This window comes from Enterobacter sp. RHBSTW-00593 (genome assembly GCF_013784105.1).
Taxonomy (GTDB): domain Bacteria; phylum Pseudomonadota; class Gammaproteobacteria; order Enterobacterales; family Enterobacteriaceae; genus Enterobacter; species Enterobacter ludwigii.
This window is the reverse complement of the sequence record NZ_CP056393.1, coordinates 2,756,212-2,986,897: the sequence shown is the minus strand read 5'-3', so window position 1 is coordinate 2,986,897 and position 230,686 is coordinate 2,756,212. Positions and strand designations below refer to the sequence as shown.

At 54.0% G+C, this 230,686-nt stretch carries 222 protein-coding genes, 3 tRNA genes, 2 pseudogenes and 1 riboswitch (1 of these 228 cut by a window edge); of the genes and pseudogenes, 149 read left to right on the top strand and 78 right to left on the bottom strand.

Going from position 1 to position 230,686, the window contains the following annotated elements; genetic code table 11:
* Window positions 1-72 precede the first annotated feature (72 nt).
* From fliK to fliF, 6 genes are read right to left on the bottom strand one after another with little or no spacing between them, the layout of a single operon-like run.
* On the bottom strand, window positions 73-1,311 hold the full coding sequence (gene fliK, locus HV242_RS14180; RefSeq protein WP_020883337.1) for a flagellar hook length control protein FliK: 1,239 nt from the start codon (window positions 1,309-1,311) through the stop codon (window positions 73-75).
* Complete coding sequence (fliJ, locus tag HV242_RS14175) at window positions 1,308-1,751, bottom strand: flagellar export protein FliJ (protein ID WP_014170734.1); 444 nt, start codon at window positions 1,749-1,751, stop codon at window positions 1,308-1,310. Before fliJ ends, fliK begins: the two co-directional genes overlap by 4 nt.
* 21 nt (window positions 1,752-1,772) lie before the next feature.
* Complete coding sequence (gene fliI, locus HV242_RS14170) at window positions 1,773-3,143, bottom strand: flagellar protein export ATPase FliI (protein ID WP_032678467.1); 1,371 nt, start codon at window positions 3,141-3,143, stop codon at window positions 1,773-1,775.
* Window positions 3,143-3,850, bottom strand: coding sequence for a flagellar assembly protein FliH (fliH, locus tag HV242_RS14165; protein WP_063858311.1), 708 nt, complete (start codon window positions 3,848-3,850; stop codon window positions 3,143-3,145). The genes fliI and fliH overlap by 1 nt, the downstream gene beginning before the upstream one ends.
* Window positions 3,843-4,841 carry a flagellar motor switch protein FliG gene (gene fliG / locus HV242_RS14160; protein ID WP_014170730.1) on the bottom strand — a complete coding sequence of 333 codons (999 nt, stop codon included), beginning with the start codon at window positions 4,839-4,841 and terminating at the stop codon, window positions 3,843-3,845. Before fliG ends, fliH begins: the two co-directional genes overlap by 8 nt.
* Window positions 4,834-6,513 carry a flagellar basal-body MS-ring/collar protein FliF gene (fliF, locus tag HV242_RS14155; protein ID WP_025203806.1) on the bottom strand — a complete coding sequence of 560 codons (1,680 nt, stop codon included), beginning with the start codon at window positions 6,511-6,513 and terminating at the stop codon, window positions 4,834-4,836. The genes fliG and fliF overlap by 8 nt, the downstream gene beginning before the upstream one ends.
* Before the next feature lie 228 nt (window positions 6,514-6,741).
* On the opposite strand from fliF, the gene fliE reads away from it, so the two are divergent.
* The gene (gene fliE / locus HV242_RS14150) at window positions 6,742-7,053 is read left to right on the top strand and encodes a flagellar hook-basal body complex protein FliE (RefSeq protein ID WP_050737012.1); all 312 of its coding nucleotides are present in this window, start codon (window positions 6,742-6,744) and stop codon (window positions 7,051-7,053) included.
* Between the two features lie 26 nt (window positions 7,054-7,079).
* On the opposite strand, the pseudogene HV242_RS14145 reads toward fliE, so the two are convergent.
* A pseudogene (locus HV242_RS14145) lies at window positions 7,080-7,739 on the bottom strand (site-specific integrase); the annotation flags it as partial.
* Window positions 7,740-7,784: 45 nt separating this feature from the next.
* Here HV242_RS14145 and HV242_RS14140 point away from each other — a divergent pair.
* The 6 genes from HV242_RS14140 to HV242_RS14115 all read left to right on the top strand — a co-directional run bounded on the left by HV242_RS14140 (window position 7,785) and on the right by HV242_RS14115 (window position 14,739).
* Window positions 7,785-8,582 (top strand): hypothetical protein, encoded by a 798-nt coding sequence (locus HV242_RS14140; RefSeq protein ID WP_063858312.1) that lies wholly within the window; start codon window positions 7,785-7,787, stop codon window positions 8,580-8,582.
* Complete coding sequence (locus HV242_RS14135) at window positions 8,583-9,992, top strand: host specificity factor TipJ family phage tail protein (RefSeq protein WP_306461578.1); 1,410 nt, start codon at window positions 8,583-8,585, stop codon at window positions 9,990-9,992. It begins immediately after the preceding gene.
* A 56-nt stretch (window positions 9,993-10,048) separates the two neighbouring features.
* Window positions 10,049-11,932, top strand: coding sequence for a tail fiber/spike domain-containing protein (locus HV242_RS24165; RefSeq protein WP_050737011.1), 1,884 nt, complete (start codon window positions 10,049-10,051; stop codon window positions 11,930-11,932).
* A 127-nt stretch (window positions 11,933-12,059) separates the two neighbouring features.
* A complete protein-coding gene (locus tag HV242_RS14125) occupies window positions 12,060-13,373 on the top strand; it encodes a hypothetical protein (RefSeq protein WP_050737010.1) in 1,314 nt (437 codons plus the stop codon).
* 11 nt (window positions 13,374-13,384) lie between these two features.
* Complete coding sequence (locus HV242_RS14120; RefSeq protein ID WP_050737009.1) at window positions 13,385-14,338, top strand: glycosyltransferase; 954 nt, start codon at window positions 13,385-13,387, stop codon at window positions 14,336-14,338.
* Window positions 14,335-14,739 carry a GtrA family protein gene (locus HV242_RS14115; RefSeq protein WP_050737008.1) on the top strand — a complete coding sequence of 135 codons (405 nt, stop codon included), beginning with the start codon at window positions 14,335-14,337 and terminating at the stop codon, window positions 14,737-14,739. The genes HV242_RS14120 and HV242_RS14115 overlap by 4 nt, the downstream gene beginning before the upstream one ends.
* Window positions 14,740-14,986: 247 nt before the next feature.
* Here the strand turns inward: HV242_RS14115 and HV242_RS14110 are convergent, their stop codons facing one another.
* The gene (locus HV242_RS14110; RefSeq protein ID WP_050737007.1) at window positions 14,987-16,087 is read right to left on the bottom strand and encodes an acyltransferase family protein; all 1,101 of its coding nucleotides are present in this window, start codon (window positions 16,085-16,087) and stop codon (window positions 14,987-14,989) included.
* A 143-nt stretch (window positions 16,088-16,230) separates the two neighbouring features.
* Here HV242_RS14110 and HV242_RS14105 point away from each other — a divergent pair, with 143 nt between their 5' ends.
* Both HV242_RS14105 and yedD read left to right on the top strand, forming a co-directional pair.
* A complete protein-coding gene (locus HV242_RS14105; protein WP_050737006.1) occupies window positions 16,231-16,620 on the top strand; it encodes a HumD family translesion DNA polymerase in 390 nt (129 codons plus the stop codon).
* 231 nt (window positions 16,621-16,851) lie between these two features.
* Entirely contained in the window at window positions 16,852-17,265 is a 414-nt protein-coding gene (gene yedD / locus HV242_RS14100; protein ID WP_050737005.1) for a lipoprotein YedD, read from the top strand.
* 64 nt (window positions 17,266-17,329) lie between these two features.
* Here yedD and amyA read toward each other — a convergent pair whose 3' ends face one another.
* Genes amyA through fliD form a run of 4 tightly spaced genes read right to left on the bottom strand, consistent with a single transcriptional unit; the run spans window position 17,330 to window position 21,100 of the window.
* Window positions 17,330-18,817 (bottom strand): alpha-amylase, encoded by a 1,488-nt coding sequence (gene amyA, locus HV242_RS14095; RefSeq protein ID WP_050737004.1) that lies wholly within the window; start codon window positions 18,815-18,817, stop codon window positions 17,330-17,332.
* A 52-nt stretch (window positions 18,818-18,869) separates the two neighbouring features.
* Window positions 18,870-19,244, bottom strand: a complete 375-nt coding sequence (gene fliT / locus HV242_RS14090; protein WP_044867686.1) for a flagella biosynthesis regulatory protein FliT — start codon at window positions 19,242-19,244, stop codon at window positions 18,870-18,872.
* A gap of 5 nt (window positions 19,245-19,249) precedes the next feature.
* Window positions 19,250-19,654 (bottom strand): flagellar export chaperone FliS, encoded by a 405-nt coding sequence (fliS, locus tag HV242_RS14085; protein ID WP_044867687.1) that lies wholly within the window; start codon window positions 19,652-19,654, stop codon window positions 19,250-19,252.
* Window positions 19,655-19,675: 21 nt separating this feature from the next.
* A complete protein-coding gene (gene fliD, locus HV242_RS14080; RefSeq protein WP_044867688.1) occupies window positions 19,676-21,100 on the bottom strand; it encodes a flagellar filament capping protein FliD in 1,425 nt (474 codons plus the stop codon).
* 401 nt (window positions 21,101-21,501) lie between these two features.
* On the opposite strand from fliD, the gene HV242_RS14075 reads away from it, so the two are divergent.
* From HV242_RS14075 to sdiA, 9 genes are all read left to right on the top strand, one after another.
* A complete protein-coding gene (locus HV242_RS14075; protein WP_044867689.1) occupies window positions 21,502-22,332 on the top strand; it encodes a flagellin N-terminal helical domain-containing protein in 831 nt (276 codons plus the stop codon).
* 62 nt (window positions 22,333-22,394) lie between these two features.
* Complete coding sequence (fliB, locus tag HV242_RS14070) at window positions 22,395-23,600, top strand: flagellin lysine-N-methylase (protein ID WP_044867690.1); 1,206 nt, start codon at window positions 22,395-22,397, stop codon at window positions 23,598-23,600.
* A 129-nt stretch (window positions 23,601-23,729) separates the two neighbouring features.
* On the top strand, window positions 23,730-24,449 hold the full coding sequence (locus HV242_RS14065; protein ID WP_008500338.1) for an RNA polymerase sigma factor FliA: 720 nt from the start codon (window positions 23,730-23,732) through the stop codon (window positions 24,447-24,449).
* 54 nt (window positions 24,450-24,503) lie between these two features.
* Window positions 24,504-25,055, top strand: a complete 552-nt coding sequence (fliZ, locus tag HV242_RS14060; protein ID WP_014170713.1) for a flagella biosynthesis regulatory protein FliZ — start codon at window positions 24,504-24,506, stop codon at window positions 25,053-25,055.
* A gap of 86 nt (window positions 25,056-25,141) precedes the next feature.
* Window positions 25,142-25,942 (top strand): cystine ABC transporter substrate-binding protein, encoded by an 801-nt coding sequence (tcyJ, locus tag HV242_RS14055; protein ID WP_020883350.1) that lies wholly within the window; start codon window positions 25,142-25,144, stop codon window positions 25,940-25,942.
* Between the two features lie 107 nt (window positions 25,943-26,049).
* Complete coding sequence (gene dcyD, locus HV242_RS14050; protein ID WP_050737003.1) at window positions 26,050-27,036, top strand: D-cysteine desulfhydrase; 987 nt, start codon at window positions 26,050-26,052, stop codon at window positions 27,034-27,036.
* Window positions 27,037-27,056: 20 nt separating this feature from the next.
* Window positions 27,057-27,725 carry a cystine ABC transporter permease gene (gene tcyL / locus HV242_RS14045; protein WP_014170710.1) on the top strand — a complete coding sequence of 223 codons (669 nt, stop codon included), beginning with the start codon at window positions 27,057-27,059 and terminating at the stop codon, window positions 27,723-27,725.
* Window positions 27,722-28,474, top strand: a complete 753-nt coding sequence (tcyN, locus tag HV242_RS14040) for an L-cystine ABC transporter ATP-binding protein TcyN (RefSeq protein ID WP_044867346.1) — start codon at window positions 27,722-27,724, stop codon at window positions 28,472-28,474. The genes tcyL and tcyN overlap by 4 nt, the downstream gene beginning before the upstream one ends.
* A 221-nt stretch (window positions 28,475-28,695) precedes the next feature.
* On the top strand, window positions 28,696-29,418 hold the full coding sequence (sdiA, locus tag HV242_RS14035; RefSeq protein WP_050737002.1) for a transcriptional regulator SdiA: 723 nt from the start codon (window positions 28,696-28,698) through the stop codon (window positions 29,416-29,418).
* A gap of 66 nt (window positions 29,419-29,484) precedes the next feature.
* Here sdiA and HV242_RS14030 read toward each other — a convergent pair whose 3' ends face one another.
* Together HV242_RS14030 and HV242_RS24525 are read right to left on the bottom strand one after the other, a co-directional pair.
* Window positions 29,485-29,709, bottom strand: a complete 225-nt coding sequence (locus HV242_RS14030) for a DUF2594 family protein (RefSeq protein ID WP_003859644.1) — start codon at window positions 29,707-29,709, stop codon at window positions 29,485-29,487.
* Window positions 29,696-29,776 (bottom strand): hypothetical protein, encoded by an 81-nt coding sequence (locus HV242_RS24525; RefSeq protein ID WP_418251707.1) that lies wholly within the window; start codon window positions 29,774-29,776, stop codon window positions 29,696-29,698. The genes HV242_RS14030 and HV242_RS24525 overlap by 14 nt, the downstream gene beginning before the upstream one ends.
* A 398-nt stretch (window positions 29,777-30,174) precedes the next feature.
* On the opposite strand from HV242_RS24525, the gene uvrY reads away from it, so the two are divergent.
* From uvrY to HV242_RS14000, 6 genes are all read left to right on the top strand, one after another.
* On the top strand, window positions 30,175-30,831 hold the full coding sequence (uvrY, locus tag HV242_RS14025) for a UvrY/SirA/GacA family response regulator transcription factor (protein WP_063858806.1): 657 nt from the start codon (window positions 30,175-30,177) through the stop codon (window positions 30,829-30,831).
* Window positions 30,828-32,660: an excinuclease ABC subunit UvrC gene (uvrC, locus tag HV242_RS14020; RefSeq protein WP_044867345.1), complete on the top strand. Its 1,833-nt coding sequence runs from the start codon at window positions 30,828-30,830 to the stop codon at window positions 32,658-32,660. Before uvrY ends, uvrC begins: the two co-directional genes overlap by 4 nt.
* 56 nt (window positions 32,661-32,716) lie before the next feature.
* Complete coding sequence (gene pgsA / locus HV242_RS14015; protein ID WP_014170706.1) at window positions 32,717-33,265, top strand: CDP-diacylglycerol--glycerol-3-phosphate 3-phosphatidyltransferase; 549 nt, start codon at window positions 32,717-32,719, stop codon at window positions 33,263-33,265.
* Between the two features lie 152 nt (window positions 33,266-33,417).
* A tRNA-Gly gene (locus HV242_RS14010) sits at window positions 33,418-33,493 on the top strand.
* A 46-nt stretch (window positions 33,494-33,539) separates the two neighbouring features.
* A tRNA-Cys gene (locus HV242_RS14005) sits at window positions 33,540-33,613 on the top strand.
* A gap of 11 nt (window positions 33,614-33,624) precedes the next feature.
* Window positions 33,625-33,711: transfer RNA gene (locus HV242_RS14000), tRNA-Leu, on the top strand.
* 268 nt (window positions 33,712-33,979) lie between these two features.
* On the opposite strand, the gene fucO is transcribed toward HV242_RS14000, so the two are convergent.
* Entirely contained in the window at window positions 33,980-35,128 is a 1,149-nt protein-coding gene (gene fucO, locus HV242_RS13995; RefSeq protein ID WP_050737001.1) for a lactaldehyde reductase, read from the bottom strand.
* A 27-nt stretch (window positions 35,129-35,155) separates the two neighbouring features.
* The gene (gene fucA / locus HV242_RS13990) at window positions 35,156-35,803 is read right to left on the bottom strand and encodes an L-fuculose-phosphate aldolase (RefSeq protein ID WP_020883353.1); all 648 of its coding nucleotides are present in this window, start codon (window positions 35,801-35,803) and stop codon (window positions 35,156-35,158) included.
* Between the two features lie 544 nt (window positions 35,804-36,347).
* Between fucA and fucP the strand changes: the two genes are divergently transcribed.
* From fucP to fucR, 5 genes are all read left to right on the top strand, one after another.
* Window positions 36,348-37,658 (top strand): L-fucose:H+ symporter permease, encoded by a 1,311-nt coding sequence (fucP, locus tag HV242_RS13985; protein ID WP_050737180.1) that lies wholly within the window; start codon window positions 36,348-36,350, stop codon window positions 37,656-37,658.
* Window positions 37,659-37,688: 30 nt separating this feature from the next.
* Window positions 37,689-39,464, top strand: coding sequence for an L-fucose isomerase (fucI, locus tag HV242_RS13980; protein WP_050737000.1), 1,776 nt, complete (start codon window positions 37,689-37,691; stop codon window positions 39,462-39,464).
* 102 nt (window positions 39,465-39,566) lie between these two features.
* Window positions 39,567-40,985 carry an L-fuculokinase gene (fucK, locus tag HV242_RS13975; protein ID WP_050736999.1) on the top strand — a complete coding sequence of 473 codons (1,419 nt, stop codon included), beginning with the start codon at window positions 39,567-39,569 and terminating at the stop codon, window positions 40,983-40,985.
* A gap of 1 nt (window position 40,986) precedes the next feature.
* Complete coding sequence (gene fucU, locus HV242_RS13970) at window positions 40,987-41,409, top strand: L-fucose mutarotase (RefSeq protein WP_020883358.1); 423 nt, start codon at window positions 40,987-40,989, stop codon at window positions 41,407-41,409.
* A gap of 56 nt (window positions 41,410-41,465) precedes the next feature.
* Window positions 41,466-42,194, top strand: a complete 729-nt coding sequence (gene fucR / locus HV242_RS13965; RefSeq protein WP_032678450.1) for an L-fucose operon activator — start codon at window positions 41,466-41,468, stop codon at window positions 42,192-42,194.
* Between the two features lie 191 nt (window positions 42,195-42,385).
* Here the strand turns inward: fucR and HV242_RS13960 are convergent, their stop codons facing one another.
* Together HV242_RS13960 and ymcF are read right to left on the bottom strand one after the other, a co-directional pair.
* Window positions 42,386-42,613 (bottom strand): hypothetical protein, encoded by a 228-nt coding sequence (locus HV242_RS13960; RefSeq protein ID WP_014170703.1) that lies wholly within the window; start codon window positions 42,611-42,613, stop codon window positions 42,386-42,388.
* A 57-nt stretch (window positions 42,614-42,670) separates the two neighbouring features.
* The gene (gene ymcF, locus HV242_RS24285; RefSeq protein ID WP_032669962.1) at window positions 42,671-42,865 is read right to left on the bottom strand and encodes a cold shock small protein YmcF; all 195 of its coding nucleotides are present in this window, start codon (window positions 42,863-42,865) and stop codon (window positions 42,671-42,673) included.
* Between the two features lie 125 nt (window positions 42,866-42,990).
* Here ymcF and HV242_RS24160 point away from each other — a divergent pair, with 125 nt between their 5' ends.
* Window positions 42,991-43,161, top strand: a complete 171-nt coding sequence (locus tag HV242_RS24160; RefSeq protein WP_305961753.1) for a YnfU family zinc-binding protein — start codon at window positions 42,991-42,993, stop codon at window positions 43,159-43,161.
* 296 nt (window positions 43,162-43,457) lie between these two features.
* On the opposite strand, the gene HV242_RS13955 is transcribed toward HV242_RS24160, so the two are convergent.
* A complete protein-coding gene (locus HV242_RS13955; protein WP_014170702.1) occupies window positions 43,458-43,676 on the bottom strand; it encodes a cold shock domain-containing protein in 219 nt (72 codons plus the stop codon).
* A 285-nt stretch (window positions 43,677-43,961) separates the two neighbouring features.
* On the opposite strand from HV242_RS13955, the gene cspF reads away from it, so the two are divergent.
* On the top strand, window positions 43,962-44,174 hold the full coding sequence (cspF, locus tag HV242_RS13950; protein WP_025203826.1) for a cold shock-like protein CspF: 213 nt from the start codon (window positions 43,962-43,964) through the stop codon (window positions 44,172-44,174).
* 92 nt (window positions 44,175-44,266) lie between these two features.
* Here cspF and HV242_RS13945 read toward each other — a convergent pair whose 3' ends face one another.
* The 5 genes from HV242_RS13945 to HV242_RS13925 form a co-directional block, all read right to left on the bottom strand.
* A complete protein-coding gene (locus HV242_RS13945; protein ID WP_050736998.1) occupies window positions 44,267-44,983 on the bottom strand; it encodes an ABC transporter ATP-binding protein in 717 nt (238 codons plus the stop codon).
* Window positions 44,980-45,855, bottom strand: coding sequence for an ABC transporter ATP-binding protein (locus HV242_RS13940; RefSeq protein ID WP_063858807.1), 876 nt, complete (start codon window positions 45,853-45,855; stop codon window positions 44,980-44,982). Before HV242_RS13940 ends, HV242_RS13945 begins: the two co-directional genes overlap by 4 nt.
* A complete protein-coding gene (gene livM / locus HV242_RS13935) occupies window positions 45,852-47,126 on the bottom strand; it encodes a high-affinity branched-chain amino acid ABC transporter permease LivM (RefSeq protein WP_020883360.1) in 1,275 nt (424 codons plus the stop codon). The genes HV242_RS13940 and livM overlap by 4 nt, the downstream gene beginning before the upstream one ends.
* 11 nt (window positions 47,127-47,137) lie before the next feature.
* Window positions 47,138-48,052, bottom strand: a complete 915-nt coding sequence (locus HV242_RS13930) for an ABC transporter permease subunit (RefSeq protein WP_025203827.1) — start codon at window positions 48,050-48,052, stop codon at window positions 47,138-47,140.
* A gap of 100 nt (window positions 48,053-48,152) precedes the next feature.
* Window positions 48,153-49,274, bottom strand: a complete 1,122-nt coding sequence (locus HV242_RS13925) for a branched-chain amino acid ABC transporter substrate-binding protein (RefSeq protein WP_020883361.1) — start codon at window positions 49,272-49,274, stop codon at window positions 48,153-48,155.
* A 425-nt stretch (window positions 49,275-49,699) separates the two neighbouring features.
* Here HV242_RS13925 and HV242_RS13920 point away from each other — a divergent pair, with 425 nt between their 5' ends.
* Complete coding sequence (locus HV242_RS13920) at window positions 49,700-50,368, top strand: YecA/YgfB family protein (RefSeq protein ID WP_020883362.1); 669 nt, start codon at window positions 49,700-49,702, stop codon at window positions 50,366-50,368.
* A gap of 31 nt (window positions 50,369-50,399) precedes the next feature.
* Here the strand turns inward: HV242_RS13920 and tyrP are convergent, their stop codons facing one another.
* Window positions 50,400-51,611: a tyrosine transporter TyrP gene (tyrP, locus tag HV242_RS13915; protein WP_050736996.1), complete on the bottom strand. Its 1,212-nt coding sequence runs from the start codon at window positions 51,609-51,611 to the stop codon at window positions 50,400-50,402.
* A gap of 247 nt (window positions 51,612-51,858) precedes the next feature.
* Here tyrP and HV242_RS13910 point away from each other — a divergent pair, with 247 nt between their 5' ends.
* Window positions 51,859-52,200, top strand: coding sequence for a hypothetical protein (locus HV242_RS13910; RefSeq protein WP_025203830.1), 342 nt, complete (start codon window positions 51,859-51,861; stop codon window positions 52,198-52,200).
* A gap of 53 nt (window positions 52,201-52,253) precedes the next feature.
* On the opposite strand, the gene ftnA is transcribed toward HV242_RS13910, so the two are convergent.
* The 3 genes from ftnA to HV242_RS13895 all read right to left on the bottom strand — a co-directional run bounded on the left by ftnA (window position 52,254) and on the right by HV242_RS13895 (window position 55,549).
* On the bottom strand, window positions 52,254-52,751 hold the full coding sequence (gene ftnA / locus HV242_RS13905; RefSeq protein WP_014170693.1) for a non-heme ferritin: 498 nt from the start codon (window positions 52,749-52,751) through the stop codon (window positions 52,254-52,256).
* Window positions 52,752-52,953: 202 nt separating this feature from the next.
* Window positions 52,954-53,292, bottom strand: coding sequence for a YecR family lipoprotein (yecR, locus tag HV242_RS13900; protein ID WP_020883365.1), 339 nt, complete (start codon window positions 53,290-53,292; stop codon window positions 52,954-52,956).
* Window positions 53,293-53,395: 103 nt separating this feature from the next.
* Window positions 53,396-55,549, bottom strand: coding sequence for an HD domain-containing phosphohydrolase (locus HV242_RS13895; RefSeq protein WP_237760688.1), 2,154 nt, complete (start codon window positions 55,547-55,549; stop codon window positions 53,396-53,398).
* Window positions 55,550-55,798: 249 nt separating this feature from the next.
* On the opposite strand from HV242_RS13895, the gene HV242_RS13890 reads away from it, so the two are divergent.
* The 3 genes from HV242_RS13890 (at window position 55,799) to HV242_RS13880 (ending at window position 57,032) form a co-directional block, all read left to right on the top strand.
* Window positions 55,799-56,437, top strand: a complete 639-nt coding sequence (locus tag HV242_RS13890) for an RpiB/LacA/LacB family sugar-phosphate isomerase (protein WP_020883367.1) — start codon at window positions 55,799-55,801, stop codon at window positions 56,435-56,437.
* Between the two features lie 150 nt (window positions 56,438-56,587).
* Complete coding sequence (gene azuC, locus HV242_RS13885) at window positions 56,588-56,671, top strand: stress response protein AzuC (protein ID WP_014832437.1); 84 nt, start codon at window positions 56,588-56,590, stop codon at window positions 56,669-56,671.
* Window positions 56,672-56,780: 109 nt separating this feature from the next.
* Window positions 56,781-57,032 carry a DUF2766 family protein gene (locus HV242_RS13880; RefSeq protein ID WP_014170688.1) on the top strand — a complete coding sequence of 84 codons (252 nt, stop codon included), beginning with the start codon at window positions 56,781-56,783 and terminating at the stop codon, window positions 57,030-57,032.
* Between the two features lie 49 nt (window positions 57,033-57,081).
* On the opposite strand, the gene HV242_RS13875 is transcribed toward HV242_RS13880, so the two are convergent.
* Window positions 57,082-58,425, bottom strand: coding sequence for an anaerobic C4-dicarboxylate transporter (locus HV242_RS13875; RefSeq protein WP_020883368.1), 1,344 nt, complete (start codon window positions 58,423-58,425; stop codon window positions 57,082-57,084).
* A gap of 176 nt (window positions 58,426-58,601) precedes the next feature.
* Complete coding sequence (locus HV242_RS13870; RefSeq protein WP_020883369.1) at window positions 58,602-59,105, bottom strand: non-heme ferritin-like protein; 504 nt, start codon at window positions 59,103-59,105, stop codon at window positions 58,602-58,604.
* Between the two features lie 506 nt (window positions 59,106-59,611).
* On the opposite strand from HV242_RS13870, the gene HV242_RS13865 reads away from it, so the two are divergent.
* The 6 genes from HV242_RS13865 to otsA all read left to right on the top strand — a co-directional run bounded on the left by HV242_RS13865 (window position 59,612) and on the right by otsA (window position 66,435).
* Window positions 59,612-60,169 carry a DJ-1 family glyoxalase III gene (locus HV242_RS13865; protein WP_032679709.1) on the top strand — a complete coding sequence of 186 codons (558 nt, stop codon included), beginning with the start codon at window positions 59,612-59,614 and terminating at the stop codon, window positions 60,167-60,169.
* A gap of 316 nt (window positions 60,170-60,485) precedes the next feature.
* The gene (araF, locus tag HV242_RS13860; RefSeq protein ID WP_020883371.1) at window positions 60,486-61,475 is read left to right on the top strand and encodes an arabinose ABC transporter substrate-binding protein AraF; all 990 of its coding nucleotides are present in this window, start codon (window positions 60,486-60,488) and stop codon (window positions 61,473-61,475) included.
* A gap of 71 nt (window positions 61,476-61,546) precedes the next feature.
* The gene (araG, locus tag HV242_RS13855; RefSeq protein ID WP_050736994.1) at window positions 61,547-63,061 is read left to right on the top strand and encodes an L-arabinose ABC transporter ATP-binding protein AraG; all 1,515 of its coding nucleotides are present in this window, start codon (window positions 61,547-61,549) and stop codon (window positions 63,059-63,061) included.
* Between the two features lie 14 nt (window positions 63,062-63,075).
* The gene (gene araH, locus HV242_RS13850; protein WP_014884358.1) at window positions 63,076-64,056 is read left to right on the top strand and encodes an arabinose ABC transporter permease AraH; all 981 of its coding nucleotides are present in this window, start codon (window positions 63,076-63,078) and stop codon (window positions 64,054-64,056) included.
* A gap of 176 nt (window positions 64,057-64,232) precedes the next feature.
* Entirely contained in the window at window positions 64,233-65,036 is an 804-nt protein-coding gene (gene otsB / locus HV242_RS13845; protein ID WP_014170681.1) for a trehalose-phosphatase, read from the top strand.
* A complete protein-coding gene (otsA, locus tag HV242_RS13840) occupies window positions 65,011-66,435 on the top strand; it encodes an alpha,alpha-trehalose-phosphate synthase (RefSeq protein ID WP_014170680.1) in 1,425 nt (474 codons plus the stop codon). Before otsB ends, otsA begins: the two co-directional genes overlap by 26 nt.
* Window positions 66,436-66,450: 15 nt before the next feature.
* Here otsA and uspC read toward each other — a convergent pair whose 3' ends face one another.
* Window positions 66,451-66,879: a universal stress protein UspC gene (uspC, locus tag HV242_RS13835; RefSeq protein ID WP_047356873.1), complete on the bottom strand. Its 429-nt coding sequence runs from the start codon at window positions 66,877-66,879 to the stop codon at window positions 66,451-66,453.
* Window positions 66,880-67,675: 796 nt separating this feature from the next.
* Between uspC and flhD the strand changes: the two genes are divergently transcribed.
* The 6 genes from flhD (at window position 67,676) to cheW (ending at window position 73,105) form a co-directional block, all read left to right on the top strand.
* Window positions 67,676-68,026: a flagellar transcriptional regulator FlhD gene (gene flhD, locus HV242_RS13830; RefSeq protein WP_020883374.1), complete on the top strand. Its 351-nt coding sequence runs from the start codon at window positions 67,676-67,678 to the stop codon at window positions 68,024-68,026.
* A 2-nt stretch (window positions 68,027-68,028) separates the two neighbouring features.
* Window positions 68,029-68,607 carry a flagellar transcriptional regulator FlhC gene (gene flhC / locus HV242_RS13825; RefSeq protein WP_014170677.1) on the top strand — a complete coding sequence of 193 codons (579 nt, stop codon included), beginning with the start codon at window positions 68,029-68,031 and terminating at the stop codon, window positions 68,605-68,607.
* Between the two features lie 123 nt (window positions 68,608-68,730).
* Complete coding sequence (gene motA / locus HV242_RS13820; protein WP_008500417.1) at window positions 68,731-69,618, top strand: flagellar motor stator protein MotA; 888 nt, start codon at window positions 68,731-68,733, stop codon at window positions 69,616-69,618.
* Entirely contained in the window at window positions 69,615-70,544 is a 930-nt protein-coding gene (gene motB / locus HV242_RS13815) for a flagellar motor protein MotB (RefSeq protein WP_014170676.1), read from the top strand. Before motA ends, motB begins: the two co-directional genes overlap by 4 nt.
* A 4-nt stretch (window positions 70,545-70,548) precedes the next feature.
* Window positions 70,549-72,582, top strand: coding sequence for a chemotaxis protein CheA (cheA, locus tag HV242_RS13810; RefSeq protein WP_014170675.1), 2,034 nt, complete (start codon window positions 70,549-70,551; stop codon window positions 72,580-72,582).
* 19 nt (window positions 72,583-72,601) lie between these two features.
* A complete protein-coding gene (cheW, locus tag HV242_RS13805; RefSeq protein ID WP_020883376.1) occupies window positions 72,602-73,105 on the top strand; it encodes a chemotaxis protein CheW in 504 nt (167 codons plus the stop codon).
* A gap of 189 nt (window positions 73,106-73,294) precedes the next feature.
* On the opposite strand, the gene HV242_RS13800 is transcribed toward cheW, so the two are convergent.
* On the bottom strand, window positions 73,295-74,554 hold the full coding sequence (locus HV242_RS13800) for a dicarboxylate/amino acid:cation symporter (RefSeq protein ID WP_025203835.1): 1,260 nt from the start codon (window positions 74,552-74,554) through the stop codon (window positions 73,295-73,297).
* Window positions 74,555-74,986: 432 nt separating this feature from the next.
* On the opposite strand from HV242_RS13800, the gene HV242_RS13795 reads away from it, so the two are divergent.
* The 16 genes from HV242_RS13795 to bglB all read left to right on the top strand — a co-directional run bounded on the left by HV242_RS13795 (window position 74,987) and on the right by bglB (window position 93,489).
* Window positions 74,987-75,559 carry a spore coat protein U domain-containing protein gene (locus HV242_RS13795; RefSeq protein ID WP_050736993.1) on the top strand — a complete coding sequence of 191 codons (573 nt, stop codon included), beginning with the start codon at window positions 74,987-74,989 and terminating at the stop codon, window positions 75,557-75,559.
* 12 nt (window positions 75,560-75,571) lie between these two features.
* Window positions 75,572-76,120 (top strand): Csu type fimbrial protein, encoded by a 549-nt coding sequence (locus tag HV242_RS13790; RefSeq protein ID WP_050736992.1) that lies wholly within the window; start codon window positions 75,572-75,574, stop codon window positions 76,118-76,120.
* Window positions 76,121-76,136: 16 nt separating this feature from the next.
* Window positions 76,137-76,898, top strand: a complete 762-nt coding sequence (locus HV242_RS13785; RefSeq protein WP_032680765.1) for a fimbrial biogenesis chaperone — start codon at window positions 76,137-76,139, stop codon at window positions 76,896-76,898.
* Window positions 76,874-79,258 carry a fimbria/pilus outer membrane usher protein gene (locus HV242_RS13780; RefSeq protein ID WP_050736991.1) on the top strand — a complete coding sequence of 795 codons (2,385 nt, stop codon included), beginning with the start codon at window positions 76,874-76,876 and terminating at the stop codon, window positions 79,256-79,258. The genes HV242_RS13785 and HV242_RS13780 overlap by 25 nt, the downstream gene beginning before the upstream one ends.
* Window positions 79,255-80,217, top strand: a complete 963-nt coding sequence (locus HV242_RS13775; RefSeq protein WP_050736990.1) for a Csu type fimbrial protein — start codon at window positions 79,255-79,257, stop codon at window positions 80,215-80,217. The genes HV242_RS13780 and HV242_RS13775 overlap by 4 nt, the downstream gene beginning before the upstream one ends.
* Window positions 80,218-80,301: 84 nt before the next feature.
* Window positions 80,302-81,966, top strand: coding sequence for a methyl-accepting chemotaxis protein II (gene tar, locus HV242_RS13770; protein WP_050736989.1), 1,665 nt, complete (start codon window positions 80,302-80,304; stop codon window positions 81,964-81,966).
* Window positions 81,967-82,010: 44 nt separating this feature from the next.
* On the top strand, window positions 82,011-83,612 hold the full coding sequence (gene tap / locus HV242_RS13765) for a methyl-accepting chemotaxis protein IV (RefSeq protein WP_020883383.1): 1,602 nt from the start codon (window positions 82,011-82,013) through the stop codon (window positions 83,610-83,612).
* A 19-nt stretch (window positions 83,613-83,631) separates the two neighbouring features.
* A complete protein-coding gene (gene cheR, locus HV242_RS13760) occupies window positions 83,632-84,498 on the top strand; it encodes a protein-glutamate O-methyltransferase CheR (protein WP_014170664.1) in 867 nt (288 codons plus the stop codon).
* Window positions 84,495-85,544 (top strand): protein-glutamate methylesterase/protein-glutamine glutaminase, encoded by a 1,050-nt coding sequence (locus HV242_RS13755; protein ID WP_014170663.1) that lies wholly within the window; start codon window positions 84,495-84,497, stop codon window positions 85,542-85,544. The genes cheR and HV242_RS13755 overlap by 4 nt, the downstream gene beginning before the upstream one ends.
* Before the next feature lie 17 nt (window positions 85,545-85,561).
* Window positions 85,562-85,951, top strand: a complete 390-nt coding sequence (gene cheY / locus HV242_RS13750; protein ID WP_000763862.1) for a chemotaxis response regulator CheY — start codon at window positions 85,562-85,564, stop codon at window positions 85,949-85,951.
* Window positions 85,952-85,964: 13 nt separating this feature from the next.
* Window positions 85,965-86,609 carry a protein phosphatase CheZ gene (gene cheZ / locus HV242_RS13745; RefSeq protein ID WP_013096065.1) on the top strand — a complete coding sequence of 215 codons (645 nt, stop codon included), beginning with the start codon at window positions 85,965-85,967 and terminating at the stop codon, window positions 86,607-86,609.
* A 276-nt stretch (window positions 86,610-86,885) separates the two neighbouring features.
* Entirely contained in the window at window positions 86,886-88,034 is a 1,149-nt protein-coding gene (gene flhB / locus HV242_RS13740; protein ID WP_014170659.1) for a flagellar biosynthesis protein FlhB, read from the top strand.
* A complete protein-coding gene (gene flhA, locus HV242_RS13735; RefSeq protein WP_014170658.1) occupies window positions 88,027-90,105 on the top strand; it encodes a flagellar biosynthesis protein FlhA in 2,079 nt (692 codons plus the stop codon). The genes flhB and flhA overlap by 8 nt, the downstream gene beginning before the upstream one ends.
* Complete coding sequence (gene flhE, locus HV242_RS13730; RefSeq protein WP_123266835.1) at window positions 90,102-90,497, top strand: flagellar protein FlhE; 396 nt, start codon at window positions 90,102-90,104, stop codon at window positions 90,495-90,497. Before flhA ends, flhE begins: the two co-directional genes overlap by 4 nt.
* 264 nt (window positions 90,498-90,761) lie before the next feature.
* Complete coding sequence (locus HV242_RS13725; protein ID WP_079230842.1) at window positions 90,762-92,345, top strand: MFS transporter; 1,584 nt, start codon at window positions 90,762-90,764, stop codon at window positions 92,343-92,345.
* 4 nt (window positions 92,346-92,349) lie between these two features.
* The gene (bglB, locus tag HV242_RS13720; protein ID WP_044858305.1) at window positions 92,350-93,489 is read left to right on the top strand and encodes a beta-galactosidase BglB; all 1,140 of its coding nucleotides are present in this window, start codon (window positions 92,350-92,352) and stop codon (window positions 93,487-93,489) included.
* Between the two features lie 34 nt (window positions 93,490-93,523).
* On the opposite strand, the gene argS is transcribed toward bglB, so the two are convergent.
* Window positions 93,524-95,257 carry an arginine--tRNA ligase gene (gene argS / locus HV242_RS13715; RefSeq protein ID WP_014170653.1) on the bottom strand — a complete coding sequence of 578 codons (1,734 nt, stop codon included), beginning with the start codon at window positions 95,255-95,257 and terminating at the stop codon, window positions 93,524-93,526.
* 239 nt (window positions 95,258-95,496) lie between these two features.
* Between argS and HV242_RS13710 the strand changes: the two genes are divergently transcribed.
* Window positions 95,497-96,057, top strand: a complete 561-nt coding sequence (locus HV242_RS13710; RefSeq protein WP_050736988.1) for a VOC family protein — start codon at window positions 95,497-95,499, stop codon at window positions 96,055-96,057.
* A gap of 76 nt (window positions 96,058-96,133) precedes the next feature.
* Window positions 96,134-96,877: a copper homeostasis protein CutC gene (gene cutC, locus HV242_RS13705; protein WP_041162738.1), complete on the top strand. Its 744-nt coding sequence runs from the start codon at window positions 96,134-96,136 to the stop codon at window positions 96,875-96,877.
* Window positions 96,878-97,061: 184 nt separating this feature from the next.
* On the opposite strand, the gene cmoB is transcribed toward cutC, so the two are convergent.
* From cmoB to HV242_RS13680, 5 genes are read right to left on the bottom strand one after another with little or no spacing between them, the layout of a single operon-like run.
* Entirely contained in the window at window positions 97,062-98,033 is a 972-nt protein-coding gene (gene cmoB, locus HV242_RS13700) for a tRNA 5-methoxyuridine(34)/uridine 5-oxyacetic acid(34) synthase CmoB (RefSeq protein ID WP_050736987.1), read from the bottom strand.
* A complete protein-coding gene (gene cmoA / locus HV242_RS13695) occupies window positions 98,030-98,773 on the bottom strand; it encodes a carboxy-S-adenosyl-L-methionine synthase CmoA (RefSeq protein ID WP_020883390.1) in 744 nt (247 codons plus the stop codon). The genes cmoB and cmoA overlap by 4 nt, the downstream gene beginning before the upstream one ends.
* A 40-nt stretch (window positions 98,774-98,813) precedes the next feature.
* On the bottom strand, window positions 98,814-99,209 hold the full coding sequence (locus HV242_RS13690) for an MAPEG family protein (protein WP_020883391.1): 396 nt from the start codon (window positions 99,207-99,209) through the stop codon (window positions 98,814-98,816).
* 51 nt (window positions 99,210-99,260) lie between these two features.
* On the bottom strand, window positions 99,261-100,079 hold the full coding sequence (locus tag HV242_RS13685; protein WP_020883392.1) for a DUF72 domain-containing protein: 819 nt from the start codon (window positions 100,077-100,079) through the stop codon (window positions 99,261-99,263).
* Window positions 100,076-100,642 carry a hydrolase gene (locus tag HV242_RS13680; protein ID WP_014170646.1) on the bottom strand — a complete coding sequence of 189 codons (567 nt, stop codon included), beginning with the start codon at window positions 100,640-100,642 and terminating at the stop codon, window positions 100,076-100,078. Before HV242_RS13680 ends, HV242_RS13685 begins: the two co-directional genes overlap by 4 nt.
* A 264-nt stretch (window positions 100,643-100,906) precedes the next feature.
* Between HV242_RS13680 and aspS the strand changes: the two genes are divergently transcribed.
* The 6 genes from aspS to ruvB all read left to right on the top strand — a co-directional run bounded on the left by aspS (window position 100,907) and on the right by ruvB (window position 106,174).
* On the top strand, window positions 100,907-102,694 hold the full coding sequence (gene aspS / locus HV242_RS13675) for an aspartate--tRNA ligase (protein WP_181616733.1): 1,788 nt from the start codon (window positions 100,907-100,909) through the stop codon (window positions 102,692-102,694).
* A 1-nt stretch (window position 102,695) separates the two neighbouring features.
* Entirely contained in the window at window positions 102,696-103,139 is a 444-nt protein-coding gene (gene nudB, locus HV242_RS13670; RefSeq protein ID WP_014170644.1) for a dihydroneopterin triphosphate diphosphatase, read from the top strand.
* A gap of 27 nt (window positions 103,140-103,166) precedes the next feature.
* Window positions 103,167-103,907, top strand: coding sequence for a YebC/PmpR family DNA-binding transcriptional regulator (locus tag HV242_RS13665; RefSeq protein WP_014170643.1), 741 nt, complete (start codon window positions 103,167-103,169; stop codon window positions 103,905-103,907).
* 34 nt (window positions 103,908-103,941) lie between these two features.
* On the top strand, window positions 103,942-104,463 hold the full coding sequence (gene ruvC, locus HV242_RS13660; protein WP_025203848.1) for a crossover junction endodeoxyribonuclease RuvC: 522 nt from the start codon (window positions 103,942-103,944) through the stop codon (window positions 104,461-104,463).
* An 80-nt stretch (window positions 104,464-104,543) separates the two neighbouring features.
* The gene (ruvA, locus tag HV242_RS13655; protein ID WP_020883395.1) at window positions 104,544-105,155 is read left to right on the top strand and encodes a Holliday junction branch migration protein RuvA; all 612 of its coding nucleotides are present in this window, start codon (window positions 104,544-104,546) and stop codon (window positions 105,153-105,155) included.
* 8 nt (window positions 105,156-105,163) lie between these two features.
* Complete coding sequence (gene ruvB / locus HV242_RS13650; protein ID WP_014170640.1) at window positions 105,164-106,174, top strand: Holliday junction branch migration DNA helicase RuvB; 1,011 nt, start codon at window positions 105,164-105,166, stop codon at window positions 106,172-106,174.
* 39 nt (window positions 106,175-106,213) lie between these two features.
* On the opposite strand, the gene znuB is transcribed toward ruvB, so the two are convergent.
* Together znuB and znuC are read right to left on the bottom strand one after the other, a co-directional pair.
* Window positions 106,214-106,999, bottom strand: a complete 786-nt coding sequence (gene znuB / locus HV242_RS13645; protein ID WP_014170639.1) for a zinc ABC transporter permease subunit ZnuB — start codon at window positions 106,997-106,999, stop codon at window positions 106,214-106,216.
* On the bottom strand, window positions 106,996-107,751 hold the full coding sequence (gene znuC, locus HV242_RS13640; protein WP_020883396.1) for a zinc ABC transporter ATP-binding protein ZnuC: 756 nt from the start codon (window positions 107,749-107,751) through the stop codon (window positions 106,996-106,998). The genes znuB and znuC overlap by 4 nt, the downstream gene beginning before the upstream one ends.
* Window positions 107,752-107,828: 77 nt before the next feature.
* Between znuC and znuA the strand changes: the two genes are divergently transcribed.
* The 3 genes from znuA to lpxM all read left to right on the top strand — a co-directional run bounded on the left by znuA (window position 107,829) and on the right by lpxM (window position 111,199).
* Window positions 107,829-108,773, top strand: coding sequence for a zinc ABC transporter substrate-binding protein ZnuA (gene znuA, locus HV242_RS13635; protein WP_050737179.1), 945 nt, complete (start codon window positions 107,829-107,831; stop codon window positions 108,771-108,773).
* A gap of 15 nt (window positions 108,774-108,788) precedes the next feature.
* On the top strand, window positions 108,789-110,108 hold the full coding sequence (gene mepM, locus HV242_RS13630; protein ID WP_014170636.1) for a murein DD-endopeptidase MepM: 1,320 nt from the start codon (window positions 108,789-108,791) through the stop codon (window positions 110,106-110,108).
* Window positions 110,109-110,227: 119 nt separating this feature from the next.
* Complete coding sequence (lpxM, locus tag HV242_RS13625; protein WP_025203850.1) at window positions 110,228-111,199, top strand: lauroyl-Kdo(2)-lipid IV(A) myristoyltransferase; 972 nt, start codon at window positions 110,228-110,230, stop codon at window positions 111,197-111,199.
* A gap of 56 nt (window positions 111,200-111,255) precedes the next feature.
* On the opposite strand, the gene pyk is transcribed toward lpxM, so the two are convergent.
* Both pyk and HV242_RS13615 read right to left on the bottom strand, forming a co-directional pair.
* Window positions 111,256-112,698, bottom strand: a complete 1,443-nt coding sequence (pyk, locus tag HV242_RS13620; protein ID WP_020883399.1) for a pyruvate kinase — start codon at window positions 112,696-112,698, stop codon at window positions 111,256-111,258.
* 124 nt (window positions 112,699-112,822) lie between these two features.
* A complete protein-coding gene (locus tag HV242_RS13615) occupies window positions 112,823-113,692 on the bottom strand; it encodes a MurR/RpiR family transcriptional regulator (RefSeq protein WP_025203851.1) in 870 nt (289 codons plus the stop codon).
* Window positions 113,693-114,049: 357 nt separating this feature from the next.
* On the opposite strand from HV242_RS13615, the gene zwf reads away from it, so the two are divergent.
* From zwf to kdgA, 3 genes are all read left to right on the top strand, one after another.
* The gene (gene zwf / locus HV242_RS13610) at window positions 114,050-115,525 is read left to right on the top strand and encodes a glucose-6-phosphate dehydrogenase (protein WP_020883401.1); all 1,476 of its coding nucleotides are present in this window, start codon (window positions 114,050-114,052) and stop codon (window positions 115,523-115,525) included.
* Window positions 115,526-115,759: 234 nt separating this feature from the next.
* Window positions 115,760-117,571, top strand: a complete 1,812-nt coding sequence (gene edd, locus HV242_RS13605; RefSeq protein ID WP_014170631.1) for a phosphogluconate dehydratase — start codon at window positions 115,760-115,762, stop codon at window positions 117,569-117,571.
* Between the two features lie 39 nt (window positions 117,572-117,610).
* Complete coding sequence (gene kdgA, locus HV242_RS13600; protein ID WP_047356862.1) at window positions 117,611-118,252, top strand: bifunctional 4-hydroxy-2-oxoglutarate aldolase/2-dehydro-3-deoxy-phosphogluconate aldolase; 642 nt, start codon at window positions 117,611-117,613, stop codon at window positions 118,250-118,252.
* Window positions 118,253-118,293: 41 nt separating this feature from the next.
* Here the strand turns inward: kdgA and purT are convergent, their stop codons facing one another.
* Window positions 118,294-119,472, bottom strand: coding sequence for a formate-dependent phosphoribosylglycinamide formyltransferase (gene purT, locus HV242_RS13595; RefSeq protein ID WP_047356861.1), 1,179 nt, complete (start codon window positions 119,470-119,472; stop codon window positions 118,294-118,296).
* A gap of 170 nt (window positions 119,473-119,642) precedes the next feature.
* On the opposite strand from purT, the gene HV242_RS13590 reads away from it, so the two are divergent.
* Window positions 119,643-120,293 carry a tellurite resistance TerB family protein gene (locus HV242_RS13590; protein ID WP_014170628.1) on the top strand — a complete coding sequence of 217 codons (651 nt, stop codon included), beginning with the start codon at window positions 119,643-119,645 and terminating at the stop codon, window positions 120,291-120,293.
* An 85-nt stretch (window positions 120,294-120,378) separates the two neighbouring features.
* Window positions 120,379-122,439 (top strand): oligopeptidase B, encoded by a 2,061-nt coding sequence (gene ptrB, locus HV242_RS13585; protein WP_032678427.1) that lies wholly within the window; start codon window positions 120,379-120,381, stop codon window positions 122,437-122,439.
* Here the strand turns inward: ptrB and exoX are convergent.
* From exoX to HV242_RS13570, 3 genes are all read right to left on the bottom strand, one after another.
* Window positions 122,436-123,098: an exodeoxyribonuclease X gene (gene exoX, locus HV242_RS13580; RefSeq protein ID WP_014170626.1), complete on the bottom strand. Its 663-nt coding sequence runs from the start codon at window positions 123,096-123,098 to the stop codon at window positions 122,436-122,438. The two genes, ptrB and exoX, sit on opposite strands and share 4 nt — an antisense overlap.
* A gap of 24 nt (window positions 123,099-123,122) precedes the next feature.
* The gene (locus HV242_RS13575; protein ID WP_063858490.1) at window positions 123,123-123,773 is read right to left on the bottom strand and encodes a carbon-nitrogen hydrolase family protein; all 651 of its coding nucleotides are present in this window, start codon (window positions 123,771-123,773) and stop codon (window positions 123,123-123,125) included.
* Between the two features lie 109 nt (window positions 123,774-123,882).
* The gene (locus HV242_RS13570) at window positions 123,883-124,113 is read right to left on the bottom strand and encodes a DNA polymerase III subunit theta (RefSeq protein ID WP_013096102.1); all 231 of its coding nucleotides are present in this window, start codon (window positions 124,111-124,113) and stop codon (window positions 123,883-123,885) included.
* 137 nt (window positions 124,114-124,250) lie between these two features.
* Here HV242_RS13570 and yobA point away from each other — a divergent pair, with 137 nt between their 5' ends.
* From yobA to HV242_RS13555, 3 genes are read left to right on the top strand one after another with little or no spacing between them, the layout of a single operon-like run.
* Window positions 124,251-124,622 carry a CopC domain-containing protein YobA gene (yobA, locus tag HV242_RS13565; RefSeq protein WP_063858489.1) on the top strand — a complete coding sequence of 124 codons (372 nt, stop codon included), beginning with the start codon at window positions 124,251-124,253 and terminating at the stop codon, window positions 124,620-124,622.
* Between the two features lies 1 nt (window position 124,623).
* The gene (copD, locus tag HV242_RS13560) at window positions 124,624-125,493 is read left to right on the top strand and encodes a copper homeostasis membrane protein CopD (protein ID WP_040017778.1); all 870 of its coding nucleotides are present in this window, start codon (window positions 124,624-124,626) and stop codon (window positions 125,491-125,493) included.
* A 16-nt stretch (window positions 125,494-125,509) separates the two neighbouring features.
* The gene (locus tag HV242_RS13555; RefSeq protein ID WP_014170622.1) at window positions 125,510-125,848 is read left to right on the top strand and encodes a YebY family protein; all 339 of its coding nucleotides are present in this window, start codon (window positions 125,510-125,512) and stop codon (window positions 125,846-125,848) included.
* Between the two features lie 406 nt (window positions 125,849-126,254).
* Here HV242_RS13555 and HV242_RS13550 read toward each other — a convergent pair whose 3' ends face one another.
* The gene (locus tag HV242_RS13550; protein WP_047356858.1) at window positions 126,255-127,196 is read right to left on the bottom strand and encodes a VirK/YbjX family protein; all 942 of its coding nucleotides are present in this window, start codon (window positions 127,194-127,196) and stop codon (window positions 126,255-126,257) included.
* Between the two features lie 167 nt (window positions 127,197-127,363).
* Here HV242_RS13550 and pphA point away from each other — a divergent pair, with 167 nt between their 5' ends.
* Complete coding sequence (gene pphA / locus HV242_RS13545) at window positions 127,364-128,008, top strand: protein-serine/threonine phosphatase (RefSeq protein WP_063858488.1); 645 nt, start codon at window positions 127,364-127,366, stop codon at window positions 128,006-128,008.
* A gap of 34 nt (window positions 128,009-128,042) precedes the next feature.
* Here pphA and HV242_RS13540 read toward each other — a convergent pair whose 3' ends face one another.
* The 4 genes from HV242_RS13540 to yebS form a co-directional block, all read right to left on the bottom strand.
* Window positions 128,043-128,282, bottom strand: a complete 240-nt coding sequence (locus tag HV242_RS13540; RefSeq protein ID WP_020883412.1) for a YebV family protein — start codon at window positions 128,280-128,282, stop codon at window positions 128,043-128,045.
* 105 nt (window positions 128,283-128,387) lie between these two features.
* On the bottom strand, window positions 128,388-129,830 hold the full coding sequence (rsmF, locus tag HV242_RS13535) for a 16S rRNA (cytosine(1407)-C(5))-methyltransferase RsmF (RefSeq protein WP_079230852.1): 1,443 nt from the start codon (window positions 129,828-129,830) through the stop codon (window positions 128,388-128,390).
* 76 nt (window positions 129,831-129,906) lie between these two features.
* The gene (locus HV242_RS13530) at window positions 129,907-132,540 is read right to left on the bottom strand and encodes a PqiB family protein (protein WP_181616732.1); all 2,634 of its coding nucleotides are present in this window, start codon (window positions 132,538-132,540) and stop codon (window positions 129,907-129,909) included.
* Window positions 132,509-133,792, bottom strand: coding sequence for a membrane integrity lipid transport subunit YebS (gene yebS / locus HV242_RS13525; RefSeq protein ID WP_020883415.1), 1,284 nt, complete (start codon window positions 133,790-133,792; stop codon window positions 132,509-132,511). Before yebS ends, HV242_RS13530 begins: the two co-directional genes overlap by 32 nt.
* 132 nt (window positions 133,793-133,924) lie before the next feature.
* Between yebS and HV242_RS13520 the strand changes: the two genes are divergently transcribed.
* The 4 genes from HV242_RS13520 to htpX all read left to right on the top strand — a co-directional run bounded on the left by HV242_RS13520 (window position 133,925) and on the right by htpX (window position 138,348).
* Complete coding sequence (locus HV242_RS13520) at window positions 133,925-134,422, top strand: GAF domain-containing protein (protein WP_014170613.1); 498 nt, start codon at window positions 133,925-133,927, stop codon at window positions 134,420-134,422.
* A gap of 96 nt (window positions 134,423-134,518) precedes the next feature.
* A complete protein-coding gene (gene proQ, locus HV242_RS13515; protein WP_014170612.1) occupies window positions 134,519-135,205 on the top strand; it encodes an RNA chaperone ProQ in 687 nt (228 codons plus the stop codon).
* Window positions 135,206-135,224: 19 nt separating this feature from the next.
* Window positions 135,225-137,273 (top strand): carboxy terminal-processing peptidase, encoded by a 2,049-nt coding sequence (gene prc / locus HV242_RS13510; RefSeq protein WP_020883416.1) that lies wholly within the window; start codon window positions 135,225-135,227, stop codon window positions 137,271-137,273.
* A gap of 193 nt (window positions 137,274-137,466) precedes the next feature.
* The gene (gene htpX, locus HV242_RS13505; RefSeq protein ID WP_014170610.1) at window positions 137,467-138,348 is read left to right on the top strand and encodes a protease HtpX; all 882 of its coding nucleotides are present in this window, start codon (window positions 137,467-137,469) and stop codon (window positions 138,346-138,348) included.
* Window positions 138,349-138,396: 48 nt separating this feature from the next.
* Here the strand turns inward: htpX and HV242_RS13500 are convergent, their stop codons facing one another.
* The gene (locus tag HV242_RS13500; RefSeq protein ID WP_063858486.1) at window positions 138,397-139,770 is read right to left on the bottom strand and encodes an MFS transporter; all 1,374 of its coding nucleotides are present in this window, start codon (window positions 139,768-139,770) and stop codon (window positions 138,397-138,399) included.
* 178 nt (window positions 139,771-139,948) lie between these two features.
* Here HV242_RS13500 and kdgR point away from each other — a divergent pair, with 178 nt between their 5' ends.
* Window positions 139,949-140,740 (top strand): DNA-binding transcriptional regulator KdgR, encoded by a 792-nt coding sequence (gene kdgR / locus HV242_RS13495; protein ID WP_014170608.1) that lies wholly within the window; start codon window positions 139,949-139,951, stop codon window positions 140,738-140,740.
* Between the two features lie 64 nt (window positions 140,741-140,804).
* Here the strand turns inward: kdgR and HV242_RS13490 are convergent, their stop codons facing one another.
* Window positions 140,805-141,044, bottom strand: a complete 240-nt coding sequence (locus HV242_RS13490; protein WP_020883418.1) for a YobH family protein — start codon at window positions 141,042-141,044, stop codon at window positions 140,805-140,807.
* A 159-nt stretch (window positions 141,045-141,203) separates the two neighbouring features.
* Here HV242_RS13490 and mgrB point away from each other — a divergent pair, with 159 nt between their 5' ends.
* The 7 genes from mgrB (at window position 141,204) to rlmA (ending at window position 146,437) form a co-directional block, all read left to right on the top strand.
* Window positions 141,204-141,347 carry a PhoP/PhoQ regulator MgrB gene (gene mgrB / locus HV242_RS13485; RefSeq protein ID WP_014170606.1) on the top strand — a complete coding sequence of 48 codons (144 nt, stop codon included), beginning with the start codon at window positions 141,204-141,206 and terminating at the stop codon, window positions 141,345-141,347.
* A 74-nt stretch (window positions 141,348-141,421) separates the two neighbouring features.
* On the top strand, window positions 141,422-141,712 hold the full coding sequence (locus HV242_RS13480; protein WP_020883419.1) for a YebO family protein: 291 nt from the start codon (window positions 141,422-141,424) through the stop codon (window positions 141,710-141,712).
* Between the two features lie 23 nt (window positions 141,713-141,735).
* Entirely contained in the window at window positions 141,736-142,725 is a 990-nt protein-coding gene (locus tag HV242_RS13475; RefSeq protein ID WP_063858485.1) for an MBL fold metallo-hydrolase, read from the top strand.
* A gap of 525 nt (window positions 142,726-143,250) precedes the next feature.
* Window positions 143,251-143,367 carry a DUF2627 domain-containing protein gene (locus tag HV242_RS13470; protein WP_032611517.1) on the top strand — a complete coding sequence of 39 codons (117 nt, stop codon included), beginning with the start codon at window positions 143,251-143,253 and terminating at the stop codon, window positions 143,365-143,367.
* Between the two features lie 39 nt (window positions 143,368-143,406).
* On the top strand, window positions 143,407-143,616 hold the full coding sequence (gene cspE, locus HV242_RS13465) for a transcription antiterminator/RNA stability regulator CspE (protein WP_001062678.1): 210 nt from the start codon (window positions 143,407-143,409) through the stop codon (window positions 143,614-143,616).
* 231 nt (window positions 143,617-143,847) lie between these two features.
* A complete protein-coding gene (gene ftsI / locus HV242_RS13460) occupies window positions 143,848-145,554 on the top strand; it encodes a peptidoglycan glycosyltransferase FtsI (RefSeq protein ID WP_074172492.1) in 1,707 nt (568 codons plus the stop codon).
* A 67-nt stretch (window positions 145,555-145,621) separates the two neighbouring features.
* Window positions 145,622-146,437 carry a 23S rRNA (guanine(745)-N(1))-methyltransferase gene (gene rlmA, locus HV242_RS13455; RefSeq protein WP_049023018.1) on the top strand — a complete coding sequence of 272 codons (816 nt, stop codon included), beginning with the start codon at window positions 145,622-145,624 and terminating at the stop codon, window positions 146,435-146,437.
* Here rlmA and mntP read toward each other — a convergent pair.
* The 5 genes from mntP to manX all read right to left on the bottom strand — a co-directional run bounded on the left by mntP (window position 146,434) and on the right by manX (window position 150,585).
* On the bottom strand, window positions 146,434-147,000 hold the full coding sequence (gene mntP / locus HV242_RS13450; protein ID WP_014170601.1) for a manganese efflux pump MntP: 567 nt from the start codon (window positions 146,998-147,000) through the stop codon (window positions 146,434-146,436). The two genes, rlmA and mntP, sit on opposite strands and share 4 nt — an antisense overlap.
* Before the next feature lie 10 nt (window positions 147,001-147,010).
* A riboswitch (yybP-ykoY riboswitch) is annotated at window positions 147,011-147,200 on the bottom strand.
* A gap of 185 nt (window positions 147,201-147,385) precedes the next feature.
* The gene (locus HV242_RS13445; protein ID WP_063858482.1) at window positions 147,386-147,856 is read right to left on the bottom strand and encodes a DUF986 family protein; all 471 of its coding nucleotides are present in this window, start codon (window positions 147,854-147,856) and stop codon (window positions 147,386-147,388) included.
* Between the two features lie 54 nt (window positions 147,857-147,910).
* Window positions 147,911-148,762, bottom strand: a complete 852-nt coding sequence (locus HV242_RS13440) for a PTS mannose transporter subunit IID (protein WP_006810994.1) — start codon at window positions 148,760-148,762, stop codon at window positions 147,911-147,913.
* A 12-nt stretch (window positions 148,763-148,774) separates the two neighbouring features.
* The gene (gene manY, locus HV242_RS13435) at window positions 148,775-149,575 is read right to left on the bottom strand and encodes a PTS mannose transporter subunit IIC (RefSeq protein WP_014170599.1); all 801 of its coding nucleotides are present in this window, start codon (window positions 149,573-149,575) and stop codon (window positions 148,775-148,777) included.
* Between the two features lie 47 nt (window positions 149,576-149,622).
* On the bottom strand, window positions 149,623-150,585 hold the full coding sequence (gene manX, locus HV242_RS13430; protein ID WP_014170598.1) for a PTS mannose transporter subunit IIAB: 963 nt from the start codon (window positions 150,583-150,585) through the stop codon (window positions 149,623-149,625).
* A 265-nt stretch (window positions 150,586-150,850) separates the two neighbouring features.
* Between manX and HV242_RS24520 the strand changes: the two genes are divergently transcribed.
* Both HV242_RS24520 and yoaE read left to right on the top strand, forming a co-directional pair.
* Window positions 150,851-151,060 carry a protein YoaL gene (locus HV242_RS24520; protein ID WP_071605456.1) on the top strand — a complete coding sequence of 70 codons (210 nt, stop codon included), beginning with the start codon at window positions 150,851-150,853 and terminating at the stop codon, window positions 151,058-151,060.
* Window positions 151,048-152,607: a CNNM family cation transport protein YoaE gene (gene yoaE, locus HV242_RS13425; RefSeq protein ID WP_014170597.1), complete on the top strand. Its 1,560-nt coding sequence runs from the start codon at window positions 151,048-151,050 to the stop codon at window positions 152,605-152,607. Before HV242_RS24520 ends, yoaE begins: the two co-directional genes overlap by 13 nt.
* 6 nt (window positions 152,608-152,613) lie before the next feature.
* Here yoaE and HV242_RS13420 read toward each other — a convergent pair whose 3' ends face one another.
* From HV242_RS13420 to pabB, 4 genes are all read right to left on the bottom strand, one after another.
* The gene (locus HV242_RS13420; RefSeq protein WP_044865663.1) at window positions 152,614-154,212 is read right to left on the bottom strand and encodes an EAL domain-containing protein; all 1,599 of its coding nucleotides are present in this window, start codon (window positions 154,210-154,212) and stop codon (window positions 152,614-152,616) included.
* A gap of 141 nt (window positions 154,213-154,353) precedes the next feature.
* On the bottom strand, window positions 154,354-155,718 hold the full coding sequence (sdaA, locus tag HV242_RS13415) for an L-serine ammonia-lyase (RefSeq protein ID WP_032680789.1): 1,365 nt from the start codon (window positions 155,716-155,718) through the stop codon (window positions 154,354-154,356).
* Window positions 155,719-155,902: 184 nt separating this feature from the next.
* The gene (locus HV242_RS13410) at window positions 155,903-156,481 is read right to left on the bottom strand and encodes a CoA pyrophosphatase (RefSeq protein WP_014170594.1); all 579 of its coding nucleotides are present in this window, start codon (window positions 156,479-156,481) and stop codon (window positions 155,903-155,905) included.
* Between the two features lie 6 nt (window positions 156,482-156,487).
* Entirely contained in the window at window positions 156,488-157,834 is a 1,347-nt protein-coding gene (pabB, locus tag HV242_RS13405) for an aminodeoxychorismate synthase component 1 (protein ID WP_050736978.1), read from the bottom strand.
* A 61-nt stretch (window positions 157,835-157,895) separates the two neighbouring features.
* Between pabB and HV242_RS13400 the strand changes: the two genes are divergently transcribed.
* The gene (locus HV242_RS13400; RefSeq protein WP_020883426.1) at window positions 157,896-158,078 is read left to right on the top strand and encodes a YoaH family protein; all 183 of its coding nucleotides are present in this window, start codon (window positions 157,896-157,898) and stop codon (window positions 158,076-158,078) included.
* A 6-nt stretch (window positions 158,079-158,084) separates the two neighbouring features.
* On the opposite strand, the gene HV242_RS13395 is transcribed toward HV242_RS13400, so the two are convergent.
* A complete protein-coding gene (locus HV242_RS13395; RefSeq protein ID WP_014170591.1) occupies window positions 158,085-158,429 on the bottom strand; it encodes a RidA family protein in 345 nt (114 codons plus the stop codon).
* A 131-nt stretch (window positions 158,430-158,560) separates the two neighbouring features.
* Here HV242_RS13395 and HV242_RS13390 point away from each other — a divergent pair, with 131 nt between their 5' ends.
* The 5 genes from HV242_RS13390 to rnd all read left to right on the top strand — a co-directional run bounded on the left by HV242_RS13390 (window position 158,561) and on the right by rnd (window position 164,939).
* Window positions 158,561-160,471 carry an ATP-dependent DNA helicase gene (locus tag HV242_RS13390; protein ID WP_050736977.1) on the top strand — a complete coding sequence of 637 codons (1,911 nt, stop codon included), beginning with the start codon at window positions 158,561-158,563 and terminating at the stop codon, window positions 160,469-160,471.
* A gap of 66 nt (window positions 160,472-160,537) precedes the next feature.
* Window positions 160,538-161,233: a tRNA (adenosine(37)-N6)-threonylcarbamoyltransferase complex dimerization subunit type 1 TsaB gene (gene tsaB / locus HV242_RS13385; protein ID WP_032678416.1), complete on the top strand. Its 696-nt coding sequence runs from the start codon at window positions 160,538-160,540 to the stop codon at window positions 161,231-161,233.
* 37 nt (window positions 161,234-161,270) lie between these two features.
* Window positions 161,271-161,852, top strand: coding sequence for a Slp family lipoprotein (locus HV242_RS13380; RefSeq protein WP_020883430.1), 582 nt, complete (start codon window positions 161,271-161,273; stop codon window positions 161,850-161,852).
* 202 nt (window positions 161,853-162,054) lie between these two features.
* Window positions 162,055-163,740: a long-chain-fatty-acid--CoA ligase FadD gene (gene fadD, locus HV242_RS13375; protein ID WP_025203871.1), complete on the top strand. Its 1,686-nt coding sequence runs from the start codon at window positions 162,055-162,057 to the stop codon at window positions 163,738-163,740.
* 83 nt (window positions 163,741-163,823) lie between these two features.
* A complete protein-coding gene (gene rnd / locus HV242_RS13370) occupies window positions 163,824-164,939 on the top strand; it encodes a ribonuclease D (protein ID WP_123266851.1) in 1,116 nt (371 codons plus the stop codon).
* A 78-nt stretch (window positions 164,940-165,017) separates the two neighbouring features.
* On the opposite strand, the gene minE is transcribed toward rnd, so the two are convergent.
* The 3 genes from minE to minC are packed head-to-tail and all read right to left on the bottom strand — an operon-like array spanning window position 165,018 to window position 166,834.
* Entirely contained in the window at window positions 165,018-165,287 is a 270-nt protein-coding gene (gene minE, locus HV242_RS13365; protein WP_008500504.1) for a cell division topological specificity factor MinE, read from the bottom strand.
* 3 nt (window positions 165,288-165,290) lie between these two features.
* Complete coding sequence (gene minD / locus HV242_RS13360) at window positions 165,291-166,103, bottom strand: septum site-determining protein MinD (protein WP_014170584.1); 813 nt, start codon at window positions 166,101-166,103, stop codon at window positions 165,291-165,293.
* 23 nt (window positions 166,104-166,126) lie between these two features.
* Window positions 166,127-166,834 carry a septum site-determining protein MinC gene (gene minC, locus HV242_RS13355; protein WP_020883433.1) on the bottom strand — a complete coding sequence of 236 codons (708 nt, stop codon included), beginning with the start codon at window positions 166,832-166,834 and terminating at the stop codon, window positions 166,127-166,129.
* Between the two features lie 124 nt (window positions 166,835-166,958).
* Here minC and HV242_RS13350 point away from each other — a divergent pair, with 124 nt between their 5' ends.
* The 3 genes from HV242_RS13350 (at window position 166,959) to HV242_RS13340 (ending at window position 168,478) form a co-directional block, all read left to right on the top strand.
* Window positions 166,959-167,234, top strand: coding sequence for a YcgL domain-containing protein (locus HV242_RS13350; RefSeq protein WP_020883434.1), 276 nt, complete (start codon window positions 166,959-166,961; stop codon window positions 167,232-167,234).
* 47 nt (window positions 167,235-167,281) lie between these two features.
* The gene (locus HV242_RS13345; protein ID WP_020883435.1) at window positions 167,282-167,941 is read left to right on the top strand and encodes a fumarylacetoacetate hydrolase family protein; all 660 of its coding nucleotides are present in this window, start codon (window positions 167,282-167,284) and stop codon (window positions 167,939-167,941) included.
* A 93-nt stretch (window positions 167,942-168,034) separates the two neighbouring features.
* A complete protein-coding gene (locus tag HV242_RS13340; protein ID WP_020883436.1) occupies window positions 168,035-168,478 on the top strand; it encodes a YcgN family cysteine cluster protein in 444 nt (147 codons plus the stop codon).
* A gap of 27 nt (window positions 168,479-168,505) precedes the next feature.
* Here HV242_RS13340 and dsbB read toward each other — a convergent pair whose 3' ends face one another.
* Together dsbB and nhaB are read right to left on the bottom strand one after the other, a co-directional pair.
* Window positions 168,506-169,036 (bottom strand): disulfide bond formation protein DsbB, encoded by a 531-nt coding sequence (gene dsbB, locus HV242_RS13335; RefSeq protein WP_020883437.1) that lies wholly within the window; start codon window positions 169,034-169,036, stop codon window positions 168,506-168,508.
* Window positions 169,037-169,179: 143 nt separating this feature from the next.
* On the bottom strand, window positions 169,180-170,718 hold the full coding sequence (nhaB, locus tag HV242_RS13330) for a Na(+)/H(+) antiporter NhaB (RefSeq protein WP_050736976.1): 1,539 nt from the start codon (window positions 170,716-170,718) through the stop codon (window positions 169,180-169,182).
* 201 nt (window positions 170,719-170,919) lie between these two features.
* Here nhaB and fadR point away from each other — a divergent pair, with 201 nt between their 5' ends.
* Window positions 170,920-171,639: a fatty acid metabolism transcriptional regulator FadR gene (fadR, locus tag HV242_RS13325; RefSeq protein ID WP_025203875.1), complete on the top strand. Its 720-nt coding sequence runs from the start codon at window positions 170,920-170,922 to the stop codon at window positions 171,637-171,639.
* Between the two features lie 67 nt (window positions 171,640-171,706).
* On the opposite strand, the gene HV242_RS13320 is transcribed toward fadR, so the two are convergent.
* Complete coding sequence (locus HV242_RS13320) at window positions 171,707-173,239, bottom strand: SpoVR family protein (protein WP_020883440.1); 1,533 nt, start codon at window positions 173,237-173,239, stop codon at window positions 171,707-171,709.
* A gap of 321 nt (window positions 173,240-173,560) precedes the next feature.
* Here HV242_RS13320 and HV242_RS13315 point away from each other — a divergent pair, with 321 nt between their 5' ends.
* Together HV242_RS13315 and dadX are read left to right on the top strand one after the other, a co-directional pair.
* The gene (locus tag HV242_RS13315) at window positions 173,561-174,859 is read left to right on the top strand and encodes a D-amino acid dehydrogenase (RefSeq protein ID WP_020883441.1); all 1,299 of its coding nucleotides are present in this window, start codon (window positions 173,561-173,563) and stop codon (window positions 174,857-174,859) included.
* Between the two features lie 9 nt (window positions 174,860-174,868).
* Window positions 174,869-175,939: a catabolic alanine racemase DadX gene (gene dadX, locus HV242_RS13310; RefSeq protein WP_040017760.1), complete on the top strand. Its 1,071-nt coding sequence runs from the start codon at window positions 174,869-174,871 to the stop codon at window positions 175,937-175,939.
* 60 nt (window positions 175,940-175,999) lie between these two features.
* Here dadX and HV242_RS13305 read toward each other — a convergent pair whose 3' ends face one another.
* Together HV242_RS13305 and ldcA are read right to left on the bottom strand one after the other, a co-directional pair.
* A complete protein-coding gene (locus HV242_RS13305) occupies window positions 176,000-177,733 on the bottom strand; it encodes a potassium/proton antiporter (RefSeq protein WP_014170573.1) in 1,734 nt (577 codons plus the stop codon).
* A 96-nt stretch (window positions 177,734-177,829) separates the two neighbouring features.
* Entirely contained in the window at window positions 177,830-178,744 is a 915-nt protein-coding gene (gene ldcA, locus HV242_RS13300; protein WP_014170572.1) for a muramoyltetrapeptide carboxypeptidase, read from the bottom strand.
* A gap of 107 nt (window positions 178,745-178,851) precedes the next feature.
* Here ldcA and emtA point away from each other — a divergent pair, with 107 nt between their 5' ends.
* On the top strand, window positions 178,852-179,463 hold the full coding sequence (gene emtA / locus HV242_RS13295) for a membrane-bound lytic murein transglycosylase EmtA (RefSeq protein WP_014170571.1): 612 nt from the start codon (window positions 178,852-178,854) through the stop codon (window positions 179,461-179,463).
* 37 nt (window positions 179,464-179,500) lie between these two features.
* On the opposite strand, the gene ycgR is transcribed toward emtA, so the two are convergent.
* Window positions 179,501-180,232 (bottom strand): flagellar brake protein YcgR, encoded by a 732-nt coding sequence (ycgR, locus tag HV242_RS13290; RefSeq protein ID WP_020883443.1) that lies wholly within the window; start codon window positions 180,230-180,232, stop codon window positions 179,501-179,503.
* A gap of 207 nt (window positions 180,233-180,439) precedes the next feature.
* Between ycgR and HV242_RS13285 the strand changes: the two genes are divergently transcribed.
* Window positions 180,440-180,694 carry a GlsB/YeaQ/YmgE family stress response membrane protein gene (locus HV242_RS13285; protein ID WP_010432765.1) on the top strand — a complete coding sequence of 85 codons (255 nt, stop codon included), beginning with the start codon at window positions 180,440-180,442 and terminating at the stop codon, window positions 180,692-180,694.
* 111 nt (window positions 180,695-180,805) lie between these two features.
* Window positions 180,806-182,908, top strand: a complete 2,103-nt coding sequence (locus HV242_RS13280) for a TonB-dependent siderophore receptor (RefSeq protein WP_160890435.1) — start codon at window positions 180,806-180,808, stop codon at window positions 182,906-182,908.
* A gap of 72 nt (window positions 182,909-182,980) precedes the next feature.
* Here the strand turns inward: HV242_RS13280 and HV242_RS13275 are convergent, their stop codons facing one another.
* Together HV242_RS13275 and HV242_RS13270 are read right to left on the bottom strand one after the other, a co-directional pair.
* Window positions 182,981-184,666: an alpha,alpha-trehalase gene (locus HV242_RS13275; protein WP_050736973.1), complete on the bottom strand. Its 1,686-nt coding sequence runs from the start codon at window positions 184,664-184,666 to the stop codon at window positions 182,981-182,983.
* Window positions 184,667-185,028: 362 nt separating this feature from the next.
* Window positions 185,029-185,985: an AraC family transcriptional regulator gene (locus tag HV242_RS13270; protein WP_044858527.1), complete on the bottom strand. Its 957-nt coding sequence runs from the start codon at window positions 185,983-185,985 to the stop codon at window positions 185,029-185,031.
* Window positions 185,986-186,100: 115 nt separating this feature from the next.
* On the opposite strand from HV242_RS13270, the gene HV242_RS13265 reads away from it, so the two are divergent.
* Window positions 186,101-187,288, top strand: coding sequence for an MFS transporter (locus HV242_RS13265; RefSeq protein ID WP_032678410.1), 1,188 nt, complete (start codon window positions 186,101-186,103; stop codon window positions 187,286-187,288).
* A 70-nt stretch (window positions 187,289-187,358) separates the two neighbouring features.
* On the opposite strand, the gene gap is transcribed toward HV242_RS13265, so the two are convergent.
* Both gap and HV242_RS13255 read right to left on the bottom strand, forming a co-directional pair.
* Complete coding sequence (gene gap, locus HV242_RS13260; protein WP_063858480.1) at window positions 187,359-188,369, bottom strand: type I glyceraldehyde-3-phosphate dehydrogenase; 1,011 nt, start codon at window positions 188,367-188,369, stop codon at window positions 187,359-187,361.
* A 78-nt stretch (window positions 188,370-188,447) separates the two neighbouring features.
* Window positions 188,448-189,428 carry a GlxA family transcriptional regulator gene (locus tag HV242_RS13255; RefSeq protein WP_014170563.1) on the bottom strand — a complete coding sequence of 327 codons (981 nt, stop codon included), beginning with the start codon at window positions 189,426-189,428 and terminating at the stop codon, window positions 188,448-188,450.
* Window positions 189,429-189,593: 165 nt separating this feature from the next.
* Here HV242_RS13255 and HV242_RS13250 point away from each other — a divergent pair, with 165 nt between their 5' ends.
* Together HV242_RS13250 and HV242_RS13245 are read left to right on the top strand one after the other, a co-directional pair.
* Window positions 189,594-190,565: a fatty acid desaturase gene (locus HV242_RS13250; protein ID WP_050736971.1), complete on the top strand. Its 972-nt coding sequence runs from the start codon at window positions 189,594-189,596 to the stop codon at window positions 190,563-190,565.
* Complete coding sequence (locus HV242_RS13245) at window positions 190,558-191,310, top strand: phosphate/phosphite/phosphonate ABC transporter substrate-binding protein (protein ID WP_050736970.1); 753 nt, start codon at window positions 190,558-190,560, stop codon at window positions 191,308-191,310. Before HV242_RS13250 ends, HV242_RS13245 begins: the two co-directional genes overlap by 8 nt.
* Before the next feature lie 17 nt (window positions 191,311-191,327).
* On the opposite strand, the gene HV242_RS13240 is transcribed toward HV242_RS13245, so the two are convergent.
* Together HV242_RS13240 and HV242_RS13235 are read right to left on the bottom strand one after the other, a co-directional pair.
* The gene (locus HV242_RS13240; RefSeq protein ID WP_020883452.1) at window positions 191,328-192,230 is read right to left on the bottom strand and encodes a LysR family transcriptional regulator; all 903 of its coding nucleotides are present in this window, start codon (window positions 192,228-192,230) and stop codon (window positions 191,328-191,330) included.
* Between the two features lie 23 nt (window positions 192,231-192,253).
* Window positions 192,254-194,542: an FdhF/YdeP family oxidoreductase gene (locus HV242_RS13235; RefSeq protein WP_063858479.1), complete on the bottom strand. Its 2,289-nt coding sequence runs from the start codon at window positions 194,540-194,542 to the stop codon at window positions 192,254-192,256.
* A 1,002-nt stretch (window positions 194,543-195,544) separates the two neighbouring features.
* Between HV242_RS13235 and HV242_RS13230 the strand changes: the two genes are divergently transcribed.
* From HV242_RS13230 to HV242_RS13070, 33 genes and pseudogenes are all read left to right on the top strand, one after another.
* A complete protein-coding gene (locus tag HV242_RS13230; RefSeq protein ID WP_014170557.1) occupies window positions 195,545-196,039 on the top strand; it encodes a hypothetical protein in 495 nt (164 codons plus the stop codon).
* Between the two features lie 23 nt (window positions 196,040-196,062).
* Window positions 196,063-196,566 carry a type VI secretion system lipoprotein TssJ gene (gene tssJ, locus HV242_RS13225; RefSeq protein ID WP_014170556.1) on the top strand — a complete coding sequence of 168 codons (504 nt, stop codon included), beginning with the start codon at window positions 196,063-196,065 and terminating at the stop codon, window positions 196,564-196,566.
* Between the two features lie 28 nt (window positions 196,567-196,594).
* Complete coding sequence (gene tssK, locus HV242_RS13220) at window positions 196,595-197,938, top strand: type VI secretion system baseplate subunit TssK (protein WP_020883454.1); 1,344 nt, start codon at window positions 196,595-196,597, stop codon at window positions 197,936-197,938.
* 17 nt (window positions 197,939-197,955) lie between these two features.
* Window positions 197,956-199,194: a DotU family type VI secretion system protein gene (locus tag HV242_RS13215; protein WP_020883455.1), complete on the top strand. Its 1,239-nt coding sequence runs from the start codon at window positions 197,956-197,958 to the stop codon at window positions 199,192-199,194.
* Between the two features lie 2 nt (window positions 199,195-199,196).
* Window positions 199,197-202,817, top strand: a complete 3,621-nt coding sequence (gene tssM / locus HV242_RS13210; protein ID WP_014170553.1) for a type VI secretion system membrane subunit TssM — start codon at window positions 199,197-199,199, stop codon at window positions 202,815-202,817.
* Window positions 202,818-202,833: 16 nt separating this feature from the next.
* The gene (tagF, locus tag HV242_RS13205) at window positions 202,834-203,550 is read left to right on the top strand and encodes a type VI secretion system-associated protein TagF (RefSeq protein WP_020883457.1); all 717 of its coding nucleotides are present in this window, start codon (window positions 202,834-202,836) and stop codon (window positions 203,548-203,550) included.
* Window positions 203,551-203,561: 11 nt separating this feature from the next.
* Entirely contained in the window at window positions 203,562-204,578 is a 1,017-nt protein-coding gene (gene tssA, locus HV242_RS13200; RefSeq protein WP_063858477.1) for a type VI secretion system protein TssA, read from the top strand.
* Window positions 204,579-204,653: 75 nt separating this feature from the next.
* Window positions 204,654-205,178 (top strand): type VI secretion system contractile sheath small subunit, encoded by a 525-nt coding sequence (gene tssB / locus HV242_RS13195; RefSeq protein ID WP_008502644.1) that lies wholly within the window; start codon window positions 204,654-204,656, stop codon window positions 205,176-205,178.
* A gap of 3 nt (window positions 205,179-205,181) precedes the next feature.
* Window positions 205,182-206,681 carry a type VI secretion system contractile sheath large subunit gene (gene tssC, locus HV242_RS13190; RefSeq protein ID WP_014170549.1) on the top strand — a complete coding sequence of 500 codons (1,500 nt, stop codon included), beginning with the start codon at window positions 205,182-205,184 and terminating at the stop codon, window positions 206,679-206,681.
* A gap of 65 nt (window positions 206,682-206,746) precedes the next feature.
* A complete protein-coding gene (locus HV242_RS13185; protein ID WP_063858476.1) occupies window positions 206,747-207,253 on the top strand; it encodes a type VI secretion system amidase effector protein Tae4 in 507 nt (168 codons plus the stop codon).
* Entirely contained in the window at window positions 207,250-207,675 is a 426-nt protein-coding gene (locus HV242_RS13180; protein WP_044868590.1) for a T6SS amidase immunity protein Tai4 family protein, read from the top strand. Before HV242_RS13185 ends, HV242_RS13180 begins: the two co-directional genes overlap by 4 nt.
* 180 nt (window positions 207,676-207,855) lie before the next feature.
* Entirely contained in the window at window positions 207,856-208,338 is a 483-nt protein-coding gene (locus HV242_RS13175; RefSeq protein WP_014884229.1) for an Hcp family type VI secretion system effector, read from the top strand.
* A gap of 59 nt (window positions 208,339-208,397) precedes the next feature.
* On the top strand, window positions 208,398-208,889 hold the full coding sequence (locus tag HV242_RS13170; protein ID WP_040017742.1) for a type VI secretion system amidase effector protein Tae4: 492 nt from the start codon (window positions 208,398-208,400) through the stop codon (window positions 208,887-208,889).
* Complete coding sequence (locus HV242_RS13165; RefSeq protein ID WP_063858475.1) at window positions 208,886-209,239, top strand: T6SS amidase immunity protein Tai4 family protein; 354 nt, start codon at window positions 208,886-208,888, stop codon at window positions 209,237-209,239. The genes HV242_RS13170 and HV242_RS13165 overlap by 4 nt, the downstream gene beginning before the upstream one ends.
* Before the next feature lie 406 nt (window positions 209,240-209,645).
* Window positions 209,646-211,430, top strand: coding sequence for a type VI secretion system-associated FHA domain protein TagH (gene tagH, locus HV242_RS13160; protein ID WP_063858474.1), 1,785 nt, complete (start codon window positions 209,646-209,648; stop codon window positions 211,428-211,430).
* Window positions 211,427-212,224 (top strand): PP2C family protein-serine/threonine phosphatase, encoded by a 798-nt coding sequence (locus HV242_RS13155; RefSeq protein ID WP_014170545.1) that lies wholly within the window; start codon window positions 211,427-211,429, stop codon window positions 212,222-212,224. Before tagH ends, HV242_RS13155 begins: the two co-directional genes overlap by 4 nt.
* A 16-nt stretch (window positions 212,225-212,240) precedes the next feature.
* The gene (locus HV242_RS13150) at window positions 212,241-213,227 is read left to right on the top strand and encodes a hypothetical protein (RefSeq protein ID WP_020883465.1); all 987 of its coding nucleotides are present in this window, start codon (window positions 212,241-212,243) and stop codon (window positions 213,225-213,227) included.
* A 9-nt stretch (window positions 213,228-213,236) separates the two neighbouring features.
* Complete coding sequence (locus HV242_RS13145) at window positions 213,237-214,049, top strand: type VI secretion system accessory protein TagJ (RefSeq protein WP_032680804.1); 813 nt, start codon at window positions 213,237-213,239, stop codon at window positions 214,047-214,049.
* Window positions 214,042-214,605, top strand: coding sequence for a type VI secretion system baseplate subunit TssE (gene tssE, locus HV242_RS13140; protein ID WP_010432861.1), 564 nt, complete (start codon window positions 214,042-214,044; stop codon window positions 214,603-214,605). Before HV242_RS13145 ends, tssE begins: the two co-directional genes overlap by 8 nt.
* A 2-nt stretch (window positions 214,606-214,607) precedes the next feature.
* Window positions 214,608-216,479 carry a type VI secretion system baseplate subunit TssF gene (gene tssF / locus HV242_RS13135; protein WP_040017737.1) on the top strand — a complete coding sequence of 624 codons (1,872 nt, stop codon included), beginning with the start codon at window positions 214,608-214,610 and terminating at the stop codon, window positions 216,477-216,479.
* Window positions 216,476-217,519, top strand: a complete 1,044-nt coding sequence (gene tssG, locus HV242_RS13130) for a type VI secretion system baseplate subunit TssG (RefSeq protein ID WP_059305780.1) — start codon at window positions 216,476-216,478, stop codon at window positions 217,517-217,519. The genes tssF and tssG overlap by 4 nt, the downstream gene beginning before the upstream one ends.
* Window positions 217,520-217,553: 34 nt before the next feature.
* Complete coding sequence (tssH, locus tag HV242_RS13125) at window positions 217,554-220,169, top strand: type VI secretion system ATPase TssH (RefSeq protein ID WP_063858473.1); 2,616 nt, start codon at window positions 217,554-217,556, stop codon at window positions 220,167-220,169.
* Window positions 220,170-220,193: 24 nt separating this feature from the next.
* Window positions 220,194-221,630: a serine/threonine protein kinase gene (locus HV242_RS13120; protein WP_059305778.1), complete on the top strand. Its 1,437-nt coding sequence runs from the start codon at window positions 220,194-220,196 to the stop codon at window positions 221,628-221,630.
* A gap of 36 nt (window positions 221,631-221,666) precedes the next feature.
* Complete coding sequence (locus tag HV242_RS13115) at window positions 221,667-223,085, top strand: hypothetical protein (protein WP_020883471.1); 1,419 nt, start codon at window positions 221,667-221,669, stop codon at window positions 223,083-223,085.
* Window positions 223,086-223,120: 35 nt separating this feature from the next.
* Window positions 223,121-223,843, top strand: a complete 723-nt coding sequence (locus HV242_RS13110) for an ankyrin repeat domain-containing protein (protein ID WP_181012540.1) — start codon at window positions 223,121-223,123, stop codon at window positions 223,841-223,843.
* A complete protein-coding gene (locus HV242_RS13105) occupies window positions 223,819-224,304 on the top strand; it encodes a hypothetical protein (protein WP_237766304.1) in 486 nt (161 codons plus the stop codon). The genes HV242_RS13110 and HV242_RS13105 overlap by 25 nt, the downstream gene beginning before the upstream one ends.
* A gap of 83 nt (window positions 224,305-224,387) precedes the next feature.
* On the top strand, window positions 224,388-226,316 hold the full coding sequence (locus HV242_RS13100) for a type VI secretion system Vgr family protein (RefSeq protein WP_050736957.1): 1,929 nt from the start codon (window positions 224,388-224,390) through the stop codon (window positions 226,314-226,316).
* Between the two features lie 11 nt (window positions 226,317-226,327).
* On the top strand, window positions 226,328-227,122 hold the full coding sequence (locus tag HV242_RS13095) for a DcrB-related protein (RefSeq protein ID WP_044867269.1): 795 nt from the start codon (window positions 226,328-226,330) through the stop codon (window positions 227,120-227,122).
* Window positions 227,123-227,124: 2 nt separating this feature from the next.
* Entirely contained in the window at window positions 227,125-228,459 is a 1,335-nt protein-coding gene (locus HV242_RS13090) for a PAAR domain-containing protein (protein WP_044867268.1), read from the top strand.
* Window positions 228,456-229,526, top strand: coding sequence for an ADP-ribosylarginine hydrolase Tri1 (gene tri1 / locus HV242_RS13085; protein WP_020883476.1), 1,071 nt, complete (start codon window positions 228,456-228,458; stop codon window positions 229,524-229,526). The genes HV242_RS13090 and tri1 overlap by 4 nt, the downstream gene beginning before the upstream one ends.
* Before the next feature lie 260 nt (window positions 229,527-229,786).
* Window positions 229,787-230,134, top strand: a complete 348-nt coding sequence (locus HV242_RS13080) for an immunity protein Tsi6 family protein (RefSeq protein WP_020883477.1) — start codon at window positions 229,787-229,789, stop codon at window positions 230,132-230,134.
* A gap of 16 nt (window positions 230,135-230,150) precedes the next feature.
* Window positions 230,151-230,336, top strand: a pseudogene (locus HV242_RS13075) (ADP-ribosylglycohydrolase family protein); the annotation flags it as partial.
* Between the two features lie 300 nt (window positions 230,337-230,636).
* Window positions 230,637-230,686, top strand: partial view of an immunity protein Tsi6 family protein gene (locus HV242_RS13070; protein ID WP_044867266.1) — the 5' end (the start) only. 331 nt of this gene lie beyond the right edge of the window; the window shows 50 of its 381 coding nt (coding positions 1-50); the start codon lies at window positions 230,637-230,639; its stop codon lies off the right edge, out of view.

Sequence of the window (230,686 nt, the reverse complement as noted above, 5' to 3'; positions counted from 1 at the left end):
AAGGTGATTATCCCGTGTCCTGCTGTCGTCAAAGCGTGGAAAAGACGGGGATAATCACGCTACCTCTGGCGTTTAGGCAAAGATGTCTACGGCACTGTTGCCACGCGCCGCGGATTGCAGGGCGGCAGGGGCAGGCAGTAACTCATCGCTCTCCTCATTAAAACCGCCGGTATTACCGGAACGTGAAGCCTGTTGCTGCTGTTGAGAGGAGGACTGCTGCTGTCCGGCAAAGCTCTCGCTGCTGACACTGCTTTGCGCGAGCTGAATGCCACTCTCAGCAAGCGACGTGCGTAGGACCGGCAGTGCAGCTTCCAGGGCCGCACGCACGTGGCTGTGCGCCGACACCATTTGCAGCTGTGCCTGGTTATCATCCAGTTTCAGGGTAATCTGGACCTGACCCAGATCTTCCGGATGCAGACGCAACTCTGCGGTCTGCTGGCCCTGTTTCGTGAACAACGTAATGTGCTGACTCAGGGATTGCTGCCACTCCTGGGTTCCCAGCGGCTGGCTCAATACCGGTGCCGTGGCAACGGTTGCGGCAGTGTGGCTGGTGACGTTGCTGGAAATGACGGGCGCAAGCGTTGCGGTCGGGGCTGTTGAAGAGGGTGAACTGGCGAGATCCTGCTTCTCAGCGGCGGCGGCCACGATCGGGGTCGCCGGGGCGTTGACCGGTTGAGACGGATCGGCGTTTTGCGCCTGCGCCTGATAAGTCGACGCTTGTTGCGCTTTTTCATGGCCCGCCAGCAGGGTGCTCATGGACTGTTGACCTGCACCATTTTGCGAAAGCGCGGCAGCGTTCAGCGTTGATTTCGCCGTCACGCCAATACCTGTCGCGCCAGAGGCCACCGGCGTTGCCGTCTGCTGGTGGGGCAGCATCGCCATCAGCGCGCTCAACCCTGCCAGCTCTTCTTCGCTCAGCTCGCTTTTGCTGTCATCCTGCGTTTTCACCGCGCTCAGGGTCTTCAGGGCATCACCTTTTGAAACCGGCACCAGCCCGGAAACGAGGGTTTCCAGCGGGGTGGCTGCTGTCGGTTCATCGCCTGTCAGGGCTGGCTGACGCGAGAGCAGGTTGGCTATTTTGGCCTGCAGGGTGTTCTCCCCCCCGGCTTCCTGAGCAACTTTTGACAGCTTACTGCCGGCTGCTTTCAGGTCAGCCAGCGTCAGCGGCGCATCGTTGCCCTGGCCTGTTGCGTCCGTCAGGGCGCCTGCCAGCAGAGAAAGAAAGTCTTGTGCACCGTCGGTGCCTTTCCCTGTTTGCATGCCGCCCGACAGGTCGCTGTCGGTCATCAGCAGTTGTTGCAATGTGATCATTCCGGTTTCCTCATTGATGCGCGCTGGGCAAACTCATCCATTTTCTTCTGATCCAGACGGTTTTCCGCCAGGGTCGTTGCCGCGATCTGTCGGTCCTGTAAGGTCTGCCAGGCCTGCAGTCGCTGCTTTTTCTCGCGCCAGAAATTCAGCGCGGTGTCGACTTTCTGGGTCCACTGGTTAAGCTGCTGGCGATGCTGTTCTATCGCCTTTTCCAGCGTCTGAATAAACTGCTGATAGTTAATCCAGCGCTGGCTTCCAATGCCCTGTGTCATATCGGTATTGAGGTTGGTGCGATATTCATGCTGATAGTCGATTAACATCTTCAACTGCTCTTCAGCCTGCTGGCACCCGCGTCGCATTGCGCCAAGCTGCAATGCGGCATCATCAACTTCTTTCTCAGCCAGATCTTTCAGCGTTGATAACGCGCTGTTTTGCGCCATGACCTTCGCCCTCCACCTGTGTTACACCTGCGGGAAAATCAGCTCCAGTGCCTGGAGTGAGTCTTCCCAGTCGGCGCGTTCAAAAATACCTTGTTGCAAAAACGCCTCCAGCTGCGGCCACAGACTAATCGCTTTGTCGAGCATCGGGTCGCTGCCTTTGGCATACGCCCCCACGCTCACCAGATCGCGGTTGCGCTGGAAGCTGGAGAGGAGTTGTTTGAAGTTACGCACGCGGGCGTAGTGCTTCTCTGTTATCAATGCCGTCATTGCACGGCTGATTGATGCTTCGATATCAATTGCCGGGTAGTGGCCGGCTTCGGCCAGACGGCGCGATAACACAATATGACCGTCGAGGATCGCACGCGCGGAGTCGGCAATCGGGTCCTGCTGGTCATCGCCTTCGGTCAGAACCGTATAAAAAGCGGTGATTGAGCCGCCGCCGCTGATGCCGTTTCCTGCACGTTCGACCAGCGCCGGGAGCTTGGCAAAGACCGAAGGCGGATAACCTTTGGTCGCCGGAGGTTCTCCGATGGCGAGAGCGATTTCACGCTGCGCCATCGCATAGCGGGTCAGGGAGTCCATAATCAGCAGCACGTGCTGGCCGCGGTCACGGAAATCTTCCGCGATACGGGTGGCATACGCAGCACCCTGCATACGCAGTAACGGTGAGACATCCGCCGGTGCGGCGATGACCACCGAGCGGGCACGGCCTTCTGCGCCCAGAATGTTTTCAATAAAGTCTTTTACTTCGCGACCACGTTCACCGATCAGACCCACGACGATGACATCGGCCTGGGTGTAGCGTGCCATCATGCCAAGCAGGACGGATTTGCCCACCCCTGAGCCGGCAAACAGGCCCATACGCTGCCCGCGGCCTACGGTCAGCAGGGCGTTAATCGGGCGCACGCCGGTGTCGAGGACATGTTCGATGGCGGTACGCTGAAGAGGGTTAAACGGCTGGGTGATCAGCGCGCCGGTTTCGGTGGTGTCCGGCGAGGGCAGGCCGTCCAGCGGTTTACCGCTTCCGTCCAGAACGCGGCCAAGCAGGGCAGGGCCAAGCGGGAGCTGTTTCCCGCTTTGCAGTCCATCGCCGCTGATATTTTTCGCATACACGCGCGCCCCGGGCAGAATACCTTCAACTTCTTCAAGGGGCATCAGGAACAGGCGCTGGCCGTTAAAGCCGACGACTTCGCTCTCAACTTCACGCGTCTCTTGTCCATCCTGACGCTCAATCACGCAGGTGGCTCCCAGCGGAAGCTGCAGGCCAGTGGCTTCCAGCACCAGGCCGGTGGCTCGCGTGAGTCGTCCGTAACGGCGAACGGACGGCAGCTGCGTCATCTTCGCTTCAAAATTATCGAGCGTGTTGAGCCAGCGGGTGAGGCGTGCAGTCATCAGACGACTCCCGGTGCTGCCAGGCGGCACAGTTCCTGCCAGCGGGTCGCAACGCTGGCATCCAGGTCACCTTCATCGGCAGAGACCTTGCAGCCTCCGTGATGCAACGACGGGTCGCCGCGCAAACGCCAGCCGTGCAGGCTCAGCGTCGCGCCCAGACTCTCTTCCACGCGCTGGAGGTCGTCCGGATGAACGCGCAGCTGCGGTTTCCCACTGAACAGCGGCTCCTGCTGAAGCAGACCCTGAATTTGTTTAATCAGCGCGGTGTTGTCCACCGCCGGCGCGTGGCCGATCACCTGACGGGCGGCTTCCAGCGCCATCTGCATCAGCCTTGAGGCAATGACGCTGTCCAGCGCATCCAGCGTGTGCTGAAACTCGCTGACCAGCTGCTGCATACGGGCGTGAAGCGGAGCCTGTTGTTGGCGCGCCTGTTCAATGCCGTGTTCTAACCCTTTGGCCAGACCTTCCTGATACCCCTGATCGTGGCCTTTCTGGCGTCCTTCGTTCAGGCCAGCCGTGTAGCCCTGCTCATGGGCCTGCATCTGCAGCTGGGCCAGCATCTGCGCGCGCTGCTCTTCTTCGCTCAGCTCAGGCTGCTCGATGTCCGGGTCGCCCTCTTCGGGCGACAGCACGGCGGGTGTGAACTCTGACAGGGGAGGCGCCAGATCGTCGGGCGTCCAGCGCTTCCACGGCAGTTCATTAGACATAGGTGTCGTCTCCGCTGCCAATCACCATCTCGCCGGTTTCCGCCAGACGACGAACGATAAGCAGGATGGCTTTCTGTTCGTTTTCCACCTGAGACAGACGGACCGGGCCACGGTTGGCAAGGTCGTCGCGCAGGATATCTGCCGCACGCTGAGACATGTTGCGCAGGAACTTCTCGCGCAGCGGCTGCTCGGCACCTTTGAGGGCGATAAGCAGCGACTCGGAGTCCACTTCCTGGAGCAGGCGCTGGATGCTGCGATCGTCCACTTCGACCAGGTTTTCGAACAGGAACATCTCGTCGATAATTTTCTGTGCCAGCTCGCCGTCGAATTCGCGAACGGCGGTAATGACCGCTTCTTCCTGCTGCGTTTTCATCAGGTTGATGATCTCTGCCGCCGTTCTCACGCCGCCCATTTTGCTGCGCTTGAGGTTCTGGCCATCGAGCAGGTTGTTCAGCACTTCGGTCAGCTCCGCCAGCGCGGCTGGCTGGACGCCACCGAAGGTCGCGATACGCAGCATCACATCGTGACGCAGGCGCTCTTCGAACAACGCCAGAATATCGGCCGCCTGGCCACGTTTGAGGTGGACAAGAATGGTGGCGATAATCTGCGGGTGCTCGTCGCGGATAAGGTCGGCGGCACTCTGCGGCTCCATAAAGTTGAGCGTCTCAATACCGCTGGCGGTATCGCGCGTTTCCAGAATGTCTTCCAGCAGGCTGGCAGCACGCTCTTCGCCCAGCGCCTTGACCAGCACGGAGCGCAGATAGTCGTTGGCGTTGACGTTGAGCGCGGCAAACTGTTCAGCTTCCTGCTCAAATTCAGACAGCACTTCCGTCAGCTGTTTGTTAGAGATCTGGCGTACGTTTGCCATTGCCGCACTGAGAATCTGTACTTCGCGCTGGGAGAGGTGTTTGAACACCTCGGCCGCACGGTCTTCGCCAATGGTCATCAGCAGGATGACGCTTTTATCGGTGCCTGAAAGCGTGTTACTCATGTTCGTTACCCATCCACTGGCGGATGACCAGCGCCACGACGCGCGGATCGTTATCTGACATTTCGCGAATGCGCTGGCTCATGACCTCGGCGCCCATACGCTGGTTAGCACGGCGTTGCTGCATCTGTTCGTCTTTGCTGAGGCGAACTTCAACCGCATCTTCCACTTCCTGACGGGTACTGACCTGTTCGCGCGCCGCTTTTTCAGCTTCTGCACGACGCTGGAGCTGAGGACGAATGCCCTTACGCCACAGCAGCCACGCGACAATCAGAACCAGCAGCCAGCGACCTGCGGACAGCAGCTGATCGATAAACGCCTGCTGTTGCCAGAACGGCAGTTCGCCACCTGACTCTTCAACCGAGTTGAACGGTGAGTTCACCACGTTGAGCGTGTCGCCGCGCTTCTCGGAGTAACCCATCGCCTCACGGGTCAGGTCTTCAATCTGTTTCATCTGCTCGGCGGTCAACGGCAACGGTTTGCCATCCGCCAGCGTCTTGTAGTTCACCACCACCGCAACCGACAGACGCTGTACATCGCCCACGTTCAGTTTGGTGTGGCGGATAGTACGGTCCACTTCGTAGTTGGTGGTTTCGTTACGACTGCTGGTACGCGGACCGGCGGTGCTGGCTGTTGATGTGGTCTGCTGATTCGTTTGCTGACCGTTCTGCTGATTAGCCGGTGGCGTTGAGATTGGCGCCGCGTTAGCCGGTGCTGGCTGGTTAGACAGTGCGCCCGGCACACCGCCTGGGTATGCGCCGCCAACCTGTTCGTTTTCATTGACCTGACGAGAGCGCATTACCGCCTGAGCCGGGTTGCCATTCGGGCTGTATTGCTCTTCGGTCTGTTCTTTATTAGAGAAGTCAATCTGCGCGGTAACCTGAGCATGCACGTTGCTGTTACCCACGACCGGGCCAAGGATGGCTTCGATGCGACGCTGCACGCGACTTTCCACATCCGCGGCATATTTCAGCTGCGCGTCATTCAGATCGCGGCCTGCGGTATTGGACTGGGTCAGCAGATGACCACTTTGGTCAACCAGCGTCACGTTACCCGGCGGGAGACCGGCAACGGCGCTGGAGACCAGATGGGTCACCGCGCTGATTTGTCCTTCATCCATTGCACGGCCAGGCTGGAGGTTAACGGTGACGGAGGCCGACGGGGATTTCTGCTCGCGGACAAACAGGGAGGGTTTAGGCATGGCCAGGTGCACACGGGCACTCTTCACCGGACCCAATGTTTCAATCGTACGGGCCAGCTCACCTTCCAGCGCACGCTGGTAGTTCACCTGCTCGCTGAACTGGCTGATACCGAATTTTTCCTGATCCAGCAGTTCAAAACCAACCGCACCGCCCTTTGGCAGTCCCTGTTGCGCCAGGCGCAGACGAAGTTCGTGCACCTTATCAGCCGGTACCTCCAGCGCACCGCCGTTATCCGCAAAGCGATAAGGGATGTTCATCTGGGTAAGCTGGGTGACGATAGCACCGCCATCCTGATCGGAAAGGTTACTGTAAAGCGTGCGGTAATCAGGGCTTTTCGCCCACAAGACCATCGCTACAAGGATCGCAATTGCGGCAGCGCCTGCCACGATCAACGGGATTTTAGGATTCGCGCGAAGGCGGTTCATCCACTCGAGTGATTTATTTTGTGGCGCTGTCGATGCTGTTGCACTCATTGCGCACCTCTTAAATCCTGGTGGTTTACGTTATTCGTGTAGAGAAACAAAACTGACTCCCGGGTCGGCAAACACGACAAAAGTTCCATATTGATGGCCCTGCCATTATTTGATGATTCAGGATTTTCTATGCGTCAAATAACCTGGTTTTTTCACGCTATTTACCGCCATTATCTTATTGACAAGCTGTTAGTCTTGACCCCGTAAAAAACCATTCAGGGGAGAGTCATGGCTATACAGGGTATTGAAGGGGTGATCAGTCAGTTGCAGGCAACGGCGATGACGGCCCGTAATCAGAATATGGCAGAACAACCGAGCATCAGTTTTGCAGGACAACTGCACGCCGCGCTTGACCGTATCAGCGATACCCAGACCGCCGCACGTACTCAGGCGGAGAAGTTCACCCTCGGCGAGCCGGGCGTGGCACTGAATGATGTGATGACCGATTTGCAAAAAGCCTCGGTTTCCCTGCAGATGGGGATTCAGGTGCGTAATAAGCTTGTGTCTGCTTATCAGGAAGTGATGGGCATGCAGGTTTAGGTTGCCTAACCTAATGATATTTATAATTAATAACCATCCGATCCTACAGCGTGGGGCATGGATGGGGCAAACTCACTTAATTTCTGGTTGAGGATGAGTACCTGGTCCTGGTTATTTTCAGCCATCCAGGATCCGTACACCCGGTAAACCATTTGGGCGTCGGTGTGGCCCATTTGCTTCGCGATGAAGTTCGGGTTAGCACCGGCAGCCAACGACCAGCATGCATACGTGTGTCGGGACTGGTATGCTCTGCGATAGCGAATCCCGGCGCGTCGCATTGCCGCTTCCCACGATTGGTTGATCGACCGAACTGCGTAATGATGCCCGGCACGGCCATATTCGCGCAGTTTCACCTCCATCTGATACTGCTTACCGAGACGTGTTAATTCGGACTGGCTCTTTAGCACGTCGATCGTCGGCTGAATTAGGTTGATGACGCGGTCCGTCCCGGCATCAGTTTTCGGAAGGGTGAACTCCTTCGTTAAAGTGTGGTTCCGGCGGGTCATCATCGTACCCGCTTTCAGATCGATATCTTCCCGGGCCAGCGACACGAGTTCTCCGTGCCGTACGCCCGTATACACGGCCAGCGACCACATGTTTTTCAGCTGCTGGTGGGCGCAGGCGTTAATCATCCTCACAAACTCGTCGCGCGTCAGCGGATCAGGTTTGCAGCGGGAACGCTCAAGCACCTCAACCCGATCAAGTTTACGCAGAAGGTTCTTGCCGGCCTGATGCCAAAACCCAATGCGAGCGCTTCAAGCGGGAACAGTGAAACATCGCCAAACAACAGCCTGAAGGGGCAGGCCAACATCGCGCGCAATGGTGAGGCTAAGCCTGATAACTTCGGGCAGATCAGGGCGTTCCCTGACCTCACCCAGGAATCAGTTTTTGAATATGTCCCTGGCGGCGCAGATAACACCTGGCTGAAATACGTAACTGAGCTTATGTGCTTTGGCCTGGGGAAATATGACATCACCTATGTGCGGTTCTCTGAAACTAATCTTGGCTCAATGGCGGGAGCAAGTTACACCATTTATCAGCCCGGTGAAGTGATCCCCCAGTTCATCGAGGGCTACCAGTTTGACGACGTTGACGGGCAGGAACTTCTCGGGCCAAACGAAAAAGAAGGCATGCCAATTGAAAGCACGACGGCGACAACCGTCATAAGTGGCGTTTACGCTGGTGATGATATTGCGATGAAAATCGTAAAACAGGCTGATTTTGACTATTTCCTTGGTCTGATCATTCCTCACCCGGTTACTTTCACGAGCAATGTAACCAGGCCGGTGCCGGGTGGTTCTGTAACGGAAGATGTGCAGCTTTCAGGGTCGATGATAAGCATCGTTGAAAGTGACGACGGAAGCGTCATTAACCCGGTTAAGTATTACACTTTCACGTTCAATAAAATTTCAGCGCCGGGCTTTGATTTATCAGGCGTAACCATCAACACAACAAAATTTATCCTGGCCGATAACGGAACGCTTGTGGTAGGCCCGTTTATTTCCCCGGTGCAGTCAGCTCAGCTATAGATCCACGTAATTGCCGGTTACGCCGGGCAGCATAACGACTCTTCCAAAATTAAATGGTGGAAGGTCGATGATAATAATGATCAGATCCCAGGCACAGAGGAGACGGGGACTTATGCGATTGTAGAAGGGATAAAGGGCGTTTCGAAAACCTACTACCGGACATATAAGCAAACTCCAGCAGCTGGGTACGGACGCTATGCCGTCTCGCTTGAGCGCATAAAAAACAGCGCAAGTGACAGCAAAATACAGCTTGAAGAGATACATGCCATCAATGTCAGGACCAATGTTGTACATCCTGATGACACGCTGGTGAAAATAGTCGTCCGGGCGACAGAGAACGCCACCGGAAGTCGTGACAGGAAATACAACGCGCTGATCACCCGCCACGTTATCAGCTACAACATGACGACGCAGCAGGTTGATTATACGCTCCGACCGTCACGGAAATTTGCGGATATCGCGTTGTTTAACTGGCTCGTTGTCGGTCAGCAGCCGGAGTCGAGCATTGACATTTACGGCCTGTACCAGATTCAGGCTGAAATCGACGCCATCGATCCGGGACTCGGATACTTCGATTATACCTTTGATGATGAGGATGTGTCGCTCGGTTCGCGAATGGAAACCATCTGTGACGCAGTCAGCGTGTCCGTTTATGACCATAACGGTGTGCTGTCATTTACCCGCGATAGTCGAAAAACATCAGCGGCCACGATATTTAACCGGGCCAATACCAAGCCAGATGGTTACTCACTTTCGTACGATACGACTCTTCCTATTGGCTATGACGGCGTTGAAGTGCAGTTCCGCAATTCTGACACCAATAAGCAATACTTTGTCCGGTACAGGATATCCGGCAGTTCTATTATTGAAGGGTTACCGGCCAAGGCGAAGAAGTTCGAAATGCTGTATGTAAGGAACAGATTCAAGGCTGACGAGCGGGCGCTGCGCGAGTGTAAGAGGCTCATTTTCTCCCGTATGACCATGGCTATTACAGCAATGGCTGACGGAGAATGGGTAAACATTGGCGACATGGTTCAGGTGCCGGACATATACGACACCAACCAGCAGGCCGGATACATTGTGTCACGGGGCGGCAATGACTTTGAGACGAGTGAGCGTCTCAACTTCTCCGGAACCATGTTTGTGCAGGTCACGGATTCATCCGGTGCCACTACTGCACGATACCAGGCATCCCCGCGCACTGACACCGCGTTTGGCTTTACTGCTGCCATTCCAGACATTGACCTTAACCTGTTCGACGGTGTTGACGTCCAGTCGCCTTCCCGGTACGTCATTGCCACGTCACAGGAGCTCGATGCAGGGCAGTGGACAATCACTGCCAAGCAACCTGACGGCAAGGGAAGTACCGCATTAACTCTCGCTGAGTATAGCGATCTGATTTACCAATAAGACCCATCCCGACCATCACAACCCGGCCACCGCGCCGGGTTTTTTATGGAATAAATATGGCTACGCAACCTACCAACTTGCTTGTTCCAAGCGAATCGCCGCGCGATCTGAAGTTTAACGCCGGTAAAATTGACGAGTTTGTTACCTCGCTGGTTAATACTTATATTGACCGGTTTGGTAACGAGCATTACACCATTGAAGGTTTGCGCTGGATCGCGCAGCAGGCTATTGCTCAGTATGGGTGGATCCCTGTAGGTACATTCCAGGCAGGGGCAACGTTAACGCTCCCCAATCAGATTTTAAAAGATACCACTGACGAAGAATACTATCGCTGGGATGGTTCATTTCTTCCATCAGGTAAGATTGTGCCGAATGGTTCTACGCCTGGCTCGACTGGAGGTGTTGGGACAGGTGCATGGCTCAGTGTTGGAGATTCAACCCTCAGAAGCATGCTGGCAAGCTCAGTAGGTGCTGCTGCTATTGGATCTCCATCCGGCGCAACGGCGCAGGATTATTTCACCGCTGCCGATTTAAACACTGTTACAGCACTTATGGCTTCAAGCCTTGCACCCCAAATCAAGGAAGTGCGCACATCTGGCTACTACGATATTTTTGGTAAGCGCGATATCTGGGTACGTTCTGCCGAAACGGCAACTCCAAGCCAGACACCGCTTCAGCTTAATAAGCTTGCAGTGACAGATGCTAATGGGTCTGTATGGTATCTGGATATTTCGAATGGAGAGGTGTGTTTTGACTCCATAGGAGCAAAAGGTACTGGATTAACAGCTGATGATGACTGGTCGTATCTTGAGTTGGCACTTAAAAACGCAGAGCAAGGTACAAACAGAGCAGTTAGAGGCAATAAATCTGCGTACTACTTTTCTAAGCCAATCCTTATGAAAACAGGTAGGCACCTAGAATTTAATGCGAAATTCGGGGTGGATATTACCTATGGTGGACAATTACTTTCATCAACTGACGCTCCAAATGCAACCACTCCTGTAGGTGTCGGTTACACCTCAACATTCTCAGATAAACAAGCTCAGATCGTGGTTGCTCACACTGGAGGGCAATTTGCTCGATACTGGTCAGTCAAAAACTGCTACATAAAAAATGCCAGTAGTGCATCATCAGCTTATGGAATCTACTGCCCATTTGGTAATGCATTTGACCTTAAAAGCGTCTGGTCCGTTGGAGGTCTTGTAGACTTTGATGCGAGAAATATTTACACATACTCCTTTAGTGGATGTTATTTCTCTGCACCAACAGGAATAACAGGAACTGTAGGAATTAACGTAACTCCAATTCAAAACGGATTAGGTTCTGGTACATCAGGAACGTTTGAGCGCATTGGTATTGTTGGTTACAAGCACAGCTGGATATTCACGGAGATGAACTACACATCCATGACCAGTTGTTATAGCGAAGATACAAGAGCGCGTTATGCTTTGTTCCTGACAAGATGTAACGGCATGAACATCAATACGTATGGTATAGAGAATCTGACAGTTGTTTCCGGAGACGGAAGACTGGTTGCTATTGTCGATAGTCAAGCTTCCATTAATGGACTGCAGGCATCTTATAACATCAACCTGTCCGGTGTTAGTGCGATAACAGTCACAGGAAACTCTCAGGTAACGATAAATGATCCATTTGTTGTCGCTGTAGGATCCGCATACGTGCCTCTTCAGACGGATAACACTTCTCATGTCAGGATGTATGGCTTCAAATCTACAGGACCAACTCCTCTTGCAAATATTCTTGGGTTGCAAACGGTAATCTATGCAGACCAGGGAAGAAATGAATGCGTTAACTTCCCTGGCAACTGGAATGGCGGATTCTTGAGGATTGGGGCTATAAGATTATGGGATGATGGTACGGGACTTCGCATCAAGCGAGGAACTGACCCATCAAGCGTTTCTGATGGCACAGCCCTGTAACAAAAAACGGGCCGCTTCGGCGGCCTTTTAACCCCCCATTACAGCCCCAAAGATCTTGCCTGGCTACACTTCATGTGTGAAAATCCCTGCCTAAATCCTCAGGAAAAACCCGAAATTAGATGATTCAATGTCAATAACAAGGATAGATTTTAAGAGGTCTGCGCCTCAGATTTTGTTGTCACTGTTTGGGCTGATAATTACGCTCTTAGCGTTTTATCCTGGCATAGTAAGCAGTGACGCCCTTGACCAGTATCAGCAAGGCTCAAGATTTATATTCACAGACTGGCATCCACCAGTAATGAGCTTCATATGGTCGATTACAGATAAGATAATACCAGGCCCATTCGGCATGCTCCTTCTGGAATGCTTAATGTACTGGGGCTCTCTTTTACTGCTATCAGCATCAATTCCAGCAAAACATAAATACCTCTCCCTGTCAGTGATTGTTGTTGGGTTCATGCCGTTTGCCTTGGGTACGCTAAGCCACATTCTGAAAGATGTTTTCCATGCCGTAACATGGATGCTTGCAGTTGGCCTGGTAGTCATCGCCAACCGGAATGAAACAGGGAAAAGAAAGATTATTATCTTTGCAGGCATCCTTCTGATAATTGGAAGCATGTTTAGGTTCAATGCCATATTCGGCCTCATCCCACTGGCATGGCTGCTGGTCGTAGATGAGAAACCATGGGCATGGAAAAAGCTGGCGTTTGCACTCGTTTTATTCCCGCTGTGCGCATTACTATTTACCTCAGTTTTCAACTACAAAATCCTCGATGCGTCAAAATCAAAGGCTTTTCAGTCGCTTATAGTTTTTGATATTGGCGGGATATCACACTTCTCTGATAGCAACCACTTCAAAGAAGAGTGGAGCGATGAAGAAGATAGCAAAATAAGGAATGAGTGCTACGACTCGCGTTCGTGGAACAGCTATGCTTGGGGGCCATGTGGCTTCGTTCTTAAAAGGCTTGTTGCATCTGGATCATGGGATGATGGGTCTTTGATGGGGAAATGGCTGGAAGCTATTTACCATCAGCCAACTGCATACCTTCAGCATCGCTATGAAAACTTTAAGAGCCTGCTGTGGGAACCAGGAGGGATTCTTGAGGACAGGACGGCAAGTAACTCATTAGGATTCGAATACAAAAAGACCGAAGCCTTTGTTGCATTACAAGGAATAACTGATTTCCTTGGCGACACTCCACTGTTTAAGCCTGGATTCTGGTTAATAGTTTCGTTGGCATTTTCTTTGTATGGCCTGTTTGCAAGCAAAGGAGAAGCGAAAAACTTAATCATTGCCTTGAATACATCCAGCTTCCTTTATCTGCTTGCTTATCTGTTTGTAGGCGTAGCATCAGATTTCAGGTACGCGTACTGGTCCATCATGGCCACATCCGTTAGCGTTCCATTTATTTTGCTGTCTATCAAAACAAGAAATAATTAACCGAGGTTTGTATGCATTACCGTGGTCAGCATGTAGCATTAATTGTTCCATGCTATAACGAAGAATCAGCGATAGAGTCTGTTGTTTATGGGTTCAGAGAGGCATTGCCTGAGATCGACATTTATGTGTTCGACAACAATTCAAGCGATCGCACGGCACAAGTTGCAGAGGCTGCAGGAGCAAAGGTTATCTCGGTAAAATTACCAGGGAAAGGAAACGTTGTAAGACGGATGTTCGCAGACGTAGAGGCTGATATCTACGTGATGGTGGATGGTGATGCGACCTATGAGGCAGGAGCAGTTAAATCGCTGGTAGACAAGCTTCTTGACAATCACCTTGATATGGTTGTCGGGTGCAGAAAGACAAAAGAAGAGATTACCGGAGAGGCTTACAGGCGCGGTCACCAGTGGGGCAACTACATGCTCACTCACAGCGTGGTTAAGATATTCGGCGGCAATTTTACTGACATGTTGTCAGGTTATCGCGCATTCACTCGCAGATACGTGAAATCATTTCCGGCTATATCTCGTGGCTTCGAGATAGAAACAGAGCTCACGGTGCATGCTCTTGAACTGCGAATGCCTTATGGTGAAGTGATGACGGAATATGGTGCGCGACCCGAAGGCTCTGTCAGCAAGCTTTCAACATATCGCGATGGATTCCGCATCCTGAAGATGATTGCGCGGCTTTATATCACTGAGCGACCATTTGCCTTCTTCGGTATCTGCGCACTGCTTATGGCTTTGACATCAGTTATTCTCGGATTCCCTCTGCTCACAGAGTACCTTGAAACTGGCCTTGTTCCCAGATTTCCAACCGCAATTTTAGCTGCCTCAATTATGATCGCCGCTGCACTTTCATTTGTCTGCGGATTAATCCTGGATAACGTTACCAGAGGACGACACGAAATGAAGAGGTTGGTATATCTTGGAATACCACTTCCATTCATGGGCAAAGAAAAATGATGAAGGTTTTAAGAGAGTTGTTTTTCTTCGCTATCAGCGGAGGTCTTGGTTTTCTTGTGGATACTGCAGTTCTGTACCTGCTAATAGGAAGCCTAGGGCCTTACATAGCGAGAGGCCTCTCTTTTTTTTCCGCAGTTCTGTTTACATGGATCTTCAACAGGAGCATTACCTTCAAAGGGAAAAGATCAAACATGAAGGCTGGTTCAGAATTCGTGTCTTATCTCTTGCTCATGCTATGCGGTGGTGCTGTTAACTATGGCCTGTACAGTTGGCTTATATCATCGTACGGAATTGTTTTAGAGCATCCAATAATCGGAGTTGCAGCAGGTAGCATTGCCGGGATGTTTGTGAATCTCGCAACATCAAAACTTATTCTTTTCCGCAAGGAAGTGAATGATTAAAATTCATTACACAGCAAGCAATTAGCCCACTTCGGTGGGCTTTTTGCTGTCTCCATATTGCCATTGGAAACGCATTAGGTGGGCAAACAATCATATTTGGCGAGCCAGGAAAACCGAAAGCACGAATATGCTAGTAATCTGGAGCTAAGGAATTTTACGGATAGGAGCGATAAGATTATGTGATGGCGGGTCAGGCCTCAGGATAAAAAGAGGCTCTGACCCAACGTCGGCTACAGACGGAACTGCGCTACAGAGAATGACTGGCTGGTAATGGACGACGGACTGCTTTGATTATTCGCTTTCCAATCATGATGAACGGCTTTTCTAGATATTCATACGTTAACCAGGAAAATGTTACTGAGGCACAGACCATGTATGCAAACCTAGATATTCCGCTAGTTTTTTCATACATAGGAACGTAACTAGGGTAATATATCATCACATAAATCACGATGACGTGTGTTAGATAAAGTGAGTAAGATATATCACCAAGAACCGTCAGGATTCTGCTCTTGCCGATATCATGCGAACGTTCAAAGACCATTAAGCCAACAATGATTGCTAGCCCCCATATGCCATAATTCAACGGTCCGGATCCAATTCTGAAATTACTGAAATAGCAAATAAAAACAAATGAAAGGCAAGTGAATAATATTATCCCGGAATATTTTGATAAATTAACTTTGCTCACAAGTTTATATAATAACATCCCATATATAAACTCAATCAACATTGGTGATGCAAAGAAATTAAGCATTGGGATGCTGGCTCCGTTTAAATGCATGTCTCCTGAAAGAGATATTTCATCGTTGTAAATATTTTGAATGAGAATTCCCGGCAACAACAGAAGAGTTGAGGTAATCAATACTCTATGATAATGATTAATAGACATTGCAATTACGAATATTATATAAAAATATAGTTCATAAGTGAGCGTCCATGCTGTATATAGTACGTTATAACCAAAGAATGGTCCGTGCATTGAATAGTTAGTATGAATAAGCAGTGCTGATTTTATTAATGATGAAATTTCAATTGGCTTTACGTGATTGACGACTAAATAACATAAAAATAATGATGCTAGAAATACAGGGTAAATGCGAAAAAACCTTCTTAAAATAAAAGACCCAGCAGAAGATCGTTCCTTATCATGCGTTGAGTAAGAGATGATGAAACCGCTTATAATGAAAAAAAGGTCAACTCCTGCCTGCCCGTTGAGTAGCAAGAAGTTGCCTAAATCCTTTATTCCAAACATTCCGTTTAGCATTTGCCTTGCATGAAATCCCACTACCAGCAAAGCGGCGATGCCGCGAAGGTAATGTATTGATTGAATTTTATTGTTGTTCATCATCTGGCCATGGTTAGGAGACTAAATTCATTGCATTAACATGCAGTTAGATAAGCTTACAATAGTAGCACTTTATTAGTGCTTGATCGATACCGTCGATCGGTAATGCTGTATATAAACACAGCAACTATCGGAGGTGCATCATGGTATTCCCGTCGCCGGCAGCAGACTACGTTGAAGAGCGCATATCGCTCGATAAGCGCCTTATCATTCACCCATCAGCTACGTACATGATGGTAGCCGGAACGACATACCTGCGTGCGGGTATCATGAAGGGTGCCATGCTCATCGTCGATTCATCGCTCACACCGAAAGACGGTTCTCTGCTTGTCTGTGCTGTTGATGGTGAGTTCAGGATCATGCGCTACAGGACGCTACTGCATCCATGTCTGGAGAACCCTGAAAATGGAAGGAGGGAGCCGTTACCATCGAAGGATGACACCTCGGATACTTCTCGGCCGGTGTTTGGGGTGATCACCTACAGCATCAACGATGCTCGCTCTGGCGAGTTCGACGACTGCCCGGTGATGTAATGGGGCATGGATGGGACACAAAACAGCACTCGCTCTAAGGTGAACTTAGACGACTGATGTTTTCGACAACTCTAACCATCTGTTATTTGGTGCGCTCTTGGACGATCTTTGTCGATTATGAAAAATGTATGCTCATGTGATGGGGATGCAAGTTTAAGCCCCGTCGATCTTCGCTGGCAGCCCAAGCGCTTTAATGCCACAATATTTTTTTCTTCGAATGCAGGAAAGATGATGAAAAAAATAGCAATTGCTGGCGCGCTGCTGGCACTGACCGGGTGCGTTCAGGTGGATAACTATCAGGAAGTGATCAAACACCCCGTCCCGGCGCATCTGGCAGGGTACTGGCAGTCAAAAGGGCCGCAGAGCAAAATGGTGAGCCCAGAGGCGATTGCCACGCTGGTGGTGACGGAGGAGGGCGATACGCTGGACTGCCGTCAGTGGCAGCGCGTAATCGCTGTACCGGGTAAAATCATGCTGCGTTCAGACAGTTATTATAACGTCACCCGCAAGCTGGATATTTATCCGCTGGAGCGCGATGGCTCTGTTCTTGAGTATGATGGTATGAAGCTACAGAAGGTCGATCGCCCGACGGTAGAGTGCGCAGATTATCTGAGCAAAAATCCGCTGGAGAGTAAACTTCCGTAGTGCATGTTGCCGGGTGGCAGCTTCGCCTGACCCGGCATTCAATTCACGTCAGATGCTTTTACAACTACAACGCATCCTCAATCACCCACACACTGACGCTTCCACCTTTGCAGGTAAAGGTGCCTTCGCCATCCGCTGCGGTAGTGACCGTTTCTTCGCGATTGCCGAGAAAATCACGCCACGTTTTGTTGCCGTAGTTTTCACCCAGACAAATCACTTTCTCGCCGTCATCGCCATTCGACATCACCACCACACAGCCAGGATCGTCTTCGGTGCCGCTGCGGCTGAAGGCGATACAGTTTGGGTGATCGAAGAACAGCGTCTGCACGCCGTGGGCAAAACGCTGGCGGGCGAGGATCAGCTCGTGAAGCTGCTCGATGATCGGCATATCAATATGGTAGGTTTCGCCGTCACCGCCCGTATCGTCATAGCAGGCACCGAATAAATCCGGATAAAAGACGCTGGGCACTCCGTTTTCACGCAGCAGTATCAGGGCATAGGCCAGCGGTTTAAACCAAGCTTCGACCGGCGCTTCCAGCGCCTGCAAAGGCTGAGTGTCATGGTTGGCAACCAGAGTTACTGCATGGAACGGATCGGCTTCGACCAGGGTGCCGGTAAAGATTTGGCTCATGTCGTATTCCCGACCCTGGCGCGATGCTTCGTGGAATTTCATCTGCAGGGGGGCATCGAACAGCATCGTCTTGCCATCGACCTGGTCAATATAGGCCTGCAGTTTATCCACTTCGTGGGACCAGTATTCCGCCACGATAAACAACGGTTGCGTTGCGACTTCCTGAACGTGCTCAATCCACTCCTTATAAAACCAGGCGGGAATGTGTTTGACGGCGTCCAGACGAAAACCGTCACAGCCAGTTTGTTCCATGACCCAGCGGGCCCAGTATTTGATCTCCTCGGTGACGGCATGGTTGCGAAAATCAATGTTTTCGCCCATCAGGTAATCAAAATTACCCATCTCATCATCAACCTGGTCGTTCCAGCCTTCACCGGTGTAGTCGTTGACGATTTTAAAAATGCCGTCTTCATCGGGGTTTTCAATATGGTCGACGCCGCTGAAGCATTTGTAATCCCAGATAAACTGCGAATATTGCCCGGCACGGGTAGGGAAGGTGTAGCGTGTCCAGGCTTCACACTCAATGATCTCATCGTCGATCTGCGTGCGATCCTGTTCGTTGACGCGTTGAACGCGGACGGGTTCTTTCTCGTCTGCGCCCATTTTGTGATTAACCACCACGTCAAGGAGGACGGCGATCTCATTACTTTTGAGTGCGTCGATGGCCTCCAGCAGCTGAGCTTTGTCACCGTACTTGGTGGCGACGCTGCCTTTCTGGTCAAACTCACCGAGGTCGAAGAGATCGTAAGTGTCGTATCCGACCGAGTACCCGCCGGATGCGCCTTTACAGGCTGGCGGCAACCAGATCATATTGATGCCGATTTCGTTAAGATTGGGGGCTAACGCCGTGACCTCTCGCCACAATTCACCGCCCGCAGGGTAATACCAGTGAAAACATTGTAACAGGGTGGGGTTTTTCATCGTCCGTGCTCCAGAAGCCGTTTGGCAGACTTCTGGAGTATGGATGAAGAAATCATAATTGTGAGTCGCGGGTTAAATTTTCTGGGTAAAGAATATTTCCTGACAGCTTTCCATAGGTAGACGTGATGGATTGCTGTTTGCCGGTTTGATCAATCAGATTACGCAGCTCGTCCATGCGGACCTTCAGCAGTGCCTTTAGCGCATTCTCATTGTCGAGGATCATTTCCAGCAGCGCACGCGCTTGCTCAACCTGAGCCGGAGGGCATGACATGATGGGCGTTTGAGAAATCCTTTCCACCAGTTGTACGTAATGCATTTCCTGCTCGATAAGCGCATCCCATTGACCAGAATGTGCGAGATTTAGCATAGCAATGCTCTGAGCATGTAACGCCTGCCAGTGGCTAAGCGCTGCGCTGGGATTGTTCATCAAAATTATCCTGAAATAGAGGACGCATTGGGGCCAATTTGCTTCCACGCATCCGCAATGTTGTTTAATAAACCCTCGACTTCAACAATTGTGTCTACGTCGTTACTGACATTCGCCAGCAACAAACGTCGAACCATATATTCGTACAAGGAGGCAAGATTATCGGACAACTCGCTCTCAACCTCCATGTTCAGTCCTGCTTTTAAACCGTTGTCGATGATGTTAATGGCTTTGGATAACGCTTCGCCTTTCTCACGAATTTGTCCAGCTTCCATGAACAAACGCGCGCGAACAAGGGCGCTGTGCGCCCCGTCGAACAACATGACAATCAGCTGGTGTGGACTGGCATTCATGACTGCGCTTTCAACTCCTATCTGCTGATAAGATTGAACACCAGAGGTCTTATACATATCCACTCCTGAAGGCTACGACTACTTTTGTGAGAACTGTTGGGTCAGGTAGTTGGCCGTACTGGTCATTTTGGTAACTAATACGTCCAGGCTGGTGAACTGGGTTTTGTAACGCGCCATGGTGGCTTCAATTTGGGCATCCATGGCATCGTAACGCTCACCCAGGGTTTTCAGCGTTTTGTTGATCCCGTCCTTCGCGTTCTGGATCACTCCGGCGCTGCCAGTACTGGTGCTGAGCATATTGGTCAGCGTGTTGTTCATCTGGGTCGCCATACCGGTTTTCTTTCCGTCACCGACAAAATACTGCTGTACGGCGTTCGGGTTGTCGGTCAGCGCTTTTTTCAGCTTATCGGTATCGACTTTCAGGTTACCGATGGTACCGTCGGACGCTTTCACCGGATCCTGAGTAACACCCAGCTGCGCCATGATCTGAATGGAGCCGGTTTGTGCTTCGGTCAGCAGGCCGCGCAGCTGAGACTGGATCCCGCGAACGTTAGCATCACCGACCAGCGCGCCGTTGCTGGTGGACTGGCCGCCAGCGCCTGCATCGACCGGAACATACTTCGTCAGGCTGTTAATAGTGGACTGCAGCGAGTTGTACGCCGTGACCCAGTCCGTGATCGCCTTCTGGTTCGCATCCGTTGCGCGTGATACCTCAAGGGTTTCATCCGCTTTGCTTTCGGCCTTCACCGAGAAGGTGACCCCAGGCAGCGCATCGGTAATGGTATTCGACTGACGCTCGATGGAGATATTGTTTACCACCACAATGGCGTTCTGCGCGTCGGTGTTCACCGTCAGCGCGCCCGTTTTGGTGGTTGAATCATAGCCAATCGCGCTTTGAAGTTTGGCGTCGCCGGTGACGCTTACCGTCATCGCGCCATCCGTACCGGTGGTTTTCGATGACAGCATCAGGCGGTAATCACCGTCTTTCGCTTTAATGACGCTGGCGGTGACGTTGCCGTTGGCTTTATTAATAGCACTCGCAATCCCTGCCAGGGAAGTATCACCATCTGCCAGGTTCACCTCTAAAGGTGTCTTCGTACCTGGCTGGGTGATGGTGATTTTACGCGTCGTACCTGTCGTATCGCCCAGCAGATCCGTGTTGTTTGCATAGGAGCCCGTGGTGAGCGCCTGTGCCTTTGCAACCTGGTTGACGTTGACAACAAAGGAACCCACGGACGCGTCAGCCGTAGTTGTGGCAGTAAAGGCCGTGTTGGTGCTGCTAACGGACGTTGAGTTCCAGGTGGTTGCTTTGCCAAGTGCAGCGGTCGCAGTCTGCAGCGATGTCATGGCGCTCTGCAGTTTGCCGTAAGCACTTAACTGTGCGTTATACGTTGATTGCTGGGAAGTAATCGTCGTCAGCTTGGTTTTCTCTGCCGCTTCCAACTGATTATATAAATCCCCGAGTCCTGCAGAACCTATCCCGAGGTTACTGATAGTAGCCATGCATATTTTCCTTAAAATACGAAAGTAGTTCAGGACTCTTATCGGCCTCTTAACGTAAAAGTTTACGATGGTGAGAAAAAAATAATCCAAAGAATAGACACGTCCTGGCGGGGTAAATGAAAGGATTGCACTTTAGGATCATTATCGGCGCATTAAAAACAGGAGAAAGTGTGTGCCTTTTTTGACATCTCTTTGTGCGTTAAAAAAGCGTAAATAATAAACCTCTCATGAACCTTAATTGATTTTTTAAAAATAAAACCATTAATAATCATTAAGTTATAATTTTTTCAAAATTGATTCTAAAGTCTTTTGGGGACCCGTCGATAACCTTGTTGACGGTGAGAGACGCTGTGAGTGTTAGGCACCGGACCTAAAACCCAATTTTTGAAGGAAAGAAAATTATGGCAGTTATCAATACTAACCTGATGTCCCTGACTACTCAGAACAACCTGAACAAATCTCAGTCTTCTCTGGGCACTGCTATTGAGCGTCTGTCTTCAGGTCTGCGTATTAACAGCGCGAAAGACGATGCTGCTGGCCAGGCGATTGCAAACCGCATGACCTCCCAGATCAAAGGTATGACTCAGGCAGCACGTAACGCCAACGACGGTATCTCCATGGCGCAGACCGCTGAAGGTTCCCTGAACGAAATCAACAACAACTTGCAGCGCGTTCGTGAACTGGCTGTTCAGGCAAGTACTGGCACCAACAGCGCAACTGACCTGGCCTCTCTGCAGGATGAAGTTACCGCTCGTCTGGCTGAAATTGACCGTGTTGCGGGCAAAACTGACTTCAACGGCATCAAACTCCTGACAGGTACCGCGGGTAAAGCTTCCGACGGTAAAGTTGCCATTCAGGTTGGCGTAAACGACGGCGACACCATCACTCTGGACCTGAGCGGCGCTAAAGCTGACTCTACCACTCTGGGTGTTAAAGGCATCGATCTGACAGCAATGACCGCTACCGACCTGGGCACCATCGACACAGCTATCGCTACGGTTGATAAAGCACGTTCAGGCCTGGGTGCTGTGCAGAACCGCTTCACTTCTGCAATCAACAACCTGAACAACACCTCTAACAACCTGTCTGCTGCTCAGTCCCGTATCCAGGACGCTGACTACGCAACTGAAGTTTCCAACATGTCCCGCGCGCAGATCCTGCAGCAGGCTGGTACTTCTGTTCTGTCTCAGGCAAACCAGGTTCCACAGACCGTTCTGTCTCTGCTGCGTTAATTTTACGCACGAAACCCCGCTTCGGCGGGGTTTTTTTGTCTCTGAATTTTGAGGACCCGCCTGTGAAACAGATCGTTATTACCCAGCCTAAACTGGTCGCAGATTTCTCCTGTGTCGGTGGGGAATGCCGTGAACATTGTTGTCAGGGCTGGACCATCGCGTTTGATAAATCCTCCGTTAATCGCTATCTGAACAGTAAAAATGCCGCCATTCGTCACACGGCGAAAACGGCGATAAAAGTTACCAAAAAACAGTATGGCCACTGGGGCGAAGTGATTTTCCATACGGAAAGTAAAAACTGTCCGTTTATGGATACGGAAAAACTCTGTTCTATTCACAGCGCCATGGGCGCGCAGGCCTTAAGCCCAACCTGTTCGTCGTTTCCACGGACAAACCGGGTCTATAAAAATGAAATCGAAAAATCATTGAATCTCTCGTGTCCGGAAGTTACCCGACTTCTGTTGAACGATCGGGAGTCTATGTCGATGATGGAATCGGTCATTGTCCAGCAGGACGTCAATACTGCGCCGATGATTGATTTAAAGGCAAAAGTCATCAATCTCTTCTGCCAGAATATTTTCAGCGTTGAGAACGTCAGCGTTGAAGAACAGGTTTACGCTGTGGTGAAATTCCTCATGGTGGCTGAAAAGCTCGAAAACCTCGAAGAGAATATCGGCACGCTCGAAACGGTCTATTTCTCGCTGGTTAACGAACTGGTGAGCGATAAAATCAAAACGGAATTAGGCGGATTTAATCAGAACTACAGTCTGAAATTCGCGTTAATTTCGCTCATCCAGAGCTACTTTACGAAGAAAGCGACAGCCCGCGGCGGCGCAGTATTAAATCGTTATTTTACCCAGCTATACCAACAATTTGAGTCTGCGGGTGATACCGTTCCGGCAGAGAAGGTCATGGAGAACATCGAGTCCGTCTGGCGCGATGTGGCGGGCAGTTACCTGGCGACCAATGACCATTTATTTAAGAACTTTTTTAAATACAAACTATGGGAGCAGGGCTTCCCACAGAACAATGGCCGTAGCATGTTGAATAATCTTTATTTAATCGTTGCGGAGTTCTATTTCCTTAAAACGTTACTTGCCGGTCAGGCTCTCGTGGCGGGAAAAATTGAACAAGATAATATCGTTGATGTTATTTACAGCTTCCACTCCCTTAGCCAGCATAATCAGGAAGCGGGAAAGCTCTTTCATCAACACATAGATAGCGTCAAACTGGGCGACGATCTTTCATTGTTGCAACTGTTAATTTAACCAGAAAAGTTGCCCCGGTTGTGGGCAACCTCAGAATAACCTCACTTTATCCCCCTTTTTCATCCAATTGAACGCCCTGCAGAATCGGATAATCATGCCGATAACTTAACTAACGCAGGGCTGTTTATCGTGAATTCACTCTATACCGCTGAAGGTGTAATGGATAAACACTCGCTGTGGCAGCGTTATGTCCCGCTGGTGCGTCACGAAGCATTGCGCCTCCAGGTGCGCTTGCCGGCGAGCGTGGAACTCGACGATCTGCTACAGGCGGGCGGTATCGGGTTATTGAATGCAGTTGACCGATACGACGCTCTGCAAGGAACGGCATTTACGACTTACGCAGTTCAGCGTATTCGTGGTGCGATGCTGGATGAGCTGCGCAGCCGTGACTGGGTGCCGCGCAGTGTTCGCCGCAACGCACGCGAAGTGGCGCATGCGATGGGGCAGCTGGAACAGGAACTGGGACGCAACGCAACGGAAACTGAAGTGGCGGATCGTCTTGGCATTGCTGTTGAAGAGTATCGTCAGATGTTGCTCGATACCAATAATAGCCAACTCTTCTCTTATGACGAGTGGCGAGAAGAGCATGGCGATAGCATCGAGCTGGTGACGGATGAGCATCAGCAAGAAAACCCGTTACACCATTTAATGGAAGGTAATTTACGCCAGCGCGTAATGGAAGCGATTGAGGCTTTACCTGAGCGCGAACAGCTGGTGTTGACCCTCTATTATCAGGAAGAGCTTAATCTAAAAGAGATTGGCGCTGTTCTGGAAGTGGGGGAGTCTCGGGTGAGCCAGTTGCACAGCCAGGCCATTAAACGTTTACGCACAAAGCTGGGTAAGTTATAGGTGATTGATTCACCTGAAAAATGCCGCACAACGTATTGACAACCAGGAGTTATCATGACGGTGCAGCAATCTAAAAGACGGCCTTTAAGCCGCTACCTGAAAGACTTTAAACACAGCCAGACGCATTGCGCCCACTGTAACAAGTTACTCGATCGTATCACGCTGGTTCGCCGAGGCGAAATCGTTAATAAAATCGCGATTTCACGTCTCGACACGTTGATGGATGAAGCAGCATGGCTCGAAGAACAAAAAGAGTGGGTGGCGCTTTGCCGTTTCTGCGGTGATCTCCACTGCAAAGAGCAAAGCGACTTCTTCGACATTATCGGCTTCAAACAATTCCTGTTTGAACAAACGGAGATGAGCCACGGAACCGTACGCGAATATGTCGTCCGCCTGCGCCGTCTCGGACAACATCTCACCGTGAACAACATCTCCCGCGATCTGCTGAAGACCGGCTATCTGGATGAGAATCTTGAGCCGTGGTTGCCTGCGACCAGCACCAACAACTACCGCATTGCGCTGCGCAAGTATGCACAATATAAGGTACAAATGCCGGGTGTCATAAAGCAGAAAGCCCACGCTGGAACAACTTCTGATATATATTAAAAAAGAATAAGATGTAGCGCAGTCGCCTTTGACCTTGCAGGTGATTTCTCTACACTACTCAAAAATTCCACTATATCGGGGTATTTATGAAATTAGCACTTCTGGGTCGTCAGGCGCTGATGGGTGTAATGGCAGTCGCGCTGGTCGCGGGTATGAGCGTGAAAACGTTCGCCGCAGAAAATCTGCTGAATAAAGTGAAAGAGCGCGGTACGCTGCTGGTCGGGCTGGAAGGAACCTATCCTCCGTTCAGCTTCCAGGGCGATGACGGTAAACTCACCGGTTTTGAAGTGGAATTTGCACAGGAACTGGCGAAACACCTTGGCGTGAAAGCCTCCATCAAACCGACCAAATGGGACGGTATGCTGGCGTCGCTGGATTCCAAACGTATTGATGTGGTGATTAACCAGGTGACCATTTCTGACGAGCGTAAGAAGAAGTATGACTTCTCCACGCCGTACACCGTGTCCGGTATCCAGGCGCTGGTGAAGAAAGGTAACGAAGGCACCATCAAAACGGCCGCTGACCTGAAAGGCAAAAAAGTCGGTGTCGGTCTGGGGACCAACTATGAAGAGTGGCTGCGCCAGAACGTTCAGGGTGTGGATATCCGCACTTACGATGATGACCCGACAAAATACCAGGATCTCCGTGTAGGTCGTATTGATGCGATTCTGGTTGACCGTCTGGCCGCGCTGGATCTGGTGAAGAAAACCAACAATACCCTGGCGGTAGCCGGTGATGCGTTCTCTCGTCAGGAATCCGGTGTAGCTGTTCGTAAAGGCAACGACGACCTGGTTAAAGCGATTGACTCCGCGATTGCTGACATGCAAAAAGACGGCAGCCTGAAAGCCCTTTCTGAGAAGTGGTTCGGGGCAGACGTCACGAAATAAGTCTTTGACGTTAAAAAAAGGCGCTTTTAAAAGCGCCTTTTTTATTTCTTACGCGTCTGCGTGCATAATGAAAAATATCACATTGAGTCAGTGTTACCGGAGAACCCATGTCACTACAGAATTTAACGCGCTTTCCCCGCCTGGAGTTTATCGGCGCGCCGACTCCGCTGGAGTATCTGCCGCGATTTTCTGACTATTTAGGACGCGATATTTTTATCAAGCGCGATGACGTAACGCCGATGGCGATGGGGGGCAATAAGCTGCGTAAGCTGGAGTTTCTGGCCGCTGACGCCCTGCGTGAAGGCGCGGATACGCTCATTACCGCAGGTGCCATTCAGTCTAACCATGTCCGTCAGACTGCCGCGGTGGCCGCAAAGCTGGGTCTCCACTGTGTGGCATTGCTGGAAAACCCAATTGGAACGCACGCAGAAAACTATCTGACTAACGGCAACCGTCTGCTGCTGGATCTGTTTAACGTACAAGTTGAAATGGTCGAGGCATTAACCGACCCGACCGCACAACTTGATGAACTGGCGACGCGTCTGGAAGCACAGGGTTTTCGTCCCTACGTTATTCCTGTCGGCGGCTCGAATGCGCTGGGCGCGCTGGGGTATGTGGAAAGTGCGCTGGAGATTGCCCAGCAATGCGAGGGGGCGGTCAGCCTCTCTTCTGTCGTTGTTGCTTCCGGCAGTGCAGGTACCCACGCAGGGCTGGCCGTTGGTCTGGAGCAATTATTACCCGACGTCGAGCTTATTGGCGTGACGGTATCGCGTAGCATCGCGGACCAGAAGCCGAAAGTGGTCACCTTACAACAGGCGGTGGCAGAGCAACTGGCGTTGAAGGCAACGGCTGATATCCAGCTCTGGGACGACTATTTTGCACCAGGCTACGGCACGCCTAATGAAGAGGGGATGGACGCGGTGAAATTGCTGGCGCGCCTCGAGGGTATACTGCTTGATCCCGTGTATACGGGCAAAGCGATGGCCGGTCTTATCGATGGCATTGAACAGAAGCGCTTTAAGGATGAAGGGCCGATTTTGTTTGTTCACACCGGCGGGGCACCTGCGCTGTTTGCCTACCATCCTCATGTCTAAAATCAGGTCGAAAAATAATAATGCAAGAAAGTATTCAACTGGTTATTGATTCCCTGCCGTACCTGCTTAAAGGTGCGGTATTTACGTTACAGCTCAGTATTGGCGGGATGTTCTTCGGTCTGGTACTCGGGTTTGTGCTGGCCTTAATGCGTATGTCGCCCGTCTTACCAGTACGCTGGGTGGCGCGTTTTTATATCTCCGTGTTTCGCGGCACGCCGCTTATCGCCCAGCTCTTTATGATCTACTACGGTTTACCGCAGTTTGGTATTGAGCTGGATCCGATCCCCGCGGCGATGATTGGTTTGTCGCTCAATACGGCGGCATACACCTCTGAAACGCTGCGTGCGGCAATCTCGTCCATTGATAAAGGGCAGTGGGAAGCGGCGGCCAGTATCGGCATGACGCCCTGGCAAACGCTGCGCAGAGCCATTCTGCCTCAGGCGGCGCGTGTGGCGCTTCCGCCACTCAGCAACAGCTTTATCAGCCTGGTGAAAGACACGTCGCTGGCGGCCACCATTCAGGTACCGGAACTGTTCCGTCAGGCGCAGCTTATTACCTCGCGCACCCTGGAAGTGTTCACCATGTATCTGGCGGCCTCGCTGATTTACTGGGTAATGGCGACGGTGTTATCCGCCTTGCAAAACTATTTCGAAAACCAGCTTAACCGCCAGGAGCGTGATCCAAAATGAGTGCTATCGACGTTAAAAACCTGGTGAAAAAATTCCACGGTCAAACGGTGCTCCACGGGATTGATCTGGAGGTAGAGCAGGGCGAAGTGGTCGCCATTATCGGCCCGAGTGGTTCCGGGAAAACAACGCTGCTGCGCAGCATCAACCTGCTTGAACAGCCTGAAGAAGGCACGATTCGGGTGGGGAATATTACGATTGATACCGGCAAATCCATCAGCCAGCAAAAAGGTCTGATTCGCCAGTTGCGCCAGCATGTGGGCTTTGTTTTCCAGAACTTCAATCTCTTCCCACACCGGACGGTGCTGGAGAACATCATTGAAGGCCCGGTTATTGTAAAAGGGGAAGCCAAAGAGGACGCGACGGTTCGCGCGCGCGAGTTGCTCGCAAAAGTCGGGCTGGCCGGTAAAGAAACCAGCTACCCGCGCCGCCTGTCAGGTGGTCAGCAGCAGCGTGTGGCGATTGCCCGCGCGCTGGCGATGCGCCCGGATGTGATCCTCTTTGATGAACCGACCTCTGCGCTCGACCCTGAGCTGGTGGGCGAGGTGCTGAACACCATCCGCCAGCTGGCACAGGAGAAACGCACAATGGTTATCGTTACCCACGAGATGAGCTTCGCTCGTGATGTGGCGGACCGCGCCATTTTCATGGATCAGGGAAGGATCGTGGAGCAGGGGCCGGCAAAAAACTTATTTGCCAACCCACAGCAGCCGCGAACCCGTCAGTTCCTTGAAAAATTCCTTATGCAGTAGAATTTTTGCACTAATTTGCTCCAGAAAATTCATCTGGGGCAAATTATTCTCCCCCTGCGCCCGACACCGTGTTTTTTTATTCCGCTCAGGCCCAATAAACCTTATCAAACGTAAAGTTAATTGTGCTGTTGCCGATATTTTGTAGTTAGAAATAAGTTTTATGTGTTAGGTTATATTCACCATAATAATGAATATCATTTCAGAGGCTTCATTTAGTAAGTATGAAGGATTCAGACTTTTTCACCTGGCGACGGGAATGCTCCCTCCGGTTTCAGAAATTGACCTGTACCGACGAGGTATATCAGGAACTTCAGCGACAAACTCAGGCGCTAGAATTCGATTATTACGCACTCTGCGTACGCCATCCCGTGCCTTTTACGCGGCCTAAGATTTCTGTGCATACCACTTATCCGCCACAGTGGCAGGCGCAATATCAGTCGAAGAATTATTTCGCCATTGACCCGGTGTTAAAACCGGAGAATTTCATCCAGGGGCATTTACCCTGGACTGACGAATTATTCGCGGATGCTGAGGAATTATGGCATAGCGCACGGGAGCACGGCTTACGTACAGGAATAACGCAGTGTCTGATGCTGCCGAATCATGCTCTCGGTTTTCTGTCGGTTTCCCGTACTAGCATGCTGGAGAGCCCGCTAGACCACGAGGAAATAGAGCTGCGGTTACAACTGCTGGTGCAAGTGGCCTTAACATCGTTGATTCGATTTGAAGATGAGATGGTGATGCCGCCTGAGATGAAATTCAGCAAACGTGAACGGGAAATTCTTAAATGGACCGCGGAAGGGAAGACGTCGGCGGAAATTGCGATCATTCTCTCCATCTCAGAGAATACGGTTAACTTTCATCAGAAGAATATGCAGAAAAAATTCAATGCGCCTAACAAGACGCAGATCGCGTGTTACGCGGCGGCGACCGGGCTTATTTGAGTAGAGAGTACGTTCTGCGTGTCAGACGAGGCAACGGCTGAATGCACCGCATCCAGCCGTTTTTTATTACTGGCGGTAGGCTTGTTTAATTTGCTTAACAGTGTTGGCAAATACCGCGGATTCAGCCTGGTCTTCCATCTGCGCGATTTGTTTTTCCATTTTAATGATCACACGACCGGCGTCAGCCTGGCCCATCGCCTGTAGCATCAGCGTTAGCAGCGATTTCAGGCAGTTTACTTCCTGTGCCAGTTCCTGGTTATTCTCCGCAGTGGCAAATTCAGGTGTGCTCATTTATTTTCCTCATTATAAAACGGCGCTCGTGCGCGACGATGAAAGTCAAGGCGGCGGAGTATACCACAAGGCGCAGCAAAAAATGCAGCGGTTGTTTTTCGTACTTTTACACAGGATGTTTATTTGCGTAAACAACGCGTGCCGCTAAACTGTGCGGCGTTAATAGCGACGAATTGTTTATACCCGGTTCGCTTGCCGTTAATTATTGTTACAAAAATTTAAGAACTGTTTTTTTACGGACTCAGACGACAGGTTTTTGTAACTTTTTGAATACAGATGCTTAAAAAAAGCTGCACAAGCCCTGGTGGCGCGGGCTCTCTTTCCACGTTCTGTACAGCCTAATTTCCAAAAACGAGAGCGAAATCGAATAGCCGATTTTTTAACGTTTTAATCTTGTGAGGAAAACCGTTAATATAAACCAAATTATCACTCAGTAGCGTTATCCCTATTCTGGAGACATTTCCTTTGATCAACGTCCTTCTTGTTGATGACCACGAACTGGTGCGCGCAGGGATACGACGCATTCTTGAAGATATAAAAGGTATTAAAGTTGCTGGTGAGGCTTGTTGCGGCGAAGATGCCGTAAAATGGTGCCGCACTAATTCGGCCGATGTGGTGTTGATGGATATGAACATGCCCGGTATCGGTGGTCTTGAAGCAACCCGCAAAATCGCGCGTACCTTTGTTGATACAAAAGTCATCATGCTGACCGTGCATACTGAAAACCCGCTGCCCGCGAAAGTGATGCAGGCGGGCGCTGTCGGTTACCTGAGTAAAGGTGCCGCGCCGCAGGAAGTTGTCAATGCTATCCGTTCCGTGTTTGCCGGACAGCGTTACATTGCTTCCGACATTGCTCAGCAGATGGCCCTGAGTCAGATCGAACCCGAGAAAACGGAATCGCCGTTTGCCAGTTTGTCCGAGCGTGAATTGCAGATTATGCTGATGATCACCAAAGGTCAGAAGGTAAATGAGATCTCGGAACAGCTGAATCTTAGCCCGAAAACGGTGAACAGCTATCGTTATCGCATGTTCAGCAAACTGAACATTCATGGTGATGTTGAACTGACTCATCTGGCCATCCGGCATGGTTTATGTAATGCGGAGACGTTGTTAAGTCAGTGAGTGATGTGTTCGATTCAAAAGCATTTCTGAAAACCGTAACCAGCCAGCCTGGCGTCTATCGTATGTATGACGCTGGCGGTACGGTTATCTACGTGGGGAAAGCGAAAGATCTCAAAAAGCGCCTCTCCAGCTATTTTCGCAGTAACCTTGCCTCCCGCAAGACCGAAGCACTGGTCGCACTCATACAGAATATTGATGTTACCGTCACGCATACCGAGACGGAGGCGCTGCTGCTTGAGCATAACTATATTAAGCTCTATCAGCCGCGCTACAACGTGCTGTTACGCGATGATAAATCCTATCCGTTCATCTTCCTGAGTGGCGATACGCACCCCCGGCTTGCTATGCACCGCGGTGCAAAACATGCCAAGGGTGAATATTTCGGCCCGTTTCCCAACGGCTATGCCGTACGTGAGACGCTGGCGCTGCTGCAAAAAATCTTCCCTGTTCGCCAGTGTGAAAACAGTGTCTATCGCAATCGCTCGCGCCCGTGTCTGCAGTACCAGATTGGCCGCTGTCTGGGGCCATGCGTTGCCGGACTGGTGAGTGAAGACGAGTATGCGCAGCAGGTCGAGTATGTGCGCCTGTTTTTAGCCGGGAAAGACGATCAGGTATTAACGCAGCTGATTGCCCGGATGGAGAAAGCCAGTGCAGCGCTGGAGTTCGAAGAGGCCGCGCGGATCCGCGACCAAATCCAGGCGGTGCGCAGAGTCACTGAGAAACAGTTTGTCTCGAACACCGGTGACGATCTCGACGTGATCGGCGTTGCCTTTGACGCCGGCATGGCCTGCGTGCATGTGCTGTTTATTCGTCAGGGTAAAGTGCTCGGGAGCCGCAGCTATTTCCCGAAAGTGCCGGGGGGGACGGAGCTGGGTGAGGTGGTTGAAACCTTCGTCGGCCAGTTCTATCTGCAGGGGAGTCAGATGCGTACGCTGCCATCGGAGATCCTGCTTGATTTCAATCTCAATGATAAAACGCTGCTGGCGGATTCGCTGTCAGAACTGGCTGGTCGTCGGGTTAACGTGCAGACCAAACCGCGCGGTGACCGCGCGCGTTACCTGAAACTTGCCCGGACCAACGCGGCGACGGCGCTTACCACAAAACTGTCCCAGCAATCGACGGTCCACCAGCGTTTAACGGCACTGGCTACGCTCCTGAAGCTGCCGGAGGTTAAACGGATGGAGTGCTTCGACATCAGCCACACGATGGGCGAGCAGACCGTGGCCTCCTGCGTGGTGTTTGATGCTAACGGCCCGCTGCGCGCGGAATATCGTCGCTATAACATCACCGGGATCACGCCGGGTGATGACTATGCAGCCATGAACCAGGTGCTGCGCCGTCGCTACGGTAAAGCCATCGAAGAGAGCAAAATCCCGGATGTGATACTGATTGACGGCGGGAAAGGGCAGCTCGGGCAGGCGAAAGCCGTCTTTGACTCACTTGATGTGAGCTGGGATAAAAACCTTCCGTTGCTGCTGGGTGTGGCAAAAGGGGCCGATCGTAAAGCCGGTCTGGAGACGCTCTTCTTCGAACCGGAAGGGGAGGGCTTCAGCCTGCCGCCGGATTCTCCGGCACTGCATGTTATCCAGCATATCCGCGATGAGTCACACGATCATGCTATCAGCGGGCACCGGAAAAAACGGGCGAAGGTAAAAAACACCAGTACGCTTGAGACCATCGAAGGCGTCGGGCCAAAACGCAGGCAGATGTTGCTTAAATATATGGGCGGATTGCAAGGATTACTCAATGCCAGCATGGAGGAAATTGCAAAAGTGCCGGGTATTTCGCAAGCGCTGGCAGAAAAGATCTACTACTCGTTGAAACATTGAGGGCTCTGTAGCAACATAGAGCTAAATTTTACTGACAACAAACAGTTACCGTCATTATGCAATTTAATATCCCTACGTTGCTCACTCTTTTTCGCGTTGTGCTTATCCCGTTCTTTGTACTGGCGTTTTACCTGCCAGTCGTCTGGGCCCCTTTTGCCTGTGCACTGATTTTCCTGGTGGCTGCGGTTACGGACTGGTTTGACGGTTATCTGGCACGCCGCTGGAACCAAAGCACCCGCTTCGGTGCCTTCCTCGACCCGGTCGCCGATAAGGTCATGGTCGCTATCGCGATGGTGCTGGTGGCTGAGCACTACCACACGTGGTGGGTAACGCTGCCTGCAGCAACCATGATTGGTCGTGAGATCATCATCTCTGCACTGCGTGAGTGGATGGCGGAGCTGGGTAAGCGCAGCAGCGTCGCGGTATCGTGGATTGGTAAAGTGAAAACCACCGCGCAGATGGCCTCGCTGGTCTGGATGCTCTGGCGTCCAAACGCCTGGGTTGAGTGGGCGGGGATTGGGCTGCTGTGGGTTGCTGCGGTACTGACGCTGTGGTCTATGCTGCAATATTTAAACGCTGCCCGCGGCGATTTGCTTGATCAGTGATCGTTTCGACGTTATTTTCAGCAAACGATCCGGGGATGCAAAAAATAACGTTGACTCATACCGTCATATCAGTAGAATGCAACGCATCGAACGGCGGCACAGCTAGCCGGACGATAATGAAATCAAGTGGTTAGAAGTTAACTTGATGACATGCGGGAATAGCTCAGTTGGTAGAGCACGACCTTGCCAAGGTCGGGGTCGCGAGTTCGAGTCTCGTTTCCCGCTCCAGATTAAAGACATGCGCAATAGCGGGTGTCGCGTAAAAAAGTTTTACGGCGCGTTAGCAAAGCGGTTATGTAGCGGATTGCAAATCCGTCTAGTCCGGTTCGACTCCGGAACGCGCCTCCACTTTCTTCCCTGGCCGGATGGTGGAATCGGTAGACACAAGGGATTTAAAATCCCTCGGCGTTCGCGCTGTGTGGGTTCAAGTCCCACTCCGGCTACCATGGGAAAAAGCAGAATAATCAAAGCAATAAGCAGTGTCGTGAAACCACCGAAAGGTGGTTTTTTTGTGCCTGTTTTTCGCCGTATACCATAGTTTCACCCTTCAACTTCGCCACAATAAGAGGGCAATCATGCCCAACAATGGCCATTACCGATAGGATCTGTCGGCGTCGGTCGTCAGCTGCGAAATCACGGTTTAAATACTGATGGCGCTGTCTCTCTGCGTCACCCGGCCCAGAAGGGGCCTCTAAACCGGGTAACGCAGTCGCACTACCAGGCGGTATGGTACAGCTCGCTAATATCTGCCAGGCTCGCTTCCCGTGGGTTGCCAGCAGTACAGACATCATCATATGCCGCCTGGGCCAGCATCGGGATATCTTCTTTTTGTACTCCAGCCTCACGCAGATGGAGCGGGATGCCCACATCGTGATTAAGCCTGAAGACGGCATCCACGGCAGCATTGCGCGCGTCCGTAAGGCTCAGTCCTTCAACCTTCACGCCCATCGCCCGTGCAATATCGCGGAATTTATCGCCGGTAAAGTCAGCGTTGTAACGCATGATATGAGGCAGCAAAATGGCATTCGCCACGCCGTGCGGTGTGTCATAAAAAGCACCCAGCGGGTGCGCCATACCGTGAACCAGCCCCAGGCCAACATTGGAAAAGCCCATGCCGGCAACATACTGGCCCAGCGCCATCGCCTCGACGGCATCTCGATCGCCCTTGACTGAATCGCGCAGTGCGCCGGCAATAATCTCAATCGCCTTGATGTGTAGCGCATCGGTCAAGGCCCATGCGCCCCGGGTGATATACCCTTCAATCGCATGGGTCAGCGCATCAACGCCGGTTGCTGCTTTCAGCACTGGCGGCATACCGTCTATCATATCTGCATCGATAAAAGCGACCTGCGGAATGTCGTGCGGATCGACGCAAACAAATTTACGCCGCTTCTCTTCATCAGTGATCACGTAGTTAATGGTCACTTCAGCCGCTGTTCCGGCTGTAGTGGGAATGGCCAGAACGGGTACGCTGGGGTTACGGGTTGGGGACAGGCCTTCAAGGCTACGAACATCCTTAAACGCCGGGTTATTGCTGATAATACCGATTGCCTTACAGGTATCCTGAGGCGAGCCGCCCCCGATAGCGATAAGGTAATCTGCGCCGCTGTTCTGAAAAACACCCAGCCCTTCCTGTACTATTCCGATTGTCGGGTTAGGAAGCACGCCGGAGTATATTTCCCAGGCCAACCCCGCTTCGTCCAGCTTATCCGTGACCTTCGCCACCACGCCACACTGTATCAGCGTCCTGTCGGTGACAATCAGCGCTTTTTGATAGCCGCGACGCTTTACCTCATCGCAAAGCATCCCTGTTGCGCCCCGGCCAAACCAGGCCGTTTCGTTCAAAATCATTCTTTTCGCCATGGCATTTCTCCTGTTTGCTATGCGATGTCATTCTTCAATGCGCAGTCCGTAGGTTTTGAATTTTTCCAGCACAATGGCGATAGCATCGTCATCCAGTACCGGGACCGGATCCGTTATTGCCAGCGTGCAAAGGTACAGTTGTGCCAGTACTTCAACTTCATGCGCCAGCCACAGGGCTTTTTCCAGATTTGCTTCACAGGCAATTAAGCCGTGGTGCTGTAACAGCGTTGCTTTGCGGTTCCTGAGGGCAAAGGCGACATAGTCGGACAACTCGCGTGTCCCAAATGTGGCATATGGCGCGCAGGGTATGGAATTACCGCCTGCGGCGGCAATCATGTAATGAATGGCCGGGATAGGGCGGTTAAGAATAGACACGGCGGTACAGTGCACCGCATGGTTATGCACCACCGCCTGCGCATCCGGGCGCGTCTGGTAGGCGGCCATATGGAAACGCCACTCGCTGGAAGGCAGTTTGCCCTGTTCATGCTGACCGTCGGCATCAATATAAACGATGTGTGACTCCGTCAGTTTTTCATAGGGGATCCCCGTTGGCGTTATCAATATCCCGTCCTGATAGCGCACGCTGACGTTGCCAGCCGTGCCCTGATTTAACCCCAGGCGGGTCATTTCCAGGCAGGTATCAATAATCTGCCGCGCCAGTCTATTTCGTTCCATTTTTTTACCTCTCTTGATGATCTAAAGCACCAGCAGGACAAGCCTGTTGTCCTGATGAATTAACCGTATATTTGCGCACCATCTTTATAGGGAATAACGCTAAAAGAATTCCGGTGGTTTCACTTTGTGATCGCCGTCAATTAATAGTCGGGAATTGATCCTTATTCGATTAATTCATTTCGGTAAAAATGACCGATTCAGAAGATTTTTATTCAAACAGTCGTTTTGATGATTTTTACCGTGAAAATGCCCGTTTCCGGAGTAATGCATTAAATCGGTCACTGGGGTTGTGGTTTTTCATGTTTATTTTCCCCGATGGGGGTTGTTTTTATTAAATTTAAAGTGATAACGATCACATAAAAATATCGCGTTGCCGTTAAATGTGATTGTCATCATATTCGCCCCCCTTTTTTACATGAAAATGCATTCACGAGATCATTCCGATCGCCAGATTCGCGCCAGTAAGAGTAAAGCACCTTTTTATTTTTACCGTCTGGCAAGAAAGGAAAGTCACATTCTGACGCTTCTGACTAACGAGGGTGTTATGGGAAATACAACAATACCAACGCAGAGTTTTCGTGCGGTCAATGCCGGGCAAGCCCAGCGTTACATTATTCCTTTCGCGTTACTCTGCTCACTGTTTTTTCTTTGGGCAGTCGCTAATAACCTGAATGACATTTTACTCCCCCAGTTTCAGCAAGCCTTTACCCTGACAAACTTCCAGGCTGGCCTGATACAATCTGCGTTCTATTTCGGCTACTTTGTCATTCCAGTTCCTGCCGGGATACTGATGAAAAAACTCAGCTATAAGGCAGGTATTATTACCGGGTTGTTTTTATATGCCATTGGTGCTGCATTATTCTGGCCTGCGGCTGAGTTAATGAATTATACATTGTTTCTTGTCGGTCTTTTTATTATAGCGGCGGGGTTAGGTTGCCTTGAAACTGCTGCTAACCCCTTTGTGACAGTGCTGGGGCCAGAGAGTGGCGGTCATTTCCGTCTTAATCTGGCGCAAACTTTTAATTCTTTTGGCGCTATTATTGCCGTTGTGTTTGGACAAAGCCTAATTTTGTCTCACGTGCCGCATCACTCTCAGGCGGTACTCGATAAAATGACGCCAGAACAGCTAAGCATTTATAAGCACAGCCTGGTGTTATCCGTACAAACGCCTTATATGATTATCGTGGCAATTGTATTGTTGGTCGCCCTGCTGATTATGTTGACCAAATTTCCGGTCCTTCAGAGCGATAATCACGTCGACGGCACACAAAGCACATTTTCTGCCTCTCTTTCCCGTCTGGTCCGTATTCGCCACTGGCGCTGGGCGGTGCTGGCGCAGTTCTGCTATGTCGGCGCGCAAACTGCCTGCTGGAGCTATCTGATCCGGTACGCTATTGAAGAGATCCCCGGTATGACGCCAGGTTTCGCCGCCAACTACCTGACCGGCACCATGGTGTGCTTCTTCATCGGTCGTTTTACCGGTACATGGCTAATCAGCCGCTTCGCACCGCATAAAGTACTGGCCGCTTATGCCCTGCTTGCCATGGTGCTATGCCTGTTCTCCGCCGTATTCGGCGGCCATTTCGGTCTACTGGCCCTAACGCTGTGCAGTGCATTTATGTCTATTCAGTACCCAACCATTTTCTCCCTTGGGATTAAGAACCTGGGTCAGGACACCAAATACGGCTCGTCATTCATCGTCATGACCATTATCGGCGGCGGGATTGTGACGCCGGTCATGGGCTTTGTCAGCGATGCTGCAGGCAATATCCCAACAGCAGAACTGGTTCCGGCAGTGTGTTTTGCCGTCATCTTCATCTTTGCCCGTTTCCGTTCGCAAGCGGCAACGAATTAAACCTGTATCCGAAAACGTGAGGGATCTGTCATGAAAAAAATCAGCTTACCGAAAATAGGTATCCGTCCGGTGATTGATGGTCGTCGTATGGGGGTTCGTGAGTCTCTGGAGGAGCAAACCCTGAATATGGCCAACGCCACCGCCGCGCTGCTCACTGAAAAGCTTCGTCACCCCAACGGCGAGCAAATTGAATGCGTCATTGCTGACAGTTGTATTGCGGGGATGGCCGAATCTGCCGCCTGTGAAGAAAAATTCAGCAGCCAGAACGTCGGCGTGACCATCACCGTGACGCCGTGCTGGTGCTACGGGAGCGAAACGATCGATATGGACCCCATGCGTCCGAAAGCCATCTGGGGTTTTAACGGGACTGAACGTCCGGGCGCCGTTTATCTCGCCGCCGCGCTGGCTGCACACAGCCAGAAAAGGATCCCGGCATTTTCTATTTATGGTCATGATGTCCAGGACGCCGACGACACCTCGATTCCCGAAGATGTTGAGGAAAAACTGCTGCGCTTTGCGCGTGCCGGTTTAGCCGTCGCCAGTATGAAAGGGAAAAGCTATCTCTCCATTGGGGGGGTGTCGATGGGGATTGCCGGTTCCATCGTCGACCCTAACTTCTTCGAATCCTGGCTGGGGATGAAGGTACAGGCAGTTGATATGACTGAACTGCGCCGCCGCATTGATCAGAAAATCTTCGATGAAACCGAACTGGAAATGGCGCTGGCCTGGGCGGACAAAAACTTCCGCTACGGCGAAGACCAGAACGCGCAGCAGTATAAGCGTAACGAAGCGCAGAACCGCGAGGTGCTGAAAGAGAGCCTGCTGATGGCGATGTGTATCCGCGACATGATGCAGGGCAACCCAGCACTGGCGGAAAAAGGGCGGGTGGAAGAATCGCTGGGCTACAACGCCATTGCGGCAGGCTTCCAGGGCCAGCGTCACTGGACCGATCAATACCCGAACGGCGATACCGCCGAAGCGTTGCTTAACAGCTCCTTTGACTGGAATGGCGTGCGTGAACCCTTTGTCGTCGCGACCGAAAATGACAGCCTCAACGGCGTGGCGATGCTAATGGGCCACCAGTTGACCGGCACAGCACAAGTGTTCGCCGACGTGCGCACCTACTGGTCTCCAGACGCGGTAGCGCGCGTGACCGGTCAACCGCTCAGCGGTCTGGCTGAGATGGGTATTATCCACCTGATCAACTCCGGCTCTGCGGCTCTCGATGGCTCATGCAAACAGCGCGGCAGCGATGGCAAGCCAACGATGAAACCATTCTGGGACATTAGCCAGCAGGAGGTTGATGCCTGCCTGGCGGCCACCGAATGGTGTCCGGCGATACATGAATATTTCCGCGGCGGCGGTTTCTCTTCTCGCTTCCTGACGGAAGGCGGCGTGCCGTTCACCATGACTCGCGTGAATATCATCAAAGGTCTTGGCCCGGTTCTGCAGATTGCAGAAGGCTGGAGCGTGGAACTGCCGAAAGAGATGCACGATCAGCTTGACGCCCGTACCAACTCAACCTGGCCGACCACCTGGTTTGCGCCACGTCTGACGGGTAAAGGTCCCTTTACCGACGTTTATTCCGTGATGGCGAACTGGGGGGCAAACCATGGCGTGCTGACCATCGGCCACGTCGGCGCTGACTTCATCACCCTGGCATCAATGCTGCGAATTCCGGTCTGCATGCATAACGTGGAAGAGTCGAAGGTCTATCGTCCTTCCGCCTGGGCTGCGCACGGCATGGATAGCGAAGGCCAGGATTACCGCGCCTGTCAAAACTATGGCCCGCTGTACAAACGTTGAGTAAACGTCTTTGCCCGGTAGCGTATGTTTACCGGGCCTGTAAAACACCGAATTGCAGGCCGGATAAGCGACACGTTAGCCGGCGACGTTTCAGGAGTTGCTATGAAACAAGAGGTTATTCTGGTTCTCGACTGCGGAGCGACCAATATGCGGGCCATTGCCGTTGATCGGCAGGGCAAAATTATCGCCCGTGCCGCTACGGCAAATGCCAGCGACATCGCCATAGAAAATAGCGCCTGGCACCAGTGGTCTCTCGAGGCCATTATGCAACGCTTCGCGGACTGTTGCCGCTCGCTGAAGACGAGTCTGGCAAACTGTCGCGTTCGCGGCGTCACGGTGACCACCTTCGGCGTTGATGGCGCGCTGGTCGATGAGCACGGCAGGCTGCTCTACCCAATCATCAGCTGGAAATGCCCACGCACTGCCGAAGTGATGAAAAATATTGGCCGCTTGCTGTCACCTCAGCGGCTTCAGGACATTTCCGGCGTGGGGGCATTTGGCTTCAATACGCTGTATAAGCTGGTGTGGCTAAAAGAAAATCACCCGCAGCTGTTGGAACAGGCACACGCCTGGCTGTTTATCTCGTCGCTGATTAACCACCGTCTGACCGGCGAATTCACCACCGACGTTACTATGGCAGGGACCAGCCAGATGCTGAATATTCAACAGCGCGATTTCAGCCATGAAATTTTGCAGGCGGCGGGTTTGCCGCGTCGGCTCTTCCCACGTCTGGTGGAAGCCGGTGAGCTCGTCGGTAAATTACAATCTGATGCTGCCCAATGGCTTGACCTGCCCGCCGGTATCCCGGTGATTTCCGCCGGACACGATACCCAGTTTGCGCTGTTTGGTGCAGGTGCCGCGGCGGATGAACCCGTCCTCTCCTCGGGAACATGGGAGATCCTGATGGTGCGCAGTGCGCAGGTCAATACGCCACTGCTCAGTCGCTACGTCGGTTCTACCTGCGAACTGGACAGCCAGCCAGGGCTGTATAACCCTGGCATGCAGTGGCTGGCATCCGGCGTACTTGAATGGGTACGTAAACTGCTTTGGACCGAAGAGACGCCCTGGCAAACGCTGATTGAGACAGCCCGCCGCATACCCATGGGGTCCGAAGGGGTGAAAATGCACTGTGATCTCCTCGGCTGTCAGCATGCAGGCTGGGAGGGCGTCACACTCAACACCACACGCGGTCATTTTTATCGCGCTGCGCTGGAGGGCCTCACCGGGCAGCTGGCGCAGAATCTGCGCACGCTGGAAAAGATTGGTCACTTCAACGCGACTGAACTGCTGCTGGTCGGCGGTGGCAGCCGTAACATGCTGTGGAACCAGATCAAAGCCAATATGCTCGGCATCCCCATCAAGGTACTTGATGATGCAGAAACCACTGTCGCGGGGGCAGCCCTGTTTGGCTGGTACGGGGTCGGAGAATTTACGAGCCCGGAACATGCCAGAGCGCAGGTGCATTATCAGTACCGCTACTTCTTTCCGGAAACCGAATCTGCACCGATCGAGGGAGTTTGAGATGTTAAAAACGATTTCACCGTTAATATCACCTGAACTACTGAAAGTCCTGGCCGAAATGGGCCACGGCGATGAGATTATTTTTTCTGATGCCCATTTCCCCGCCCACAGTATGGGGCCGCAGGTTATACGCGCCGATGGGCTAAAGGTCAGCGAATTGCTGCATGCGATTATCCCGCTGTTTGAGCTCGACAGCTACGCGCCGCCACTGGTGATGATGGCTGCAGTTGAGGGTGACTCCCTCGATCCCCGTGTTGAGGCTCGCTATCGCGATGCGCTTTCACGTCAGGCACCCTGTCCGGCAATTACCCGCATTGACCGCTATGCGTTTTACGCACGTGCCAAAAAATCCTTTGCGATCGTTGTCACAGGGGAGTGTGCTAAATACGGGAATATTCTTTTAAAAAAGGGGGTAACGCCGTAATCTCATGCCGGTGCGCCCGCCAGCGCGGGCGTGTATCGAATGATGGGTGAGAAAAAATGAAAGAGGCACGTCAGCAAACGATTATCGACCTGTTGATTCAGCATCATAGTCTGACGACGGACGTTTTATCCACCCAGCTTAACGTCAGTAAAGAGACCATTCGCCGCGATCTCAGCGAACTGCAGGCGCAGGGAAAAGTGCTGCGCAACCACGGGCGGGCGAAATATATTCACCGGGAAAACCAGGACAGCGGCGATCCTTTTCATATTCGCCTTAAGAGCCACTTCACGCATAAAGCGGATATCGCCAGAGAGGCGCTGGAGTGGATTGAAGCCGGGATGGTCATTGCCCTGGATGCCAGCTCAACCTGCTGGTATCTTGCGCGGCAACTGCCTGACATCGATATTCAGGTCTTTACTAACAGTCACCCTATCTGCCTGGAACTGGGCAAACGTGAACAGATTCAACTTATTAGCTCCGGCGGTAAACTCGAGCGTAAGTATGGCTGCTACGTTAACCCCTCGTTGATTTCACAACTCAAACTGCTGGACATCGACCTGTTTATCTTCTCCTGCGAAGGGATAGACAGTCATGGAGGGTTGTGGGATTCCAACAGGGTCAACGCTGGCTTCAAATCGCTGCTACTCAAGCGCGCTTCTCAGTCTTTATTGTTGATAGATAAGAGTAAGTTTAATCGTTCAGGGGAGGCCAGAATTGGGCACCTGGATGAGGTAACGCATATTGTGTCTGACACACAACTGAATGAATCAGGGCTGAGACAATAAGCCACCTGACATATTATGACGCAATTAAGTCTATTAGGGATGTGTTTGTTCGCGATAGCGTTAACGTATTATTCATTCCGTATAAGATTTTTAACGCGGGGAGGGTAAACAAAAGATGTTAGCAGCACAAATAAGAAGGGGATTACCCTTAAACAAGGGCATCTACAAGAACAGCAATACATTCAGAGTAATTATAAATATTTCTTAGCCGCATCCAGAATTTCCTGAGAAGTCAGCTCCCTGTCCGACGCCACATAAACCACTTCATGATCGCCGGTCAGAGAAGGAAAACCTGCGGACATTATCTGCAGGTTTATCGCTTCACCATTCGGATATTCCTGCCGTATGGATGTAATACCCTTAAGCACGGTGACAACATTGCTCGGTTTACCATTGAAAAAGACGATGACTTTCTTCATATCTCACCTTGTTGGTCGTTATCTGCTTAAGCACCTTCTCTGTGAAGGCGAGGGGAATCAGGACGGCGCGAAAATTTTTGTCTGGCTGTCAGGTCTGTCTGCGAATGTCATCGTCGATTTGCAGAAAATGCATTTAGCGCCATACGGATTTTTTTCAGACACATCAAAAATCGACGTTCTGTATTGGGAGCCATGACAACATGGGCATCTGAAGTGAATATTTAAGTTGATATCATTTACCTTTTTTAACATTAGCGGTATTTAATTTTCGAAAAAGCGTTGCATTTGTACTTTCTTTGGTTTTTGCAATCATTCGGAAATAAAAGCAAGCAATCATCTTCGTGAACGTGTATGGTGACAGTCGTTTAAATCAGGAGATGCCTATGTCAGGACGTAAAAATACACAATTCCGTCGCAATTACTTAGTTAAATGTCCATGTCCAAACTGTTCAAAAGACTCTGAGCATAGTTTCAGCCGTGTACAAAAAGGGGCTCAACTTGTCTGCCCACACTGCAGCACTCTTTTCAAAACCGCTCAAAAATTCTAAAATGCATTTGCCAGATGATGAATTTGCGTCTTTAAAGACGATCTCATTTGGCAAAGCAACATTGAAGAAGTGATGCTTTTGGAGGTTGCCTGACCTCTTACGCACTTTGATATTTTACAAGCAGCTCGCTTCTGCTTTAAGACTCTTCGTGCAGCAGACCTGCACTTCATCACATCGGTCAGCACACTCTTTCTACGAGAAAAATATGCTGACCTGTTGCTCAGAAAAAGCCTTCTAATCCAGGACCCGTCTACTCAGGAAAAATCCATCATCGTGATCGCGGGTCCGTGATAACTTTATCTATCGCAAAGTATTACGCTTGCAGCAGCAGGGCCTTTTTCGCCACTCTGGATAGCAAATTCGACCTTCTGGCCTTCAAAGAGAGTTTTAAAATCATCGCCCTGGAGAGCAGAAAAGTGCACAAACACATCTTTGCTGCCATCGACAGGAGAGATAAAACCGAAACCTTTATCTTCGTTAAACCACTTAACCAAACCTATAATTCTTGAAGACATGCAGACTCCTTGTGAGTATTTGAAATGCTAAGAAACGTATAATATTAAACGTATGGACTCAAAAGGAGGGGATATCAGCGATAGCGCCTGGTTATGAGGACTGCCGGGTAAAATTTTTTACGCTCGTGTGTGGATTAAACCAACGACTTCATTAATGCATGAGGAGGGAGAATTAGCAATTTTTATTTTAGCCTTCCGGAAGGCTCACATAAAAAGTGTCACGCTGCATTAGCTTAAAATTAATTTGTGTGTATAGTTAATGCATGTTTTCTAAGAGGATCTTATTTGTCTCGTAAAATGACAGGAATTGTCAAAAGTTTTGATATGCACAGTGGCAAAGGCCTAATCATCCCTTCAGATGGTCGAAAGGACGTTTTTCTCCACATTTCAGCCTTTAATAACAACGAAAAAGAAACGCTCCTTCCCGGGATTCGCGTTGAGTTCTGTCGTATCAACGGACTCAGCGGACCGATGGCCGCAAATGTCTATCTTTCATAAATAATCAGCGAAGATGTTAATAGCGGTAAATTGAATCACCCGCGTCGTATCGCCTGACATATAGTTACATTTATGCGCGACATGCGTATGAATTACACTCCGCCTAAATAGGCTTTTCTTACCTCCTGGTTTCCCAGCAACTCCTCGCCGCTGCCGCTGAGGTGAATTTGCCCGTTGACCATGACGTAGCCACGGTCAGAAAGCTTCAGAGCATGATGCGCATTTTGCTCTACCAGAAAAATGGTCATGCCGTTGCGAGCCAGCTCGCGCAGCGTCTGGAAGATCTGCTTAACCACTATGGGCGCCAGACCCAGGCTGGGTTCATCCAGCAGTAGCAGTTTAGGGCGGCTCATTAGCGCGCGGGCGATGGCAAGCATTTGCTGTTCTCCGCCGGACATGGTCATGGCTCGCTGTTTACGGCGTTCTTTGAGGCGCGGGAACAACTCAAACATGCTCTGCATATCGTCGGCGGCAAATTGATTGCCGACAGGAATGGTCCCCATCAGCAGGTTCTCTTCAACCGTCATATCCGGAAAAATACGCCGCCCCTCGGGAGCCTGTGCTATGCCGCCGGAGGCCACATAGTGGGTAGATTTATGGCTGATGTCTTCGCCGCAAAACAGGATTTGCCCGTTACGAATACGCGGTTGGCCAAAAATAGACATCAGCAATGTCGATTTACCCGCGCCATTCGCGCCGATAAGCGCCACCGTTTCCCCTTTATGCACTTCGAGGGATACCTGCTTCAGCGCCTGGATCACGCCATAGAACACATCCACCTCGCGAAATGCCAGCAGCGGCTCATTCATAGAGTGACCTCGCTTTCATCGGTGCCCAGATAGGCGGCAATCACCTTTTCGTCATGCTGGATCTGCTCAGGTTTCCCCCGGGCAATCACATCGCCATGGTCGAGCACAATAATGTCGTCCGATATTTCCATCACCATCCCCATGTCGTGCTCAATCAGTAATACCGTTATGCCGTGGTTGTCACGCAGAAAACGAATAATGTTACTCAGCTTATGTGTCTCTACCGGGTTCAGCCCGGCGGCGGGTTCATCCAGACAGATCATTTCCGGGCCGGTGCACATGGCCCGCGCGATCTCCAGGCGCCGTTGTTGACCGTACGACATCTCGCCCGCCAGGCGGTTGGCGCACTCCACAAGATCGACCACCTCCAGCCAGTAAAAGGCCCTGTCCAGCGCGTCGTTTTCCGCCCGTCGGTACGCTGGCGTATTGAATACGCCGGCCAGCAGGTTGCGATTGACGCGCATGTGCTGTGCCACGAGCAGGTTTTCCACGACCGACATCTCGCGAAAAAGACGAATATTTTGAAAGGTGCGCGCAAGTCCGGCGCGGTTCACAAGGTGAGTGCCGCCGAACATTTTGTAGAACAGGCGTTGCCCAAACTGCGCAGGGTGGATCCAGTCCCCTGGCTGGAAGTTTTGCCCGAGGATCTGAATGACGTTGGTCGTCTTATTGCGCGTATTGAAGAAAATATTGCCGCCGGAAGCCTTATAGAAACCGGTCAGGCAGTTGAAGACGGTGGTTTTTCCCGCGCCGTTTGGGCCAATAAGCGCAGTAATTGAACCGCGCTGCACGTCCAGGTTGACGTCGTTTAACGCCTTGATCCCGCCGAAATGCATCATCAGATGTTCAACGCTTAATATCGTTCCGTTCATGGCGCTACGCCCTTACGCACGGCAAACCCGCTGCGGTTAATGCGGATCAACCCGCGTGGACGCCAGATCATCATCACCACCATCAGCATGCCAAACAGTAAAACCCGGTACTCGGCAAAACTGCGCAGCAGCTCCGGCGTCACTGTGAGCACGAACGCCGCCAGCACCACGCCAAGCGTTGAGCCCATACCGCCGAGCACCACAATCGCCAGGATCAGCGCCGATTCAAAAAAGGTAAACGATGTCGGGTTGACAAAGCCCTGATAAGTGGCAAAAAACACCCCGGCGATGCCGGCAGTCGACGCACCCAGCGTAAAGGCCGAGAGCTTGACCAGCACATGATTTAATCCCATTGAGCGACAGGCGATTTCATCTTCCCGCAGGGCTTCCCATGCCCGACCAATCGGCATCCGTGTCAGACGATGCTTGATATACAGCACCAGCATCACCACCAGGAACAGCACCGTGTAGATAAAGATAAACTTCATATTCGGGTTGTAGGTCAGATGGAAAAATTCGTGAAAGGGTACGCCTCCTTCTTTGGCACGGCGGCCAAACTCCAGTCCGAAAAAGGTGGGAGGCGGGGCAGAAACGCCGTTCGGGCCACCGGTGAAGGTCAGCCAGTTGTTGAGGATCAGGCGAATAATCTCCCCAAAGCCAAGCGTGACGATCGCCAGGTAATCACCGTGCATGCGCAGCACCGGAAAGCCGAGCAGGGCGCCGGCCGCGGCAGCCATAATTGCCGCCAGCGGCAGCATGCTCCAGAATCCTAATCCCAGATACTGATACCCCAGCGCCAGCCCGTAAGCGCCGATGGCATAAAAAGCGACATAACCGAGATCCAGAAGCCCGGCCAGACCGACCACAATATTCAGCCCGAGACCGAGAAGCACGTAGATAAGCCCAAGAATGGCGACGGTGAGCACGTACTTGGTGGCAACAAAGGGAAAGCAGATCGCAAGGGCGATAATCAGCGGGATTATCCAGCGCATGCGGCTTTTGTATTCCGGCGGCCGGACATAAACCCCCGCGCTGTCGGCTTCAAAACGTGCCTGGAAACGTGCACCCGGAGCGGTGCCTAAAAAAGCGCTCAGCAGAAAACGGCCCAGCATCACGATGCCGACTATCCATGCGAGCCGCTGTCCGGCGAAATTAAAGCTGTATCCGTCCAGCACCACGCCGGCAATCGGGCCAAAAATTATTAACGCAATCAGCCCGGAAAAAATGGCGTCCAGAATGCAGCGCTTAAGCGAAAAGCCGTGAGAGGTCATCGTATTCTCCTTCACACTTTGGCGACAATCGGGCGGCCAAGCAGACCCTGAGGACGAAAAATCAGGATCAAGACCAGCAAGCCAAACGAGAACACATCTTTATAATCTGAGTTCACCATGCCGGAAAATTGCGCCTCGGCGACGCCCAGAATCAACCCGCCGAGCATCGCACCGGGCAGGGAGCCAATCCCGCCGAGCACCGCTGCGGTAAACGCCTTGATGCCAATGACAAATCCGACGTAGAAATCGAAGGTGCCGTAATTCATGGTGATGAGCACACCCGCCAGACCGGCCATCGCCGCGCCAATCACAAAGACCAGCGAAATGATTCTGTCGGTGTTAATGCCCAGAATGGAGGCCATTTTGCGGTCCTGCTGCACCGCACGGCACATCCGCCCAAGCCGGGTATTGTTGATTATCCATGTCAGCAAGAGCATGCCGGCGAACGAGGCAACCAGAATAAACACTTTGGTGTAGGTTATCTGAACGAACCCCTCACCGATATGCAGGCGAAGTACGCCATCCAGCATCGTGGGCACCCCTTGCTGACGTGGCCCCTGGCTCAGCTGTGCGTAGTTTTGCAAAATCAGAGACATCCCGATGGCGGAGATAAGCGGTGCCAGACGGGTAGAGTTGCGTAGCGGCTTATAGGCAATGCGCTCGATAGTCCAGCCGTAAACACCGGTCACCACAATCGTGAAGATCAGCGTACCGAGGATAAGCAACGGGAACGACTGCAGGCCGAAGAAGGAGAGCAGCGCCAGGCCAATGGCGCAGAGGTAGGCGGAGATCATATAGACTTCGCCGTGGGCGAAATTAATCATACCAATGATGCCATACACCATGGTGTAGCCGATGGCGATTAATCCATACACGGAGCCCAGCGTTAAGCCATTTATTAACTGTTGCAGGAAGAATGTACTCATCATAGCGCGCTCGTTATTTTAAGCTGCGCGGCACGCGCAGCCTGATGTTTATTACGCGCCGACAGGCGAACCTGCCGGCGTTGAGCGTGACTCCGTCCCGTTACTGAACTTCCTTATATTTTCCGTTATCGTCCCACTGATACACCACGTAGTCAGACACTTTCAGATCGCCTTTGCTGTCCCAGGCTTTTTTGCCCATAACCGTGTCGACGGCATTGGCTTTCAGCCATTCGCTGGCTTTGGCCGAGTCTTTACCACCCGTAGCCTTGAAGGCCGCGGCAATGGCCTGAACGGAGGCATAAGAGTAGAGGGTGTAACCTTCAGGCTCGAATTTTCCGGCGCGGAATTTCTCAATGACCGCTTTCCCATCCGGGATCAGACGCGGGTCCTTACCAAAGGTCATATAAATCCCCTTGGTATATTGTGGCCCACCCGCCGCGGTCACCATCTCTTCGTTGACGATACAGTCGCCGGAGAAGAATTTCGCCTGCACGCCCTGTTCACGCATCTGGCGAACCAGCGGGCCGGCTTCAGGGTGACAACCGCCGAAGAACACCACATCCGGCTTTTGCGCGCCGATTTTTGTCACCAGCGCGTTAAAGTCTTTCTCACCACGGGATAAGCCCTCATACATCACATCCTGAACCCCGCGCTTCGCCAGCGCAGCTTTAGTGGCGTCTGCCAGCCCCTGACCGTAGGTGTCTTTGTCATGGATGATGACCACACGTTTGGCTTTCAGCTTATCGATAATGAAATCGCTGGCGACCTGGCCCTGCTGGTCATCGCGACCACACATGCGGAACATATCGGTCATGCCTCGTTCGGTAATGAGCGGGTTGGTCGAGCCGGGGGTAATGGCAAGGATCCCCGCGTCGCTGTACACCTCGGAGGCGGGCATTGTGGAAGAGGAGCAGAAATGGCCGACCACCGCGTTGACTTTATCCTGGTCGACCAGACGGTTGGCGACGGCCACGGCTTGTTTCGGCTCGCAGGCATCATCCCCCTGAACCAGCTTAATCTTCTCGCCGTTAATGCCGCCTGCGGCGTTAATGTCTTCAGCGGCCTGCGTTGCACCGTGCCAGTACTGATCGCCATAGGTGGCGTTTGGACCGGTAAACGGCCCGGCCACACCAATGACAATATCTGCATGCGCAGAAAATGCCGTCACCAGACAACCGGCCAGCACGAGAGAAAGGGGAGTTCTGATAAATTTCAGCGACATTATTATGTTCCTTAGCAAAGAGGTTTTTGCACCACGGCGTAAACCCGGATGCCGATGGCGCAGCCAATCCAAAAACACGAGCAAGAACAAAATGCACTAAACGAACAAGATCCAGACAACGCCTGCGTAATACGGCGAGGTTTCCCTGCGCAGGTTCGCGCGAAGAACATTAAGCAAAATCGTTGCCAGAATGGTTAACCCATTGAGCGGGTTGTGACATGTTTGAGTATAGAGTGCGGTGATATGGCACCTTGTGGGACGCGATGAAATTACAGCGGAGATCACATATCGTTAACAACAAAGCCCATAAGTTGTGCAATGGTCACGATTTGCACGTTTTTGCAGCAATAAAGACCTAAACTTCAGATAGGAAAGCCGTGAGATATGTGTCAGGATCTTTTCCTTTTTTATCAGGAGTGTCAGCGATGACTGAAGGCCCATTGAATGAAAGCGAAATGGCGTGGCTTGAAGAGACATTAATGTCTTACGGTCATGACGATGCGTCCGTGATTGACGTGTCTGAACTGGACGGCATGCTTACCGCAGTCCTTTCCGGCCCTGTTGTCGTTGAGCCAGATACCTGGCTGGTGGCCGTGTGGGGTGGCGAGAAATACATTCCGCGCTGGAAAAACGATCGTGAAATGCACCGTTTTATCGATCTCTGCTTTAAGCATATGAACGACATTGCTGAGCGCCTGAGCGAATACCCGGATCAGTTTGAGCCGATGTTTGGTTACAACGATGTCGACGGCGAGAGCTATACCGTTGTTGAAGAGTGGTGTTATGGCTATATGCGCGGTGTGGCGCTGACGGACTGGTCAGCCTTACCGGAAGCACTGAAGGCCGATCTTGATGCGATTGCGCTGCACGGTACAGACGAGAACAGCGAGAAGCTGGATGAGCTGAGCGAAGACGAATATAAAGCCAGCATTGAGAGCATTCAGCCTGCGGCTCTGCGTTTGTACAATTACTGGGTGGACAACCCACAGCAGCCGGAAGCAAAAAAACCGATTGTTAACGGCACAAAGGTCGGGCGTAACGATCCGTGTCCGTGCGGCAGCGGGAAGAAGTTTAAGAGCTGCTGTTTGCACTAATAAAAAGGGGCTGATTTCAGCCCCTTTTTTGTTAACCCACTTCCGGTAGCATCCCTGCGGCAATCAAGCACTGCACCAGAATAATCATCACTCCGCAGGCAAACACAATGAGGAGCAGCGGTTTGCCGCCCATTACGCGGTACCCTTGCTGAGGATGCTGCTGGCGGCTCTTCCAGGCCAGCAGGGAAGGGAGCAGCAGGGCCAGCACGGATAACGCCACACCTGCATACCCCAGCGCCATCACGAACCCACGCGGGTAAAACAGCGCGAACGCGAGAGGAGGCAGGAAGGTGACTGCCCCCGTCTGTAAGCGTCCTGCGGCAGTATTACGACGCTGGAACAGATCGGCCAGGTAATCAAACAGGCCGAGCGCCACGCCCAGGAATGAGGTGGCCAGCGCCAGGTCGGCAAACAGATGGACCGCCAGCTCAACGTGCGGGGAGGTGACTACCTCGCGCAGTGCCAGCAGAAAGCCGTTCAGGCCAGCGTGTTCCGCCATCAGCCCGGTAAAGGTCGACGCGTCAATGCTTCCCAGCGTCACCAGTTGCCAGAAAATATAAGCAATCAACGGGATAGCGCTCCCCACCATAAAGACGCGGCGTAGCTTACGGATATCGCCGTTCATATAGCTCACGATGCTGGGTACGCTACCGTGGAAGCCAAACGAGGTGAAAATAACCGGGATCGCGGACAGCGCAAGCCCTTTTTCCAGCGGCAGCGTCAGCAGATTAACCTTGTGAACATGCGGTGCCAGCAAAACCAGCATCACAATCAGGAACAGTATTTTGGCGCTGAACAGAAAACGGTTAAACAGATCGACCAGCGAAGTCCCCACACAGACCACCCCCCCGCCAATAAGCGCAAAGAAGATAACGCCCGTTGAAGGCGTGATATCAGCGTCGAACCAGTCGTTAACGCTGGAGGCGATTAACTCGCCGGCGCCGCTGATATAGGCCGCGGTCAGGGCGTACATCAGGAACATCATGCTAAAGCCGGTTATCCACTGGCCATAGCGTCCCAGGTAGCGTGCCGCAAGAGAACCCAGGCCGGTATCCGCGGGCACATGCTGATAAACCTCAAGCAACAGCAGGGCGGTGTAGCACATCAACGCCCAGAGTGTGCCAAGCAGCAGCAGTGTCACTCCAAATCCAACGCCTGCGGCAGCCAGAGGCATCGCCAGCATTCCTGCGCCAATCGTCGTTCCGGCGACGATAAAAATACTTCCCAGGGTTCTGTTTTTCACGCATTCCTCTACAACGATTCGTAATCGCGACAAATTCTGCGGCGCAGAGTAAGGGAAAAGCCCCGCTTCGTCAAATGACCGTTACAGTAGGTGTAATGAATTATTTACGATATTTTTCGACTTTAAGTAATCTCCCCGCACCTGCCCCTTTGGGAGGGGATATCTACTTCGTAAGGGCACTATTTTTGCCGAAAAATCAGGCGTAATTTAAACAATAACTATAAGTTTTCAAATAAAGTGAGGGCAGATGGCGGGAAATAATCCCTTTACCGCGGCGTGGAGCCGGGGCGGTAATTTACTGTGCCATGGTCACTGGATAATCAGCTGGCAGAACCAGGCCCTGCAGCTTCCTGAATCGCGTCGTGAAAAGGATATGGGCACCTGGGCCATTTATTCGATCATCGATCCTGAGGACGACACCTTTGCGCAGGGGCTAAAAGAAGATGAGTGGATCATCGAAAACGTAGACTGGCTGACAGATGTTTTTTTTGACGCCGGTATTCCGCTGGAGACGGCTAACTACCGGTATTTTTACCAGGCGGTCAATACGCAGGACTGGCGGTGTACAAGCTGTGCGGGGTGTATGTAAATCTGTGCGCGGAGAATAAAAAGTGCGGCGCTGAAAACAGCACCGCAGCAATATTATTTCTGTGTATCGAGGGTAGAAAGTTCTTTATCGATAAAGTAAAGACCTTCGCCTGTTTTCCCCACCAGAGACAATTTATCCAGCACGGATTTAAACAGTTTCTCTTCTTCGTGTTGCTCTGCCACGTACCACTGCAGGAAATTAAAGGTCGGATAATCCTGGCCGATCATTGCCGCATGAACAAGTTCGTTAATTTTTTGCGTAATCAGCTGCTCGTGCTCATAGGTCGCACGGAAGAGCTCATCAAGCGAATTATACTCGGCAAACGGGGACGCAACGTTATCGATGCGCGGCAGGCTGCCCGTGTCAGTCAGATAATCAAACAGACGCTGCATGTGGGTCATCTCTTCCTGCGCGTGGCGGCGCAGGAAGGCGGCAGCGCCTTCAAAACTGTGGTAGCTGCACCAGGCGCTCATCTGCTGGTAGAGAAGGGATGAAAAAAGCTCAAGGTTCATTTGTGCATTGAGCTTGTCGATCATTTCAGTTTTCAGCACGGTGACGCTCCGGGTTATTAATTCTGGTTCACAATGAGCGACACTATAATTTGTTATTTAATTATTTGCAAAACGTAAAATAATTATTTCTTTATTTAAAATACGAATGGGAATAAAACGCATTGCCGATTTATATTTTTATTAATGAGAATTGTTTTTGTTCGTAATGAAATACACTGCCAGTCAATACTGGCAGCACAGATTAATACCACGGGTTATTTGCCTTAGGGTTTACGGCAAAGCCCATGCATTTATACTGGATCGTCACGCTCTCATTGAGACACAGAGAGCCGCTGGTCAGGGTGCAGGTTTTAATGGGCTGGCCATAGGCAGAGGCGGTGGCATACCCCATGCTCTGACACGCTTTAGCTGCGGTGCCGTTATTAACATACTCATCGGAATAGGCGTTTTGCAGCATTGCTTGCCCGTAGTCGAGGCGGACGATGCCGTTTGGCGCGTCCAGGGTGCTGACCTCAGCCTGGCGATTAATGTTACAGCCCGCCAGCAGCAGGATCGTACCGGCGACGAAGACTCTTTTCATGGTTCGCTCTGAGTGAGTGGAAATACGTTATCGTACCTGCAGATGTGAGTCGCAATGCCAGGAATAGCCGGGCAATCTGCGCTTTCTCTTTGCGACGGGCCGTTTAGTCGGCCAGACTGTCAAAAATGGTTTTAAACTTAAGATGATGCAGGCGAAACAGCGCAATAAGCTGCGGGTCAAAATGGCGGCCGTCACCCTCCAGAATGATTTTGCAGGCTTGCTCGTGTGTGAATCCCGGCTTATAGACCCGCTTTTGCCTCAGGGCATCATACACATCGGCCAGCGCCAGAATGCGGGCTTCCAGCGGGATCTGTTCTCCCCGCAGCCCCTGCGGATATCCACTGCCATCCCATTTTTCATGATGGAAATGGATAATATTCTCCGCAACTGCGCCCAGCTCTAAGCCCTGAATAATCCGCCACCCTTTCACGGTATGAAGTTTCATCTCGGCAAACTCGTCCTGGGTCAGCGGGCCTTGCTTACGCAGAATACGCTCCGGCACGGCAATTTTTCCGACATCGTGAAGTGAGGCAAAATGTTCTATCTCACGGGTCTTTTTGCGCGAAAGCCCCAGCTCACGCGCCATCAAGCCGCAATATCGGGCGACGCGCTGAATATGGCTGCCGGTCTCGTCATCGTGCGCGCGGTTTACCTTCTCCAGCGCCTGCACCATATTGCGGTTAACCATCCGGTTCTGGCGTAAATGGCGACGCATCATGATCAGCATACCGATGCTGAACAGGGCCACGATCAGCAAAATCACGCTGATAATCTTCAGCGTGTTTTTAGAAAAATCGGGTAAGTAACTCTGCTCATCCTGACGTTCTATTTGCGTGCGGTATTCTGACAGGCGATGAACCTGAGTCAGCAGATGAAAGAGCGGATGCTGCGGATCCACCCACGGGCCAATAATAAACTCAGAGCGGGTGACCCCCGCGACTTTCAGCACCCCGCGAAACAACTCGTTGCCGCGAAGCGTGGACTCCAGCGAACTGAGGTCGCCCAGAATATAGTCAATCTCATCGTTCTCAATCGCGTCGATAAGACCGTCAATGGTTGGCCGGGTCACGATGATCACATCGCTGCCAAAACGCTGGCGTAAATAGGCTGCGGCAAACGAACCGTCGATTACGCCGACGCGCTGGCTGCGAATACTCTCTTCGTTCCACAAGAAGGGCTGACTGCTGCGATTGTAATAGGCGTTGTGCCAGGCGATGTCGGGGCCGATACGACCCTGTGCATGCGCACTGTCGCTTCGATCAACGATATCAATCAATCGAACCGCCCACTGCTGTCGCGGAAGACTCGAATAGTGATCGATAAAATTGACATCAACCTTCATGCCCAGTAAATCGCGCATGTCGTTAATCATATCAATGGCTGTGCCGTGGTAGCCCTTGCTGTCCCGCCAGATAAGCGGGGCAAAATTCTCGTTTTTGGGCAGGTTGATCTGCAGGCGGTTATGCGCGATCCAGGTTCGCTCCTCCTCTGACAGGGTGATACGGCTTAGCAGGTAATTGCGCTTGCTCTCCTCCAGCATCGTGTTGATTTCGCCGTTGCGATACCAGGTGCCAATTAGCGCATTGATTTTATCCCGCAGGGGAAGCAGGTCAGGGCTGAAGGCGAGGACGACAGGAATGCGTAGCTCAGGAAAGGGCCGGGAGACCAGATAATAGCGCTGGGTATTTTCCATCTCCGGAGCGTCATTAATATAGAAATCAGCCTGGTTGTCGCTCAGTAAGCGAAAAGCCTCGTCGCTGGTGGCGACGAGGCGCAGAGAACGAAATTTAAGGTCGGGATAACGTTGTTGCACGCTGTCGAGCGTCGCGTCGTCTTTACGGAACAGCACCCGGGCATGACTGAGCTGCCCGGCGGTTGTCACCGTCATCGATGGACTGGCGGCCACCACGTCGTTATCAAATAAACGTGCTGAGAGAATTTTGGTTCTGGCTCGCTTCTCCGTGCGCAATACCCCGGCATACACGCCATACTCATTTTGTGCAAAACGCTGGCTAATATCGGCTCCGGAGAGCGGCCGCAGCTGCAGCTGCGTACCCGCCTGTTTATTGATGGCCTTAATCAGTTCAGGATAAAAACCCTGCCACTCTCCTTGCGGTGTGCGCCAGAATTCGAAGTTGTTAGCATCAAAGATCCAGACCGGTACAGGCTCTTCTGCCCGGGCAGGGGGGCAAACAAGCAACAGACCCGTCAACGCGAGTAGAAAGAGGGAGCGAAGCATCCGGCAGCGCTGATTCACAGGTCAACCCCATACGGTTTTAGCGTGTACTTTTGCAGTCTAGCTAACGGGCTGAAGCGGCAACAGGTTTGCTTTAACTTTTTAATGCATGTTTGGCGTACGGTCTCATTCTCGCTAAATTGTGAACCTGTCTTTGTTTTTTTTAAAACAACCTTTCATTTAATTTGAAAGGTTGTTTGTTTGATAGTAGGGTGAACAGGTAAAGGTATCCATAGCGGGATCTCCCGCCACGCATTCAGGAGAGATGAAATGAAAATTGCACTGATGATGGAAAACAGCCAGGCCGCGAAAAACCCAGTGATACTGAAAGAGTTGAAAACGGTAGCCGATGAAAAAGGGTTCCCGGTTTATAACGTGGGCATGAGCGACGAGAATGACCATCACCTGACCTATATCCATCTGGGGATTATGGCGAGCATTTTACTGAATGCGAAAGCCGTTGATTTTGTTGTGACCGGCTGCGGTACGGGGCAGGGAGCATTGATGTCGCTGAACATCCACCCGGGCGTCATCTGCGGCTATTGCATTGATCCTGCGGATGCGTTCCTGTTTGCTCAGATCAACAACGGTAACGCGCTCTCCCTGCCGTTTGCCAAAGGCTTCGGTTGGGGGGCTGAACTGAACGTTCGGTTTATCTTTGAAAAAGCGTTCACTGGTCGAAACGGTGAAGGTTATCCGCCCGAGCGCAAAGAGCCGCAGGTGCGTAACGCCGGTATTCTGAACCAGGTTAAAGCGGCGGTCGTGAAAGAAAACTATCTGGATACGCTGCGCGCAATCGATCCCGAGCTGGTGAAGACGGCCGTTTCGGGTCAACGTTTCCAGCAGTGCTTCTTTGAGAATTGCCAGGACAAAGAGATTGAAGCTTTTGTTCGCGGGATCGTAGGCTGACGCTTTCAGGTGCCGTGAGCCCCACTTTTCAGGTTTGGCACGAAGAATAAAATTGTGATGCGCGTCACAAAAATATTGATTTTTGTGACGATGGTCATATTATAAGCACATTGACGATAAAGTTGTATAACAAGTTAATGGAGCTACCTGATGAAACTTCGCAAAATCCTGAAAAGTATGTGGGCTAACTACTGCAACACTTTTAAAGATGTGCCACCGGGCGCAATGTTCTGATGAAAAAAACCTGCTTCGGCGGGTTTTTTTGTGCCCGTAAGCGACGAGAGGGAGATGAATGGGCCTGCGTTTTGTTACTATGGCGGCCTTTAAATAAGGAGAAAGCCCCATGTCACAAAACCTGAGCGCCGATCAGGAACTGGTGTCTGACGTTGTCGCCTGTCAGTTAGTTATCAAACAAATCCTTGATGTCCTGGACGTTATTGCGCCGGTTGAAGTGCGCGAGAAGATGTCCACGCAGCTGAAAAATATCGATTTCAACAGCCATCCCGCTGCGGCTGACCCGGTCACGCTTCGCGCTATTCAGAAAGCTATCGCGCTGATTGAACTGCGATTCACGCCGCAGGGCGAGTCTCACTAAAGCCCGCCTGACGCTAAAAAGGGCGACCGTTTGTCGCCCTTCGCTCACCTTAAAAGAACGTCTGTACCAGCAGATAGCTCGCCGCACACGCGCAGCTAACGCCAATTAATCCCGGCAGAATAAAGCTGTGGTTAATGATAAATTTGCCGATGCGGGTTGTGCCCGAACGGTCAAAGCCGATGCAGGCTAAATCGCTTGGGTAGGTCGGCAGGACAAAATAGCCGTAAGAGGCCGGGAAAAAGGCGATCAGCATTTTCGGGTCGATTCCCAGCATCAGCCCCATAGGCGCAACGGCCGTCAGGGCTGCCGCCTGGCTGTTCACCAGCTTTGATACCAGGAACAGCACAATCGCGTAGGTCCACGGATGGCTTTTCACCACGCCTTCCAGCGCCAGCTTTAACTCATCAAGATGCGCCTGGAAAAAGGTATCGCTCATCCACGCCACCCCGAACACCGAGAAGATCGCGACCATACCCGCCTTAAACACCGCGCCGTTAGAAATGGCAGACGCATTGACCTTGCAGGCCATCAGCATTACGGCACCGGCAATTAACATCATCATCTGGATGACAAGGTTCATCGACAACGCCGTCATTTTTCCTTTTATCTCAAATGCAGGGCGCAGGTCAGGGAATGCCCCCAGCAGGACAACCACGGCAATGCCGGCGAAGAAAATCCACGTGGACCAGTAGGCCTGTTTTGGAAAACGTTGATTCATTAACGTTTCCGTCCCGCCGTAGATGAATTCACGCTGCTTCGGATCTTTGAGCTTTTCCTGAAACTCCTTATCGTCCGCTAACGCTTTCCCACGACGCAAACTCCACAGCGCAGCAATCGCCACACCGAACAGTGAGGCAGGAACCGAGACGGCGAGAATTTCCAGTATTCCCCACGCGTGGCCGAGCCCATGCTGCGCGCCCAGAATGGAGACCAGTGACACAACGGCCACGGAGACCGGCGAGGCCGTAATTGCCATCTGCGATGCCACTGATGCCACGGCCATTGGGCGTTCCGGGCGGATCCCTTTTTTCAGGGCGATATCCGCAATGATGGGAAACATGGTGTACACCACGTGTCCGGTCCCGCAGAGAAAGGTCAGCATCCAGGTGGTAAAAGGGGCGAGAAGCGTGATGTGTTGAGGATGTTTGCGCAGCAGGCGCTCAGCAAATTGCATCATGACGTTCAGGCCGCCTGCGGTCTGAAGCGTTGCGGCACATCCAATGACGGCGAGAATGGTCAGCATCACGTCAACCGGCGGTTTGCCGGGTTGCAGACCAAAGACAAAACATAAAATAAAAAGGCCAATACCGCTTATCAACCCAAGCCCCATGCCGCCGAAACGCGTACCTGTCAGCAGGCAGAGGAGGATGACAATAAACTCAATGGTGATCATGATGCTCCCTCGTCAATGATAATGTAATTAAATAAATCATTACATGTTGTGTGGTTAATCGTTGAGAGCGAGATCTGATTTGTTAAATCTGAGCAAAAGCAGAAGGTTGGCGACGAGAAGGGGAACCTGCTCCCGGTAGGCCGAAAAGCGCGCCTGGCAGGGAGCAGGAAAAATGATCAGTGGTGCTGTACCGTCACAAGGTCAAGCAGATGACGGTCGGTTTGTTCCGGACATAAACCCGCCTGCTGCGCGTTATGGATTTCGTCCGCCAGCGTTTTGAGCAGCATGCCGTCCTGCTGTTGCGCTTTATCCATATCGCGTAAGAATTTAAGGGTTTTGGTGTCGTGTTGTGCTCTGGCTTCATCGGCCAGTTTGTTAAGCGTGCTGCAACGCTGTTCGTACTGTTCCAGCGTTTTCTCAAACAATTCTTCCAGAGAAGAGTAGTTATCGTCGATCGTATCAAGCGCTTTTACGGTTGGGTTCGCCCCTGCGGCTTTCATGAAGTTAAAAACACGCATCATATGGGTGACGTTGCTTTGCGCCTGGCTGCGAAAAAAAGTGGCAGAGCCATTGAGACTGTTTTCGGAACACCACGAGCTGATATGCAGGTGCAGATTCGAGGCATAGAACTCGAGGTTCAACTGGGCATTGAGTTTTTGCATCATCGTTTGGGTAGTCATACTCATATCCTTATTGACTGTGGGACGTGATGTCCGCGGCTAACCTGACCCGGCAGGCACATCTAATGGAATGCAGAAATGGCATTTCTGCGGCGACAAAAGTCGATCGAATATTCACTTCCTGTGTTCGATATAAATAAGCATACCCTTGTATTCTGTCTAAGAAAACTCTTAATTAGGCTGTGTTTACCATACATTACAAAATTTAATATAGTACAGAAATGAAAACAGGTGGATATAAATTAACACATTAATAAGTTATTGATTTTGATGTGTTTTGGTATTGTTTGTCTCGTTTTTTCAAGAGTGAAAATATTAAGGCAACAGAATCTTCTGTCACGATATGAAAAACAGATCAATCAATCAGGATATATTTTGAGGAATAAAATTGCGCTAAATCAATTTATCGCAAAAAGGCGAGTGTGTGATCGCTGTGCAAGATTGTTCTTAATGATTATGTAAAAATGAAACACTGTTTTATCTTGTTTCAATCATTGAGGTCTATGATGGCAAAGGTTGCGGTGCTGTTGGCACCCGGTTTTGAGGAAGCAGAGGCGATTATCACCATTGATATTTTGCGCCGGCTGAACATCGACGTGGAAACTCTGGCCTGCGCGCAGTCGCGTGCAGTGGTCAGTTACCATAACATTCCCATGGTGGCAGACAGCACCTTATCAGAACGCAGCGATTCGCTTTACGATGCGATTGTTCTACCCGGGGGACCGCAGGGCAGCGCAAATCTGGCCGCGGATCCGCAGGTTATCCGTTTTATTTCTGCACATGACGCGCGCGGAAAGCTGATTTGCCCTATTTGTTCAGCAGCGGCGCGCGTGCTGGGGGGAAATGGGCTGCTTCGGGGGCGTCGCTACGTCTGCTCCGGGGATTTATGGGAGACGGTAAAAGACGGTGAATATGTGGATGCACCGGTCGTCCAGGATAAAAACCTGCTCAGTGGCAAAGGTCTTGGTCATGCTTTTGACTTTGCGCTGGCCCTGGCTGCTCGACTGTTGGGTGACGAAACGCCCGTTCGCGATCACGCTGACCACATCTATTACGCCTGGTAAATTTCCCGCCGGATGCTAGAGCGTCCGGCGCTCAGGGACTTCTTAGCTGATCTTATGGATAATTCTGCTTAACCCCGTTTCATTTGTCCGACAATTCCTGCCATTTTTATGTCATTTTCCGCTGAATTTATGTACGCAATTACTGTAATTCTGCGGTGTGATGGCGCTCTCTTATGGATGATTAATTTCCCGCTAAAACTATCACCAGCAATAACGCTTATGACGAGGTAAGCGCTAATGCCTTGTTTTAAGTCCGATTAAATAAGAAGCACGCAAATATTCCCTACAGAAAAGAATGCTAAAGCTGGAGTTTACCATGCACAAATTTACTAAAGCGCTGGCGGCCGTTGGTCTGGCTGCTGTTATGTCACAATCCGCTATCGCAGAGAATTTAAAACTCGGTTTTTTGGTAAAACAGCCAGAAGAGCCGTGGTTCCAGACTGAGTGGAAATTCGCCGATAAAGCCGGAAAAGATTTAGGTTTTGACGTCATTAAAATCGCCGTGCCTGACGGTGAAAAAACCCTGAACGCCATCGACAGCCTGGCGGCCAGCGGTGCGAAAGGTTTCGTTATCTGTACACCCGATCCAAAACTGGGGTCGGCAATTGCGGCTAAAGCGCGCGGTTACGACATGAAGGTTATTGCCGTTGACGATCAGTTCGTCAATGCCAAAGGCAAGCCAATGGACACCGTGCCGCTGGTAATGATGGCCGCGACCAAAATTGGTGAGCGCCAGGGTCAGGAACTCTATAAAGAGATGCAAAAGCGCGGCTGGGATGTAAAAGAGACGGGCGTCATGGCCATCACGGCTGATGAGCTGGATACTGCGCGTCGTCGTACTACCGGTTCCATGGACGCTCTGAAGGCCGCCGGCTTCCCGGAAAAACAGATCTATAAAGTTCCCACCAAATCCAACGATATCCCCGGTGCGTTCGACGCCGCGAACTCAATGCTGGTTCAACACCCGGAAGTTAAACACTGGCTGGTGGTCGGTATGAACGACAACACCGTGCTGGGTGGCGTGCGTGCGACAGAAGGTCAGGGCTTTAAAGCTCCGGATGTTATCGGTATTGGCATCAACGGCGTTGACGCCGTCAGCGAACTGTCCAAAGCGCAGGCGACCGGCTTCTACGGCTCTCTGCTGCCAAGCCCGGACGTACACGGCTACAAATCCAGTGAAATGCTCTACAACTGGGTGACCAAAGGGGCTGAACCGCCGAAATTTACTGAAGTGACCGACGTGGTGCTGATTACCCGCGACAACTTCAAAGAGGAACTGGCGAAAAAAGGACTGGGCGGTAAGTAATACGCTGTGATTGCGCCCCTCATTCACCATGAGGGGCCAGACGTACACACTACAGGAATCACGGAGACGTTATGCGACAGTCTGATCCGTATCTCTCATTTCGCGGCATCGGGAAAACGTTCCCCGGTGTTAACGCGCTGACCGATATCAGTTTCGACTGCTATCCCGGCCAGGTTCATGCTCTGATGGGTGAAAACGGCGCGGGGAAATCCACGCTGTTGAAAATCCTCAGCGGCAACTATTCCCCTACGACCGGCACACTGGCCATTCGTGGCGAAGAGGTGGCTTTTGCTGATACCACGGCGGCGCTTAATGCCGGGGTGGCCATTATCTATCAGGAACTGCACCTGATCCCAGAGATGACCGTGGCCGAGAACATCTATTTAGGACAGCTCCCGCACAAAAGCGGCGTGGTTAATCGTTCGCTACTTAATTATGAAGCAGGGCTGCAGCTTAAACATCTTGGGCTGGACGTCGATCCTCAGACGCCGCTGAAATACCTCTCCATCGGCCAGTGGCAGATGGTTGAAATTGCCAAGGCTCTGGCGCGTAACGCCAGAATTATTGCCTTTGATGAACCCACCAGTTCGCTTTCCGCACGTGAAATCGAAAACCTGTTCCGCGTGATCCGGGAGTTGCGCCAGGAAGGGCGCACGATTTTGTATGTTTCGCACCGTATGGAAGAGATATTTGCCCTGAGCGATGCCATCACCGTGTTTAAAGATGGCCGCTATGTGCGCACCTTTAGCGATATGGCGCAGGTGAACCATGACCAGCTTGTCCAGGCGATGGTCGGACGCGATCTGGGGGACATTTACCACTGGAAACCGCGTGAGTACGGCCCTGAACGCCTGCGACTGGATAATGTAAAAGCGCCGGGAGTACGCATGCCGGTTTCGTTATCGGTACGCAGCGGTGAAATCGTCGGACTGTTCGGCCTGGTGGGCGCAGGGCGTAGCGAGTTAATGAAAGGGTTGTTCGGCGGCACGCGCATTACCGAAGGCGTGGTGTCTATTGACGGCGCAGCGGTGGATATTCAGAAGCCCGCCCACGCGATTAAGGCAGGCATGATGCTCTGCCCGGAAGATCGCAAAGCGGAGGGGATTATTCCGGTGCATTCGGTGCGTGACAACATCAATATCTCCGCCCGTCGCAAATTTATCCGCGCAGGATGCCTGATCAACGATAGCTGGGAATCGAGCAATGCCGATCACCACATTCGTTCACTCAATATCAAAACGCCGGGACCGGAACAGCTGATCATGAATCTTTCCGGGGGCAACCAGCAGAAGGCCATTCTGGGCCGCTGGCTGTCGGAGGATATGAAGGTCATTTTACTGGACGAGCCGACGCGCGGTATCGATGTGGGGGCAAAACACGAGATTTATAACGTGATCTATGAACTGGCAAAACGCGGCGTGGCGGTGCTCTTCGCCTCCAGCGATCTGCCTGAAGTGCTTGGCGTCGCCGATCGCATTGTCGTCATGCGTGAAGGTGAAATTGCCGGTGAATTGCTTCATGAACAGGCGAATGAACAACAGGCTTTGAATCTCGCCATGCCTAAAGTCAGCCAGGCTGTCGCCTGAGTAAGGAGTTAATGATGTCCTCTGTTACTACATCCGGAGCGCCAAAGTCGGCGTTCAGTTTTGGCCGAATCTGGGATCAGTACGGCATGCTGGTGGTCTTTGCCGCCCTGTTTGTCGCCTGTGCGATCTTCGTTCCTAATTTTGCCACCTTTATTAATATGAAAGGGCTGGGGCTGGCCATTTCCATGTCCGGCATGGTGGCCTGCGGTATGCTGTTCTGTCTGGCCTCGGGCGATTTTGACCTGTCGGTGGCCTCGGTTATTGCCTGTGCCGGTGTCACCACGGCTGTGGTAATCAACATGACGGAGAGCCTGTGGATTGGCGTGCTGGCGGGTCTGTTACTGGGCGTGCTCAGCGGTCTGGTGAACGGCTTTGTCATTGCTCGTCTGAAGATTAACGCCCTGATCACAACGCTTGCGACCATGCAAATTGTGCGTGGTCTTGCCTATATCATCTCTGACGGTAAAGCGGTGGGGATTGAAGACGAGCGCTTCTTTACCCTCGGTTACGCTAACTGGCTGGGGCTGCCAGCGCCAATCTGGCTGACCGTGGCCTGTCTTATCCTGTTCGGGTTCCTGCTCAACCGGACCACGTTTGGCCGTAATACCCTGGCTATCGGGGGCAATGAAGAAGCCGCACGTCTGGCCGGTGTGCCGGTGGTGCGTACCAAGATTATTATCTTTGTTCTTTCCGGGCTGGTCTCTGCAGCCGCAGGGATTATTCTGGCGTCGCGAATGACCAGTGGCCAGCCAATGACCTCTATCGGTTATGAGCTGATCGTCATTTCAGCCTGTGTTTTGGGGGGCGTTTCCCTGAAAGGCGGCATCGGAAAAATCTCATATGTGGTGGCCGGTATCCTGATCCTGGGGACGGTAGAGAACGCCATGAACCTGCTCAATATTTCGCCGTTCTCTCAGTACGTCGTTCGTGGCCTGATCCTGCTGGCAGCGGTGATATTCGACCGTTACAAGCAAAAAGCGAAGCGTACCGTCTGAGGTTTTTCCTATCTTTATATTGCTCAACTAATAACCTTAGCTGACCCCCGAACCGCCTCGCCAGTTTTGCTGGCGGGGTGGTTGTCAAATGGCGAGCGACGTCACACTGTCTATACTTACATGGCTATGAAAGAGGTAAAGGCGTTTACCTCTCGTAAACCGTAAGGAGGAATAGGGTGGCTGACTTGTTAACTGCACCGCCTGTACTGCCCGGACACTATGCTTTCTTTTTTGATCTCGACGGTACGCTCGCCGAGATAAAGCCGCATCCTGACCTGGTGGCGATCCCCGCCACGGTTCTTCAGAAGTTGCATCAGCTCTCGCAGATGACTGAGGGAGCAGTGGCATTGATATCAGGGCGCTCGATGGCCGAACTGGACCAGCTTGCCAGGCCTTATCGCTTTCCGCTGGCCGGTGTACACGGAGCGGAGCGCCGCGACATCCATGATCAAACGCATATCGTTTCACTCCCCGACGCATTAATCCAGGCGCTACAGGTACAACTCTCGTCTGCGCTGGCGGAACTGCCCGGTACGGAGCTTGAAGCCAAAGGGATGGCTTTTGCCCTGCATTATCGCCAGGCGCCGCAGCACGAAGCGGCTGTGCTTGCGCTTGCGACCGCTATAGCAAATGCACATCCGGAGCTGGCGCTACAGCCGGGTAAATGCGTGGTGGAGCTTAAACCTAAAGGGATCAATAAAGGCGCGGCGATTGCGGCGTTTATGGCGACACCGCCTTTTAACGGCAGGACGCCCGTTTTTATTGGGGATGACCTGACCGATGAGGCAGGGTTTCGTGTGGTGAATCAGGCCGGAGGGATCGCCATCAAGGTCGGGCCTGGTGAGACTGTCGCCGAATGGCGTCTGGCGGATGTCGCCAGCGTCTGGCAGTGGATATCTGACATCGCTAACCAGCAACAACAACAAATAGCGCAAAACAAAGGGGGAAATCATTATGGGTCGCTTAGTCGTCGTCTCTAACCGAATTGCACCGCCTGATGATAAAAAATCCAGTGCAGGTGGCCTGGCGGTTGGGGTATTAGGTGCCTTAAAAGCCGCCGGTGGGCTGTGGTTTGGCTGGAATGGTGAAATCAGTGAAGAACAGAAACCGCTCAAGAAAGTGACGCGGGGAAATATTACGTGGGCGTCGTTTGCGTTAAACGAAAAAGATTATGACGAGTATTACTCGCAGTTCTCCAATGCTGTGCTGTGGCCAGCGTTTCACTATCGTCTGGATCTGGTCAAATTCCAGCGCGAGTCCTTTGAAGGCTACACGCGGGTGAATTCGCTGCTGGCGGATAAACTGCTGCCTTTAATCGAGGAAGACGATATTTTATGGATCCACGATTATCACCTGCTGCCCTTCGCCAGAGAGTTGCGTAAAAGGGGAGTGAATAACCGGATTGGTTTTTTCCTGCATATTCCGTTCCCGACGCCGGAAATCTTTACCGCGCTGCCGCCGCATGAAGAGTTGCTGGATGCGCTGTGTGACTACGATCTGCTGGGCTTCCAGACCGAGAATGATCGACTTGCGTTCCTTGATTCTGTGTCCGGCAAAACGCGAGTGGTGACCAAAGGGGGGAAAACCCATACGGCCTGGGGCAAGACATTCCACACTGAAGTGTATCCCATCGGTATTGAACCTGAAGAGATTGCCGAGCAGGCTTCCGGTCCGCTGCCGCCCAAACTGGCGCAGCTTAAGAATGAACTCAAGCACGTGAAGAATATCTTCTCGGTGGAACGTCTTGATTATTCCAAAGGGCTGCCGGAACGTTTCCTGGCGTATGAAACGCTGCTGGAAAAGTACCCGCAGCATCACGGTAAAATCCGCTATACGCAGATAGCGCCCACCTCGCGCGGTGAAGTGCAGGCTTATCAGGATATTCGTCACCAGCTGGAGACGGAAGCAGGGCGCATTAATGGCCGCTACGGTCAGTTGGGCTGGACGCCACTCTTTTATCTCAATCAACACTTTGACCGTAAGATCCTGATGAAAGTGTTCCGCTATGCGGATGTCGGGCTGGTTACGCCATTGCGGGACGGGATGAACCTGGTCGCGAAAGAGTACGTCGCCGCCCAGGACCCCGCCGATCCGGGTGTGCTGGTGCTTTCCCAGTTTGCCGGGGCCGCCAATGAATTGACGTCTGCGCTTATCGTCAACCCTTACGATCGTGACGACGTGGCGAATGCCCTCAACCGTGCGCTGACGATGCCGCTCACGGAGCGTATTTCCCGCCATGCCGAGATGATGGAAACGATCCGTAAGAACGATATTAACCACTGGCAGGCGCGTTTTATTCGCGATCTTCGTGATATTGCCCCGCAGAGTAATGAAGGCCATCTGCAAAAAAAGATCGCGACATTCCCTAAACTCGCCTGATTTTCCTCTGGGGGTTTAACGACCCCCAAGAGGCACTAACAACACATCCACCTGGCTTGACGCGACAATCGATTTCGCCGCACAGGCTGCGCGAGAAAAAAAGCTGTGGTTATGATTCCCGCATATTACTAAATCAATATTCTGCTTACTGCATATGCTGAGAATATGCGCATTAAGCTCCCCTGTCGCAATAATGGTGTCATATATAGGATATTGCGCCTTTTCTACCAGCTCGCGCATAAATTGCTGCGTTTCTTCCTGTAATACCTCACGAATATCTTCCAGCATGGGGGCAGCCAGTTGATTATACATCTCAGGCTCGGGCGCGAGGGTGATCAGGCTGATACGGGCATTATGCGGTCTGGCAATGGAAACCGCCCGGGCGATGAGTTCATGGCTTTCGGGCGAAACCGCAACAGAAACAAGAAGATGGGAGTAACTCATAACGCACTCCTTAGGTGTCTGAAAGACAGCGTCTTAGTCACCATTACCGCGATTTCACCGGATCTGCAAGAGGTGAATACGACATAAGTGTGAAGCTAATCATAATTATTCATTAATTATTCTTATAAGAAGAATAACGGGAAAACGTGCCTAAATGAAAAAAATTAACAACTTAACCTGAATCACACTTTTTTACGTTTCCGGTGTTAAATCGTTTTAACGCGTTATAAACACATTTCTAATGATTACCATGTGAAACAATTGTTATGGGCGTTTTGCATAACTACATGTTTTTTATAGGTAATGAAAATGTGACCTTACGATGGATTCGCTGTGACGCGCATCCGGTCGCTGACACGTTTCGAACAGCACATGTCATGCCACTTCTGCTCATACTCCTGCATGAGTATTCGCCCATAAAGAATAGAAAACAGTGTCGATCGTTCAAAAAATAACCAATTTACAAGTCATACTGATGGATTTATGGGAGATATTCACTTAAATTGTGTGACGTAGATCACATTTTTTTTAAATTTGGGGGTGGCTGCATTGTATGTGTCAAAACTGACGAGTAGAGTTTGCGTCGAATTAGGAAAAATCTTAGTTATTTGTAAGAAATGATAAAACGTGTAAGAGACGTAACCGCGTTTCAGCTGTTGCGCGTTTCAATGAATACAAACCTAAATTCGACTATGCATTTAGCCTTTTCTTTTTTATACCGGGTGATTTCCCGGCGACATCACGGGGTGCGGTCTTTCCGCATAAAAATAATAGTTGGTTATTCGGGATGGGAACAATGCATACATCCGAGTTGCTAAAACATATCTATGACATCAATTTGTCGTATTTACTGCTCGCGCAGCGTTTGATTAGTCAGGACAAGGCGTCCGCGATGTTTCGTCTGGGTATTAATGAAGAAATGGCAACCATGCTGGGTGGGTTAACCCTTCCTCAAATGGTTAAACTGGCGGAAACAAACCAACTGGTTTGCCAGTTCCGTTTTGACAATCCTCAGACTATCACGCGTCTGACGCAGGATTCCCGTGTTGACGATCTTCAACAGATCCATACCGGTATTCTTCTTTCCACTCGCTTGCTTACCGAAATCAGCCAGCCTGATGACGCAGCCCGTAAGAAAAGGGCCTAGCAATGAGCGAGAAAAGCATTGTTCAGGAAGCGCGTGACATACAGTTAGCAATGGAGCTGATTACGCTCGGTGCTCGTTTACAAATGCTGGAAAGCGAGACTCAGCTGAGTCGTGGTCGCCTCATCAAATTGTATAAAGAGTTACGTGGTAGTCCCCCGCCGAAAGGAATGCTGCCGTTTTCAACGGACTGGTTTATGACCTGGGAACAGAACATTCATGCCTCCATGTTCTGTAATGCCTGGCAGTATCTTCTCAAAACCGGTTTGTGTAGCGGCGTTGATGCCGTGATCAAAGCGTATAAACTTTACCTTGAACAATGCCCGCAGCAGGACGAGGGTCCTTTGCTGGCGCTCACCCGCGCATGGACGCTGGTGCGTTTTGTTGAAAGCGGAATGCTTGAGCTGTCGCGCTGTAATTGCTGCGATGGCAATTTTATTACCCATGCGCATCAGCCTGCAGGCAGCTTCGCCTGTAGTTTATGCCAGCCTCCATCCCGAGCAGTAAAAAGACGTAAACTTTCCCGGGAAGCTGCCGATATTATTCCACAACTGCTGGATGAACAGATCGAACAAGCTGTTTAACCCGAACGTGTGGGCAAGATTCCAGCAGCGGTAAGCAATTACCGCTGCTTTTTTTTACCCCGCAAACGGTAAACGCTGCGAGCTGAACATCCTTGCCATAGTCACTAGCGGAAGGATGATGTCGTGCTTATCTTATTAGGTTACCTGGTAGTTCTCGGTACAGTTTTCGGCGGTTACATGATGACCGGCGGGCACCTTGGAGCACTCTATCAACCGGCTGAACTTATTATCATCGGCGGCGCAGGGGTAGGGGCTTTTATCGTTGGTAATAACGGTAAATCGATCAAGGGCACGCTGAAAGCTATTCCACTGCTGTTCCGTCGCTCTAAATACACCAAAAGCATGTATATGGATCTGCTTGCGCTGCTCTATCGTCTGATGGCGAAGTCGCGTCAGCAGGGCATGTTCTCGCTTGAGCGGGATATTGAAAACCCGAAAGAGAGCGAAATTTTTGCCAGCTACCCGCGTATTCTCGCTGACGCAATGATGCTGGATTTCATCGTCGATTACCTGCGACTGATCATCAGCGGCAACATGAACACCTTCGAAATCGAAGCGCTGATGGACGAAGAGATTGAAACGCACGAAAGCGAATCCGAAGTGCCGGCAAACAGCCTGGCACTGGTGGGTGATTCCCTCCCTGCGTTCGGTATCGTCGCGGCGGTGATGGGCGTGGTACACGCGCTGGCCTCGGCGGATCGTCCTGCGGCAGAGCTGGGCGCGCTGATTGCGCATGCGATGGTGGGCACCTTCCTCGGTATTTTGCTGGCGTATGGTTTTATCTCTCCGCTGGCCAGCGTTCTGCGTCAGAAGAGCGCGGAAACGACCAAAATGATGCAGTGCGTGAAGATCACGCTGCTCTCTAACCTCAACGGTTATGCGCCACCTATCGCAGTTGAATTCGGCCGTAAAACGCTTTATTCCAGCGAGCGCCCGTCGTTTATCGAGCTTGAAGAACACGTGCGTGCGGTGAAAAACCCAAACCAACAGACGACAACTGAGGACGCATGAAAAATCAGTCCCATCCGATCGTCATCGTAAAAAAACGCAAGCACAAGGGGCATGGGCACGGCGCGCATGGCTCCTGGAAAATCGCGTACGCCGATTTTATGACCGCAATGATGGCATTCTTTCTGGTGATGTGGCTCATCTCCATCTCCAGCCCGAAAGAGTTGATCCAGATTGCCGAGTATTTCCGAACGCCGCTGGCGACCGCCGTGACCGGTGGGCAGCGAATCTCTAACAGCGACAGCCCGATCCCTGGCGGTGGCGATGATTACACCCAGCAGAAGGGTGAGGTGAAGAAAGAGCCGAACATCGACGAGCTGAAAAAACGCATGGAGCAAGCGCGCCTGAAGAAACTGCGCGGCGATCTCGATCAGCTGATTGAGGCGGATCCTAAACTGCGTGCCCTGCGACCACACCTGAAGATCGATCTGGTGCAGGAAGGTTTACGTATACAGATTATTGATAGCCAGAATCGCCCGATGTTCAAAACGGGGAGCGCGGAAGTTGAGCCATACATGCGCGACATTTTGCGCGGCATTGCGCCAGTGCTGAACGGTATTCCTAACCGTATCAGCCTGTCTGGACACACGGATGACTTCCCGTACGCCACGGGTGAGAAGGGATACAGCAACTGGGAGCTTTCTGCCGATCGTGCCAACGCCTCGCGTCGCGAGCTGGTGGCAGGTGGGCTTGATGATGGCAAGGTACTGCGCGTGGTCGGCATGGCATCAACCATGCGAGTCACTGACCGCGGGCCGGATGACGCCATCAACCGTCGTATCAGTCTTTTAGTGCTGAACCAGCAGGCGGAGCAGGCCATCCTGCACGAAAACGCCGAAAGTCAGAATGAGTCACTGGACGATTTAAAACAGCCTGGGGCCGTTCCTTCGGCTGCCGTTCCAACATCGCCACCAGCCAATCCGAGGTGATAGCGTGAGCATGGATATTAGCGATTTTTACCAGACATTCTTTGATGAAGCCGACGAATTGTTGGCCGATATGGAGCAACACTTGCTGGATTTGGTGCCTGAAGCACCGGACTCCGAGCAGCTCAATGCCATCTTCCGTGCGGCGCACTCGATTAAAGGCGGAGCCGGAACGTTTGGATTTACCATCCTGCAGGAAACGACCCATTTAATGGAAAACCTGCTGGATGAAGCACGACGCGGTGAGATGCAGCTCAATACCGACATTATCAACCTGTTTTTGGAAACCAAAGATATTATGCAGGAACAGCTCGACGCCTATAAAAGCTCGGCAGAGCCTGATGCCGCCAGCTTTGAATACATCTGCAATGCGCTGCGCCAGCTCGCGCTGGAAGCCAAAGGTGACGCAGCCGCAGCCGTTGTTCCGGCAGCCAAACTGAGCGTTGTCGATGCCGTTACCGCACAAGAGGCGGCCCCGGCCGCCGCTGCGAGTAAAGTGCGCGTGGTGCTGTCACGCCTCAAAGAGAACGAAGTTGACCTTCTTGAAGAAGAGCTGAGTAACCTGGCGAAATTAAGCAACGTGGTGAAAGGCAAAGACAGCCTGAGTGCGACGCTGGAAGAGGGGATCAGCCAGGACGATATCGTGGCGGTCCTGTGCTTTGTTATCGAAGCCGACCAGATCGCGTTTGAAACCGAAACGGCGGCGGTTGACGTGCCAGCGGCAGTGGAAGAGGTGGCGGTTGTTCCTCAGGCGGCCGCGCCTGCCGTTGCGCCTGCGGCGCCGGTATTGAAAGCGGTGCCAAAAGATGCTGCCGCGCCAGGCCGTGGTGACAAACCGGCCGCGCGTTCCAGTGAATCCACCAGCATCCGTGTCGCCGTCGAGAAAGTTGACCAGCTGATTAACCTGGTGGGTGAACTGGTGATTACCCAGTCGATGCTGGCACAGCGGTCTAACGAACTGGATCCGGTGACCCACGGCGATCTGATTACCAGCATGGGGCAGTTGCAACGTAATGCCCGCGACCTGCAGGAATCGGTGATGTCCATTCGTATGATGCCGATGGAATATGTCTTCAGCCGCTTCCCGCGTCTGGTGCGTGACCTGGCCAGCAAACTGAATAAACAGATTGAACTGACGCTGATGGGCAGCTCCACCGAACTGGATAAAAGCCTGATCGAACGCATTATCGACCCGTTAACGCACCTGGTGCGTAACAGCCTCGACCACGGTATCGAACTGCCGGAAAACCGCATTGCCGCCGGAAAATCCCCGGTCGGGAATCTGATCCTCTCCGCCGAACACCAGGGCGGGAACATCTGCATCGAAGTGACCGATGACGGTGCGGGCCTGAACCGTGAGCGCATTCTGGCGAAAGCCATTTCGCAGGGAATGGCGGTCAACGAAAACATGACTGACGAAGAAGTGGGCATGCTGATCTTCGCGCCAGGCTTCTCGACAGCAGAGCAGGTGACGGACGTTTCCGGCCGCGGCGTGGGAATGGACGTGGTGAAGCGTAACATTCAGGAGATGGGCGGCCACGTTGAGATCAAGTCTAAGCAAGGTTCCGGCACCACCATTCGTATCCTGCTGCCGCTGACGCTGGCAATCCTCGACGGCATGTCGGTGAAAGTGGCGGACGAAGTCTTTATTCTGCCGCTGAACGCAGTGATGGAATCGCTGCAGCCGCGTGAAGAAGATCTGCATCCGCTGGCGGGTGGCGAGCGCGTTCTTGAAGTGCGCGGTGAGTACCTGCCGCTGGTCGAATTGTGGAAAGTGTTCGAAGTGGATGGCGCGAAAACCGAGGCCACGCAGGGGATCGTGGTGATCCTGCAAAGTGCGGGTCGCCGCTACGCGCTGCTGGTTGATCAACTGATTGGCCAGCACCAGGTGGTCGTGAAGAACCTCGAAAGCAACTACCGCAAAGTGCCAGGTATTTCTGCCGCCACTATTCTGGGTGACGGTAGCGTGGCGCTGATCGTTGATGTGTCGGCGCTTCAGGGATTAAATCGTGAACAACGTGTGGCGTACACAGCCGCCTGATTAAGTAGAAGGTAATAACATGACCGGTATGAGTAATGTAACGAAACTGGCGGGCGAGCCATCAGGGCAGGAATTCCTGGTATTCACTTTAGGCGATGAGGAGTACGGCATCGATATCCTGAAAGTGCAGGAAATTCGTGGTTACGACCAGGTTACCCGCATCGCGAATACGCCTGCCTTTATTAAAGGTGTCACCAACCTGCGCGGCGTGATTGTGCCTATCGTTGACCTGCGCGTGAAGTTCAGCCAGGGCGACGTGGACTATAACGAGAACACCGTGGTGATTGTCCTGAATCTGGGGCAGCGCGTGGTTGGGATCGTGGTGGATGGCGTATCTGATGTGCTGTCCCTGACGTCCGATCAAATCCGTCCGGCGCCGGAGTTTGCGGTCACGCTGTCTACCGAGTATCTGACGGGGCTGGGAGCACTGGGTGAACGTATGCTGATTCTGGTGAATATTGAGAAGCTGCTGAACAGTGATGAGATGGCGCTGCTGGATATCGCGACGAATCACGTGGCGTAATGTTTCTCTAAACGGTTCTGTGAGGCTTTCATGGAACCGTTTCGTTCAGTCGGGCATTTCGGTTATCTGATTCGCCCGCTGCGGTGAACGTATTAAGGGGGCTATTGCAGCCCCCTTATCTTATTCACTTACTGCAGGCGTAGTATTTTCTGCTGGCCTTAAGGTGAACGAAACCATTCGGCCAACCCGTTACGCTTCCTGCTCTACCAGCTCAGTCTCCGCTTCACGCGCCCCTTCATTTTGCGACAGCATCGCAGTCGCAATACCGTTACCCAGCACGTTAATCGCTGAACGTCCCATATCCAGGAAATGATCGATCCCCATCAGCAGCAAAATACCCGCCACCGGAATATTGAAACTCGGGATGGTTGCCGCCAGCACCACCAGCGACGAACGAGGCACCCCCGCAATCCCTTTTGAAGCCAGCATCAGCGTCAGCATCAGCACGGTCACTTCGGTGAAGCTCAGGTGAATATTGTACGCCTGGGCGATAAACATCGAGGCGAAAGAGCAATACACCATAGAGCCCACCAGGTTAAAGGAGTAACCGATCGGCAGAACGAAAGAGGCGATATTGCGCGAGCAACCAAAACGCTCAAGCTGCTCCAGCGTTTTTGGATACGCCGCTTCTGAACTGCTGGTGGTAAACGCCACCAGCACCGGGTCCTTCAGCATGCTGACCAGGCGGAACACCTCTTTCTTCAGCACCATATAGCCGACGGCCAGCAGCACCATGCAGGTGAGAAGGATTGCCACGTAGTAGCCGCCAATAAAGGAGGCGTAGTTCAGCAGAATGCCCAGACCCTGAGTGGCAATCACAGATGAGATGGCGGCGAAAATGGCCAGCGGGGCGACGTACATCACGTAACCCGTCACCTTCAGCATGATATGGGAGACCACATCCAGCGCGGCCACCAGCGGGGCATTGAATTTTTGCCCCAGCGACGCGCCGGCGATGCCGAAGAACATAGAGAAGACCACAATCTGCAGGATTTCATTGTTCGCCATCGCACCGGCAATACTGGTCGGAATGGTATGGGACAAGAACGCTTTCAGCGTCATCCCCCCCACCGCAAGGCCGGTGTCTACCGCCTCTTTCGGGATAGCCAGGTTCAGGCCGCTGCCCGGACGCTCCAGCGTGACGATAAACAGTCCCACCAGAATGGAAAGCACGGATGAGCTAATAAACCACACCATCGCTTTGCCGCCCACGCGACCAATGGTGGAGGTTTCACCCAGTTTCATAATGCCCACGGTCAGCGTGCTGAAGACCAGTGGCGCAATTACCATTTTAATCAGACGCAGGAAAATATCGGTCAGCAGCGTGATGTTATCCGACCATGCTTTGATAGCATCCGCAGAGGCATACTCATGAATCGCCGCCCCTGAAAGAATACCCGCCAGCATGAATATCACGATGAAGAGTGTGAGTTTGTTTGCACTTGCCACGAAAAAAGACCCTCTATGCGCTTTGGTTGCCGTCTGCGCCGATGTATATAGATTTTTTATTACGACGCAGGAAATTATTCGGCACATAAATTGAAGTAAAGCGGAGGGAGATACAACTAGTTTTTAATTTTTATTAATTTTGTTGTTAACGCCTCGACGATATATTGTGATGCAGATCACATTTCAATGGATATATCCTCTGCGTATACGAGAAATAAGGCATTTACAAAGTATTAACATCCTGTTTTATAAATAAATATTCAGTCAATAAGCCATTAGTCTTGCCCTCCGCGGCGCGGGTGGTCGAAGCGGTATCCATAAACTAAATTCTCAATAACCCCCGGAAGAGGAACGTTAAGTGGGGCTAACATCTTGAACAGCAAAAATAAAATGTGGCAAGCGAACGGAAATGTCTTCTGGAGGGTGGTATAAATGAAAAGAAAACTCCTTTTGATCTGTGCAGGCACGTTGCTGACGGTGACAACAGCCCAACAGGCGCTGGCGGTGACCAGCAGCGGTACTATTGGCGCGACGTTAACCCTGACGAACGGTTGTCTGATAAACGGCTCGCCCACGCAAAATGGCATTAACTTCGGGACCCTGGATTTCGGCACCCACCCCGCAACGTTTTCCACCCTGACGACGCAGTTGACCGGTGCCAGCGGCGGTAACACGTTCACCATTCAATGCACGACCGCCAGCTATACGGTGGCGATCACCGGGAATACCAACTCCACCGCGCCGGGTACCGTTGTGGGGACGCCAGGCACGCCTGCGCGCTATCTGGTCAACACCACCAATGCTGCACAGGGTGTGGCTTACAGCCTGTATAGCGACAGCGGATTTAACAACGTCGTTGCCAACAACGCGGCACTGCCAATAGCGTCAACCGCCGGGGGCATCGACAGTTACACACTTTACGGGCGCATTACCGGGGGCGGTAACAGCGTTACGGTCGTTCCGGGCACCTACACCGACACGATTAACGTCAGCGTCACCTACTAGTTTCACGCAGCCATGAAGGCATCCATTTTGCGTCTGCGCAACAGCGCGGAGGGGATCGTGCACCCTTTGTACGCGCTGATCGTCTGCCTGATGCTGGTGCCTGCGGCGGGTGCTGTGACGTCACAGTCATTTAAGGTCAGCGCGAGCATTGTGCCCGGGTGCGCGGTATCCGCGGGCAGCGGAGGAGTTTTCGGTACGCTCGATTTCGGTACCCACAACGGGGTGGAAAGTGCCCCGGTGAGCACCAGTTTTGTGCCTAACGGGGCCTTGTCCATCGCCTGCACGCCTGGCGTGGCGCTGAGTATGAGCATTAACGGCGGACAGAATTACTCCTCCGTTCGGCGTATGAAGCGCTCAGGGGGAACGGAAGTGGTGGGATATCGCCTTTACAGCAGCAGTTCGCTGGCGGCGAACAGCGAAATTGGCGTCAATCAGGCAATACCGGTGACCTATACCAACAGTAATAACATTGCGCTGCCGCTTTTTGGCGTGGCGCTGCTGACCGGGTTTAGCCCGGCAGGAACGTATTCTGATCAGCTCACCGTGACCTTGTCATGGTGATAAAGGGAGACAGTCGATGAAGCCATTTTTCAGACACCTTTGTCTGGTGAGTTTGTTGGGGGGAATGGCTGCGGCGACAGGCCAGGCGCAGGCGGCGGCAACCATTCTGTTGTGGCCCATCGATCCGTGGCTGTCAGCGGATGCCAAAGCCACTGAATTATGGATCCAGAATCAGGGGAACAGCGCAACGACAATGCAGGTCCGCATTGTGCGCTGGAAGCAGGAGGGCGGTTATGAACGCTACTCCGCACAGCAGGATGTGGTGGCCAGCCCGCCCATCGTCACCATTGGCAAAGGCAGTAAGCAGCTTATTCGTCTGATTAAGCAGGGTTCGGTGCCGCTCGGCGTCGAACAGGCCTACCGCATTATTGTGGATGAAATCCCCCAGCCGGATGCCAAAGCCGAGCCGGCCATTGGCCTGAAATTGCAAATGCGCTACTCCATTCCTTTGTTCGTTTATGGACAGGGGATCCCGACCCTAAAAGAGGGGGCACATCATGCGCTGGTGGAGACCAAAAATCTGAGCTGGCGGGTGACGCAGGAGAAGGGACATCCTGCCCTGGAGGTCCGTAATCAGGGGGATGTGCACGTCAAACTCAGCCAGGTGGCGCTGGAGCAGGGCGGGCAGAAGCGGACGGTTGCAGACGGATTACTCGGGTATGTTCTTGCGGGCAGCACCCGCACCTGGTCAATCCCGGCCGGAATAGGTCAGCCAGACCGGCTGAGCGCGCAGATTAATGCCAGGGATACGCAATGGCAGTCGACGCCCGTCAACTGAAACCGGCGATGATGATTCTGCTCTGCGTCAGTACCAGCACATGGGCTGAGCCCGGCGATGACAGTTTACCGCCGCCGCCGCAGGCTCAGGCGTTGAACGGCGAAGCGGTCTTTCAACTCTCGATTGTGTTGAATCACTACGACACCGGTATGGTGGTGCCCGTGACGCAGCGCGAGGGGGCATTCTTTATTTCCAGCGCCGACCTGCTGCGGGCAGGGCTACCGCCGGAGCATGTGCCTGCCGGAGACGTGAACCTTTCTACCCTGCCGCAGGTGCGCGTAGAGTACGACAGCGCCGCACAGCGTCTGCTGCTGGGCGTTCCGGCCGACTGGGTCGCCTCACGCGTGACCCCTTTCAGCGGACAAATGTCACAAAGTAAACCGCACTTCGGGCGTGGAGCGCTGCTTAATTACGATCTCTACACCAACCATACGGAACATGTCGGCGGACAGGCCTCGCTCTGGCATGAATTCCGCTACTTCAATGAGAACGGCTCCTTTTCTTCAACCGGCTATGCCCGGGAAAATTTCACCGGAAACGACGGTCAGCAGGAAGGGTATGTGCGCTATGACACGGCGCTTCTGATGACGAACGAGGACGAGGCAACGACCTGGACCGCCGGGGATGTGATCAGCGATGCCCTGAGCTGGAGCACCAGCGTGCGCATGGGCGGGATCAGCTACGGGCGGGATTTCTCCCTGCGTCCTGACCTCGTGACCTGGCCACTGCCAGAGTTCTCGGGCGAAGCGGCGGTTCCCACCTCGGTAGATCTCTTTATCAATGGCTATCGTTCCGGCTCGACCCAGCTTCAGCCGGGACCGTTCACCCTGACCAATCTGCCCTATATCAACGGAGCAGGGGACGCGGTACTGGTCACCACCGATGCGCTGGGCCGCCAGGTGAGTACCACGCTGCCGTTTTACGTCACCAGCGAATTGCTGAAACAAGGCCTGAGCGACGGGGCGGTGACGCTCGGCAGCCTGCGGCGTAATTACGGCATCAAGAATTTTGACTACGGCCCGGCGGCGGGTAGTGGGTCGTATCGCTATGGCATTACGGACTGGTTGACGCTGGAGGGCCATGCCGAAGGGGCAGAAGCGCTGGCGCTGGGCGGGATGGGGACGGTGGTTAAATTGGGTCGGTTTGGCGTCGTGAATACCGCGTATTCTCAAAGCCGCATGCGCGGAGATAATGGCGGGCAAATCAACTGGGGCTATCAGTACAGTACCAGTGAATTTAGTGTAGCGACACAGCATACGCGGCGCGATCGCGACTTTGGCAACCTCGCCCTCTACGACCAACCGACGGTCTATGACGAAAATGACCGGCCCATCGCCAGTTTTAGTCGCAACACCGACCAGTATTCTCTCACCTTTAACCTGGGCGAATATGGCAGTCTCGGTGCTGCCTGGATCGGCGTGGAGAGCTTTGACAACCAAAAAACCGAACTGCTGAATCTCTCCTGGAGCCGCAATCTGTGGGGGGCGAGCAGTATTTATCTGGCTGCAAGCCGCGATCAGCAGCGGGGAGACTGGACGGTGGCCATGTCGCTTCAGGTGCCGCTGGGAGAGCGTGACAGTGCCGCCGTAACCTATGAAAACACGCCAGATGCCGGCAGCACGCAGCGTATCAACTACAACCACTCCATGCCTTCCGACGGTGGCTTTAGCTGGAACATGGCATGGGCCAACCAGTCGAAAGCCAATGATTATCAGCAGGGAACGCTGGGCTGGCGCAATAACAACATCGAACTTCAGGGCGGTGGTTATGGCGAAAGGGGCATGATGACCTGGTGGGGAGAGGCGATGGGCGCGGTTGTGCTGATGGACGGCGAGCTGTTTGCGGCAAATAAAATCAACGATGCGTTTGTGGTGATCAGCACCGACGGTCACCCGGACGTTCCCGTCAGCTATGAGAACCAGCCGGTCGGCAAAACGAACAATAACGGCTACCTGCTGGTCAGCGGGGTATCGGCTTATTACCCGGCCAGTTATCGCATTGATACCCTGAATCTGCCCGCGGATACCCGGCTGAAAGAGACAGAGCGGCGGATCGCTATTCGCCGCCACAGCGGTTATCTGGTCGATTTCCCGATGGAGCAGGAGCGGGTGGCAAGCGTCATTCTGCATGACAAGCAGGGGCAGGCTATCCCGGTGGGAAGCCAGGTTCGACGCGCCTCGCGCAACAATGCGGTGGTGGGGTATGACGGCATCGCCTGGCTGGAAAATCTCAGCGATGTGAACCCGCTTGAGGTGATTACGCCAGACGGAAAACACTGCTCGGCCACGCTGACCGTGGGGGCCAACCCGGAACATAAGCTGCAGACATACGGACCGCTGATTTGCCGGGAGGAACGGTGAAGCGCTTACTGCTGTTGATACTGCTGCTGTTTTCCGGCGGCGGCTGGGCGGCGTGTACCGTCAGTACGGTAAATGCGTCATTTGGTAGCGTCACCTCGTTCGCGCTCAGCGGAACCGGGGAGGTCGAAACCACCGGCAGGCTGATCGTGGCATGCGACGCTGTGCTCAATCTTCTGACCAACGACTCGGTGACGCTGAACTACACCGCCGCGTCGGTTTCAGGCAACAGCCGTGCCACCATGAAACGCACCGACAATGCGGCCATCACGGATGTGATCCCCACCAGGTTGTGCGGGTTAACGGGGTGTTCGGGCAATAGCGAAGTGCAAATCAGCAAAGCTTATACCTGGAGCGGCAACACCCTGCTGGGATTACTGGGGTCAAAACAGTACAGCATTCCGCTTTATTTCCGCACCGTTGCCGGACAAAACGTCACGGCCGGGCCCTATCAGGTGCTGCTCACCTTCAGCATCAACTACAGCGTCTGTTCCGTGGGCGTGCTGGGCCTTTGCACCGTTCCCCAGACAGGCACGGCGACCACCAGTATTCTTCTCAACATGACCGTTACCAACGACTGCAGCGCCATGACCACGCCGGACGTCAACTTCAACAGTGCGCCGCTGGTGCAAAGTTTCCCCACTGTCTCGCAGGCGATTGCCGTCACCTGTACCAAAGGAAGCACTTACACTATCGGAATTAATAATGGTGCCAACGCGCTGAATAACGTTCGCCGCATGGTGAGCGGCAGTAACTACATGAGTTACGACATTTATAAAGAAGCCACGACCAACCGTTGGGGTGGCAGCGGTACCGAGCGCTGGACCAGCGCAACCTCCTCGCAGGTCAGTACCGACGGTTTATTGCGAACCTACAACTACACTGCCAAAGTCCTTACCAGCCAGTCTACGCCGCCTGCCGGCACCTATACCGATACGCTGATCGTTGACGTTGCGTTTTAACCCCGCGCTTTTCCCTTTCTCAAATGTAAAGTTCCTGTAGTCAGTGCCGATAACACCGTTAATAAATCTATGAGAAGGTGTTGTATGTTGAACCGTATCCGCGTTGTCACAATGCTTATGATGGTGCTGGTCATTTTCGCACTTCTTCAGCTTACCTCCGGCGGGCTTTTTTTCTCGTCACTTAAACAAAACCAGGACAGTTTCGCCGCCTCGAACGATCTCCGCGTACAGCAGAGTGAACTGACGTCGACGTGGGATCTGATGCTGCAAACGCGTATCAACCTGAGCCGCTCTTCTGCCCGCATGATGATGGATCCAAATAATCAGCAGAGCAGTGCGAAAACGGAACTGCTGAAAAATGCGCGGGCGACCCTTGCTGACGCCGCGAAACACTACGACGCCTTTAAGAAAATCACGCCACAGCCTGCCATGGCGCAGGTGAGCCAGAATATCGATGAAAAGTACAACGCCTACTATGCCGGTCTGACGGAGCTTATTCAGTTCCTGGAAAGCGGTAACATGGACGCGTATTTCGCGCAGCCTACCCAGGGGATGCAAAACGCCCTCGGTGCGGCACTCGGGGAATATGCCAAAGCCAGTGGCGACCTGTATCACTCGGCCTTTACGCAAAGCCAGAATGATTACCGCTTTGCCAAATGGCAGATGGCCGTCATGGCGCTGGCGCTGGTCATCGTGCTGGTGGGCGTGTGGTACGGCATTCGCCACATCCTGCTTAATCCTCTCGGTCGCGTCATTGCCCACATTCGCGAGATTGCCGGTGGTGACCTGACCAAAACGCTGACCGTCTCCGGGCGCAATGAAATTACCGAGCTGGCAAACAGCGTTGATCATATGCAGCGCTCGCTAATTGAGACCGTCGCCAACGTGCGTAACGGATCGGAAGCGATTTATACCGGTACCAGCGAAATTGCGATGGGCAACAACGATCTGTCGTCGCGCACCGAACAGCAGGCGTCGGCGCTCGAAGAGACCGCCGCCAGCATGGAGCAGCTTACCGCGACCGTGAAGCAGAACGCGGACAACGCCCGTCAGGCCTCACAGCTGGCGGAAAGCGCGTCCGAAACGGCGCAGCGAGGCGGTCGCGTGGTGGACGGCGTGGTGAAAACCATGCACGAAATCGCCGGCAGTTCGAAGAAAATCGCCGACATCATTAGCGTTATCGACGGCATCGCTTTCCAGACCAATATCCTCGCCCTCAACGCCGCCGTTGAAGCCGCACGTGCGGGCGAGCAGGGGCGCGGGTTTGCCGTGGTGGCCGGGGAAGTGCGCAACCTTGCCAGCCGCAGTGCCAACGCGGCGAAAGAGATCAAGGCCCTGATTGAAGACTCCGTTTCCCGCGTCGATACCGGCTCCGTGCTGGTAGAAAGCGCAGGGGAAACCATGAATGACATCGTGAATGCCGTTACCCGCGTAACGGACATCATGGGTGAAATCGCCTCTGCGTCGGATGAGCAGAGTCGTGGTATCGACCAGGTTGCTCTGGCGGTATCGGAAATGGATCGCGTGACACAACAAAACGCCGCGCTGGTGCAGGAGTCCGCTGCGGCGGCCGCTGCGCTGGAAGACCAGGCAAGCCGTCTGAAGATGGCCGTCTCGGCGTTTCGTCTCGCTTCACTCGCTGGAAACACGGTCACCCCGCAAGCAACGTATCTCGCGCCTGCCGCAGCAGCGGCAGCGACCCGTAAACCTGCAGCGACGACCGGACATGAAAACTGGGAAACATTTTGACTGACATTTAAACCGCGGCTGCTTGCCGCATGATGGGAGCGTGGATGTTAAATCGTATTCGTATCTCGACCACACTGTTTTTGATTCTGATCCTTTGCGGTGTGTTGCAGGTTGGCAGTAACGGGTTGTCTTTTTGGGCGTTTCGCGATGGCTATCAGAATTTGCAGGAAGTTGAGGCGAGTAACCAGCAGCGCGCCGCCGTGGCACAGACGCGCGCCGTACTGTTGCAGGCAAGCACGGCGCTGAACAAAGCGGGAACCTTAACCGCCCTGAGTTATCCGCCGGATGACATCAAGGCATTGATGGTGACCGCGCGCGACAGCCTGAAGCAGGCTGACGCGCAGTTTAACGCCTTCGCGGCACAGGACGCCGGCAGCGCGGAAGTGAAGGCGCTGAAAGTCGCGATGAAGAAGCGTTTTGATCAGTGGCACAGCGACCTGGATCACCAGGCGACCTGGCTTGAGAACAACCAGCTCTCGGACTTTATGACCGCGCCAGTCCAGGCGTCCCAGGCGGCGTTTGACGCGAGCTTTAATGCCTGGCAGCAGAACATTAACCAGTTTGTCCAACGCGCCGGGAATGACAGCCGTAAAAACTACCATATGTCAGGCGTGATTTTTGCCGTGGTGGTGATTCTGGCGGTGCTGCTGACCGGCGGTGCCCTGTACTGGTCGCGCAGAATGATTGTGCAACCGCTGGCGATCGTCAGCAGCCACTTCGACAGTATTGCGAAGGGTAACCTGGCGCGTCCGGTGGCGGTGTACGGCAAGAACGAAATTTCGGCGATTTTTGCCAGCCTGAAGGCGATGCAGGGCGCCCTGCGGGAAACGGTCTCCGATGTGCGACAGGGCAGTTATGCCATGCACACCGGGATCTCGGAGATTGCGGCAGGCAATAACGATCTCTCATCGCGCACCGAGCAGCAGGCAGCTTCGCTGGCGCAAACGGCTGCCAGCATGGAGCAGCTCACCGCGACGGTAAGCCAGAACGCGGATAACGCGCGTCAGGCGTCTGACCTGTCCAGACAGGCGGCGATGACGGCGAAGAAGGGGGGCGATCAGGCCTCTCACGTGGCCAGTACCATGCAGGACATTGCCGCCAGTTCACAGAAAATTGGCGACATCATCAGCGTGATTGACGGTATTGCGTTCCAGACCAACATTCTGGCGCTGAACGCGGCCGTTGAAGCGGCACGAGCCGGTGAACAGGGGCGTGGTTTTGCGGTTGTGGCCGGTGAAGTCCGTAATCTGGCGAGCCGCAGCGCCAACGCCGCGAAAGAAATTAAAGGGCTGATTGAAGAGTCCGTCTCGCGCGTCCAGCAAGGTTCTGCCCTGGTGGACACGGCGGCGAAAACCATGCACGAAATCGTCACCTCCGTTACGCGGGTTAACGACATCATGGGCGAGATTGCTTCTGCGTCCGATGAACAGCGTCGCGGAATTGAGCAGGTGGCCCAGGCGGTAAGCCAGATGGATCAGGTCACGCAACAAAACGCCTCGTTAGTTGAGGAAGCGGCAGCGGCAACCGATCAGCTGGCCAGCCAGGCGGATCATCTGACCGGGCTGGTCGCGGTATTTAATGTGAAAGAGCACGTTGAAGCAGTAACAGAAGTCGGGCGGTCGCAGGCCGTGCCAGTTGTATCCTGAATGTAATTAAGAAGGCGCTATGACATCACCAATGCCCCCAGGGCAAACGTCATTACTGTTGCAGATGACACAGCGCCTCGCGCTGTCCGACGCGCATTTTCGTCGGATATGTCAGTTAATCTACCAGCGTGCGGGGATTGTGCTTGCCGATCATAAGCGAGACATGGTCTACAACCGTCTGGTGCGGCGCTTGCGTACGCTTGGGCTGGACGATTTTGGTCGCTATCTGAGCATGCTCGAAGCGAACCAGAACAGCGCAGAGTGGCAGGCTTTTATTAACTCGTTAACCACCAACCTGACCGCATTTTTCCGTGAAGCTCACCACTTCCCGGTCCTGGCGGAGCACGCGCGTCGCCGCAGCGGGGAGTATCGCGTCTGGAGTGCGGCCGCCTCAACCGGGGAAGAGCCGTACTCGCTGGCGATCACCCTTGCCGACACGCTGGGCATGGCGCCTGGACGCTGGAAAGTCTACGCCAGTGATATTGATACCGAAGTGCTGGAGAAGGCACGCAACGGCGTGTATCGCCAGGATGAACTGAAAACGCTGTCACCTCAGCAGTTGCAGCGTTACTTCATGCGCGGAACCGGCCCGCATGAAGGCCTGGTGCGCGTGCGCCAGGAGCTGGCGAACTGTGTCGAATTCGCGCCCGTTAACCTGCTGGATAAGCAGTACAACGTGCCGGGGCCATTCGACGCTATTTTTTGCCGTAACGTCATGATCTATTTTGATAAAACGACGCAACAGGACATTCTGCGTCGGTTTGTTCCGTTGCTCAAGCCTGACGGTTTACTGTTTGCCGGGCACTCGGAAAACTTCAGCAACCTCGTGCGTGAGTTTAGCCTGCGTGGGCAAACGGTATATGCGCTGAGTAAGGAAAAAGCATGAGTAAAATCAGGGTGTTGTCTGTCGACGATTCTGCGCTGATGCGCCAGATCATGACTGAAATTATCAATAGCCACAGCGATATGGAGATGGTGGCGACAGCGCCTGATCCGCTGGTAGCGCGGGATTTAATTAAAAAATATAACCCCGACGTGTTAACGCTGGATGTCGAAATGCCGCGCATGGATGGCATTGATTTCCTGGAAAAATTGATGCGCCTGCGGCCCATGCCAGTGGTGATGGTCTCATCCCTGACCGGAAAAGGATCTGAAATTACCCTGCGTGCGCTGGAGTTAGGGGCGGTGGATTTTGTCACCAAACCTCAGCTTGGCATTCGTGAAGGGATGCTGGCGTACAGCGAAATGATCGCCGAGAAGATCCGCACCGCGTCACGTGCGAAGCTTGCCGCGCACAAACCGATGGATGCACCGGTAACGCTGAAGGCCGGTCCTTTACTCAGTTCGGAAAAACTGCTGGTGATTGGGGCGTCAACCGGGGGAACAGAGGCAATTCGTCATGTACTCCAGCCATTGCCGCTTTCAAGTCCGGGTATTCTGATCACGCAGCATATGCCGCCAGGCTTTACCCGCTCGTTCGCCGAGCGTCTGAACAAGCTGTGTCAGATCAGCGTGAAAGAGGCGGAAGACGGTGAGCGCGTACTCCCCGGCCATGCGTATATCGCACCGGGTGACAAGCATATGGAGCTGGCGCGCAGTGGCGCTAACTATCAAATCAAAATTCATGACGGGCCGCCGGTAAACCGGCACCGTCCGTCGGTGGATGTGCTGTTTCATTCGGTGGCGAAACATGCGGGGCGCAACGCCGTTGGGGTGATCCTGACGGGGATGGGTAACGACGGTGCCGCCGGAATGCTTGCAATGCACCAGGCTGGCGCCTGGACGATTGCGCAGAATGAAGCAAGTTGTGTGGTGTTCGGCATGCCGCGCGAGGCCATCAATATGGGTGGCGTGAGCGAAGTGGTCGATCTTAGCCAGGTAAGCCAGCAGATGCTGGCGAAAATCAGTGCCGGACAGGCAATACGTATTTGACTCAGGAGTATTATTTTATGGCGGATAAAGAGCTTAAGTTTTTGGTTGTGGATGACTTTTCCACCATGCGTCGTATCGTACGCAACCTGCTGAAAGAGCTGGGCTTCAACAACGTTGAAGAAGCAGAAGACGGCGTTGATGCGCTGAACAAACTGCAGGCGGGCGGGTTTGGTTTTGTTATCTCCGACTGGAACATGCCAAACATGGACGGTCTGGAACTGCTGAAAACCATCCGTGCGGACGCGGGAATGGCGTCATTGCCGGTTTTGATGGTGACCGCAGAAGCGAAAAAAGAGAACATTATTGCCGCAGCACAGGCGGGCGCTAGTGGCTATGTCGTGAAGCCGTTCACTGCGGCCACCCTGGAAGAGAAGCTCGGTAAGATCTTCGAGAAACTCGGCATGTGAGGTGTTGGTTATGATGATGCAACCTGCTATGAAACCCGTTGAAGAACACTCGCCCAGCGATATCATTGCCCGCATCGGCAGCCTGACACGCATGCTGCGTGACAGCTTGCGTGAACTGGGGCTGGACCAGGCAATTGCCGAAGCGGCGGAAGCCATTCCGGATGCCCGCGATCGTCTGGACTACGTTGTGCAGATGACCGCTCAGGCGGCTGAACGTGCGCTGAACAGCGTTGAAGCGTCACAACCGCATCAGGATGCGATGGAGAAAGGCGCGAAAGCGCTGACCAAACGCTGGGATGAGTGGTTTGAGAATCCAATCGAGCTGGCGGATGCCCGCGAGCTGGTCACGGATACCCGTCAGTTCCTGGGCGATGTGCCGGGCCACACCAGCTTTACCAACGCGCAGCTGCTGGACATCATGATGGCGCAGGATTTCCAGGACCTCACGGGCCAGGTTATCAAACGCATGATGGATGTGATTCAGGAAATTGAACGTCAGCTGCTGATGGTGCTGCTGGAGAACATTCCGGAACCGGCCGCTCGTCCAAAACGCGAGAACGAAAGCCTGCTCAACGGTCCACAGCTCGACGCCACCAAAGCGGGCGTTGTGGCAAGTCAGGATCAGGTAGACGATCTGCTGGACAGCCTTGGTTTCTGATTGAGGTGATGACCCTCAGGTTGCGTGCGCAACCTGAGGGTATGCCGCTTAATTTTGAGTGCATAACGCTGGGGTGGCTGGCCCTTGCTCACGCCCTGCTTGCTGACAGTGTTGCCAAACGCTATCTCAAATTTTTTTTTGCCGTTTTTTACTCATCACCCGATTGCTCCGACGCTGAACTGGCTAAAAGAACCCGGTTATTGGTTTTTTTCAACCCATTGATGAAAGGTCAGGCTGGCATGATACCCGTGACTAAATGGGCTGCGAGCAGGCACTGTGGCAGAAGAGAACGACGACAAAACGGAAGCCCCCACACCCCACCGACTAGAAAAAGCGCGTGAGGAAGGGCAGGTCCCCCGATCCCGAGAACTGACATCCCTGCTGATCCTCATCGTAGGCGTGTGCATTATCTGGTGGGGTGGGGAGGCGCTCGCCCGCAAACTGGCGGGAATGCTCTCGGCTGGCCTACGTTTTGACCACAGTATGGTCAACGACCCTAACCTGATCCTCAGCCAGATAATCCTGCTCGTTAAAGATGCCATGCTTGCGCTGTTGCCCCTGATTACCGGCGTCGTGCTGGTGGCGCTGGTCTCGCCCGTAATGCTGGGCGGTCTGGTGTTTAGCGGGAAATCGCTGCAACCCAAGTTTTCGAAACTGAACCCGCTGCCGGGGATTGCGAAAATGTTCTCGGCGCAAACCGGTGCGGAGTTGCTTAAAGCGATTCTGAAATCGGTCCTGATGGGCAGTACCGGCGGTTTTTTTCTGTGGCACCACTGGCCGGAAATGATGCGCCTTATCAGCGAATCGCCGTTAACCGCGATGAGCAATGCGCTGAACCTGGCCGGGCTCTGTGCCCTGCTGGTGGTGCTCAGCATTATTCCCATGGTGGGTTTTGACGTTATCTTCCAGCTTTACAGCCACTTCAAGAAACTGCGCATGTCACGTCAGGATATTCGTGATGAATATAAGCAGATGGAAGGTGACCCGCACGTGAAAGGGCGTATCCGCCAGATGCAGCGTGCTGCCGCCCGTCGACGGATGATGGAAGATGTGCCAAAAGCCGACGTCATTGTGACTAACCCGACACACTATTCCGTTGCGCTGCAGTACGACGAAAACAAAATGAGCGCGCCGAAAGTGGTGGCGAAAGGGGCGGGGCTCATCGCCCTGCGTATTCGTGAAATTGGTACCGAAAACCGGGTGCCCATACTCGAAGCGCCTCCGCTGGCGCGCGCGCTGTATCGCCATGCGGAAATTGGACAACAGATCCCAGGACAACTCTACGCCGCGGTGGCGGAAGTGCTGGCCTGGGTATGGCAGTTGAAACGCTGGCGTCTGGCTGGCGGTCAACGGCCTGTGAAACCTGAGAACCTTCCGGTGCCTGACGCGCTGGATTTTATGAACGAGAAGGACACTGATGGCTAATCTGGTGGCAATGTTGCGCCTGCCCGGCAACCTGAAATCGACGCAATGGCAGATCCTTGCCGGACCGATTCTCATCCTGCTAATTCTGTCGATGATGGTGTTGCCGCTTCCGGCGTTCATCCTCGACCTGCTTTTCACATTCAACATTGCGTTGTCCATTATGGTTTTGCTGGTGGCGATGTTCACCCAGCGCACCCTTGAGTTCGCCGCATTCCCGACCATTCTGCTGTTTACCACCTTGTTAAGGCTGGCGCTGAACGTGGCGTCAACCCGTATCATTCTGATGGAAGGCCACACCGGTGCTGCCGCGGCGGGTAAAGTGGTTGAGGCATTCGGCCACTTCCTGGTCGGCGGTAACTTTGCCATCGGTATCGTGGTGTTCGTCATTCTCGTCATCATTAACTTTATGGTTATCACCAAAGGTGCCGGACGTATCGCGGAAGTGGGCGCGCGTTTTGTGCTTGACGGGATGCCGGGCAAGCAGATGGCCATCGACGCGGATCTGAACGCCGGGCTTATTGCCGAAGATGAAGCCAAAAAGCGCCGCTCGGAAGTGACGCAGGAAGCTGACTTCTATGGCTCAATGGACGGTGCGAGTAAGTTTGTTCGCGGTGATGCCATTGCGGGCATCCTGATCATGGTGATTAACGTGGTCGGCGGCCTGCTGGTGGGCGTGCTGCAGCACGGCATGGACATGGGCCACGCGGCGGAAAGCTATACGCTGCTGACCATTGGTGACGGTCTGGTGGCGCAGATCCCGGCGCTGGTTATCTCAACGGCGGCGGGGGTTATCGTGACCCGCGTCAGTACCGATCAGGATGTTGGCGAGCAGATGGTCGGGCAGCTCTTCAGCAACCCGCGCGTGATGCTGCTGGCCGCCGCGGTGCTGGGCCTGCTCGGTCTGGTGCCGGGAATGCCAAACCTTGTGTTCCTGCTGTTCACTGCGGCATTGCTGGGCCTTGCCTGGTGGATGCGTGGCCGTGAGATGACCCCAGCTGCGGAACCTGCTCCGGTAAAAATGCCGGAGAACACGCAGGCCGTGGAAGCGACCTGGAACGACGTTCAACTGGAAGACTCGCTGGGAATGGAAGTGGGGTATCGCCTCATCCCGATGGTCGATTTCCAGCAGGATGGCGAACTGCTGGGCCGAATCCGCAGCATCCGTAAAAAATTCGCCCAGGACATGGGCTTCCTGCCGCCGGTGGTTCACATCCGCGACAATATGGATCTGCCGCCTGCGCGCTATCGAATTCTGATGAAAGGCGTAGAGATTGGCAGCGGTGATGCTTATCCAGGCCGCTGGCTGGCTATTAACCCGGGCACCGCGGCGGGTACGCTGCCAGGCGAGCAAACCATCGACCCGGCCTTTGGCCTGGCTGCCATCTGGATTGAAAGTGCGCTGAAAGAGCAGGCGCAAATTCAGGGCTACACCGTGGTGGAGGCGAGTACCGTGGTGGCGACCCACCTGAACCATCTGATTGGACAATTCTCGGCAGAGCTGTTTGGTCGTCAGGAAGCCCAGCAACTGCTCGATCGCGTCACGCAGGAGATGCCGAAGCTGACAGAAGATCTCGTGCCAGGCGTCGTGACGCTGACCACGCTGCACAAGGTGCTGCAAAACCTGCTCGAGGAAAAAGTGCCGATCCGCGATATGCGTACCATTCTGGAAACCCTCGCCGAGCATGCACCGTTGCAAAGCGATCCGCACGAACTGACGGCGGTGGTGCGTGTGGCACTGGGACGGGCGATCACGCAGCAGTGGTTCCCGGGCACCGGGGAAGTGCAGGTTATCGGCCTCGATACGCCGCTTGAACGTCTGCTGCTGCAGGCTCTGCAGGGCGGTGGAGGGCTGGAACCTGGCCTGGCCGACCGTCTGCTGGAGCAAACACAAGAGGCGCTGGCGCGTCAGGAGATGCTGGGTGCGCCACCGGTTCTGCTGGTGAACCATGCGCTGCGTCCGCTGCTGTCGCGCTTCCTGCGCCGTAGCCTGAACCAGCTGGTCGTGCTGTCGAATATGGAGTTGTCGGATAACCGTCATATCCGTATGACGGCGACGATAGGAGGAAAATAATGCGTAAGTGGTTATGGATTTTACTTTTTCCGCTGGTGGCCCAGGCCGCCGGGGAAGGGACCTGGCAGGCCAGCAGCATTGGCGTGACCCTCAGCAACCGCGGTGTCGCCATGTCTTCGCGACCGCTATCACCGACTGAGCCGGTGTCCGGTCTGATGACCCTGGTGGTCTGGAACTACACGCTTATTGGCCCAACGCCTGCCGGGCTTCGGGTACGGCTGTGCTCCCAGACACGCTGTACGGAAATTGACGGAGAGAATGGCACCACTCAGGCCTTCAACGGCGTGCCTGCTGTCGAACCTTTGCGCTTTATCTGGGAAGTGCCGGGCGGCGGACGCCTGATCCCTGCGCTGAAAGTTCAGCGTAATTCCGTCATCGTCAACTACCGCTAATACCCCGCTTTCTACGACAGCCATCAGCCATTTCTGATGGCTGGCTCGCAAAAAATGACCTCCTCTTTTGATGTAAAAGAAACGCTGTTTTATAAATCAGTGACACGCGTAACGACACTCTTTGCATTTTTGCCAGCCGCTTGCCGGTGATGGCAAAAACAGAAAGGTATCACCAGGTCGATACTCTTACTGTAGCCGTGTAATAACTCCCGGATCAGATTTTGCTTACAGGGAGTCTCCCAAAACTGAGTAGGGTTGACGGCAATGAAAACACGAAAAATTGGACTCGCAAATTATCTTGCTTACGGGTCAGGCGATTTCCTCGGGGCGGGAACCACCGCCCTGACGGCGGCCTGGCTTTTGTATTTTTATACAACGTTCTGTGGACTCTCCCCGATTGAAGCAACCTTCATCTTTGCTGCCGCAAGGGTACTGGATGCCGTCGTCAGCCCTTTGATGGGCTTTTTGACCGATAACTTTGGCACGACCTGGCTCGGCAAGCGCTTCGGTCGGCGTAAGTTCTTTATTCTGCTGGGGATCCCGTGCGTATTCAGCTACTCCCTGATGTGGGTGGGGGAGATGAGTTTCTGGTATTACCTGCTGACCTATCTGGTGTTCGATATCGTCTACACCATGATTCTGGTGCCGTACGAAACGCTGGTGCCGGAAATGACCGATGACTTTAAACAGAAAACCCGCTTCTCAGGTGCCCGTATCTCGATGGCGCAAATGTCTGCCATCCTGGCCTCATTCCTGCCGGGGATCCTGCTCACGCATTTCGGCAAAGACAACGCGGTCTCCTTTTTCTATGCAAGCCTGGTCTTCTCCGTGCTGTGCGCGCTGATGCTGATGCTCGTCTGGTTCTTCACCTGGGAGCGACCGCGGGAAGAGTGGAGCGAAGCCGCCCTGCGTGCCGAAGAAGAGAAGAAGAAACTGTCGCTCGGACAGAGCCTCAACCGCCTGTTTGTGGAGTTGAGCTCTACGCTGCGCGTGAGAATTTTCCGTCAGCATCTGGGGATGTACCTTGGCGGGTATATCGCCCAGGACGTCTTTAATGCCGTGTTTACCTACTACGTGGTTTTCGTGCTGATGCAGGAAGCATCCATGGCCTCCAGCCTGCTGGGCACGATGGCCATCTTCCAGTTTATTGCGGTTATCGCCATGATCCCGCTGTGCATTCGCTTCGGACCCGCGCCGTCCTATCGGATGGTCGTGGTGCTGTTTGGCCTGGCATCGCTTTCCTACGCCGTACTGTATTACGCGGGCCTGAGTGATATCTACTCTCTGTTATTGCTGGTCTCTGCAGTTGCCGGTCTGGGACGCGGTGGGATCAACTATGTGCCGTGGAATACCTACACCTACATTGCTGATGTCGATGAAGTGATCACCGGCCAGCGCCGCGAAGGGATTTTCGCCGGCATCATGACGCTGACCCGTAAAGCCTCGCAGGCAGGGGCGGTAATGCTGGTGGGCATTGTGATGCAGATGTCCGGCTTTGTTAGCGGACAGAAGACCCAGCCCGCGGAAGTGAGCCACACCATTCTGCTGATCCTGAGCGTGGGAACGCTTCTGGTTCTGTTCTGCGGCTTCCTGGTCTCGCTGCGTTTCAAACTCAATTTGCACACCCACACCACGCTGCGTGAAGAGACCGCCAAAATGCGCGCGTCTGGTCGCGCCATTCCTGAGAGTGCGACATCAGAAGCCCGCGCCACCGTGGAGATGCTGGCCGGTATGCCTTATGCGTCGCTGTGGGGCAATAACAACATCGGCTATCTGAATCGTAATAAGCCTGCGGCACCTTCGCTGAAGGGGCGCGCGGTACTGAATTCGACATACAACAGAGGTTAAGATAATGAAAGTTTGGCCGGTCAAACACAGTCCACTCCTGCGTCAGCCTGCGCATTTCATCGCCCGGGACGAGCTGAAATCGCTGATTGAAAAGGTGACGCATAACCTCGTTAATATCCACGACACAACAGGTGAGTTTTTACTGCGCCTGGACGACGGGCGGGTCATTGACACCAAAGGATGGGCAGGCTGGGAGTGGACCCACGGCGTGGGGTTATACGGTATCTGGCAGTATTACTGCCAGACGGGCGACGAAGCGATGCGTGACATCATTGACCGCTGGTTTGCCGATCGTTTCAGGGAAGGGGCGACCACCAAAAACGTGAATACCATGTCACCGTTCCTGACGCTGGCATATCGTTATGAAGAGACCAGAAACCCGGCCTGGCTGCCGTGGCTGGAAAGCTGGGCGGAGTGGGCCATGAATGAGATGCCGCGCACCGACCATGGCGGCATGCAGCACATCACCCTGGCGGAAGAGAATTCTCAGCAGATGTGGGATGACACGCTGATGATGACGGTTCTGCCGCTGGCGAAAATCGGCAAGCTCCTTAATAAACCGGAGTACGTTGAAGAGGCGGTGTATCAGTTTCTGCTGCACGTGCAGAACCTGATGGATCGCGAAACCGGCCTGTGGTTCCACGGCTGGAATTACCAAGGCCACCATAACTTTGCGAAGGCACGCTGGGCACGAGGCAACAGCTGGCTGACCATCGTGATCCCGGATTTCCTTGAGCTGGTGGATTTGCCTGAACATAACGCCGTTCGTCGCTACCTTGTGCAGGTGCTGAACGCGCAGATTGCGGCCCTCGCCAAATGTCAGGACGATAGCGGCCTGTGGCATACGCTGCTCGACGATCCGCATTCCTACCTTGAGGCGTCAGCCACGGCAGGCTTTGCCTACGGTATTCTGAAAGCGGTGCGTAAACGCTATGTCGGCGCGGAATATGCTGGGGTGGCGGAGAAAGCGATTCGCGGCATTGTGGAAAATATCTCGCCGGAAGGGGAGTTACTGCAGACGTCGTTCGGTACGGGGATGGGCCGCGATCTGGCGTTCTATCGCCAGATCCCACTCACGTCGATGCCCTATGGACAGGCCATGGCAATCCTGTGTTTAACGGAATACCTGCGCAAATATTTTTGAACATAAAAAACCCGGCGATGGCCGGGTTTGTTTATTACATGCGCTCTACGGTTTCGATACCCAGGGTATCCAGACCCAGCTTCAGGGTCTTCGCCGTCAGCTGAGCCAGCTTCAGGCGGCTGTTGCGGACCGCTTCGCTTTCCGCAGACAGGATAGGGCAGTGTTCGTAGAAACCGGAGAACAGACCCGCCAGATCGTACAGGTAAGAGCACATCACGTGCGGGGTACCGTCACGTGCGACAACGGCCAGCGTCTCTTCAAACTGCAGCAGACGTGCCGCCAGCTGGGCTTCGCGATCTTCGGAAATGATCACCTCAGCATTGGCCAGCGCGCTTTCATCGATACTGGCTTTACGGAACACGGAGAGCACGCGGGTGTAGGCATACTGCATATACGGCGCAGTATTACCTTCAAAGGCCAGCATGTTATCCCAGTCGAAGATATAGTCGGTGGTACGGTTCTTGGAGAGATCCGCGTACTTCACTGCACCGATACCCACGGCGTTGGCGAGTTTTTCCAGCTCATCGGCAGGCATATCCGGATTCTTCTCGGCCACCAGACGGCGGGCGCGTTCCAGCGCTTCGTCCAGCAGGTCGGACAGCTTCACGGTACCGCCCGCACGGGTTTTGAACGGCTTACCGTCTTTACCCAGCATCATGCCGAACATATGGTGTTCAAGCGGCACGGAATCCGGCACGTAGCCTGCTTTGCGCACGATAGTCCACGCCTGCATCAGGTGCTGGTGCTGACGGGAGTCGATGTAGTACAGCACGCGGTCCGCATGCAGCGTTTCGTAACGGTATTTCGCACAGGCGATATCGGTGGTGGTGTAGAGATAGCCGCCATCCTTTTTCTGGATGATCACGCCCATCGGTTCGCCTTCCTTGTTTTTATACTCATCAAGGAACACGACCGTAGCGCCTTCGCTCTCAACCGCCAGGTTTTTGGCCTTCAGGTCAGCCACAATGCCAGGCAGCATCGGGTTATAGAGACTTTCACCCATCACATCGTCACGGGTCAGGGTGACGTTCAGACGGTTATAGGTGAGCTGGTTCTGGGACATGGTGATGTCAACCAGTTTGCGCCACATCTCGAGGAAGTACGGGTCGCCGCCCTGCAGTTTTACCACGTAACTGCGCGCGCGCTCGGCAAAAGCGTCGTCTTCGTCGTAGTGTTTTTTAGCTTCGCGGTAGAACCCTTCCAGGTCTGCCAGGGCCATCTCACCCGCGTTTTCCTGCTGCTGTTTTTCCAGGTAAGCAATCAGCATCCCGAACTGGGTACCCCAGTCACCCACGTGGTTCGCGCGGATCACTTTGTGTCCGAGGAACTCCAGGGTACGCACGGCCGCGTCACCGATAATGGTGGAACGCAGGTGCCCGACGTGCATCTCTTTCGCCACGTTTGGCGCTGAGTAGTCAATCACCACGGTCTGCGCTTCTGGCTGGGAAACACCCAGACGGTCAGATTTCAGCGCCGCGTCAACGTGGCGTGCCAGGAAAGCAGGCTCAAGGAAGATGTTGATAAATCCAGGGCCGGCGATTTCAGTTTTGCTGGCAATACCGGTGAGATCCAGATGAGTCAGCACCTGCTCGGCGAGTTGTCGCGGCGGCATACCCAGTTTTTTAGCCACTGCCATCACGCCATTAGCCTGATAGTCGCCAAACTGTACTTTTGCTGACTGACGAACCTGCGGTTCGCAATCCGCAGGCGCACCTGCGGCAATCAGTGCCTGACTGACTTTTTCGGAGAGAAGAGCCTGAATATTCACCTGGATACCTTACATTTTTGATGCGGGCAAATAACCGCCCGCGCCAGTTAAAGAATTTAGGGCGGGAGTATACTGCAAATGCCTTCTGGCGTCAGCATTGCGGGGGCCGAAGATTGCTCAGAATCCAGGCTAAGAAAGCATGCATAAACATGCAGTCGTAAAAACCGCTATTCAGAGGTTGGTCGAAAGAAGGCAACAGAGTAAATTAGCGGCTTTGCGACACGATAAGAGACTGACGTATGGCGAACTGGCACTCCATTGACGAACTGCATGATATTTCCGCAGATTTACCGCGCTTCACCCAGGCGTTCACAGAACTTGCCACCCGCCTTGGTCTGGATATTGCGCCGCTTGAGGCCGATCACATCTCCTTGCGCTGTCATCAGAACGCAACCGCCGAGCGCTGGCGTCGCGGGTTTGAACAGTGTGGCGAGTTACTCTCAGAGAACATCATCAACGGTCGCCCCATCTGCCTGTTCAAACTGCATGAACCGGTGTGCGTGGCTCACTGGCAGTTCAGTGTGGTCGAATTGCCCTGGCCGGGCGAGAAACGCTATCCGCATGAAGGCTGGGAGCATATCGAAATTGTCCTGCCGGGTGAGCCCGAAACGCTGAATGCTCGTGCACTGGTGCTGTTGTCTGACGAGGGACTGAGCAAGCCTGGCATTTTTGTGAAAACAAGTTCCCCGAAAGGCGAACGTGAGCGTCTGCCTAATCCTACTCTGGCCGTCACTGACGGACAGGTTACCGTGAAGTTCCATCCCTGGACGATTGAACAGATTGTTGCCAGCGAAGCATAAGATGTGACCGTACGCTGAGACCGGGCGTAGCCTGCGTGTCATGATGGTGCGTTAAGTGGATATTAAGGAGGATGTAATGGCGCTGCTGGAGATTTGTTGTTACAGCGTGGAGTGTGCCGTCACCGCGCAACAGCACGGGGCTGACCGCATTGAACTGTGCGCCGCACCCAAAGAGGGTGGGTTAACGCCTTCATACGGGATGCTGAAGTCTGCCCGTCAGGCTGTCACCCTTCCGGTACACCCGATTATTCGTCCTCGCGGCGGTGATTTCTGTTACACGCCGGGCGAATTCAGTGCCATGCTTGAAGATATCACTCTCGTTGGCGATCTGGGATTCCCCGGCCTGGTTATTGGGTTGCTTGATGAAGACGGCAATGTCGATCTGCCGCGCATGCGTCAGGTCATGAACGCGGCAAAAGGGATGGCGGTCACTTTTCATCGCGCGTTTGATATGTGTAAAGATCCCCTGCAATCCTTTGATATTCTTGCTGAACTTGGCGTGGCGCGGGTCCTGACATCGGGTCAGCAGTCCTCTGCTGAAAAAGGACTGCAATTAATTACGGAACTAAAAGCACATTCCGGTGTTCCAATAATAATGGCGGGTGCGGGAGTACGTGCCAGCAATATGGAACTGTTTTTAAACGCCGGGGTAGAGGAGCTTCACAGCTCTGCGGGCAAATGGATGCCATCGCCCATGCGTTATCGCAACACAGGGTTGTCAATGTCGACGGATGCTGAAGCGGATGAGTACTCACGCTACGGTGTAGAGGGAGAGTCGGTTGCGGTAATGAAATCGATGATTGAACGTCATCACGTGTAGCAACGTACCGATTTTTACCGCGCATCATGTCGCCCAATATGATGCTTGCTTGTACCAGGCCCCTGCAATTTCAACAGGGGCCTTTTTTTATGCCCCTCACCCTAACCCTCTCCCCAAAGAGGAGAGGGGACTGTACAGTGCGATCTTTTCTCCCGCGCCCCTTTGGGAAGAGGGCCGGGGGAATCTACGGTTTCGTCGCGATCAACACCGCGCGCATTGGCGCAGGATACCCTTCGACAGTCTTGCTGTGGTCTGCCGGGTCGAGGAATTCCGCCAGTGATTCGGTGATCATCCAGTCGGTGCGACGCTGTTCTTCAGTTGACGTTACGCAGACATCGGCAATACGGACATCCACAAAACCGCACTTCTCCAGCCAGTTTTTCAGCGCCGCCGCGGAAGGGATAAAGTAAACGTTCCGCATCTGCGCATAGCGATCGCCCGGCACCAGAACGGTATTCTCATCACCCTCTACCACCAGCGTTTCCAGCACCAGCTCGCCGCCGCTGACCAGCTGATCTTTCAGCTGCCACAGATGTTCGAGTGGGGAGCGGCGGTGGTACAGGACCCCCATCGAAAACACGGTGTCAAACGCCTTCAGGGCAGGGAGCTGCTCAATACCCAACGGCAGCAGGTGCGCGCGCTGGTCGTTACCCAGCAATTTACGCACCGCTTCAAACTGGCACAGGAACAGCTGCATAGGGTCAATCCCCACCGCCAGATGCGCCCCTGCGCCAATCATGCGCCACATGTGGTAACCGCTGCCGCAGCCAACATCCAGAATGGTTCGCCCGGTCAGGTCGGAAAGGTGAGGCAGCACGCGATCCCATTTCCAGTCAGAACGCCATTCAGTATTAATGTTAACGCCGTAGAGTGAGAACGGACCTTTGCGCCACGGCATCAGGTTACGCATCAGCGTTTCAATGCGGTTTATCTGCCCGGGCGGAAGCGGCGTTTCGCTTTGCGCGGTAACGCTGTGGAGCAGATCCAGACGGTGTGGGGTCAGTTCCGGCAGAAACTCCACCGCGTTGGACCACTGCTTTAACAGACCATGCTGCTGATCCCGCTGCCAGGCAGCAATTTGTGCAGGCAGCGTCTCCAGCCAGTGGGAGAGGTGGTTTTTGGCAATCAGCTGATAGAAATTACTGAACTCGATCATGCGATGTCCCCACCTTTCAGCGCCACCAGCGAGCCGAAGTTGAAGCACTGGAACCACAGTTCGCTGTGCTCGAAGCCTGCCTGACGCAGGCGTGCTTTATGGGTTTCGACGGAGTCCGTCAGCATCACGTTTTCGAGCATGCTACGTTTCTGGCTAATTTCCAGTTCGCTATAGCCGTTGGCCCGTTTGAAGTCGTGGTGCATATTGAACAGCAGCTCACCCACTTCGGCATCTTCAAAGCTGAATTTCTCGGACAGCACCAGCGCGCCACCGGGTTTCAGGCCTTTATAAATTTTGTCCAGCAACAGCTGACGGTCTTCAGGTACCAGGAACTGCAGAGTAAAATTCAGAACCACCAGCGACGCGTTATTGATGTCGATATCACGGATATCACCTTCCACAACCTCGACTGGCGTCGGGGCTTTATACGCGTCGATGTGGCGACGGCAGCGTTCCACCATGGCCGGGGAGTTATCGACGGCAATGATTTTGCAGCCTTCATGGTGAACGTTACGACGAACAGACAGCGTTGCCGCGCCGAGCGAGCAGCCCAGATCATACACCTGCGTGCCGGGTTGAACGAAACGCTCAGCCAGCATGCCGATCATAGAGATGATATTGGAATAACCGGGAACAGAGCGCTGGATCATATCCGGGAAGACTTCGGCTACCCGTTCATCGAAGGTCCAGTCGCCCAGGCTGGCGATAGGCGCGGAAAAAAGCGTGTCGCGATCTGACATAACGTAAAAATCCGGGAAAAATAAAGTGGCGTATTGTGCGCTAATGGAAGGAGAAAACCAACTCCCACGGCATATACCAAAGGTTAGCCAGCACCATCAGTAAAAGCGAACACCAGGTCGCGCTCATGCCGGAACGACGCCAGCGGAATAAGCGGTGGTGAAAGCCGTAATAATGCATTAACCGGCCGGCAATCAGAAGCAGGCCGCAGACGTGCACCATCCAGGTTTCCGCGCCGTTCATTTCCATAAACAGCAGCAAAATTAACGCAACGGGGATGTACTCAACCGCATTACCGTGAATGCGGATAGCGCTTTGTAACTCCGAAAAACCGCCGTCACCGTAAGAAACACGATACTGCATTCGCAGGCGCACAACATCAAATGAAAACTTAATCAGCAGTAATGCACCTAACACCGCATACAGCGCGCTGACCATACTAACTCCCTGTTTTTGGCAGATGGCACCTTCCTATGATAGGGGCTGATATCAGAAAAGAGAAGATTGTTGTGGGATAGAAGGGGCGCTGCCAACGGACGGAACCGCAGCCTGCAAGGCCTGCCAGAGAACATCGACCAGTTCAGGGGCATGAGCGATATCCGGCGTATGGAGAAAGAGATACGGCGTGGTGGTTTGCTCCCATTTCGCTAATTTTTGCAGCCAGACGGCGAACATCTCCTGGTTTTGCTGCATGTTATCGCTGCCGATAAACCTGACCATCGGGTTTTGCGCGGTGACCACGGCGTGAACAGGCACTCTGGGCTTTTTACGCTGGGCATCAATGATGGCCTCGTTATGCGGGATGGCGCTGTGCACGGGACGGCTGTCGAGAATCACCCGGTTCACCCCGCGCGCATGTAAGCCACGGTTAAGGGCCGTTTCAGCCTCTCCCTTGGCAAAAAACGCCGCATGTCTCACCTCAACGCCATAGGTAAAGTCCTTGGGCAGGGTATCAAGAAACTGCCATAGCGCAGGCAGGTCGCGTGGGCTAAAGGTGGCCGGAAGCTGCAACCAGTACTGACCGATGCGGTTCGCCAGCGGCGACATCCGGCCAAAGAACTCGTCGGTCAAATCACCGCAGTTTCGCAGCGCAGCGGTGTGGGAGATCGTCGCCGGAAACTTGAAGCAGAAGCGGAAATCATCGGTCGTCTGGTCGCGCCAGCGCTCAACAATCTCTGCTCTGGGCAACGCGTAGAGGGTGGTATTGCCCTCGACACAGTTGAAATGACGGGCATATTCTTCAAGGCTGGTAATACCCAGGCGCACCCATTTCGGGTGCGACCACTGGGGCAGGCCAAGGTAGATCATAGGGCGCTTATAATGTCGTCCGTGCTACGCACGCGGCCAATGCGCGGGAAGATGTGGGTCATACTGCCCTGGTGCTGCTCCGCAGACGCTGCGCTGCATGCATCCTCAACAATCACCAGGTTAAAGCCCAGTTCCCAGGCGTTTCGGGCGGTGGATTCCACGCCAATGTTGGTGGAGATCCCACAGAGAATCAGGGTGTCGATACCGCGCCGACGCAGCTGCAGCTCAAGATCGGTGCCGTAGAATGCGCCCCACTGGCGTTTGGTCACTTCGATATCGCTGTCCCGTTTGCCGAGCGAAACCGGATAGGTCCACCAGTTTTCAGGTAGTGAATGTGCTGCAACCTGAGCATCGACAGGCTGTTTTAAGGCCTCAGCGAAATCCGCTGACCAGCCAACGCGCACCATGATCACGGGGGCACCGCTGGCACGGCATTTTTCTGCCAGACGCGCGGCGCGGCTGACAACATCTTCGGCGCTGTGCGGGCCTCCGGCAAACGGCAGGATCCCTTCCTGTAAATCAATCACCACAAGCGCGGTTTTGCGGGCATTAAGTGTTAACATGGTAACTCCAGTGAAATGAGTCGCTTCCGCTACACCTTACGACGTAATGACCTGTTATCGGTCGGATAATTTTGTTAATTTTTGTGAGAATACACAATAAGCGCGCAGCAAACGACCGTCTGGCCGTGGTTCGCTCTTATCGTCTGGCGGAATTTCCAGTATAATAGCCGCCTTTTTTCATCCAGTTGTGACATACAGAAAGCTGCGACATAGTAGCCTGCATTCCAGGCGACATTTAGCCTGCGGCTAATTAAGGGATATCTCATGCGTACAGAATATTGCGGGCAGCTGCGTCAGTCCCACGTTGGACAGCAGGTAACCCTGTGTGGTTGGGTCAATCGTCGTCGTGATCTTGGGAGCCTTATCTTCATCGATATGCGCGACCGCGAAGGTATCGTTCAGGTGTTCTTCGACCCAGATCGCGCAGATGCGTTGAAGCTGGCTTCTGAGCTGCGTAATGAGTTCTGCATTCAGGTCACCGGCACCGTACGTGCGCGTGACGAGAAAAACGTTAACGCAGACATGGCGACCGGCGCAATTGAAGTGCTGGCGTCGGATCTGGTTATCATCAACCGTGCTGAAGCGCTGCCGCTGGACTCCAACCACGTCAACACTGAAGAAGCGCGTCTGAAATACCGCTATCTGGACCTGCGTCGTCCGGAAATGGCTCAGCGCCTGAAAACCCGTGCGAAAATCACCAGCCTGGTGCGTCGCTTTATGGATGACCACGGTTTCCTCGACATCGAAACCCCGATGCTGACCAAAGCCACGCCGGAAGGCGCGCGCGATTACCTGGTTCCATCCCGTGTACACAAAGGCAAATTCTACGCGCTGCCACAGTCTCCTCAGCTGTTCAAACAGCTGCTGATGATGTCCGGCTTCGATCGCTACTATCAGATTGTAAAATGCTTCCGCGACGAAGACCTGCGTGCTGACCGTCAGCCAGAATTTACCCAGATCGATGTGGAAACCTCCTTCATGACGGCCGAGCAGGTGCGTGAAGTGATGGAAGCCCTGGTGCGCAGTCTGTGGAATGACGTGAAAGGCGTGGAACTGGGTGATTTCCCCATCATGACCTTCGCTGAAGCTGAACGTCGCTACGGCTCTGACAAACCAGACCTGCGTAACCCGATGGAGCTGGTGGACGTTGCAGACCTGGTGAAAGCCGTTGAGTTCGCGGTATTTGCCAGCCCGGCTAACGATCCAAAAGGTCGCGTGGCTGCCCTGCGTGTACCGGGCGGTGCGGCGCTGAGCCGTAAGCAGATTGACGATTACGGCAACTTCATCAAGATCTACGGCGCGAAAGGTCTGGCCTATATTAAAGTGACCGAACGTGCGAAAGGTCTGGAAGGCATTACCAGCCCGGTGGCGAAATTCCTGAACGCGGAAATCGTGGAAGCGATCCTTGAGCGCACCGGCGCACAGGATGGCGACATGATCTTCTTTGGCGCAGACAACAAGAAAATCGTTGCTGACGCAATGGGCGCGCTGCGCCTGAAGCTGGGTAAAGACCTGTGCCTGACGGACGAGAGCAAATGGGCTCCGCTGTGGGTAATCGACTTCCCAATGTTCGAAGACGACGGTGAAGGCGGCCTGACCGCAATGCACCACCCGTTCACCTCGCCAAAAGACATGACGGCGGCAGAGCTGAAAGCGGCACCGGAAGATGCGGTAGCAAACGCGTATGACATGGTTATCAACGGCTACGAAGTGGGTGGCGGTTCCGTGCGTATTCACAGCGGCGAAATGCAGCAAACCGTGTTTGGTATTCTGGGAATCAACGAGCACGAACAGCGCGAGAAATTCGGCTTCCTGCTGGACGCCCTGAAATACGGTACGCCGCCACACGCGGGTCTGGCATTCGGTCTTGACCGTTTGACCATGCTGCTGACCGGCACCGACAACATTCGTGATGTTATCGCCTTCCCGAAAACCACGGCTGCGGCCTGTCTGATGACGGAAGCCCCAAGCTTTGCCAACCCGGCCGCGCTGGCTGAGCTGGGCATTCAGGTGCTTCCGAAAGCTTCAAAAGAGATTTCGGAGAACGAATAATATGCAGTATAAGCGTCCCGTTTCGGTTCTGGTTGTCATTTATGCAGAAGATACGAAACGGGTGCTGATGTTGCAGCGGCGCGATGACCCTGATTTCTGGCAGTCGGTTACCGGCAGCCTGGAAGAGGGGGAGACCGCGTCGCAGGCCGCCGCGCGCGAAGTAAAGGAAGAGGTCACCATTGACGTTGCTTGCGAGCAACTGACCCTGAAGGACTGTCAGCGCACGGTGGAGTTTGAAATTTTTAGCCATTTACGTCATCGCTATGCGCCGGGTATTGAGCGCAATACGGAATCGTGGTTCTGTCTCGCGCTCCCCCATGAACGGGAGATCGTGTTTACCGAACACCTGACCTACCGCTGGGTGGATGCGGCGGATGCCGCTGCACTGACCAAATCGTGGAGCAACCGGCAGGCGATTGAAGAATTTGTAATTAACGTAGCCTGAAAAGGCGCGCTCTTTGAGGAAATTTTTATGGCAGGTCATAGTAAGTGGGCCAACACCAAACACCGCAAAGCGGCACAGGATGCCAAGCGCGGTAAGATCTTCACCAAAATTATTCGTGAGCTGGTTACAGCGGCACGTCTGGGCGGCGGCGATGCGGCGTCTAACCCGCGTCTGCGCGCGGCAGTGGATAAAGCCCTGTCCAACAACATGACGCGTGACACCCTGAACCGTGCTATCGCACGTGGCGTAGGCGGTGATGAAGACGCGAACATGGAAACCATCATTTATGAAGGTTACGGTCCTGGCGGTACGGCGGTGATGGTTGAATGTCTGTCCGACAACCGTAACCGTACCGTAGCGGAAGTGCGTCATGCCTTCAGCAAATGCGGTGGTAACCTGGGCACTGACGGCTCCGTGGCCTATCTGTTCAGCAAAAAAGGCGTCATCTCCTTCGAGAAAGGCGACGAAGACGTAATCATGGAAGCGGCGCTGGAAGCCGGTGCAGAAGACGTTGTGACCTATGATGATGGCGCAATCGACGTCTACACCGCGTGGGAAGAGATGGGCGCAGTACGTGACGCGCTGGAAGCGGCGGGTCTGAAAGCCGACAACGCTGAAGTCTCCATGATCCCGTCAACCAAAGCGGACATGGATGCGGAAACGGCACCTAAACTGCTGCGTCTGATCGACATGCTCGAAGACTGCGACGACGTGCAGGAAGTGTATCATAACGGTGAAATCTCTGATGAGGTTGCAGCGACTCTCTGATGAGAGCGTATAAACCGTTTACGGGAGACGCGTGATGTCGATTATCCTCGGGATTGACCCCGGCTCGCGCGTCACCGGTTATGGCGTCATCCGGCAGGTAGGGCGCCAGTTAACCTACCTTGGCAGCGGCTGTATTCGGACCAAAGTGGACGATCTGCCGTCGCGCCTGAAGCTAATCTATGCGGGCGTGTCGGAGATCATCACCCAGTTTCAGCCCGACTTTTTTGCCATCGAGCAGGTCTTTATGGCGAAAAACGCCGATTCAGCGTTAAAACTGGGTCAGGCACGGGGCGTCGCCATTGTTGCGGCGGTGAATCAGGATCTTCCGGTGTTCGAATACGCAGCCAGACAGGTCAAACAGACCGTCGTGGGGATTGGTAGCGCGGAGAAAAGTCAGGTGCAGCATATGGTGCGCACGCTCCTGAAGCTTCCCGCGAACCCGCAGGCAGACGCCGCCGATGCGCTGGCGATAGCCATTACCCACTGTCATATAAGCCAGAACGCGGTTCAGATGAGCGAATCGCGGCTTAATCTGGCGCGAGGCAGGTTACGATAATGACAAATCAGGCTGGATGTTTATCCAGCCTTTTTTTATTATGTCGGCAGTTAATTTCTTCCAGAACGCAGGAGCGTCACGTGATAGGCAGACTCAGAGGCATCATCATTGAAAAACAACCCCCGTTAGTGCTGCTGGAAGTCGGTGGCGTGGGCTATGAAGTCCATATGCCGATGACCTGCTTCTATGAGTTGCCGGACGCGGGCAAAGAGGCGATTGTCTTTACCCAGTTTGTGGTGCGTGAAGATGCCCAGTTGCTGTATGGCTTCAATAACAAACAGGAACGGATGCTGTTTCGCGAGCTGATCAAAACCAACGGCGTCGGGCCGAAGCTGGCGCTGGCTATTTTGTCCGGCATGTCCGCTCCACAGTTCGTCAATGCCGTTGAGCGCGAAGATCCTGCTGCGCTGATTAAACTCCCGGGTATCGGCAAGAAAACCGCGGAGCGTCTGATTGTCGAGATGAAAGACCGCTTTAAAGGTCTGCATGGCGATCTGTTTACGCCAGCCGCTGATCTGGTGCTTACCTCGCCGGGCGCACAAGCCTCTGACGATGCAGAACAGGAAGCGGTTGCTGCGCTGGTGGCGCTGGGATATAAACCTCAGGAGGCCAGCCGGATGGTGAGCAAAATTGCCAAACCGGATGCCAGCAGTGAAACCCTGATTCGTGAAGCGCTACGCGCGGCATTGTGAGGTAAAGGATGATTGAAGCAGATCGCCTGGTATCGGCAGGCACCCTTCAGGCAGAAGACGTGGTGGATCGCGCCATCCGCCCGAAACTGCTTGATGAGTATATTGGCCAGCCGCAGGTTCGTTCTCAGATGGAGATCTTCATCCAGGCGGCAAAACTGCGCGGCGATGCACTCGATCACCTGCTGATTTTTGGCCCTCCCGGTCTGGGGAAAACCACGCTGGCGAACATTGTCGCCAATGAAATGGGCGTTAACCTGCGCACAACCTCTGGCCCGGTGCTGGAAAAAGCGGGCGATCTGGCGGCAATGTTGACCAACCTTGAACCGCATGACGTGCTGTTTATCGATGAGATCCACCGCTTGTCGCCGGTCGTGGAAGAGGTGCTCTATCCGGCGATGGAAGATTACCAGCTGGACATCATGATCGGTGAAGGTCCGGCAGCACGTTCCATCAAAATCGATCTGCCTCCGTTTACCCTGATTGGCGCGACGACGCGCGCCGGGTCATTGACCTCTCCGCTTCGCGATCGTTTTGGTATCGTTCAGCGTCTGGAGTTCTATCAGGTTGCGGATCTTCAGCATATCGTTGGCCGCAGTGCCCGCTATATGGGGCTGGAGATGAGCGAGGAAGGGGCGTTTGAGGTAGCGAAGCGCTCGCGGGGGACGCCGCGTATTGCGAACCGCCTGTTGCGTCGCGTACGTGACTTTTCCGAAGTAAAGCACGATGGCACGATCTCGGCTGAGATTGCAGCGCAGGCGCTGGATATGCTGAATGTGGATGCCGAAGGCTTTGACTACATGGACCGTAAGCTGTTGCTGGCGGTACTGGATAAGTTCTTTGGCGGTCCGGTCGGACTGGATAACCTGGCGGCAGCGATTGGTGAAGAGCGCGAGACAATTGAAGATGTGCTTGAGCCGTATCTGATCCAGCAGGGTTTCTTGCAACGTACCCCGCGCGGTCGTATGGCAACGGTGCGGGCGTGGAACCATTTTGGTATTACCCCGCCAGCGATGCCGTAGCAGAGGTTCCCTCTCCCGGGTGGGAGAGGGGAGAGGCGATCAGCTTGCAGGCTTCTTCATCATACTGAAGATAAACAGCAGCGCCGCACACAGCACCACAGACGGGCCGGCAGGGGTATCGTAGAACGCCGAGAAGGTTAACCCTCCCGTTACCGCAATCATCCCGATGATAACCGCGACACCGGCCATTTGCTCCGGTGTACGGGCAAAACGACGCGCAGTGGCCGCGGGGATAATCAGCAGGGAAGTGATGATCAGCGCGCCGACGAATTTCATCGCCACACCAATGGTTAACGCCGTCACCAGCATCAGCAACAGCTTCACGCGCTGCAACTTCACGCCGTCGACAAACGCCAGATCCGGGCTGACGGTCATCGCCAGCAAATTACGCCACTGCCAGAGCAGAATACCCAGCACGACCACCACACCAGCGGCGATGGAGATCAGATCTTCAGGCGTCACGGCCAGCAGGTCACCGAACAGGTAGGCCATCAGATCAACACGAATGTTCGACATCAGGCTCACGACCACCAGACCCAGCGACAGGGCGCTGTGGGCCATAATACCAAGCAGCGTATCGATGGCGAGGTGAGGGCGCTTTTCCAGCCATACCAGCCCTGCGGCCAGCAGCAGCGTGACCACAATCACCGCGTAGAAGGGATTCACGTCCAGTAACAGGCCAAAGGCAACGCCCAGCAGAGACGCGTGTGCCAGCGTATCGCCAAAATAGGACATTCTGCGCCACACCACAAACGAGCCCAGTGGGCCCGCGGCACAGGCAAGCATAATCCCGGCCAGCCAGCCGGGCAGTAACAGTTCAATCATGAGTGTCCATTTCCCCGGCGCAGGACAATTCGTCCCTGTAAATCATGGCGGTGATTGTGATGATGGCGATAAATTCCCAGCTGCTCAGCGCCGCGAGGGCCGAACATGGAGATGAATTCAGGGTGCATTGACACCACTTCCGGCGTGCCGGAACAGCAGATGTGATGGTTAAGGCACAGCACTTCGTCGGTCTTGGCCATCACCAGATGGAGATCGTGGGAAACCATCAGCACCGCACAGTTGAGTTCGCGGCGTAGCTGGTCGATTAAATCATAAAGTGCGACCTGACCATTGACGTCCACACCCTGCGTCGGCTCATCCAGCACCAGAAGCTGTGGGCTGCTCAACAGGGCGCGGGCAAGCAATACGCGCTGGGTTTCACCCCCGGACAGTTTCTGCAGCGGGGCATCAATCAGATGGCCTGCCTGCACGCGTTTCAGCGCCGGAAGAATATCGGCTTTATGTGTCCCGGGGCGCAGACGCAGGAAGCGGCTAACCGTCAGCGGCAGCGTGGCGTCGAGGTGGAGTTTTTGCGGCACATAGCCGATGCGTAATTTTTCCTCACGGCGGATAATCCCTTCGTCAGGTGTTACCAGACCCAGCACCACGCGCACCAGGGTGGATTTCCCTGCGCCATTGGGGCCGAGCAGCGTCAGAATTTTGCCGGGTTTCAGATCCAGCGACACGTCAGAGAGGACGCGGCGTTGGCCAAATGAGACCGAAATATTGTCGAGAGAAACCAAAGTTGTCATGTCAATTTAAGCTTGCAGAAGTCAACGAATGTTATAATATCACATCCCACGCATTCATTACGATGATTAGTCGCATTATGTTACATAAAAATACGCTTCTTTTCGCAGCATTATCCGCTGCCCTTTGGGGTTCAACAGCACAAGATGTTAACGCTGCTGTTGTCGCTTCGCTTAAACCGCTCGGTTTCATTGCTTCCGCGATTGCAGATGGGGTTACTGACACCCAGGTTCTGCTCCCTGATGGGGCTTCCGAGCATGATTATTCCCTGCGTCCATCCGATGTAAAACGCTTACAAAACGCGGACTTAGTTGTCTGGATTGGTCCAGAGATGGAAGCGTTTATGCAGAAGTCGGCAAAACAGGTGCCGGGCGAAAAACAGGTCGCCATTGCCGAACTCCCGGGCGTGAAACCGTTGCTCATGAAAGGGGCTGACGACGACGGTGATGAACATGATGCCGGACACGCCGACGGCGAAAAAGGTGATGGGGATCACCATCACGGCGAGTACAACATGCACCTTTGGCTATCCCCAGAGATAGCGCGGCTTTCGGCGGTTGCAATCCATGACAAATTAGTGGAACTTATGCCGCAAAGTCGAGCCAAACTAGACGCCAACCTGACGGATTTTGAGGCACAATTAGCCGCAACCGATAAGCAGGTGGGTAATGAGCTCGCACCGTTGAAAGGAAAAGGGTATTTCGTTTTTCATGACGCCTATGGCTATTACGAGAAACACTACGGCCTGACCCCGCTGGGGCACTTTACCGTCAACCCTGAAATTCAACCTGGTGCGCAGCGTTTACATGAAATCAGAACACAGTTGGTTGAGCAGAAAGCGACATGCGTTTTTGCTGAGCCACAGTTCAGGCCAGCGGTCGTAGAAGCCGTGGCCAGGGGAACATCCGTGCGCATGGGAACCCTTGACCCGCTAGGAACGAATATCCAGTTGAGCAAAGCGAGCTATTCGCAGTTTCTCAGCCAACTGGCGAACCAGTATGCGAGCTGCCTGAAAGGAGATTAACGAGGAAGTGAATACGTGCAACAGATAGCCCGCTCTGTCGCCCTGGCATTTAACAATCTGCCTCGACCCCATCGCGTTATGCTGGGGTCTCTTACAGTTCTCACGTTAGCGGTCGCCGTCTGGCGGCCCTATGTTTACCATCCGAGTTCTGCCCCAATCATCAAAACCATCGAGCTTGAGAAGAGCGAGATCCGCTCTCTCCTCCCTGAGGCCAGTGAACCTATCGACCAGGCGGCTCAGGAAGATGAAGCCATCCCGCAGGATGAGCTGGACGATAAAACCGAGAATGAAGCGGGGATCCACGAATATGTCGTTTCGACGGGTGATACGTTAAGCAGCGTTCTGAACCAGTACGGTATCGACATGGGAAACATCAGCCAGCTGGCGGCGGCGGATAAAGATCTTCGTAACCTGAAAATTGGTCAACAGCTCTCCTGGACGTTAACCGCTGATGGCGATCTGCAACGCCTGACCTGGGAGATGTCCCGTCGCGAAACGCGCACCTACGATCGCACTGCAAACGGTTTCAAAATGACCAGTGAAATGCAGAAAGGCGACTGGGTGAACAGCGTGATGAAAGGGACCGTAGGCGCAAGCTTTGTCTCCAGCGCGCGCGATGCGGGGCTGACCAGCGCCGAAATCAGCTCGGTAATCAAAGCCATGCAGTGGCAAATGGACTTCCGTAAACTGAAGAAAGGCGATGAATTCTCCGTTCTCATGTCCCGTGAAATGCTTGACGGCAAGCGCGAGCAGAGCCAGCTGGTGGGCGTGCGTCTTCGCTCTGATGGCAAAGATTACTACGCCATTCGTGCTGAAGACGGTAAGTTCTACGACCGCAGCGGTACCGGGCTTGCGAAGGGTTTCCTGCGCTTCCCGACGGCTAAACAATTCCGTGTCTCATCCAACTTTAACCCGCGCCGTCTGAACCCGGTCACCGGGCGTGTTGCGCCGCACCGTGGCGTTGACTTTGCCATGCCGCAGGGGACCCCTGTGCTGGCTGTGGGTGATGGCGAAGTGGTGATTGCAAAACGCAGCGGTGCAGCCGGGTATTATGTCGCGGTGCGTCATGGTCGTACCTACACCACCCGCTATATGCACCTGCGTAAGCTGCTGGTTAAGCCGGGACAGAAAGTGAAACGTGGCGACCGTATCGCGCTCTCCGGGAATACCGGGCGCTCTACCGGGCCGCATTTGCACTATGAGGTGTGGATTAACCAACAGGCAGTGAACCCGCTTACGGCGAAACTGCCGCGTACCGAAGGCCTGACAGGTAAAGATCGTTCCGATTACCTGGCGCAGGTGAAAGAGGTGATTCCACAGCTGCGCTTTGATTAAGCCCTCTGTTTTGTGAAAAAGCCGGCCTCAGTATGTGCCGGCTTTTTGTTTTGTGCGCGAGCGGCTGCCTCGCTACACTATCTGAATGAAATTTTGCGTCACCAGACCCTGGAACCAGCATGGAAACCCAAAAAAACAATATTGAGTACATTCCTGAGTTTGAAAAATCTTTTCGCCACCCGCGCAACTGGAGTGCCTGGCTTGGCGTTTACGCATTTGCGGGGATTGCGATGTTACCTGCCTCGGTTCGCGATCCGGTACTGGGAAAAATAGGCCGCCTGGCGGGCCGGTTTGGTAAAAGTGCCCGTCGCCGTGCGCAGATTAACCTCCTGTACTGTTTCCCGGAGAAGAGTGACGCCGAGCGCGAAGCGCTGATTGACGACATGTATACGACCGCGCCGCAGGCCATGGCAATGATGGCCGAACTGGCGCTCAAAGGGCCGGAGAAAGTTCAGACGCGTGTTGACTGGAAAGGGCTGGAAATCATCGAAGAGATGCGCCGCAACAACGAGAAGGTGATCTTCCTCGTTCCTCACGGCTGGGGCGTGGATATTCCTGCAATGCTGATGGCGTCACAGGGGCAGAAAATGGCGGCAATGTTCCATAACCAGGGCAATAAGATCTTTGATTACGTCTGGAACACCGTGCGTCGCCGTTTTGGTGGCCGTCTGCATGCGCGTAATGATGGCATCAAACCGTTTATACAGTCCGTGCGTCAGGGCTACTGGGGTTACTATCTGCCGGATCAGGACCACGGCCCCGAGCACAGTGAATTTGTGGATTTCTTCGCGACGTATAAAGCCACGTTGCCGGCGATTGGCCGCCTGATGAAAGTCTGCCGTGCGCGCGTCATCCCGCTGTTTCCGGTATACGACGGGAAAACCCATCGCCTGAGCATTGAAGTGCGTCCACCTATGGATGATTTACTGACGGCGGACGATCACACCATTGCGCGTCGAATGAACGAAGAGGTCGAGATTCTGGTGGGACCGCATGCTGAGCAATACACGTGGATACTGAAGTTGCTCAAAACACGTAAGCCCGGTGAAACAGAGCCGTACAAACGCAAAGAGCTTTACCCGAAGAAATAAGCAGAAATAAAAAAAAGCCCGCTTCGAAAAGAGCGGGCTTTTTAACAGGGGCGTACTTACTCGACGGTCAATACGCGAGTGGTATTGGTCGAGCCGATGGTGCTCATCACGTCACCCTGAGTCACAATCACGATATCACCGGAGACCAGATAGCCTTTGTCGCGCAGCAGGTTCACGGCGTCGTGGGCAGCCGCGACACCGTCGTTGGTGCTGTCGAAGTGAACCGGCGTGACACCGCGATACAGCGCCGTCAGGTTCAGCGTACGCTCGTGGCGAGACATGGCGAAGATGGGCAGACCGGAGCTGATACGGGAGGTCATCAGCGCGGTACGGCCAGATTCGGTCATGGTGATAATCGCCGTTACGCCTTTCAGGTGGTTAGCGGCGTACATGGCAGACATCGCAATCGCTTCTTCCACGTTGTCGAACTGCACGTCCAGACGGTGTTTAGAGACGTTGATGCTTGGGATCTTTTCAGCACCCAGGCAAACGCGTGCCATCGCGGCTACGGTTTCAGCAGGGTACTGGCCGGCTGCGGTTTCTGCAGAAAGCATTACGGCATCGGTACCGTCCAGCACGGCGTTAGCCACGTCCATCACCTCTGCACGGGTCGGCATTGGGTTGGTGATCATGGATTCCATCATCTGGGTTGCGGTGATCACGGCACGGTTAAGCTGACGTGCACGGCGGATCAGTGCTTTCTGGATCCCCACCAGCTCAGGGTCGCCAATTTCCACGCCCAGATCGCCACGGGCAACCATCACCACGTCAGAGGCCAGAATCACGTCATCCATCGCGTCCTGATCGCAAACGGCTTCCGCACGTTCCACTTTAGCAACGATTTTGGCATCACAGCCCGCATCACGTGCCAGACGGCGCGCGTAGTTCAGGTCTTCGCCACAGCGTGGGAAGGAGACGGCCAGGTAGTCAACGCCAATCAGCGCAGCGGTCACGATATCTGCTTTGTCTTTATCGGTCAGCGCTTCGGCTGAGAGGCCACCGCCGAGTTTGTTAATGCCTTTGTTGTTTGAGAGCGGGCCCCCGACGGTGACTTCGGTGAATACCTTCATCCCCTGAACTTCCAGCACTTTCAGCTGAACGCGACCATCGTCGAGCAGCAGGATATCGCCAGGCACAACGTCAGCCGGCAGACCTTTATAGTCGATCCCAACTTTTTCTTTATCGCCTTCGCCTTTACCCAGGTTGGCATCGAGCAGGAATTTGTCGCCGATATTGAGGAAGACTTTACCTTCTTTGAAGGTTGAAACACGAATTTTTGGACCCTGCAGGTCCCCGAGGATAGCAACATGACGACCAAGTTTGGCCGCAATTTCACGCACTTTGTCGGCACGTAATTTATGGTCTTCTGGCGTACCGTGAGAGAAGTTCATACGCACCACGTTGGCACCCGCGGCGATAATTTTCTCGAGATTGTTATCGCGGTCAGTGGCCGGGCCTAAGGTGGTTACGATCTTGGTTCTGCGAAGCCTTCTGGACATGTAATACTCCGTTGACTGAAACAACTTTGGTGTTGCGTGAACATTAAATCGGCCTTCATCTGCTGCAAGGCAACAGAGAGAGGACCGAATGCCGTAAATCGTTACATCGTAGTTATTAAACTATTTAGGGAACATCGCTTTTCATAAGCAATTCTTTATCAAAACGCGATTCCTTAAGCGCTTCCTTGACACGCTTCAAGTTATCTCTGAATTTTGCGCCACGACGGAGGGTGAAACCGGTTGCCAGCACGTCAATCACCGTGAGCTGCGCCAGACGGGAGACCATCGGCATATACATGTCGGTGTCTTCCGGGACGTCAAGGGTGATGGCGAGCGTTGCTTCTCTTGCCAGCGGCGTGCCCGCCGTCGTGAGGGCAATAACCATGGCATCGTTTTCACGCGCCAGTTGCGCCAGCTCCACCTGGCTTTTGGTGCGCCCGGTGTGCGAAATGAGTACCACGACATCATCTTCACTGCAATTCATACAGCTCATGCGTTGCAGGACAATGTCATCGGAATAAATGACCGGGACGTTAAAGCGGAAGAACTTATTCATGGCGTCATGCGCCACGGCCGCCGACGAGCCGAGGCCAAAGAACGCAATGCGCTTGGCCTGGGTCAGTAAATCTACCGCACGGTTCACGGAATTCATATCCAGGGACTGGCGAACGTGGTCAAGCGTAGCCATGGCCGACTCAAATATTTTTGCCGTATAGGCATCAACACTGTCGTCTTCATCCACATTGCGATTAACATAAGGCGTGCCGTTTGCCAGACTTTGTGCAAGATGCAGTTTAAAATCAGGAAAGCCGCGCGTTTCAAGGCTACGGCAGAAGCGGTTAACCGTCGGTTCGCTGACGCCTGCCTCCTGCGCCAGAGCGGCGATGCTTGAATGAATCGCCTGAGCAGGAGCAGCAAGAATGACTTCGGCCACTTTTCGCTCGGATTTGCTAAGGTGTTCCAGTTGGAACTGGATTTTTTCCAGCATGTTCATTATTAACAGGGCGCTCATGGGTGGAAACGATTTCATTAATTCATGAAATCCTGATTCGATTTAGCCGATATTACCCCTGTGGCTTCCATAAAGGGTAACAGTCGACAAGATAATGTTGTTGTTTTTTTTCATTACTTGATCGGTGTCGGGTTTTGTTATGACCCTGTAGTTCAAAGAATCAACGCTTTTTGCGTGATTCCGCCACCACACGCGTCTGACGGCGAAAAAATCGCGGTATCGCACGCGAGGTTAAGCGCTAATGGTTTCGGGAATGACGTAAAAGCAGTACAGTGCAACGTAATAAAATTACAACGATACCTGGCAGAAGTACCAGGTGATCCAACTGAGGAGAATGACATGGCGGTAACGCAAACAGCCCAGGCATGTGACCTGGTCATTTTCGGCGCGAAAGGCGATCTTGCACGCCGGAAATTGCTGCCTTCCCTGTATCAACTGGAGAAAGCGGGCCAAATTCATCCGGATACGCGTATCCTGGGCGTTGGGCGCGCCGACTGGGACAAGGAAGCTTATACCAAGGTCGTACGCGAGGCGCTCGAAACGTTCATGAAGGAAAAGATTGATGAAAGTTTGTGGGATACCCTGAGCGGACGTCTTGATTTCTGTAACCTGGACGTGAACGACGTCAGCGCGTTTAACCGTTTAGGCGCGATGCTGGATCAGAAAAACCGTGTCACCATTAACTACTTCGCCATGCCACCAAGCACTTTCGGTGCAATCTGCAAAGGTCTGGGCGAAGCGAAGCTGAACGCTAAACCGGCACGCGTGGTGATGGAGAAACCGCTGGGGACCTCTCTTTCAACCTCCCGCGAAATTAACGACCAGGTCGGCGAGTACTTCGAAGAGTGCCAGGTCTACCGTATCGACCACTATCTCGGTAAAGAGACGGTACTGAACCTGCTGGCGCTGCGTTTTGCCAACTCCCTGTTTGTGAATAACTGGGACAACCGTACCATCGACCATGTGGAAATCACCGTGGCCGAAGAGGTAGGTATCGAAGGCCGCTGGGGTTACTTTGACCAGGCCGGTCAGATGCGCGACATGATCCAGAACCACCTGCTGCAAATCCTTTGCATGATTGCCATGTCTCCACCGTCTGACCTGACGGCGGACAGCATCCGTGACGCTAAAGTGAAAGTGCTGAAGTCACTGCGTCGCATCGATCGCTCAAACGTGCGTGAGAAAACGGTACGCGGCCAGTACACCGCAGGGTTTGCTCAGGGTAAAAAAGTGCCGGGCTACCTGGAAGAAGAGGGCGCCAACAAGGCGAGCAATACCGAGACGTTTGTGGCGATCCGCGTGGATATCGATGACTGGCGCTGGGCGGGTGTTCCGTTCTACCTGCGTACCGGTAAACGTCTGCCGACCAAATGCTCTGAAGTGGTCGTTTACTTCAAAAACCCTGAACTCAACCTGTTCAAAGAGTCCTGGCAAGAGCTGCCGCAGAACAAACTGACCATTCGTCTGCAGCCAGACGAAGGGGTGGACATCCAGATCCTGAACAAAGTGCCGGGCCTGGATCACAAACATAACCTGCAGACCACCAAGCTGGACCTGAGCTACTCCGAAACGTTCAATCAGACGCACCTTGCCGATGCTTACGAGCGTCTGCTGCTGGAAACCATGCGCGGTATCCAGGCGCTGTTCGTGCGTCGTGATGAAGTGGAAGAGGCGTGGAAATGGGTCGACTCCATCACCGAAGCCTGGGCTGCGGATCAGGATGCGCCGAAACCGTATCAGGCGGGCACCTGGGGGCCTGTCGCGTCCGTCGCGATGATCACCCGTGATGGACGCTCCTGGAATGAGTTTGAGTAAAATAATCAGCTGCCTCTTAGGTGTTATTTTACCGGTAACATGATCTAACACAGCTCGTGGCACAATTTATAAACTTTTAAGCTCCGCGTGGATTCACCCGCGGAGCTTTTTTTATTACACTGCCGGAAGTGATTTTGCCCCTGAGCTCCGGACAGCAAGCGTTTCAGCGTTGTTAATAATCGCCAGCGACTTTGTAAACTCCCGAGCCCGGACAGATAAATTAGAGGAGCTTTTATGAATCCGACATTGTTACGCGTAACACAACGCATTATTGAGCGCTCGAAAGAGACCCGTTCTGCCTACCTCGCCCGGATTGAACAGGCCAAAAGTAATACCGTTCATCGCTCACAACTCGCCTGCGGTAACCTGGCGCACGGTTTCGCCGCCTGCCAGCCCGACGATAAAGCCTCGCTGAAAAGCATGCTGCGTAACAATATCGCCATCATTACCTCCTACAACGACATGCTTTCTGCGCATCAGCCGTACGAAGTGTATCCGGAGATCATCCGTAAAGCGCTGCACAGCGTCAATGCGGTAGGCCAGGTCGCGGGCGGCGTGCCGGCCATGTGCGATGGCGTGACGCAGGGTCAGGATGGGATGGAGCTCTCTCTGCTGAGCCGCGAAGTGATTGCGATGTCGGCCGCAGTGGGCCTGTCTCACAATATGTTTGATGGCGCGCTGTACCTCGGCGTGTGCGATAAAATCGTCCCGGGGCTGGCCATGGCAGCGCTGTCGTTTGGTCATCTGCCTGCGATCTTCGTGCCATCAGGTCCGATGGCAAGCGGTCTGCCAAACAAAGAAAAAGTGCGTATCCGTCAGCTGTATGCGGAAGGTAAAGCAGACCGTCAGGCACTGCTGGAAGCGGAAGCCGCCTCCTACCATGCGCCGGGCACCTGTACTTTCTACGGTACGGCCAACACCAACCAGATGGTGGTGGAATTTATGGGGATGCAGCTTCCTGGGTCCTCTTTCATTCAGCCGGATGCGCCACTGCGTAAGGCCCTGACTGAAGCAGCTGCCCGCCAGGTAACGCGTCTGACCGGTAACGGCAACGCGTGGATGCCGCTGGGTAAAATGGTCGACGAGAAAGTGATCGTCAACGGTATCGTTGCGCTGCTGGCAACCGGCGGCTCAACCAACCACACCATGCATCTGGTGGCGATGGCGCGCGCGGCGGGCATCCTGATTAACTGGGATGATTTCTCGGATATCTCGTCTGTGGTGCCACTGATGGCGCGCCTGTACCCGAACGGCCCGGCTGACATCAACCACTTCCAGGCTGCCGGTGGCGTGCCGGTGCTGATGCGCGAGCTGCTGAAAGGCGGTCTGCTGCATGAAGATGTGAACACCGTGGCGGGCTTTGGTCTGCAGCGTTATACCCATGAGCCGTGGCTCAATAATGGTGAGCTTGACTGGCGTGAAGGTGCCACCGCCTCGCTTGACGCACAGGTTATTGCCACCTTTGAACAACCGTTTTCTCGTCACGGCGGCACCAAAGTGCTCAGCGGTAACCTGGGGCGTGCGGTGATGAAAACCTCCGCCGTACCGGAAGAGAACCAGATTATCGAAGCGCCGGCCGTGGTGTTTGAAAGCCAGCATGACGTTTTGCCTGCGTTTGATGCCGGTCTGCTCGACAAAGATTGCGTCGTTGTGGTGCGCCATCAGGGGCCAAAAGCGAACGGGATGCCAGAATTACATAAACTTATGCCGCCACTTGGTGTATTATTGGACCGCCGTTTCAAAATTGCGTTAGTGACCGATGGACGCCTCTCTGGCGCATCAGGTAAAGTGCCTTCTGCCATCCACGTGACCCCGGAAGCTTACGACGGCGGTTTGCTGGCGAAAGTTCGTGATGGAGACATGATCCGCGTCAACGGTCAGACAGGTGAGTTAACCCTGCTGGTGGATGACGCTGAACTGGCGGCACGTAAGCCACATATTCCTGACCTGAGCGCATCGCGCGTGGGAACCGGACGCGAAATGTTTGGCGCGCTGCGTGAGAAACTCTCCGGTGCGGAGCAGGGCGCAACCTGTATTACGTTTTAAGACGACTTGATTTTATCGATCTGGCGAGAGAAAACTCTGATGAAAAACTGGAAAACAAGTGCAGAAGCAATCCTGACCACTGGCCCTGTCGTGCCGGTAATCGTGGTGAACAAGCTGGAGCATGCTGTCCCGATGGCGAAAGCCTTGGTCGCGGGTGGTGTTCGTGTTCTGGAAGTGACCCTGCGTACCGCCTGCGCGATGGACGCTATTCGCGCTATCGCCAAAGAAGTGCCGGACGCGATCATCGGTGCGGGTACCGTACTGAACGCACAGCAGCTGGCTGACGTGACCGAAGCGGGCGCGCAGTTCGCTATCAGCCCTGGCCTGACCGAGCCGCTGCTGAAAGCTGCAACCGAAGGCACGATCCCTCTGATCCCGGGTATCAGCACCGTATCTGAACTGATGATGGGTTTGGATTACGGCCTGAAAGAGTTCAAATTCTTCCCGGCTGAAGCTAACGGCGGCACCAAAGCGCTGCAGGCTATTGCGGGTCCATTCTCTCAGGTTCGCTTCTGCCCGACGGGTGGTATCTCTCCGGCAAACTACCGTGACTACCTGGCGCTGAAAAGTGTCCTATGCATCGGTGGTTCATGGCTGGTTCCTGCGGATGCGCTGGAAGCAGGCGACTGGGATCGCATCACTAAACTGGCTCGCGAAGCGGTTGAAGGCGCGAAGCAGTAAGCGAAGACAGTATGAAAAACGGGCCTGCTGGCCCGTTTTTTTTATCCTGCAACCTTCACGTTCGCGGCGGCTGTTTTGGCTCTTGCCACAGCCTCATCCACGTTTTCACCGGTCGCTAGCGCCACGCCAAGGCGGCGCGTGCCGTCAATCTCCGGTTTCCCGAACAGACGAACCTGCAAGCCTGCACCCATAGCCCCTTCGACGTTATCAAAGGTGACGTTCTGGCTGGTTAATAGCGGCAGGATCACCGCCGAAGCCGCCGGGCCGTACTGACGAATGCCGCCAACGGGCAGGCCGAGGAAGGCACGCACATGCAGGGCGAATTCAGAAAGGTCCTGCGAAATCAGCGTGACCATCCCGGTATCGTGCGGGCGAGGGGAGACTTCACTGAAAATTACCTCATCGCCGCAGACAAACAGCTCCACGCCAAACAATCCGTGACCGCCCAGCGCCAGAACCACTTTACGGGCAATTTCCTGCGCACGTGCCAGCGCCAGATCGCTCATCTGCTGCGGCTGCCAGGACTCACGATAGTCGCCATCTTCCTGACGGTGGCCAATCGGATCGCAGAAATGGACGCCATCAACGGCGCTGACCGTCAGCAGCGTGATTTCGAAATCAAACTTTACGACACCTTCGATAATCACGCGACCGGCACCGGCACGTCCTCCCTGCTGGGCATACTCCCACGCCTTATCCAGAGTGCTGCTGTCGCGGATAAAGCTCTGTCCTTTACCGGAGGAACTCATGACGGGCTTAATGATGCACGGGTAGCCAATTTCGTCGACAGCCTGCAGGAAAGCGGCTTTATCGCCGGCAAAACGGTAGCCTGAGGTAGGTAAGGCCAGCTCTTCAGCCGCCAGACGACGAATGCCTTCGCGGTTCATGGTCAGTTTGGCCGCTTTTGCGCAGGGCACCACGTGCTGGCCTTCCTGCTCAAGGGCGATCAGCGTATCGGTGGCAATGGCTTCAATTTCGGGTACCACGAAATCCGGTTTCTCCTGCGTAATCAGCGTACGCAGGGCATCGCCATCCAGCATATTGATCACATAAGAACGGTGGGCGACATGCATGGCAGGTGCGTCAGCGTAACGATCCACTGCAATGACTTCCACGCCCAAACGCTGGCACTCAATGGCGACCTCTTTACCCAGTTCGCCCGATCCTAACAGCATCACACGGGTCGCCGCAGGTCGCAGCGCGGTTCCTAAACGAGTCATAACAATCCCCCTGAAAAAGTTGCGCGCATTATAAACGTAAACGTTTGCGTCTGTCTTGTTCAGGGCCCGAGAGCGGTCAAGAAATTTGCGCTTCTTTAGCCGTGGCAGACATTTCCTGACGCCTGCTCGCTTACGCTGGGAGACATATTCACCGTTAAGTGAGGGAAACCATGTCAGGCTGGCTAAATCAATTGCAATCCATGTTGGGACAGAAAACGTCGTCATCCGGCGAGCAGGGGCTGAGCAAACTCCTGGTACCGGGGGCGCTTGGCGGGCTGGCTGGACTGCTGGTTGCCAATAAATCCTCGCGTAAGTTACTGGCAAAGTATGGTACCGGAGCGCTACTGGCGGGCGGCGGCGCTATTGCGGGTACCGTACTGTGGAACAAATACAAGGACAGAGTGCGGACCGCGCACAGCGACGAACCCCACTTTGGTGAGCAGACCTCGCCGCTGGATCTGCGTACCGAACGGCTCATCCTGGCGCTGGTGTTCGCGGCGAAAAGCGACGGGCACATTGATGACCAGGAACGATCGGCGATTGAGCAGCAACTGCGCGAAGCCGGTGTCGAAGAAAAGGGCAGAGCGCTGGTGGCGCAGGCCATCGAACAGCCACTCGAACCGCAGCGTCTGGCGCAAAGCGTGAAAAATGAGGAAGAGGCGCTTGAGCTCTATTTTCTGAGCTGTGCCGCCATCGATATCGATCACTTTATGGAGCGCAGCTATCTCAATGCGCTGGGTGATGCCCTGAAGATCCCACAAGATGTCCGGGACGGGATCGAGAAGGATATTCAGGAGCAAAAACGGGCGTTACAGGGCTAACTGCCGCCGTCGCAGCCATGTTTCGCTTGCATCATGCGTGGGTTTTGCCAACCTTATAGGGTGTAAAACTCAAAAGAATGATGACATGCCACCGAAAGCCCGACGTACTCCTTATGCGATCACCACGCATGGCGATACGCGTATAGACAATTATTACTGGCTGCGGGACGACTCCCGTTCCCGGCCAGAAGTGCTCGACTACCTGCACGAGGAAAACGACTATGGCCGCAAGGTCATGTCCAGCCAGCAGGCGTTGCAGGATCAGCTGTTAAATGAAATGGTGCAGCGTATCCCCCAGCGCGATATTTCCGCGCCCTGGACCAAAAATGGCTATCGATATCGCCATATCTACGAACCTGGCAACGAGTATCCCATCTACCAGCGACAGTCGGTGTTATGCGCCGAATGGGATGAGTGGGACATCCTGCTGGATGCCAACCAGCGCGCCGCCCATAGCGAGTTTTATACCCTCGGCGGCATGTCCATCTCCCCCGATAACACCATTATGGCGCTGGCGGAGGATTACCTCTCCCGTCGTCAGTACGGTTTGCGTTTTCGCAATCTGGAAACCGGTAACTGGTATCCGGAAATGCTGGATAACGTTTCGCCGGACTTTGTCTGGGCGAATGATTCCGAAACGGTCTACTACGTCAAAAAGCATGCCTCCACGTTGTTGCCTTACCAGGTGTGGCGCCACACCGTTGGGACGGATTCTGCTGACGACGAATTGGTTTACGAAGAGAAAGACGAAACGTTTTATGTCAGCCTGCACAAAACCTCGTCCCGCCACTATGTGATTATCTTCCTGGCCAGCGCCACCACCTCTGAAGTTCTGCTTCTGGACGCCGAGCTACCTGATGCGCAGCCGCTGTGCTTCCTGCCGCGGCGTAAAGATCATGAATACAGCCTCGATCACTTCCAGCACAGCTTTTACCTGCGCTCTAATCGGGAGGGTAAAAACTTTGGCCTCTACAAAACCAAAGTACGCGATGAACGCAAGTGGGAAGTATTAATCCCCGCCCGGGAGCAGGTGATGCTCGAAGGGTTTACGCTGTTCACCGACTGGCTGGTGGTTGAGGAGCGCCAGCGGGGATTGACCAGCCTGCGGCAAATTAACCGCAAAACGCGGGAAGTGATCGGGATTGCGTTTGACGACCCGGCCTATGTTACGTGGATAGGGTTTAATCCTGAGCCGGAATCGTCGCGTCTGCGCTACGGCTACTCATCTATGACCACGCCCGATACGCTCTTTGAGCTGGATATGGACACCGGGCAACGTCAGGTGCTTAAACAGTCCGAAGTGAAAGGGTTCGATTCCGACAACTACCGAAGCGAGCACCTGTGGGTTACCGCCCGCGATGGCGTCGAGGTGCCGGTCTCGCTTGTTTATCATCGGGCGCATTTCCAGAAAGGTAAGAATCCGATTCTGGTTTACGGCTACGGCTCCTACGGCTCAAGCATGGACGCTGATTTCAGCAGCAGCCGGTTAAGTCTGCTGGATCGCGGTTTTGTGTTCGCCATTGCGCATGTTCGCGGCGGCGGGGAGTTGGGTCAGCACTGGTATGAAGACGGGAAATTCCTGAAAAAGAAAAATACCTTCAATGATTATCTCGACGTCTGCGATGCGTTGATTGAGCAGGGCTATGGCGATCCTGGGCTTTGCTTTGGTATGGGCGGCAGCGCGGGAGGATTATTGATGGGGGCCGTCATCAATCAGCGTCCCGAACGCTTTAAAGGGATTATTGCGCAGGTGCCGTTTGTCGATGTGGTAACGACCATGCTGGATGAATCCATCCCGCTGACGACCGGAGAGTTTGAAGAGTGGGGCAACCCGCAGGATGAGATCTACTATCGCTACATGAAAGAGTACAGCCCGTACGACAATGTAGAAGCGAAAGCGTATCCGCACATGCTGGTGACCACCGGATTGCACGATTCACAGGTGCAATACTGGGAGCCTGCAAAATGGGTGGCGAAACTGCGGGAACTGAAAACCGACGACAACCTGCTGCTGCTGTGCACGGATATGGACTCCGGTCACGGCGGGAAATCGGGGCGATTTAAATCTTACGAAGGCGTGGCACTGGAGTATGCGTTTTTGATTGGCCTGGCGCAGGAAACGCTGCCAGGCCGTGCGGAGCGTTAAGCTTCGCCAAGATAGTGCTTAAGCGTTAAACGCAGTTCCGGGCTCATCTTATCGAGGTTGTTATAGAGCCAGCGCAGATAGCCCGGATCTTTATCCGCAATATCGGAAACCGCCCGACCGCGGTATTTGCCAAAGGTGAAGGTAGTCAGCAACGCCGGACGCCCGGTAATGGTCGCCATATCATCAGGGGTCCAGCCGGAGTTATTCATAATATCAATGAGTAACGCGGCGGTGATGTAGCAGTCATACAGGGCGCGGTGATGGTGCAGACCCTCCGGCGTTCTGACGCTCAGCTTACGGGATTTGTACAACGCCATATTGCTGTACTTAATCCCAGGCCAGAGACGACGCGCCAGTTTCATCGTGCAAATCCATTCTCCGGGCATGTCGGGGAGCACCCGGCGGTCAAAACTGGCGTTGTGCGCGACGTACCACGGGCTACCGTAATAATGGGGTATCACCTCTTCTATCCACGGTTTGTCCGCCACCATCGATTCTGTAATACGATGAATAGCCATTGCCTGCGGGCTGATCGGGCGGTCGGGACGTACCAGATGGCTCATTGGGTTGACTATTTTTCCATCAATCACGTCGACAGAAGCCACTTCCACTATTCCGCCCTGAAGATCGCAGGTTTCGGTATCGATGACGCGCAGCATTGAACTCTCCTGAGCCTAAAACGCCTAGCCTAAAGGAATGATATCGCCTTGCCAACCCTGTCTGCCAAGAGATCCGGTCAATAGCAGTTCACCTTTGTCCGCGCGGACGATCAGCTGACCTGTTTCATCCCATAACGCGCTGCCGCCGCGCGCGTTCGCCATTAACACCGCAATGGCATATTTGTGTGCGAATCGCTGCAGGGTACTGATGGACTGCCGCCAGCGGCTATCTCCCACTGACTGGCAGCTGGTAAACAGCGTCGCCTGCGGGTCGAGATTTGGCGAATCAGCATGTGCATCGATGATCGTCAGCTGTTTATCACCCGGGATCAGGCTTGCACCGCGACCCTGAGGGTAGCGCAGGATGCTATGGCGAGAGGGGGTAAACAGGGCAAGGCCTTTCTGACGATGGCCATTCACGTCGAGCGGAAGCCCGGCAATAATAGTAATCCGGTATAATTTCGCGGCATTTAGCAACGGGGCCAGCTGTTTATCATCGGGAGGGGCGGGGAGCGTCGTTGTCCCTGGGCCAGTTAATGAGAGCTCCGGGAATACCAGCAAATCGCACTGCTGTCGTGCCGCTTCGGCAATGAAACGGAGATGGTGCGCGACATGTTCATCTACACTGTGGTGCAGCCCGGCATACTGGGCCGCAGCAATATTCCATTGTGACATCGTGACTTCCTTTACACAGAGTCGCAGTGATTTAAGAATACACCTAATTTAATCAGGGTTTTCTTATCCTGCCATATTCCGCGTAAGGAAGTGTAACGACTCGTTAAGCTTATTTAACTTTAGGTTCGTACGGTAAACGAGAAAGGTTAACTGAGGCGAGACGATGCGCAATTAAGCGTTCGCGAAACCAGTCGCGCAGATGAGCAGGTTGCTCACGTTCAACCACTTCAGCCACGATGGGCATGTTGTAACGCTCTTTAAATGCGACGCCAGCGGCAGCGAGATCGACATTCACTTTATCCATCTCGTCCTGAGGAAGGGCGGCCAGATTGATCTTCATTACCTTCTCCTTTTTAGACGGCGGCAACGTTACCGCGATTGCTCGACGATGACAAGCAGAGGTGGGATGATCCTCGACTCGCTTATTATACAGAGTTATTCTTTGCCATACAGGCATAACAAAAAGGAATGATTGCGATGGGTTTATCCTCTTCCCGCGCGGCAGGCGCACTGGTCTTTCTGGCCTCTTGCGTGATGTCACCCTCCGTGCTGGCGCACGCTCACCTTAAACAACAGACTCCGGCAGCAGATAGCCTCGTGACGGCACCGCGCACGCTGACGCTGACGTTTTCAGAAGGTATTGAGCCCGGTTTTAGCGGTGTGGTGTTGACGGATGCACAAAAGCAGACCATCAGGACCGGTGCCGTTAAACGCGACGAGAAAGACAAGACGCAGCTGAATGTGCCGCTGGATCGCGAGTTGACGCCCGGAACCTACCAGGTTGACTGGCATGTGGTGTCGGTAGACGGCCACAAGACAAAAGGCAGTTATCACTTTAGCGTGAAATAGCATGCTGGCGATGTGCTACGTAGGGCTGCGCTTTCTCCATTTCGGCGCGTTAATGCTTATTTTTGGCAATGCGCTGTATAGCGTCTGGTTTGCTCCTTCCTCTCTGCAACGGCTCATGTCCCGGCGTTTTCAGTCGCAGCAGAGAATGGCGGCGTTAATCAGCCTGGTGACAGCGCTCCTGATGTTTACGCTTCAGGGTGGGTTAATGGGGAATGGCTGGGGCGATGTCGTCAACCCCGACATCTGGCGTAGCGTGCTGGGGACGCAGTTTGGAAGCGTCTGGCTGTGGCAAATCATTCTCGCGGCCCTTACTGCCGGTACAGCATGGCTGGCTCCGCATAAAGGCTCACGGCTGTTACTGCTCGCCATGGGACAGTTTGTCCTGCTGGCGGGAGTAGGGCATGCGACAATGAACGAAGGCGCGGTGGGCGCATTACAGCGTCTTAATCACGCTCTTCATGTGTTATGTGCTGCAACCTGGCTTGGCGGATTACTGCCGCTGCTGTTTTGCATGCGTCTGGCGAAAGGGCAGTGGCAGCCTGCTGCAATCTACACCATGATGCGCTTCTCACGCGTGGGGCATTACGCCGTAGCAGGCGTGGTGCTTACCGGCGTTTTCAATGCGCTGTTTATTCTGGGTATCGATATTCCCTGGCAGACCCGTTACGTGCAATTTTTGTTGTTCAAATGTGCGCTGGTGGCTTTGATGGTGGTAATTGCGCTGGCAAATCGGTATTTTCTGGTGCCACGGTTTCGTGCGCAAAGCGGGCGAGAACAACAAATATTTATCAGAATGACACAAGCAGAAGTGGTGCTGGGTGCGCTGGTGCTGGCTACAGTCAGTCTGTTCGCGACCTGGGAACCCTTCTGACAAGGTTAACTATCCTATGAAAAAGACACTACTTTCTCTCATCTTACTGGCCTGCACGGGGAGCGCCCTGGCCGCACCACAGGTCATTACCGTCAGCCGTTTTGAAGTGGGTAAGGACAAATGGGCGTTTAATCGTGAAGAGGTGATGCTGACCTGCCGTCCGGGGCACGCCTTGTATGCGATTAACCCAAGCACGCTGGTGCAATACCCTTTAAATGATGTCGCAGAGCAGCAGGTCGCCAGCGGCAAAAGCAGTGGACAGCCAATCAGCGTTATTCAGATTGATGATCCCGCGCATCCAGGGCAGAAGATGAGCCTGGCACCGTTTATCGAGCGTGCAGACACGCTTTGTTAATCTTCGGGTTTCCAATAAAAAACCGCAGATGCTTGCGAAAGCACTGCGGTTTTTCACTTTTAATGATGCTCATACGCTTTTTTTCCGGCCGCTTTAACTGAGGACTGGAAAACCTGGCGTCGTCATCTATTCTTAAAAGGCAAGGCGACTTAGCCTGCATTAATGCCAACTTTTAGCGCACGGCTCTCTCCCAAGAGCCATTTCCCTGGACCGAATACAGGAATCGTATTCGGTCTCTTTTTATCTGATTGAAAGCAAACGATTTATTCCTTTCACCGGCTCTCTCAGAAGGGACACGTTCAGTGATCCGCCTTCAACCATATCACAAAACGGCAGGCGTAAGTCCAGCCCTTTTTGTCGGTTTTGTTAAATTTTTGTGCAGAGTTGAAGAAAGCTCTCAGCGCGCTTAAAAGCGTGATTTCACCTCAGCCTCAATGCAGTCAAGCAGTTCAAAGCGACGGCGATATTCCGCCCGTTTTTTACTGGCGATATCTTCCAGTGATTTACGCTCCATCTGTAACGGCAGTTGCCAGCAGAAGGGGGAGATTTTCTTACCGTCCAGACTCGCCCAGAATTCGTCATAGCTGGCATGGAAATGACGGCCTTTGCTCAGGCGGTAACGCAGTGCGCGGAAAACGTGTCCCTCATCACCAACAGCAAAAATTGCCCGGACGGATGAATGTGCGGCCAGCTGGAAAATCACTTCCATCAGCACGCGTTTTGGAAACAGGCCATGGCAGGCGCGGGTCGCCAGTTTAATGGCGTCATGCGAGACGTTGCGACGTGGCCCCTGAAGCCCACCAATCACCAGCACTCGCTGCCCGTTGCTGCGTGCGACGCTAAACGTCAGGCTTGCGAGCACGGTATTCTCGCTGTCGCGCAGCCACAGCGTGCTTTCACCTTCCCGCTCGGCTTTGCCGGCAGAGGAGGCACTCACGGTATACGTCGCGTCGTTTTTTGCCTGAAATTGCACTATCGTCTGCTCTTGCGGGCTGGTCAGCGCGTTGGCGAGGGTGATATTTTTCAGGCTATCAACCCAATGATAATGGCTGATGATAGCGTCAGCCCGATCGCCGGCCGTCAGGCCACGCATCAGATACTGCCGATGGGTTTTACTCGGTAAGGTAATTTGAGAGGCCAGCAGACGGTCAAAATCATCACGTCCTGAGAGCGTTTCCAGCACGCGATGGGTGGAAGACCAGAACAGGAGCGAGCGCAGCAGGAACTTCAGACGATACTCGCGCTTCTGCCAGATTGGACCCGGAACGCGTTTTCCTTTCACCAGCTCGGAAATGATATTTGTGCGATGCGGATAGAACACATCGTTGTGCAGGTGCATATTAGACACGTTAAGACCTCTCGTTTAATTCATGCCTTATTCTAAAGAGTCAGCAAAAAGGGATTAATAGCGCGCGGATCTTTATTTCCATTTGGTTTACCGTTCGTTTGGCTTTGTGAATGCTGCGCGTGTCAGCTGCAATTTCTGCTGCGTCTATACTTAAGCAAGGAGGTTTTATGTATCAGCGAATCGATGGTGGGAAGTGGCGGCACGTCTGGGTTGTCAGCGACATACATGGTTGTTATCAATGGCTCATGGATGAACTGAAACGCCGGCATTTTAATCCTTATGAGGATTTGCTTATTTCCGTAGGGGATGTAATTGACCGTGGCCCTGACAGTATTAAATGTTTACAGCTCATGAATGAAAAATGGTTTCGTGCAGTACGGGGCAACCATGAACAAATGGCTATCGACAGCCTTGATAATAATGATTTCACACTCTGGACAATGAATGGCGGAATTTGGTTTACCCGCCTTGAGCACACACAACAGCAGCTGGCGCTGACGTTACTTAATGCGTGTCGGGAACTGCCGCACATTATCGAGATAACCTGTGCAAACGGTTTGAATGTGATTGCTCACGCTGACTATCCCGCTGCGGAATACCGCTGGCAAAAACCCGTAAGCGCCCGGCACGTACTATGGGATCGCGACCGGCTGATGGGGTTTATGGTCGGGAAAGGGCAGGGAATCGGCGGTGCGGACCATTTCTGGTTCGGACATACGCCACTTGACCGGCGGTATGATTTTAATAACCTGCACTATATTGATACCGGCGCCGTTTTCGATGGTTACTTTACGCTGGCGCAGCTTCAGTAATAAATAACCCGCCTTCGGGCGGGTTCTCTTTAGGTCAGGCAAGACGCATGACCCAGGCATCGGATTGACTATCGTAATGCTCACGGTAAAGGACTGAGTGTTCGCCATCAAGTATTGCCGGTACGCTGGTATCGGCATCCCAGGCATCCAGTTGCATGCACAAATCCGGGTCGGATTTGCAGGGAATACTTAACGTTCGTTCGCCCTGTGCTTCGCCGCGCAATTCTGCGTCGTCGATTTCGAAAGCGCCAATACGCACGCTGGTTTTCGTCATATTGCTCTCCTGGTGTGTTATCAAAATCTGGTATGACCAGTATGGGCATCCATTTTTGATCGTAGACAAGGAGAGCAAAATCGCCAGTAAAAAAATGCGCTTTTTTCAGCCGGTGCGATCGTTACCGGTAAACAATCGCCCATCACGAACCAGCTCTCGCGGATAGCTGTTTTTCAGTCGCGAACCCACCTTTTTCGCCAGCCCTAACGGATAACCCTGATAGGTCACCACCACTTCATCATGCGATGGGGTGTTATCCGGATATACATCACGGCCCCGGTACCACTCTTCAGCTTCCTGGTGCGTCAGGGCGAACGTATTCTCGCTGCCGGCGAGGGCGATAACACCCTCATGCTGCCAGCGATAGCCTTTATTGTGCACTTCCGCCAGGCGGATCCCGATGCGGGAAAAACGTACCTTGCCGATAAGCGGCTCAATATTTGCCGGGAAAAGCCAAATCTCTTTATCGCGAATCCAAAGATGGCATGTGTCATCCCAGGCCAGCCCGACCTTAGCGGCGGCGGTAGTGACTTGCTCCGCCTCACGCCTTTTCATGGGGGCGAAGGGGAAATTGCCGACCTTAAACGTCGGGGCTGGCAGTGGCTCAACCGCCTGCGTTTTACGCAACCGTGCGACAAAAAAACCTTCGCAGTCATAAATCTGGGGGAAAACGTGCAGAAATCCTTCAGGCGTGACGGCTTCATTGGCTGAAGCGAACAAACCGTGTAACGGCAGGAACTCGACGGCATCAGGGTATTGCGACTTGAGCCACAGACAGACGTCCTCGTTCTCGTCACGGTTTAAGGTGCAGGTCGAATAAACCAATGTGCCACCGGGACGCAGGGCATGGAAGGCGCTGTCGATCAGTTCGCGCTGGGTGGCGGCAATCTCAAGGTTACTCTCTACAGACCAGTTTTTTAACGCATCAGGATCTTTACGCACCACCCCTTCGCCGGAGCAGGGCGCGTCCAGCAGGATGGCATCAAACGTTTCTGGCAGGGCTGCGCCAAATACGCGGCCATCGAAGTGCGTCAGGGCAACGTTATGGATCCCGCAGCGGCTGATGTTAGCGTGCAGAACTTTAACGCGACTGGCTGAAAACTCGTTGGCGAGAATGGCTCCGCGATTCCCCATCCTGGCGGCAATCTGCGTGGTTTTGGAGCCCGGCGCGGCAGCGACATCCATGACGCGTTCTGGCGCATTATCATCCGCAAACAGGGCGGCAACCGGCAGCATCGAGCTGGCTTCCTGGATATAAAACAGACCACTCAGATGTTCTGCGGTACTGCCCAATGGCAACGACGCTTCGTCATCCCGTTCAATCCAAAAACCCTCTGCACACCACGGTACTGGCGTCAGTTGCCAGTTATACGGCGAGACCAGAGCCAGAAAATCGGCGACGCTTATTTTCAGCGTGTTGACACGAATACTCCGGCGCAACGGTCGCTGACAGGCGGCGATAAAATCGTCTAACGAGAGGTGAGAAGGAAGCGCCTCGCGCATCTGCGCCAGGAATTGTTCAGGAAGAAATACGGAGTTTTGAGCCACGTGCACACCACAGGGAAAAGTTCAGGGGCGCAGTGTAACATAAAGGCTCCGGTGCGTTGACACCGGAGCCCTGAGATTAACGCGGCAGGGCAGTGCCCCATTCACGCCACTCTTTCGGCTCGCTTTCGAGCAGCAGGAAGTGTTTGCCCGGTTGCGCTTTCGGCACCAGCGGCGTCCCCGGTGGTGTAGCGAAAGCAATACCGCCACGAATGAACTGGTTGAAGGTGCCGGTTTTCACCACCCCACCCGTCAGACCGAAGTCCAGTGAATAGCCGGAGGCCAGCCAGAACACCGAGTTATTACGCACCAGGTGCTGGTAACGATCGCTGATGCGTAATGCCACCATCACGCGGTCAGAGAGCGTACCGAGCGTCAGGCCCGTCACTGTACCCACCTCAATCCCGCGGAACAGCACCGGTGTGCCGATGTTCAGCGAGCCCGCTTCCGGCACTTCCACCACAATGCTCAGGCCATCCAGATAGCGAGAGTCAGTGATCGTGGCTTCCTGCAGTTCAAAGTCACGGCGAGCATTCCCCTTACCAGGTTCGACGTTGATATAAGGCTGCAGGATAGTGTCGAGGTGCTCAACGCCAGCGGCCGAAATCTGTGGCGTCACCACCGAGAAGCGGGAGCCTGAGCGGGCGAAGGTTTGAACATATTCCGGGTAGAGCACGGCGGTGGCCTGCACCTCGTTACGGGCGGTGATAAGCGTCAGCTTCTGGATCTGTCCGATATCAATACCCAGATAACGGATGGGCATCCCTTCCGCCAGCTTTCCTGCATCAAAAGCATGCAGGGTAATCTGCCCGCCAACGGCACGGGCAGCGGTTTCAGACGGGAAGAGAATACGCTTATCGCCTTTACGCAGGTTTGCACCCGCACCGCTGAGGTTATCGAAGCTGATCGCTCCGCGCAGCGCACGTGAAAGCGGGGAGGCCTGCACGGTCAGCCCGTTACCGTTAAGCTGCACTTTCGCACCACCTTCGGCCCAGAACACGCTATTCGGGGTCAGCAACTTGCGATACTCCGGTTTGATATGCAGTTCGATATCAAACGCGTCCGCATGAGGGCGTACGGCAATCACTTCCCCGACCTCAAACTTACGGTACAGCACAACGGAGCCAGCCTGGACATCAGGAAGCGTCTCGGCGCTTAACGTCAGTGTCGTGGTTGGGAGATCGCTCATGCTGTTTTCAATCGCTTTGTCCAGGTTGGCATACAGCGGATAACTGTCGCGCACCGGGCCTTTATTGCCCGGTAAAATGCGGATCCCGCCGTTAACCCATTCGCTGGCGCTGGCACCGAGGAACTCAACGCCGTCGAGGCCAACCTTCACGTCGACGCGGCTGTTCACCACAAATTTACTGTCGCCATGGACAAGGTCGCTGTATTGCGGATCGATAGCCACCGAGAAGCTCACGCCGTTTTCAGAGAGCGTACGCTCCAGTACCTGGCCCACCTGGACGCCATGCAGAATCAGCGGCTGGCCGGCTTCGATACCGTAACTTTCAGGCGCGGTCAGTTTTACCGTTACGACGCCCGGTTTTTGCAGCAGCGCTTTATCTGCCGGCGCAACAACGAAACTGTTGCTGGGTTGACCTTCACCGGGGATCAGTTCAAACGTATTACCGGTCAGAAGATTGCTCAGGCTGGTATCGTTCAGAGACAGTTTTGGGCTGCGCATCTCGATGCGCGTTTTTTCACGCAGGAGATCAACCACGCTCGGGTCGACGGTCATCTCACCGGTCACGGAACCGCCTGGATTGAGCGTCATTTTGGTGAGCTGCCCAACCTGCAATCCCTGATACATAAGCGGTGTGGAACCCGCTTTCAGCCCTTTAGCGTCGGGCAGGGCGAGTTTGACGATCACGCCGCGCTGGCTGTGCGCCAGGTCAGCATACAATCCGAAGGTGTCATCTGCCGTGGCCGGGCTGGAGTTTTCCGGAGAGTCGAAGGCAACGGCACCGTTGACCAGTGCGGCCAGGCTCTCGAGCTTCACTTTGGCACCGCTCAGACTGAGATCGGCATCCACGCCGGAGACGTTCCAGAAACGACTGCCTTTTTTCACCAGGTTAGTGAAGCGGCGATCGATTAACACATCAATCGTCACGCCCTGTTTATTCGGGTTGATGGCGTAATCATAAACGCGACCTACCGGAATTTTACGGTAATAAACCAGTGAGCCACTGTTGAGGGAACCCAAATCCGGTGCCTGCAGATGGATCATCAGATCGCCGTTATTCAGTCGGTATTTTGGTTGGGTATCCAGCGCAACAAAGTGATCCTGCGGTTCACCTTTACCCGGCATCATGCCGATGTAGTTACCGCCAACCAGTGCATCCAGCCCTGAAACACCCGCCAGAGAGGCCTTAGGCGTTACCAGCCAGAACTGCGTTTCGCTGCGCAGCGCATCCTGCATATCGGACTTAATGCTGGCGCGGACCTGAATTTTATTCAGCCCTTTTCCAAGGCTGATGTCCTGAACGGTACCCACCTCAACCCCCTGGAAGCGGACAGGGGTTCGCCCGGCCACAATGCCGTCGGCAGACTGGAAGTCAATGGTGATGGTGCTTCCGCGATCTTCATAGCTCGTCCAGATAAGCCAGCCTGCAATCATCAGGGCGATGACAGGCAGCAACCAGAATGGAGAAATGCGGCGTTTTGTTTTAATTCTCGCTTCAGTCGGCGAAGCGGGCGTTTCCTGACTCATGTGCATCCCAAAGTAAGCGGCTATCCAGCCATTCCACAGCAAGAATAGTCAATATCACCGCGGAGCCGAAATAAAAAGCTGCGGGTCCCATTGTAAAAGCTAATAACTGGTCGCGATTGATCAGCGACATCATCAACGAAATCACGAACAGATCCAACATCGACCAGCGGCCAATCCAGGTGACGAATCGCAAAAGCAGAATTCGGGTACGTAAACCTTGCTCACATTTGAAGTGAATACTCAGGAGCAGGGTAAACATCACCACCACTTTGGTAAACGGCACCAGAATACTGGCGATAAACACAATTGCCGCCACCCCCACGTTGCTGTGGGCGAGGGAGATGATCCCGGAGAGGATGGTATCCTCCTGGCGCCCACCATTCACGTAAATGATGGAAATCGGCAGCATATTGGCCGGGATCAAAAAGACCAGCGAGGCAATCAGCGCGGCCCAGCATTTTTGCAGACTGTTGTTGCGCCGCAGTCTCAGGGGAATATGACACCGCGGGCAACGGCCACGTGGGTCGGGCAAGCCAGTATAGTGACACCCCAGACAGACCCGGAGACTTTCATCCGGTCGCGTGGCCGGGCGCTGAGGGTAAAAGCGCTCCCAGAGCTGTTCGACGTTCAGATGAATGAGTGTGAGGATGCTCAGCAAGACCAGACAAATAAATGCAAAGAGTCCGACCCCGGGCTGCAAGAATGCATAGTCCTGGACTTTTATGGACGCCACGCCGACGCCCACCAGGTAGATATCCAGCATGACCCACTCTTTCAGTTTGTCCAGCATCAGCAACACGGGGCGGAGATTCATCCCCAGAATGTTACCAAACCAAAGATAGGCAATGGCGGCGACCAGCACCAGCGGCGCGCCGACCGTACAGAAAAGCACCATGGCGGCAGTGAGCGGGTCGCCCTGGCGCGTCATCTGCCAGATCCCCTGCAGTACGTTGGCATCAATACGCACACCAAGCAGGTACAGCTTCAGCAGCGGTTCGCCCCAGGCAAACGGCATAAGAAGCAGCATGGTGATGGCCATCGCGGCGAGACGGGTCAGCGACCAGTCGCGTCCGTCGCGAATTTTAGCGTCGCAGCGGGGGCAAAAAGCACTTTCATGCGATTTCATCTTCGGCAACATAAAAAGCGTATCGCACTGCGGGCAACGCTGATAATGTGCACGAGGCAAAGCTTCGCTTACCGTATGGACAGTTATCTTTTTTGTCGGCGTAATTTTGGTTGTTTTTAAGGCCATCAGCTGCGCACAAATAAGTATTGTTGAACGTTATATTAACTCATGAACGGATTCATCTTGAGCATGAGCGCATTTAATGCTTATTTTAATAGGCTATGCGGTAATTTTGTAAGACAACTAAGTGATTGAATAATGAACAAAACAGAATTCTACGCGGATCTTAACCGCGATTTTAAGGCATTGATGGCGGGTGAGACCAGCTTCTTAGCCACTCTGGCAAATACTAGCGCATTGCTGTTTGAACGGCTATCAGACGTTAACTGGGCCGGTTTTTACCTTCTGGAAGGTGAAACGCTGGTGCTTGGCCCATTCCAGGGGAAAATTGCCTGCGTGCGTATTCCCGTAGGACGCGGTGTTTGTGGTACAGCGGTCGCGACTAATCAGGTACAGCGCGTCGAAGACGTCCATGCGTTTGACGGACACATTGCCTGTGACGCAGCCAGTAATTCTGAAATCGTTCTGCCTCTGGTGGTAAAAAATCAGATTATTGGCGTTCTGGATATCGACAGCACGGTCTTCAGTCGCTTCACAACCGAGGACGAACAAGGGCTGCGCGAGCTGGTGGCGAACCTCGAAAACGTTCTCGCCGCAACCGATTATCAAAAATTCTTTGCGAGCGTAGCAGGATAATCAACGGATAACGTAGCATTTACTGATAGCGTCATTATAATGACGCCTGTTCATGCCTGCGCTTGTTGGCAACGTCCGTTGTAATCAGGAAATTTCATGGAAAATCAACCTAAGTTGAATAGCAGTAAAGAAGTTATCGCATTTCTGGCCGAGCGTTTCCCACAGTGCTTCAGTGCTGAAGGTGAAGCTCGTCCCCTGAAAGTCGGTATTTTTCAGGATCTGGTGGCACGCGTTGAGGGGGAAATGAACCTCAGCAAAACTCAGCTTCGTTCCGCCTTACGTCTTTATACTTCGAGCTGGCGTTACCTGTACGGTATCAAAGCGGGCGCGACGCGTGTTGATCTTGACGGCAACCCTTGTGGTGAGCTGGACGAGCAGCACGTTGAGCACGCACGTAAACAGCTGGAAGAAGCCAAAGCACGCGTTCAGGCACAACGTGCAGAACAGCAAGCGAAAAAACGCGAAGCCGCAGCGGCAAACGGCCAGGAAGAAGCGCCTCGTCGTGAGCGTAAACCACGCCCAGCGCCGCGTCGTAACGATAATAACGATCGCAAACCGCGTGCTGACAAACCAGCAGCTAAAGCCCCGCGCGCCCCTCGTGAAGAGCCGCGCCATACGCCGGTTTCTGACATTAACGCCCTGAGCGTGGGTCAGGCACTGAAGGTGAAAGCGGGTAACAACGCAATGGACGCCACCGTACTGGAAATCACCAAAGATGGCGTTCGTGTACAGCTGACTTCTGGTATGTCAATGATTGTACGCGCAGAACACTTGTTGTTCTGAAACGGAGGCCAAGCCTGGCATGAACACTTTTTTTAAGCTCACCGCGTTGGCGGGCCTGTTTGCTATAACAGGCCATGCTTTCGCAGTGGACGATATCACGCGTGTTGATCAAATTCCGGTCCTCAAGGAAGAGACGCAGCACGCGACGGTGAGCGAGCGTGTGACCTCACGCTTCACCCGTTCGCACTATCGTCAGTTCGATCTCGATCAGGCCTTTTCGGCCAAAATCTTTGACCGCTATCTGAACTTGCTGGATTACAGCCATAACGTACTGCTCGCCAGCGATGTCGAGCAGTTCGCTAAGCGTAAATCCGGGGTGGGTGACGAGTTGCGTTCAGGCAAGCTGGATCTGTTCTACGATCTCTATAACCTGTCGCAAAAGCGCCGCTTTGAACGCTATCAGTATGCGCTGAAAGTGCTGGAACGTCCGATGGACTTCACCGGCAACGACACCTTTAATCTGGACCGCAGCAAAGCGCCCTGGCCGAAAGACGAAGCCGAGCTGAATGCGCTGTGGGATGGAAAAGTAAAATACGACGAGCTGAGCCTTAAGCTGACCGGCAAAGATGAAAAAGAGATCCGTGACACGCTGACGCGTCGTTACAAATTCGCTATTCGTCGTCTGGCTCAGACCAACAGTGAAGATGTTTTCTCACTGGCGATGACTGCTTTCGCTCACGAAATCGATCCGCATACCAATTATCTCTCGCCTCGCAATACCGAACAGTTTAATACCGAAATGAGCCTGTCTCTGGAAGGTATCGGTGCGGTGCTGCAGATGGACGATGATTACACCGTGATCAACTCAATGGTCGCCGGTGGCCCGGCGTCGAAAAGCAAAGCGATAAGCGTAGGCGACCGCATTGTTGGTGTGGGTCAAACCGGACAGAACATGGTCGATGTGATCGGCTGGCGTCTGGATGATGTGGTTGCGCTGATCAAAGGTCCGAAAGGCAGCAAAGTTCGCCTTGAAATTCTGCCAGCCGGTAAAGGCACCAAAACCCGTATCGTTACCCTGACGCGTGAGCGTATCCGCCTGGAAGACCGCGCGGTGAAAATGTCGGTGAAGACCGTGGGTAAAGAGAAGGTGGGTGTTCTGGATATCCCGGGCTTCTACGTCGGGCTGACTGATGATGTAAAAGTCCAGCTGCAGAAGCTTGAAAAGCAGAACGTGAGCAGCGTCATCATCGACTTGCGCAGCAACGGTGGTGGGGCGCTGACCGAAGCGGTTTCACTGTCCGGGCTGTTTATCCCGTCTGGTCCGGTGGTTCAGGTGCGCGATAACAACGGTAAAGTACGTGAAGATGCCGACAACGATGGTGTGGTCTATTACAAAGGCCCGCTGGTGGTCTTAGTCGATCGCTTCAGTGCTTCCGCGTCTGAAATCTTTGCCGCCGCTATGCAGGACTATGGCCGTGCGCTGATTGTCGGTGAGCCGACATTTGGTAAAGGTACCGTACAGCAGTATCGTTCTCTGAATCGTATCTACGATCAGATGCTGCGTCCGGAATGGCCTGCACTGGGTTCGGTTCAGTACACCATTCAGAAATTCTATCGTGTGAACGGTGGCAGTACGCAGCGTAAAGGCGTGACGCCAGATATCATGATGCCGACAGGCACGGAAGAAACTGAGACCGGCGAGAAGTTTGAAGATAACGCATTGCCGTGGGATAGCATTAACGCCGCGACGTACGTGAAAGCGGGTGATATGACGCAGTTTGGTCCTGAACTGCTGAAAGCGCACAACGATCGCATCGCCAAAGATCCGGAATTCCAGTACATCATGAAGGATATTGCTCGTTTCAATGCCCTGAAAGATAAGCGGAATATTGTTTCTCTCAACTACGCTCAGCGTGAGAAAGAGAACAACGAAGATGATGCAACGCGTCTGGCGCGTATCAACGATCGCTTCAAGCGTGAAGGTAAGCCTCTGCTCAAGAAACTGGACGATCTGCCAAAAGATTACCAGGAGCCGGATCCTTACCTCGACGAGACGGTGCATATCGCTCTTGACCTGGCGAATCAGGAAAAGGCGAAGCCCGCCGTGCAACCTGCACCGGCAAAATAATCCCCCAACAGGCACAAGAAATTGTGCCTGTTTCTTTTTGTTCCGCATTCTCCCGTCAGGCAAATTTCCAATTGTGTAAAGTTGTGTCTTTCTGGTGACTTACGCCCGATGGATGCTTGAAAATAGCCGTAATACCCATACGATGTGGGTAATCGCATAGTGCGCTTTGTTAAACTGAGGTTAAAAGAAAATTATGATGCGAATCGCGCTCTTCCTGCTCACCAACCTTGCGGTGATGGTGGTTTTCGGGCTCGTGCTAAGCCTGACAGGAATTCAGTCGAGCAGCGTTCAGGGTCTGTTGATTATGGCGCTGCTGTTTGGTTTTGGTGGCTCATTCGTTTCACTCCTGATGTCGAAATGGATGGCACTGAAATCGGTAGGTGGTGAAGTCATTGAGCAACCGCGTAACGATATGGAACAGTGGCTGATGAATACCGTGGCTCAGCAATCGCAGCAGGCGGGTATCGCCATGCCGCAGGTGGCCATTTACCACGCGCCAGATATTAACGCCTTTGCTACAGGTGCCCGTCGTGATGCGTCGCTGGTTGCCGTCAGCACCGGGTTGTTGCAGAACATGAGCCGTGACGAAGCCGAAGCGGTTATCGCTCACGAAATCAGCCATATCGCTAACGGCGACATGGTCACCATGACCCTGATCCAGGGCGTAGTGAACACCTTTGTTATCTTCATCTCCCGTATTCTGGCGCAGATCGCGGCAGGCTTTATGGGCGGGAACCGCGATGAAGGTGAAGAGAGCAACGGCAACCCGCTGATCTACTTCGCGGTTGCGACGGTACTGGAGCTGGTATTTGGTATTCTGGCCAGCATCATTACCATGTGGTTCTCCCGTCATCGTGAGTTCCACGCGGATGCCGGCTCGGCGAAACTGGTTGGCCGTGAGAAAATGATTGCCGCGCTGCAGCGTCTGAAAACCAGCTATGAACCGCAGGAAGCGACCAGCATTATGGCATTCTGCATTAACGGTAAATCAAAATCGCTGAGCGAACTGTTTATGAGTCACCCGCCGCTGGATAAACGTATCGAAGCGCTGCGCAGTGGTGAATACCTGAAGTAACGCTAAGAAGAGCAATGAGCCGGGCTGGTGATATCCGCCCGGCTTTTTTTATGCCTGTACTCTGGGCTGGGTAATGCGCAGCCCGCTGATGATGGCGGCGAGGGTGGCAAGGGCGCCCGCGGTGAAAAGTGCAACGTGGTTGCCATTTTGCCCGGCAAGATTAAACATCAGCGCGACCAGGGCCGCGCCGGTGCTTTGTCCCAGCAGACGTGCGGTGCCTAACATACCGCTGGCACCACCGCTGCGATGGCGCGGCGCTGAGGTGATGATGGTGTGGTTGTTAGGCGACTGGAACAGACCGAACCCTGCACCGCACAGGATCATGCGCCAGATGATATCCAGATCGGTGGGTGATGAGGGGAGTAGTGCGAGTGCGAACAGTCCCGTGGCCATGACGGCAAGCCCCAGCGCGCCAAGCAATCCGGCGTGGACGCGCTCAATCAAATACCCTGCCAGCGGCGCCATTACCATCGTCGCCAGTGGCCACGGCGTTAACAGCAGTCCGGTCTCGACTTCAGTACGTCCCACCACACTTTGCAGGAAGAAGGGCAGAGAGACCAGGGCCAGCATCTGGGCGCAGAATGAGCAAACAGAAGTACAAATCGAGAGAGAAAAAAGAGGAATACGCAGCAGGTCGACAGGCAGTAAAGGGACAGGGAGCGCGAGCTGGCGGCGTACAAAGAAGAAGCCAATCACCAGCAGCGCAATGAGCTCCGCGGCGGTAAGTATAAGGGACTGACCTTGTGCAAAGCCGCTCAGGGCAGTAATCAGCAGGCCAAAGGTCAGGGCATTCATCACTGCGCTGATAAGGTCAAAGCGTGGCATCGTGCTTTTGGGACCGTTCGCGGGAAGATAGCGCAGAGCAAAGAAGAGGGCCACAATACCCAGCGGTACGTTAATGGCGAATAACCACTGCCAGGACGCGACAGAGAGTATGGCCGCCGCAAGGGTTGGCCCGGCCGCAGACGAGACGGCGACAATAAACGAGTTTATCCCCATACCGCGTCCCAGATGACGCTGCGGATAGATTAAGCGGATCAACGCCGTGTTGACGCTCATCAGTGCCGCGCCCCCAAAACCCTGTGCTATGCGCGCAAGCGTCAGAGTATGCAGCGAATCAGAAAGGGCACAGAAAAGGGAAGTAAAGGTGAACACCAGCAGGCCGCATTGATACACCCGTCGGTAACCGAACATATCGCCCAGGAAAGAGAACGAGAGCAGTGAAACCACGATCGCTATCTGGTAGGCATTGACTATCCATATAGAACTGGCAGGGGAGGCATGCAGGTCGCTGGCAATGGTTGGCAGGGCAACGTTAGCGATTGCACCGTCTAGGACGGCCATTGAAATACCGATAACAATCGTGGCGATAGCGCCATACCGCTGGGGCAAAGGCAGGCCATCGGACAGGTTTTTTTCCATTAGAGATGAAAAGCTCAGTGTGAAATTATTCTCAGGGTAACTATTTTAGCATCGTTATTTCAGTTTTATGTCGCAGATTTGTAACGAAGTAAACGAGGATCGATTGCAGGTAACATGACGGGAATTTATAATAAAAACCGGTTCTGATTTTTATAAAACACTCTCTATGAGGTGGTAAATGGCAATTGCAGATTTGGATAAACAGCCAGATTCTGTTTCTTCCGTGCTGAAGGTGTTTGGCATCTTACAGGCGCTCGGAGAAGAGCGTGAAATTGGTATTACAGAGTTGTCGCAGCGTGTGATGATGTCGAAAAGCACCGTTTATCGCTTTTTGCAAACCATGAAGTCACTGGGTTACGTCGCACAGGAAGGCGAGTCTGAAAAGTATTCTCTGACGCTGAAACTGTTCGAGCTCGGGGCCCGTGCGCTGCAAAACGTGGATTTGATCCGCAGCGCAGATATCCAGATGCGTGAGATCTCTCGCCTGACCAAAGAGACTATCCACCTGGGGGCACTGGATGAAGACAGCATTGTCTACATCCATAAAATCGACTCCATGTACAACCTGCGCATGTATTCACGCATCGGTCGTCGTAATCCGCTTTACAGTACCGCGATTGGCAAAGTGCTGCTGGCGTGGCGCGATCGCGAAGAAGTGAAGCAGATCCTCGAAGGCGTGGAGTATAAGCGCAGTACTGAACGCACTATTACCAGCACTGACGAATTATTGGCCGTGCTCGACAAAGTACGTGAGCAGGGGTATGGCGAAGATAACGAAGAGCAGGAAGAAGGGCTGCGCTGTATCGGTGTGCCGGTATTTGACCGCTTTGGCGTTGTCATTGCCGGGCTGAGTATCTCTTTCCCGACCCTGCGCTTTTCTGAAGAACGTCTGCATGAGTATGTGGCGATTCTCCATACAGCCGCACGCAAGATTTCAGAACAAATGGGCTATAACGACTACCCGTTCTGATCCTTACAGGCATAAAAAACGCCGCACACAGTGCGGCGTTTTTTATCAATATCAATCGGGGTGATTAGCCGTTATCAATGACGACGGATGTTTTACGCAGAACCGGGCAGTTGGTTAAACCAATGATCCCGCTGTCTGAATGAATATATTGTGCCGTGCTCATGCCCTGCGCGGTCATGTATTTGCATTGAATACCTAATCCAGCGGCGTTTTCGGTGCTTCCCACAAGTACGCCATAGCCGGTTAACAGAAGGCCAACCCATACTACGGCCAGTGCAATAATTGTACGAATGATTAAATGCATCATTGCCTCTTTATCTTTGTTGTCATGCAGTAAGCCTAAACGGTTTACTCTATGAAACAAGTGCATGATTCTGAAAACGACCAGATGGCGGTACAGTTAGTCCTTGTTTAAGATAGCCGTGATAACCTGGTTATATCGGGCCTTTAGACGGAGTGTGGAGTGAAAAAAATACGCTGGGTGATTCTGATTATTGTGCTGGTAGCCTGTGTGGTGTTGTGGACGCAGACTATCAATGTGATGTGCGATCAGGATGTACAGTTTTTTAGCGGCGTTTGCGCAATCAATAAGTTTATTCCGTGGTAACACGCATTTTTTCTCAAGGTGATTTCCTTCCTTCGCACCAGTGGTAAGATAGACGTTTTTATTGAGGTGGTGAAATGGGTGAGTTACTGAATTCAGGGCTGCTAAATATGGCATCCCTGATGATCTCGTTGGTTGTTCTGCTGGTGGGGCTTGTCATTTGGTTTTTCGTAAACCGTGCCAGTTCCCGTACAAACGAGCAGATCGAACTGCTGGAAGCGCTGCTTGACCAACAAAAACGTCAGAATGCGCTGTTACGTCGTCTGTGTGAGGCTAACGAACCAGAAGAGAAAGCGTCGGCGAAAGACGCGGTTGCTGAAGACAACACTGAGCAGGATGACTTTATCCGCCTGGTGGCTGAGCGTTAATTTGTCTTATCCGGGAGGTGGCTGTGGTCTGGAAAAATCCCTGGTATGACCCCTCCCTGAAACATCACACACCGAACGGTTTTCGTAATACTGACCCCGTCGGGCATCAGCCCGGTGACGTTGATCGCTGGCGAAAAGCGCGCAAAGAAGCTGGCTTACCCCGCCCCCCGGCAAACGGATATGAGGAATTTATCCGCCAGTGGTGGCAGCCGGCAACGCTTAAGCAGCCGCAGGAAAATGGGGTATGGTGGCTCGGACACGCAAGCCTGTTGTTGCACATTGATGGCAACACCCTGCTGACCGACCCCGTTTTTTCTCGCCGCGCCTCTCCCTTACCTTTCCTCGGACCACAACGTAAAACGCCTCCCGCTCTGTCTGTCGAACAGCTCCAGCAGCTCGATGCAGTGGTTATTTCCCATAATCATTACGATCATCTGGATGACGCGACCATTCGCCGGATCCTTAAACGCTTCCCCGACGTAACTCTGTTTGTTCCCTTAGGTCTGGGAGACTGGTTTCGCCGCCGGGGGGCAAGACGCATTGTTGAGCTCGACTGGTGGCAGAGTTTCACCTGGCAGGGGATAACGCTGTCCGCCGTACCGGCGCAGCACTGGAGTATGCGCACGCTCTGGAACCGCAATCGCTCCCTGTGGTGTGGCTGGGTGTTTGAAGGGCGGCATCATCGTTTCTGGTTTGGCGGCGACACGGGCTATTCACCTGAACTGCTGCGAATACCGGAAAGGCTGGGTAAAATTAACGCCGCGGCGTTGCCCGTTGGCGCTTATGCACCACGGTGGTTCATGGCCGTACATCATATGGATCCGCAATCTGCCGTTGCGTTGTGGCAACAGTTGGGATGCCCACTGGCGTTTCCCATTCACTGGGGCGTGTTTGAACTGGCTGATGAATCGCTTGATGACCCCGTGCGAGAGTTAACTGCAGTCCTCGATAATTTAGCACCGGTTAATAATTCCTTCAGGATACTGAAAATTGGTGAATATTTATCCTTATAAACGAAGCGCTGGATTGTTGCATATATTCTGTATGTCTAAGGTCTAAAGAATGTTTTATTTTTATCGAAACGTTTTGCTTGCCTTGTTTTGATGCAGAGTCATAAAAATTTCATTATTTTGGTGCATAACATTCTTTATTAGCTGGTGCTTTTTAATACAGTTTAGCGTGAAGGATTAACATTGTATTTCCACTGTAACAATACAGGGGCGTTACAATGATTTAAGCATAAGTTTTCACAAATTGTTCTAACTCAATCAATGTAAGGGTTTTTCTTAGCGGGTTGCTGGACGCACTGGAATGATTGAGCTATGTTAAAAAAGTCTTAGATAACAGCGGTTGTGAAAGCAACGGCGAGTCTGTGTAAGTGAGCAGGGCTGTCCATATGTCATGCGCATAATTGTGCAAAAGCATACCGGCACAGTTCGAATTTGTGCGGCGGATCGAGACATGTTTAAAAATGGCTTGCCATATTAAACATAGTGTGTGATAACACGTTTTGGGTCAAACGAGGTACAGTTCTGTTTATGTGTGGCATTTTCAGTAAAGAAGTCCTGAGTAAACACGTTGTCGTTGAATACCGCTTCTCTGCCGAACCTTATATTAGTGCCTCATGCAGTAATGTCTCAGTTTTATCTCAGTAATGCCTGCGGGCTAAGAAAACACTCTAAGGAATTTTGCAAATGGCAAAGATTAAAGGTCAAGTTAAGTGGTTCAACGAGTCTAAAGGTTTTGGTTTTATTACTCCTGCTGACGGCAGCAAAGACGTGTTCGTACACTTCTCTGCAATCCAGGGTAACGGCTTCAAAACTCTGGCTGAAGGCCAGAACGTTGAGTTCGAAATTCAGGACGGCCAGAAAGGCCCAGCTGCAGTTAACGTAACTGCTATCTGATCGAACCACTGCTGACTGAAGCACGTAGTACTTCACTCTCAGACATAAAGCCTCGCATATAGCGGGGCTTTTTTATGTGCCTTATCTTTCAAAATATTACCATCCCCGCTCTTGTTAGTAACTTGTTGCAAAGCTACGAGGTTAGTAGCACTGTTTTCCCTCCCTCCGGCCGTCTTTTCCCGTTAAATCAGGGCGTTGTTTAACAGTCCTGGGGTTCAGGTGAAGAAGAAAATGATAACGACCGCCGGCAATTTCACGCCGGCGCGTTTTGCGCTGCTCTGTTTAGCCATTTTTTGCAGTCTGGCGTTTTTGCTGGGCCGCGTTGCCTGGCTGCAAATTATTAAACCTGACAACCTGGTCAAGCAGGAGGATATGCGATCGCTGCGCGAACTGCCGATTGATGCTCCCCGCGGAATGATCATGGATCGTGAGGGCCGGCCGCTGGCGGTCAGTGTCCCGGTCAGGGCCGTGTGGGCCGACCCAAAAACGGTGCTGGCAAAAGGGGGCGTGGGCTTTGACGATCGCTGGCAGGCGCTGGCGAATGCGTTACATCTCTCCCTGAACACCCTGTCATCACGGATAAACGCGAATCCACAGGGGAGGTTCATCTACCTTGCCCGGCAGGTGGATCCTGCTCAGGCAAAATGGATCGATAAGCTGAATTTGCCGGGTATCAATTTACGCGATGAATCACGCCGTTTTTATCCTGCCGGGCATGTGGCGGCAAACCTGATTGGTTTCACCAATATTGACGGTCAGGGTATTGAGGGGGTGGAGAAAAGTTTCAACAACCAGCTAACAGGCAAGCCGGGCGTCCGCCAGGTCAGAGAAGACCGTTACGGTCGCGTGGTGGAGAATCTGACGGAAGTCGCGCCGGTGCCTGCGCACAATATTCAGCTCAGTATTGATGAGCGCCTGCAAACCATCACCGAAGATGCGCTAGATAACGCAGTGGCCTGGAACAAGGCGGAGTCGGGGGCATCAGTGCTCATTAATATCCCCACCGGTGAAATCCTCGCGATGGCGAGCTATCCGGATTTCAACCCCAATAACCGCCAGGGCGCGACAATAGACGATTTTCGTAACCGTGCCATCAGCGATACGTTCGAGCCAGGTTCAACCGTGAAGCCGCTTGTGCTGATGACGGCATTGCAACAGGGGCTGGTGCAGCCTGACAGCGTCATTGACACCCATCCGTATATGCTTGACGGGCACCGCATTCGGGATGTGGGTTACTACCCTGAACTCTCGATGACCGGGATCCTGCAAAAATCGAGCGACACCGGCGTATCTCGCCTCTCGCTGGCGATGCCTGTTCAGCACCTGATTGATACCTACCGGAACTTTGGTTTTGGTACAAACACCGGGCTTGGCTTAACCGGCGAGAGCGCCGGTCTGTTACCCCAGCGTAAATACTGGAGCCAGCTCGACAGAGCGACCTTCGCCTTTGGCTATGGTCTGATGGTTACCCCCCTCCAGCTGGCGCACGTCTATGCCACCATCGGCGGCTTCGGGCTGGAACGGCCCCTCTCAATTACCCGTATCGATCCACCCGTTATTGGGCACAGAGTCATGCCGGAAGAGATTGCTCATCAGGTCGAGCATATGATGGAGAGCGTTGCGCTGCCGGGCGGGGGCGGCGTTAAGGCTGCGGTACGTGATTACCGTGTGGCGGTGAAAACCGGTACGGCGAAGAAAATCGATGATAGCGGCAAATATGTCGATAAATACGTTGCCTATACCGCGGGCGTCGCGCCTGCCAGCGATCCGCGTTTTGCGCTGGTGGTCGTGATTAACGATCCTCAAAACGGAGCGTACTATGGCGGCGCCGTCTCCGCACCGGTATTCAGCGAGATTATGGGTAACGTATTGCGTCTTGAGAACGTCAAACCCGATGGTCTGGCGCCTGATTCCTCGCACCTTATCGTCATGCGTTAACCCAGGCGTTTTATACCGGGGCGAATAGCGGTACACTTCGCCCTTTGATTTACGCCCCGGAGCTGCCATGTCCTTCAGTTGTCCCCTTTGCCACGCGCGTCTGACGCGATCAGAAAAAAGTTATGCCTGTCCGCAGGGACATCAGTTTGATATGGCGAAAGAAGGCTACGTGAATCTTCTGCCGGTGCAGCATAAGCGCTCGCGCGATCCGGGTGACAGTGCTGAGATGATGCAGGCACGCCGGGCATTTCTCGACGCCGGGCACTATCAGCCACTCAGAGAGGCCGTCGCGCAATTGCTGGAAGATAATCTGACTGACAGTGCAGCAGGCGTGCTGGATATTGGCTGCGGGGAAGGGTATTACACCGCGCGGTTTGCTGAGGTTGCACAAGAGAAGGGCGCGCAGACATTTGGTCTGGATGTTTCCAAAGTGGCTATCCGCGCGGCGGCAAAACGCTACTCCGGCGTGACGTTCTGCGTGGCATCGAGCCACCGGCTGCCGTTTGACGATGCCAGCATGGATGCGGTTATCCGCATCTATGCGCCCTGTAAGGCGCAGGAGCTGGCACGCGTTATCAAACCGGGCGGATGGGTCATTACCGTCACGCCAGGTCCCCGACATCTGATGGAGCTTAAAGGGCTTATCTATGATGAGGTTCGGCTGCATGCGCCACATTCTGAGCAACTGGCGGGCTTTACGCTGAAGCAGGAGCAGACGCTGGCCTACGAGATGAACCTGGCAGGGGAAGAAGCTGTAGCGTTGTTGCAGATGACGCCATTTGCATGGCGGGCGAAACCGAACGTGTGGGAAACCTTAGCGGAGCAAACAACGTTTCGCTGCCAGACGGATTTCAGTATCCACTGCTGGCAGCGCGAAGATTAACCGGCGAAATGTGCCCAGAGGATCTGGGCACCAATGCCAATCAGCACGATACCGCCCAGGATCTCGGCGCGTTTGCCCAGCAGGGGGCCAATAAACCGGCCAACCATCATTCCCAGCGTCGACATAATCAGCGTGGCACAACCAATGGCCAGCGCGGTCGCAATAATATTGACCTGCAGGAATGCCAGGCCCACACCGACGGCCATGGCGTCGAGACTGGTGGCGATGGCAGTGGTCACCAGCAGCCAGAAACCGTGGCGGTGCTGCGGCTCGTCTTCCTCATCGCCATTGCCACGAAAACCTTCAATCACCATTCGCCCCCCCAGAAATACGAGCAGCACGAAAGCGATCCAGTGGTTCCACTCCAGTATGAACTGGCTTGCCAGCATACCAAGACCCCAGCCGATGAGCGGTGTCAGCGTTTCGATAGCACCAAAGATAAGGCCTGTGCGAAGCGCTTCAGAGAATTTGGGTTTGTGCAGCGAGGCACCTTTACCGATGGAAGCGGCAAAAGCGTCCATGGACATACCGAAAGCAAGAAGAAGGGTTGCGGAGATATTCATTAAAGCGTCCAGACCGGGAGATATCCATATGACACATCACTGCCCCCAGTAAACAGCAGTTGATGTATCTATGGTCTCGCCTGACCGCCTTGCACAAATCTGTGCGGCAAACGGTCCGTACGTGCCACGTTTTTCAACGAGTATGTTGACACGTACATTTCCTGCGAACAGGAAATCAGCTACTCCCCAACGACGGGCGCAACCTTAACATATTTTGAGAATATAAAACAACAATGAAACGGCATTATTTCGTTAAGGTGTTGATAACGATTTTCATTTAGATTTATGCGTGAAAATAACGTTAATAAATATAAGAGAAATGACAGAATGGAATATAGCTTTGGCTATATCAGGTGCGCAAAATAAACGCAGAATATAGCCAAAGCTATGTGGTTAACTTACTGAGTTTTAGCATAAGTTTGTATATTCTTTCCAGGTCGTCAATATTCTTGACCCGAATAAGCAGCCGGCGTTGCTCTAATTGCATCACCAGTACACCGTCTTCCGATAAATTCATCTCTTTAATACGGTTATATTCTATCCATACATTGGCAAAGAAAAACCCGCGGCTTTTAAAAATGATTTTCGGAACACGGATCCAGAACAGATAAATCGCCATTAATGCCAGCGCACATAATAACCATGTGGTTAATATTGCACCATGACCGGTCACGTTGTTGTAAATTAGAATGACGATGAGACCGGCAAAGATAAACGCATCCACGCGGCCGCGTCGCAGAAGGGGCAGGGAGAGCAGCGTTTCGCCGTGGCGGCGGGGCATGATGAACTCGTCATAGATCGCATATGCCAGAAGGGCCACAATAAACAAAACCAGTACGATGTCCGTGACAGTCATTCATCCTCCAGATAAAAAAACCGGGGGCAAGCCCCCGGCGTATTACGTGATGTCTTACAGGCCCAGCAGACCGACAGCGTAGCCCGCGATACCGATGACGAAGAAGCCAACAATGATCCACAGTGGGTTAACTTTCTTACGCAGCAGCCACATACAGGCGAAGGTCAGCAGCAGCGGTACCAAACCCGGCATCAGCTGGTCCAGAATCGTCTGCACGGTGGTAACACGGGTCTGACCATCCTGACCGGTGATGGTGGACACCACCAGCGGGATATTCACGTGCGTCCACTTGTTAACCAGTGCCCCCATGACAAACAGGCCGAGGATTGACGCCCCCTCAGTCAGTTTCTGCAGGAAGCCGCCGCCCATATCCTTAACGATGTCCACCCCTTTACGGTAACCGTAAGCCACACCGTAGTAACGGGTCAGCAGACGCACCGCGTTGAACAGGATGAAGAACAGCAGTGGCCCAAGCAGGCTTCCGCTCATGGCGATACCGGCACCCAGCGCCGCGAAGACCGGACGCACGGTACCCCAGAAGATCGGGTCACCGACGCCTGCCAGGGGACCCATCAGACCGACTTTGATACCGTTGATGGCACCATCGTCAATCTCTGCGCCGTTTGCACGCTGCTCTTCCATCGCCAACGTCACGCCCAGAACCGGAGCCGCCACATAAGGATGGGTGTTAAAGAATTCCAGGTGACGCTTAATCGCCTGACGGCGCGCTTCGTTGTTTTCCGGATACAGGCGTTTGATAGCCGGTACCATGGAGAAACAGAAGCCCAGCGCCTGCATACGTTCGAAGTTCCATGAACCCTGAAACAGGTTAGAACGGATGAACACGCCACGAATATCACCCGGAGTGAGTTTTTTCTCGGTGGTAGTTTTTGTCATATCAACCATTTCGCTCACCTGCTAGTCCAGTTCGTTATCGAGATCGTTATTACCAGCAGCCTGCGCTGGGGCACCCGCAACGCGGTTATATTTCGGGCTGAGCTGGATGTAGAGAATCGCCATCACTGCACCAATCACACCCAGCGCAACCAGGTTGAAGTTGGTGAACGCAGCAGTAACGAAGCCGAGGTAGAAGAACGGCATCAGGTAGCCTGCGCGCATCATATTGATAACCATCGCATAACCAACCACCACAATCATACCGCCTGCGATGTTCAGACCGCCGGTGACCACTTCTGGAATGGCGTTCAGCATGCTCTGTACTTCACTGGTACCGACGGAGATCGCAACGATAACGGCCGGGATCGCGATACGCATCGCCTGCAGGAACAGGGACGAGACGTGGATCCAGGAGAGCGCCGTCAGGTTGCCATTTTCGGCCGCCTTATCCGCCGCGTGCTGGAAGGCCACGGTGATAGTACGCACGATGATGGTCAGTACCTGACCTGCTGCTGCCAGCGGGATGGCCAGGGCAATACCTGCACCGATACTCTGGTGACCGGCAATAACCAGAACCGTAGAAATGATGGACGCCAGCGCGGCATCAGGCGCAACTGCCGCACCGATGTTCATCCAGCCCAGGGCAATCATTTCCAGGGTACCACCGATGATGATCCCGGTTTTCATATCACCCAGAACGGCACCAATCAACGTACAGGCCACCAGAGGGCGGTGGAACTGAAATTCATCAAGTACGGATTCCATACCCGCAATACACGCGACGATGAACACCAGCACAATCTGAAGAGTGGTAATCTCCATTGTACTTCTCCTATTACATAAGCTTTATGTGAAAAACCGGCGCGGGCTTATTTCCCAACTTTACCGATCAGATCCATCATTTTCAGTTTCTGATCCGTGGAAACCTTACGGGCTTCCAGTTCGATACCGCGTGCATTCAGCTTGTTGAATGCCTCGATATCTTTCGCATCGACTGAAATGGCGTTGTTGACCTGCGTTTTGCCCTGACGGAATGCCATACCACCAATGTTTACGGAGGTAATTTTCACACCGCCTTCAACCAGGCGTTCAACGTCTGTCGGGTTTGTGAACAGCAGCATCACGCGCTCGCCCGCATATTTCGGGTTGTTATAAACGCGGATCATTTTGGCGACATCCACCACGTGCGCGGTAACGCCAGGAGGAGCAACCTGTGTCAGAAGGGTTTTACGTACGGTATCAGCAGCAACTTCATCGCTGACGACAATAATGCGTCGAACGTTGGTCTCTTTGGTCCAGCGCGTTGCCACCTGGCCGTGGATTAAACGGTCATCGATACGGGCAAGGCCGATCACCATGTAATCATTCGGGCCCATGGGCTTCGCCGGGGCTGCGGCTTTTGGCGCCGCGGCCACTGGAGCAGGCTTCTCAACCGGTTGTGCTTTCAGCGCTTTCACGCCTTCGCGACCGGTTTCAACTGCCAGAGCGACCAGTTCATCGAAACTCGGATTGTCGTCGCGTGCCATGAAGGTTTCCACCAACATGGGGATATTCACCCCGGCGACAACTTCATAATGCTCTTTATCGACGACAATGCGGCTGGCAGCATTGAACGGACTGCCTCCCCATGTATCAACGAGAAACAGCACGCCTTTGCTGGTATCCAGTTTCTGCAGTTGAGCAGTGTACTTCTCAATCAGCGTTTCAGCGTTTTCACCGGGAACGAAATCGATCCAGCCGACGTTTTCCTGCTCACCCAACAGCATCTCTGCTGTTTTGAGTAACTGCTCTGCAGCCCAACCATGTGTGCCTATGACAATAGCAATGGTCACTTGCTACCTCCTTTTATTATCATTAATACGCCTGCCAGGCAGTCGCACTGTGAATCGTATCTGGCCAACCGAATCGATTCAGAAAAGGGTTAGAGTTAAAAAACTAAGACTTCCGCGAATTATTTTAGATAGTGAAAAAATAATTTATGTGATGAAGATCCGTAATTTAGCTATGGGTTACAGAATTATCTGTAAGGTAAAGCAGCTGTGTTACAGATCTTTGCAAAGGAACGTAAATCTTTGCTAAAAACGCATTGTCTCTGATATGTTTAGCCTCCGTTTAATTGTTCAGGAGTATAGGGCTACAGCCCACTATATGGACCGTCACCGACGTCAGTCATCCTCCAGGCCATTCCGCGCCTGTTTTACCGGCGATCCTCGCCACGTATCGACTCTGTCTGCCTCTGTTTTGCCCACGTTGAGTGGGGCACCGTTTGGTCATTCCGTTAGCAGGAGCGTTTCATGGAATTCTTAATGGACCCGTCAATCTGGGTGGGATTGCTCACGCTGGTCGTGCTTGAGATTGTTCTCGGCATTGATAACCTGGTGTTTATTGCCATCCTTGCGGACAAACTGCCGCCAAAACAACGTGATAAAGCGCGTTTGATCGGCCTCTCTCTGGCACTGGTCATGCGTCTGGCACTGCTGTCTGTGATTTCGTGGATGGTTACGCTGACGAAACCGCTTTTTTCCGTCATGGATTTCACCTTCTCCGGCCGTGATTTGATCATGCTGCTCGGGGGGATATTCCTGCTTTTCAAAGCGACGACAGAGCTTCACGAGCGGCTGGAAAATCGCCAGCACGATGATGGACACGGTAAAGGCTATGCCAGCTTTTGGGTCGTGGTACTGCAGATCGTGGTGCTTGATGCGGTCTTCTCACTGGATGCGGTGATCACGGCTGTCGGCATGGTGAACCACCTCCCGGTGATGATGGCTGCGGTGGTTATCGCGATGGCGGTGATGCTGCTGGCGTCTAAGCCACTGACGCGCTTTGTGAATCAGCATCCGACGGTCGTGGTGCTCTGCCTTAGCTTCCTGCTGATGATTGGTCTGAGCCTGGTGGCGGAAGGTTTTGGCTTCCATATACCAAAAGGCTACCTGTACGCAGCCATTGGCTTCTCGATCCTCATCGAGCTGTTTAACCAGATTGCACGACATAACTTTATCAAGCAGCAGTCTACCCAGCCGCTGCGTGCGCGTACGGCTGATGCGATTCTGCGTCTGATGGGCGGTCGCCGTCAGGTCAACGTGCAGAATGACAATGAAAGCCGTAACCCGGTTCCCGTCCCGGAAGGGGCATTTGTGGAAGAAGAGCGCTATATGATTAACGGCGTGCTCTCCCTGGCCTCCCGCTCGCTGCGCGGCATCATGACCCCGCGCGGTGAAATCAGCTGGGTCGATTCCCGCCTGAGCGTTGATGAGATTCGCCAGCAGTTGCTCTCTTCACCGCATAGCCTGTTCCCGGTATGCCGGGGTGAACTGGACGAGATCATCGGCGTGGTGCGTGCGAAAGAGATGCTGGTGGCGCTGGAAGAAGGGATTAACGTCGAAGCCGTCGCCGCCGCATCACCGGCGATTGTGGTGCCGGAAACGCTGGATCCTATCAACCTGCTTGGCGTCCTGCGCCGCGCACGCGGTAGCTTTGTTATCGTCACCAATGAATTTGGTGTGGTGCAGGGTCTGGTGACGCCGCTCGACGTGCTTGAAGCCATTGCCGGTGAATTCCCGGATGCGGATGAAACCCCGGAAATTGTCTCCGACGGTGACGGCTGGCTGGTGAAAGGCACCACCGATCTGCACGCGCTGCAGCACACGCTGGGTCTGGAAAACATCATCAACGATGAAGAGGACATTGCGACCGTGGCTGGGCTGGTTATTGCCGTTAACGGACAAATCCCGCGGACCGGCGATATCATTGAACTGCCTCCGCTGCAGATCACGATAATCGAAGCGAATGACTATCGCGTCGATATGGTGCGCATTGTTAAAGAGCAGTCGGCCCACGACGAAGAAGAGTAACTGAGCCTAGCGTAACGGCATCAGCGGAACGATATGCCCGTTACGCGGTGCTGGCGGAGACGAACTCTCCGCCAGCCATTGCGGAAATTCCCTCAGCGGCATAGGCTGCGCAAACAAAAATCCCTGCAGTACCTCTACCCCGTGATGACGCAAATACCGCGCCTGCTCGGGCGTTTCTACCCCTTCAGCCACCAGCTCAATGCTAAGCCGTTGTCCGAGCGCAATGATGATGTCCGTCACCGTGGAGTTCACAGCATCAGTGCCGATAGCGCTGGTAAAGGACTTATCAATTTTCAGCACGTCCGGATGCAGCTTTTCCAGCCACGAGAGAGAGCTATTGCCGGTGCCAAAATCATCAATGGCCAGCTTCACGCCCTGACGGTGTAACTCTCTTACAATGCGATAATCCACGTCCTGCAGCGCGTCACGCTCCGTCAGCTCCACAATTAGCTGCTGGGTGGGATGCGCGCTGAACCAGTAGCGGTTCAGGTCCTGAATGAGCGTTCCGTGTCGGAAATGGCTGGCGGCGGCGTTGATGCCAATGTGGAAGCCGGGCGTTGCCGGAAAATAGCCAATCTGACTCACCGTCTCGTTAATGACGTAACGTGTGAGAGGGATAATCAGGTTGTGCTCTTCGGCGAGCGGAATAAAAACGTCCGGGGAGATCCATCCCTGACGGGGGTTGTTCCAGCGCAGCAGGATCTCCACCCCCACGCATTTCTGCGTGCGGGCATTCAGCAGCGGCTGGCAAAACAGCTCGAATTCACGTGCGGCCAGGCCAAGGTTAATTTCCCAGGTAAAGCTCATGCGGTTCGCGGTCGCAAGCCAGGCGACGTAACCCATCAGGAGACTGAGCATCAGCGCCAGCGGCAGCTGAGAGGGCAAATATATCAACGCCAGCTCGCTGGCTCCCGGGCCACTGACGGTAATGGTGAACGGGAAATGGCTGGATTGCTGGCGCAGAACCCTCTCATCATCGTTTATTGTCAGCGAGTCGGAGACATTTTCACCGTAGCGCAGGTATTTATCCCCCACGGTCAGGGCCACGTCGGTGATAAGCGGGCGCTGTGGCTCCAGCATCAGGCGAGTGATGAGATCGATATTCACAATCTGCATCACACCATCTTCTCCGCTATCAGAAACCGGATACCACTGGATCAGGATCGGGCTTCCCTTAAGCAAGGATTTGTCGGTGGAGAGCACCAGCTTTGTTTCGGCGGACGGCAGGGCAGGCTGAATCTCTCGCAACGGGACGTCGCGATTGCCGAAAATACTTGAACAGTAAAGGATACCGTCTTTGACCAGTGCAATTGAGCGCACCGTTTGCAGTGAGGCCGCCTGTTTTCGTAACACTAAATGCGCCTGAGAGCAGGGCGCTCCGACCAGTGCCAGCAGCGGACTGCGCCCTTTTTCCAGCGGCAATAAGACGTTATCCAGCACGTTGACGGAGTGCGCCGCAAAGTTCAGGGTGTTTTGCTGATTTACGTTACGCTGTGAAATAAAGCGTATACCCAGCGTAATGATGAGCGTAAGAAGCGCAACCATCACGCAGACGATGACGCGTTTTCGGCGATACTTTTTTATGATCCTCTGCGCTGTTTGCATGGGAGGCCGCCCAATACGCCTTCAGCACCAAAAGCCGAGGCAACACAGCAAGTGTAGTGGGGAAATATTAAGTCGACGAGAAAGGGATAAAAATTCGCCCATCCGTGGAAGATGGGCGAGAGAGACGTTGAGGCGAAACGGTTAGTCGCACTGCACCTTTATCGCCAGTCCGCCGCGGGAAGTCTCACGATATTTGGCGTTCATGTCTTTACCGGTTTCGTACATGGTCTCGATAACCTTGTCCAGCGAAACGCGTGGCTCGCTGGTACGGCGCATGGCCATACGCGTGGCGTTGATCGCTTTTACCGACGCGATAGCGTTACGTTCAATGCACGGTACCTGCACCTGACCCGCAACCGGATCACAGGTGAGACCGAGGTTATGTTCCATACCGATTTCAGCCGCCACACAGACCTGCTCCGGGCTGGCGCCCAGCAGTTCTGCAAGACCGGCCGCGGCCATAGAACAGGCCACGCCCACTTCACCCTGACAGCCCACTTCAGCGCCAGAGATAGACGCATTCATCTTGTACAGCGCACCAATCGCCCCTGCTGCCAGGAAGTAGCGAATGTAGATATCAGGCGTTACGGGTTCAATAAAGTGATCGTAGTAGGCCAGTACCGCCGGAACGATACCGCACGCGCCGTTCGTTGGTGCAGTCACCACCCTGCCACCCGCGGCGTTTTCTTCGTTCACCGCCAGCGCAAACATGTTCACCCAGTCGACCACGTTCATCGGGTCGTTAGAGAATTTGTCTGTGGTGACCAGCATACGGCGCAGCGCAGAGGCGCGACGCGGTACGCGCAGTGGCCCAGGCAGTACGCCTTCGGTGTTCATGCCGCGATCGATACAGGCCTGCATGGTTTGCCACACGTTCGCAAAATAGTCTTCAATTTCTTTTTTGCTGTGCAGCGCCAGTTCGTTCTGCATCACCATGCCGGAAAGTGACAGACCGGTTTCATGGCAGTAGTCCAGCATCTCTTTGGCGGACTTGAACGGGTAAGGTACGTTCACATCACCCGTTGTATCTTTGCCGAAGTGTTCCTCATCAACGATAAAACCACCGCCAATGGAGTAATAGGTTTTGCTGTAGATCACTTTGTCGCCGCTAAAGGCGTGGATCTGCATACCGTTTTCATGCAGGGAGAGGTTATCGCTACGAAAACGCATGCCGTCATCATGCGGGAAATCCACTTCATGCTGACCGTTTGCCAGCAGCAGGCGGCCGCGCGTTTCCACGTCGCGGATAAATGCCGGAATGGCATCAATATCTACGGTATCCGGCATATTGCCCGCCAGACCCATAATAATGGCGATATCGGTGTGGTGGCCTTTACCCGTTAATGACAGTGAGCCGTAAACATCCACGGCGACACGGGTAACGCTTTCCAGTAATCCTTTTTCGACCAGATCATCGACGAACTGTTTACCGGCCTTCATCGGGCCAACAGTATGGGAAGACGAAGGGCCAATTCCCACTTTGAACATGTCGAATATACTAATCACTTTCACACTCCTGACAGGGTTACCGGGGTTCCAGTAACGATGTTATAACTGCGCATAGTGTAAGAGGGAAGACCGACCTCGGCTTAACTATTCACATGAATTAAACTAATGGTTAACGATGGTTTTGCTAATAGCGCGACGCCGATCGCAAACCTGGCAGAAGAGGGTGGAATGTAAAGTATAGTCAAGGCTTCAGGCCGATTTGCAGCGCCAGTTCACGAATGATGCCCGCCGTCATGCCCCAGACAAAATAATGCTGATACCAGGACAACCACACCCGGTGCGCATGACCCCGACGCTGGATATCCAGCGGATGATAACGCCCGAGCCGAAGGGCCTCTTCCAGCGGCATCTCAAACACCGCAGACACTTCATCGACGCTGGCGTGATATTGCAGATCGGGCGGGATAATGCCGACCACCGGTGTGACCTGAAAACCGGTCACGCTGTCGACCGGCGGCAGCACGCCGATGATCTCAACCGCCTCAGGCGGAATGGCGACCTCTTCCTGGGCTTCACGCAGCGCGGCGGCAATCAGCGAGGCGTCAGAACTGTCCACGGCACCACCCGGAAAGGCGACCTGACCGGCGTGCTTACGTAAATGTGGCGAACGCTGGGTGAGCAGCAGGCCCGGCTGCTCACGACGGACCACCGGGATCAACACCGCTGCCTGACGTTGATTCAGGGCTTCGCGGCTCACGTTGGGCCGCAAAAGTTGAAAGCGCGACAGAAAATCATCCAGCGTCAGGTTCTCTTTTTCCACCCGTCATTACTCCAGTTGTTTCAGGATACGGTTAACTTTATCAAAGGTTTCCTGATATTCCGCATCGACCTGGCTATCAGCAACAATTCCGCCCCCTGCGGAACAGTAAAGATGCCCGTTACAGGCGGTCAGCGTTCGAATGGTGATGCTGGTATCCAGCGTACCGCAGAGACTGATATAGCCAATGCTGCCGCACCAGGCGTTTCGACGATGCGGTTCCAGCTCATCGATTATTTCCATTGCCCGCACTTTAGGCGCGCCGGTTATCGAGCCCCCCGGGAACGCGGCGCGAAGCAGATCGCAGGCCGTGCGCGAGGCGGGCAGTTGCGCGGTAATGGTGCTGACCAGGTGATGCACCGCGGGGAACGGCTCGACGACAAACAGTTCAGGGACACGCACGCTTCCCGGTACGGCGACCCGGCCAATGTCGTTACGCATGAGGTCGACAATCATCAGGTTTTCAGCGCGATCTTTTAACGAGGCCGCCAGTTTTTCCGCCTGCTGGCGGTCGGCAACAGGATCGGCCAGCCGGGGAAGCGTGCCTTTAATCGGTCGCGTCTGAATAGTGCCATCGGCAAGATGAATAAAACGCTCGGGCGAGAGGCTCAGGATAGCGCCCTGTTCCAGGCGCAGAAATGCACTGAACGGTGCCCGGTTACTGGCGTTGAGGCGGGTAAATGCCTGCCACTCATCGCCTTCACAGGTTGCCTGAAAACGCTGGGCAAGGTTGACCTGATAGCAATCACCGCTCTGCAGATAGCCCTGAACCCGCTCAAACTTCGCGGCGTACTCCTGCACGGTCATGTTGGCGCGCCACGCAGAGGTCAGGTGGAAATCCGCTGTTGCGACGGGGACCTGTGCCTCAAGCCAGGCAAGCCGGGCGGACACATCCTGATGGCTGAGCAGAGAGACCGCCTGTTTGTGGTGATCGACGATTATTGCCCAGTCGTAAAGCCCCACCGCCATATCCGGCAGCGGAATGTCGTCCTGTGCAGTCTCCGGCAAGGTTTCGAAGCGGCGACCTAAATCATAGCCGAACAAGCCCAGCGCACCTCCCTGGAAGGGAAGGTCGGGATTTTGCGGGACGGTTAAGTCCAGCGCGTCCAGCGCCTGCTGAAGTAATGACAGCGGATCGTCCGTTGACTGCGTTTCGCCTGTCGTAGTCACATTCCCTTGTGTTATCAGGGTCTGCAGAGGGTCGGCAACCAGAATATCAAAGCGGCTATAGGGATGATCCGCATATCCGGAGTGCAGCAACATCGCAAAAGGAAGATGGCTGAGGCGGGCAAACCAGAATTCCGCGGCGTCTGAACGCCAGGGTAATGAAATGACTGTAGGGGGTAACGGGTTCATGTGTGGCATACTACCGGGCAGCGTGAAATAATTAGCGCGGATAATTTAGCAGGAGTTGACAATGTTTGCAGGTTTACCTTCTCTGAGCCATGACCAGCAGCAGAAAGCGGTTGAGCGTATTCAGGAACTGATGTCCCAGGGGATGAGCAGCGGACAGGCGATCACGCAAGTTGCTAATGAACTTCGCGCCACCCACACCGGCGAGCGGATCGTGGCGCGTTTCGAGGATGATGAAGAGGAGTAATCCGGCTTAAACCGCCGCGATAATCTTAATTTCGACTTTGTATTCCGGCTTCATCAGCGTCGCCTGTACGGTACACCGTACGGGCGCATGTCCCGCCACAACCCAGGCATCCCAGGCTTTATTCATCGCCGCAAAATCGTCTTTACTGGCAAGAAAAATGGTCGCATCCAGAATGCGTGATTTGTCGCTGCCTTGCTTTTCCAGCACGGCGTCAATCTGCGCCAGCGTATTCGCCGTCTGTTCGAAGGCATCTGCGTCGAGATTTTCCGGTACACCGGTGTAGTAGAGCGTCTGGTTATGGATGACCACATCAGACCAGCGTGCTTCGGCATCAATGCGCACAATTGTCATAAACATTTCCTCGTTATTTTCATGTCAGTCGGCAAGACTGCCATATTGTGTTCCCCTCGTCACTATTTGGGGTGGCACTGGAGAGGATGGGCTGACATAATCCCTGTGCAAAAATACAGTGAGAGAGCAACGTGGCAGACGATTTTTCCCCAGAAGGTCAGTTAGCACAGGCGATTCCCGGTTTTAAACCGCGTGAACCCCAGCGGCAGATGGCGCATGCCGTGGCCCGCGCAATCGACACCGCGCAGCCGCTGGTGGTGGAAGCCGGTACCGGCACGGGCAAAACCTACGCCTACCTGGCGCCAGCGCTGCGGGCTAAAAAGAAAGTGATCATCTCCACCGGGTCTAAAGCGCTGCAGGACCAGCTTTACAGCCGCGATCTGCCCACGGTTGCCAACGCCCTGAAGTATAAAGGTCGCCTGGCGTTGCTGAAAGGCCGCTCCAACTACCTCTGCCTTGAACGGCTTGAGCAGCAGGCGCTGGCGGGCGGTGATCTGCCGGTGCAGACGCTCAGCGATGTCATTATTCTTCGCGCCTGGGCCAATCAGACGGAGGAGGGGGATATCAGCACCTGCGCGAGCGTGCCGGAAGACTCTCCCGCCTGGCCGCTGGTCACCAGTACCAACGACAACTGCCTGGGGAGCGACTGCCCGCTGTATAAAGATTGTTTTGTGGTGAAAGCGCGTAAAACCGCCATGGATGCGGATGTCGTGGTGGTCAACCACCATCTCTTCCTTGCCGATATGGTGGTTAAAGATAGCGGCTTTGGCGAACTGATCCCGGAAGCAGACGTGATGATCTTCGATGAAGCCCACCAGCTTCCTGACATCGCCAGCCAGTATTTTGGCCAGTCGCTCTCCAGCCGCCAACTGCAGGACTTAGCGAAAGATTTCACCATTGCCTACCGCACCGAGTTAAAAGATACCCAACAGCTGCAGAAGTGTGCTGACCGCCTGGCGCAAAGTGCGCAGGATTTTCGCCTGCAACTGGGTGAGCCGGGCTATCGCGGTAATCTGCGTGAGCTGCTGGCAGACAAAAATATCCAGCGCGCGCTGTTGCTGCTCGATGATGCCCTTGAGCTCTGCTACGACGTCGCGAAACTATCGCTCGGCCGTTCCGCACTGCTGGATGCCGCCTTTGAGCGCGCCACGCTCTATCGGGCACGCCTCAAACGGCTGAAAGAGATAAACCAGCCGGGGTTCAGCTACTGGTATGAATGCACCTCCCGCCATTTCACGCTGGCCCTGACGCCGCTGACGGTAGCGGATAAATTCAAAGAGGTGATGGCGCAAAAACCGGGAAGCTGGATCTTCACGTCGGCAACCCTTTCGGTGAATGAGGATCTACACCACTTTACCGGGCGTCTGGGGATTGAACAGGCGGAGTCGCTGCTGCTGCCCAGCCCGTTTGATTATGAAAAACAGGCGTTGCTCTGCGTTCCGCGTAATCTGCCTCTGCCTAACCAGCCCGGTGCGGCGCGCCTGCTGGCGGCAATGCTCAGGCCGATGATCGAGGCCAACAACGGCCGCTGTTTTATGCTCTGCACCTCCCACGCGATGATGCGCGATCTGGCGGAGCAGTTCCGCGCCACCATGACTTTGCCGGTTCTGCTTCAGGGCGAGACCAGCAAAGGGCAACTGTTACAGCAGTTTGTCAGTGCCGGTAACGCCCTGCTGGTAGCCACCAGCAGCTTCTGGGAAGGGGTGGACGTGCGGGGAGATACCCTGTCGCTGGTGATCATCGATAAACTGCCGTTTACCTCACCGGACGATCCGCTGCTGAAGGCACGTATGGAAGACTGCCGTTTGCGCGGCGGCGATCCTTTTGATGAGGTCCAGCTACCGGACGCGGTGATCACCCTTAAACAAGGGGTAGGACGCCTGATTCGCGACACAGACGACCGCGGCGTGCTGGTCATATGCGATAACCGGCTGGTGATGCGCCCTTACGGTGCGACCTTCCTTGCCAGCTTGCCACCCGCGCCGCGCACGCGGGACATTAAACGCGCGGTTCGCTTCCTGGCAAACCCAACGGCGGAGTAATTTGCCCGTGAGTATGCTAAGATGCGCGCCATTTTGTGACTGACCATTGCGAGAGCGCGACGACTGATGCGAATTCTGGCTATTGATACCGCGACAGAGGCCTGTTCTGTTGCTCTGTTGAACGACGGTGCTATCTCTGCTCATTTCGAAGAGTGCCCACGAGAACACACCCAACGCATTCTGCCTCTGGTTAAAGAGATTTTAACCCGGGGCAACACCACCTTAACCAACCTCGACGCACTGGCCTTTGGCCGTGGCCCCGGCAGCTTTACGGGCGTACGCATTGGAATTGGCATTGCGCAGGGGCTGGCGCTGGGCGCAGAACTGCCGATGATCGGTGTTTCCACGCTGGCAACCATGGCGCAGGGCGCATGGCGCATGACCGGGGCAACGCGCGTTCTGGCGGCCATTGACGCCCGAATGGGAGAAGTTTACTGGGCAGAATACACCCGCGATGAAAACGGCATCTGGCACGGTGAAGAGACCGAGGCTGTCCTCAAGCCGGAAGCGGTGACCGAGCGGCTGAAACAGCTGTCCGGCGAGTGGGCGACAGTAGGCACCGGCTGGCCGGCATGGCCAGAGATGGCTAACGGCACCGGGATCACGCTGACAGACGGCAACATGCTTCTACCCGCCGCAGAGGATATGCTTCCCATCGCCTGTCAACTGCTTGAGGCGGGCAAAACCGTGGCCGTTGAACATGCGGAGCCGGTTTATTTGCGAAACACCGTCGCGTGGAAGAAACTTCCAGGCCGGGAATGAATCTCAGTAACAGGAACTGAGAAAAAGGAGTCGCATCATGGCGGTTCAGACTAAAGTTGTACGCCTTTTTATGGCAGGCGCAGTGGCCATAGCACTGAGCGGATGCGTTTCCGTTCCTGATGCGATTAAGGGCAGCAGCCCCACGCCACAGCAGGATCTGGTTCGCGTGATGAATGCGCCTGAGCTTTACGTCGGCCAGGAAGCGCGCTTTGGCGGCAAGGTTATCGAGGTGCAAAACCAGCAGGGGAAAACCCGTCTGGAGATTGCCACCGTTCCGCTGGATAGCGGTGCGCGGCCGATCCTTGGCGAACCTTCCCGCGGGCGTATTTATGCCGACGTTGGCGGTTTTCTCGACCCGGTCGATTTTCGCGGACAGCTGGTCACCGTCGTCGGCCCGATTACCGGTTCGGTAGAGGGCAAAGTCGGCAACACGCCGTATAAATTTATGACCATGCAGGTCAACGGGTATAAGCGCTGGCGGCTGACACAGCAGGTCATCATGCCACCTCAGCCGATGGATCCGTGGATGTGGGGTCCACATCCTTACCGGTATGGCTACCCGGGCTGGGGCTGGTATAACCCGGGGCCTGCACAGGTTCAGACAATCGTTACTGAGTAACTCCCTGTAATTGCTAGAAAAGAGACAGCGGCTCAGCCGCTGTCTCTGTTTTTTACGAACAAAACGAAAAAAAAGAGTGACGCGCTTCGCAACCTTAAATCTGAACAATTAATAAACTGGTACGCTGAGTTAATATAATGTTAACAAACTGTTTATTATCGGGGTTGTGATGACGACGAACACTCATTTCAGAGGTGATGCATTGAAGAAGGTTTGGCTTAACCGTTATCCCGCAGATGTTCCTGCCGAGATCAATCCTGACCGTTATCAATCCCTGGTTGAATTGTTTGAACACTCGGTGAGGCGTTACGCAGACCAGCCTGCTTTTGTGAATATGGGCGAGGTCATGACGTTCCGTAAACTTGAGGAGCGTAGTCGGGCGTTCGCCGCCTATCTGCAGGAAGGGCTGGGGCTGCAAAAAGGGGACCGCGTCGCGCTGATGATGCCGAACCTGCTGCAATACCCGGTGGCGCTGTTCGGTGTCCTGCGTGCTGGGATGATTGTTGTCAACGTTAACCCGCTGTATACGCCGCGGGAGCTGGAGCATCAGCTCAACGACAGCGGTGCCGCCGCCATTGTGATTGTCTCTAACTTTGCCCACACGCTGGAAAAAGTGGTCGACAAAACCCAGGTCAAACACGTCATCCTGACGCGTATGGGGGATCAACTCTCTACCGCCAAAGGGACACTGGTTAACTTTGTCGTCAAATACATCAAACGTCTGGTGCCGAAATACCACCTGCCGGACGCGATCTCTTTCCGCAGTGCGCTGCAGGCGGGCTACCGCATGCAATACGTTAAACCGGAAGTGGTATCAGAAGACCTCGCGTTTCTGCAGTACACCGGCGGCACAACGGGTGTGGCTAAAGGCGCCATGCTGACCCACCGTAACATGCTGGCAAACCTCGAGCAGGTGAATGCCACCTACGGACCGTTGCTGCACCACGGAAAAGAGTTGGTGATCACCGCGCTTCCGCTTTATCACATCTTCGCGCTGACCATGAACTGTCTGCTGTTTATTGAGCTGGGCGGTCAAAACGTATTGATCACGAACCCGCGCGATATTCCGGGGTTGGTGAAAGAGCTGGCGAAATATCCGTTCACCGCCATGACCGGGGTGAATACGCTGTTTAACGCGCTGCTCAACAACAAAGAGTTCCAGAAGCTCGATTTCTCCACGCTGCACCTCTCTGCAGGTGGCGGTATGCCGGTTCAACAGGCCGTTGCCGAACGCTGGATGAAACTGACGGGTCAGTATTTACTGGAAGGCTATGGCCTGACGGAGTGCGCCCCGCTGGTCAGTGTGAACCCGCACGATATCGACTATCACAGCGGAAGCATTGGCCTGCCGGTTCCGTCGACGGAAGCCAAACTGGTTGATGATGACGATAACGACGTGGCGCCAGGTGAACCGGGCGAACTCTGTGTCAAAGGGCCGCAGGTGATGCTGGGCTACTGGCAACGTCCCGATGCGACCGATGAAATTATCAAAGACGGCTGGCTGCACACCGGTGATATCGCCGTGATGGATGAAGAGGGCTTCCTGCGTATCGTCGATCGTAAGAAAGACATGATCCTGGTTTCCGGTTTCAACGTCTACCCGAATGAAATCGAAGATGTGGTGATGCAGCACAGCGGCGTGCTCGAAGTGGCTGCCGTAGGCGTCCCTTCCGGGAGCAGCGGCGAGGCGGTGAAGATTTTTGTGGTCAAAAAAGATCCTTCTCTTACGGAGGAGGCGCTGATCACCTTCTGTCGTCGTCAACTGACCGGCTACAAGGTGCCGAAGCTGGTTGAGTTTCGCGAGGAACTGCCGAAATCGAATGTCGGAAAGATATTACGACGAGAATTACGTGACGAAGCCCGTGGCAAAGTAGACAATAAGGCCTGAGCTTCACGCTAATCGCCCAGACGCCGGTTAAGCCGGCGTTTTTTATGGGCGCAAACAAAAGAGAATCCGTTTTGAATTACCAGATGATCACGACCAACGACGAGCTGGCTTCGCTGTGCGAAGTGACGCGCGACTTTCCTGCCATTGCCCTGGATACCGAGTTTGTCCGCACCCGGACCTACTATCCGCAGCTGGGGTTGATTCAGATGTACGACGGTAAACACGTGTCGCTGATCGACCCGCTCGGCATTACCGACTGGACGCCGATGCGTGACCTGCTGCTCGATACTGCGGTAACGAAATACCTGCACGCAGGCAGTGAAGATCTGGAAGTCTTTTTGAATACTTTTGGCGTCATGCCACAACCGTTGATTGATACACAGATCCTCGCGGCCTTCAGTAATCGACCGCTCTCATGGGGCTTTGCCGCCATGGTTGAGGAGTATACGGGCCTGACGCTGGATAAAAGCGAATCCCGCACCGACTGGCTGGCACGCCCATTAACCGAGCGTCAACTGGAATACGCGGCGGCAGACGTGTTTTACCTCCTGCCGATTGCCGGCCAGTTGATGAAAGAGGCGGAAGCGTCAGGTTGGTTGCCCGCCGCGCTGGATGAGTGCCGAATGACGCAGCAGCGTCGTCAGGAAGTGGTTGATCCGAAAGAGGCCTGGCGCGATATCAGTAACGCCTGGCAGCTGCGTACGCGTCAGCTGGCGTGTCTGCAGCTGTTAGCGGACTGGCGTTTGCGTAAAGCACGCGAGCGCGATCTGGCCGTTAACTTTGTGGTACGCGAAGAACACCTCTGGGCGGTCGCGCGGTATATGCCGGGCAGCATGGGCGAACTGGACAGCATCGGGCTTTCCGGCAGCGAGATCCGTTTCCACGGTAAAACCCTGCTTGCGCTGGTGGCAAAAGCGCAGGAAATGCCGGACGAAGCACTGCCGGAGCCACTGCTGAATCTGATGGATATGCCGGGCTATCGCAAGGCGTTCAAGGATATCAAAGCGCTGGTGCAGGACGTCGCGACGCAAAGCAAACTGGGCGCGGAACTGCTGGCGTCACGCCGTCAGATTAACCAGTTGCTGAACTGGCACTGGAAGCTGAAACCTCAGAATGGTTTGCCGGAAATGATGGCGGGCTGGCGCGGGGAATTGATGGCCGATCGCCTGAATACTGTGCTGGAAGGTTATCCGCGATAATGAAAATGCCGGGTCATGCTGACATGCCCGGCACATTTCCCCGGCGGCATACGCTTACCGGGGATACACAATCCCGAACTACGGACGTGACTCTTCGGCTTCCGGGAGCGTAACGTTCAGCTCCAGAATAGAAATATCCCCGTCTTTTTGCTCCAGCTGCACCGTGACCATCTCCGGGTCAATCTGCACATACTTACAGATCACTTCCAGGATGTCCTTACGCAGCTGCGGCAGGTAGTGTGGCTCGGCGTCACTACGACGACGCTCCGCAACGATGATTTGCAGTCGTTCTTTTGCGATGTTGGCGGTGTTCTTTTTCCGCGAGAGAAAAAAGTCCAGTAATGCCATAACTTATCCTCCGAACAGGCGTTTGAGGAAACCTTTCTTCTCTTCTTCAATGAAGCGGAAAGGACGTTCTTCTCCCAGCAGACGGTCAACGGTATCCGCGTACGCTTTACCTGCATCTGCCATTGTATCCAGGATCACTGGCTCGCCCTGGTTAGAGGCGCGCAATACGGATTGATCTTCCGGGATCACGCCGACCAGTTTGATGCGCAGGATCTCCAGCACGTCTTCCATGCTAAGCATGTCACCTTTGTTCACGCGACCCGGGTTATAGCGGGTCAGCAGCAGGTGCTCTTTAATGGGTTCTTCGCCATTTTCCGCACGACGCGATTTGGAGGCGAGGATCCCCAGAATACGGTCCGAGTCACGCACGGATGAGACTTCAGGGTTGGTGGTGATGATGGCTTCATCAGCGAAGTAGAGTGCCATCAGGGCGCCCGTTTCGATGCCGGCAGGGGAGTCACAGACAACGAAGTCGAACTCCATTTTTTTCAGCTCGTCGAGCACCTTTTCCACGCCTTCGCGGGTCAGGGCGTCTTTATCACGCGTCTGAGAAGCCGGAAGGATGTAGAGGTTTTCGGTGCGCTTGTCTTTAATCAGCGCCTGGTTCAGTGTGGCGTCGCCCTGAATGACGTTCACGAAGTCATAGACCACGCGACGTTCACATCCCATGATCAGGTCGAGGTTACGCAGACCGATATCGAAATCGATAACGACGGTTTTCTTTCCCTTCTGGGCCAAACCAGTAGCGATGGCCGCGCTGGAGGTGGTCTTGCCAACGCCTCCTTTACCCGAAGTAACAACAATAATGCGTGCCATAGAAATTCCTTGTTAAAAAGGGATCAATTCAACGGTTGAACGGTCAACGCGTCGTCTGCCAGTCGCAGACGAGCCGCTTTGCCATAAAATTCGGCTGGGATCTTGTCGCTCAGCCAATATTCACCTGCGATGGACACCAGTTCCGCCGTCAGATGAGTACAAAATATTTGTGCATCCCTGTCACCACTTGCACCCGCGAGCGCACGCCCACGCATCATACCGTATACGTGAATATTGCCATCTGCAATCAGCTCTGCGCCAGCGCTGACGTGGCTTGTAACAATCAGATCACAGTTTGGTGCATAAATGCGCTGACCGGAACGAACCGGCACATCAATCAATCGCGTTTTTGTGACAGGTGTAACGTTTTGCACCGGAGGAGGAGGCGTTTGGACTGCCGCAGGGGCAGGACGCGCGGCTTTTTCTTTGCCTTCGGTCAGAATGGGCAGACCCGCACGGTCAATTTCTGCTTTCAGCTCAGCATCTTTGCAGCCGCTGATACCGACGATACGCAGCCCGGTCGCGGCCACGGCTTGCTGGAGAAGTTTCCAGTTAACCGGTGCATCCAGACCACTGACATTCACGACGACGGGGGCATGTTTCAGAAAAGCGGGAGCCTGCGCAATTTTGTCTTCTAACGCCTGACGAATAACCTCGGGTTTTGCATCATGCAAATGTACCACTGATAAGGTGAAGCTACTGCCTTTAAGCTCGATTGGCGTGTTTGACATCCTGGCCTTACTCAATTTGCTATTAACCGCAACACCGCCGTTGCGATATTCCGAAGAGTATCAGGCATGTTATAGTCAGGAGTATATTGAGGCAAGCAACCACCCATTAATTCAGAGTAAAAACATGTTTTGTGTGATCTACAGAAGTACAAGTCGTGACCAGACCTATCTTTATGTCGAAAAGAAAGACGATTTTTCGCGCGTACCTGAAGAATTAATGAAGAACTTTGGCCGACCTCAGCTGGCGATGCTGCTGCCGCTGGATGGTCGTAAGAAACTGGTCAACGCCGATCTGGAAAAAGTGAAAACCGCATTAGCGGAGCAAGGCTATTATTTACAGCTCCCGCCACCACCCGAGAATTTATTAAAACAGCATCTTGAGGTGAACGGGAAAAAATAGTCCCGGCTGTTTTCGGGGTTAACACATCAACCGTTTAGGGGTCGTACATGTATCAACATCATAACTGGCAAGGTGCATTACTGGATTATCCCGTCAGCAAAGTGGTCTGCGTAGGCAGTAACTATGCCAAACATATTCAGGAGATGGGCAGCGCGACGCCAGACGAGCCGGTCCTGTTCATCAAGCCAGAAACCGCGCTGTGCGACATTCGCCAGCCGCTGGCGCTGCCGCAGGGGTTGGGGTCGGTGCATCATGAAGTGGAACTGGCCGTGCTGATTGGCGCGACGCTGCGTCAGGCCTCCGAAGAGCATGTGCAAAAGGCGATTGCCGGATACGGTGTCGCGCTCGACCTGACCCTGCGTGATGTTCAGGGCAAAATGAAGAAAGCGGGGCAGCCGTGGGAAAAGGCCAAAGGGTTTGATAACGCTTGCCCGATCTCCGGTTTTATTCCGGTAAGTGAATTTACCGACGATCCGCAGAACACCCCGCTCAGCCTGAAGGTTAACGGCGAGATCCGCCAGCAGGGCACCACGGCAGATATGATCCATAAAATTGTGCCGCTGATTGCCTACATGAGCCGCTTCTTTACCCTGAAACCGGGCGATGTGATCCTCACCGGTACGCCAGAAGGTGTCGGCCCGCTGCAGGCCGGTGACGAACTGGACGTCAGTTTTAACGGCCTGTCACTGAAAACTCGCGTGCTGTAAAAGCATCTTGCCGCCTGAAGAGGGCGGCAAAACTTGCAACAACGTGCCAGACTCGTTATAAGGTGCGCTCTCTTTTGACGTGTGGACATCCTGATGAACAACATTCCTTTCTGGCAAAGCAAAACTCTCGACCAAATGACAGACGTGGAGTGGGAATCGTTGTGTGACGGTTGCGGGCAGTGCTGCCTGCATAAACTGATGGATGAAGATTCGGACGAAATCTATTTCACCAACGTTGCCTGCAAGCAGCTGAACATCAAAACCTGCCAGTGTCGCAACTATGAGCGTCGCTTCGAGTACGAGCCGGATTGCATCAAGCTAACCCGTGAGAACCTGCCTACCTTCGAATGGCTGCCGCATACCTGCGCCTATCGTCTGCTGGCGGAAGGCAAAGACCTGCCAAAATGGCACCCGCTGCTGACGGGCTCCAAAGCGGCGATGCACGGTGAACGCATCTCTGTGCGTCATATTGCGGTGAAAGAGTCAGAGGTACAGGACTGGGAAGATCACATCATGAATCATCCCAACCGTGGATAAGAAAAAACCCGCCGAGGCGGGTTTTTTTTACCTGCCAAACAGGTCGCGTTTCTTGGGTTTGAACGGTTGTGCGATGAGCACCAGCAGCGCCACAATGAAGTAGGCCACAAAAATCCCCACCAGCCACTGCGGCATCTCAAGGCTCAGGAATTCCCACTGGCGCACAGAGCAGTCACCGGAAGCAACAAACACCTGCGGCAGCCACTTATCAAGCGGCAGCCAACTCGGGAAGCGGGCGGCGAAATCACAGGTCATAAAAGGTGACGGATGCAGTTGCATCATGGTGTGCTGCCAGGAGAGCTCAATACCTTTCCAGGCGCTGTACAGCCAGATGGCAATTGCGGCATAGCGTAACGGCGATTTAGGGGCAATCGCACCCACCAGACCCGCACCCATAATGCCGAACAATGCACAGCGTTCGTAAATACAGAGTACGCAAGGCTGAAGTCCCATCACATGCTGGAACCACAGCGCGACCATTTCCAGCGCAAAGGCGGTCAGGGCCATTAACAACCACGCTCCGCGACCGCGAGAGCACTGGTTTAAAAATCTCAACATAATCATTTCCCTGGAACATGCTTAGAAAGCGCAGTGTAAACGAATTCGTTTTTCGCGCCACCTGTACCTGACGAAATAAAACGTAATTGGATGTTTATCGTGCGAAAAGGTAAACGGGCAGCAAGCTGCCCGATATATCAGGTTTACTGCGCGGCAAGTATACCCGCTTGTATCAACCATTGCGTACAGGGAATAAGGGTAATTTTGACGCAAAGCAATCCTACAAGCGTGAGCACCAGCGTATAGGGAAGCGCCATCCAGACCATTCGCCCATAAGAAAGACGTATGAGTGGAGCCAGCGCAGAAGTCAGCAGGAACAGGAACGCCGCCTGACCGTTGGGCGTCGCCACCGACGGCAGGTTGGTCCCGGTGTTAATTGCCACCGCCAGCAGTTCGAACTGTCCGGCGCTGATGACGCCTTGCTCCATGGCCGTTTTGGCCTCGTTGATATAGACCGTGCCAACAAACACGTTATCCGAGATAGACGACAGCAGCCCGTTAAACAGATAAAACAGCGAAAGCTGAGCATCCGGTGCCGCCTGCAAGACAAAGGTAATGATCGGCGCGAAAAGTTTCTGGTCGATGATCACCGCGACGACCGCAAAAAAGACGGCCAGCAGGGCGGTAAAGGGCAGGGCTTCCGTAAACGCTTTGCCAATCGCATGCTCATCCGTCACGCCGGTAAAACTGGTGGCGAGAATAATCACCGACAGGCCAATTAAACCGACTTCGGCAAGATGAAACGCCAGCGCGGCGATAAGCCAGACGCCAATGACGCCCTGTGCAATAAGACGCAGCGTCTCCTGCCGTGTCCGCTGGCTACGGCTTTGTTGGTCGAATTTCTGCAGCTCCTGACGCACGGGCGCCGGAATATGCGCACCATAGCCAAAGAGGCTGAATTTCTCCACCACCACACAGGTCGCCAGACCGCACAGCAGAACCGGTATGCTCACCGGTGCCATTCGCAGGAAGAAATCACCGAAATGCCAGCCCGCAGCTTTAGCAATGATCAGGTTTTGCGGTTCACCCACCATCGTCATCACGCCGCCCAGGGCGGTCCCGACGCCGGCATGCATCATCAGGCTGCGCAGGAAGGCGCGGAACTGTTCCAGCACCTCGCGGTGGTCATTATCGACCTGGCTGTCATCAAGCAGGTCATCGCCGGGACGTGAAGAGGCCACCCGGTGATAAATACCATAAAACCCGACCGCGACGCTTATCACCACGGCGACCACCGTCAGCGCATCCAGGAAGGCTGAAAGAAATGCTGCAGCCACGCAGAAAGCCAGCGACAAAAGCGTTTTTGAAGGAATGCTCAGCAGCAGGCGGGTAAAAATAAACAGCAGCAGCTGTTTCATAAAGTAGATGCCGGCCACCATAAACATCAGCAGCAGAAGCACTTCAAGGTTTGAGGCCAGTTCAGCTTTTACATGCTCGGCGCTGGTCATCCCAATGACAACCGCTTCAATGGCCAGCAAACCGCCAGGCAGCAGGGGATAGCACTTCAGCGCCATGGCCAGGGTGAAGATAAACTCCGCGACCAGCAGCCACCCGGCAATAAACGGGTGCACAATAAAGATGAGAGGATTAACAACCAGGAACACCAGAAGTATCAGCTTGTACCAGTCGGGAGACTGGCCTAAAAAATTGCGCCACAACGCGCGCCCAAAAGAAATTTCCACGACAGACGTTCTTCCCCGTGAAGTAAAACAAAACATCAGTATACGCAAAAATCACGGCCTGGAGGGGGATTCGGCTGCAATGTAAATTTCATAAAAATGAAACGGCGATCCCTCTTTTCTCTCACTGCTGCGCTATCTGCCTCTGCGAGCCTCTGGTATGATGAGTGCAATTTGCTAAAGCTGTGTAATGGAAATCTCACTATGGTCATTAAGGCGCAGAGCCCGGCGGGTTTCGCGGAAGAGTACATCATTGAAAGCATCTGGAATAATCGTTTCCCTGCAGGGTCCATTCTTCCGGCTGAACGCGAACTCTCTGAACTGATTGGCGTCACTCGCACCACGCTTCGGGAAGTGCTCCAGCGACTGGCGCGTGATGGGTGGTTGACGATTCAGCATGGCAAGCCAACAAAAGTAAACAATTTCTGGGAAACCTCCGGGCTGAATATTCTTGAAACGCTGGCGCGCCTCGATCATGAAAGCGTGCCGCAGCTGATTGATAATCTGCTCTCCGTGCGTACCAATATCGCCACCATCTTTATTCGTACGGCTTTCCGTCAGCACCCGGAAGATGCGCTCCAGGTTCTGGCCAGTGCCAACCAGGTGGAAGATCATGCGGATGCGTTTGCTACCCTCGATTACAACATCTTCCGCGGCCTGGCGTTTGCCTCCGGTAACCCGATTTACGGCCTCATCCTTAACGGCATGAAAGGGCTCTATACCCGTATCGGTCGTCACTACTTTGCCAATCCGGAAGCCCGCAGTCTGGCGCTGGGCTTTTACCACAAGCTGAGCGAGCTCTGCTCCACCGGTCAGCACGATCAGGTGTATGAAACCGTGCGCCGCTACGGCCGCGACTCAGGTGAAATCTGGCACCGGATGCAAAAAACACTGCCGGGTGACCTGGCCATCCAGACCCGCTAAAAGAAAAAACCTCTCAGCTGAGAGGTTTTTTTTCGCCCTGACGCGGGCGTTTCGGTTCAGGCCGGCACTACAGCGTATTCATCCGCGTCGGGCAGCGCTCCAGCAGCTCCACGCTACCGTCTTCATTCTGCTGCTCCAGCAGCACGTCAAAGCCCCACAGACGATGCACATGCTTCAACACCTCTTTACGCCCTTTATCCAGCGGGGCACGGTTGTGCGGGATGTAGCGCAGCGTCAGAGAGCGGTCACCGCGCAGATCTACATTCCATACCTGAATATTGGGTTCAAGATTGCTCAGGTTGTACTGGGAAGAGAGGCGAGAGCGGATCTCCCGGTATCCCTCTTCGTTATGAATCGCTGAAATTTCCAGGAAGTTGTTACGGTCATCATCCAGCACGGTGAAGAAGCGGAAATCGCGCATGATCTTCGGCGACATAAACTGGCTAATAAAGCTCTCATCCTTGAAATCGCGCATCGCAAAATGCAGCGTTTCCAGCCAGTCCGAACCGGCAATATCCGGGAACCAGTATTTGTCCTCTTCCGTTGGCGACTGACAGATACGTTTGATGTCCTGGAACATCGCAAAGCCGAGGGCATACGGGTTGATGCCGCTGTACCACGGGCTGTTGTAAGGCGGCTGGAACACCACGTTGGTATGGCTGTGGAGGAATTCCATCATAAACCGCTCGGTGACTTTCCCCTCGTCATACAGATGGTTGAGGATGGTGTAATGCCAGAATGTCGCCCAGCCTTCGTTCATCACCTGCGTCTGTTTTTGCGGATAGAAGTACTGGCTGACCTTACGCACAATGCGCAGGATCTCACGCTGCCATGACTCCAGCAGCGGCGCATTCTTCTCCATAAAGTAGAGCAGGTTTTCCTGTGGCTCAGACGGGTAGCGGCGCGCCTCAGCGACAGCTTTCTCTTCTTCACGCTTAGGCAAGGTGCGCCACAGCATATTCACCTGGCTTTGCAGATACTCCTCGCGGCTTTTCTGCCGGGCTTTCTCCTCCTGCAGGGAAATTTTCTGCGGCCGTTTGTAGCGGTCTACGCCGTAGTTCATCAGCGCATGGCAGGAGTCGAGCAGTTTCTCCACTTCATCGACGCCGTAGCGCTCTTCGCAGTCGGTAATGTATTTACGGGCGAAGATCAGGTAATCGACGATCGAGCTGGCGTCCGTCCAGCTGCGGAAAAGATAGTTATTCTTGAAGAAAGAGTTGTGCCCGTAGCAGGCATGCGCCATCACCAGCGCCTGCATGGTAATGGTGTTCTCTTCCATCAGGTAAGCGATACACGGGTTGGAGTTGATGACGATTTCATACGCCAGCCCCTGCTGGCCGTGTTTATACAGCCGTTCCGTTTCAATAAATTTCTTACCAAACGACCAGTGCGGATAATTGATCGGCATCCCGACGCTGGAATAGGCATCCATCATTTGTTCGGAGGTTATGACTTCAATCTGGTGAGGATAGGTATCCAGGCGATAGAGTTTTGCTACCCGGTCGATTTCAGCGAGGTAGACATCCAGCAACTCAAAGGTCCAGTCGGGTCCATCGCTGAGACGTGTGTTGTCCTTGTTCAGGGAATCAATAGTAGCCATTAGCGCGCCCTCGTTGTGGGTGCTCTCTCTGTCTGGAGAGCCTCCTTTCAAGCATAGATCAACGTGTTAAAAAGCGTGCTGGAGCAGAAATTTTTTCTTTACGATTTCCCGTTTTCAATACGGTAAAAAAAGCGGTTCATGCAGAGTTTTATGCTGGTTAAAAATAACGCGCAGCAGGAGATCCCAAATAAGTCCTTTCCCCGCCAGTAGGGGAAGATGTGAGATAAGTCACCATAAAAAAGTCGTATGTTGAATAATATTTTCAACTAGGTTATCAATCTGTAATTAGAAGATTGTTCTTTTGCACATTATGGAGTGGCTATGCGTGTTGTCATACTGGGAAGTGGTGTGGTTGGCGTAACCAGCGCCTGGTATTTAAGTCAGGCGGGGCATGACGTAACCGTTATCGATCGTGAACCAGGCCCTGCGCTGGAAACCAGCGCGGCGAATGCCGGGCAAATCTCTCCGGGCTATGCGGCACCGTGGGCGGCTCCCGGCGTGCCACTGAAGGCGATTAAATGGATGTTCCAGCGCCATGCGCCGCTGGCCATTAGCCTCGACGGCACGCAGTTCCAGCTTAAGTGGATGTGGCAGATGCTGCGCAACTGCGACACCCGCCATTACATGGAAAACAAAGGGCGTATGGTGCGTCTGGCGGAATACAGCCGTGACTGCCTGAAAACCTTGCGCGCCACCACCGGCATTGAGTACGAAGGCCGTCAGGGCGGTACGCTGCAGCTGTTCCGCACGGCGCAACAGTACGAAAACGCCACCCGCGATATCGCCGTGCTGGAAGATGCCGGTGTTCCGTATCAACTCCTCGAGGCCAGTCAGCTGGGACAGGTTGAACCGGCGCTGGCGGAGGTGTCCCACAAACTGACGGGCGGCCTGCGTTTACCCAACGATGAAACCGGCGACTGTCAGCTCTTTACCCAGCGTCTGGCGCAGATGTGCGAGCAGGCAGGGGTAACATTCCGCTTTAACACGCCCGTCGATAAATTGCTGTCGGAAGGCGGTAATATTTACGGCGTGAAGTGCGGCGAAGAGGTGATCAAAGCGGATGCCTACGTCATGGCCTTTGGCTCTTACTCCACTGCCATGCTGAAGGGCATTCTGGACATTCCGGTCTATCCGCTGAAGGGGTACTCCCTGACCATCCCGGTGAAAGAGGACAGCGGTGCCCCCGTCTCCACCATTCTGGATGAAACCTATAAAATCGCCATTACCCGCTTCGATAACCGTATCCGCGTAGGCGGCATGGCGGAGATTGTCGGCTTCAACACCGAGCTGCTGCAGCCGCGTCGTGAAACGCTGGAGATGGTCGTGGGCGATCTCTTCCCGCGCGGCGGTTTTGTCGAGCAGGCCACGTTCTGGACCGGTCTGCGTCCAATGACGCCAGACGGCACGCCGATTGTGGGCCGCACCCCGTTCAAAAACCTGTGGACGAATACCGGACACGGCACCCTCGGCTGGACAATGGCCTGTGGCTCAGGTCAGCTGTTGAGCGACTTGATTTCCGGGCGCACCCCGGCAATTCCGTTTGACGATTTAAGTGCCGCGCGCTATCAATCTGGGTTCACCCCCTCGCGTCCACAGCACCTGCACGGCGCGCATAACTAAGGAGTTGTCATGTCCCGTCCTGTTCTGGCTCAGCTGGACTTGCAGGCCCTGAAGGATAACCTGCAGATTGTTCGCCGTGCTGCGCCAGGTTCACGCGTCTGGTCGGTGGTGAAAGCGAACGCCTACGGCCACGGTATTGACCGCATCTGGAGTGCGCTCAGCGCGACCGACGGTTTTGCGTTACTGAATCTGGAAGAGGCCATTTTGCTGCGCGAGCGCGGCTGGAAAGGCCCTATCTTATTGCTGGAAGGGTTCTTCCATGCCGACGATCTGCCGTTGCTGGATAAGTACCGGCTGACCACCAGCATTCACAGCAACTGGCAGGTTAAAGCCCTGCAGGACGCCAGACTGCATGCCCCGCTCGACATTTATCTCAAGGTGAACAGCGGCATGAACCGCCTGGGCTTCCAGCCCGAGCGGGTACATACGGTATGGCAACAGCTGCGCGGCATCAGGAATGTGGGCGAAATGACGCTGATGGCGCACTTTGCCGACGCGGAAAAACCCGATGGCATCGCCGAGGCGATGGTGCGGATTGAGCAGGCGGCTGAAGGTCTGGCGTGTTCGCGCTCGCTCTCTAACTCGGCGGCCACGCTGTGGCACCCGGAGGCGCACTACAGCTGGGTACGTCCGGGGATCATTCTGTACGGCGCGTCACCGTCAGGGCAGTGGCAGGATATTGCTAACAGCGGCCTGAAACCGGTGATGACCCTGCGCAGCGAAATCATCGGCGTACAAACGCTGAAGGCCGGTTCCACGGTGGGCTACGGCAGCCGTTACCGGGCGACAGGCGAACAGCGAATTGGCATTGTGGCGGGAGGCTATGCCGACGGCTATCCGCGTATCGCTCCGACCGGCACGCCGGTGTGGGTGGATGGCGTGCGTACGGGTACCGTGGGGACGGTCTCAATGGATATGCTGGCGGTAGACCTCACGCCGTGCCCGCAGGCGGGGATTGGTTCACCGGTTGAGCTGTGGGGAAATGAAATTAAAATTGACGATGTGGCCGCTGCTGCAGGGACCGTTGGCTATGAGCTGATGTGCGCTCTGGCGCCGCGCGTACCGGTTGTGACGGTGTAACTCTGCGATGTGCCGGGGGGCGATAACGCCTTCCCCGGCCAGTAAGACACGAAACCTAAACTACTCTGACTCTTCTTCCATCGGCCTTACGCCGACTTTGCGTACCGCGTTATCTTCTTTCTCGGCCACCGTCCAGATCATCCCGGCAAACTCGACCTGGTCACCGACAACGGGTGCTGCGCCAAGCAGTTGCTGGATAATTTCCCCCAGCGTTTGCTGCTTATCGCGATACTCCAGCCCTTCATCCAGACCGTAAATCAAGGCAACATCTGCAAATTTGGCGCTCGCTTCCAGAATAAAATCGCCGAAGAAACGCTGATCCAGCGCCACCGGTGGCGACTGGCTGAACAATTTACCCAGCGCGGGCAGGTCGCGCTCGCGGCCAATCACGCACAAAATATCCCCTTCACGCAGACGGGTGCTGCCGGTAGGGTGAAGCAGAACATTGTCGCGGAACAACGCGGCAATCCGCGTTTCGGCGGGCATATGCAGATCGCGTAGCGACGCGCCCACGCACCATTTGTCTTCGCTAAGCTGATACACAAACTGTTCCCACGGGTTTTCCGGATGAATATCCAATCCGACGCGGGAGACGGGCCAGCCAACGGGGGGGATCACCACTTTTGCCTTTTTCGCCGCCCAGCCGAGTGACGTGCCCTGGAACAGGAGTGAAATCAAAACAACGAAGAATGCGACGTTGAAGAACAGTCGGGCGTTATCCAGACCCGCCATCATCGGGAACACGGCAAGGATAATCGGCACCGCGCCGCGCAAACCCACCCAACTGATAAAGATACGCTCGCGCAGGTTAAAGCCGCGAAACGGCAGCAGGCCTGCAAACACCGACAGTGGACGGGCGAAGAAGATCATCCACGCCGACAGCATCAGCGCCGGCACGGCGATAGGCAGCAGGTCTGAAGGGGTAACCAGCAGGCCAAGCACCAGGAACATGCCAATCTGCGCCAGCCAGGCCAGTCCGTCGAAGTTCTGCAAAATGGCGTGACGGTTGCGAATAGGGCGGTTACCCATCAGGAAGCCGCAGAGGTAGACGGCAAGAATGCCGCTGCCATCCAGCGCGGTGGTGACGGCAAAAATCAGAATGCCGCCGCTCAGCGCCAGCAGAGGGTAAAGCCCGGCGGGAAGTGAAATCCGGTTGATCATCTGCTGCAGCAGATAGCCGCCGCCGAGGCCAAGAATAATCCCCAGACCAAACTGCTGCAGGATATGCCAGGCAAACATCCAGCTCAGCCCGCTTTCGTGCTGCTGGATCATCTCAATCAGCGTGATGGTGAGAAACACCGCCATGGGATCGTTACTGCCGGATTCAATCTCAAGCGTGGAGCCAACACGTTCGTTAAGCCCTTTACCGCCAAGCAGGGAAAAGACCGCCGCCGCATCGGTTGAACCGACAATAGCGCCAATCAGCAAGCCTTCCATGATATTGAGATGGAACAGCCAGGCGGCCATCATCCCGGTCAGGCCGGATGTGATTAATACGCCTACGGTCGCGAGCGACAGCGCCGGCCCTAAGGCGACGCGGAACGAGCTCGCCTGAGTGCGCATCCCGCCGTCCAGCAGGATCACTGCCAGCGCGAGGTTACTCACCATGTAGGCAAAAGGGTAGTTATCGAAAGGAATACCGCCGATGCCATCGATGCCAGCCAGCATGCCGATAGCAAGGAAAATAACGAGAATAGGTATGCCGAGACGCGATGAAAATGAACTTAATAATATACTACAGGTTACAAGCACAGAACCCAGAATGAAAAGGCTGATTATCGCTGCGGCATCCAATGTTGTCTTACTCCCACCTCAATGTTAACGCTGTTACTAAAACCCTAACATATTAACCACGGCAACAGCGTTTTATTAAGGGGTTTAACGGCTTTTTTATGCCTTTATGACCGGATGACCGCTTATTGTTAACCGACTGCCTGAATCATCATGTATCAGGGACGCATGTGCCCCCAGCGCAAGGGTTACGGTTTGTTGCTCATGGCCAAAATCCAGACCGGTGATAACCGGGATATCGAGACGGGAACGGATGAAATCAACCATCGTTTCAAGGGAGTAACCGGCGTCGTAATCATTGGGTGCCGCACCGCTAAAACTGCCCAGCACAATTGCTGACTGACGTTCAAGGATCCCGGCATGATAAAGCTGCAATAACATGCGCTCGACGCGGAACGGATGTTCGTTAATATCTTCCAGCACCAGAATGCCGTCTTCGATGTCCGGCAGCCACGGCGTACCGATGAGCGAGACCAGCATTGCCAGATTACCGCCCCAGAGTTGGCCTTCACAGGCCCAGTGCGGCCCCTGGCCTTGCCACGTTATGCTGTAAGTTGGGTTTCGCAGGGCGCGCCAGAAATGCTCAAGGGTAAACGCATCGAGCGCCGGCGCACCAAAATTTCCGGCCAGCATTGGGCCGCTGAAGGTTATGACGTTATGCAGCGCCAGCAGCCCAAGCTGGATCACCGTGAAGTCGCTGTGGCCGCATATCAGCAGCGGGTCCTGCTGTTGACGCTGTGCCAGACCTTGCCAGTCAATGCTCTCCAGTAACCGGCTCGCACCATAGCCCCCCCGCACCGCAAGCACGATCCGATCCTCACCCTTCAGGTTCACCAGGCTGTTGATATCATTCAGTCTCTGGGCCTCGGTTCCGGCAAAACGCTGCTGGCGGCGAGGGATAATCGTCTGATTTTCTACCTGGTGGCCGAAGCCCAGTAAGCGCTGAACGCCCCGTTGTGCCGCGTCCTGATTGATGCAGTAGCCCGACGGTGCGATAAGATGAAACTGAGACATGGCAATTCCTTGCTGAATGAGAAACTAATTGTCTATATCATGCCGCTTATACGCTGCCCGCTTCAAGGGGCGGCGCACTGCGATGACCGGCTATAAGGATAGATGACGTGAAATTGAGATGGTTTGCTTTTTTGATTGTGTTGCTTGCGGGCTGTAGTTCCAGACATGACTATCAAAATCCGCCCTGGAACCCGGAAGTGCCGGTGAAACGGGCCATGCAGTGGATGCCGATCAGCGAGCAAGCCGGGAAGGCATGGGGCGTCAGTCCGCGTCTTATCACCGCGATCATTGCCGTTGAATCCGGCGGTAATCCCACGCTTGTCAGCAAATCAAACGCAGTGGGGCTGATGCAGCTCAAAGCGTCTACCGCAGGTAAAGAGGTCTACCGCTACATGGGCTGGAGCGGTCAGCCGTCGACCAGTGAGCTGAAGAACCCGGAGCGTAATATCTCCATGGGGACAGCCTATCTCAGCATTCTGGAGCATGGCGTACTGAAGGGCATCGACGACCCGGAAGTGATGCAATACGCGCTGGTGGTCTCTTACGTCAACGGGGCCGGGGCGCTGTTGCGAACCTTCTCCTCTGACCGTAAAGAGGCGATAGAAGAGATTAACGGCATGGACAAAGATGAATTCGTTGAACATGTGGCGAAAAATCATCCGGCACCACAGGCTCCGCGTTACATCTGGAAAGTACAGAAAGCGATGGATGCCATGTAATGCCGCAGGCGGGCGGCGGTCACGCTGCCCGTTTTCCTCACAGAACTTTATTCGCACGTTCCCGTGCTTCGCGCTCCAGTGCAAAGATAATGCGCTGCAGTTCGCGCTCTGAACCGGGTCCGACGTTCAGGAAGCGGAAACTCAAACGTGGCGTGGTAATCGTTTCGTTTTTGCTGTCCACCACCTTACGCTCGCTGATGGCAATCAACTGGGCATCAAAATAAAACCGTCCCCAGCCGGCCATATCCAGTTCAATTTGCGAGAATCGCATGCCTTCGACCAGTCCGTCAGGTTTCGGCGTATCCATCAGCGCGCCCATACCGCCCAGCGACAGGTCGAAGAGGCGGAAGCGGAGCTCTTTTTTGTCCGGCATTTTAGCCTTACAAAAATAGGCAGGGTGAAGGGGGGCGCTGATGCGGAAATATTCCCGGCGCTGCACAAACCACAGGTTGGCAGGCAGCGGTGTGACAAACGCGGGAAGACCCTGGTATTCGCTCATCTCAAGGCGCGGGAGCACAAATTCCACTTTTGCACCGTGGGTCTCTGCCATCACCGCGAGTTTCTCTGCTTTCAGTGCGGCGCGGTTTTCATACTCCTGACTGCCCAGATCGATAACCAGTCGCTCCTGCGAGACGTCGAGGATCTTGCTGATGAACTGATTGTTTGACCAGCTGATGCGCAGCGGCACTTCACCTTTTTGCAGGTCACGCAATACCCCTAATACAGCCAGCGGATTTTGCTTGAGGAACTGCTCACTGTAATTACTCACGCCGGATGGCTCCTTGATAGATGACAGACTGTCTTTGCGTTATCGGCACTGCACAATGAAACTTAATACAAACCGATGAGTTTTTTTTCAGATTGCAGAGAAGATAAGTCGGTGAGATGAAATTAGTTTTCCAGGGATGACCTATACTTAAGTTACCTGCGCAGAAGGTTTTCTGCGCATGCATTAAACCTGCAAGAGGGCATCGCTATGGGTATTATCGCCTGGATTATCTTTGGTCTAATTGCTGGCGCTATCGCTAAACTTATCATGCCGGGAAATGATGGCGGCGGCTTCATACTGACGTGTGTGCTCGGTGTCGTGGGGGCGGTTGTAGGCGGCTGGCTGGCGACGATGTTTGGCTTTGGTGGCAGCATCAGCGGTTTTGACCTGCACAGTTTCCTGGTGGCTGTCGTGGGTGCCATTGTGGTGCTGGGCATTTTCAGGTTACTGCGACGGGCATAACTTCACTAAAACGGCTCTCAAGGAGGGCCGTTTTTTTACGTGCATATTGATTTGCTAATCGAAATGATAATAATTGTCGTTCCTGATTACATTTAATCACAAGACGACTTTATGAACCCCTCTCGTTTCACGTTATGCGCGTTGGCAGGAGCCGTGACGCTGGCATTGCAGGTACAGGCGTTTGCCGAAGAATCAACCATCGTAGTCACGGGCTCAGAGCAGGGCAGCGTACTGCCCGACTGGACGAACAGCGCAACCAAATCAGCCGTTGCCGAGAGTAAAACCCCGCAGGTGATCAATACCCTGTCGGCACAGGAAATCGATAAACGTCACGCGAACTCCGTGAATGAGATCCTGCGCTATGCACCGGGTGTGTCGACCGAGGTGCGCGGAAACACCTCCTACATGAGCGAATATAAAATTCGCGGATTTACCGTCGATCAGGAGTTCTACAACGGGCTGCAGTTACCCTATAACGTCACCGGCAATACCAAAGCCCGCATCGATCCGCTGTTGGTTGAAAGCGTTGATATCCTCAAAGGTCCCTCATCGGTACTGTACGGCGGAGCCTCGCCGGGTGGGCTGGTGAATATTCAGAGTAAAAAACCGCAACAGGCCGCACGGACCGAACTGGGTTTTAACACCGGCAACCGTAACCTGAAAGAGGGGTATCTGGATTCGACCGGGCAAATTGCCGATAGCGACTGGAACTACCGTCTGCTGGGGAAAGCGACGGAAAGTGACGATCAGCCGCACACCTCCCGGTATGAAAACTACCTGGTTGCGCCGTCTGTCACCTGGCAACCGGACAACAAAACGCGCCTCACCCTTGATGCGCTGGCGCAAAACTCCCCAAGCCTGACGCCGTCTAACCCGCTGCCGCTCGCCTGGCTGCGTTCGAAATATGCGGGCAAGCGGGATTATGCCGGCGACGAATGGAGCGGGTTTAAACAGCGCCAGTGGATGCTGGGTTACAGCTTTGAACATGAGTTTGACAGCGGCTGGGGCTTTAACCAGAAGGCGCGCTATTTTGACATCGATACCCACCAGCGCAGTATTTATGCAACCGGGCCGGGCAGTGAAGTCAATCAGCTTAACCGCTTTGCCTACACCACGGATGAAGCTCTCCGGAGCTTCAACATTGATAATCAGGTGACCAAAACCGTTGCGCTGGGTGAGTGGAAACACCATCTGCTGGCCGGGTTTGACTACCAGAAGCTGAATTCCCACTTCCACTACCGCTATGCCTCGACAACACCGGGGATTGATATGCGCAATCCGGACTATTCACAGGTCCATGAGGATGCGCTGGGGCTGTATACCGCGCAGAAAAACCGTCTGAGCTATCAGCAGAATGGGTATTACCTGCAGGATCAGGTGGAGTTTGGCGGCTTAAATCTGTTGGGCAGCCTGCGCTATGATGATTATCGCTCCGTCACCACCGATTATCTGCATAACGGCGACAAGGCGTGGGTATCGCAGGATCGCGTTACCAAACGACTGGGCGCGCTCTACGCCTTCGACAACGGTCTCTCTCCGTTTATCAGCTATTCAGAAGGGTTTGCCCCGGTCTCGCCGCAGGGAACCCTGACGGCGAAAGAGGTCAAGCCGACCACCAGCAAGCAGGTGGAGGGCGGGGTGAAATATCTGCTGGCAGAGTACGCCACCACCTTTACCGCCTCAGTGTTTACTATTCGCCAGAAGAATGTCGTTACCTCCGATCCCGGCTTCCTGAACTATCGTCAGACCGGCGAAGTGGAGTCTAAAGGGGCGGAGTTGTCTGTGATTGGCCGTCCGACAGACAATCTGAACCTGATTGCCAACTACGCATACACTCACGCCATCAATACGCAGGACGATAAGTATCAGGGCAAACGCCCTACGCAGGTGCCGGAAAATGCATTCAACCTGTGGGGGGATTACACCTTTGAGAATACGCCACTGAAAGGATTGATGCTGGGGGCCGGGGCGCGCTACACCGGGCCGATGGAGATTTCACCGGCGAACGACGCGGGTAAACTCGGTGGCACCACGCAGTACGATCTGGCGGCATCCTATCGGATGGGCGAAATTCTGCCTTCGCTTGAAGGGCTGACCCTGAAAGCGAGCGCGCAGAACATCACCAATAAAGAGACGTTGACCTGTTACGATGCGACCAACTGCTGGATTGGACGTGACCGAACCTATCAGTTAGGCGCAAGCTACAGCTTCTGATGCCCTGTTAAACCCCGTAAGACGGCCCATTCACCCTCTCCTGGCGGGAGAGGGTGAGGGAATGAGGCCGCTTTATTGCGCCGTACTTTTCGCCGGTGCGACAGCATCGTTTGCTGCCGGCTGATTCTCCGGCACGCTGTCGCACGGTTTCTCTTTCGGACAGACCAGATCCAGCATTTTCAGCGTCACGCCATTGCTCCAGCCAAAGCCATCCTGCAGCGGATATTCGCCGCCGCCGCCCCCTGTACCGGTACTCGAAACGTCGTACTTCTCTACCAGCTTCTGTTCGCGGTCATAGGTATGCTGAACATTTTTCAGGAAGCGCCAGGTCACATCCATTGCCACCTTATCCTGCCCGTAATTCTGCAACCCTTCCGTCGCCACCCATTGCAGCGGTGCCCAGCCGTTAGGTGCATCCCACTGCTGGCCGCTGTTGATGGTGGTGGTGGAAATGCCGCCCGGTTTGAGCAGGCGTGACGATGCCGCTGCAGCGACTTTATCAGCGCGATCCTGCGAAGCCGCCTTCACATAGAGCGGATAAAGTGCGGCTGCCGTAAGCTGATTACGCACCTTTTTACTCTTAAGATCGTAATCCGCGTACCAGCCCTCTTTATCATTCCACAGATGGCTCTCGATCGCTTTCTGACGCGCGGTCGCCAGCGCGTCATACTTGCTGGCAGCGGAGGTATCGCCGGATGCCTGGCTTGCCCTGGCCAGCAATTTTTCCATCTTAAACATCAGGGCGTTAAGATCGACAGGCACAATGCTGGTGGTGCGGATCGTGCCCAGTTTTTGCGGATCGTCCATCCAGCGGGAGCTAAAGTCCCAGCCCGAGGCGGCCGCTGAGCGTAAATCGCGGTAGATCTCCGTGGCCGGTCGGTTAGGATTGCTTTTAGCGGTGGTTATATCGTCGAGCCAGGATTCAGGACGCGGCGTATCGCGGTCATCCCAGTAGCGGTTGAGTACTGAGCCATCGTCCAGCTTCACTACACGTTTGTTGGCTTGTCCGGCCTGCAGCGTGTCGGCCCCCTCCATCCAGTAGGCGTACTCTTTCTCCATTTGCGGACGGTATTTTTTCAGCGCATCGCTGTCATGGGTCGCCAGTAACTCGACCATCAGCGCGAAGAACGGAGGCTGGGAGCGGCTCAGGTAGTAGCTGCGGTTGCCGTTCGGGATATGTCCCCAGCTGTCCAGCTCGTAAGCGAAGTTGTCGACCATATCGCTGATTTTGTCCCAGTGGCCACTCTCAGCCAGCCCTAACATGGTGAAATAACTGTCCCAGTAGTAGACCTCGCGAAAACGTCCGCCAGGCACGACATAGGGTTTAGGCAGCGGCAGAAGGGAATCCCACTTATTACTCGCTTTATCGGTGGTGCGGGTCAGTACGGGCCAGAGGTCATCAATGTGCGCGCGTAAACTTTGCCCGGCAGGCGGGACGTATTTTTCACCCTCCGCTGGCAGCGTAAAGTTCATTTCCACAAAGTGCTTCAGATCGAAGCCAGACTGGGTACGCTGCATCCGATAATCCGCCAGAATCATCAGCGGATCGCTTTTCGGCACGGCGTCAGCAAAGGTCTTTTGATCGGGAAACAGTTTGGCACTTTGCACATCATTAAAGAGAGGACCAAGTAAAATATCGGGGGAGCTTGTCTGGGTGGTAAGTTGTTCTTCCGCATAACCCCATGTTGTCACACCGAGTAACGCGCCGCCCAAAGCCAGGTGCAAAAGAGCAGGGCGTAGTGTACGAGGTCTTATCATCGGTTCATCTCCTGTATTCGCTGAGCAGCGTTGCCGCTGTTATCAATCACCTGAAAACCTTAGACGAATATTGGCCGCTTCGCGTGTCGAATATCCCATTTTGCGCATAACCAGACAATTTACCGTCTGGTTATGCGCCGGAAGGGATTGGGAGAATTTGCTATCTCAATGAAAGATAATTCTTTTTTATGATAAATAATTATATTGCTTTTAATTTAATCAATGGGCGCAAATCATGGCGCGATAATAATATGCGCGGAATGCTCTTTTATTCCGTAATAGCGCAAGGTGCTCCCTTAGCACGCCCCATAATTAAATCGCGAAAGGCGACTGGCAAAAAATACGCAGCGATAACGCCTGGCTCAGACCTCTTCCGGGGTCTGGTTGGTCTCGCGCAACGTGCCCGGCGCATGCCCAATAATGCGCTTAAATGCCCGACTGAACGCGGCCAGTGAACCGTACCCCAGACGCAACGCGACGGTTTCAATGGGCTGATTTTCGTGGCGGATGTACTGAATGGCCAGCCGCATCCTCAGTTCGCTGAGATATTTTGCCGGTGTGGTTCCCGTGGCCGCCAGAAAACGTTCAGCAAACACGGAGCGGGAAGTGCCCGCTTCTTTCGCCAGATCCGCCACGCTCCAGTTCAGGCCTGGCTGCTGATGCATGGCGTAAATGGCCCGGCTCAAACGCGGGTCGCGCAATACCTGCACCCAGCCGGTAGCTTTGCCGCAGCCTCCTTCAACCCAGCCACGCACGATCAACGCGGCCACCACGTCGGCAAGTCGCGCGAGGATCCCGGCGAATCCGGCCTGGCGGGTCATTGATTCCCGCTCCATCGCTGCCAGCAGCGGATGAATTTCCGGCCATGTGGACATCAGCCGGCTCACCATCATCACTTCCGGCATCGCCTTGATCAGCGGCTGCATCCCACCCAGTTCAAAATCCATGCATCCACTGAAGATGATGGTGTTCTCGCTTTCCGGACACGGCTCACAGGTGATCGCGCAGACCGAACCGCAGATAGGCTCGCTGGGGAATGCACTGACCGGGGTAATGCTGGCGTGCTCGTCAGAGAGCAGGGCATGGGCGTTGCCGTTCGGGATAAAAAGGGCGTCGCCGCCATTCAGCGTGAAGGTGGCGCCACTCTCCATACGCAACAGGGCGCTGCCGTGGCTGACAAAATGGAACTGGGCTTTGCCGGGCGCCTGGTGAAACGCCACGCCAAACGGCGCGCTGGCCTCAATCCGACGGTATTTCACGCCCGACAGGCGCATGCCGCGCAAAAGTTCGCTGATCAAATCGGGTGACTGAACGGTCATGACGCAACTCCGGACGAATAATCAATAAGTGGAGATTATATGTCATAGATCGTCCAGGGTGAACCCACTATGCTTTTGCGACAGTTGTCACATTTTTATAACGGGAGAACAACAGATGAATTCATGTGTCGTGGCGAGAGAGGCGGTCACGCCTGCAAAACCCGCCTGGCGAGCCGTCTACTCACTGGGGCTCGGCGTATTCGGCCTGATCACAGCAGAATTCCTGCCCGCCAGTTTGCTGACGCCGATGGCCGCGAGCCTGGGGGTGTCCGAGGGGATGGCCGGACAAGCGGTGACGGCCACTGCGCTGGTGGCGCTGGTCACCGGGTTGCTCATCACGCCGGCCACCAAAAATATCGACCGTCGCTGGGTATTGATGTTCTTCTCGGTGCTGCAGATCATCTCCAGCCTGCTGGTGGCCTTTGCGCCCACGCTGCACGTCCTGCTGATGGGCCGGCTGTTGCTGGGTGTGGCGATCGGGGGATTCTGGGCGATGTCGACCGCCACGGCGATGCGCCTGGTGCCCGCCGATAAAGTGCCGAAGGCGCTGGCGGTGATCTTCTCCAGCGTCTCGATTGCGACGGTGGTGGCGGCGCCGCTGGGAAGCTATCTGGGTAGCCTGATTGGCTGGCGTAACGTCTTTATTCTCTGCATTCTGCCGAGCATGCTGGCGCTGCTGTGGCAGCTCTGGGTACTGCCGTCCATGAAGCCAGAAAGCAGCGGCAGCCTGAGTACGCTGTTCCGCGTGCTGCGTCGTCCGGGGATGATTGGCGGCATGCTGGCGACCATTCTTATCTTCAGCGGCCACTTTGCCTTCTTTACCTACCTGCGTCCGTTCCTTGAAACGGTGGGGCAGGCGAGTGTGGAGAGCATCTCGCTGATCCTGCTGGGCTTTGGGATTGCCAACTTCATCGGCACCTCCGTCGCCGGGCATCTGCTGGCGCGTAACCTGCGCCTGACGCTGGCACTGGTACCGTTCGCGATGGGCGTGCTTGCTCTCACCATGGTGGCGTTTGGTCATCTGGCGATGCTGGACGGGTTACTGGTCGCGCTGTGGGGCTTTGCGTTTGGTCTGGTACCGGTGGGCTGGTCAACGTGGCTTGCCACCACCGTGCCGGATGAAGCCGAAAGTGCGGGTGGTCTGCTGGTGGCCTCTATCCAGCTGGCGATAAGCGCCGGTGCGGCAGTGGGCGGGGCGGTATTCGACCTCAACGGTGCCAGCGGCGTCTTCGCGGGCAGCGGTTTCCTGCTGGTGACGGCCATGGTAATTGTATTTATGGGCGTGAAAGTCAAAGCAGAGTGACGAGCGCGTGCCCGGTCAGCGAAAGGCTACCGGGCAGCGACACCCACTCAGAGTGGGAACGGGGGGAAGGTTACAACCCTTTCTTATCCATCAGCACCGCCAGATCCACCAGACGGTTTGAGAATCCCCATTCGTTGTCATACCACGCCAGGATCTTCACCATTTTGCCGCCAATCACGAGGGTGGAGAGCCCGTCGATAATTGACGAGCGCGGGTCGCCCTGATAATCACTGGAAACCAGCGGTTCATCGCTGTAACCCAGAATGCCTTTCAGGGGGCCACTGGCAGCGGCTTTCCGGAAGGCGTCATTCACCTCCTCGGCGGTAACGTCACGGCTCAGGGTTACCGTCAAATCCACAATCGACACCACAGGAACCGGCACGCGCAGGGAATACCCGGTCAGTTTACCGTCAAGTGAGGGGATCACTTTCCCCAGCGCTTTCGCCGCACCGCTGGAGTAAGGCACAATCGACAGCGCTGCCGCACGTGCACCGCGCAGATCCTTCTCTGGCTGATCGTGCAGTGCCTGACTGTTGGTATAGGCGTGCGTGGTGTTCATCAGGCCATGTTCAATCCCGAACTGCTGATGCAAAACCTGAGCGGCGGGGGCCAGACCATTGGTCGTACAACTGCCGTTACTCACTACGTAATGCTGAGCCGGATCGTACTGTTCATGGTTGATACCCATGACCACCGTCAGGTCATCGTTTTTGCCGGGGGCGGAGATGATGACGCGCTTAGCCCCACCGTGCGTGATATGCACGGCTGCTTTTTCCTGCTCCGTAAAGAAGCCAGTGGCTTCAATAACCACGTCAACGCCGGCGTCACGCCACGCGATATTCGCCGGATCGCGTTCGCTAAAGACGACGATCCGCTGGCCATCGACCTGCAGTGCCCCGTCCGCGGCTTCAACGGGAGCCGGCAGCGTGCCGAGAAGGGAATCATGTTTGAGCAGATGGGCGAGGGTTCTGCTGTCTGTCAGATCGTTAATTGCCACAATCTGCACATCCGGGTTACCCAGCGCCGCGCGCAGGAAATTACGTCCGATACGGCCGAAACCGTTAATGCCGACCTTAACCATAGTGCACTCCTTATCTCTGTTGTCTGGAGTCACTGTAGGCGTCAGGCCGGATGGCGTAAACGACAAAAAAGGATCACATTATGCCATTTTGCGACAGTGGAAGCGCTGACGATACTCGCCAGGCGTGAGGTGGAGTTGTTTCTCAAAGACACGACGCAAATTGATGCTGCTGCCAAATCCGCTCTGCTCAGCAATGCGCTCGAGAGGGTCGCTGGTCTGTTCAAGCAGTTGCCGGGCGGCGGCAAGGCGTGCTTCGGTGACATAACGCGCCGGAGAGGCGCCTGTTTCACGGGTGAACACGCGGGTGAAATTGCGCGGGCTCATCGCCGCTTTTTGCGCCAGATTTTCCACGCACAGGTCAGCGGTCAGGTTCTCCAGGATCCAGGTTTGCAGGTCGCTTATCGGGCCGGAGGTGCCGGGCTGCTGAAGATTATAGCGACTGAACTGCAGCTGCCCGCCGGGGCGGCGCAGATACATCACCATATCCTGCGCCACCTCGCGAGCGAGGGTAAAACCGTAATCGTCTTCCACCAGCGCCAGGGTCAAATCAAACCCGGAGCTAACCCCACCGGAGGTCCAGATGGGACCGTCCTGAATATACAGCGGGCCACCTTCCACATGGATGGCCGGGTACTGGGTTTGCAGGGTCTCCAGCAGCCGCCAGTGGGTGGTCGCCCGGCGTCCATCAAGCAGGCCAGTCTGGGCCAGCAGCATCGCGCCGCCGCAAATGGAGGCTATCCGGCGCGCGTGTGGCGCAGCCAGGTGCAGCCAGTCCACCACCGCCGTGCTCTCCTGCTCGTTCATTCCGCGGCCGGTGATAATAATCGTATCAAGCGGTTCACGCGGATCCAGCTCCGGCAGGCGATAATCCGCCAGCAGATTCAGGCCGGACTGGCCGTGGATCACCTGGTGAGGCTGGGTGGTGGCGATGATAATGCGGTAACAGGGATGGGCTAGGCCTTCCGGATGCAGCCGGTTCGCCTGCATCAGAATGTCTGCGATACCGGCGGCTTCAAACAGCATGCCGCCGTCAGGGACGATAATCAGGATCTTCTTCATGTCCTGAAAAGTACCTTTATTGCAAAATAAGTCAAGCTGCGAACGAGAGGGAGATCTCGCGCTGCTCGCGTTTCTGGCAAAGCAAAGCGATATAAGTTCTTTGTTATTTCAGGCGTTTTCCCCGATCGTCAGGGCATTCTCTCTGGCGAAACGGCGTCTGAAGGCATGGGTAAACGAAGCTCCCTCTATTTACATCCGCAACAACGCGATCAAATTCACCACCTCGCCTCGGGGTTTTTGTGGCGAAGCGAACTGCCCACGTGGATCGTCATCATCACCCTTTACAGTGGCTGGTTTGCCACGCTGGCGTACTGGAAAACGCTGGGATTGCTGCCCGCTACGCTGCTGCTCATCGGATTTACCACCTGGTATATGTCACTCCAGCATGAACTGATCCACGGCCATCCCACGCGGTTTGCCTGGCTTAACGCGCTGTTTGGCACGCTTCCGCTGGCGGTGTGGTATCCGTATGGTCTGTACCGGGACTCTCATCTTGCCCATCATCGCCACGATAGCCTGACGATCCCGGTGGATGACCCGGAGTCGTACTATTTTACCGAGGAGAGCTGGGCACGCTTTTCGCCCTGGCACAAGCGCGTGATCCATGCACGAAATACCTTCTGCGGCCGGCTGTTGCTGGCACCGCTGCTGGATATCCTGCAGACGCTGGCCAGCGCCGTGACGGCGTTTCGCCATTTTCACCTGCGCGCAATGGCAATGTGGCTCGTCCACGCGTCGCTGCTGGCAGCGCTGTTTGCCTGGATGATGCACAACGGTTTCTCACCCGTCTGGTTTGTGCTGGCGGTAAGTTATCCGGCGCTGGCGCTGACCAAAGTGCGCTCCTTTTATGAACATCGCGCGGCGGATGATCCGCTGGCGCGTTCTGTCATCAACGAAGCAGGGCTGTTCTGGCGGGTGCTGTTTTTAAATCTTAACTACCATTCAGTCCATCACGATTTACCGGGTGTTCCGTGGTATGGGCTAAAAAGCGTCTATCTGCAAAACCGGGCGGCGTACCAGAAGCGTAACCATGGTTTTGTGGTCAGGGGTTATAGTGAATGGATGCGACAGTTTTGGGGGCGGGCGGTCAACGTCACCGCTCACCCAGGGCGTCAACACGAGGGAAGTCATGAGTAACCCGCTGGCGTTTCCGATGTATGCCATCAATCGCGCCGACACCGATGCCCTCTGGCGAGCGGTACAGCACCTGCTTGCTGAACGCGGCGTGCCGGTGAGCGAGGGCGTACCCGATGATTCTCTGCTGGCCCACTGGCAGCAGCCCGGGCTTGTCCTCAGCCAGACCTGCGGCTACCCGCTGATGACGCAATTGCCGTACGTACAGGTCGTGGGCTGTTTTCACTACCAGGCGCCGGGCTGCGAAGCGTTTTATTACCGTAGCCTTCTGGTGACGCGCGCCCAGAAGCGCACCCGGACACTGGCTGATTTTCGCGGCCGATGGGCGGTATGCAATTCTGCGGATTCGCAGTCCGGTTATCACGCCCTGCGAAAAAAAGTGGCGCCACTTGCACCCGATGGCCATTATTTTGCCCGGACGACCTTTAGCGGCAGCCATCGCCAGTCGCTGATTGATCTAAAAGAGGGTAAGGGCGATATCGCCGCTATCGACTGCGTGACGTACGCGCTACTGCAGCGTCATGAACCGGCGTTGCTCGACGGGCTGGCGGCGATCGACAGTACTCCCCTGACACCCGGGTTACCGCTGATTACCGCGCACAACACATCCCCTGAAACGCTTAACGCTCTCCGTGATGCGCTGAACACGCTGGTGAATGCCCCGCAATACCGGGACGTTTGCAAGGCGGTGCTGATCGGCGGGTTCAGTGTGGTGACGCGTCAGTCTTATTCGGTATTGCTCGACTGACGCGTTATCACATGACCTCACTCAATGCCGTTGTTCTCCGCAAGATAAAGCGCCTGCGCGTCGGTGAAACAGCGCAGTGCCAGTGAGGAGACGGGAGCCTGTCGACGCATGATCAGGCCGATCGGGGCTTCGATGTTCGAGTCGGTTATGGGGGTTATCCGGAAGTGGCTGTTCAGGTTCTCCAGCCCGTTGTTCAGCGGCATCACGGCACAGCACACGCCGCTTTGTACCGCCTGAATGATCTGGAAAGTGGAATCGCTTTCGAAGACAGACTCGGGATTAATGCCGGCAGATTTAAAGCTCACCTCCATATGCTCGCGATAATGCATCCCCTTGGTCAGAAACCCCAGCGGAAATGCCATCAGTTCCTGCCAGGTCAGCGTCTCCTGATCCAGCTGGAAATGGCGGATATCGTGCAGCAAACCCATTTCGGTTTTTGGCAGCTGGATAATGTCAAACGGACGGGTGTCGATGCTGTTCAGGTAGCAAATCCCCAGTTCAAGCTGATTCCGGCTGACGCCGTCGGCAATTTGTTGCGAGGACATTGAGTAGAGGCTGTAGGTCAGCTCCGGGTATTTTTGTGTCAGCTGGCGGATAAAGATCATTGGATCCACGCTGGCCAGCGGCACCATTCCCAGACGCAATTCACCCACCACTTGCCCTTTGCACAGCGAGGCTTCGGCCTGCAGGCCGTCGTGAGCGGCCAGTACCGCGCGCGCCCATGCCAGAATGCGTTCACCTTCGGGCGTAAAGCCTTCAAAACGTTGCCCGCGAGTAATCAGCACCAGCCCCAGCTCCTCTTCCAGGCTGCGAATACGCATGGAGAGGGTCGGCTGGGTGATGTTGCACTGCGAGGCTGCTTTACCAAAATGCCGGGTCTGATCGAGTGCGATTAAGTACTTTAACTGTTTTATATCCATCGTATTTCTCTGCGTTGAAAGCCTTACAGCATGCGGATCTCTTTCGAACGCAGGATGAGGCGGACCGGAACCGATTTATAAGACGGCGTACCGCTGTCCTTATCCAGATAATCAAGCGGAACCAGTACGTTGGCCTCCGGGTAGTAAGCTCCGACGGAACCCGGCGCAATGCTGTAGGCCACAACGGTAATGTCTTCCAGACGCTGAACGCTCCCCGGCAGGGCGGTTTCGATATCCACGCGATCGCCATGCTCCAGGCCTGACTGCGCCATATCGTCTTCATTCATAAACAGCACATCGCGACGGCCAAAGACGCCGCGGTAGCGGTCATCAAGGGCGTAAATGGTGGTGTTGTACTGGTCGTGGCTGCGCAGCGTGATCAGGCGCAGCACATTATCGCCTTCACCACTGGCGTTCTCATTGACGCCGTCGAAAACCGAAAACATCGCTTTGCCCGTCGCCGTTGGCCAGATACGTTCTGTGGGCGGCAGCGGCATGCGAAAACCACCGGGAATGCGGATCCGTTCATTGTAATTCTCGAAGCCCGGAATGGTCTGCTCAATCAGGTTGCGGATACGGTCATAATCCTCAACCAGCGTCATCCAGTCCACGCGGGTCTCCCGCAGGGTGGCTTGCGCCATTCCGGCGACAATGGCCGGCTCAGCGCGCAGGCGCGGAGAGGCGGGTTTCAGCTTGCCGGAAGAGGCATGCACCATCGACATCGAGTCTTCCACGGTAATGGACTGGCGTCCGGTGGCCTGGACATCCAGCTCGGTACGACCGAGGCACGGTAAAATAAAGGTCTCTTTCCCCACCAGCAAATGGGTGCGGTTGAGCTTGGTACCGATGTGCACGCTCAGATCCAGCGTATTCATTGCCGGAAAACCGTTCTCGTGATCGGGCATCGCTACCGCAAAATTTCCCCCCAGACAGATCAGCGCTTTTGCACGTCCGTCGATCATGGCCTGCGTTGCCTGCACCGCATCATGGCCGTGGTGGGCAGGAGGCTCAAAACCGAATACCTCCTTCAGGCGGTTGAGAAATGCCGGTGTCGGTTTCTCGCTTATACCCACGGTGCGGTTACCCTGAACGTTCGAGTGGCCGCGCAGTGGGCATATCCCCGCGCCGGGTTTGCCAATGTTACCGCGCAGCAGCAACAGATCAGCGATCAGGCGGACATTCGCGGTGCCTTTATTATGCTGGGTGATGCCCATCCCGTAGGTGATGATGGTGGCATTCGATTTTGCGTAGGCCTCGGCCACGGATTTGAGCGCTGCCCGGCTCAACCCGGACTCACGCTCAATGGCCTCCCAGTCGGTTTGCGCAATGTCCGCAGCAAACGCCTCAATGCCCTGGGTGTGTTCAGCAATAAAGGCGCGATCGAGCACGTTTCCGCGTTCGTTCTCCATCTCCAGCAGGTGTTTTGCGATCCCTTTTAACGCAGCGGCATCGCCCCCGGCTTTCACCTGGAAATAGGTGGAGGCGATATCGGTAGAGCTGTAGGTTGCCATCTCAATAACGCTTTGCGGATCCGCGAAACGTTCCAGCGCGCGCTCGCGCAGGGGATTAAAAACGATAATCGGTACGTTGCGGCGAGCCAGCTCATGCAGCGTGCCCATCATCCGCGGATGGTTGGTCCCAGGGTTATGACCAATGGAGATAACCAGCTCCGTTTTATCGAAGTCATCAAGTGAGACGGTCCCTTTCCCGATACCAATGGAACGGGGTAAACCGACGCTGGTGGCTTCATGGCACATATTCGAGCAGTCGGGGAAGTTATTGGTACCGTACTCGCGGGCGAACAGCTGGAACAGATACGCTGCTTCGTTCGAGGCTCTGCCGGAGGTATAAAATTCGACCTGGTCAGGCTCAAGACCGCGCAGCACCTCACCGATACGCTGGAAAGCGTCGTCCCATTCCACTGGCTGGAAGGTATCACTTGCCCGGTCATAGCGCAGGGGATGGGTGAGACGACCGTAACCTTCCAGCTCAAAATCAGATTTAGCCAGCAGCGAGGACACGCTGTTTTTGGCGAGAAAATCCATGGTGACGCGTTTATTGGTGGCTTCCCAGGTGACGGCTTTCGCCCCGTTCTCACAGAACTGGAACGTGGATTTGTGTTCTTTATCGGGCCACGCACAGCCAGGGCAGTCAAAACCGTCAGGCTGGTTTGTGCGCAGCAGGGTTGCGGGGGCATCCAGCGTATCCATTTGGGTACGTACCGCAATGGCCGTCGCCTTTAACGCCCCCCAGCCACCGGCTGGGCCGTCATAGTGCCTGATACCGGGAACTGAGCGTCTTTTCTTATTCATACCAACTCCTGACTTGTGCGGTCATGACATCACCTGCGCCTATAAACCACCGGGTTTGCCAATAAGCGAAAACAATGATGGCGTCTGTTACCAAAGGCCAGAGCAAAGTTAAATGCATTGAATTTAATGGCGATATTTTACAGTGGCTTACATGCTAATCGGTGTAAACTTTTAAAGAAATTATAACGAAGTTTTATCATTTTTATAATAAATCTTATCTATCACCTGTTCACTCTGCGCTATGGCGAAAGCGAAGCGATGATGAAGTCAGCGTTAAATTTCAGATGAAGGTGGCTGAAGGGCAGGGCGACGAAGACCCCTGCAGACAGGAGGAATCGGTGCAAATTAATCGTCGCTTTAACCTGGAATATGTAGCTGTGCTTAATTGTTAATAGCGGAAAATTACCAGATTAAATCCGAAAAGGAGATTAAAAGACAAACTTATTTTGAGGTGTAAAATTAACTTTTCTCAGTTTCCCTGAAACAATTTCATATATTGAGACAGGTCTGGATGAAATTGAAAGTTACCTCGATAATGCAACAAATAATTCATATTGGATATATTTTCTTCGCCCCGCATAAAGCCAGATTCTACTAATTATGGTAGTGGCAGTAATAGGGGTATTGCGTTAATGAAAGTGATTCTCTTTTGTGGAATTTCATTTTAAATCAGATGGATATGCGATTTTGGCTTGAGGGGAATAGACGATTTTAGCTAAATCGTATTTTTTTCTCAGATTAATCCTATAATGTCTCGAGTGCTTCATTAACCATCAGTTATGAAGCGGTAAATATTGAATTGGTGGCAAGCTCATGTAAACTTGCTTACCGTTTGTCAAAATATGTCAGGAAGACGCTGGGCCTTATTCTGAAGGGCTCGTGCGGTAGCTATGCCCTTAAATAGTAACGCCCCGAAAATATACTGACTATTTTAACAATAGCACCTAAGTCAAACTTCATCCCCTTTATCTCCATCATCGAAATATCGCTACGGAAAAGCATATGAAAATGCGCGTACTGTTTTCACTTCTGTTTGTAATGGCGGTGGCGGGCTGTAAAGCGCCGCAGAAACCTGTGATCAACGACGACACGATCGTGACCAGCCAGGTCAATGGCGTCACGTTAACCCACCGTCATGCTGTTTTACCTCCTGCAGAGTTTACTCAGCTCAATGAGCCGTATCGTGCCATGTATCCGGCCTCGCTGATGAGCCGTCCTGACTTCGGCGGAAAGGTTATCCGTACCCTGGAAACCGGTAAAACGTATGTGGTCCTGGGTCAGGTTGAGCACTACTGGATGGCGCTTGCCGATGAGGGAAATGATCAGCTGATTGGCTACGTCCCGATGCGCGCAGTGATCAAAGCCGATCAGTACGAAGCGACCGTCCGTAAGCAGGCCCAGCGCGCGAAGGTGCGTAAGAAGGCAACCTGTGTTGATGTGGACGGTAACAGCAAAGCCTGCAAAGACAGCGCTAACGGTACCTGGATCCTGAACTAAACCGCGTCCCTGAGCGTATTTTTATGAATAATAAAAATTTTCATTGGTTGTGGTCCGTCTTTTACGCGGCGATTTTCGCCCTTGTCAGTGGTTGTACGTCGTCTTCACACAGCGACCCTTCCCGCTACAATCTGCAGTTTCAGGCTCATCCACAAATCAATGAATCTGCGCCGCTAAAAGTCAGAGTGCTGTTGCTGAAATCCGATGCGGATTTCATGTCCAGCGACTTCTATTCCCTGCAGAACAACGCGTCAGCCACGCTTGGCGCGAATCTGCTGAACAGCGATGTTTTCTTCCTGATGCCGGGTCAGCTCTCGAAAACCCTGAGTGGACAGAGCTCTCCCGACGCCCGCTACATTGGTGTGATGGCGGAATATCAGATGCTGGATGGCAAAAAATGGCGCGTTTCACTCCCTCTGCCTGTGCCAGGCGAAAACCATATCTACCAGTTCTGGAAATGGTCAGCGGATGAACTCCAGGCCAACGTTTTTCTCGACGTGAATGGCATCCGGGTCATCAGCCAGTAACGCGCTTCATAACAGGAATTACATCATCATGACGAAAGCAGAAAAGGTCGTCTGGACCGAAGGCATGTTCCTGCGCCCACACCATTTTCAGCGGACTGAAAGCTATCTGCTCAACCACGTTCGTGAATGGGGTGCGCTGCAGCGTTCATACCTTTGGGGCTTTCTCGACGTTGAGCTGGACGAAGCGATGCTGCGCCAGGGATGCATTGCCCTGAGCTACTGCAGCGGACTGCTGCCTGACGGAACCTTTTTCCAGGTGCGCAATGGCCGCAATGGTCCGGTGCCGCTGAAAATCCCTGACAATCTCACCAATGAAAAGGTGGTGCTCGCACTGCCGGTTCGCCGTGGAGAGAGAGAAGAGGTGATCTTCAGTGAAGAGCCGGCCTCGCTGGCGCGCTTCATCGCCTTTGAGCAAGAGGTGGAAGACGACAACGCCATGTCGGTAGGCGATGCCACCGTACAGTTTGGCCGCCTGCGTCTGACCCTGATGCTGGAAAAAGATGTAACGGCAGAGTGGACCGCTATCGGTGTGGCGTTTGTGACCGAGAAACGCAACGATAACCACGTGCGTCTCGATAGCAGCTACATTCCGCCGATGCTGAACGCCAATAACAGCCCGCAGATCTACAGCATGATTAACGATCTGCACGGCTTACTGGTACAGCGCAGCCAGCAAATTGGCGGTCGTCTGCGCCAGCCTGGCCGCTTTAATACCTCGGAACTGATTGAATTCACGCTGCTCTCACTGGTGAACCGTCATCTGGGCGAGGTTTCGCATTTAAAAACGCTTCCGCTGCTGCATCCGGAAACACTCTGGCGCAGCTGGCTGCCGTTTGCGACCGAGCTCGCCACCTGGGCGTCTCAGCGTACCGCTGAAAGCGTGCTGCCGATTTACGATCACGACGACCTCGCGGGTTGCTTCAGCAAACTGATGATGCTGCTGCGTCAGGGGCTATCTCTGGTGATGGAAGACCATGCCATTCAACTGCCGCTTAACGAGCGTTCCCACGGTCTGAACATCGCGACCGTGCCGGAAACCAGCATGGTGCGTGAGTTCGGTTTCGTGCTGGCGGTCAAAGCCAACGTGCCGGGCGAACACCTGCAAACCCATTTCCCTGCCCAGATGAAAGTGGCGCCGGTCTCGAAAATTCGCGATCTGGTTCAGCTGCAACTGCCTGGCATTATGCTGCGCGCCATGCCGGTCGCACCGCCGCAGATCCCCTGGCATGCAGGCTACAGCTACTTCGAGCTGGAGAAGGGGAGCGAGCTGTGGCACGAGATGGATAAGTCCGGCGCTTTCGCCCTGCATCTCGCAGGCGAGTTCCCGGGACTTGATATGGAGTTTTGGGCCATCCGTAGCCCGACTGAATAATAAAGCGAGCGCTTAATATGCAGGAACGACAGGATACCGGCAGTGATGCCGCGTTTACCGGAGCCAGTAGCAACAATCAGCTGGTGGCGGCCGCCAATCCGCTGCTCAATGCGATTCCGCAAATCCGTCATTCGGTATCACATGACGATCAGGTGGCGTTGCGCCAGCGCCTGATCGATGAGATCCGCCGGTTCGAAGTGCGCTGTCAGCAGGCCGGTCTGGCCTATGAGGTGATCGTCGGGGCACGTTACTGCCTGTGTACGGCACTTGATGAGGCCGCCGCGCTTACCCCCTGGGGCAGCAGCGGCGTCTGGTCCAGCAATGGTCTGCTGGTGACGTTTCATAATGAAACCTGGGGCGGCGAAAAGTTCTTCCAGCTGCTGGCGCGTCTGTCGCAAAACCCGCGCGAACATATTCTGCTGCTGGAGATGATCAACTACTGCCTGCTGCTCGGCTTCGAGGGGCGCTATCGGGTGCTGGATAATGGCCGCACCCAGCTTGAAACCATCAAGCAACGGCTGTGGCAGATGATTCGAGGCGTGCGTGGCAGTTACCCGCCACAGCTCTCTCCGCATCCGGAAGATCGTCCGGTACTGCGCAAGCTATGGCGACCCATGGTACCTCTGTGGGCCTGCGTGGCGCTGGCCGGGTTTATCGCCTGCCTGTTCTATATCGTGCTTAACTGGCGGCTTGGCGATAACACCAACCCGGTATTAGCAAAAATTTATCAGTCACAGCTTCCCGAAACGACTATCCAGCAACCTGCCCGCCAGCTGCCTGCGGTGCTGAACCTGCGTGGTTTCCTGAAGCCGGAAATTGAAGCCGGTCTGGTTGCGGTAAAAGATGAAGCGGACCGTAGCGTGGTGATCCTGAAAGGGGACGGCCTGTTTGCTTCCGCCTCAACCGTGGTACGTGACCGTTATGAGCCGGTGATAAACCGTATTGCACAGGCCATGAATAACGTCAGCGGTAAAATTCTGGTGGTGGGCTACAGCGACAACGTGCCAATTCGCAGTGCGCGCTTTGCCTCTAACTATGAACTGTCGCTGGAACGTGCCCGGTCAGTTCAGAAAATGCTGCAGGGAAGCCTCTCTCAACCTGAACGTGTGAAAGCGGAAGGCCGCGGCGAGATTAATCCAGTGGCACCTAACAATACGCCGGAAAACCGTGCCCGTAACCGCCGGGTGGAAATTACTCTGCTGGTGTCGCCTGAAAATACCCAGGCTGAGCTGAACGGATTGCCGCAAGGAAACTAAGGATGCTGACTACTCTTCTTTCCATTTTGACCAATCGCATTCTGTGGAGCTTCCTGGGCGTCACTGCGCTTGCGGCGGTTATCTGGATGATTGGCCCATTGTTGTCCATCGTGGACACCCGACCGCTCGAATCTGAACAGAACCGCATCATCAGTATTGCGGTGGTTTATCTGCTCTGGGCGCAGGGCCACATTCTGCCGCGGCTGTACAATGCCTGGCTGAACCGCAAGCTGATGGACAAACTCAATGAGAACACCACCAGCCCGGAAGCAGCGGATCCGCAGAAGCGACTGAACAACGAGGAGCAGATCCTCGCCAGCCGTTTTGACGAAGCCGCACAGATGCTGAAAAAAGCGCACTTCAGCAAAGCGGGACAGGGTGCCCAGTGGACGCAGCGCTTTAGCACGCAATATCTGTATCAACTGCCGTGGTACGTCATCATCGGCGCGCCGGGCAGCGGTAAAACCACGGCGCTGGTCAACTCCGGACTGCAATTCCCGCTGGCCGACCGTTTCGGTAAGACCGCGCTGCGCGGGATCGGCGGCACGCGTAACTGTGACTGGTGGTTCACCAACGAGGCCGTACTGCTGGACACCGCGGGTCGCTATACCACCCAGGAGAGCGAACAGGTTCAGGACGCCGGTGAATGGCTTGAGTTTATGGGGTTACTGCGTAAGTATCGCCGTCGCCAGCCGATCAACGGTGTGATTATTACCATCAGCATTTCTGATCTGCTGACGCTCTCGCCTGAAGCGTCACGCCAGCAGGCGGTCAACCTGCGCCAGCGTCTCTCTGAGCTGCATGAGCAACTGGGTATTCGCTTCCCGGTGTATGTCATGGTGACCAAAGCTGACCTGCTTAAAGGCTTCCGTGCCTGGTTTGCCGATTACGACAAAGCGCAGCGCGACCAGATCTGGGGCTTCACGCTGCCGTGGGAGCAAACCAAACACGCTGATTACGACCTGATGGGTAACTTCCAGCAGGAATTTTCCCTCTTACAGCAGCGCCTGGATGCCGGACTGCCGGAAACTCTGCTGCAAGAGCATGACGCAAAAGCGCGCGCGGAAGCGTATCTCTTCCCGCAGGAGTTTGCCGCACTGCGTCCGCTGCTGGCTGACTACCTGAGCACGGTCTTTGCCCGCTCTAACTTTGAAACCGAATTCTCCCCGCGCGGGATCTATTTCGCCAGTGGTACCCAGGAAGGCATGCCGTTTGACCGGGTGATGGGCGAACTTAACCGTGCGCTCTCCTTACCGGAAGGTGAAGAGGGAAATCGCTGGGACTCCGTCAGCAAAGAGGCTCCGATTCCAGGGGCGAAAGGGCAGAGCTTCTTCATCAAGAACCTGCTGCAAAACGTCATTTTCCAGGAAGCCGGCATCGCCGGGGAAAACCGCTGGTGGGAACTGCGTAACCGCGCCGTCATTTGGTCCGGCTATGCGGCGCTGCTGGCCCTGCTGGTGATCCTCGGTGGACTGTGGCTGACCAGCTATGCCAGGAACAAGGCTTATCTGGAAGAGGTGGACGCAAAGGTGCCGCTGCTGGATCAGCAGAGCAAGGCGCTGCAGAATCAGCCTCAGCGCGATCTGTTTGACCTTCTGCCCTTGCTGAATGGCCTGGTCGATCTGCCGAAAAGTGACGCGTTTGATGTTAACGATCCGCCTGTCTCACGCCGTATGGGGCTCTATCGTGGCGATGACGTCAGCGATGCATCGCAGTCTCTGTACCAGAAAGCGCTGGACCAGATGCTGCTCCCTGCCGTGGCGATGCATATCACCACCTGGCTGCGCAACGATAACGGCAGCGATGTGGAATACAGCTATGAAGCGCTGAAGGCCTACCAGATGCTCTATCAGCCGAAGCACTACGACGGCAAATTCCTGCACTCCTGGGTAATGCTTAATCTGCAGCGTAACCTGCCGCAGAACGTGACTCAGGCGCAGCTTCAGCAGCTTGAGTGGCACCTGACACAGCTGCTTGAGCCGAAAATTCAGGCCTCGCCGTACGCGCAGGATGAATCCCTGGTCGCGCGTGAAAGGGCGCTAATCAACCAGCAGCCGCTTTCCACCCGGGTGTATGGTCGTCTGAAGCGTCTGCTGGAGCATGATGAAAACCTGAAACCGGTATCGCTCTCCGACCTGGGCGGTCCGCAGAGCGAGCTGGTGTTTTCACGCAAAAGCGGCAAGCCGGTGAGTGAAGGCGTACCGGGTCTTTATACTCCGGACGGTTACTGGAAAAGCTTCAACGGCCAGATTGACAGCGTCACCACTGCTCTGCATGAAGACGATGCGTGGGTGCTGGGGGCGACCTCAGCCCAGGAAGATAAACAGCAGATCGATAACGCCGTGCGTCAGCTCTACATGCGCGACTTTATCGCCAACTGGGATCGCTTCCTCGCCGACATTCAGCTTAATAACAGCGCCGATCTCTCCCAGCGTATCAATACCGCGCGTCTGCTCTCCGGGGCAAACTCGCCGCTGCGCCGTCTGGTGCTGAACCTGAGCCAGGTCCTGACGCTTTCACGCAATGCGCCAGCCCCGGATGATGCCGGTAAAGCGCAAGCGCAAAGCAACCGTGCCACCCGCACGCTCGAAGCGTTATTCAGTAATAATGACAATGCCCCGACGCAGGCCGCGGTGGTCACTCAGGCACCTGAACAGCTGGTAACCGATCACTATGCTCCAATGATTGAGCTGGCGCAGCCGCTGGAGAAGGGCGGGAAGACCATCGTCTTTGATGATTTTCTCAAGCAGGTCGATGAACTTTACCGCTACCTGACTGCCGTTCAGGACGCGGCCAACAGCGGCATGCCTGCTCCGGGAGGCGAGGCGATTAGCCGTCTGCAGGCCAGTGCCGGTCGTCTGCCGGGCGGTCTGCAAACCATGTTCAGCAATATGGCGGTGGGGGCCAGCAGTGATACCCAGCGTCGCGACCTCGAAAACGTGCGTAAGCGGATTAACGTCGAAGTCGGCGGTTTCTGCCGTCAGGCAATCGCTGGCCGTTACCCGCTGGTGCGCAGCGCCAGTACGGAGGTCACGCCGGACGATCTCGCGCGCATGTTTGCGCCAGGCACCGGGCTGATGGACACCTTCTTTCGTGACAACCTGACCAATAAAGTCGATACCACGCAGGCGAACTGGCGCTTTATGCCGGGCATTGATGGAAAAACGCTGCCGGGAAGTGAAGGGCTCCTGAGACCGTTCCAGCAGGCGCAGTCCATTCGCGATGCTTTCTTTGCTAACGGTGCCACCACGCCATCTTACAAAGTGACGGTGCGCACCGTCAGAATGGATAACACAATCCTTAACCTGACGCTGGATGTTGACGGTCAACTGCTGCGCTACAGCCACGGTCCACAGGCTGTGCAGATCATGAACTGGCCGGGGCCGGGCGGGACTAACCAGGTGCGTATGCAGCTGGGTCTGGCTAACGGCAGCACGGCTACGCTGGTGACTAACGGTTCCTGGGCGCTGAACCGCTTTTTCGATAAAGCGCGTACCAGCCCCGGGGCGGGAAGTCTGAGTCGCCAGGCGACCTTTAACGTAGACGGACATCAGGTTACGCTGGAATTTGCGCCAAACAGTATTCGTAACCCGTTCCAGCTTCCCCGTTTCTCATGCCCATAACCGCAAGGACAGCCGTATGACGAATACCCCTGCGATGAACCGCTACAGCTGGTATGGCAAACTGCCCAGCGCCGGAGATTTTTTGCAGCGTCGCTTTCCTGACACCCTGCAACGCCAGTGGTCGCACTGGTTCCAGGTCGGCCTGCTGGCCTGGCAGCAGGAAGAGCAGCGCAGCGGTGAGCGCCCGTTTAACAAAGCGCCGGTCTGGAATTTTGTCGTACCGCCGATGCTGGGCAGCCAGATGATTCAGATGGGCTGCCTGCTGCCGGGACGTGACAGCGTTGGTCGACAATATCCGGTCTGCATTCAGCTCAGCTTTGCCCCCGCGGACTGGTCATCACGTCTGCTCAGTCAGGCTGAAAGCTGGTATCAGCAGATTGGCCGTCTGGGCCTGCATGCGGTACGTAACAGTTTTTCTGCCTCACAGCTCGATGACATGCTGATGTCCATTCCGGCACCACAGCCCGTCGAGCCGCAAAAGCGCTCAGATATTCTCGATGTGATTGGTTATGACGAAGACGGCCAGAGCACGCTGGGCTGGCCTCAGGCAGCAGAGTGCTTTGACCCGCTTCGCCAGACCAGCTACTGGTGGACCAACCGCTGCGACGGCTACCCGCTCTACACCCATGTTCACAGCGGCAACTTCACCGGGCAGCTCTTTACGCTGCTGTTCGACCCGGCAGGTGGCGCCCGCCCGGGCCGTCACGGTCTCTATCCGCCCATGTTTGAATAAGCAGGGATCTTATGAATATCGAAGAATTTCTCGCGCCAATAAGCCCCGACAAGCCCTGTGGCGAAAACCTGGAGTATGACGCTGATTTCCAGCTCATGAATCAGGCCAGCCAGGGCAAAGCAGAGCAGCAGTTTGGCGACACCATCATTCCGGCAGAACCTGCTGACTGGAATACGGTGGAAAAATTCGCCACCAGCCTGCTGAGCCGCACCAAAGATCTGCGCGTCATGCTGGCGTTAACGCATGCATGGACACGTCGCCGCGGCCTTGCGGGCTACGCCGACGGGCTGTTACTGGTGCAGGAGGCGATCACGCGTTACTGGGAGCCGCTCTATCCGCTGCTGGAAGAATATGGCGAAACCGACCCGTTTTACCGCATTAACGCCCTGGCCGGGCTGAGTGATAAGTCTGACCTGACCGTCGCCGTGCGTAACGCCTCGCTGCTGCGATCAAATGGCGATGAAATTTCACTTCGCGACGCTCAGGCACTGCTGGATGGCAGTAAAACCGAATGTCCGGATTATCCCGGTGGTCGTCCAAGACTGATTGACGAGCTGGCCCGCGGCGATCAGCCGGGCACGTCGGCGGTGATAGTGATTAACGAACGGCTGCTGGCCATTCGCGAGTTGCTCACTGGCCATCTTGGTGAAAGCGGCGTTCCGGAGATGGAACAGTTGCTGAAAACCGTCGGGCTGGTCGCCAGCGCCTGTCAGGTGACCGACATCAGCAAGCTGCTGCCCAACCGGGAGGCACAGGCTGAGCTCAGCGCTGAACCTCAACCGCCGGTCGCACAACCCGTTCAGCAGGTTACAGACTGGCGCAGCGTGCAGGTCACCAGCCGCGCCGATGCACAGCTGATGCTGGAGAAAGCCAAACAGTATTTTGCGCAGTACGAACCGAGCCACCCCGCACCGTTGATGATTGAACGGGTGCAGCGGCTGTCAGAACTTAACTTTATGGACATTATTCGCGACCTGGCGCCAGACGGCGTTAACCAACTGGAAAACATCTTTGGACGCCGCGAATAACGCGTCCTGGCATTATGACGACAGGCATGGAGCCTGCCGTTTCACCTTCACCGCGCATCTTTGATGGAGAACATCATGGCAATGAGTAACAGTGGGCAGAAATTCATCGCACGTAACCGTGCCCCCCGCGTGCAGATCGAGTACGACGTAGAGATCTACGGTGCAGAACGTAAAATTCAGCTGCCGTTTGTGATGGGCGTCATGGCCGATCTGGTCGGCAAACCGGTGGAAAACCTGCCGGCAGTCGACGAGCGTAAATTCCTCGAAATCGACATTGATAACTTTGACGAGCGCATGAAAGCGCTGAAACCTCGCGTGGCGTTCCAGGTGGATAACACGCTGACCGGCGAAGGTAAGCTCAACGTTGATCTGACCTTCGACAGCATGGACGACTTCCTGCCGGACGCGGTAGCCCGCAAGGTTGAGCCGTTGAACAAGCTGCTGGAAGCACGTACTCAACTCTCCAACCTGCTGACCTATATGGATGGCAAAAACGGCGCGGAAGAGCTGATCGCTAAAATTCTGCAGGATCCGACGCTGCTCAAATCTCTGAGCCAGTTGCCGAAAAATGACGAAAGTGCGAAAGGTAGCGAGGAATAATCGATGAGCAACCAGACTCAACAACACGAGCAGCAGAGTGGTCAGGCGTTCAGCCAGGATGAATTCAGCGCGCTGCTGAACAAAGAGTTCCGCCCGAAAACCGATCAGGCGCGCTCCGCGGTGGAAAGTGCGGTAAAAACGCTGGCGCAGCAGGCGCTGGAAAATACCGTTACCTTCTCCAGTGACACCTACCGCACCATTCAGAACCTGATTGCCGGTATCGACGAGCAGTTGTCTCAGCAGGTGAACCAGATTATTCACCATGAAGAGTTCCAGAAGCTGGAGAGCGCCTGGCGCGGTTTGAGCTACCTGGTGAACAACACTGAAACCGACGAGATGCTGAAGATCCGCTTTATGAGCATCTCCAAGCAGGAGCTGGGTCGTACCCTGAAACGCTTTAAGGGCGTGGGCTGGGACCAGAGCCCAATCTTCAAGAAAATCTACGAGCAGGAGTACGGTCAGTTTGGTGGCGAGCCGTTTGGCTGCATCGTTGGCGACTACTACTTCGACCACAGTCCGCAGGACGTTGAACTGCTGGGCGAGATGGCACGTATCGGCTCGGCGGCCCACTGTCCGTTTATCACCGGTACCGCACCGGGCGTGATGCAGATGGAGTCCTGGCAGGAACTCGCGAACCCGCGCGACCTGACCAAAATCTTCCAGAACACCGAGTATGCCGCGTGGCGTTCACTGCGTGAATCCGAAGATGCACGCTACCTTGGCCTGGTGATGCCGCGCTTCCTGTCGCGCCTGCCGTACGGTATTCGCACTAACCCGGTCGACAGCTTCGATTTCGAAGAGCAGACCGATGGCGCGAACCACAACAGCTACTCCTGGGCGAACGCCGCGTATGCCATGGCTGCCAACATCAACCGCTCCTTTAAAGAGTACGGCTGGTGTACCTCAATCCGCGGCGTGGAGTCCGGCGGGGCGGTTGAAAACCTGCCGTGTCATACCTTCCCGAGCGACGACGGCGGCGTGGACATGAAATGCCCGACCGAAATCGCCATCAGCGATCGTCGTGAAGCCGAGCTGGCGAAGAACGGCTTTATGCCGCTGGTTCACCGCAAAAACTCTGACTTTGCCGCCTTCATCGGCGCGCAGTCTCTGCAGAAACCGGCTGAGTACCACGACCCGGATGCGACCGCTAACGCGCGTCTGGCATCCCGTCTGCCGTACCTGTTCGCCTGCTGCCGCTTTGCCCACTACCTGAAGTGCATCGTGCGCGACAAAATTGGCTCCTTCCGTGAACGTGAAGAGATGGAACGCTGGCTGAACGACTGGGTGATGAACTATGTGGACGGCGACCCGGCTAACTCCTCACAGGAGACCAAGTCCCGTAAACCGCTGGCGGCTGCCGAAGTGCAGGTGCAGGAAATTGAAGATAACCCGGGCTACTACGCCGCGAAATTCTTCCTGCGTCCACACTACCAGCTGGAAGGTCTGACCGTTTCTCTGCGTCTGGTTTCTAAACTGCCGTCACTGAAGACGAAAGACGCGTGATGATGATTGCCGCCGGGAGGCCTTACCCGGCGCCTGCTTTATAGCATGGAAATGTGAGAGGAAATATGACCGCGAGACCTTCGTTTGTTGCTGCCTGGGCGGCGGCAACACGTATTTACGATGCAAATGATTCTATCGGCAAAGTTAAGCAAATTATCGGCGGCAAGGTTAAGCACAACTTCGAAATACCGCAAGATCAGGGTGGGTGGTCAAATAGTTGTGCCGTACGCATGAGTTATGTTCTGAACTATACCGGGCATCCCGTCCCGCGTATTGCAAATCTCACGGTATCCGGTGCTGATAATAAATGGTACTTCTATCGGGTAAAGGATGTTATTGCCTGGTTGACGCGTCAGTGGGGTAAACCTGACATGGTCGTGAGTTTTCCTTCCTTACCCGTTCAACAATTAGCCAACAAAAAGGGCGTAATTCTGTTTGAGGTACAGGGCTGGAGTGACGCCGCAGGTCATGCCACATTCTGGAATGGTTTAACCTGTTCGGATCATTGTTATTTCAATGCACCGGAGACGAATTACACGACGACCAAAGCCAATTTTTGGGAGTTGCCATGAAAAAAATAATTGCCAGTCTACTGTTGCTCACCAGTTCCGCCTCTGTTTATGCAACTGACGATCCGGTGATGTTTGTCAAAAAAATGCCTTATAAGCAAGTTGTTAAAGACGTTGTTTTTTCTCGCTGTCTGGCTCAAGTTTCAGATGATAAAAGCCAGTTTTCTCTGGATGCAGCCCGTAGCAGTAGTGCATTACTGGAATGGGTGCCTTTCGATATTGAAAATGGCAATGATAAAATTAATGCCCTTATTGATAAATATAAAGGCGCAACCAATGCCTTTCATTCTGAGATAAAACCCGATGTCAAAGGCGTAACGTTAAACTGTCTACGTCTTTATCATAGTGACGAACTTAATAAACTTGTACCTCAATTAATTATCGGTAATCCTGACCGTACCTGGCTTCAGGATAATCCGCAGTAGTAAAGACTTCACATTCTTTCCTTTCATTCAGGGGGAATGTCAAGACTGTCAAATGACACGGGTCATTTGATATGAGGCAGAGGTAAAATATGGACGGTTTTATTCAGCCCCATGCTTTCCTGTTTGCCATATAAGTGCTTTTTCGAAAGCAATATTGTTCATCCACGAAGAGTAGATATTATGGCTATTGATATGTTTCTGAAGGTCGAGGGTGTTACGGGCGAATCTAAAGATTCTAACCACACCGGCTGGACTGATATTACCTCCTTCTCCTGGGGCGCTTCCCAGCCAGGTAATATGAGTGTTGGTGGCGGCGGCGGTGCCGGTAAAGTTAACTTTAACGATCTGCACGTTAACGCTCTGATCGACAAATCCACTACAGCAATTCTCAAACACTGCGCAAGCGGTAAGCACCTGACTAAAGTTGAACTGTCCGTGTGCAAAGCGGGTGGTCAGCAAGTTGAATATACCCGCATCACGCTGGAAGATGTGCTGGTAACTTCTGTTCAGTACACCGGTGCAGACAACGGCGACACCGTTGGTGTGACCTATGCATTCCAGGCTGCGAAAGTGAAACAGCAGTACTGGGAGCAGACCACTGCTGGTGGTAAAGGTGCTGAAAGCAGCGCTGGCTGGAACATTAAAGAAAACAAAGAAGCGTAATGATAGTGGGCCCGAAAGGGCTCACTTTTACGTGACCTTCTTTGAATGGAGAAAGAAGAATGTCTGCTATGCGTCCTGCTTTTGGTGCTGCCTGGAACAGATTCAAAGAAGTTAACGTTAATGTGGAACAGGTTGGCAAATTATTGGGTGGAAAAGTTCAGCATAATATCGATGCTGGTATTTTTAAAAATGCCTGTCCCATACGTATGAGCTATGTTTTGAATTATTGTGGTATACCTATTCCGTCTAATAGCAAATACGCGACAGTGACCGGAAATGACAAAAAACGCTATATGTTCCGCGTTAAAGATATGATTGCATTTCTTCCTACTGTTCTGGGGCATGCAGATATGTCAGTCGCCTCTCCTACACCAGCACAATTTTCAGGCAAGCAAGGCATTATTATCTTTACCGGCCATGGGTGGAGTGATGCAACCGGACATGTAACACTCTGGAATGGAAATATTTGCTCGGATGATTGCCATTTCCTTGGATCACCCGGCAATGGTTCGTTTATTCCTACTAATGCAACATTCTGGAGCCTGAAATGAAACGTTTATTACTGCTCGCATTAGCGTTAAATGCCACCGTTGTTTATGCCCAAACATTGCCTGATGTCAGTGCTTTTACTCAACAACAAATCTTTGAAAACTGGGTGCAAAATCGTTGTATCAGTAAGATTGCGGACAGTAAGAGTTTAAAAGATGATGCAGAGGCCAGCGCTGCCGCATGGCTCGAAGCAAGTAATCTACCTGCAGAGAATTTTGAAAAAGCGGACAACATTATTGTTTCCTTACTTAAAGAGAAGGTAGGCGGTAGCGAACCGGGCCATTATCAGGTATTGAAGTGCAACTTAATCACCAACAGCGACGCAATTCGAAAGCTAAACACCCAAAAATAGAGTCATTTGGTGGGCAAATGAATAATTTAATATTACGTGGAGAAGAACGTGAGTTCGAATCTGTTCTCCACTTTTGAAATTTTTCTTTTGTTCTGGTGATGACTTTTTATATTGATTGTCGAAACCATTACAGCGAGGTTTCGTGAGTCTATCAGCCATTAACGCAAGCTGGGTTGCTACGAAAAGTAATTTCCATAAGTGTAATGGCATTTCGTCTGATTCTGAAATGGTCTGGATCTCTTCGTATAACAAAAAGATTATTTTTACGGTGGCTATTTTTAAATGCTTTTAATTCTGGCAAGTAACAATGGAATCTCAGTTCTAATTAACTTTACGCTCAAACGCCGCCGTTCTCGCCCCGAGAGCGGCAGCGTTTGAGCGCTAATCATACCAGCAGGAATACGCCATGCGATTCACGATTATTTCTACAAAACCCGGTCATCAGCCGCCGCAGAGCAGCTGTGATTTTTATGCCCCGGGCGGCACCATTGGGCGCGGTACGGATAACAATCTGGTATTGCCGGACAATGACCGCACCATCTCGCGTTTGCAGGCCATTGTTCACGTTGACGCCCAGGGCGAATGCCGCGTCACTAACCGTGGCAGCGTCACCCGCGTGGTATTGAATGACATTCCGCTTGAGCGCGGGCGTCAGGTTGAGCTGCAGGATGGGGACATTCTCGGTATTGATGATTACCGCATCGAAGTGACCGAACTGATTCATGATACGCAGCCAGTCAGTCGCATGGCGGCGACCATGCAGCAGCAGGCGCGTCCAGCCGCGGCCCCTGCGGCAGCTCCGCAGCCAAAGCCTGCGAGCGCCGCCCCGCGCGGGAAGGCGGAACCGACTGCTGTGCCGTCGGAAATCTGGGATAGCCTGATGCAGGAGTTCTCTATCTCCGACAGCATTTCCAGTTCTCGGGCGAAGCCGCAGCCGGCAGCGTCGCACGATCCGTTCTCCCAGCCTGTCGCACCTGAGCGTAACGCTGAAGATCCGCTGGCGATGTTCAATGACAGCGATCCGAAGCTTGAGCGTAAGAACGTGGATCCGGATACGCTGTTCAGTGACGAAGCGTTGTTCAAAAAAGAGAGCATTTTTGACGACGTCACCCCGTCTACGCTGGTGCCGCCCAATGAAGCTAAACCTGCGCAGCCACAAGAAGAGCAGACGGATGAACTCGATCCGCTGGCACTGTTTGGCGGTAGTGCCAGCGCACCTGCCGCACGAAATGATGACCCCCTCGGGTTGATGGGCGGGGCACCGTTAACCCATCCGGATGAAATTGTCGGCGATAAGCCAGAGGCCGTCGTTGAGCCAGACCTGACGCCAGAGCCGGAAGCAGAACAGGAAGAGGACGTCCTTGCCGCTTCTCCGCTGTTTGCTCCTGAGCCGCAGGTGCCGCCGCGCGCGGAAGAAGAAGAGCCGGCGCGACCGGATTATGCCGGCTTCACCATGCCAACCCCGCAGGCCGTGGCGCGCAGTAATGCCCAGGCACCTAAAGGGCGTTTGCGTATTGACCCGGTCAAAAACGCGGCGTCGCCAGCAGCCCATAATGGCGAAAAGGGTGAAGTACTGCAGGGCGAATTACTTGAGGCACTGCTGGAAGGGATGGGGCTCAGCGAAATGCAGCCCGTCCCGCAGTTTGACCGCGAAAATATGCGTCAGCTGGGGCAAATTCTGGGCATGTTCTCTCAGGGCACCGTGGCGCTGCTTTCTTCGCGCTCTATTCTCAAGCGCGGCGTAAAAGCCGATATGACCATGGTACTTGATGATGCCAACAACCCGTTCAAACTGTTGCCGACCGGGAAAACCGTTCTGATCCAGATGTTCGGTACGCCAATGCCGGGCTTTATGCCGCCGACAAAATCCGTGCGTGACGCGCTGATCGATCTGCAGGCGCATCAGCTGGGTATGATCTCCGGTATCCGCGCCATCATTGCCGCCATGCTGCAATCCTTCAACCCGGAACAGCTGGAAGAGCAGGCGAAGCAGAACGGGATGACCTCCCGACTGGCGCTGCCGGGCAGCCGCAAAGCCGCACTGTGGGACTACTTTGTCCGCAGCTATGGTGAAACGGCAGGCGAGATTGAGGATGACTTCCACACCCTGTTTGGCGAAGCCTTCCTCCATGCTTATGACATGGAGGTGAATCAGTACAAAGACTCACAGAGCGGATCGGAAGAAAAATGAATATCGCAACGGCTTCTCTCTCCCGCCAGGGGACGCGCGCCAGCAACCAGGATCAGACGGGAGAAACCATAGGGGAACGTTCAGCCTGCTTTGTCGTCTGTGATGGTATCGCTGGTCTGCCGGGCGGTGAGGTGGCCGCTGAACTGGCCCGCAACAGTATTATCTCCCGCTTCGATGGCGACAAGCACCTGAACGCGCAGCATATTCGCGACTATGTGCAAACGGCGAATCGTACCATTCTCAGCGAACAGCAGGCGGTTCAGGATTATCGTCGGATGGGCACCACGCTGGTCAGTCTGTTTATCGACAGAGATTACCGGCTGGCCTACTGGGCACATGCCGGGGACAGCCGCCTGTATCTGTTTCGCCGGGGCTGGCTGTGGCATGTCACCACCGATCACAGCCTGGTTCAGCAGATGAAAGATGCAGGGCACGACACCGATAACCTCAACAGCAATTTGCTCTATCTGGCGCTGGGTATTGAAAACGGTGGGCCAGAAGCGAGCTACAGCGATGTGGTGCAGGTCGAAGACGGAGATGCATTTCTACTCTGTACAGACGGTTTCTGGCACGGCGTCAGCGAAGAACAGATGAAACAGTCGCTGCACATGGTTAACACGCCGCAAGAGTGGCTGACCTTAATGAACCAAATCATCCAAAAGAATGGCGAACAGGAGGGGAATGCTCAGGATAACTATACCGCCCTGGCGGTATGGATGGGCAACCCTCAGGACACCACTTTGCTGCATACGCTTTCTGACGCAGCACAATTTCTTCCCTGCGGAACTGATTAGACACACAAGGAACGATATGAAACTTTGGCTATCGGGTTTAGCACTTCTGGCGGTGGCGTCCACCGCGCAGGCTGAGAATTTCCGCATCGTGCAGTCTCCTGCGCAGAAGCTGGATATCTGGATTGATAACATCAAAGACAACACCCCACAGAGCTGGTGTAAGTCAGAGATTGCGCTGCGTATCGTGGCGAACGGCAACAAAGACGTCTCGGTTCTGGAGAACTTTGTCCCGCGTCTGGGCTCGCTGCTGGAACACCAGTGCAGCAAAGTCAGTAAACTGAGCTGGACGCTGAACGATCCGTCCGGGACGACGCTGGCGCAGGGGACAGCAGGCAAAGCGCAGGACTGGGCGCTGGTGGTAAAACAGCAGCAGACTGCGCCAGTGAGTACTCCGGCCAGCGGTGCGTTGCTGCCGCCGGACCAGAACGCGGAAACCCACACGGTTGCTGCCGATCGCACGCCGTGGCAGGAATTTACCCTTCAGGACGGCTGCCATCTGCGTACCTTCTGGGAAGGGGGCTCATCTGCTCCGGCGCTCTTTATTCCGGATTCAGACACCACCCGCTGCGGAAACGGGAGCTGGCTGAGTGGTCACACGGTTATCTCCCAGTCCCGTAATGGTGGACAAAAAGAGATACCGGTGACCTACATTCACGGCTTCCCGGTCATGGGACTGAATCAAAGTGCCGACCCGGAAAACGCGCTGATCACCTCCGTCAACAAAGAGCGCATGGTTTTCAGCACCTCCAACAGCGACCAGAGCTGGATGATCCTGCCTTACGACAGCAGCCTCAACGGCTGGAAAAGCAACGGCACGGTGGCCGTGGAGATTTCACGTGAGACCGCCAGCGACGATGCAAAACTGCAGGCGCGTATCGCCGCGGTGAAAAAAATCTGGGGCGCCTGGGTTACCCCTGGTACAACGCTCAATATCGTCCTGATTGACACCCTGCGCCCTCAGCTGCGCGATCCGGCAGTCGGCGCCTGGCGCGCGGCAAATTAAGGAATGGCTATGAATACGCTCTATCAACACCTGGCGGGTGAATCGCTGAGTGACGCGCTGGTGCGTCTTGAAGCTGAGATCAAAGCCCGTCCGGCCGATGCCGATCTCCGTGCCGCGTTTGTGCAATTTTTGACCCTCAGTGGTAACTGGACGCGTGCCCTGACTCAGCTGAAAAGCTGGCTGGCACTTAAGCCCCAGGCTAAACCAACCGTTACCCTGCTGGAGCAGTCCATCCAGGGCGAGCTGCAGCGCGCGCAGGTGATGGCGGGGCAGGCTCGTCCTGCCATGCCTGAAACGCAGTGGCCGTGGCTTACCACGCTTGCCGCCGCACTTAATGACGCGGGAGAGCGTGCTCAGGCGCTGCGTCTGGAAGCCCTTGAGCAGGCGCAGGCAACGGCGGGGCAAATCACGCTTGAGAATGACGAGACGCAGGCATTCGCATGGCTGATGGACGGCGATGCTCGTCTGGGGCCCGTGTGTGAAACCATCGTCAACGGCCGTTATTTCTGGCTGCCGTTTAACGCCATCGCCGAGATCCGTTTCCAGGCCCCTGCCAGCGTGACTGACCTGGTGTGGCGTCATGCGCTGGTGCGCCTGACGGACGGTACCGAACAGGTTTGCCAGATCCCGGCGCGCTATCCTTTCGCACCGGATGCGTCTGACGCGGTTAAGCTCGCGCGCACCACCGAGTGGCTGCCGCTCGACAATGACGGCACGCTGTATGAAGGCATGGGGCAGAAAGCCTGGCTTAGCGAGCAAAGCGAAAGCCCATTGCTGTCGTTGAACCTGGTGACATTTGCTGCGGATGGAGCCCATGAGTAATCCCGCTGGCGAAGGCGATCTGCTGCGCAGCGGCTGGCAAGCCCGCAGCAAGCAGGAGAAGGTGGGGGCGCGCGATAAAATGCAGCCCTCGCTGCTGGATCGCCTCACCGATAACGATCCGGAAAAAAAACGCGAGTCCGCCAACAGTAATCTGATTACCCACGCCGCCCTGCGCCGTAACGTGCTGCGGGATCTGCAGTGGTTGTTTAACACCATCAACCATGACGCATCCGGTGACCTGAGCGCGTTGCCGCATGTGAACCGCTCGGTGGTTAATTTTGGCGTCGCGCCGCTGGCCGGGAAAAGAATGTCAGACATTGAATGGCACGACATTCAGCGCAAGCTTACCGAGGCCATCATTAACTTTGAACCGCGTATTTTGCCGCAGGGACTGCAGGTCCGCTGCGTGTCAGACACCTCGTCACTGGATCTGCACAACGTGTTGTCCATTGAGATAAAAGGGCGTCTGTGGTGTGTGCCGTACCCGCTGGAGTTTCTGTTTCGCACCGATGTCGATCTGGAAAACGGCCATTTTGAACTGAAAGATGCGGGGTGATCATGGAAAGTAAACTGCTCGAATATTACAACCGTGAACTGGCCTATCTGCGTGAAATGGGCGCTGAATTTGCCGAGCGCTATCCCAAAGTTGCGGGTCGACTGGGCATGCGCGGCATCGAAGTGGCGGATCCGTATACAGAACGCCTGATGGAGGGGTTCGCGTTCCTGACCTCCCGCGTGCAAATGAAAATGGATGCGGAGTTCCCGCGCTTCTCCCAGCGTTTGCTGGAAATGATTGCGCCAAACTATCTCGCACCAACCCCCTCAATGGCGATTGCTGAAATCCAGCCCGACAGCACGCGTGGCGATCTGAGCAACGGTTTTAAGGTGCCGCGCGGCACCATGATGGACAGCCTGGCGCTGAAAAAGACCGGGGTCACCTGCAGCTACACCACGGCGCATGAAGTTAATCTGCTGCCGCTGAAAATCGATAAGGTCGAGCTGGGCGGTGTGCCTGCCGATCTGCCGCTGGCGCAGCTGGGCCTGAGCCAGCGGGGGATCAACAGCGCGTTACGGATCCGCATTGCCTGCGATGGCCCGCAGCATCTTGGGCATCTGGATTTTGACCGTCTGGAGTTTTTCCTTAGCGGCCCGGATATTGAAGCGCTCAAGCTGCTTGAGCTGGTCATGGAGCACCACGCCGGGATTGTCTGCCAGACCGTCAGCAAGCACCCGCAGCGACAGCTGCTCTCTGCGGATGCCTTACGACAGGAAGGGTTTGAGCCGGACCAGGCGCTGCTTCCGGACGACCTGCGCAACTTTGACGGCTATCGTCTGCTGCAGGAATACTTTGCGTTTCCGGCACGGTTCCGCTTTATCAGCCTCAGCGGTCTGGGCAAGCTTATCCAGCGCTGTGAAAATGAAAAAGCGTTCGATATTTTCATCCTGCTGGATAAAAGCGATGAGCAACTGGAGCGGGTGGTTGATGCCAGCCATCTTGCGATGCATTGCACGCCGGTGATCAACCTTTTCCCGAAAGTGGCGGCGCGGCAGAAGCTGAGTGAGAGCCAGCATGAATATCATCTGGTGGTGGATAACATCCGTCCCCTGGATTATGAAATTTATGCGGTAAACAAAATCTTCGGCAGTGCCGACGGCCAGCGTGACGACCAGACATTTCGTCCTTTCTGGAGCACCTGGAGCGGTGATGCGGGCAACTACGGCGCCTATTTTTCCCTGCGCCGCGAGCAGCGAGTGCTCTCTGAACATGCCCTGCGCTACGGCACCCGCACCGGTTATATCGGCTCCGAAGTCTTTGTTTCGCTGGTGGATGAACAGCATGCACCCTGGCAGGAAAATCTGCGCTATATCTCCGCGGAAGTATTGTGCACCAGCCGCGACCTGCCGCTGATGCTTCAGCAGGAGCTCGGACAGTTCATCATGGCCGATTCCATGCCGGTGAAATCCCTGACTCTACGAAAAGGCCCAACGCCGCCGCGTCCGGCTCTGGCCGAAGGGTTTAGCACCTGGCGATTGATCAGCCAGCTGCAGATGAACTATCTCAGCCTGATGGACAGCGAAAACGAAGAGGGTGCCGCCGCCCTGCGTCAGCTGTTAGGGCTGTATGCTAACCTGGCGGAGACGCCGGTTGCGCGTCAGGTTGAGGGCGTTCGCCACTGCGTGCTGGAGCCGGTTCACCGTCGCGTCCCGGAGCCGGGTCCGGTGGTCTTTGCGCGCGGGATCGGCATTACTCTGACGGTAGATGAGCGTGCGTTTTCCGGCGCCAGCCCCTGGCTTTTCGGCAGCGTGCTGGAACGCCTGTTTGCCCGTCTGGTGTCCATCAACAGCTTTACTGAATTCACGCTGAAGAGTCAGCAGCGCGGCGAGATTGGCTACTGGGCACCGCGTATGGGGAAAAGGGCACTACTATGAGCGAAGTCGCCTCCGCGCCGCTGCGTGTCCATCGCCTGACGCCGTTGCCGGACGCTTTCTGGCGCGGCGTTCGCGAGACGCCGTGGCGCTACGATCTGTTCCAGCTATTAAGACGCATTGATGCCCAGGGCGGTGAACGTTATCCGCTGGGGCGCGCGCCGCTGCCGAAATTTGAACCGTTACGTATCGGTCAGCAGCCATCGATGAGCTTTGCGCCGTCAACCCTCGCGCAGGTGCGCCAGCGTGAAGAGAACGGGCTGCACGAGGTGTCTATCCTCAGCTTTGGTCTGTTTGGTCCAAATGGCCCGCTGCCCGTCCATATGACAGAGTACGCCCGCGAGCGTATTCATCATCATCAGGATACCAGCCTGAGCGCGTTTGCCGATCTGTTCCATCATCGCCTGACGCTGTTGTTTTACCGTGCCTGGGCTGATGCGCAGCCCGCCGTCTCTCTTGACCGCGCGGACAACAAACGCTTTGAGGGGTATCTGGCATCCTTGATCGGCATGGGCCAGCCGGGGCAGATGACCAAAGGCAGCCTGAGCGCACATGCCCGTTTTACTCATGCCGGACACCTGACCCGTCACGCCCGGGATCCGGAAGGGCTGGAGAAGATCCTGCGCAACTATTTTAACGCCCCGGTAAAACTGGTCACGAACGTGGCGCAGTGGATGCCGCTTTCGCCGCGGGAACAGGCGCAGTTGGGTGAAGGGCGTCGTCTGCCGCGGATGGGAGAATCCGCTTTTCTCGGCGTTGCGGTGCGCGACGTGCAGCACAAGTTTCGTATCGAAATCGGCCCACTGAGCGCGGACGAGTACAACCGCTTCCTGCCAGGCGAAGCGTGGGTCACTGAACTGCGCGACTGGGTACGCCAGTACGCAGGGGTAGAATTTGAATGGGAAACTCGGGTTATTCTGCGCGCCGACGCGGTGCAGGGTGCCTCGCTTGGTAGCGCCGGGCGGTTAGGTTACAACACCTGGCTGGGCCTTCAGCCTCAGCCTGTCCCACGTGGCGATCTGGTGTATCGCGCAGAGCGATAATTTTTCTAACGCATTGTTATCAACGGAACCGAACATGTCAGAAATCAGCCGTGCCGTGCTTTTCGGCAAACTGGATACGCTGTTATTTACCTCACTGGAAAGCGCCACCGCGTTCTGCAAGCTGCGCGGCAACCCCTATGTTGAGCTGGTGCACTGGCTGCATCAGCTGATGCAGCAGCAGGATGGCGATCTGCAACAGGTGATTCGTCATTTTGCCCTCGATGAACAGCAGCTGACGCGCGATATCGTGGCCGCACTGGATGCGCTGCCACGTGGCGCGAGTTCTGTTTCCGATCTGTCAGAACATATCGACAGCGCCGTGGAGCGCGCGTGGGTGTTTGGCTCGCTGAAGTATGGCGTCAGCCGTATTCGCGGCGGGCATTTGCTGATTGGCATCCTGAAAACCTGGAATCTGGCCAACGTGCTGAAAAGCATCTCGGCGCAGTTCAGCTGCCTTAACGTCGACGTGCTGATCGAGCAGTTTGATGCGATTTGCGCTCAGAGCAAAGAGACGCTACAGGCGGCCGCTGCCGCGGATACCCCAGCCGGTACGGTGCCTGCCGCACAGGGGACGTTGGCCCAGTATGGTCAGGACCTGACCGCGCGCGCCCGTGAAGGGAAGATTGACCCGGTTGTCGGGCGCGATGAAGAGATCCGCCAGATGGTCGATATTCTGATGCGCCGTCGCCAGAATAACCCGCTGCTGACCGGGGAAGCTGGCGTTGGCAAAACGGCGGTGGTGGAAGGGCTGGCGCTGCGTATCGCCGAAGGCGACGTGCCGGCACCGCTGCAGAATATTCAGCTTTGGCTGCTGGATATCGGCATGCTGCAGGCTGGCGCAGGCATGAAAGGCGAGTTCGAAGCGCGTCTCCAGGCCCTGATTAATGAAGTGCAGTCCAGCGCTACGCCAGTCATTCTGTTTATCGATGAGATCCACACCCTGATTGGCGCAGGCGGCCAGCAGGGTACCGGTGATGCCGCTAACCTGCTCAAGCCGGCTCTGGCACGCGGGCAACTGCGCACCATCGGTGCCACCACGTGGGCGGAATACAAAAAATACATCGAGAAAGACCCGGCGCTGACCCGTCGTTTCCAGACGGTACAGGTTCACGAGCCGGACGAAGCCAAAGCCATTCTGATGCTGCGAAGCACCGTGTCACCGCTGGAGACGCATCACCAGGTACTGCTTCTCGACGAAGCGGTCAGCGCGGCGGTCAAGCTTTCACATCGTTATATTCCGGCACGCCAGTTGCCGGATAAAGCCGTTGCGCTGCTTGATACTGCCTGTGCCCGCGTGGCGGTCAGCCAGAGCGCGCCACCGGCACAGCTGGAAGATTGCCTGCGCCACCTCGCGGCCCTGGATGTGGAGATCGAGATTGCCGGACGCGAAGCGCGCGTGGGTGCCGGCGATCCGGAGCGCGTCGCAGCCTTGACCGCCGAGCGCGATACATACGAAACAAAGCGCGAAGCCCTGACCCAGCGCTGGGAAGAGGAACGTGCTCTTGTGACTGAAATCATCCGCCTGCGTGCCGCGCTGTTTGCCGCGGGTGATGACGAGACCGGCGAACTGCGCAGCGCGCTTAACGCGCAGCAGCAGGCGCTCAACGCTTTACAGGGCGACGAGCCGCTGCTGTTTGCGGCGGTGGATGAAAACGTGGTGGCGGCGGTGGTCTCTGACTGGACCGGTATCCCGCTGGGCCGGATGGTGAAAAACGAGATTGATGCGGTGCTCAACCTGGCTGATACCCTCAACCAGCGCGTCATCGGCCAGCGTCACGGCCTGGATCTGATTGCCCGCCGCGTGAAAACCTCGCGGGCAAAACTCGACGATCCGAACAAACCTGTTGGCGTATTTATGCTCTGTGGCCCGTCCGGCGTGGGGAAAACGGAAACCGCACTGGCGCTGGCGGAATCGCTTTATGGTGGTGAACAGAACGTTATCACCATCAACATGAGTGAATTCCAGGAAGCCCACACCGTTTCGACCTTAAAAGGTGCGCCTCCGGGATACGTGGGTTATGGTGAAGGCGGGGTGTTAACCGAGGCCGTTCGCCGTCGCCCGTACAGCGTGGTCTTGCTGGACGAAATTGAAAAAGCGCACCCGGATGTACATGAAATCTTCTTCCAGGTCTTCGATAAAGGCTGGATGGAAGATGGCGAGGGCCGCCATATTGATTTCCGTAACACCATCATTATTCTGACGTCCAACGTCGGCACCGATCTGATCAGCGCCATGTGTGCCGATCCGGAACTGATGCCTGAGCCTGAAGCGTTAAGCGGCGCGTTGCGTCAGCCGCTGCTGGAGGTCTTCCCGCCGGCGCTGCTGGGCCGTCTGCTGGTGGTGCCGTATTATCCACTGAGCGACGAGATGCTGGGGCAGATTGTCCGCCTGCAGCTCAAACGCATTCAGCGTCGTCTGCAAGAGAATCACAATATTATTTCCGAGTTTGATGACAGCGTGGTGGAACAAATTGTTCAGCGCTGTACCGAGGTGGAGTCTGGCGGCCGCATGGTGGACGCTATTCTGACAAACACCTTGCTGCCTCAGATGAGCCAGATATTACTTACCGCCAGCCGCAGCGATGAGCAGTACCGACGTCTGCACGTCACCTGTGAGCAGGGCGAGTTTCACTGTCAGTTTGCCGCGTAATAATCATCAAGAGAACTGTAAAAGATGACGGATAATGATAACAATCGGACTGTCCCAAACGCGCTCCCGGTCGGGTATCGCTTCAACGAGTTTGAAATTAAAGAGGTGATCGGCGGCGGCGGGTTCGGCATCGTCTATCGCGCGTGGGATCATCAGCTCGAACGCACTATCGCTATCAAAGAATTTATGCCTGCCTCGCTCGCCGTGCGCGGCGACGATATGACGCTGGTACTGCGCAGCGAACGTTTTGGCAAAGCGTTTTCCGCCGGTCTGAACAGCTTCATTCAGGAAGCCCGCCTGCTGGCGCGCTTCAACCACCCGAACCTGCTTCACGTGCTGCGTTTCTGGGTGCAAAACGATACAGCCTATATGGGAACGCTGTTCTATAGCGGTACCACGCTCTCCCGCCTGCGCGAACAAAAACCGGAGCTGATTAACGAAGCCTGGATCCGTCGTATGCTGCCCATGCTGTTCGGTGCCATTAAGACAATTCATGACGAAGGCTATCTGCACCGCGACATCTCTCTGGATAACATCCAGATTCAGGACAACGGCCTGCCGGTTCTGCTCGATTTCGGCTCAGCGCGCCGCACCATTGGTAATCTCTCTGATGAGACGGAAACCATGCTGCGCCCGGGCTTTGCGCCAATCGAGCAGTACACTGACGACAACGAAAGCGAGCAGGGCCCGTGGACGGATATTTATGCCCTCGGCGCCGTGCTGCGTACCCTGATTGTTGGCTCACCGCCGCCGGTCAGCGTGGTGCGCTCAATTCAGGACACCTGCAAACCGCTGGTGGAACTGCAGCCACAGGGCTATTCCCTCTCGCTATTGCAGGCCATCGACCGGGCGCTGGCGTTGCACATGGAAGACCGACCGCAGTCCATCGATGAATTCGCGGCGCTGATTGAGATGCCGGTAGCGGGTATCGACGATGTACTGAGTGCGAAAAAACCGGGCACGATGCTGGTACCGGTAGAGGAAGAGGCACCGGCTTCTGCACTGGACTGGCACCGGTACAAAATCCCGGCAATGGTTGCTGCGGGCGTGCTGGTTGGCGTCGTCGCCGGAGCGATGCTGTTTAGCGGTGGCGACCATGATGCGCCAGAGCAGGCGGCGCAGGCCCCTGCTGAGACACGCCCCGTTGAAACCGCATCGAACGCGCCGGAAGTGAAACCGGAAACGGCGAAAGCCAGTGAACAGACTGCACCGACTGCGACAGCGCAACCGGCCACCCCGCCGGTGGATGCCAGCCCGGTGGCACTGGTCTATATCCGTATTCTTGACGGTGAGACCCTGAAAGTGAACGGTGAGCCAAAAACACTGCGTCCGGCGAATAACGGTTATGCATCGCTCAAGCTACCTGCGGGCGAGGCCAGAATTGAACTGCAGGGCAACGGGAAAACGCGTACCCAGACGCTGGATATCGCGAAGCCTGGCACCTGGCTGGTGAATCCGTAAGTAAGGTAAGCAGGGACTGGTAACAGGACGGAGCGAATGTATAACCTCAAGTTTGTCTATCTTTTCAGCGAGAATGTCTCGCCAGCGCTTTTCGCGAAAATTATCCGCCCGTCCGTAGCCGGGCAGTGGATAATGTCAGTTCCCGACAATTCGCTGCGCTCGCTGTTTACGCGTTACGATTTGCTGCATTCCATCACCGGGGCGAATCCCTATCAGTCAGGACGCGATACCCGTAAGCTGATCGTGCAGGATCTCGATATCGGCAGGATCGTTGCCATCGACGAGAGTTTCCGTAACTGGTCATCGGTAACGGAGATATTTTATATCAATGCCGATGGCCGACTGCAGGCGGCCTCGCTTACCGGTCTGGGCTGGTATCCGGTAAGCACAATCGTCGATCGCTACGAAACCATGGTGCGAACCTACGGTGCCCGTCCTGCGCCGACGGTACTGCCGAAGCAGGTGGTGAAATCCAAAGCGGCACAGGTGCCGGATGAGGCCACGCCGGGCAAAGACGGTAAAACCTATGCTTCGCAGCTACAGCAGATGACCAAGGCGGAACGCTGGCAGGCGCGTAAGGATCTGATCGCGAAGGGCAGCAACAGCCTTTACCCGGATGCGCAGATCGCCGCTAAACGACTGGCGGCGAATAATATTGCGGTGGAGAAAGCGAAGCTTGCTGAGAATGTTTATAAGACAGTGAATCCGCTGGAGACAACGCCGGGGGTGCCAGAGGGCTGGAAGGATATAAGCAACGATGCATCGGTGCTAAAGAAGTTAGGTCTTAAAAGTAAAACACTTTATGACAAGAGTGAGGATCCTGATTTTCTGGCACGCGTCTATCAGCCTGACCCTGACGTTTTTGGTGGCGATATGAACCCTACGCTGGTGTTCAGAGGGTCGAGGCAACCAGAGTTTTTCCCCATGAAGAACATGACTGACTGGAAAAATAACGGTGCGCAGGGGCTTGGGTTGGAGTCGGATTATTACCGAAGAGCCGTAAGTATGGGCGAGCAGCTCGCCAAATCAGGTCAAAAAATAGACATTGCGGGGCACTCTCTTGGGGGAGGTTTAGCATCAGCCACCTCTATGGCAAGTGGTATGGCGGGATGGACGTTTAATGCTTCTGGCCTAAATTCCGGTACCGTCGAGAAATATGGCGGAAGCATATTGGGCAGCACGGATAACATTCAGGCTTACCGCGTCGAGGGTGAACTGCTGACCAGGACTCAGGAAGTAAATGTTTGGGAAGATTTTAAAATGGTAAAAGGGCACGTGCCAGCACTTATAGCGAAAGAAGAGATTTCTGCCATTATGCCCAATGCTGCCGGAATAGCTCACGACCTTCCTGGTGGAATGGGGAGTGCATTTGACCGACATGGAATAGATCAAGCGATAAACTGTATTGAACAACAGAAGGATGAGGATATCTCTATTATCAGGAGCCGCGCGTGAAATCACTAATTTTTGGCTGGGTAGCGCTTTGTTTAATGTTTATGGTTCAGGGGTGCAAGCAAAATATGGATTTACAACCAGATAATTACTTTAATGGTGACCAGCTCACATTAGCGCGCGCAATTGTGAATGGTGACGGCGATGAGGTGAAAAAGTTAGCTTCGAAAACTGATTTAAACAAACCTGGTAAAGAGGACATGACCCTGTTGTTTTGGGCGGTGATGAATTCACTTAACGATAAAAAAACGCCTGAACATTTAAAAATTATCACTACTCTGATTAAGGCTGGCGCAGATCCGCTGCAGCCGAGGCCGCAGGGAAAAAGTTCGCCTGCAGAATTAGTATTAAAAGCGGACAGCGACGTGTGGATAAAGGCGATGCTGGACGGCGGATTATCTCCAGATGCAAAAGACAAAACGTTTGGTGAGCCTATAATATTCGAAAGTATCGAAGCGAAAAATACCGAGACACTCAAGGCGATGCTTGACGGCGGAGCGGATATTAATATTACCGACTCACTGGGTAGTACATTGTTAGTAGCCGCGCTGGATTACCACGCTTACGATCACGTGCTCCTTTTGTTGAAACGCGGTACTGACCCTGAAATTAAGACTATCAATGGCTGGACGATGGGTAATCAACTTCAACGTTATCTGAACAGAACAGAAGAAGGCAGTGAAGAATATAAAAAACTAACTGAAATCAAAGAGACGCTTATTCAACATGGTGGTAAATGGCCGCCAGCACCAGTCAAGTAAAGGTTAGGGCGAACATGACCGCGAAAAATAAAATTTTCTATTTCTGGGGTGTTATGGATGTCATCGGGATTGTGTTTTATTCGATTGGTCCATACCATTTACTTGAGTCATGGTGGGTTTCCACCGGAGGAAATCCGGGTGTAATTATCTTTATGCTGATAGCAGGTGGCGTAAACGGAATAGTGACAGGTGCTTTTTATCTTGTTTATCTCCTCATGCCAGTTTCCTTGCTTTTTTCTGCCTGGTTTTTTTTCACGAAACATCGATATGCGGTCGGTTTTGCTCTTATACAAGAAGTGCTGCGCGTTATCATCTTCAGTTGCTCAGTGACACTTTTCCCTATGGCGATCGCTGGTTTAGGATTGAGCGTTATTTCCATTAATATTGCTTTATTTATATTATCGGAAATAATAAAGATTGGCTCTCTCATATATATAATCAAAACAGTTCGCGCTAAATAACCAATCTGACACTGCATAGTATTGCCATGACACATTTAGTGCCGTGAGTCTTTGCATCGCATAAGCCATACGGAATAAAGATTATGCTCAACCGAATTACCGTTCAGCTCCCGGTGGAGGGGCTTCTGTTCTGGAAACTCACAGGTCGCGAGGCGATGTCCGAGTCGTTCGCCCTGACGCTGACCTTGCTTGGCACGGATGCGCGCATTGACCGCAGCAAACTGCTGGGTCAGCCGGTCACGGTGACCATCCCGACGCAGAGCCTGCTGACGCCCCGCTATATCAATGGAAAAATCACCCGCGTGGCGGTGAGTGCCGTCGAGCTGACGGGCACCCGCTATGCGGTGTACCAGCTGACGGTGGAGCCGGACCTGTGGCCGATGAAGCGCGACCGTAACCTGCGTATCTTCCAGGGTCAGACGGTGCCGCAGATTGTGAAAACCCTGCTGGCTGAACATCAGGTTAACGTGGAAGATAAGCTCACCGGCAGCTACCGGGTGTGGGACTACTGCGTGCAGTATCAGGAGTCGAGCCTGGACTTCATCAGCCGTCTGATGGAGCTGGAGGGGATTGCGTATCACTTCAGCCACGAGGCGGACAAGCACACGCTGGTGCTCACCGACGCCGCGACGCAGCATCAGCCGTTCAGCGGCTACGAAGTCATTCCTTACCACCAGACGCCGTCAGGCGGCAGTACGGATGAAGAAGGTATCAGCCAGTGGGCGCTGGAGGACAGCGTCACCCCGGGGATTTACAGCCTCGATGACTACGACTTCCGCAAGCCGAACGCGTGGCTGTTCCAGGCGCAGCAGAACCCGGCGTCACCGAAACCGGGCAGTATCGACGTGTACGACTGGCCGGGACGGTTTGTTGAGACCGGGCATGCGGAGTTCTACGCCCGTATCCGTCAGGAGCGCTGGCAGGTGGAGCACCAGCAGATTCAGGCGACGGCCACGGCCGCGGGTATTGCACCGGGGCACACCTTCACCCTGACTAACGCCCCGTTCTTCAGTGATAACGGTGACTATCTGGTCACGGCGGCGGGTTACCATTTCGAGGAGAACCGCTACGCGAGCGGCGAGGGGGAAACCCTTCACCGCACTGATTTCGCGGTTATCCCGGCGTCGGTGTCATACCGTCCGGCGCAGAGCACGGCGTGGCCGCGTACTTACGGGCCACAGACCGCAAAAGTCGTGGGTCCAAACGGCGAAAGTATCTGGACGGACAAATATGGCCGCGTGAAGGTGAAATTCCACTGGGACCGTCTGGCGAAGGGGGATGACACCAGCTCCTGTTGGGTGCGCGTGTCGAGCGCCTGGGCGGGGCAGGGGTACGGCGGGGTGCAAATTCCGCGGGTCGGCGATGAGGTGGTGGTGGACTTTATCAACGGTGACCCGGACCGTCCGATTATTACTGGTCGCGTGTACAACGAGGCGAGCATGCCGCCGTGGGCGCTGCCGGCGGCGGCGACGCAGATGGGCTTTATGAGCCGCACGAAGGATGGCTCCGTGGATAATGCCAATGCCCTGCGCTTTGAGGACAAGGCGGGCGCAGAGCAGGTGTGGATCCAGGCCGAGCGCAATCTGGATATTAACGTCAAAAACGACGAAACACATTCTACTGAAAAAAATCGAACCCAGTTTGTTGGTGAAGATGAAACCTTACGGGTAGCGAAAAACCAGAAATCAGGGATTAAAGGCGATGTGGTATGCCTGACGGGGAACAGTCGAAACGATAAGGTCGTTAATAATTTTATACTTTCCGCAGGTAATACGCTGAGACTGGAATGTGGTGAAAGCGCCATCGAGCTATCAAAAGACGGTAGCGTTCATATCATTGGTAATAACTTTAACTTTACTGCAAAACAGAACGCACAAATTAATACGCTTTCCGGCGAATTGCATTTGAACCCTGATGACGGACGAAATGTCATCGATCCGCCTGGTGCATCCCTTCAGGGTGAAATCCAACAGGAAGTGGATAGTTTTTTTGTTATTAATGGCAACAAGTAAGAGTAACCCGAATGGCTGATTATATTCTTCAGGAAGCAACACTCGCCTTACCCGATGTATTTAAAGACAGAACCATGAATTTATTCACCATGAGTGATAACGGAGCTAGCGAGTTTACTTTTGTTGTTTCTCGTGCGACGGCAAAAAACGAAGATAAAGTCCATGATGCGGCTACCCGACTGGCGCGTGAACTGGAAATTACAGTGCCCGACTTTCGTCTAGAATCCTCTCAGATGACTTCTGTTGATGGTCATCCGGCGGTAGAGCTTTTTTATCAGTTTAAAAATGATAACTCGGTCATTTTTCAGAAACAGACGGTGATTTTACTCGCTGACCATCCTGGCGGGCAAAAGATGGTGTGTTACATCGGTACATGCCCGGGCGAATTTAGCGATTATTATCATAATCAATACCAGGAAATTATCCGTAGTATTAAGTTTCACAAACCTGCTCAAACGGATCCCAAAGAAATGCTCGCTGCCGACAGCCAGGGGCCTTTTTTTGCGCTTGATAGTGAGAGTAAAGTTCTCCGTGTCTTTGAAAACATTCAGGAACTTTATGGACATCTTTCGCTTCAGCGGGCGAAAGAGGGTCAATATTTGCTTTATGAAAAAAAAGGTAAACCACTCAGTATTGCACCCGTTCCGGACAGCCAACCCCTTCGTTATGCGCTCTGGACGACTTCCTCAGACAAATCACATCACTTGCTTTCACAACTTTCCGTATGCCGCCAGGTCTCTGGTTCTGACCAACTTAATACACCCGATCGGATACGTGGGTATCTGATGGCACAGCGAGCCGAATAGTTATGTCAGAATGTCTGGCCGCACGCGTAGATGATGAGATTGCTCATACAGCCTCAAAAGGCTGGATGATCGCAGGATTGGTGGGTGGGGCAATTCTGGGCGCTGCTGCCGTTGTCGTCACCGGAGGGACCGCGCTGGTTGCTGTTTCTGCCGTTGCGGCTGGGGCATGTGCTGCGGGTGGGCTGGGTGAACTCCTCGGCAGTATGTCATGGGCACCGCGTCACACGACAGGTACGCTGAAAGAAGGTTCACCCAATGTCTTTATCAACAGCCGAAAGGCGATCCGCGCACATCTATCAGCCGGAGAGTGTGATGAGCACAGCGGCAGCCTGCAACGGGTCGCGGAAGGTTCGATAAAAGTTTACATCAACAACTTCCCCGCCTCTCGCACAGGCGATAAATTGACATGCAGCGCTGAGATTAGTCAGGGATCGCGTAATGTTATTATCGGCGGAAGCAAGGTCCAGACCGATGAAATAAGTCCTGAAATCCCGGAATGGGTGAACTGGACGATGCTCGCCGTTGGTGCCGGAGCGATGGCGGTGCTCGCCAGTCCTGCTATCGCACTTCTGAGTACCCTCGGGGCGATGGGGGGTGGAACGGTTGGTAGCTACGCAGGTGGGATGCTGTTTGGCGAAGGTAGCGACGGTCAGAAATGGGGGATGCTGATCGGCTCGGTTATCGGCGGCGGGGCTGGCATGAAAGGCGGGGCGCGGTTTGATGCGTGGCGAGCTGGTAAATCAATGCCGCGCGTTAGTGCGGAACCCATTACAGCCCCAGCTTCGCCGAGGATGAGCTTAAGCGAAGCCGTAGGGAAACAACGAGCTGAAAAATGGATTACTCGTGGCAGAGAATTGGCAGATAATCGTGATCCTGCTTTGTCTGCTTTACTCAGTGATGAGCAAGTAGGCGCATTGTATGGTTATACTACCGATCCTGGCTACCAAATGGTAAACCCAGCATTACGAGGTATGAAACCAATGACTAAAGAAATGGAAGCATTTACTCAACATATAAATGATGGCCTGGACCAGCTTCCTGCTTTTAGTGGAGAGACATACCGCGGGATGAACAGCTTACCTTCACACATCTTGGATGGATATACTCCGGGCAAAACAGTTATCGATCCAGCCTTTGTTAGTACTGATGTTAATCAAGGCTTCAGCGGTCCTATCCAAATGCGTATTGAAGGTTTTTCCGGCCGGAAAATTGACTTCCTTTCAGAATTCAATGCAACAGAGACTGAAGTGCTATTTAAGCCTAATACATCGTTTGAGGTTATCAGCAGGTCAGATGAACTTGGGATAACAAATATAGAATTAAGGGAAATACCATGATCGACCTTCATACTGAAGACTCTGTAATCAATCATTATGCCGATCGCTATCGTACATACATGCCAATTAATGTCCGTAAGGCAATAAAAAATAACGGTATTGATGGTTTGAGTTCTTCACAAGCCTGGGATGAAACATTACCTTTAATTACGACTGAAGATATTTCACGTGATAAAGCACTTGGGGCGCTGGTCGGTTTGGCTGTTGGGGACGCAGTCGGCACTACTCTTGAGTTTAAGAAAAGAGACAGTGAACATGTAGCGGATATGATTGGTGGCGGACCTTTTCATTTAAAACCCGGTGAATGGACGGATGATACGTCCATGGCATTATGTCTGGCGGAAACTTATCTTTCAGAAAACAGAATGCATACCGATATACTTAGAAAATATCTCGTTAAATGGTATCTTAACGGTGATAATAGCAGTAATGGTCGGTGTTTCGATATTGGCAATACGACGCGATTTGCGCTTGAACAGTATTTGCGTATCGGGCCTTCATGGTATGGTAATACCGAGAAACACACTGCTGGTAATGCTGCGGTTATTCGTCAAGCTCCGGTGTCTATCTTTCGTCGAAAATCGCTGCGCGCGATTTACTTCGAATCCCAGGCTCAGAGTCGCGCAACTCATGGCGCGGTAGAGTCAATTAATGCATGCCAATTTCTCGGATTGGTATTACACTATTTAATTAACGGTTATAAAAAAGAAGAAGCTTTTTCCCCTCATGTTTTCCCACTATGCGCGCGTGTAATGATCATAAATGCGGGTGAGTATAAGCAAAAAACTCGCGATCAGATTCGTTCAAGTGGTTATGTAATAGATACGCTTGAGGCCGCGATGTGGTCCGTATGGAATACTGACAATTTCCATGATGCGATTCTGCTGGCAGCCAATCTTGCCGATGATGCTGACAGCGTTGCGGCGACGGCAGGACAAATAGCGGGAGCATTATATGGTTATTCTGGTATTCCGTCGGAGTGGAAAAACAAACTTGTACAACACGAGCGTATCGCCAAAATGGCAGGTGAACTGTTCGATAGAGCTCCTGAGGATAATTTTTTATAATTGAATAATTCATATGGCACGGCTATTGTAGCGTGCCATTGAGTTGAAGGGAAAATGTTGGGTTAATGTGAAGTAACATGTGAGGAAAACAACTCACTTTGCCAGCATAGAAAATATACTGAATTATGCAAAAAAAGTAGAGTAGTTTGGTAATATTGCTTCCTGTACCTGGTATTTGGCTAGTTAAAAAAATATCTCTACCAGCCAAAAGGTAGGGGGGTACAGAATTTATTCAGATAAAAATATGTCTAAGAGTGCTCATGAATAAAGAAAATTATAACGAGCTGAATTATATCAATGATGCCATTGATATAATCAATAAACGATTGGAAACAAAACCTGATTTTTCACTGTATGTTATGGTGAAGTGCCAGTTGGATTATATTAAATCTGTTTTGGTTGGCGCTGAAAAAGATAAAAGTAAATTACATTCATTGAATCTTGGAGTACTTGCATCTAAAGAATTTGATACAACAGATGCCGAACTTGCTGAGCATTTATCTAATGCTAATTATATAGCTTCGCAGATGGGGAAAGGATTGAAGATCATTCTTCCTCATGAACAAGATGTGGAATATTTGAAAAGACAAAAAAGATATCGTAAGTGATAGGCAGTTTTTTTGAATTCTGCTGGCCGCCAACCTTGCCTATGACGCTGACATCGTTGCGGCGACGGTGGGGCAAATAGCTGGAGCATTATATGGTGATTCCGGTATTCCCCAGGATTGGAAAAATAAACTCGAACAACACGAACGTATCGCCACAATGGCAGGTGAACTATTCGATAGAGCACTTGAGGATAATTTCTAGTAATTGTATAAATCATATGGCGCGGCTATTATAGCGTGCCATTAAGTTGAATAGAAAATGTTGTGTTGATGCGAAGTTGGATGTGAGACGAAACAACTTACTTTTCCAGTGTTGAAATATGTCGAAATATCAAGTGGACCATATTTGATGATAGTCACTCATTAATAAAGAAAGTGATTTTTTAATTTCCCCTCTTAATTCTATTATCTTCCTTTAATAAAATGTGGTGACTGATTTTATCAGGCAGAAGTGGTCGGGAATAATAGGCGCGCTCTCACTCTAATAATTTGACTCAATATAATGAATGAAATAACAGCCTTGGATTATGTTGAAAAAACATTAAGTTTATC

Bases quoted from the DNA above. Each gene is read 5' to 3' on its own strand.
- fliK (WP_020883337.1), bottom strand. From the start codon at position 1,311: ATGATCACATTGCAACAACTGCTGATGACCGACAGCGACCTGTCGGGC.
- fliJ (WP_014170734.1), bottom strand. From the start codon at position 1,751: ATGGCGCAAAACAGCGCGTTATCAACGCTGAAAGATCTGGCTGAGAAA.
- fliI (WP_032678467.1), bottom strand. From the start codon at position 3,143: ATGACTGCACGCCTCACCCGCTGGCTCAACACGCTCGATAATTTTGAA.
- fliH (WP_063858311.1), bottom strand. From the start codon at position 3,850: ATGTCTAATGAACTGCCGTGGAAGCGCTGGACGCCCGACGATCTGGCG.
- fliG (WP_014170730.1), bottom strand. From the start codon at position 4,841: ATGAGTAACACGCTTTCAGGCACCGATAAAAGCGTCATCCTGCTGATG.
- fliF (WP_025203806.1), bottom strand. From the start codon at position 6,513: ATGAGTGCAACAGCATCGACAGCGCCACAAAATAAATCACTCGAGTGG.
- fliE (WP_050737012.1), top strand. From the start codon at position 6,742: ATGGCTATACAGGGTATTGAAGGGGTGATCAGTCAGTTGCAGGCAACG.
- HV242_RS14140 (WP_063858312.1), top strand. From the start codon at position 7,785: ATGCCAAAACCCAATGCGAGCGCTTCAAGCGGGAACAGTGAAACATCG.
- HV242_RS24165 (WP_050737011.1), top strand. From the start codon at position 10,049: ATGGCTACGCAACCTACCAACTTGCTTGTTCCAAGCGAATCGCCGCGC.
- HV242_RS14125 (WP_050737010.1), top strand. From the start codon at position 12,060: ATGTCAATAACAAGGATAGATTTTAAGAGGTCTGCGCCTCAGATTTTG.
- HV242_RS14120 (WP_050737009.1), top strand. From the start codon at position 13,385: ATGCATTACCGTGGTCAGCATGTAGCATTAATTGTTCCATGCTATAAC.
- HV242_RS14115 (WP_050737008.1), top strand. From the start codon at position 14,335: ATGATGAAGGTTTTAAGAGAGTTGTTTTTCTTCGCTATCAGCGGAGGT.
- HV242_RS14110 (WP_050737007.1), bottom strand. From the start codon at position 16,087: ATGAACAACAATAAAATTCAATCAATACATTACCTTCGCGGCATCGCC.
- HV242_RS14105 (WP_050737006.1), top strand. From the start codon at position 16,231: ATGGTATTCCCGTCGCCGGCAGCAGACTACGTTGAAGAGCGCATATCG.
- yedD (WP_050737005.1), top strand. From the start codon at position 16,852: ATGAAAAAAATAGCAATTGCTGGCGCGCTGCTGGCACTGACCGGGTGC.
- amyA (WP_050737004.1), bottom strand. From the start codon at position 18,817: ATGAAAAACCCCACCCTGTTACAATGTTTTCACTGGTATTACCCTGCG.
- fliT (WP_044867686.1), bottom strand. From the start codon at position 19,244: ATGAACAATCCCAGCGCAGCGCTTAGCCACTGGCAGGCGTTACATGCT.
- fliS (WP_044867687.1), bottom strand. From the start codon at position 19,654: ATGTATAAGACCTCTGGTGTTCAATCTTATCAGCAGATAGGAGTTGAA.
- fliD (WP_044867688.1), bottom strand. From the start codon at position 21,100: ATGGCTACTATCAGTAACCTCGGGATAGGTTCTGCAGGACTCGGGGAT.
- HV242_RS14075 (WP_044867689.1), top strand. From the start codon at position 21,502: ATGGCAGTTATCAATACTAACCTGATGTCCCTGACTACTCAGAACAAC.
- fliZ (WP_014170713.1), top strand. From the start codon at position 24,504: ATGACGGTGCAGCAATCTAAAAGACGGCCTTTAAGCCGCTACCTGAAA.
- tcyJ (WP_020883350.1), top strand. From the start codon at position 25,142: ATGAAATTAGCACTTCTGGGTCGTCAGGCGCTGATGGGTGTAATGGCA.
- dcyD (WP_050737003.1), top strand. From the start codon at position 26,050: ATGTCACTACAGAATTTAACGCGCTTTCCCCGCCTGGAGTTTATCGGC.
- tcyL (WP_014170710.1), top strand. From the start codon at position 27,057: ATGCAAGAAAGTATTCAACTGGTTATTGATTCCCTGCCGTACCTGCTT.
- tcyN (WP_044867346.1), top strand. From the start codon at position 27,722: ATGAGTGCTATCGACGTTAAAAACCTGGTGAAAAAATTCCACGGTCAA.
- sdiA (WP_050737002.1), top strand. From the start codon at position 28,696: ATGAAGGATTCAGACTTTTTCACCTGGCGACGGGAATGCTCCCTCCGG.
- HV242_RS14030 (WP_003859644.1), bottom strand. From the start codon at position 29,709: ATGAGCACACCTGAATTTGCCACTGCGGAGAATAACCAGGAACTGGCA.
- pgsA (WP_014170706.1), top strand. From the start codon at position 32,717: ATGCAATTTAATATCCCTACGTTGCTCACTCTTTTTCGCGTTGTGCTT.
- fucO (WP_050737001.1), bottom strand. From the start codon at position 35,128: ATGGCGAAAAGAATGATTTTGAACGAAACGGCCTGGTTTGGCCGGGGC.
- fucA (WP_020883353.1), bottom strand. From the start codon at position 35,803: ATGGAACGAAATAGACTGGCGCGGCAGATTATTGATACCTGCCTGGAA.
- fucP (WP_050737180.1), top strand. From the start codon at position 36,348: ATGGGAAATACAACAATACCAACGCAGAGTTTTCGTGCGGTCAATGCC.
- fucI (WP_050737000.1), top strand. From the start codon at position 37,689: ATGAAAAAAATCAGCTTACCGAAAATAGGTATCCGTCCGGTGATTGAT.
- fucK (WP_050736999.1), top strand. From the start codon at position 39,567: ATGAAACAAGAGGTTATTCTGGTTCTCGACTGCGGAGCGACCAATATG.
- fucU (WP_020883358.1), top strand. From the start codon at position 40,987: ATGTTAAAAACGATTTCACCGTTAATATCACCTGAACTACTGAAAGTC.
- fucR (WP_032678450.1), top strand. From the start codon at position 41,466: ATGAAAGAGGCACGTCAGCAAACGATTATCGACCTGTTGATTCAGCAT.
- HV242_RS13960 (WP_014170703.1), bottom strand. From the start codon at position 42,613: ATGAAGAAAGTCATCGTCTTTTTCAATGGTAAACCGAGCAATGTTGTC.
- ymcF (WP_032669962.1), bottom strand. From the start codon at position 42,865: ATGTTAAAAAAGGTAAATGATATCAACTTAAATATTCACTTCAGATGC.
- HV242_RS24160 (WP_305961753.1), top strand. From the start codon at position 42,991: ATGCCTATGTCAGGACGTAAAAATACACAATTCCGTCGCAATTACTTA.
- HV242_RS13955 (WP_014170702.1), bottom strand. From the start codon at position 43,676: ATGTCTTCAAGAATTATAGGTTTGGTTAAGTGGTTTAACGAAGATAAA.
- HV242_RS13945 (WP_050736998.1), bottom strand. From the start codon at position 44,983: ATGAATGAGCCGCTGCTGGCATTTCGCGAGGTGGATGTGTTCTATGGC.
- HV242_RS13940 (WP_063858807.1), bottom strand. From the start codon at position 45,855: ATGAACGGAACGATATTAAGCGTTGAACATCTGATGATGCATTTCGGC.
- livM (WP_020883360.1), bottom strand. From the start codon at position 47,126: ATGACCTCTCACGGCTTTTCGCTTAAGCGCTGCATTCTGGACGCCATT.
- HV242_RS13930 (WP_025203827.1), bottom strand. From the start codon at position 48,052: ATGAGTACATTCTTCCTGCAACAGTTAATAAATGGCTTAACGCTGGGC.
- HV242_RS13925 (WP_020883361.1), bottom strand. From the start codon at position 49,274: ATGTCGCTGAAATTTATCAGAACTCCCCTTTCTCTCGTGCTGGCCGGT.
- HV242_RS13920 (WP_020883362.1), top strand. From the start codon at position 49,700: ATGACTGAAGGCCCATTGAATGAAAGCGAAATGGCGTGGCTTGAAGAG.
- HV242_RS13910 (WP_025203830.1), top strand. From the start codon at position 51,859: ATGGCGGGAAATAATCCCTTTACCGCGGCGTGGAGCCGGGGCGGTAAT.
- yecR (WP_020883365.1), bottom strand. From the start codon at position 53,292: ATGAAAAGAGTCTTCGTCGCCGGTACGATCCTGCTGCTGGCGGGCTGT.
- HV242_RS13890 (WP_020883367.1), top strand. From the start codon at position 55,799: ATGAAAATTGCACTGATGATGGAAAACAGCCAGGCCGCGAAAAACCCA.
- azuC (WP_014832437.1), top strand. From the start codon at position 56,588: ATGAAACTTCGCAAAATCCTGAAAAGTATGTGGGCTAACTACTGCAAC.
- HV242_RS13880 (WP_014170688.1), top strand. From the start codon at position 56,781: ATGTCACAAAACCTGAGCGCCGATCAGGAACTGGTGTCTGACGTTGTC.
- HV242_RS13875 (WP_020883368.1), bottom strand. From the start codon at position 58,425: ATGATCACCATTGAGTTTATTGTCATCCTCCTCTGCCTGCTGACAGGT.
- HV242_RS13870 (WP_020883369.1), bottom strand. From the start codon at position 59,105: ATGACTACCCAAACGATGATGCAAAAACTCAATGCCCAGTTGAACCTC.
- HV242_RS13865 (WP_032679709.1), top strand. From the start codon at position 59,612: ATGGCAAAGGTTGCGGTGCTGTTGGCACCCGGTTTTGAGGAAGCAGAG.
- araF (WP_020883371.1), top strand. From the start codon at position 60,486: ATGCACAAATTTACTAAAGCGCTGGCGGCCGTTGGTCTGGCTGCTGTT.
- araG (WP_050736994.1), top strand. From the start codon at position 61,547: ATGCGACAGTCTGATCCGTATCTCTCATTTCGCGGCATCGGGAAAACG.
- araH (WP_014884358.1), top strand. From the start codon at position 63,076: ATGTCCTCTGTTACTACATCCGGAGCGCCAAAGTCGGCGTTCAGTTTT.
- otsA (WP_014170680.1), top strand. From the start codon at position 65,011: ATGGGTCGCTTAGTCGTCGTCTCTAACCGAATTGCACCGCCTGATGAT.
- uspC (WP_047356873.1), bottom strand. From the start codon at position 66,879: ATGAGTTACTCCCATCTTCTTGTTTCTGTTGCGGTTTCGCCCGAAAGC.
- flhD (WP_020883374.1), top strand. From the start codon at position 67,676: ATGCATACATCCGAGTTGCTAAAACATATCTATGACATCAATTTGTCG.
- flhC (WP_014170677.1), top strand. From the start codon at position 68,029: ATGAGCGAGAAAAGCATTGTTCAGGAAGCGCGTGACATACAGTTAGCA.
- motB (WP_014170676.1), top strand. From the start codon at position 69,615: ATGAAAAATCAGTCCCATCCGATCGTCATCGTAAAAAAACGCAAGCAC.
- cheW (WP_020883376.1), top strand. From the start codon at position 72,602: ATGACCGGTATGAGTAATGTAACGAAACTGGCGGGCGAGCCATCAGGG.
- HV242_RS13795 (WP_050736993.1), top strand. From the start codon at position 74,987: ATGAAAAGAAAACTCCTTTTGATCTGTGCAGGCACGTTGCTGACGGTG.
- HV242_RS13790 (WP_050736992.1), top strand. From the start codon at position 75,572: ATGAAGGCATCCATTTTGCGTCTGCGCAACAGCGCGGAGGGGATCGTG.
- HV242_RS13785 (WP_032680765.1), top strand. From the start codon at position 76,137: ATGAAGCCATTTTTCAGACACCTTTGTCTGGTGAGTTTGTTGGGGGGA.
- HV242_RS13780 (WP_050736991.1), top strand. From the start codon at position 76,874: ATGGCAGTCGACGCCCGTCAACTGAAACCGGCGATGATGATTCTGCTC.
- tar (WP_050736989.1), top strand. From the start codon at position 80,302: ATGTTGAACCGTATCCGCGTTGTCACAATGCTTATGATGGTGCTGGTC.
- tap (WP_020883383.1), top strand. From the start codon at position 82,011: ATGTTAAATCGTATTCGTATCTCGACCACACTGTTTTTGATTCTGATC.
- cheR (WP_014170664.1), top strand. From the start codon at position 83,632: ATGACATCACCAATGCCCCCAGGGCAAACGTCATTACTGTTGCAGATG.
- HV242_RS13755 (WP_014170663.1), top strand. From the start codon at position 84,495: ATGAGTAAAATCAGGGTGTTGTCTGTCGACGATTCTGCGCTGATGCGC.
- cheY (WP_000763862.1), top strand. From the start codon at position 85,562: ATGGCGGATAAAGAGCTTAAGTTTTTGGTTGTGGATGACTTTTCCACC.
- cheZ (WP_013096065.1), top strand. From the start codon at position 85,965: ATGATGCAACCTGCTATGAAACCCGTTGAAGAACACTCGCCCAGCGAT.
- flhA (WP_014170658.1), top strand. From the start codon at position 88,027: ATGGCTAATCTGGTGGCAATGTTGCGCCTGCCCGGCAACCTGAAATCG.
- HV242_RS13725 (WP_079230842.1), top strand. From the start codon at position 90,762: ATGAAAACACGAAAAATTGGACTCGCAAATTATCTTGCTTACGGGTCA.
- bglB (WP_044858305.1), top strand. From the start codon at position 92,350: ATGAAAGTTTGGCCGGTCAAACACAGTCCACTCCTGCGTCAGCCTGCG.
- HV242_RS13710 (WP_050736988.1), top strand. From the start codon at position 95,497: ATGGCGAACTGGCACTCCATTGACGAACTGCATGATATTTCCGCAGAT.
- cutC (WP_041162738.1), top strand. From the start codon at position 96,134: ATGGCGCTGCTGGAGATTTGTTGTTACAGCGTGGAGTGTGCCGTCACC.
- cmoB (WP_050736987.1), bottom strand. From the start codon at position 98,033: ATGATCGAGTTCAGTAATTTCTATCAGCTGATTGCCAAAAACCACCTC.
- cmoA (WP_020883390.1), bottom strand. From the start codon at position 98,773: ATGTCAGATCGCGACACGCTTTTTTCCGCGCCTATCGCCAGCCTGGGC.
- HV242_RS13690 (WP_020883391.1), bottom strand. From the start codon at position 99,209: ATGGTCAGCGCGCTGTATGCGGTGTTAGGTGCATTACTGCTGATTAAG.
- HV242_RS13685 (WP_020883392.1), bottom strand. From the start codon at position 100,079: ATGATCTACCTTGGCCTGCCCCAGTGGTCGCACCCGAAATGGGTGCGC.
- HV242_RS13680 (WP_014170646.1), bottom strand. From the start codon at position 100,642: ATGTTAACACTTAATGCCCGCAAAACCGCGCTTGTGGTGATTGATTTA.
- aspS (WP_181616733.1), top strand. From the start codon at position 100,907: ATGCGTACAGAATATTGCGGGCAGCTGCGTCAGTCCCACGTTGGACAG.
- nudB (WP_014170644.1), top strand. From the start codon at position 102,696: ATGCAGTATAAGCGTCCCGTTTCGGTTCTGGTTGTCATTTATGCAGAA.
- HV242_RS13665 (WP_014170643.1), top strand. From the start codon at position 103,167: ATGGCAGGTCATAGTAAGTGGGCCAACACCAAACACCGCAAAGCGGCA.
- ruvC (WP_025203848.1), top strand. From the start codon at position 103,942: ATGTCGATTATCCTCGGGATTGACCCCGGCTCGCGCGTCACCGGTTAT.
- ruvB (WP_014170640.1), top strand. From the start codon at position 105,164: ATGATTGAAGCAGATCGCCTGGTATCGGCAGGCACCCTTCAGGCAGAA.
- znuB (WP_014170639.1), bottom strand. From the start codon at position 106,999: ATGATTGAACTGTTACTGCCCGGCTGGCTGGCCGGGATTATGCTTGCC.
- znuC (WP_020883396.1), bottom strand. From the start codon at position 107,751: ATGACAACTTTGGTTTCTCTCGACAATATTTCGGTCTCATTTGGCCAA.
- znuA (WP_050737179.1), top strand. From the start codon at position 107,829: ATGTTACATAAAAATACGCTTCTTTTCGCAGCATTATCCGCTGCCCTT.
- lpxM (WP_025203850.1), top strand. From the start codon at position 110,228: ATGGAAACCCAAAAAAACAATATTGAGTACATTCCTGAGTTTGAAAAA.
- pyk (WP_020883399.1), bottom strand. From the start codon at position 112,698: ATGTCCAGAAGGCTTCGCAGAACCAAGATCGTAACCACCTTAGGCCCG.
- HV242_RS13615 (WP_025203851.1), bottom strand. From the start codon at position 113,692: ATGAACATGCTGGAAAAAATCCAGTTCCAACTGGAACACCTTAGCAAA.
- zwf (WP_020883401.1), top strand. From the start codon at position 114,050: ATGGCGGTAACGCAAACAGCCCAGGCATGTGACCTGGTCATTTTCGGC.
- edd (WP_014170631.1), top strand. From the start codon at position 115,760: ATGAATCCGACATTGTTACGCGTAACACAACGCATTATTGAGCGCTCG.
- kdgA (WP_047356862.1), top strand. From the start codon at position 117,611: ATGAAAAACTGGAAAACAAGTGCAGAAGCAATCCTGACCACTGGCCCT.
- purT (WP_047356861.1), bottom strand. From the start codon at position 119,472: ATGACTCGTTTAGGAACCGCGCTGCGACCTGCGGCGACCCGTGTGATG.
- HV242_RS13590 (WP_014170628.1), top strand. From the start codon at position 119,643: ATGTCAGGCTGGCTAAATCAATTGCAATCCATGTTGGGACAGAAAACG.
- ptrB (WP_032678427.1), top strand. From the start codon at position 120,379: ATGCCACCGAAAGCCCGACGTACTCCTTATGCGATCACCACGCATGGC.
- exoX (WP_014170626.1), bottom strand. From the start codon at position 123,098: ATGCTGCGCGTCATCGATACCGAAACCTGCGATCTTCAGGGCGGAATA.
- HV242_RS13575 (WP_063858490.1), bottom strand. From the start codon at position 123,773: ATGTCACAATGGAATATTGCTGCGGCCCAGTATGCCGGGCTGCACCAC.
- HV242_RS13570 (WP_013096102.1), bottom strand. From the start codon at position 124,113: ATGAAGATCAATCTGGCCGCCCTTCCTCAGGACGAGATGGATAAAGTG.
- yobA (WP_063858489.1), top strand. From the start codon at position 124,251: ATGGGTTTATCCTCTTCCCGCGCGGCAGGCGCACTGGTCTTTCTGGCC.
- copD (WP_040017778.1), top strand. From the start codon at position 124,624: ATGCTGGCGATGTGCTACGTAGGGCTGCGCTTTCTCCATTTCGGCGCG.
- HV242_RS13555 (WP_014170622.1), top strand. From the start codon at position 125,510: ATGAAAAAGACACTACTTTCTCTCATCTTACTGGCCTGCACGGGGAGC.
- pphA (WP_063858488.1), top strand. From the start codon at position 127,364: ATGTATCAGCGAATCGATGGTGGGAAGTGGCGGCACGTCTGGGTTGTC.
- HV242_RS13540 (WP_020883412.1), bottom strand. From the start codon at position 128,282: ATGACGAAAACCAGCGTGCGTATTGGCGCTTTCGAAATCGACGACGCA.
- HV242_RS13530 (WP_181616732.1), bottom strand. From the start codon at position 132,540: ATGAGTCAGGAAACGCCCGCTTCGCCGACTGAAGCGAGAATTAAAACA.
- yebS (WP_020883415.1), bottom strand. From the start codon at position 133,792: ATGGCCTTAAAAACAACCAAAATTACGCCGACAAAAAAGATAACTGTC.
- HV242_RS13520 (WP_014170613.1), top strand. From the start codon at position 133,925: ATGAACAAAACAGAATTCTACGCGGATCTTAACCGCGATTTTAAGGCA.
- proQ (WP_014170612.1), top strand. From the start codon at position 134,519: ATGGAAAATCAACCTAAGTTGAATAGCAGTAAAGAAGTTATCGCATTT.
- prc (WP_020883416.1), top strand. From the start codon at position 135,225: ATGAACACTTTTTTTAAGCTCACCGCGTTGGCGGGCCTGTTTGCTATA.
- htpX (WP_014170610.1), top strand. From the start codon at position 137,467: ATGATGCGAATCGCGCTCTTCCTGCTCACCAACCTTGCGGTGATGGTG.
- HV242_RS13500 (WP_063858486.1), bottom strand. From the start codon at position 139,770: ATGGAAAAAAACCTGTCCGATGGCCTGCCTTTGCCCCAGCGGTATGGC.
- kdgR (WP_014170608.1), top strand. From the start codon at position 139,949: ATGGCAATTGCAGATTTGGATAAACAGCCAGATTCTGTTTCTTCCGTG.
- HV242_RS13490 (WP_020883418.1), bottom strand. From the start codon at position 141,044: ATGCATTTAATCATTCGTACAATTATTGCACTGGCCGTAGTATGGGTT.
- HV242_RS13480 (WP_020883419.1), top strand. From the start codon at position 141,422: ATGGGTGAGTTACTGAATTCAGGGCTGCTAAATATGGCATCCCTGATG.
- HV242_RS13470 (WP_032611517.1), top strand. From the start codon at position 143,251: ATGTGTGGCATTTTCAGTAAAGAAGTCCTGAGTAAACACGTTGTCGTT.
- cspE (WP_001062678.1), top strand. From the start codon at position 143,407: ATGGCAAAGATTAAAGGTCAAGTTAAGTGGTTCAACGAGTCTAAAGGT.
- ftsI (WP_074172492.1), top strand. From the start codon at position 143,848: ATGATAACGACCGCCGGCAATTTCACGCCGGCGCGTTTTGCGCTGCTC.
- rlmA (WP_049023018.1), top strand. From the start codon at position 145,622: ATGTCCTTCAGTTGTCCCCTTTGCCACGCGCGTCTGACGCGATCAGAA.
- mntP (WP_014170601.1), bottom strand. From the start codon at position 147,000: ATGAATATCTCCGCAACCCTTCTTCTTGCTTTCGGTATGTCCATGGAC.
- HV242_RS13445 (WP_063858482.1), bottom strand. From the start codon at position 147,856: ATGACTGTCACGGACATCGTACTGGTTTTGTTTATTGTGGCCCTTCTG.
- HV242_RS13440 (WP_006810994.1), bottom strand. From the start codon at position 148,762: ATGGTTGATATGACAAAAACTACCACCGAGAAAAAACTCACTCCGGGT.
- manY (WP_014170599.1), bottom strand. From the start codon at position 149,575: ATGGAGATTACCACTCTTCAGATTGTGCTGGTGTTCATCGTCGCGTGT.
- HV242_RS24520 (WP_071605456.1), top strand. From the start codon at position 150,851: ATGTTTAGCCTCCGTTTAATTGTTCAGGAGTATAGGGCTACAGCCCAC.
- yoaE (WP_014170597.1), top strand. From the start codon at position 151,048: ATGGAATTCTTAATGGACCCGTCAATCTGGGTGGGATTGCTCACGCTG.
- HV242_RS13420 (WP_044865663.1), bottom strand. From the start codon at position 154,212: ATGCAAACAGCGCAGAGGATCATAAAAAAGTATCGCCGAAAACGCGTC.
- pabB (WP_050736978.1), bottom strand. From the start codon at position 157,834: ATGAACCCGTTACCCCCTACAGTCATTTCATTACCCTGGCGTTCAGAC.
- HV242_RS13400 (WP_020883426.1), top strand. From the start codon at position 157,896: ATGTTTGCAGGTTTACCTTCTCTGAGCCATGACCAGCAGCAGAAAGCG.
- HV242_RS13395 (WP_014170591.1), bottom strand. From the start codon at position 158,429: ATGACAATTGTGCGCATTGATGCCGAAGCACGCTGGTCTGATGTGGTC.
- tsaB (WP_032678416.1), top strand. From the start codon at position 160,538: ATGCGAATTCTGGCTATTGATACCGCGACAGAGGCCTGTTCTGTTGCT.
- HV242_RS13380 (WP_020883430.1), top strand. From the start codon at position 161,271: ATGGCGGTTCAGACTAAAGTTGTACGCCTTTTTATGGCAGGCGCAGTG.
- rnd (WP_123266851.1), top strand. From the start codon at position 163,824: ATGATCACGACCAACGACGAGCTGGCTTCGCTGTGCGAAGTGACGCGC.
- minE (WP_008500504.1), bottom strand. From the start codon at position 165,287: ATGGCATTACTGGACTTTTTTCTCTCGCGGAAAAAGAACACCGCCAAC.
- minD (WP_014170584.1), bottom strand. From the start codon at position 166,103: ATGGCACGCATTATTGTTGTTACTTCGGGTAAAGGAGGCGTTGGCAAG.
- minC (WP_020883433.1), bottom strand. From the start codon at position 166,834: ATGTCAAACACGCCAATCGAGCTTAAAGGCAGTAGCTTCACCTTATCA.
- HV242_RS13350 (WP_020883434.1), top strand. From the start codon at position 166,959: ATGTTTTGTGTGATCTACAGAAGTACAAGTCGTGACCAGACCTATCTT.
- HV242_RS13345 (WP_020883435.1), top strand. From the start codon at position 167,282: ATGTATCAACATCATAACTGGCAAGGTGCATTACTGGATTATCCCGTC.
- HV242_RS13340 (WP_020883436.1), top strand. From the start codon at position 168,035: ATGAACAACATTCCTTTCTGGCAAAGCAAAACTCTCGACCAAATGACA.
- dsbB (WP_020883437.1), bottom strand. From the start codon at position 169,036: ATGTTGAGATTTTTAAACCAGTGCTCTCGCGGTCGCGGAGCGTGGTTG.
- fadR (WP_025203875.1), top strand. From the start codon at position 170,920: ATGGTCATTAAGGCGCAGAGCCCGGCGGGTTTCGCGGAAGAGTACATC.
- HV242_RS13320 (WP_020883440.1), bottom strand. From the start codon at position 173,239: ATGGCTACTATTGATTCCCTGAACAAGGACAACACACGTCTCAGCGAT.
- HV242_RS13315 (WP_020883441.1), top strand. From the start codon at position 173,561: ATGCGTGTTGTCATACTGGGAAGTGGTGTGGTTGGCGTAACCAGCGCC.
- dadX (WP_040017760.1), top strand. From the start codon at position 174,869: ATGTCCCGTCCTGTTCTGGCTCAGCTGGACTTGCAGGCCCTGAAGGAT.
- ldcA (WP_014170572.1), bottom strand. From the start codon at position 178,744: ATGTCTCAGTTTCATCTTATCGCACCGTCGGGCTACTGCATCAATCAG.
- HV242_RS13285 (WP_010432765.1), top strand. From the start codon at position 180,440: ATGGGTATTATCGCCTGGATTATCTTTGGTCTAATTGCTGGCGCTATC.
- HV242_RS13280 (WP_160890435.1), top strand. From the start codon at position 180,806: ATGAACCCCTCTCGTTTCACGTTATGCGCGTTGGCAGGAGCCGTGACG.
- HV242_RS13275 (WP_050736973.1), bottom strand. From the start codon at position 184,666: ATGATAAGACCTCGTACACTACGCCCTGCTCTTTTGCACCTGGCTTTG.
- HV242_RS13270 (WP_044858527.1), bottom strand. From the start codon at position 185,985: ATGACCGTTCAGTCACCCGATTTGATCAGCGAACTTTTGCGCGGCATG.
- HV242_RS13265 (WP_032678410.1), top strand. From the start codon at position 186,101: ATGAATTCATGTGTCGTGGCGAGAGAGGCGGTCACGCCTGCAAAACCC.
- gap (WP_063858480.1), bottom strand. From the start codon at position 188,369: ATGGTTAAGGTCGGCATTAACGGTTTCGGCCGTATCGGACGTAATTTC.
- HV242_RS13255 (WP_014170563.1), bottom strand. From the start codon at position 189,428: ATGAAGAAGATCCTGATTATCGTCCCTGACGGCGGCATGCTGTTTGAA.
- HV242_RS13250 (WP_050736971.1), top strand. From the start codon at position 189,594: ATGGGTAAACGAAGCTCCCTCTATTTACATCCGCAACAACGCGATCAA.
- HV242_RS13245 (WP_050736970.1), top strand. From the start codon at position 190,558: ATGAGTAACCCGCTGGCGTTTCCGATGTATGCCATCAATCGCGCCGAC.
- HV242_RS13240 (WP_020883452.1), bottom strand. From the start codon at position 192,230: ATGGATATAAAACAGTTAAAGTACTTAATCGCACTCGATCAGACCCGG.
- HV242_RS13235 (WP_063858479.1), bottom strand. From the start codon at position 194,542: ATGAATAAGAAAAGACGCTCAGTTCCCGGTATCAGGCACTATGACGGC.
- HV242_RS13230 (WP_014170557.1), top strand. From the start codon at position 195,545: ATGAAAATGCGCGTACTGTTTTCACTTCTGTTTGTAATGGCGGTGGCG.
- tssJ (WP_014170556.1), top strand. From the start codon at position 196,063: ATGAATAATAAAAATTTTCATTGGTTGTGGTCCGTCTTTTACGCGGCG.
- tssK (WP_020883454.1), top strand. From the start codon at position 196,595: ATGACGAAAGCAGAAAAGGTCGTCTGGACCGAAGGCATGTTCCTGCGC.
- HV242_RS13215 (WP_020883455.1), top strand. From the start codon at position 197,956: ATGCAGGAACGACAGGATACCGGCAGTGATGCCGCGTTTACCGGAGCC.
- tssM (WP_014170553.1), top strand. From the start codon at position 199,197: ATGCTGACTACTCTTCTTTCCATTTTGACCAATCGCATTCTGTGGAGC.
- tagF (WP_020883457.1), top strand. From the start codon at position 202,834: ATGACGAATACCCCTGCGATGAACCGCTACAGCTGGTATGGCAAACTG.
- tssA (WP_063858477.1), top strand. From the start codon at position 203,562: ATGAATATCGAAGAATTTCTCGCGCCAATAAGCCCCGACAAGCCCTGT.
- tssB (WP_008502644.1), top strand. From the start codon at position 204,654: ATGGCAATGAGTAACAGTGGGCAGAAATTCATCGCACGTAACCGTGCC.
- tssC (WP_014170549.1), top strand. From the start codon at position 205,182: ATGAGCAACCAGACTCAACAACACGAGCAGCAGAGTGGTCAGGCGTTC.
- HV242_RS13185 (WP_063858476.1), top strand. From the start codon at position 206,747: ATGACCGCGAGACCTTCGTTTGTTGCTGCCTGGGCGGCGGCAACACGT.
- HV242_RS13180 (WP_044868590.1), top strand. From the start codon at position 207,250: ATGAAAAAAATAATTGCCAGTCTACTGTTGCTCACCAGTTCCGCCTCT.
- HV242_RS13175 (WP_014884229.1), top strand. From the start codon at position 207,856: ATGGCTATTGATATGTTTCTGAAGGTCGAGGGTGTTACGGGCGAATCT.
- HV242_RS13170 (WP_040017742.1), top strand. From the start codon at position 208,398: ATGTCTGCTATGCGTCCTGCTTTTGGTGCTGCCTGGAACAGATTCAAA.
- HV242_RS13165 (WP_063858475.1), top strand. From the start codon at position 208,886: ATGAAACGTTTATTACTGCTCGCATTAGCGTTAAATGCCACCGTTGTT.
- tagH (WP_063858474.1), top strand. From the start codon at position 209,646: ATGCGATTCACGATTATTTCTACAAAACCCGGTCATCAGCCGCCGCAG.
- HV242_RS13155 (WP_014170545.1), top strand. From the start codon at position 211,427: ATGAATATCGCAACGGCTTCTCTCTCCCGCCAGGGGACGCGCGCCAGC.
- HV242_RS13150 (WP_020883465.1), top strand. From the start codon at position 212,241: ATGAAACTTTGGCTATCGGGTTTAGCACTTCTGGCGGTGGCGTCCACC.
- HV242_RS13145 (WP_032680804.1), top strand. From the start codon at position 213,237: ATGAATACGCTCTATCAACACCTGGCGGGTGAATCGCTGAGTGACGCG.
- tssE (WP_010432861.1), top strand. From the start codon at position 214,042: ATGAGTAATCCCGCTGGCGAAGGCGATCTGCTGCGCAGCGGCTGGCAA.
- tssF (WP_040017737.1), top strand. From the start codon at position 214,608: ATGGAAAGTAAACTGCTCGAATATTACAACCGTGAACTGGCCTATCTG.
- tssG (WP_059305780.1), top strand. From the start codon at position 216,476: ATGAGCGAAGTCGCCTCCGCGCCGCTGCGTGTCCATCGCCTGACGCCG.
- tssH (WP_063858473.1), top strand. From the start codon at position 217,554: ATGTCAGAAATCAGCCGTGCCGTGCTTTTCGGCAAACTGGATACGCTG.
- HV242_RS13120 (WP_059305778.1), top strand. From the start codon at position 220,194: ATGACGGATAATGATAACAATCGGACTGTCCCAAACGCGCTCCCGGTC.
- HV242_RS13115 (WP_020883471.1), top strand. From the start codon at position 221,667: ATGTATAACCTCAAGTTTGTCTATCTTTTCAGCGAGAATGTCTCGCCA.
- HV242_RS13110 (WP_181012540.1), top strand. From the start codon at position 223,121: ATGTTTATGGTTCAGGGGTGCAAGCAAAATATGGATTTACAACCAGAT.
- HV242_RS13105 (WP_237766304.1), top strand. From the start codon at position 223,819: ATGGCCGCCAGCACCAGTCAAGTAAAGGTTAGGGCGAACATGACCGCG.
- HV242_RS13100 (WP_050736957.1), top strand. From the start codon at position 224,388: ATGCTCAACCGAATTACCGTTCAGCTCCCGGTGGAGGGGCTTCTGTTC.
- HV242_RS13095 (WP_044867269.1), top strand. From the start codon at position 226,328: ATGGCTGATTATATTCTTCAGGAAGCAACACTCGCCTTACCCGATGTA.
- HV242_RS13090 (WP_044867268.1), top strand. From the start codon at position 227,125: ATGTCAGAATGTCTGGCCGCACGCGTAGATGATGAGATTGCTCATACA.
- tri1 (WP_020883476.1), top strand. From the start codon at position 228,456: ATGATCGACCTTCATACTGAAGACTCTGTAATCAATCATTATGCCGAT.
- HV242_RS13080 (WP_020883477.1), top strand. From the start codon at position 229,787: ATGAATAAAGAAAATTATAACGAGCTGAATTATATCAATGATGCCATT.